Annotated in this window: 211 protein-coding genes, 1 other RNA gene and 1 pseudogene (1 of these 213 cut by a window edge); 135 read left to right on the top strand and 78 right to left on the bottom strand. The window is 64.7% G+C overall.

The window, feature by feature from the left end; translation table 11 throughout:
- Positions 1–152 precede the first annotated feature (152 nt).
- The 3 genes from AB7535_RS31675 to AB7535_RS31665 form a co-directional block, all read right to left on the bottom strand.
- On the bottom strand, positions 153–365 hold the full coding sequence (locus AB7535_RS31675; RefSeq protein WP_028148374.1) for a cold-shock protein: 213 nt from the start codon (positions 363–365) through the stop codon (positions 153–155).
- 267 nt (positions 366–632) lie between these two features.
- Positions 633–920, bottom strand: coding sequence for a translation initiation factor IF-1 (gene infA, locus AB7535_RS31670; protein WP_008131890.1), 288 nt, complete (start codon positions 918–920; stop codon positions 633–635).
- A gap of 23 nt (positions 921–943) precedes the next feature.
- Positions 944–2515 carry a DEAD/DEAH box helicase gene (locus AB7535_RS31665; protein ID WP_166078671.1) on the bottom strand — a complete coding sequence of 524 codons (1572 nt, stop codon included), beginning with the start codon at positions 2513–2515 and terminating at the stop codon, positions 944–946.
- Positions 2516–3022: 507 nt separating this feature from the next.
- On the opposite strand from AB7535_RS31665, the gene urtA reads away from it, so the two are divergent.
- From urtA to AB7535_RS31590, 15 genes are all read left to right on the top strand, one after another.
- Complete coding sequence (gene urtA, locus AB7535_RS31660; protein WP_063980975.1) at positions 3023–4345, top strand: urea ABC transporter substrate-binding protein; 1323 nt, start codon at positions 3023–3025, stop codon at positions 4343–4345.
- Positions 4346–4427: 82 nt separating this feature from the next.
- Complete coding sequence (urtB, locus tag AB7535_RS31655; protein ID WP_231143904.1) at positions 4428–6035, top strand: urea ABC transporter permease subunit UrtB; 1608 nt, start codon at positions 4428–4430, stop codon at positions 6033–6035.
- Complete coding sequence (urtC, locus tag AB7535_RS31650; protein WP_231143905.1) at positions 6032–7201, top strand: urea ABC transporter permease subunit UrtC; 1170 nt, start codon at positions 6032–6034, stop codon at positions 7199–7201. Before urtB ends, urtC begins: the two co-directional genes overlap by 4 nt.
- 5 nt (positions 7202–7206) lie before the next feature.
- Entirely contained in the window at positions 7207–7968 is a 762-nt protein-coding gene (gene urtD / locus AB7535_RS31645) for an urea ABC transporter ATP-binding protein UrtD (RefSeq protein ID WP_014498216.1), read from the top strand.
- A gap of 3 nt (positions 7969–7971) precedes the next feature.
- Positions 7972–8667: an urea ABC transporter ATP-binding subunit UrtE gene (urtE, locus tag AB7535_RS31640; protein WP_014498215.1), complete on the top strand. Its 696-nt coding sequence runs from the start codon at positions 7972–7974 to the stop codon at positions 8665–8667.
- Positions 8668–8703: 36 nt separating this feature from the next.
- On the top strand, positions 8704–9534 hold the full coding sequence (locus tag AB7535_RS31635) for an urease accessory protein UreD (RefSeq protein WP_063980978.1): 831 nt from the start codon (positions 8704–8706) through the stop codon (positions 9532–9534).
- Positions 9535–9573: 39 nt separating this feature from the next.
- Positions 9574–9876 carry an urease subunit gamma gene (locus AB7535_RS31630; RefSeq protein ID WP_007605424.1) on the top strand — a complete coding sequence of 101 codons (303 nt, stop codon included), beginning with the start codon at positions 9574–9576 and terminating at the stop codon, positions 9874–9876.
- Positions 9877–9886: 10 nt separating this feature from the next.
- On the top strand, positions 9887–10192 hold the full coding sequence (locus AB7535_RS31625; protein WP_007599812.1) for an urease subunit beta: 306 nt from the start codon (positions 9887–9889) through the stop codon (positions 10190–10192).
- 3 nt (positions 10193–10195) lie between these two features.
- Positions 10196–10735, top strand: a complete 540-nt coding sequence (locus AB7535_RS31620; RefSeq protein ID WP_231143906.1) for an HD domain-containing protein — start codon at positions 10196–10198, stop codon at positions 10733–10735.
- A gap of 34 nt (positions 10736–10769) precedes the next feature.
- Entirely contained in the window at positions 10770–12485 is a 1716-nt protein-coding gene (gene ureC / locus AB7535_RS31615) for an urease subunit alpha (RefSeq protein WP_439037449.1), read from the top strand.
- 152 nt (positions 12486–12637) lie between these two features.
- Positions 12638–12937 (top strand): putative quinol monooxygenase, encoded by a 300-nt coding sequence (locus tag AB7535_RS31610; protein ID WP_014498210.1) that lies wholly within the window; start codon positions 12638–12640, stop codon positions 12935–12937.
- Positions 12938–12949: 12 nt separating this feature from the next.
- On the top strand, positions 12950–13561 hold the full coding sequence (locus tag AB7535_RS31605; protein ID WP_231143908.1) for an urease accessory protein UreE: 612 nt from the start codon (positions 12950–12952) through the stop codon (positions 13559–13561).
- Positions 13542–14270 carry an urease accessory protein UreF gene (locus AB7535_RS31600; RefSeq protein WP_231145484.1) on the top strand — a complete coding sequence of 243 codons (729 nt, stop codon included), beginning with the start codon at positions 13542–13544 and terminating at the stop codon, positions 14268–14270. The genes AB7535_RS31605 and AB7535_RS31600 overlap by 20 nt, the downstream gene beginning before the upstream one ends.
- 39 nt (positions 14271–14309) lie before the next feature.
- Positions 14310–14933, top strand: a complete 624-nt coding sequence (gene ureG, locus AB7535_RS31595; RefSeq protein ID WP_063980981.1) for an urease accessory protein UreG — start codon at positions 14310–14312, stop codon at positions 14931–14933.
- A 300-nt stretch (positions 14934–15233) separates the two neighbouring features.
- Positions 15234–16892 (top strand): CHASE domain-containing protein, encoded by a 1659-nt coding sequence (locus AB7535_RS31590; RefSeq protein ID WP_063980982.1) that lies wholly within the window; start codon positions 15234–15236, stop codon positions 16890–16892.
- A gap of 73 nt (positions 16893–16965) precedes the next feature.
- Here the strand turns inward: AB7535_RS31590 and AB7535_RS31585 are convergent, their stop codons facing one another.
- The 5 genes from AB7535_RS31585 to AB7535_RS31565 form a co-directional block, all read right to left on the bottom strand.
- Positions 16966–17574 carry a TetR/AcrR family transcriptional regulator gene (locus AB7535_RS31585; protein WP_038959396.1) on the bottom strand — a complete coding sequence of 203 codons (609 nt, stop codon included), beginning with the start codon at positions 17572–17574 and terminating at the stop codon, positions 16966–16968.
- Between the two features lie 182 nt (positions 17575–17756).
- Positions 17757–18899: an OpgC domain-containing protein gene (locus AB7535_RS31580; RefSeq protein ID WP_231143909.1), complete on the bottom strand. Its 1143-nt coding sequence runs from the start codon at positions 18897–18899 to the stop codon at positions 17757–17759.
- A 187-nt stretch (positions 18900–19086) separates the two neighbouring features.
- Complete coding sequence (locus AB7535_RS31575) at positions 19087–19542, bottom strand: hypothetical protein (protein WP_028148388.1); 456 nt, start codon at positions 19540–19542, stop codon at positions 19087–19089.
- Positions 19543–19624: 82 nt separating this feature from the next.
- Entirely contained in the window at positions 19625–19996 is a 372-nt protein-coding gene (locus tag AB7535_RS31570; RefSeq protein WP_028148389.1) for a DUF883 family protein, read from the bottom strand.
- Between the two features lie 75 nt (positions 19997–20071).
- Complete coding sequence (locus tag AB7535_RS31565) at positions 20072–21184, bottom strand: AI-2E family transporter (RefSeq protein ID WP_166345186.1); 1113 nt, start codon at positions 21182–21184, stop codon at positions 20072–20074.
- A 204-nt stretch (positions 21185–21388) separates the two neighbouring features.
- Between AB7535_RS31565 and AB7535_RS31560 the strand changes: the two genes are divergently transcribed.
- Both AB7535_RS31560 and AB7535_RS31555 read left to right on the top strand, forming a co-directional pair.
- Complete coding sequence (locus tag AB7535_RS31560) at positions 21389–22171, top strand: L,D-transpeptidase (protein ID WP_071916686.1); 783 nt, start codon at positions 21389–21391, stop codon at positions 22169–22171.
- A 17-nt stretch (positions 22172–22188) separates the two neighbouring features.
- On the top strand, positions 22189–22842 hold the full coding sequence (locus AB7535_RS31555; RefSeq protein ID WP_231143910.1) for a DUF2865 domain-containing protein: 654 nt from the start codon (positions 22189–22191) through the stop codon (positions 22840–22842).
- A gap of 68 nt (positions 22843–22910) precedes the next feature.
- On the opposite strand, the gene AB7535_RS31550 is transcribed toward AB7535_RS31555, so the two are convergent.
- Positions 22911–25004 carry a methyl-accepting chemotaxis protein gene (locus AB7535_RS31550; protein ID WP_231143911.1) on the bottom strand — a complete coding sequence of 698 codons (2094 nt, stop codon included), beginning with the start codon at positions 25002–25004 and terminating at the stop codon, positions 22911–22913.
- A gap of 272 nt (positions 25005–25276) precedes the next feature.
- Here AB7535_RS31550 and AB7535_RS31545 point away from each other — a divergent pair, with 272 nt between their 5' ends.
- Positions 25277–25432 (top strand): Thivi_2564 family membrane protein, encoded by a 156-nt coding sequence (locus tag AB7535_RS31545; RefSeq protein WP_011084288.1) that lies wholly within the window; start codon positions 25277–25279, stop codon positions 25430–25432.
- Between the two features lie 158 nt (positions 25433–25590).
- On the opposite strand, the gene AB7535_RS31540 is transcribed toward AB7535_RS31545, so the two are convergent.
- From AB7535_RS31540 to cysD, 3 genes are all read right to left on the bottom strand, one after another.
- Entirely contained in the window at positions 25591–27756 is a 2166-nt protein-coding gene (locus tag AB7535_RS31540; RefSeq protein ID WP_231143912.1) for a malate synthase G, read from the bottom strand.
- 297 nt (positions 27757–28053) lie between these two features.
- A complete protein-coding gene (gene cysC / locus AB7535_RS31535; protein ID WP_231143913.1) occupies positions 28054–29970 on the bottom strand; it encodes an adenylyl-sulfate kinase in 1917 nt (638 codons plus the stop codon).
- Positions 29971–29990: 20 nt separating this feature from the next.
- Entirely contained in the window at positions 29991–30785 is a 795-nt protein-coding gene (cysD, locus tag AB7535_RS31530; RefSeq protein WP_231143914.1) for a sulfate adenylyltransferase subunit CysD, read from the bottom strand.
- Between the two features lie 236 nt (positions 30786–31021).
- On the opposite strand from cysD, the gene cysG reads away from it, so the two are divergent.
- The 12 genes from cysG to AB7535_RS31470 all read left to right on the top strand — a co-directional run bounded on the left by cysG (position 31022) and on the right by AB7535_RS31470 (position 42252).
- A complete protein-coding gene (cysG, locus tag AB7535_RS31525) occupies positions 31022–32446 on the top strand; it encodes a siroheme synthase CysG (protein WP_231143915.1) in 1425 nt (474 codons plus the stop codon).
- The gene (locus AB7535_RS31520; protein ID WP_071916679.1) at positions 32443–32751 is read left to right on the top strand and encodes a DUF2849 domain-containing protein; all 309 of its coding nucleotides are present in this window, start codon (positions 32443–32445) and stop codon (positions 32749–32751) included. The genes cysG and AB7535_RS31520 overlap by 4 nt, the downstream gene beginning before the upstream one ends.
- A 30-nt stretch (positions 32752–32781) precedes the next feature.
- Positions 32782–34437, top strand: a complete 1656-nt coding sequence (locus tag AB7535_RS31515; RefSeq protein WP_063980993.1) for a nitrite/sulfite reductase — start codon at positions 32782–32784, stop codon at positions 34435–34437.
- Positions 34424–34939 carry a DUF934 domain-containing protein gene (locus AB7535_RS31510; RefSeq protein WP_063980994.1) on the top strand — a complete coding sequence of 172 codons (516 nt, stop codon included), beginning with the start codon at positions 34424–34426 and terminating at the stop codon, positions 34937–34939. Before AB7535_RS31515 ends, AB7535_RS31510 begins: the two co-directional genes overlap by 14 nt.
- Positions 34936–35667 (top strand): phosphoadenylyl-sulfate reductase, encoded by a 732-nt coding sequence (locus tag AB7535_RS31505; RefSeq protein ID WP_231143916.1) that lies wholly within the window; start codon positions 34936–34938, stop codon positions 35665–35667. Before AB7535_RS31510 ends, AB7535_RS31505 begins: the two co-directional genes overlap by 4 nt.
- A gap of 124 nt (positions 35668–35791) precedes the next feature.
- Entirely contained in the window at positions 35792–36793 is a 1002-nt protein-coding gene (locus AB7535_RS31500; RefSeq protein WP_028148402.1) for a sulfate ABC transporter substrate-binding protein, read from the top strand.
- Positions 36794–36826: 33 nt separating this feature from the next.
- On the top strand, positions 36827–37663 hold the full coding sequence (gene cysT / locus AB7535_RS31495; RefSeq protein WP_071916676.1) for a sulfate ABC transporter permease subunit CysT: 837 nt from the start codon (positions 36827–36829) through the stop codon (positions 37661–37663).
- A 9-nt stretch (positions 37664–37672) separates the two neighbouring features.
- Entirely contained in the window at positions 37673–38584 is a 912-nt protein-coding gene (gene cysW, locus AB7535_RS31490) for a sulfate ABC transporter permease subunit CysW (protein WP_231143917.1), read from the top strand.
- Positions 38574–39608: a sulfate/molybdate ABC transporter ATP-binding protein gene (locus AB7535_RS31485; protein WP_063980997.1), complete on the top strand. Its 1035-nt coding sequence runs from the start codon at positions 38574–38576 to the stop codon at positions 39606–39608. Before cysW ends, AB7535_RS31485 begins: the two co-directional genes overlap by 11 nt.
- A gap of 96 nt (positions 39609–39704) precedes the next feature.
- Positions 39705–40208 (top strand): CAP domain-containing protein, encoded by a 504-nt coding sequence (locus AB7535_RS31480; protein ID WP_231143918.1) that lies wholly within the window; start codon positions 39705–39707, stop codon positions 40206–40208.
- A 78-nt stretch (positions 40209–40286) separates the two neighbouring features.
- Positions 40287–41462, top strand: a complete 1176-nt coding sequence (locus tag AB7535_RS31475; protein WP_063980999.1) for a DUF3734 domain-containing protein — start codon at positions 40287–40289, stop codon at positions 41460–41462.
- Position 41463: 1 nt separating this feature from the next.
- A complete protein-coding gene (locus AB7535_RS31470; RefSeq protein WP_028157423.1) occupies positions 41464–42252 on the top strand; it encodes a 3-hydroxybutyrate dehydrogenase in 789 nt (262 codons plus the stop codon).
- Between the two features lie 142 nt (positions 42253–42394).
- Here AB7535_RS31470 and AB7535_RS31465 read toward each other — a convergent pair whose 3' ends face one another.
- The 3 genes from AB7535_RS31465 to AB7535_RS31455 all read right to left on the bottom strand — a co-directional run bounded on the left by AB7535_RS31465 (position 42395) and on the right by AB7535_RS31455 (position 45941).
- On the bottom strand, positions 42395–43219 hold the full coding sequence (locus tag AB7535_RS31465) for a sulfite exporter TauE/SafE family protein (protein WP_247302250.1): 825 nt from the start codon (positions 43217–43219) through the stop codon (positions 42395–42397).
- Between the two features lie 190 nt (positions 43220–43409).
- On the bottom strand, positions 43410–44777 hold the full coding sequence (locus AB7535_RS31460; protein WP_425364265.1) for a flippase: 1368 nt from the start codon (positions 44775–44777) through the stop codon (positions 43410–43412).
- 324 nt (positions 44778–45101) lie between these two features.
- On the bottom strand, positions 45102–45941 hold the full coding sequence (locus AB7535_RS31455) for a protein-disulfide reductase DsbD domain-containing protein (RefSeq protein WP_085401857.1): 840 nt from the start codon (positions 45939–45941) through the stop codon (positions 45102–45104).
- A 142-nt stretch (positions 45942–46083) separates the two neighbouring features.
- On the opposite strand from AB7535_RS31455, the gene AB7535_RS31450 reads away from it, so the two are divergent.
- The gene (locus AB7535_RS31450; RefSeq protein WP_063981003.1) at positions 46084–46728 is read left to right on the top strand and encodes a YqgE/AlgH family protein; all 645 of its coding nucleotides are present in this window, start codon (positions 46084–46086) and stop codon (positions 46726–46728) included.
- Positions 46729–46902: 174 nt separating this feature from the next.
- Here AB7535_RS31450 and AB7535_RS31445 read toward each other — a convergent pair whose 3' ends face one another.
- The gene (locus AB7535_RS31445) at positions 46903–47790 is read right to left on the bottom strand and encodes a TauD/TfdA dioxygenase family protein (protein WP_231143921.1); all 888 of its coding nucleotides are present in this window, start codon (positions 47788–47790) and stop codon (positions 46903–46905) included.
- Between the two features lie 113 nt (positions 47791–47903).
- The gene (locus AB7535_RS31440) at positions 47904–48683 is read right to left on the bottom strand and encodes an SDR family NAD(P)-dependent oxidoreductase (RefSeq protein WP_231143922.1); all 780 of its coding nucleotides are present in this window, start codon (positions 48681–48683) and stop codon (positions 47904–47906) included.
- 98 nt (positions 48684–48781) lie between these two features.
- Between AB7535_RS31440 and AB7535_RS31435 the strand changes: the two genes are divergently transcribed.
- Complete coding sequence (locus tag AB7535_RS31435) at positions 48782–49519, top strand: SDR family NAD(P)-dependent oxidoreductase (RefSeq protein WP_231143923.1); 738 nt, start codon at positions 48782–48784, stop codon at positions 49517–49519.
- 136 nt (positions 49520–49655) lie between these two features.
- On the top strand, positions 49656–50030 hold the full coding sequence (locus tag AB7535_RS31430) for a CsbD family protein (protein ID WP_231143924.1): 375 nt from the start codon (positions 49656–49658) through the stop codon (positions 50028–50030).
- A gap of 185 nt (positions 50031–50215) precedes the next feature.
- On the opposite strand, the gene AB7535_RS31425 is transcribed toward AB7535_RS31430, so the two are convergent.
- Together AB7535_RS31425 and AB7535_RS31420 are read right to left on the bottom strand one after the other, a co-directional pair.
- Positions 50216–51916, bottom strand: a complete 1701-nt coding sequence (locus AB7535_RS31425) for an SGNH/GDSL hydrolase family protein (protein ID WP_231143925.1) — start codon at positions 51914–51916, stop codon at positions 50216–50218.
- A 171-nt stretch (positions 51917–52087) separates the two neighbouring features.
- Complete coding sequence (locus tag AB7535_RS31420) at positions 52088–53419, bottom strand: lytic murein transglycosylase (protein WP_354113067.1); 1332 nt, start codon at positions 53417–53419, stop codon at positions 52088–52090.
- A gap of 254 nt (positions 53420–53673) precedes the next feature.
- Here AB7535_RS31420 and galU point away from each other — a divergent pair, with 254 nt between their 5' ends.
- On the top strand, positions 53674–54549 hold the full coding sequence (galU, locus tag AB7535_RS31415; protein ID WP_135214693.1) for a UTP--glucose-1-phosphate uridylyltransferase GalU: 876 nt from the start codon (positions 53674–53676) through the stop codon (positions 54547–54549).
- Positions 54550–54702: 153 nt separating this feature from the next.
- Here the strand turns inward: galU and AB7535_RS31410 are convergent, their stop codons facing one another.
- The gene (locus AB7535_RS31410) at positions 54703–56199 is read right to left on the bottom strand and encodes a sensor domain-containing diguanylate cyclase (protein WP_231143927.1); all 1497 of its coding nucleotides are present in this window, start codon (positions 56197–56199) and stop codon (positions 54703–54705) included.
- A 137-nt stretch (positions 56200–56336) separates the two neighbouring features.
- Between AB7535_RS31410 and AB7535_RS31405 the strand changes: the two genes are divergently transcribed.
- Together AB7535_RS31405 and AB7535_RS31400 are read left to right on the top strand one after the other, a co-directional pair.
- A complete protein-coding gene (locus tag AB7535_RS31405) occupies positions 56337–56594 on the top strand; it encodes a DUF7662 domain-containing protein (RefSeq protein ID WP_028148420.1) in 258 nt (85 codons plus the stop codon).
- Between the two features lie 11 nt (positions 56595–56605).
- Positions 56606–56854, top strand: a complete 249-nt coding sequence (locus tag AB7535_RS31400; RefSeq protein ID WP_231143928.1) for a hypothetical protein — start codon at positions 56606–56608, stop codon at positions 56852–56854.
- A gap of 548 nt (positions 56855–57402) precedes the next feature.
- Here AB7535_RS31400 and AB7535_RS31395 read toward each other — a convergent pair.
- From AB7535_RS31395 to metG, 3 genes are all read right to left on the bottom strand, one after another.
- Positions 57403–60279, bottom strand: coding sequence for an EAL domain-containing protein (locus tag AB7535_RS31395; RefSeq protein ID WP_231143929.1), 2877 nt, complete (start codon positions 60277–60279; stop codon positions 57403–57405).
- 153 nt (positions 60280–60432) lie between these two features.
- Positions 60433–61431, bottom strand: a complete 999-nt coding sequence (locus tag AB7535_RS31390) for an NAD(P)H-quinone oxidoreductase (RefSeq protein ID WP_039158422.1) — start codon at positions 61429–61431, stop codon at positions 60433–60435.
- A 67-nt stretch (positions 61432–61498) separates the two neighbouring features.
- The gene (gene metG / locus AB7535_RS31385) at positions 61499–63178 is read right to left on the bottom strand and encodes a methionine--tRNA ligase (protein WP_231143930.1); all 1680 of its coding nucleotides are present in this window, start codon (positions 63176–63178) and stop codon (positions 61499–61501) included.
- A gap of 275 nt (positions 63179–63453) precedes the next feature.
- Between metG and AB7535_RS31380 the strand changes: the two genes are divergently transcribed.
- A complete protein-coding gene (locus AB7535_RS31380) occupies positions 63454–63645 on the top strand; it encodes a DUF1192 domain-containing protein (RefSeq protein WP_231143931.1) in 192 nt (63 codons plus the stop codon).
- Between the two features lie 626 nt (positions 63646–64271).
- Complete coding sequence (gene rcdA, locus AB7535_RS31375; protein WP_028148425.1) at positions 64272–64781, top strand: protease adaptor protein RcdA; 510 nt, start codon at positions 64272–64274, stop codon at positions 64779–64781.
- A gap of 171 nt (positions 64782–64952) precedes the next feature.
- Here rcdA and rpmE read toward each other — a convergent pair whose 3' ends face one another.
- Entirely contained in the window at positions 64953–65180 is a 228-nt protein-coding gene (gene rpmE, locus AB7535_RS31370) for a 50S ribosomal protein L31 (protein WP_007599895.1), read from the bottom strand.
- 200 nt (positions 65181–65380) lie between these two features.
- Between rpmE and AB7535_RS31365 the strand changes: the two genes are divergently transcribed.
- Positions 65381–67225: an ABC transporter ATP-binding protein/permease gene (locus AB7535_RS31365; RefSeq protein ID WP_231143932.1), complete on the top strand. Its 1845-nt coding sequence runs from the start codon at positions 65381–65383 to the stop codon at positions 67223–67225.
- Between the two features lie 227 nt (positions 67226–67452).
- Here the strand turns inward: AB7535_RS31365 and AB7535_RS31360 are convergent, their stop codons facing one another.
- From AB7535_RS31360 to AB7535_RS31350, 3 genes are all read right to left on the bottom strand, one after another.
- Positions 67453–67899 (bottom strand): GNAT family N-acetyltransferase, encoded by a 447-nt coding sequence (locus AB7535_RS31360; RefSeq protein WP_231143933.1) that lies wholly within the window; start codon positions 67897–67899, stop codon positions 67453–67455.
- Positions 67899–68927 carry a peptidoglycan -binding protein gene (locus tag AB7535_RS31355; protein ID WP_135214699.1) on the bottom strand — a complete coding sequence of 343 codons (1029 nt, stop codon included), beginning with the start codon at positions 68925–68927 and terminating at the stop codon, positions 67899–67901. The genes AB7535_RS31360 and AB7535_RS31355 overlap by 1 nt, the downstream gene beginning before the upstream one ends.
- 152 nt (positions 68928–69079) lie before the next feature.
- Positions 69080–70105 (bottom strand): flagellar motor protein MotA, encoded by a 1026-nt coding sequence (locus AB7535_RS31350; RefSeq protein WP_231143935.1) that lies wholly within the window; start codon positions 70103–70105, stop codon positions 69080–69082.
- Between the two features lie 382 nt (positions 70106–70487).
- Here AB7535_RS31350 and AB7535_RS31345 point away from each other — a divergent pair, with 382 nt between their 5' ends.
- The 4 genes and pseudogenes from AB7535_RS31345 to AB7535_RS31330 all read left to right on the top strand — a co-directional run bounded on the left by AB7535_RS31345 (position 70488) and on the right by AB7535_RS31330 (position 79064).
- Positions 70488–71513: an SAM-dependent methyltransferase gene (locus AB7535_RS31345; protein WP_354113068.1), complete on the top strand. Its 1026-nt coding sequence runs from the start codon at positions 70488–70490 to the stop codon at positions 71511–71513.
- 194 nt (positions 71514–71707) lie between these two features.
- Positions 71708–74408: pseudogene (locus tag AB7535_RS31340) on the top strand (autotransporter family protein).
- 300 nt (positions 74409–74708) lie between these two features.
- Positions 74709–75902 (top strand): efflux RND transporter periplasmic adaptor subunit, encoded by a 1194-nt coding sequence (locus AB7535_RS31335; RefSeq protein WP_231143938.1) that lies wholly within the window; start codon positions 74709–74711, stop codon positions 75900–75902.
- Positions 75903–75908: 6 nt separating this feature from the next.
- A complete protein-coding gene (locus AB7535_RS31330) occupies positions 75909–79064 on the top strand; it encodes a multidrug efflux RND transporter permease subunit (RefSeq protein WP_231143939.1) in 3156 nt (1051 codons plus the stop codon).
- A 160-nt stretch (positions 79065–79224) separates the two neighbouring features.
- Here AB7535_RS31330 and AB7535_RS31325 read toward each other — a convergent pair whose 3' ends face one another.
- The 8 genes from AB7535_RS31325 to tkt all read right to left on the bottom strand — a co-directional run bounded on the left by AB7535_RS31325 (position 79225) and on the right by tkt (position 88747).
- Positions 79225–80010, bottom strand: coding sequence for an inositol monophosphatase family protein (locus tag AB7535_RS31325; RefSeq protein WP_028150910.1), 786 nt, complete (start codon positions 80008–80010; stop codon positions 79225–79227).
- A gap of 84 nt (positions 80011–80094) precedes the next feature.
- Positions 80095–81177, bottom strand: a complete 1083-nt coding sequence (locus tag AB7535_RS31320) for a tetratricopeptide repeat protein (protein ID WP_231143940.1) — start codon at positions 81175–81177, stop codon at positions 80095–80097.
- Positions 81178–81185: 8 nt separating this feature from the next.
- A complete protein-coding gene (locus tag AB7535_RS31315) occupies positions 81186–81860 on the bottom strand; it encodes a thiamine phosphate synthase (RefSeq protein ID WP_231143941.1) in 675 nt (224 codons plus the stop codon).
- A gap of 3 nt (positions 81861–81863) precedes the next feature.
- On the bottom strand, positions 81864–82889 hold the full coding sequence (locus AB7535_RS31310) for a class I fructose-bisphosphate aldolase (protein WP_028150907.1): 1026 nt from the start codon (positions 82887–82889) through the stop codon (positions 81864–81866).
- A 241-nt stretch (positions 82890–83130) separates the two neighbouring features.
- Positions 83131–84198 carry a class II fructose-bisphosphate aldolase gene (fba, locus tag AB7535_RS31305; RefSeq protein ID WP_071916654.1) on the bottom strand — a complete coding sequence of 356 codons (1068 nt, stop codon included), beginning with the start codon at positions 84196–84198 and terminating at the stop codon, positions 83131–83133.
- A 52-nt stretch (positions 84199–84250) separates the two neighbouring features.
- Positions 84251–85447 (bottom strand): phosphoglycerate kinase, encoded by a 1197-nt coding sequence (locus AB7535_RS31300; protein WP_071916653.1) that lies wholly within the window; start codon positions 85445–85447, stop codon positions 84251–84253.
- Positions 85448–85585: 138 nt separating this feature from the next.
- A complete protein-coding gene (gene gap, locus AB7535_RS31295; RefSeq protein ID WP_231143942.1) occupies positions 85586–86593 on the bottom strand; it encodes a type I glyceraldehyde-3-phosphate dehydrogenase in 1008 nt (335 codons plus the stop codon).
- Between the two features lie 168 nt (positions 86594–86761).
- The gene (gene tkt, locus AB7535_RS31290) at positions 86762–88747 is read right to left on the bottom strand and encodes a transketolase (protein WP_231143943.1); all 1986 of its coding nucleotides are present in this window, start codon (positions 88745–88747) and stop codon (positions 86762–86764) included.
- 285 nt (positions 88748–89032) lie between these two features.
- Between tkt and AB7535_RS31285 the strand changes: the two genes are divergently transcribed.
- The 5 genes from AB7535_RS31285 (at position 89033) to AB7535_RS31265 (ending at position 91543) form a co-directional block, all read left to right on the top strand.
- Complete coding sequence (locus AB7535_RS31285; RefSeq protein ID WP_020608063.1) at positions 89033–89353, top strand: DUF4164 domain-containing protein; 321 nt, start codon at positions 89033–89035, stop codon at positions 89351–89353.
- On the top strand, positions 89350–89733 hold the full coding sequence (locus tag AB7535_RS31280; protein WP_028150902.1) for a cell division protein ZapA: 384 nt from the start codon (positions 89350–89352) through the stop codon (positions 89731–89733). Before AB7535_RS31285 ends, AB7535_RS31280 begins: the two co-directional genes overlap by 4 nt.
- 59 nt (positions 89734–89792) lie before the next feature.
- Positions 89793–89953: non-coding RNA, 6S RNA (ssrS, locus tag AB7535_RS31275), on the top strand.
- A 191-nt stretch (positions 89954–90144) separates the two neighbouring features.
- Positions 90145–90741, top strand: coding sequence for a 5-formyltetrahydrofolate cyclo-ligase (locus tag AB7535_RS31270; protein WP_231143944.1), 597 nt, complete (start codon positions 90145–90147; stop codon positions 90739–90741).
- Positions 90719–91543, top strand: a complete 825-nt coding sequence (locus AB7535_RS31265) for a TIGR00282 family metallophosphoesterase (RefSeq protein WP_028150900.1) — start codon at positions 90719–90721, stop codon at positions 91541–91543. Before AB7535_RS31270 ends, AB7535_RS31265 begins: the two co-directional genes overlap by 23 nt.
- Before the next feature lie 206 nt (positions 91544–91749).
- Here the strand turns inward: AB7535_RS31265 and AB7535_RS31260 are convergent, their stop codons facing one another.
- A complete protein-coding gene (locus AB7535_RS31260; protein ID WP_231143945.1) occupies positions 91750–92817 on the bottom strand; it encodes a CobW family GTP-binding protein in 1068 nt (355 codons plus the stop codon).
- Positions 92818–92937: 120 nt separating this feature from the next.
- Between AB7535_RS31260 and AB7535_RS31255 the strand changes: the two genes are divergently transcribed.
- A complete protein-coding gene (locus AB7535_RS31255) occupies positions 92938–94035 on the top strand; it encodes a cyclase family protein (protein ID WP_063981030.1) in 1098 nt (365 codons plus the stop codon).
- A gap of 270 nt (positions 94036–94305) precedes the next feature.
- Here AB7535_RS31255 and AB7535_RS31250 read toward each other — a convergent pair whose 3' ends face one another.
- From AB7535_RS31250 to AB7535_RS31230, 5 genes are all read right to left on the bottom strand, one after another.
- Positions 94306–95649 (bottom strand): c-type cytochrome, encoded by a 1344-nt coding sequence (locus tag AB7535_RS31250; RefSeq protein ID WP_231143946.1) that lies wholly within the window; start codon positions 95647–95649, stop codon positions 94306–94308.
- Positions 95646–97814, bottom strand: coding sequence for a xanthine dehydrogenase family protein molybdopterin-binding subunit (locus AB7535_RS31245; RefSeq protein WP_231143947.1), 2169 nt, complete (start codon positions 97812–97814; stop codon positions 95646–95648). The genes AB7535_RS31250 and AB7535_RS31245 overlap by 4 nt, the downstream gene beginning before the upstream one ends.
- An 8-nt stretch (positions 97815–97822) precedes the next feature.
- Positions 97823–98287 carry a (2Fe-2S)-binding protein gene (locus AB7535_RS31240; protein ID WP_208088790.1) on the bottom strand — a complete coding sequence of 155 codons (465 nt, stop codon included), beginning with the start codon at positions 98285–98287 and terminating at the stop codon, positions 97823–97825.
- A gap of 954 nt (positions 98288–99241) precedes the next feature.
- Positions 99242–100666 carry a methyl-accepting chemotaxis protein gene (locus tag AB7535_RS31235; RefSeq protein WP_439037448.1) on the bottom strand — a complete coding sequence of 475 codons (1425 nt, stop codon included), beginning with the start codon at positions 100664–100666 and terminating at the stop codon, positions 99242–99244.
- Between the two features lie 108 nt (positions 100667–100774).
- Positions 100775–102523, bottom strand: coding sequence for a methyl-accepting chemotaxis protein (locus tag AB7535_RS31230; protein ID WP_354113070.1), 1749 nt, complete (start codon positions 102521–102523; stop codon positions 100775–100777).
- 203 nt (positions 102524–102726) lie between these two features.
- Between AB7535_RS31230 and AB7535_RS31225 the strand changes: the two genes are divergently transcribed.
- The 8 genes from AB7535_RS31225 (at position 102727) to AB7535_RS31190 (ending at position 108698) form a co-directional block, all read left to right on the top strand.
- On the top strand, positions 102727–103473 hold the full coding sequence (locus tag AB7535_RS31225) for a YebC/PmpR family DNA-binding transcriptional regulator (RefSeq protein WP_135214717.1): 747 nt from the start codon (positions 102727–102729) through the stop codon (positions 103471–103473).
- A 235-nt stretch (positions 103474–103708) separates the two neighbouring features.
- Positions 103709–104236, top strand: a complete 528-nt coding sequence (gene ruvC / locus AB7535_RS31220) for a crossover junction endodeoxyribonuclease RuvC (protein WP_231143950.1) — start codon at positions 103709–103711, stop codon at positions 104234–104236.
- Positions 104237–104378: 142 nt separating this feature from the next.
- Complete coding sequence (gene ruvA / locus AB7535_RS31215; protein ID WP_063981036.1) at positions 104379–104996, top strand: Holliday junction branch migration protein RuvA; 618 nt, start codon at positions 104379–104381, stop codon at positions 104994–104996.
- Positions 104993–105523 (top strand): hypothetical protein, encoded by a 531-nt coding sequence (locus AB7535_RS31210; RefSeq protein ID WP_231143951.1) that lies wholly within the window; start codon positions 104993–104995, stop codon positions 105521–105523. The genes ruvA and AB7535_RS31210 overlap by 4 nt, the downstream gene beginning before the upstream one ends.
- Positions 105520–106572: a Holliday junction branch migration DNA helicase RuvB gene (gene ruvB / locus AB7535_RS31205; RefSeq protein ID WP_231143952.1), complete on the top strand. Its 1053-nt coding sequence runs from the start codon at positions 105520–105522 to the stop codon at positions 106570–106572. The genes AB7535_RS31210 and ruvB overlap by 4 nt, the downstream gene beginning before the upstream one ends.
- A gap of 131 nt (positions 106573–106703) precedes the next feature.
- On the top strand, positions 106704–107618 hold the full coding sequence (locus AB7535_RS31200; RefSeq protein ID WP_354113071.1) for a metallophosphoesterase: 915 nt from the start codon (positions 106704–106706) through the stop codon (positions 107616–107618).
- Between the two features lie 69 nt (positions 107619–107687).
- The gene (ybgC, locus tag AB7535_RS31195) at positions 107688–108137 is read left to right on the top strand and encodes a tol-pal system-associated acyl-CoA thioesterase (RefSeq protein WP_354113072.1); all 450 of its coding nucleotides are present in this window, start codon (positions 107688–107690) and stop codon (positions 108135–108137) included.
- A gap of 93 nt (positions 108138–108230) precedes the next feature.
- On the top strand, positions 108231–108698 hold the full coding sequence (locus AB7535_RS31190) for a nuclear transport factor 2 family protein (RefSeq protein WP_354113073.1): 468 nt from the start codon (positions 108231–108233) through the stop codon (positions 108696–108698).
- 212 nt (positions 108699–108910) lie between these two features.
- Here AB7535_RS31190 and AB7535_RS31185 read toward each other — a convergent pair whose 3' ends face one another.
- Together AB7535_RS31185 and AB7535_RS31180 are read right to left on the bottom strand one after the other, a co-directional pair.
- Entirely contained in the window at positions 108911–109624 is a 714-nt protein-coding gene (locus AB7535_RS31185; RefSeq protein WP_231143553.1) for a type 1 glutamine amidotransferase, read from the bottom strand.
- Positions 109625–109653: 29 nt separating this feature from the next.
- Positions 109654–110580 carry a LysR family transcriptional regulator gene (locus AB7535_RS31180; RefSeq protein ID WP_231143552.1) on the bottom strand — a complete coding sequence of 309 codons (927 nt, stop codon included), beginning with the start codon at positions 110578–110580 and terminating at the stop codon, positions 109654–109656.
- A 151-nt stretch (positions 110581–110731) separates the two neighbouring features.
- On the opposite strand from AB7535_RS31180, the gene AB7535_RS31175 reads away from it, so the two are divergent.
- From AB7535_RS31175 to AB7535_RS31135, 9 genes are read left to right on the top strand one after another with little or no spacing between them, the layout of a single operon-like run.
- Positions 110732–111688 carry an N-carbamoyl-D-amino-acid hydrolase gene (locus AB7535_RS31175; RefSeq protein ID WP_135214723.1) on the top strand — a complete coding sequence of 319 codons (957 nt, stop codon included), beginning with the start codon at positions 110732–110734 and terminating at the stop codon, positions 111686–111688.
- A 53-nt stretch (positions 111689–111741) separates the two neighbouring features.
- Entirely contained in the window at positions 111742–112566 is an 825-nt protein-coding gene (locus AB7535_RS31170) for an ABC transporter substrate-binding protein (protein WP_231143551.1), read from the top strand.
- On the top strand, positions 112563–113420 hold the full coding sequence (locus AB7535_RS31165; protein WP_014492344.1) for an amino acid ABC transporter permease: 858 nt from the start codon (positions 112563–112565) through the stop codon (positions 113418–113420). The genes AB7535_RS31170 and AB7535_RS31165 overlap by 4 nt, the downstream gene beginning before the upstream one ends.
- Positions 113417–114181: an amino acid ABC transporter ATP-binding protein gene (locus tag AB7535_RS31160; RefSeq protein ID WP_231143550.1), complete on the top strand. Its 765-nt coding sequence runs from the start codon at positions 113417–113419 to the stop codon at positions 114179–114181. The genes AB7535_RS31165 and AB7535_RS31160 overlap by 4 nt, the downstream gene beginning before the upstream one ends.
- Before the next feature lie 15 nt (positions 114182–114196).
- Positions 114197–115012 carry an ABC transporter substrate-binding protein gene (locus tag AB7535_RS31155; protein WP_231143549.1) on the top strand — a complete coding sequence of 272 codons (816 nt, stop codon included), beginning with the start codon at positions 114197–114199 and terminating at the stop codon, positions 115010–115012.
- Positions 114999–115883: a polysaccharide deacetylase family protein gene (locus AB7535_RS31150; RefSeq protein WP_231143548.1), complete on the top strand. Its 885-nt coding sequence runs from the start codon at positions 114999–115001 to the stop codon at positions 115881–115883. The genes AB7535_RS31155 and AB7535_RS31150 overlap by 14 nt, the downstream gene beginning before the upstream one ends.
- Before the next feature lie 8 nt (positions 115884–115891).
- Positions 115892–116548 carry an aspartate/glutamate racemase family protein gene (locus AB7535_RS31145; protein ID WP_231143547.1) on the top strand — a complete coding sequence of 219 codons (657 nt, stop codon included), beginning with the start codon at positions 115892–115894 and terminating at the stop codon, positions 116546–116548.
- Between the two features lie 22 nt (positions 116549–116570).
- Positions 116571–118154, top strand: coding sequence for an ABC transporter substrate-binding protein (locus AB7535_RS31140; RefSeq protein ID WP_231143546.1), 1584 nt, complete (start codon positions 116571–116573; stop codon positions 118152–118154).
- Positions 118151–119524 (top strand): amidohydrolase family protein, encoded by a 1374-nt coding sequence (locus AB7535_RS31135; RefSeq protein WP_231143545.1) that lies wholly within the window; start codon positions 118151–118153, stop codon positions 119522–119524. Before AB7535_RS31140 ends, AB7535_RS31135 begins: the two co-directional genes overlap by 4 nt.
- On the opposite strand, the gene AB7535_RS31130 is transcribed toward AB7535_RS31135, so the two are convergent.
- Positions 119514–120431, bottom strand: coding sequence for a LysR substrate-binding domain-containing protein (locus AB7535_RS31130; RefSeq protein WP_231143544.1), 918 nt, complete (start codon positions 120429–120431; stop codon positions 119514–119516). The genes AB7535_RS31135 and AB7535_RS31130 overlap by 11 nt on opposite strands.
- Positions 120432–120704: 273 nt before the next feature.
- Between AB7535_RS31130 and AB7535_RS31125 the strand changes: the two genes are divergently transcribed.
- From AB7535_RS31125 to AB7535_RS31080, 10 genes are all read left to right on the top strand, one after another.
- Entirely contained in the window at positions 120705–121742 is a 1038-nt protein-coding gene (locus AB7535_RS31125) for an ABC transporter substrate-binding protein (RefSeq protein WP_063981054.1), read from the top strand.
- A gap of 23 nt (positions 121743–121765) precedes the next feature.
- Entirely contained in the window at positions 121766–122806 is a 1041-nt protein-coding gene (locus AB7535_RS31120; RefSeq protein ID WP_231143542.1) for an ABC transporter ATP-binding protein, read from the top strand.
- Positions 122803–123678, top strand: coding sequence for an ABC transporter permease (locus AB7535_RS31115; protein WP_231143541.1), 876 nt, complete (start codon positions 122803–122805; stop codon positions 123676–123678). Before AB7535_RS31120 ends, AB7535_RS31115 begins: the two co-directional genes overlap by 4 nt.
- Positions 123675–124481 (top strand): ABC transporter permease, encoded by an 807-nt coding sequence (locus tag AB7535_RS31110; RefSeq protein ID WP_166344510.1) that lies wholly within the window; start codon positions 123675–123677, stop codon positions 124479–124481. The genes AB7535_RS31115 and AB7535_RS31110 overlap by 4 nt, the downstream gene beginning before the upstream one ends.
- Before the next feature lie 8 nt (positions 124482–124489).
- On the top strand, positions 124490–125686 hold the full coding sequence (locus AB7535_RS31105) for an NAD(P)/FAD-dependent oxidoreductase (protein ID WP_439037447.1): 1197 nt from the start codon (positions 124490–124492) through the stop codon (positions 125684–125686).
- Positions 125687–125715: 29 nt separating this feature from the next.
- Entirely contained in the window at positions 125716–126012 is a 297-nt protein-coding gene (locus AB7535_RS31100) for a (2Fe-2S)-binding protein (protein WP_063981059.1), read from the top strand.
- Entirely contained in the window at positions 126009–127427 is a 1419-nt protein-coding gene (locus AB7535_RS31095; protein ID WP_231143539.1) for an NAD(P)/FAD-dependent oxidoreductase, read from the top strand. Before AB7535_RS31100 ends, AB7535_RS31095 begins: the two co-directional genes overlap by 4 nt.
- Positions 127424–128545: an NAD(P)/FAD-dependent oxidoreductase gene (locus AB7535_RS31090; RefSeq protein ID WP_231143538.1), complete on the top strand. Its 1122-nt coding sequence runs from the start codon at positions 127424–127426 to the stop codon at positions 128543–128545. The genes AB7535_RS31095 and AB7535_RS31090 overlap by 4 nt, the downstream gene beginning before the upstream one ends.
- Positions 128546–128557: 12 nt before the next feature.
- Positions 128558–128905: a RidA family protein gene (locus tag AB7535_RS31085; protein WP_085401813.1), complete on the top strand. Its 348-nt coding sequence runs from the start codon at positions 128558–128560 to the stop codon at positions 128903–128905.
- A 135-nt stretch (positions 128906–129040) separates the two neighbouring features.
- Positions 129041–129760, top strand: a complete 720-nt coding sequence (locus tag AB7535_RS31080) for a hypothetical protein (RefSeq protein ID WP_231143537.1) — start codon at positions 129041–129043, stop codon at positions 129758–129760.
- On the opposite strand, the gene AB7535_RS31075 is transcribed toward AB7535_RS31080, so the two are convergent.
- Both AB7535_RS31075 and AB7535_RS31070 read right to left on the bottom strand, forming a co-directional pair.
- On the bottom strand, positions 129750–130595 hold the full coding sequence (locus AB7535_RS31075; protein WP_084794962.1) for a tetratricopeptide repeat protein: 846 nt from the start codon (positions 130593–130595) through the stop codon (positions 129750–129752). The two genes, AB7535_RS31080 and AB7535_RS31075, sit on opposite strands and share 11 nt — an antisense overlap.
- Positions 130596–130634: 39 nt before the next feature.
- On the bottom strand, positions 130635–130802 hold the full coding sequence (locus AB7535_RS31070) for a hypothetical protein (protein ID WP_231143536.1): 168 nt from the start codon (positions 130800–130802) through the stop codon (positions 130635–130637).
- Positions 130803–130825: 23 nt separating this feature from the next.
- On the opposite strand from AB7535_RS31070, the gene AB7535_RS31065 reads away from it, so the two are divergent.
- Complete coding sequence (locus AB7535_RS31065; RefSeq protein ID WP_231143535.1) at positions 130826–132421, top strand: ABC-F family ATP-binding cassette domain-containing protein; 1596 nt, start codon at positions 130826–130828, stop codon at positions 132419–132421.
- Between the two features lie 25 nt (positions 132422–132446).
- Here AB7535_RS31065 and AB7535_RS31060 read toward each other — a convergent pair whose 3' ends face one another.
- Positions 132447–133781, bottom strand: coding sequence for a dicarboxylate/amino acid:cation symporter (locus AB7535_RS31060; protein WP_231143534.1), 1335 nt, complete (start codon positions 133779–133781; stop codon positions 132447–132449).
- 162 nt (positions 133782–133943) lie between these two features.
- Between AB7535_RS31060 and AB7535_RS31055 the strand changes: the two genes are divergently transcribed.
- Both AB7535_RS31055 and AB7535_RS31050 read left to right on the top strand, forming a co-directional pair.
- On the top strand, positions 133944–135263 hold the full coding sequence (locus AB7535_RS31055; protein ID WP_231143533.1) for a solute carrier family 23 protein: 1320 nt from the start codon (positions 133944–133946) through the stop codon (positions 135261–135263).
- A 74-nt stretch (positions 135264–135337) separates the two neighbouring features.
- A complete protein-coding gene (locus AB7535_RS31050) occupies positions 135338–136174 on the top strand; it encodes an SDR family oxidoreductase (RefSeq protein WP_231143532.1) in 837 nt (278 codons plus the stop codon).
- Between the two features lie 52 nt (positions 136175–136226).
- Here the strand turns inward: AB7535_RS31050 and AB7535_RS31045 are convergent, their stop codons facing one another.
- Entirely contained in the window at positions 136227–136487 is a 261-nt protein-coding gene (locus AB7535_RS31045) for a DUF1488 domain-containing protein (RefSeq protein WP_063981067.1), read from the bottom strand.
- A 427-nt stretch (positions 136488–136914) separates the two neighbouring features.
- On the opposite strand from AB7535_RS31045, the gene AB7535_RS31040 reads away from it, so the two are divergent.
- From AB7535_RS31040 to AB7535_RS31015, 6 genes are all read left to right on the top strand, one after another.
- Positions 136915–137145: a hypothetical protein gene (locus AB7535_RS31040; RefSeq protein WP_084794963.1), complete on the top strand. Its 231-nt coding sequence runs from the start codon at positions 136915–136917 to the stop codon at positions 137143–137145.
- A 10-nt stretch (positions 137146–137155) separates the two neighbouring features.
- Positions 137156–137560, top strand: a complete 405-nt coding sequence (locus AB7535_RS31035; protein ID WP_063981068.1) for a hypothetical protein — start codon at positions 137156–137158, stop codon at positions 137558–137560.
- Positions 137561–137628: 68 nt separating this feature from the next.
- Entirely contained in the window at positions 137629–138000 is a 372-nt protein-coding gene (locus AB7535_RS31030; protein WP_187387922.1) for a signal transduction histidine kinase, read from the top strand.
- A gap of 185 nt (positions 138001–138185) precedes the next feature.
- The gene (locus AB7535_RS31025) at positions 138186–139007 is read left to right on the top strand and encodes an NAD-dependent protein deacetylase (RefSeq protein WP_354113115.1); all 822 of its coding nucleotides are present in this window, start codon (positions 138186–138188) and stop codon (positions 139005–139007) included.
- Positions 139008–139140: 133 nt separating this feature from the next.
- Entirely contained in the window at positions 139141–141225 is a 2085-nt protein-coding gene (locus AB7535_RS31020; protein WP_231143531.1) for a hydantoinase/oxoprolinase family protein, read from the top strand.
- A gap of 2 nt (positions 141226–141227) precedes the next feature.
- Complete coding sequence (locus tag AB7535_RS31015; RefSeq protein ID WP_231143530.1) at positions 141228–142877, top strand: hydantoinase B/oxoprolinase family protein; 1650 nt, start codon at positions 141228–141230, stop codon at positions 142875–142877.
- A 27-nt stretch (positions 142878–142904) separates the two neighbouring features.
- Here the strand turns inward: AB7535_RS31015 and AB7535_RS31010 are convergent, their stop codons facing one another.
- Entirely contained in the window at positions 142905–144095 is a 1191-nt protein-coding gene (locus tag AB7535_RS31010; RefSeq protein ID WP_231143529.1) for a lipase family protein, read from the bottom strand.
- 2 nt (positions 144096–144097) lie between these two features.
- Entirely contained in the window at positions 144098–145513 is a 1416-nt protein-coding gene (locus AB7535_RS31005) for a DUF4403 family protein (protein WP_439037446.1), read from the bottom strand.
- Between the two features lie 604 nt (positions 145514–146117).
- Between AB7535_RS31005 and AB7535_RS31000 the strand changes: the two genes are divergently transcribed.
- From AB7535_RS31000 to AB7535_RS30990, 3 genes are all read left to right on the top strand, one after another.
- Complete coding sequence (locus tag AB7535_RS31000; protein WP_231145419.1) at positions 146118–147836, top strand: pyrroloquinoline quinone-dependent dehydrogenase; 1719 nt, start codon at positions 146118–146120, stop codon at positions 147834–147836.
- 89 nt (positions 147837–147925) lie between these two features.
- Positions 147926–148267, top strand: coding sequence for a c-type cytochrome (locus AB7535_RS30995; protein ID WP_354113116.1), 342 nt, complete (start codon positions 147926–147928; stop codon positions 148265–148267).
- Positions 148268–148303: 36 nt separating this feature from the next.
- Positions 148304–149071: a substrate-binding periplasmic protein gene (locus AB7535_RS30990; protein WP_231143526.1), complete on the top strand. Its 768-nt coding sequence runs from the start codon at positions 148304–148306 to the stop codon at positions 149069–149071.
- Positions 149072–149143: 72 nt separating this feature from the next.
- Here the strand turns inward: AB7535_RS30990 and AB7535_RS30985 are convergent, their stop codons facing one another.
- Positions 149144–149788 (bottom strand): glutathione binding-like protein, encoded by a 645-nt coding sequence (locus tag AB7535_RS30985; protein WP_231143525.1) that lies wholly within the window; start codon positions 149786–149788, stop codon positions 149144–149146.
- A gap of 106 nt (positions 149789–149894) precedes the next feature.
- Between AB7535_RS30985 and AB7535_RS30980 the strand changes: the two genes are divergently transcribed.
- Entirely contained in the window at positions 149895–150539 is a 645-nt protein-coding gene (locus tag AB7535_RS30980; protein WP_231143524.1) for a TetR/AcrR family transcriptional regulator, read from the top strand.
- A gap of 187 nt (positions 150540–150726) precedes the next feature.
- On the opposite strand, the gene AB7535_RS30975 is transcribed toward AB7535_RS30980, so the two are convergent.
- The gene (locus AB7535_RS30975) at positions 150727–151692 is read right to left on the bottom strand and encodes a 2-hydroxyacid dehydrogenase (RefSeq protein ID WP_231143523.1); all 966 of its coding nucleotides are present in this window, start codon (positions 151690–151692) and stop codon (positions 150727–150729) included.
- A gap of 141 nt (positions 151693–151833) precedes the next feature.
- Here AB7535_RS30975 and AB7535_RS30970 point away from each other — a divergent pair, with 141 nt between their 5' ends.
- From AB7535_RS30970 to AB7535_RS30955, 4 genes are all read left to right on the top strand, one after another.
- Positions 151834–152202 carry a YciI family protein gene (locus tag AB7535_RS30970; protein WP_063981079.1) on the top strand — a complete coding sequence of 123 codons (369 nt, stop codon included), beginning with the start codon at positions 151834–151836 and terminating at the stop codon, positions 152200–152202.
- Positions 152199–153500 (top strand): RNA polymerase sigma factor, encoded by a 1302-nt coding sequence (locus AB7535_RS30965; RefSeq protein WP_166079988.1) that lies wholly within the window; start codon positions 152199–152201, stop codon positions 153498–153500. The genes AB7535_RS30970 and AB7535_RS30965 overlap by 4 nt, the downstream gene beginning before the upstream one ends.
- Before the next feature lie 78 nt (positions 153501–153578).
- Complete coding sequence (locus tag AB7535_RS30960; protein WP_063981081.1) at positions 153579–154115, top strand: SRPBCC family protein; 537 nt, start codon at positions 153579–153581, stop codon at positions 154113–154115.
- 62 nt (positions 154116–154177) lie between these two features.
- Positions 154178–154591, top strand: a complete 414-nt coding sequence (locus AB7535_RS30955) for a VOC family protein (RefSeq protein WP_028161093.1) — start codon at positions 154178–154180, stop codon at positions 154589–154591.
- Between the two features lie 106 nt (positions 154592–154697).
- On the opposite strand, the gene AB7535_RS30950 is transcribed toward AB7535_RS30955, so the two are convergent.
- From AB7535_RS30950 to AB7535_RS30935, 4 genes are all read right to left on the bottom strand, one after another.
- A complete protein-coding gene (locus AB7535_RS30950) occupies positions 154698–155060 on the bottom strand; it encodes a hypothetical protein (RefSeq protein WP_063981083.1) in 363 nt (120 codons plus the stop codon).
- 431 nt (positions 155061–155491) lie between these two features.
- Positions 155492–155836 (bottom strand): hypothetical protein, encoded by a 345-nt coding sequence (locus tag AB7535_RS30945; RefSeq protein WP_354113077.1) that lies wholly within the window; start codon positions 155834–155836, stop codon positions 155492–155494.
- A 287-nt stretch (positions 155837–156123) separates the two neighbouring features.
- Positions 156124–156552: a hypothetical protein gene (locus AB7535_RS30940; protein ID WP_425364317.1), complete on the bottom strand. Its 429-nt coding sequence runs from the start codon at positions 156550–156552 to the stop codon at positions 156124–156126.
- A 130-nt stretch (positions 156553–156682) separates the two neighbouring features.
- Positions 156683–157471 (bottom strand): SDR family NAD(P)-dependent oxidoreductase, encoded by a 789-nt coding sequence (locus AB7535_RS30935; protein ID WP_231143520.1) that lies wholly within the window; start codon positions 157469–157471, stop codon positions 156683–156685.
- 89 nt (positions 157472–157560) lie between these two features.
- Here AB7535_RS30935 and AB7535_RS30930 point away from each other — a divergent pair, with 89 nt between their 5' ends.
- Complete coding sequence (locus AB7535_RS30930) at positions 157561–157938, top strand: cupin domain-containing protein (protein ID WP_231143519.1); 378 nt, start codon at positions 157561–157563, stop codon at positions 157936–157938.
- Positions 157939–158032: 94 nt separating this feature from the next.
- On the opposite strand, the gene AB7535_RS30925 is transcribed toward AB7535_RS30930, so the two are convergent.
- Positions 158033–159700, bottom strand: coding sequence for a methyl-accepting chemotaxis protein (locus AB7535_RS30925; RefSeq protein WP_231143518.1), 1668 nt, complete (start codon positions 159698–159700; stop codon positions 158033–158035).
- Positions 159701–160019: 319 nt separating this feature from the next.
- On the opposite strand from AB7535_RS30925, the gene AB7535_RS30920 reads away from it, so the two are divergent.
- The 10 genes from AB7535_RS30920 (at position 160020) to AB7535_RS30875 (ending at position 165294) form a co-directional block, all read left to right on the top strand.
- Complete coding sequence (locus tag AB7535_RS30920) at positions 160020–160385, top strand: nuclear transport factor 2 family protein (protein ID WP_085401836.1); 366 nt, start codon at positions 160020–160022, stop codon at positions 160383–160385.
- A 165-nt stretch (positions 160386–160550) separates the two neighbouring features.
- Positions 160551–160955: a YciI family protein gene (locus tag AB7535_RS30915; RefSeq protein ID WP_071909736.1), complete on the top strand. Its 405-nt coding sequence runs from the start codon at positions 160551–160553 to the stop codon at positions 160953–160955.
- Between the two features lie 65 nt (positions 160956–161020).
- Entirely contained in the window at positions 161021–161383 is a 363-nt protein-coding gene (locus AB7535_RS30910; protein WP_063981089.1) for a YciI family protein, read from the top strand.
- A 170-nt stretch (positions 161384–161553) separates the two neighbouring features.
- On the top strand, positions 161554–162294 hold the full coding sequence (locus AB7535_RS30905; protein ID WP_063981090.1) for a TetR/AcrR family transcriptional regulator: 741 nt from the start codon (positions 161554–161556) through the stop codon (positions 162292–162294).
- A 120-nt stretch (positions 162295–162414) separates the two neighbouring features.
- Entirely contained in the window at positions 162415–162900 is a 486-nt protein-coding gene (locus tag AB7535_RS30900; RefSeq protein ID WP_028152211.1) for a DUF2852 domain-containing protein, read from the top strand.
- Positions 162901–163100: 200 nt separating this feature from the next.
- Entirely contained in the window at positions 163101–163268 is a 168-nt protein-coding gene (locus AB7535_RS30895; RefSeq protein WP_231143517.1) for a hypothetical protein, read from the top strand.
- A gap of 67 nt (positions 163269–163335) precedes the next feature.
- Complete coding sequence (locus tag AB7535_RS30890; RefSeq protein ID WP_259256290.1) at positions 163336–163593, top strand: hypothetical protein; 258 nt, start codon at positions 163336–163338, stop codon at positions 163591–163593.
- The gene (locus AB7535_RS30885) at positions 163590–163727 is read left to right on the top strand and encodes a hypothetical protein (protein WP_231143515.1); all 138 of its coding nucleotides are present in this window, start codon (positions 163590–163592) and stop codon (positions 163725–163727) included. Before AB7535_RS30890 ends, AB7535_RS30885 begins: the two co-directional genes overlap by 4 nt.
- Positions 163728–163790: 63 nt before the next feature.
- Positions 163791–164558, top strand: coding sequence for a serine O-acetyltransferase (locus tag AB7535_RS30880; protein WP_231143514.1), 768 nt, complete (start codon positions 163791–163793; stop codon positions 164556–164558).
- Between the two features lie 25 nt (positions 164559–164583).
- Positions 164584–165294, top strand: a complete 711-nt coding sequence (locus AB7535_RS30875; RefSeq protein WP_063981093.1) for an SDR family NAD(P)-dependent oxidoreductase — start codon at positions 164584–164586, stop codon at positions 165292–165294.
- A gap of 75 nt (positions 165295–165369) precedes the next feature.
- Here the strand turns inward: AB7535_RS30875 and ggt are convergent, their stop codons facing one another.
- On the bottom strand, positions 165370–167076 hold the full coding sequence (ggt, locus tag AB7535_RS30870) for a gamma-glutamyltransferase (RefSeq protein WP_231145417.1): 1707 nt from the start codon (positions 167074–167076) through the stop codon (positions 165370–165372).
- A gap of 760 nt (positions 167077–167836) precedes the next feature.
- On the opposite strand from ggt, the gene tolQ reads away from it, so the two are divergent.
- The 10 genes from tolQ (at position 167837) to ftsH (ending at position 180285) form a co-directional block, all read left to right on the top strand.
- Positions 167837–168553, top strand: coding sequence for a protein TolQ (tolQ, locus tag AB7535_RS30865; protein ID WP_014492404.1), 717 nt, complete (start codon positions 167837–167839; stop codon positions 168551–168553).
- Positions 168554–168596: 43 nt separating this feature from the next.
- Positions 168597–169046, top strand: coding sequence for a protein TolR (tolR, locus tag AB7535_RS30860; RefSeq protein WP_028152217.1), 450 nt, complete (start codon positions 168597–168599; stop codon positions 169044–169046).
- Between the two features lie 4 nt (positions 169047–169050).
- Positions 169051–170007, top strand: a complete 957-nt coding sequence (locus AB7535_RS30855) for a protein TolA (RefSeq protein ID WP_166080000.1) — start codon at positions 169051–169053, stop codon at positions 170005–170007.
- 41 nt (positions 170008–170048) lie between these two features.
- Entirely contained in the window at positions 170049–171392 is a 1344-nt protein-coding gene (gene tolB, locus AB7535_RS30850) for a Tol-Pal system beta propeller repeat protein TolB (protein WP_049807612.1), read from the top strand.
- A 290-nt stretch (positions 171393–171682) separates the two neighbouring features.
- A complete protein-coding gene (locus tag AB7535_RS30845) occupies positions 171683–174016 on the top strand; it encodes a putative bifunctional diguanylate cyclase/phosphodiesterase (RefSeq protein WP_028152220.1) in 2334 nt (777 codons plus the stop codon).
- A gap of 196 nt (positions 174017–174212) precedes the next feature.
- Positions 174213–174938 carry an N-acyl amino acid synthase FeeM domain-containing protein gene (locus AB7535_RS30840; RefSeq protein ID WP_063981096.1) on the top strand — a complete coding sequence of 242 codons (726 nt, stop codon included), beginning with the start codon at positions 174213–174215 and terminating at the stop codon, positions 174936–174938.
- 293 nt (positions 174939–175231) lie between these two features.
- Positions 175232–175720 (top strand): peptidoglycan-associated lipoprotein Pal, encoded by a 489-nt coding sequence (gene pal / locus AB7535_RS30835; RefSeq protein ID WP_028152222.1) that lies wholly within the window; start codon positions 175232–175234, stop codon positions 175718–175720.
- A gap of 184 nt (positions 175721–175904) precedes the next feature.
- Complete coding sequence (gene ybgF / locus AB7535_RS30830) at positions 175905–176936, top strand: tol-pal system protein YbgF (protein ID WP_208073019.1); 1032 nt, start codon at positions 175905–175907, stop codon at positions 176934–176936.
- A gap of 72 nt (positions 176937–177008) precedes the next feature.
- Positions 177009–178103 carry a tRNA lysidine(34) synthetase TilS gene (tilS, locus tag AB7535_RS30825; protein ID WP_208073017.1) on the top strand — a complete coding sequence of 365 codons (1095 nt, stop codon included), beginning with the start codon at positions 177009–177011 and terminating at the stop codon, positions 178101–178103.
- 259 nt (positions 178104–178362) lie between these two features.
- On the top strand, positions 178363–180285 hold the full coding sequence (gene ftsH / locus AB7535_RS30820) for an ATP-dependent zinc metalloprotease FtsH (protein WP_063981098.1): 1923 nt from the start codon (positions 178363–178365) through the stop codon (positions 180283–180285).
- Positions 180286–180565: 280 nt separating this feature from the next.
- On the opposite strand, the gene AB7535_RS30815 is transcribed toward ftsH, so the two are convergent.
- The 3 genes from AB7535_RS30815 to AB7535_RS30805 form a co-directional block, all read right to left on the bottom strand.
- Positions 180566–181426 carry an alpha/beta fold hydrolase gene (locus AB7535_RS30815; protein ID WP_231143511.1) on the bottom strand — a complete coding sequence of 287 codons (861 nt, stop codon included), beginning with the start codon at positions 181424–181426 and terminating at the stop codon, positions 180566–180568.
- A gap of 146 nt (positions 181427–181572) precedes the next feature.
- Positions 181573–182433, bottom strand: a complete 861-nt coding sequence (locus AB7535_RS30810) for a DMT family transporter (RefSeq protein WP_231143510.1) — start codon at positions 182431–182433, stop codon at positions 181573–181575.
- Between the two features lie 86 nt (positions 182434–182519).
- Positions 182520–183134: a TetR/AcrR family transcriptional regulator gene (locus tag AB7535_RS30805; protein ID WP_231145415.1), complete on the bottom strand. Its 615-nt coding sequence runs from the start codon at positions 183132–183134 to the stop codon at positions 182520–182522.
- Between the two features lie 232 nt (positions 183135–183366).
- Between AB7535_RS30805 and AB7535_RS30800 the strand changes: the two genes are divergently transcribed.
- Positions 183367–184284: an alpha/beta fold hydrolase gene (locus tag AB7535_RS30800; RefSeq protein WP_231143509.1), complete on the top strand. Its 918-nt coding sequence runs from the start codon at positions 183367–183369 to the stop codon at positions 184282–184284.
- Positions 184285–184465: 181 nt separating this feature from the next.
- Here the strand turns inward: AB7535_RS30800 and AB7535_RS30795 are convergent, their stop codons facing one another.
- The 4 genes from AB7535_RS30795 to AB7535_RS30780 all read right to left on the bottom strand — a co-directional run bounded on the left by AB7535_RS30795 (position 184466) and on the right by AB7535_RS30780 (position 191281).
- Positions 184466–186259 (bottom strand): adenylate/guanylate cyclase domain-containing protein, encoded by a 1794-nt coding sequence (locus AB7535_RS30795; protein ID WP_341850540.1) that lies wholly within the window; start codon positions 186257–186259, stop codon positions 184466–184468.
- Positions 186260–186514: 255 nt separating this feature from the next.
- Entirely contained in the window at positions 186515–189001 is a 2487-nt protein-coding gene (locus AB7535_RS30790; protein ID WP_231143508.1) for an arylsulfatase, read from the bottom strand.
- Between the two features lie 275 nt (positions 189002–189276).
- Positions 189277–189555, bottom strand: a complete 279-nt coding sequence (locus AB7535_RS30785; RefSeq protein WP_231143507.1) for a hypothetical protein — start codon at positions 189553–189555, stop codon at positions 189277–189279.
- Between the two features lie 238 nt (positions 189556–189793).
- Complete coding sequence (locus AB7535_RS30780; RefSeq protein ID WP_231143506.1) at positions 189794–191281, bottom strand: hypothetical protein; 1488 nt, start codon at positions 191279–191281, stop codon at positions 189794–189796.
- A gap of 399 nt (positions 191282–191680) precedes the next feature.
- On the opposite strand from AB7535_RS30780, the gene AB7535_RS30775 reads away from it, so the two are divergent.
- Together AB7535_RS30775 and AB7535_RS30770 are read left to right on the top strand one after the other, a co-directional pair.
- The gene (locus AB7535_RS30775) at positions 191681–191845 is read left to right on the top strand and encodes a Flp family type IVb pilin (RefSeq protein WP_014492421.1); all 165 of its coding nucleotides are present in this window, start codon (positions 191681–191683) and stop codon (positions 191843–191845) included.
- 450 nt (positions 191846–192295) lie between these two features.
- A complete protein-coding gene (locus tag AB7535_RS30770; protein ID WP_071909750.1) occupies positions 192296–192976 on the top strand; it encodes a TetR/AcrR family transcriptional regulator in 681 nt (226 codons plus the stop codon).
- A gap of 149 nt (positions 192977–193125) precedes the next feature.
- Here AB7535_RS30770 and pyk read toward each other — a convergent pair whose 3' ends face one another.
- Together pyk and AB7535_RS30760 are read right to left on the bottom strand one after the other, a co-directional pair.
- Entirely contained in the window at positions 193126–194562 is a 1437-nt protein-coding gene (pyk, locus tag AB7535_RS30765; protein WP_063981106.1) for a pyruvate kinase, read from the bottom strand.
- Complete coding sequence (locus tag AB7535_RS30760) at positions 194559–195158, bottom strand: DUF1036 domain-containing protein (protein ID WP_063981107.1); 600 nt, start codon at positions 195156–195158, stop codon at positions 194559–194561. The genes pyk and AB7535_RS30760 overlap by 4 nt, the downstream gene beginning before the upstream one ends.
- Positions 195159–195338: 180 nt before the next feature.
- Between AB7535_RS30760 and AB7535_RS30755 the strand changes: the two genes are divergently transcribed.
- From AB7535_RS30755 to AB7535_RS30745, 3 genes are all read left to right on the top strand, one after another.
- Complete coding sequence (locus AB7535_RS30755; RefSeq protein WP_063981108.1) at positions 195339–195641, top strand: DUF1244 domain-containing protein; 303 nt, start codon at positions 195339–195341, stop codon at positions 195639–195641.
- Positions 195642–195838: 197 nt separating this feature from the next.
- A complete protein-coding gene (locus AB7535_RS30750; RefSeq protein ID WP_014492426.1) occupies positions 195839–196111 on the top strand; it encodes a DUF2312 domain-containing protein in 273 nt (90 codons plus the stop codon).
- Positions 196112–196258: 147 nt separating this feature from the next.
- Complete coding sequence (locus AB7535_RS30745; RefSeq protein WP_231143505.1) at positions 196259–196684, top strand: DUF1801 domain-containing protein; 426 nt, start codon at positions 196259–196261, stop codon at positions 196682–196684.
- A 945-nt stretch (positions 196685–197629) separates the two neighbouring features.
- Here the strand turns inward: AB7535_RS30745 and AB7535_RS30740 are convergent.
- The 3 genes from AB7535_RS30740 to AB7535_RS30730 form a co-directional block, all read right to left on the bottom strand.
- Positions 197630–199237: a DUF882 domain-containing protein gene (locus AB7535_RS30740; protein ID WP_231143504.1), complete on the bottom strand. Its 1608-nt coding sequence runs from the start codon at positions 199235–199237 to the stop codon at positions 197630–197632.
- Between the two features lie 285 nt (positions 199238–199522).
- A complete protein-coding gene (locus AB7535_RS30735) occupies positions 199523–201745 on the bottom strand; it encodes a L,D-transpeptidase family protein (RefSeq protein WP_231143503.1) in 2223 nt (740 codons plus the stop codon).
- A gap of 366 nt (positions 201746–202111) precedes the next feature.
- Positions 202112–203608 carry a sigma-54-dependent transcriptional regulator gene (locus AB7535_RS30730; RefSeq protein ID WP_231143502.1) on the bottom strand — a complete coding sequence of 499 codons (1497 nt, stop codon included), beginning with the start codon at positions 203606–203608 and terminating at the stop codon, positions 202112–202114.
- Between the two features lie 127 nt (positions 203609–203735).
- Between AB7535_RS30730 and AB7535_RS30725 the strand changes: the two genes are divergently transcribed.
- From AB7535_RS30725 to AB7535_RS30680, 10 genes are all read left to right on the top strand, one after another.
- Complete coding sequence (locus AB7535_RS30725; RefSeq protein ID WP_231143501.1) at positions 203736–205643, top strand: M3 family oligoendopeptidase; 1908 nt, start codon at positions 203736–203738, stop codon at positions 205641–205643.
- A gap of 223 nt (positions 205644–205866) precedes the next feature.
- The gene (locus AB7535_RS30720) at positions 205867–208854 is read left to right on the top strand and encodes a cell division protein (protein ID WP_231143499.1); all 2988 of its coding nucleotides are present in this window, start codon (positions 205867–205869) and stop codon (positions 208852–208854) included.
- A 140-nt stretch (positions 208855–208994) separates the two neighbouring features.
- On the top strand, positions 208995–209147 hold the full coding sequence (locus AB7535_RS30715) for an aa3-type cytochrome c oxidase subunit IV (RefSeq protein WP_008136857.1): 153 nt from the start codon (positions 208995–208997) through the stop codon (positions 209145–209147).
- A gap of 138 nt (positions 209148–209285) precedes the next feature.
- Entirely contained in the window at positions 209286–210413 is a 1128-nt protein-coding gene (locus AB7535_RS30710) for a Re/Si-specific NAD(P)(+) transhydrogenase subunit alpha (protein ID WP_135216418.1), read from the top strand.
- 11 nt (positions 210414–210424) lie between these two features.
- On the top strand, positions 210425–210742 hold the full coding sequence (locus AB7535_RS30705) for a proton-translocating transhydrogenase family protein (RefSeq protein ID WP_014492434.1): 318 nt from the start codon (positions 210425–210427) through the stop codon (positions 210740–210742).
- A gap of 39 nt (positions 210743–210781) precedes the next feature.
- On the top strand, positions 210782–212179 hold the full coding sequence (locus AB7535_RS30700) for an NAD(P)(+) transhydrogenase (Re/Si-specific) subunit beta (RefSeq protein WP_135216417.1): 1398 nt from the start codon (positions 210782–210784) through the stop codon (positions 212177–212179).
- A 212-nt stretch (positions 212180–212391) separates the two neighbouring features.
- Positions 212392–213192 carry an alpha/beta hydrolase gene (locus AB7535_RS30695; RefSeq protein WP_135216416.1) on the top strand — a complete coding sequence of 267 codons (801 nt, stop codon included), beginning with the start codon at positions 212392–212394 and terminating at the stop codon, positions 213190–213192.
- A 60-nt stretch (positions 213193–213252) separates the two neighbouring features.
- Positions 213253–214350 (top strand): calcium:proton antiporter, encoded by a 1098-nt coding sequence (locus AB7535_RS30690; RefSeq protein ID WP_063981119.1) that lies wholly within the window; start codon positions 213253–213255, stop codon positions 214348–214350.
- A 13-nt stretch (positions 214351–214363) separates the two neighbouring features.
- Positions 214364–214648: a cupin domain-containing protein gene (locus AB7535_RS30685; RefSeq protein WP_038954861.1), complete on the top strand. Its 285-nt coding sequence runs from the start codon at positions 214364–214366 to the stop codon at positions 214646–214648.
- 93 nt (positions 214649–214741) lie between these two features.
- Positions 214742–215701: a hypothetical protein gene (locus tag AB7535_RS30680; RefSeq protein ID WP_063981121.1), complete on the top strand. Its 960-nt coding sequence runs from the start codon at positions 214742–214744 to the stop codon at positions 215699–215701.
- 86 nt (positions 215702–215787) lie between these two features.
- On the opposite strand, the gene AB7535_RS30675 is transcribed toward AB7535_RS30680, so the two are convergent.
- Positions 215788–216441, bottom strand: a complete 654-nt coding sequence (locus AB7535_RS30675) for a tetratricopeptide repeat protein (RefSeq protein ID WP_166080021.1) — start codon at positions 216439–216441, stop codon at positions 215788–215790.
- 144 nt (positions 216442–216585) lie between these two features.
- Positions 216586–216888 (bottom strand): 30S ribosomal protein S21, encoded by a 303-nt coding sequence (rpsU, locus tag AB7535_RS30670; RefSeq protein WP_071909764.1) that lies wholly within the window; start codon positions 216886–216888, stop codon positions 216586–216588.
- Between the two features lie 263 nt (positions 216889–217151).
- On the opposite strand from rpsU, the gene aqpZ reads away from it, so the two are divergent.
- The gene (aqpZ, locus tag AB7535_RS30665) at positions 217152–217874 is read left to right on the top strand and encodes an aquaporin Z (protein ID WP_063981124.1); all 723 of its coding nucleotides are present in this window, start codon (positions 217152–217154) and stop codon (positions 217872–217874) included.
- 36 nt (positions 217875–217910) lie between these two features.
- Here aqpZ and AB7535_RS30660 read toward each other — a convergent pair whose 3' ends face one another.
- Both AB7535_RS30660 and purE read right to left on the bottom strand, forming a co-directional pair.
- The gene (locus tag AB7535_RS30660) at positions 217911–219017 is read right to left on the bottom strand and encodes a 5-(carboxyamino)imidazole ribonucleotide synthase (protein ID WP_231143498.1); all 1107 of its coding nucleotides are present in this window, start codon (positions 219015–219017) and stop codon (positions 217911–217913) included.
- On the bottom strand, positions 219014–219502 hold the full coding sequence (purE, locus tag AB7535_RS30655; RefSeq protein WP_231143497.1) for a 5-(carboxyamino)imidazole ribonucleotide mutase: 489 nt from the start codon (positions 219500–219502) through the stop codon (positions 219014–219016). Before purE ends, AB7535_RS30660 begins: the two co-directional genes overlap by 4 nt.
- A gap of 141 nt (positions 219503–219643) precedes the next feature.
- Between purE and AB7535_RS30650 the strand changes: the two genes are divergently transcribed.
- Entirely contained in the window at positions 219644–220357 is a 714-nt protein-coding gene (locus tag AB7535_RS30650) for a GGDEF domain-containing protein (protein WP_231143496.1), read from the top strand.
- 62 nt (positions 220358–220419) lie between these two features.
- Here the strand turns inward: AB7535_RS30650 and AB7535_RS30645 are convergent, their stop codons facing one another.
- From AB7535_RS30645 to AB7535_RS30635, 3 genes are all read right to left on the bottom strand, one after another.
- Positions 220420–220671 (bottom strand): hypothetical protein, encoded by a 252-nt coding sequence (locus AB7535_RS30645; RefSeq protein ID WP_063981128.1) that lies wholly within the window; start codon positions 220669–220671, stop codon positions 220420–220422.
- A 21-nt stretch (positions 220672–220692) separates the two neighbouring features.
- A complete protein-coding gene (locus AB7535_RS30640) occupies positions 220693–220911 on the bottom strand; it encodes a hypothetical protein (protein ID WP_231143495.1) in 219 nt (72 codons plus the stop codon).
- 127 nt (positions 220912–221038) lie between these two features.
- On the bottom strand, positions 221039–221245 hold the full coding sequence (locus tag AB7535_RS30635) for a YdcH family protein (RefSeq protein WP_063986093.1): 207 nt from the start codon (positions 221243–221245) through the stop codon (positions 221039–221041).
- A 329-nt stretch (positions 221246–221574) separates the two neighbouring features.
- On the opposite strand from AB7535_RS30635, the gene AB7535_RS30630 reads away from it, so the two are divergent.
- On the top strand, positions 221575–221757 hold the full coding sequence (locus tag AB7535_RS30630) for a YdcH family protein (RefSeq protein WP_008131172.1): 183 nt from the start codon (positions 221575–221577) through the stop codon (positions 221755–221757).
- A gap of 141 nt (positions 221758–221898) precedes the next feature.
- Here AB7535_RS30630 and AB7535_RS30625 read toward each other — a convergent pair whose 3' ends face one another.
- Positions 221899–223002, bottom strand: coding sequence for an NAD(P)/FAD-dependent oxidoreductase (locus tag AB7535_RS30625; protein ID WP_063981129.1), 1104 nt, complete (start codon positions 223000–223002; stop codon positions 221899–221901).
- Positions 223003–223204: 202 nt separating this feature from the next.
- Here AB7535_RS30625 and AB7535_RS30620 point away from each other — a divergent pair, with 202 nt between their 5' ends.
- Together AB7535_RS30620 and AB7535_RS30615 are read left to right on the top strand one after the other, a co-directional pair.
- Positions 223205–225883, top strand: a complete 2679-nt coding sequence (locus AB7535_RS30620) for a sensor domain-containing protein (RefSeq protein WP_231143494.1) — start codon at positions 223205–223207, stop codon at positions 225881–225883.
- Between the two features lie 136 nt (positions 225884–226019).
- Positions 226020–227048, top strand: the 5' portion of a protein-coding gene (locus AB7535_RS30615; protein WP_231143493.1) for a glycerol-3-phosphate dehydrogenase. The gene runs 432 nt beyond the window's last position; the window shows 1029 of its 1461 coding nt (coding positions 1–1029); its start codon is at positions 226020–226022; its stop codon lies beyond the right edge, outside the window.

Below are 227048 nucleotides of genomic sequence, written 5' to 3'. Positions count from 1 at the left end.
GTCGTCCAGTTGCGTCTACGACAGCGCGGATGCGGCCGGTACGACCTGCTGAGTCCATCCGCTCTTTCGGACATGAAAAAAGGCCGTGCGTTGCGCACGGCCTTTTCCTGTTGCTTGCTCGCTAGAGCCGTCCGGGCCAAAGGCCCGTGGGCTCAACCGGCGGCGCGGAGGTTGTCCGCTGCCGACTTGCCGGAACGACGGTCGGCCACGATCTCGTAAGAGACCTTCTGACCTTCACGCAGCGTGCCGAGACCGGCGCGCTCGACGGCGCTGATGTGTACGAAGACGTCCTGGCCGCCATCGTCGGGCTGGATGAAGCCAAAGCCCTTGGTCGCGTTAAACCACTTCACGGTTCCCATGCTCACGGGGTAGTTCCTTCTCAGATGTGCAGTGTCGAAGCCTACTTTCGCAGGCGGGTTAGATCGAGTTTCTGGAAGGGTCGTCAGCGTGTCTGAACCGGCTGTACCGGTGGATGCCAATGTCGTCCGGCCGAAAATCGATGAGTGATTTTATTGGAATTAAGGCACCAAAACAATCCTGACGTGCACGATTTTTTGATCCGCCGCGATCGACACGGCGGATCAGCATACAGGTCAGAATTTTACTTTCGCAGCCGAGATGCCGGAAGCGGATCAACGGCGGCGGAACTGGCCACCGCGCTGTCCGGGACGGGGAGGCCCGCCCACGCCACTCGGACGTTCGTCCTTGTGGCGGAAAATCAGCCGGCCCTTCTCGAGGTCGTAGGGCGACATTTCCACGGTCACGCGGTCACCCGCCAGCGTCTTGATGCGGTTCTTCTTCATCTTGCCGGCGGTGTAGGCGACGATCTCGTGCCCGGCGTCGAGCTGCACGCGGTAGCGCGCGTCGGGGAGGATTTCGGTGACCAGTCCTTCGAACTGGATCAGCTCTTCCTTAGCCATGAATTTCTCCAGGTCGTGGACGGCTAGTGCGAATAGGGTTTGCGGGTCGGTTGGCCCATCGGCCGACTCTCGCGGCGTAAAAAGGCCACGCCTTGTATCCCATCGGGCTTGCCGGCGCTATGCGCGGAACGCTGTTCCGGGCGCTCGGTTGGGGAAGAATGCGTCTTACCACCGGACCGTTGGCGGCGAGACCCCTTCGAGACCTTCTGGCTACCACCGGGACGTCCGTCAACATGCCTTCCGTCACCGTGCCGACCTTCGCCGGGCCTTCCGTCGCCATGCTTGCCGGCGCTATGGTGGCGTCCGTCGGCATGCCTTTCGTCGCTGCGTCGTCCGTCAGTGTGACGTCCCTCACCATGCCTTGCGCCTTGCGGGCGCTGGCCCGGGCGGCCCGGCCGGCCCTGTCGTTGCTGCGGCGGGGGCGGGCCCGCATCGCGGCGCCCGGCATCGGTGCGGTGATCCTCACGCGATAGCGTTACCTTGATCAGCCGCTCGATGTCGCGGAGATAGCTGAGTTCCTCGCCGCCGGCGACCAGCGAGATCGCGGTGCCGTCGGCGCCGGCGCGCGCGGTGCGGCCGATGCGGTGCACATAGGTCTCCGGCACGTTCGGCAGGTCGAAATTGATGACGTGGCTGATGCCGTCGACATCGATACCGCGGGCGGCGATGTCGGTGGCGACCAGGGTGCGGATCTCGCCGGAACGGAACTGGGCGAGCGTCCGCTCGCGATGGTTCTGCGACTTGTTGCCATGGATGGCGCTGGCGGCGATGCCAGCCTTCTCAAGCGTCTTCACGACCTTGTCGGCACCATGCTTGGTGCGGGTGAAGACCAGCGCGCGATTGACCGGCTCGTCCTTCAGGAGCTTGGTCAGGAAGGCGGGCTTGGCGGAGAAATCGACCTGGATGATGCGCTGGTTGATCCGCTCGGCGGTCGAGGACACCGGGGTGACCGCAACGCGAGCGGGGTCCCGCAGCATCGCATCGGCGAGCTCGGCGATGTCCTTCGGCATGGTGGCCGAGAAAAACAGCGTCTGCCGCTTGATCGGCAGCTTGGCGACGATTTTACGGATGTCGTTGATGAAGCCCATGTCGAGCATGCGGTCGGCCTCGTCGAGCACGAGGAATTCGACGCTTCCAAGCTTAAGCCCGTTGCTCTGCACGAGGTCGAGCAGCCGGCCGGGGGTCGCCACCAAGACCTCGAGGCCAGGCATCAGCGCGCGAACCTGGCGGCCCATCGGCACGCCGCCGATGGCGAGCGTCGAGGACAGCCGGATGTGGCGGCCGTAGGCGTTGAAACTGTCGAGGATCTGGCCGGACAGCTCGCGGGTGGGCGAGAGCACCAGCACGCGGCAGGTCTTGGGCTGCGGCTTGATCCGGTTCTCGAGCAGGCGGTGCAGGATCGGCAGCGCGAAGGACGCGGTCTTGCCGGTGCCGGTCTGGGCGATGCCGACGACGTCGCGGCCGGTCAGCGCCGTGGGAATCGTCTGGGCCTGGATGGGGGTGGGGGTGACGTAATTCTCTTCGGCGAGAGCACGCGCGATGGGTTCGGCAAGGCCGAAGTCCTGAAAGGAAGTCAAAAGATGGGTTCTTTCCATGTCGAAAGCGAGCGCCCGGCGCAATCAGCGGGGCACGCGCAATAAGGGTGTCGAATAGACACCTGCGTGTTTGGGGTGTCGGATGGCTTGATGGGATGGGGCAAGCCAGAGGCCCGGAAAGGGCTTAAGAACACGCGGCTCGCTACGACCCCTTGATTCGCAAGAGGTCTCGAACCTCCATATGGAACATTCAGGGGGCGGTTTCAAGGCAACGCGGCCTCAAACCGCGATTGCAGTGCAGAAATAGTTATGCCGGAAATTTAGACAGGGTTGCTGTTTTGCTTAAAAAATAACCTGTCTGCCGCATTGGCATACATTTTATTCGCCCAAGATTTGGGCAATCGGACTGCGGCGAAAGTTGGATTGCAGCAAAATTACCTAGCCTGACCAACAGGTTGGCATGTGCCCAGCCCATGGCATGGTTCTTGCGATTCCGTTAATCGCAGGCGGCCGTGGGGCCGTTTCGCAGCGTCTTTTTCACGTCTGCGTCAGGGAGATGATACATCCATGCTTAACAAATCCACTCACGATATAGCGGCGTCATTTAGCCGCCGTGGCGTTCTCGCCGCGACCGCCGGACTGATGATGGGTCTGGCTTCATTGACCGGCGCAAAGGCCGCGGACGACACCATCAAGGTCGGCGTCCTTCATTCTCTCTCCGGCACCATGGCCATCAGCGAAACCACGCTGAAGGACACCATCCTCTTCCTCATCGACGAGCAGAACAAGAAGGGCGGCGTCAACGGCAAGAAGCTCGAAGCCGTCGTGGTCGACCCTGCCTCGAACTGGCCGCTGTTCGCCGAAAAGGCGCGCGAGCTGATCACCAAGGACAAGGTCGCGGTCGTGTTCGGCTGCTGGACCTCGGTGTCGCGCAAGTCCGTGCTCCCGGTCTTCAAGGAGCTGAACAGCATCCTGTTCTACCCCGTGCAGTACGAGGGCGAGGAGAGCGAGCGCAACGTGTTCTACACGGGTGCTGCGCCGAACCAGCAGGCGATCCCCGCCGTCGACTATCTGATGAAGGACGAGAAGGTGAAGCGCTGGGTGCTCGCGGGCACCGACTACGTCTATCCGCGCACCACCAACAAGATCCTGGAAGCCTACCTGAAGTCGAAGGGTGTCGCCCAGGAAGACATCATGATCAACTACACGCCGTTCGGTCACTCCGACTGGCAGACGATCGTGGCCGACATCAAGAAGTTCGGCTCGGCCGGCAAGAAGACCGCGGTGGTTTCGACCATCAACGGCGACGCCAACGTTCCCTTCTACAAGGAGCTCGGCAACCAGGGCATCAAGGCCAAGGACATCCCGGTGGTCGCGTTCTCGGTGGGTGAGGAAGAGCTCGCCGGCATCGACACCAAGCCGCTGCTCGGTCATCTCGCCGCCTGGAACTACTTCCAGTCGATCAAGTCGCCCGAGAACGAGAAGTTCATCAAGGCCTGGCAGACCTATACCAAGAACCCGAAGCGCGTGACCAACGATCCGATGGAAGCGCACGTCATCGGTTTCGACATGTGGGTCAAGGCGGTCGAGAAGGTGAAGTCGACCGATCCGGACAAGGTGATCGACGCGCTACCCGGCATCGAAGCCAAGAACCTGACCGGCGGCACCTCCAAGATGCTTCCGAACCATCACATCACCAAGCCGGTATTCATTGGCGAAATCAAAGCCAACGGCCAGTTCGACGTGGTGTGGAAGACCCCGGGTCTTGTCGCGGGCGACGCCTGGTCGAAGGAGCTCGATGGCTCCAAGGACCTGGTCGGCGACTGGGTCGGCAAGAAGTGCGGCAACTTCAACACCAAGACCAACAAGTGCCTCGGCTCGGGCTCCTGATCCAGATCTGACGTTCTATTGCACGACGGGAGAAGACGGCTATTCCGCCGCCTTCTCCCCACTTCTGCCGGGGTGATCCACAGTGCCAACCAATCTATCCGCTCGTCTCTGCACCTTTGTCCTCTCGTTATTCCTGATCGCGTTCGCACTGCCGGCCTTTGCCGGTCCGTTCGAGGACGCGGTCGCCAAATTTGCCAACGACGATTACTCCGATACGGAAGAGGCGATCGGCGTGGTCGCGAGCAGCGGCAACAAGCTGGCTTTCCCCATCATCAGCGCGCTCCAGGACGGCCGTCTCATGGCCGATCCGGACAGCAAGAAGGTTTACGTCACCGGTGCCGACGGCAAGTCGATCGATGCCGCGACCGGCGAGCCCGTCGCCAGCGTTCCCGACAGCGCGAGCGCGGTCCGCCTCAACAACCGCCTGCGCCGCAGCGTCGATGCCGCGATCGGTAGCCTGACGCTCCAGTCGCCGGACGTCGGAACGCGCCTGCAGGCCGCGCAATCCGTCTTCAAGTCGCATGAGGAGACCGCGCTTGAGGCGGTCGATGGCGCGCTCGCCAAGGAAACCAACAAATCGGTCAAGGCTGCGCTCGGCGAAGCCCGCGCGGCGATCCTGCTGTTCAAGTCCGACGCCACCGAGGTCGAGAAGCTCGAGGCGGTCGCCACCCTCAAGGCGCGCGGCGACCAGGAGGCGATGGCGCTGCTCACCGGCATGGGCGACCAGCCGGCCTCGGTGACCAAGGCCGCTGCGAGCGCAATCAGCTCGATCCAGGGCTCGCTCGCGGTCTGGTCCACGGTGCAGAATGCCTGGTACGGCCTCTCGCTCGGCTCGGTGCTGCTGCTCGCCGCGATCGGGCTCGCCATCACCTTCGGCGTGATGGGCGTCATCAACATGGCCCATGGCGAGATGGTGATGATCGGCGCCTACACCACCTTCGTGGTGCAGGAGGTGATCCGCACCCGCTATCCCGCACTCTTCGATTATTCGCTCTTGATCGCCGTGCCGCTCGCCTTCCTCGTCGCCGGCGGCATCGGCGTGCTGATCGAGCGCAGCATCATCCGTTTCCTCTACGGCCGTCCGCTGGAGACGCTGCTGGCAACCTGGGGCCTGTCGCTGGTGCTGCAGCAGGCGGTGCGCACCATGTTCGGCCCGACCAACCGCGAGGTCGGCAATCCCTCCTGGATGAGCGGCGCGTTCGAACTCGGCCAGATCACCATCACCTATAACCGGCTCTGGATCCTCGTCTTCACGCTGGCGGTATTCGCGATCCTGCTCGCGATGCTGCGCTACACGGCGCTTGGTCTCGAGATGCGCGCGGTGACGCAGAACCGCCGCATGGCGGCCTCGATGGGCATCGCCACCTCGCGCGTCGACGCGCTGACCTTCGGCCTCGGCTCGGGCATCGCCGGCATCGCCGGCGTGGCGCTGTCGCAGATCGACAATGTCAGCCCCAATCTCGGCCAGAGCTACATCATCGACAGCTTCATGGTCGTGGTGTTCGGCGGCGTCGGCAATCTCTGGGGCACGCTGGTCGGCGCCTTCACGCTCGGCATCGCCAACAAGTTCCTGGAGCCGGTCGCAGGCGCCGTGCTCGGCAAGATCGCGATCCTCGTTCTCATCATCCTGTTCATTCAAAAGCGGCCGCGCGGCCTGTTCGCGCTCAAGGGCCGTGCGGTGGAAGCATGACCCCTCACATGCTGACCCGATCGCTGGACCGCGGCGCGACGATCTTTCTCGCCATCGTCGCGGTCTGCGGCATCCTTATCCCGCTCTCAAACCTGCTGCTGCCCGCGGGCTCGTTCCTGCAGGTGCCGACCTATCTGGTCGCGCTCTGGGGCAAATATGTCTGCTACGCGATCCTCGCGCTTTCGATCGATCTGATCTGGGGCTATTGCGGCATCCTCTCGCTCGGCCACGGCGCCTTCTTCGCGCTCGGCGGCTACGCGATGGGCATGTACCTGATGCGGCAGATCGGCACCCGCGGCGTCTACGGCAACCCGATCCTGCCCGACTTCATGGTGTTCCTGAACTATTCGAAGCTGCCCTGGTACTGGTACGGCTTCGACATGTTCTGGTTTGCGGCGCTGATGGTGCTGGTCGTGCCCGGCCTGCTTGCCTTCTGCTTCGGCTGGCTCGCCTTCCGCTCCCGCGTCACCGGCGTGTACCTGTCGATCATCACGCAGGCGATGACCTATGCGCTGCTGCTGGCCTTCTTCCGCAATGATTTCGGCTTCGGCGGCAACAACGGCCTGACGGACTTCAAGGACATCCTCGGCTTCAACGTGCAGGCCGAGGGCACCCGTGCCGCGCTGTTCGCGCTGAGCTGCCTGGCGCTGATCCTGAGCTTCCTGATCTGCCGCTCCGTCGTGTCCTCCAAGCTCGGCAAGGTTCTGATCGCAATTCGCGACGCGGAATCGCGCAGCCGGTTCCTCGGGTACCGCGTCGAATCCTACAAGCTGTTCGTGTTCACGTTGTCGGCCTGCATGGCCGGCGTTGCCGGTGCGCTCTATGTGCCCCAGGTCGGCATCATCAACCCGAGCGAATTCGCACCGGGCAATTCGATCGAGGCGGTGATCTGGGTCGCGGTCGGCGGCCGCGGTACGCTGATCGGTGCGGCACTCGGCGCCGTCGTCGTCAACTACGCAAAAACGTTCTTCACCTCGGGCATGCTCGCGCCCTACTGGCTGTTCATGCTGGGCGCGCTGTTCATCCTGGTGACGCTGCTGCTGCCCAAGGGCATCGTCGGCACCTTCAATGCCTGGTGGGAGTCGTCAAAAGAGAAGCGCACCGCCGCGACCAGCGCGAGCGCCGCGGCCGAAGATGGCGTCACCGAACCCAAGATGGCGGAGTAGGCGCAATGAACGTGATGGATACCCGCGCGACCTCCGCGATGCTCTATCTCGACGGCGTGCACGTCTCGTTCGACGGCTTCCACGCCATCAACAATCTGTCGCTGACGCTCGCGCCCGGCGAGATGCGCGCCATCATCGGCCCGAACGGCGCCGGCAAGACCACGATGATGGACATCATCACCGGCAAGACCAAGCCCGACGAGGGCACGGTGCTGTTCGACGGCGTCACCGATTTGACGCGTCTGGACGAGACCCGCATCGCCGAGCTCGGCATCGGCCGCAAATTCCAGAAGCCGACCGTGTTCGAGAGCCAGACCGTGCAGGACAACCTCCTGCTCGCGCTCAATGTCGACCACAGCGTCAAGGGCACGCTGTTCTGGCGCGGCAGCAGGGCGGAATCGGAGCGCATCGACAAGGTGCTGGAGACGATTCGCCTCACTGATGCCCGCAACCGCCTCGCCGGCAGCCTCAGCCACGGTCAGAAGCAGTGGCTCGAGATCGGCATGCTGCTGGCGCAGGATCCGAAGCTGCTGCTCGTCGACGAGCCCGTCGCGGGCATGACCGACGTCGAGACCCATCTTACCGCCGAGCTGCTGAAAGAGATCAACAAGACCCACACCGTGATGGTCGTCGAACACGACATGACGTTCGTGCGCGAGCTCGGCGTCAAGGTCACCTGCCTGCATGAAGGCACCGTGCTTGCGGAAGGAACCATCGACCAGGTCTCGTCCAACGAGCGGGTCATCGAAGTCTATCTGGGGCGCTGAGCGATGCTTGAGGTCAAGGACATCAACCTGTTCTACGGCGCGGCGCAGGCGCTACGCGGCGTCTCCATCGCCGCAGAGCCCGGCAAGGTCACGTGCGTGCTCGGGCGCAACGGCGTCGGCAAGACCTCGCTGTTGCGCGCCATGGTCGGCCAGTATCCGATCTCCTCGGGCGCGATCGTGCTCGACGGCAGCGACATTACCGGGCTCAAACCCTATGAGCGGGCGCGAAAAGGCATCGGCTTCGTGCCGCAGGGCCGCGAGATATTTCCGCTGCTGACGGTCGAGGAGAACCTCAAGACCGGCTTCGGTCCGCTCAAGCGCGAGGACAGGCACATCCCGGACGACGTGTTCTCGCTGTTCCCGGTGCTGCAATCGATGCTCGGCCGGCGCGGCGGCGACCTCTCCGGCGGCCAGCAGCAGCAGCTCGCGATCGGGCGTGCGCTGGTGATGCGGCCAAAGCTGCTCCTGCTCGACGAGCCGACCGAGGGCATCCAGCCGTCGATCATCAAGGACATCGGCCGTGCCATCTCGTACCTGCGTAACCTCGGCAACATCGCCATCGTGCTGGTCGAACAATATCTCGACTTTGCCTGCGAACTCGGCGACAGTTTCGCGGTGATGGATCGCGGCGCGGTGAAGTTCTCGTGCGACCGATCCAATCTCGATCCGGCCGAAATCAGCCGCCAGATGGCGCTGTAATCCGAAAATTTCTGCCGCGGCCGGCTGGGGAGACGGATGCGCAGCGACGCTTTGACGACATCTTCGGTTTTCGAGGCGAACCGCGCCCGCGGCGCGGTGCGCTTCGACGTCCATGCCCGCGATGGCGTGACGCGGCGTGGCGTCTTGCATGAGTCCGGCTCCCTGCGCGTGCGCTTTCCCTCGCCGGAGGGCGAGGGGCTCTCCGGCGTGTTCGTCAACACGGCCGGCGGTGTTGCCGGCGGAGACAGTTTTGACATCGAGATCGCGGCAGGCCAGGGCTCGCGCCTGACATTGACCACGGCGGCGGCCGAGAAGGTCTATCGCGCGCCAGGGGCGGCGGCGCAGCTCAATATCGCCTTGAAGGTCGCCGCAGGCGCGCATCTCGGCTGGTTGCCCCAGGAGACGATCCTGTTCGATCGCGCCCGGGTCCATCGTCGTTTCGACATCGAACTCGACGAGGCCGCCTCGCTTCTGCTTTGCGAGATCGTCGTGTTCGGCCGCACCGCCATGGGCGAGCGGATGGAGCAGGGCGAGTTCATTGATCGCTGGCGGCTGCGTCGTGGGGGCAAGCTGGTGTTCGCCGAAACTGTCAGGCTCGACGGGAATATCGGTGCAAAACTTGGGCGATCGGCAGTGGCCAAGGGCGGTGCCGCGATCGGCACGGCGCTGATCGTTCCCGGCGACGAGCCGCTGATCGAGCGTATCCGCGAGGCCTCGGAGTCGTTCGCCGGCGAGGTCGGAATCTCCGCCTGGAATGGCTTTGCAATGGCGCGGTTCTGTGCCCAAGATGCCGCGCGCTTGCGCGCCGACATGATGGCGGTGCTGGCGCGGACCGGCGCGGCGCTGCCGCGGCTGTGGCTGAGTTGATGGCTGCTGAATTGATGCATTGAACGGAAGAGATGCTGCATGAACCTGTCTCCCCGCGAAAAGGACAAGCTCCTGATCTCGATGGCGGCCATCGTCGCCCGCCGCCGGCTGGATCGCGGCGTCAAGCTCAACCATCCCGAGGCGATCGCGATCATCTCCGACTTCATCCTCGAAGGCGCGCGCGACGGCCGTACCGTCGCCGAGCTGATGCAATCCGGCGCGCAGGTTCTCACCCGCGACCAGGTGATGCCGGGCATTCCCGAAATGATCCACGACATCCAGGTCGAGGCGACCTTTCCGGACGGCACCAAGCTTGTCACCGTGCACGAGCCGATCAGGTAGGAGCGAGAGCATGATCCCCGGCGAACTCTTCATCCAGGACGGCGAGATCGAGCTCAATGCCGGCCGCAAGACCGTGACGCTGACGGTCGCCAACACCGGCGACCGCCCGATCCAGGTCGGCTCGCACTACCACTTCTTCGAGACCAACCCGGCGCTGAAATTCGATCGCAAGAAAGCCCGCGGCATGCGCCTCGACATCGCCGCCGGCACCGCCGTCCGCTTCGAACCCGGCCAGACCCGCGACGTCCAGCTCGTCGCGGTGGCGGGGAAGAAGACGATCTACGGTTTTCGTGGCGACGTGATGGGGAAGCTGTGAGTCATGCTTCCCGCCATCCGCCTTATCTCGGAAGCCGCTGAGCTGGCCGCGCGCCGGCACAATGGCATGGCGCGCAAGGGGCGGGGGAACGAGCCTTACATCAATCATCTCGCGGAGGTCGCGAACCTGCTGGCGACGGCGACCGATGGCGCGGATGCCGAGCTGGTCGCGGCCGGGTGGCTGCACGACGTGATCGAGGACACCGACACCACTCGCGAGGAGCTCGCACAGAAATTCTCCGATCGCGTTGCCTCTCTCGTCGTTGAATGCACCGACGACATGAGCCTGCCCAAGCCAGAGCGGCGACGCCGGCAGATCGTCGATGCACCGAAGAAATCGGCCGGCGCCAAGCTGATCAAGATCGCCGACAAGATCAGCAATATCGGCGCGCGCATTCATTCCGACCCATCCGCCGTAGAGCGCAACGATCTCGCCGACTACACGGGCTGGGCTGAGCAGGTCGTTGCCGGATGCCGTGGCGGCAATTCGTGGCTCGATGCAAAATTCGACGATGCCGTAAGAGCAGCGAGAGCTTCGCTGTGAACAACCAGGAATTCAAACGCAAACGGGGCTTGTGATGTCCGTCAAAATAAAGCGTTTCGTCTATGCCGACATGTTCGGCCCGACCACCGGCGACAAGGTCAGGCTGGCCGATACCGATCTCATCATCGAGGTCGAGAAGGATTTCACCACTTACGGCGAGGAGGTGAAGTTCGGCGGCGGCAAGGTGATCCGCGACGGCATGGGCCAGTCGCAGGTCACCAACAAGCAGGGCGCGGCCGACACCGTCATCACCAATGCGCTGATCGTCGATCACTGGGGCATCGTGAAGGCCGACGTTGCGATCAAGGACGGCATGATTTCGGCGATCGGCAAGGCCGGCAATCCCGACATCCAGCCGGGCGTCACCATCATCGTCGGCCCCGGCACCGACGTGATCGCGGGCGAAGGAAAAATCCTGACCGCCGGCGGCTTCGACAGCCACATCCATTTCATCTGTCCGCAGCAGATCGAGCACGCGCTGATGTCTGGCGTCACCTCGATGCTCGGCGGCGGCACCGGCCCGTCGCACGGCACGTTCGCCACCACCTGCACGCCGGGACCGTGGCACATGGGGCGGATGATCCAGTCGTTCGATGCGTTCCCGGTCAATCTCGGCATCTCCGGCAAGGGCAACGCGTCGCGCCCCGCCGCGCTGGTCGAGATGATCAAGGGCGGCGCCTGCGCGCTGAAGCTGCACGAGGACTGGGGCACCACGCCGGCTGCGATCGACAACTGCCTGTCGGTGGCCGACGATTACGACGTCCAGGTCATGCTGCATTCCGACACGCTGAACGAATCCGGCTTCGTCGAGGATACGATTAAGGCCTTCAAGGGCCGTACCATCCACGCCTTCCACACCGAGGGCGCCGGCGGCGGTCACGCCCCCGACATCATCAAGGTCGCGGGGCTGAAGAATGTGCTGCCGTCCTCGACCAACCCGACGCGGCCCTTCACCCGCAACACCATCGACGAGCATCTGGACATGCTGATGGTGTGCCACCATCTCGATCCCTCGATCGCGGAAGACCTCGCGTTTGCGGAGAGCCGTATCCGCAAGGAAACCATCGCCGCCGAAGACATTCTGCACGATCTCGGCGCGCTCTCGATGATGTCCTCGGACTCGCAGGCCATGGGCCGCCTCGGCGAGGTCATCATCCGGACATGGCAAACTGCGGACAAGATGAAGAAGCAGCGCGGGTCGCTCGACCAGGACAAAGGCAAGGACAACGACAATTTCCGCGTCAAACGCTACATCGCCAAGTACACGATCAATCCCGCGATCGCGCACGGCGTGTCGAAACTGATCGGATCGGTCGAGAAGGGCAAGCTCGCCGATCTCGTGCTGTGGTCGCCGGCCTTCTTCGGCGTCAAGCCGGACTGTATCATCAAGGGCGGCTCGATCGTCGCCGCCCCCATGGGCGATCCCAACGCCTCGATCCCGACGCCGCAGCCGGTGCACTATCAGCCGATGTTCGGTGCCTTCGGCAAGGCGCGCACCGCGTCGTCCGTGGTGTTCACCTCGAAGGCGGCGGTCACCGGCGGCCTCGCGCGAAAGCTCGGCATCGACAAGAAGCTCTATGCGGTGCAGAACACCCGCGGAAAAATCTCGAAGAAGAGCATGATCCACAACGACGCCACGCCCAATATCGAGGTCGATCCCGAGACCTACGAGGTGCGCGCCGACGGCGAACTGCTCACCTGCGCGCCCGCCGAGGTGCTGCCGATGGCGCAGCGATATTTCATGTACTGAAATAGCGTCTGGACGCATGTCCCCGGCGCATGTCCCGATTGCATGTCTTGTTGCATGTCCTGGGGCGGCTTTTCCGGTTTTGCGTTCGACCCCGCCTGGTCTAAGGTCCCGCCCGGTATCTTACCTTAGAAGAAAAGCCGGGAGGATTTCTCGTGATTTACGTCGTTGCCACCTTGACCATCAAGCCCGAGACGCGCGCCGAATTCATTGCGGCCGCCACCGCCTGCATCAAGGAGACGCGGAAGGAGCCCGGCAACATCGCCTATGATTTGCACGAGAGCGTCACCGATCCCGCCAAGATGGTGTTCGTCGAGCAGTGGGAGAGCGCCGAGGCGCTGGTGCCGCATCGCGCCATGGAGCACATGAAGACGTTCGGCCGCGTCGCGGTGAAGTGTTTTACGGCGCCGCCAAAGATTGAAGTGATCACGCCCGAGAAGGTCGAGACACGGTAACGGGGTAAAAGCATGATCCGGGCGACGCAGGTTAAGGGACAGCACGGCTTCACGGAGACGCCGGCGGATACGGTGGTGCTCGATTTCGACGACCGGCACCGCCGCCGCATGGCGATGACGGGGACGCGGGGCCTCGAATTCCTGCTCGACCTGGAGAATGCCGTCGCACTGCGCGGCGGTGATGCGTTAGTGCTGGAGGACGGCCGGCTGGTCGAAGTGGTCGCGGCGCCCGAGCCGCTGCTGGAGATCCGCGGTCGCGATCCGCACCACCTCGTTCGCGTCGGCTGGCATCTCGGCAATCGTCATTTGCCGACGCAGATCATGGCCAAGAGCCTGCGCATCCGCCGCGACCATGTCATCGAGGCCATGGTGAAGGGCCTCGGTGCGCGCGTGATCGAGATCGAGGCGCCGTTCGATCCCGAAGGCGGCGCTTACGCCGATGCCGGCCATGCACATGGCCACGACGACCATGCGCATCACGATCACGGCCATCACCACCACGATCATGGCCACGATAACCACGATCATGCCGCGCATGACCACGGCCACGACCATCACCACGACGAGCATTGCGACCACCCCGACCACCACCACGGCCACAAGCATGCTCATGACCACAAATGAGCCGGTGAGTGCCGGTGACCTCGCCGAACGCGAGGCGGCGGCGCTGTACCGGCTGATGACGTGGCTGTCGCCGGCCTTTCCGGTCGGCGGCTTCTCCTATTCCAGCGGCATCGAATGGGCGGTCGAGGCGGGCGACATCACTGACACCGCGACGCTGGCCGACTGGCTCGACGCCATGCTGGGCGATGGTTCCGGCTTTTGCGATGCGACGTTCCTGGTCCACGCCTATCGCGCCACTGAATTGGGCGAGGACGCCACCTTGAACGATATCGCGGAGCTCGCCGCCGCCTTCGTGCCGTCGCGCGAGCGGCAGCTCGAGACGACCTCGCAGGGCCGCGCCTTCATCGACATCTCCCGCGCCGCGTGGGATGCCGACGGGCTGGATGCCATGGTGGCGGCATGTCGCACGGCACTGGTCTATCCTGTCGCCGTCGGCGTGGTCGCCGCGGTGCACGGCGTGCCGCTGGCGCCGACGCTGCACGCCTTCCTGCATGCGCTGGTCTCGAACTGGATTTCGGCGGCGAGCCGCCTCATTCCGCTCGGCCAGACCGACAGCCAGCGGGTGCTGGTGAAGCTGGAAGCCGCCGTTGCCGCAACCGCCAATCGTGCGTTGAATGCGACATTGGACGACCTCGGCAGCGCGACGTTTCGCGCCGATCTCGCCAGCCTGCGGCACGAGACGCAATATACGCGGCTGTTTCGCTCGTGAGCGGTGCGGCCTTTAATCCATCGAGAGAGAGCGAGTGACATGTCGAAATCTCACGGCCCCTTGCGCGTCGGAATAGGCGGCCCGGTCGGATCGGGCAAGACCGCGCTGATGGACCTGCTCTGCAAGACCATGCGCGAGCGCTATGACATCGCGGCGATCACCAACGACATCTACACCAAATGGGATGCGGAATTCCTCGTGCGCTCGGGCTCGCTGACGCCGGACCGCATCGCCGGCGTCGAGACCGGCGGCTGCCCGCACACCGCGATCCGCGAGGACGCTTCGATGAACCTGGCCGCGGTCGCCGACATGCGCGCAAAATTCCCCGGGCTCGACCTCGTGCTGATCGAGTCCGGCGGCGACAATCTGGCTGCCACTTTTTCCCCGGAGCTCGCCGACCTCACCATCTACGTCATCGACGTGGCGGCCGGCGACAAGATCCCGTCCAAGGGCGGCCCCGGTATCACCCGCTCCGACCTCCTGGTCATCAACAAGATCGACCTCGCGCCCCATGTCGGCGCCTCCCTGGAGAAGATGGAGACGGACGCCAGGCGCATGCGCGGCGCGCGCCCCTTCGTCATGACCAACCTGAAAAAGAGCGAGGGGCTCGACCAGATCGTCGGCTTCATCGAGGCCAAAGGCGGCCTGAAACGGGCAGGCTGACGGCGCGACGACGTGGCGCAGGGCGTTTTCCGCCGTTAACGTCTGGGGCAAAAGCCGCATCCGCGGAACAAATTTCGGACACGGCGATTAACTACCTCCGGTGCCCGGAGCAAAGCCTTCATGGCCAGACCATCGGCCGGGCGTATTAAGCTTTTCAGGCGACCGAAGTTGCGTACTGATGCCTCCTCCTTCATTATCTCCGTTACTGGGGTCCACTCTGTTTCGGCACATGGCCGTTCGAGCGGCGTTGATATGCTCCGTGTTTATTGCCGACCTGCCGTTTTCGTCTGAGTAGTCGAAGTGGTCCGGCTGGGTTTTATCATCGGTTTCATCGCCCTGCTCGGAGCCCTGCTCTCCGGGCTCGCGGCCTATCGCGTCCACGACCAGGAGCTGGCACTGGACCGGATCGCGCTGGCGCGCGCGATCGACGTCCACGCGAGCCTGGTCCAGGACCGGCTGACCGAGCGCGAGCTGCTCGCGCGTGTCGCCTCAGGCTTGTTCCGTGCGCCGTCGGTCATCAAGCCGAACATGCTGGAGCCGCTGCGCTCGGCCATCTACGCCTTCAAGACCGATTTCGTGGTCGCCGGGTGGGTCGCCCGGCTGAAGCCGAACGAGCTTCTGCCGGCGGAGGACGCGATCGCGAGCGCCGGCTTCCCCAATCCGCAGATTCGCACGTATGACGACAAGCCGATCGATCTTGCGAAGGTCACCCAGCCGATCGACGTGCTGATGGACCTCGAACCGCGCAGCAACGAGACCAAGGCGCTGCCCGGCCGCAGCTACGAGCAGGATCAGGTGCGCAGCGCCATGCTGACGCGTGCGCGTGTCGAGAAGAGGTCGGTCGCCTCGGACCCGGTTCAGTTGCTGCGTGGCGGCGGGCCCATCGGCATCATCGTGGCCGCGCCCGTCATTCCCGAGGGCGCGACCGAGCCGGCCGGCTTCGTCACATTTTCCTACGAGCTCGCCTCCCTGATGCTGACCAATGACGACATGTCGTTGTTCTCGGTCGCGCTGAAGGATCCGCGCAGGGAAGGTGGTGAGCTCGTTGCCAACGACCAGGGCGTGGTCTCGTCACGCATGACGGCAGCGGACGGGCCGGCGCCGTCGGCGACGCGCACGGTGAGCTTTGGCGGGCGCGACTGGCATCTCGGCTACTACGCCAAGACCAATTCGGCGCGGCGCGCCGAGCAGACGGCGATCATCGTGGCGGCGATCGGTTTTGCCATCACCGCGATGGTGTGCGGCCTGTTCGGCTATGTCGCCTACAACAATCTACGGCTCAGCCGGGAAATCCAGGTGCGGATCGGCTTCGAGCGCCGGCTGACCGCCGTCATCGACGAGCTCAACCACCGGGTCAAGAACATCCTGGCGGTGATCCAGTCGATCGTGACGCGCACGCTGCGCCACGGCTCGGACATCGACGTTGCGCGTGAACTGCTGATCGGCCGCATCCACGCCATGTCCAACGTGGTCTCGCTGCTCAGCGAGAGCCAGTGGCAGGGCGTCAAGCTGAAGGGCCTGTTCGAGGCGCGCGCCATCCCGCATGCCGACCGCATCGCCGTCACCGGCCCCGACATCGCGGTCAGCGCGCGCGCCGCGCAGAGCCTGTCGCTCCTGTTCTTCGAGCTCGCCTCGCACTCCGACGAAGGTCTGTCGCTGGTCGGAAAGCATCCGCACATCACCGCGAATTGGACGGTGACGGGCGAGGGGACCGACGAGGTCTTCCATTTCCGCTGGGAGGAGTTCAACACCAGCGAGGCGACGCGCCGCCCGGATTCCGATTTCGGTCTGATCCTGCTCGACCGCGTCGCGCCCGAAGCGCTTGGCGGCACTGCCAAGCGCTACTTCACCGACGCCTCCTACGTCTATGAATTGACGGCGCCGATGGAGACGGTGGTCGACATGTCCGAGCGCGACCGCACGGACAAGATCTCGGCGCCGGTCAGGCCCGTGCGATAAAGGTCGCGCTTCAGATTGTTGTTTTGAGCATGATCTTTTCGGAAAACCGCTTCGCACTTTTCCGGATCATGCTCTAACCCTTCGGCCGCAGCACCAGGTCGACCAGATTGCGCGCGTAGGCCGGCGTGATCGGTGCGATGCCGAAGACGTAGCGGTAGAACAGGCTGCCATAGATGGCGTCGTAGAGATCCTCGGGCGCTCCCTCCGCCAGGATGCTGCCATCCGTCTGGCCCGCGGCGATCATCTCGACCAGTGCGTCGCGGCGGAATTGCAGGTAGCGGGCATAGAACAGCTCCGCCGAGCCGGTCTTGGAAATGCATTCGGAGACGACGGCGAGCTGCACCTTGCCGAACTCGCCCTGGAGCGCCTCGGCATAGGCCGCGGCATGGCGGCGTGCGCGCGCCGCGGGGCTGCCGGAGCTCGCAGGCGGCAGCGGCAGCATCTGCGCGGCATGATGAAGGAAGGCGTCGATCAGCAGCGCTTCCCGCGACGGCCACCATTTGTAGATCGTCATCTTGGAGACGCTGGAGTGGCGTGCGACGGCGTCGATGGAGGTGGCGGCAAGGCCGGTGGCGGCCATCAGCGCATAGGCGCTTTCGAGAATGGCGTTGGTGGTCTCGATCGACCGCGGCCGGCCGCGCCGGGGCGCGCTGTCAGCCTCATCACCCCCGCCCTTTGCCATCGCCACGCCCGGTCCCCTCACGCAGAGGCTCCCCGCATAGCGCAGCCACAGGTCTCGGCCTAGCAGAATCGCACGATTATTTGGCTAGAGCGTTTTCGAGCGAAGTGGATACCGGTCCGCGTGAAGAAAACACGTCAAGACAGGAATCTAGAGCTCCGTTCCGATTAAATCGGAACGGAGCTCTAGGCCTGCTGCCGCAGGGCGGCCGGAAGGTCCTGCCGCCTCGACCACGAGATGTAATAGGCCACTGCTGTCATGGCCGCGAAGCCAACGAGGCTTACCGCGATCTGCATCACCACGAGGTTCGGTCCGGTGATCAGGATGAGATGGCCGGCGAAGGACAGGAACACGGCAACGCAGAACACCGCGAGCCATTCCTCGCCGCATGTGATCACCGCCTGAAGCGGCCGCAACTTCAGGCCGGGGTGGTCGGCCGGAATGAGATGGGTCGCGAGGAAGGCGAGCGCGAGGAAATGGATCACGCGATAGGGCGCGAGGTTTTCCTTGTCTGTCGGCGCGATGCTGTTGACGACGAAGTCCGGCAAATAGACGGCCAGCGCGGGCGAATGCCGCATCAAGGTGACCGCCATCGCGAAGATGAGATAGGCACCCGCGAGGATCCGCAGCCAGGACATGCCGTGCAACGCGCGTCCGGAGGCGCCTGTTACGGCGAACCAGCCGCCCAGGACCATCAGCATCTGCCAGCACAGCGGATTGAAGGTCCAGTCCTGGTCCGGATAGACCCGGAAATTCCAGTCGAACCAGCGCGCCGCAACGTACAGCGCGACCGATGCCGCCAGCGTCAGGTTCGGCCGCCGCAACAAACCCCATAGCGCAAACGGAAAGAACGCCATCAGCGGGATCATCAGTTGCAGGAGGTCGAGGTTCAGCGGCTCTTCCTGGAGCACGAGGCCGCGGACCAGGATGCGCAGCGGATGATCGAGAATGCCCGAGATGTTGTATTCGTGGATGATCTCCGGCGCCATCGATTGCGAGGCGACATAGGCGATGGTGTCGATATAGATCACGAAGAGCACGACATAGGCAGCGTAGAGCCGCCAGACGCGGCGGAAGATGCGCGTCGCAGCGACGACGTAGCCGCGCTCCAGCGCCATCCTGCCGTGAATGATGGCGACGCCATAACCCACCACGAACACGAACAGGTCAGCGGCGCCGCTGAAGCCGAAATTTCGCAGCGTCAGGAGATTAACGACGTTGTTCGGGATGTGGTCGACGAACACCGACCAGTTGGCAATGCCGAGCGTCAAATACAATCTGGCATCGTGATGGAATGCGGCGAGGTTCGCCTTGACGGACGGTTTCATCGCGGAAAATGACTTTTGGAATCACGGGCGCTGCTTTTAGCGGCAACCGCCCGCCTATCCGAGTAGCGTTTGCGTGAGGGGGGCTGGAATTGTCCAATCTGGCGAAAAATTGCGCATGATCGCCGGATGGAATTCCCGCAAGTTCGCTCTTTCCGCCGACGACGAAATTATCTTAGCGCTTCGACCGCTATTCGGCCGGTTCAGCCGAGGCTTCGTCGGATGCGCCGGCGCGACTCGCCATAATTCCAAGGGCGACGCCGCCGATCGCCAGGATCGGCAGCAGCCGCTTGATTCCGATGGCGCGAACGATCTGGAGGCCCGTCGCGAGCAGCATGGGGTCGGCGAGCATGCTCGAAGCGGCCGACTTCGCGGCGCGCTCGGCGGCGATCCGGGCGCGCTTCCGCATCTCCCGCTTGTAGCCCCAATAGCTCCCCGCCGCGGCAAGCGTCAGCAGGAAGAAGATGCCGGCGCCGGCGAGGCAGGCCTGCACCGGTCCGTAGGTCTGAAGGACCGAGATGAAGGCGGCCGCGCAGAGAAAGCCCGTGGTGATGAAGAGCGCGAGTGCCGCGCCCGCGGCGAGCGATGTCAGGCGGACGGTCGCGCCCGTCGATGCGCTGATGCCGTCGATGATGCGCTGTAACATGGCCTTGCTCCTCAGATCCCCGCAAGCCGGCAGCGACGGCGCAACAGCGCCGCCGTAACAACGTCAAGGTTTTGCGCCCACGCTACCGGCGCCAGGCGACACCGATCAGGAAGCCGATGCCGAGCGCGAGTCCGACGGTCGCGAGCGGCCGCTGCGTGATGGCATCTTCCAGCGTTTCCTCGATCGAGCCGTAGGCGTCTTGCGCAGCTTCCATCATGGCGCTGCCGCGATCCGACATGTCGTCGACCGCGGAATCCACGCTCTCGCGGGCCTGGCGATAGCCGCGGCGGGCCTGCTTGCTGGTGGAATTGGCAAAGGTGTTGAGCGCGTCGGTGATCTGATCGGTGAGGGCGGCGATATCGCTTTTCACGGCTGCTACATCCTTCTCGAGGCGTTCTCTGGTGGCTTTGTCGGTCCAGTCTCTCATCCCGGTTTCGCCATTGGTTGACATCAGGAGCTCCAAAGCTGTTGGCGGCTGAGATAGCCGGAAAACGTTTCGTGCCCGGGTAAGTTCCGTTCGGGAAACCGGTCATGCCTGCGGCAGCTGCGGCGAATTCTCCGGCAGCAGATGCTCCTTCAGGATCAGCCCGACGATCAGGAGCGGCGACGACAGGAATGCGCCCATCGGCCCCCACAGCCAGGTCCAGAAGGCCAGCGCGATGAAGACGGCAAGCGCGTTCAGGGAAAGCCTGCGCCCGATGATGGTCGGCGTGACGAAGTGTCCTTCCAGGAAGGTGATGCCGCCGAAGGCGAGCCCCGCCATCAGTCCGCCGCCGATGGTCGGGAAGGCGACGAGCCCCACCACGACCAGGATGACGAACATCGCGACCGGTCCGATGATCGGGATGAAGTTGAGCGCCGCCGCAAGCGCGCCGAGCCCGGCCGGATTGGGCATGCCGGTGACGGCGCAGATGAGACCGGTTGCGATACCCACGCCGACATTGATCAGCGTCACCGTCAAAAGATAGTTGCCGAGATGAACCTCGATCTCGTTGAGGATCCGCAGCGTGCGCAGCCGCGCGTCGCGATCGCCGAAATTCATGATCAGCGCCCGCCGCAGGTCGCGCCAACTCGCGATGAACAGGATCAGCGTGGCGAAGAACAGCAGGAATTCGGCGAAGGTCGGCGACAGGAATTCCAGCGTCGGTTGCACCCATTCGGCTTTCGGCAGCGGAAGGCTTGGCAGCCCCTCGGAGCCGCCCACCATCGTCTGCAACTCCTTCCACAGCGCCAGCGGCCGGTCGAAGACGTGCATCTTCTCCTTCAACTGCGCGCCCAATTCCGGCAGGCGCGAGCTCCACTCCATCGCTGGCACGGCGATCAGCGCGACGACGAAGGCGACCACCGTCGTCACCGCGATCACGATCAGCACGGCGCCGAGGGCGCGCGGCACATGCCGCCGCTCGAGAAAGCTGGCGGCCGGCGACAACATGGTGCCGGCGACTACCGCCATCACGACCGGGAGGAAGAATGCCCTGGCGACGTAGAGCACCGCGACCACGGCAATCAGAAACAGACCGGCGAGCGTAAAGGCGACAAACTCGGTGCGGCGGATCACCGGCGGCAGCTCGACATGGCTGTCGGGAAGCGGGTCGCCCTCGTTGTTGCCGGAAATCAGACGTTCAGTGGGAAGGACGCGCACAATATCTCCTCCCGCACGGAAGCCTCCGCGCGCCCATTGTTGGCAGTAGAACGTCCGGGCGGACGTTCCGGTTCCATCGCGGTTTCGTGAAGTTTTGCTCGCTTGACTGTGACCTCGCTGCCGCAACGAGCGGTGGAACTTGAGTCGGTCCAGCTGCGTTTGTTGGGAGCCGCATCACCTGATGCACATCCAACGGGGCAGCACATGACAAGGTTCTCTCCAGTCCGTCGCCGCTTCTCGCTGCGCGCCACCACCGCCATTGCCTTCGCGACAGCATTGCTGACCGTGCCCTTCGCGGCACAGGCCCAGACGCTCGGTTATGCACCGATGCAGCCGCAGGGATATCCGCAGGACCCGAGCTATTCGCGGGGTTATGTCAACGCGGCGCCGCAGGCCGCCGACGAGGATGCCGCGCTGCCCGACCGGCTGCGCAAGCAGATCGTCAGCTTCGACCGGAACGAGCCGGCCGGGACCATCGTCATCGATACCGGCAACACTTACCTCTATTACGTGCTCGGCAATGGCCGCGCGATCCGTTACGGCGTCGGCGTCGGCCGACAAGGTTTCACCTGGGCCGGCGTGCAGAGCGTCAGTCGCAAGGCCGAGTGGCCGGACTGGCATCCGCCGGCCGAGATGATCGCGCGTCAGCCTTATCTGCCGCGCTTCGTCGCCGGCGGTCCCGGCAATCCGCTCGGCGCACGCGCGATGTATCTCGGTTCGAGCGAATATCGCATCCACGGCACCAACGATCCCACCACGATCGGCAAGTTCGTGTCCTCTGGTTGCATTCGCATGACCAATGAGGACGTCACGGACCTGTTCAGCCGCGTCAATGTCGGCGCCAAGGTGGTGGTGCTGCCAAAGAACGCGCCGCTGATGGCCAAGGGATACGACAAGGGCGGCGACCCCATACGCAAGCGCCCGCCGGTGACGACGCTGCCTTCGGGACGGCAGGCGCTGAACATCACGACGTCGGCAGTGAACTGAGAGTTGAGCGAGGTCATATGAAGAGACGTTCGATCGGCAAACTGGCCGGTGGCGCGGCGGCGTGCTTCGCCGTCGCCTCGCTCGGCCTCGCGTTGACGCCGTCGGCGCATGCGGAAGACTTCTTCTCGGCGCTGTTCGGCGGTTTCCGCGCGCGCTCCGCGCCGGAGATCCGCATGCCGTTCCCGACCGATGACATGCCGCGCTACGACACGCCGCGCCAGCGGGCCTCTTATGGCGGCGGCATCGCCTATTGCGTGCGCGGTTGCGATGGCCGCTACTTCCCGGCGCAAGGAAACGACGCCGAAAGCAAGGCGAAATCCTGCAAGAGCTTCTGCCCGACGTCCGAAACCTCGCTGATCTATGGCAGCAACATCGACGACGCCACGACGGACAAGGGAAAATCCTATTCCGACCTGCCGAATGCGTTCCGCTTCCGCAACGAGATCGTCGCGGGCTGCACGTGCAACGGCAAGGATCCGGTCGGCCTCGCCCAGGTTAAGGTCGAGGACGATCCGACCTTGCGCAAGGGCGACATCGTCGCGGGCAGCGATGGCCTGGTGGTCGCCAACCGCAACGCCAACGACCGCCGCGGCATCGCGATGAATTTTTCGCCGCTGCCGGAGTCGGTGCGCGCCAGATTCCGCCAGGTGCCGGTGGTCGCGAAGGAGTAGGGGGGCCCCGCCTTCGCGGGGACGATCCTGATCAGTAGTGGCTGCTTTCTTCCTAACCCGCAGCAGCTTTAAGCCGCGCGGATCTTCCCAAGGAAGTCGCTGACCTGCTGGCCGAGCTGGCGGCTCTGGGTTTCCAGCGTTTCCGAGGCCTGCTTGACGTTGTCCGCCGCACCGGCGGCAGCATCCGCGTCGGCCTTCACGCCGGTGATGTTGTCCGACACGTTCCTGGTGCCCTGCGCCGCAAATTGCGTGCTGCGGGTGATCTCCTGGGTCGCCGCGCCCTGCTCCTGCACGGCGGCGGCGATCGCGGTGGCGACCTCGTTGACCTCGCCGATGATGCCGCCGATGGTCTGGATCGCGTTGATGGCGTCGCTCGCCACCCTCTGGATGTCGGCGATCTGCCCGGAGATTTCCTCGGTGGCTTTGGCGGTTTGGCTCGCCAGCGATTTCACCTCGGAGGCGACGACCGCGAAACCGCGCCCGGCTTCGCCCGCACGTGCGGCCTCGATCGTCGCGTTGAGCGCGAGCAGATTGGTCTGCGCCGCGATGGTGTTGATCAGGCCGACGACCTCGCCGATGCGTCCTGCGGACTGCGCCAGCCCTTGCACCGTGCCGTCGGTCTCGCGGGCCTGGTTGACGGCGCGGCTGGCAATGCCTGCGGCGTGCGCCGCCTGCTGGCTGATGTCGTTGATCGAGGCAGAGAGCTCCTCGGCGGCGGCGGCGACGCTGTCGACGCTCATGGAGGCGTCGTTGGAGGCCTTGCCGGCGACCTGGACGCGGTCGTTGGTCTGGCGCGACACCGCGGACAGGTCACCCGAGGTCTTGCGCATCTCGCCGGACGCTTCGCTCAGTTCGCCGAGCGTCTTGCGCACCGCGCCCTCGAACTCGCCGACATAAGTCTCGACGGCGCGCTGGCGCGCGGCCGCGCCGACATTGCGCTCGCGCTCATGCTCTTCGATCTTGAGCTTCTCGGTCGCCTGCTGCTTGAAGGTTTCCAGCGCGCCGGCAAGCGCGCCGATCTCGTCCTGGCGGTCGAGATAGCCGCTGTCGACGGCAAGGTCGCCGCCGGCGACCTTGAGCATGGCGTCGCGGATGGTGTTGAGGGGATGGATGACGCGGCGGCTGACCAGCATGACCGCGCCGACGGCGAGGCCGATGGCGAGCGCCAGGAGTGCAAGCTGCACGATCAGCGCGCGCTGTGCGGTACTGCGCTGCTCCTGCGTGTAGCTCCGGGCGGCGTCGAGCGCGGCTTCGGCCACCGCGACCGCACTGGCCATACGGCCGACCGTGAGCGGGCTCCACTGGTTGGCCGTCAGCTCGGCCTTCTCACCCTTGACCAGGGTGTCCGCGAGACGGTCGCGCAGGGTGAGATATTGCGGCTCGAAATAAGCGGTCTTGGCCGTGGTCATGGCCGAGGCGAGCGCGGGCGGCAATTGCATGCCCGAGGTCGACAATTCCAGCGCTTTCCACATCGCGGCCGTACCGCCGACAAATTGGGTATAGTTGTAGCGGCCCTCCGGCGAGATCTTGCCGGCCGCAAGTCCGGTCGAGACGATCAGCGAGGCCTCGCCCGCGGTGTTGCGGAGCAGCCAGGCGCTCTGCTTGATCGACAGCAGCTGGTCGATCACGGCATCCTGGTGGTTGACGGTGGCGGCGAGGACGCCCGAGAGCTTGTCGAGCACGTCGAGCAGCCCCTGCGTCGTCTCCATGTATTCCTTGGTCAGGCCGGCGCGGCGCTGGTCCTTCGGTTTGGCGACATCCTCCCAGAATTGCTTCTGCTCTTCGCCCAGCAATTTGTAGAGCCGCGCGAGCTCAGGCACCAGCGTGCCCGATTGCGGGAAGTCGATGCTCGGCAGCAGCTCGAGCGCGCGGGCCATCGCCGGCATCTGCGCATCGCGCAGCGCGCGCAGATATCTCTCGATCTCGGAATCCATCGGCTCGGTCGCGTTCAGCAGCCGCGACGTGGTCGAGCGGTCGGTGCGCAGATTGTGCATCGCCTTGAACAGATCGGCGGAGGCGTCGGCGATCTGCGAGATGCGGTTGGCGGTCTTGAGGCGGTCCCAGGAGGCGTAGGCGGTGAGCGAGAGTGCAATCACCACACAGACCGACGTGATGGCGATCACCGCCTTCAGCAGCGCGGACACGGTCAGACGATTCAGCATCGAAGCCCCCCAAAATTCCAATTGCAAAGTTCGTCGAGACGCCCCGGCAACATCAAAACGGAGGGGCAGGCAGATCGGCAATCGCATGCCGTTTGCGGCGCATCACCCAAACGGTTTCTGCATCTGAAACGAAAAGGGTAAAGTTTTAGGCAGGCCGGCTGATCGTAGAAGTACGTATTTACTAGAAGTTGCAGTGGGTTGCCGTGATGGAACCTGCGCGGGAGATAGGCGTTAGAACACCGTAGCAATTTGCCTGAAGGGGGGTCCTTGCGATGCTGGTCGGCGTACTCGTCACCTTTCTCGTCGTCATTCTCGTGCTCTATCTCATCAACATGCTGCCCATGGACGGTCGCGCCAAGCAGATCGCGCGCGTGGTCGTCATCATCATCGGCGTGGTGTCGCTGCTGAAATATCTGACGGTGTTCTAGCGGGGGTGGGACGCGTAGCCCGGATGGAGCGCAGCGAAATCCGGGGGCCTGCACCAAGCAACGCCGGTCCCGGATTGCGCTTCGCTCCATCCGGGCTACGGCCCGCAACAAAAAAGCCCCGGCGCGAGCCGGGGCTTTGGTGTTTGAATGATCGGGCTTTAGCCCGCAGCCTTGGCCTCGCGGCGGCGCGCGGTGAGGATGTATTCGGTGTAGCCGTTCGGCTGCGTGCGGCCCTTGAAGATGAGGTCGCAGGCCGCCTTGAAGGCGACCCCGTCGAAGGCGGGCGCCATCGGCTTGTAGATCGCGTCGCCCGCGTTCTGCTTGTCGACCACGACGGCCATGCGCTTGAGCGATTCCATCACCTGCGCCTCGGTGATCACACCCTGGTGTAGCCAGTTGGCGAGATGCTGGCTCGAGATGCGCAAGGTGGCGCGGTCTTCCATCAGGCCGACATCGTGGATATCGGGCACCTTGGAGCAGCCGACGCCCTGGTCGATCCAGCGCACGACATAGCCGAGGATGCCCTGGCAGTTGTTGTCGATCTCCTGCTTGACGTCGTCGGGCGCCCAGTTCGACTTCGACACCGGGATGGTGAGGATGTCGGACAGCTTTGCGCGCGGACCGCCCTTGGTCAGCTCCTGCTGGCGCGCGGTGACGTTGACCTGGTGATAGTGCAGGGCGTGCAGCGTCGCTGCGGTCGGCGAGGGCACCCAGGCGGTGGTGGCGCCGGCCTGCGGATGCGCGAGCTTCTGTTGCAGCATGTCCGCCATCTTGTCGGGCGCGGCCCACATGCCCTTGCCGATTTGGGCGTGGCCGGGCAGGCCGTCGATCAGGCCCATGTCGACGTTCCAGTCCTCATAGGCCTTGATCCAGGCTTGCGCCTTCATCTCGTTCTTGCGGATCATCGGGCCCGCTTCCATCGAGGTGTGGATCTCGTCGCCGGTACGGTCGAGGAAGCCGGTGTTGATGAACATGATGCGCTTGGAGGCGCGCTGGATGCAGGCCTTGAGGTTGACGGTGGTGCGCCGCTCCTCGTCCATGATGCCGACCTTGAGCGTGTTCTCGGGCAGCGACAGCATCTTCTCGACGCGGTCAAAGATCTCGCAGGTCAGCGAGACCTCGTCCGGGCCGTGCATCTTCGGCTTGACGATATAGGCAGATCCCGTGCGGCTGTTCTTGACCTTGGAGTTGCCCTTGAGGTCGTGGATCGCAAGCAGGCCGGAGACGGCCGCGTCGAGCAGGCCTTCCGGGACTTCGTCGCCCTTGTCGTCCAGCACCGCGTCGGTGAACATGTGGTGACCGCAATTGCGCATCAGCAGCAGGCTGCGGCCATGCAATTTCACTTCGCCCTTGCCGTCGGGCGTCTTGTAGCTGCGGTCGGCATTGAGCGAGCGGGTCAGCGTCTTGCCGCCCTTCTCGAAGTCGGCCGAGAGCGTGCCGTTCATCAGGCCGAGCGTGTTGCGGTAGACCAGCACCTTGTCCTCGGCGTCGACCGCGGCGACCGAGTCCTCCATGTCGAGGATGGTCGACACGGCGGATTCCATGATCATGTCGGCGACGCCGGCCGGGTCGTCCTTGCCGATCACGCTGCTGCGGTCGATCTTGACCTCGACGTGCAGGCCGTTGTTGGTGAGGAGCACGGCGGACGGCGCTGCCGCATCGCCCTGGAAGCCGGCGAACTGCGCGGCGTTCTTCAGCGCGGTGGCATTGCCGCTCTTCAGCTTCACCGCGAGCTGGCCCGCCACGACGCTATAGGCGGTGACGTCGGTGTGGCTGCCGGTCGCCAGCGGCACGGCGGCATCGAGGAACGCCTTGGCCTTGGCGATCACCTTGTCGCCGCGCGCCTTGTTGTAACCCTTGCCGCTCTCGGCAGCGTCGTGCGGGATCGCGTCGGTGCCGTAGAAGGCGTCATAGAGCGAGCCCCAGCGCGCGTTCGCCGCGTTCAGCGCATAGCGCGCGTTGGTGAGGGGCACGACGAGCTGCGGGCCGCAGATCTTGCCGATCTCTTCGTCCACATTGGCGGTCTCGACCTTCTGCGTCGCCGGCTCGGGGACGAGATAGCCGATCTCCTTCAGGAACGCGGTATAGGCATCGAGGTCGAACACCTTGCCCTTGTTGGCACGGTGCCAGTCGTCGATCTTGGCCTGCAGCGTGTCGCGCACGGCGAGCAGCGCGCGGTTCTTCGGCCCCAGATCCTTGATGATGGCGGCGACCCCGGCCCAGAACGCATCCGGCGCGATCCCCGTTTTCGGGGCCGCTTCCTTGGCGATGAAGTCAAACAGGACGGGAGCGATCTTCAATCCGTGGGCGTCGACGCGTTTCATGATGGGCTTTCTTGTTGGAAATGGCTGTTTTTTGGCTGCTTTTGACCCGACAGCAGCAAAATGCGCCCATAAGGGGCGGCTTTCAGGGCCTATTAGCCCCAAAATCGGGGCCGTGAGAAGGCCTCCCAAAGTTGTCAAAATGTCAAGGCGAGGTGTGCAGCCCGACGCACCGGTGTCATTCCCCGCGAAGGCGGGGAATCCAGTACGCCGCGGCTTCCCCGTGACCCAATGCTGTCTCTGGAATACTGGGTCGCCCGGTCAAGCCGGGCGACGACAGCCGGGGAAAATAGGACGGCCTCAAATATTCGCGGCGAGGTCCACGAGTTCGTCGAACAGCACGCCGGTGGTCTTCAGCATCCGTTCGATCTCGTCCGCGGCGTCGGCAACCGTGCGGGCCGACGTGTCGATCACGAGCTCGGCAGCCTCGGGTCGCTCGTAGTCGTTGCCGATGCCGGTGAACGACGCCAGCGCGCCGGCGCGGGCCTTCTTGTAATGGCCCTTGGGATCGCGATCCTCGCAGACCTCTGCCGGCGTCGCGACATGGATCTCGCGGAACGCGGTGTCGGCGATGCGGCGCGCGGTGGCGCGGTCCTCGCGTGCCGGCGAGACGGCGGCGACGATCGCGATGTGGCCGTTGCGGGCGAGATGGGTCGCGACTTCGGCGAGGCGGCGGATGTTCTCGCTGCGGTCGGCGGCGGAGAATCCGAGATCGTTGTTGAGCCCGGCGCGCAGCGTGTCGCCGTCGAGCAGGATCGGCGAGCCGCCATTGGTGAACAGCCGACGTTCCAGCGCCTTCGCCAGCGTCGACTTGCCGGACGCCGGCAGGCCGGTGAGCCAGACCACGGCGCCGTTGTGGCGGTAGCGCGCGGAGCGTTCGTCGGGCCGCAGCGCCGATTCCACCGGCACGATGTCGACCGGCACGGCGCGCTGGCCGGCATCGACCGACAGCACGAGACCACCGCCGGCGATGCGCCCCGAGACTTCGATCACGAGACGACCGGTGCGCGGATTCTCGGTGTAGGGATCGGCGGCAATCGGGCTCGAAAGGGAAATGTCGATCTCGCCGACATGGTTGCGGCCGATCGCCTTGTTCTCGACGCTCGACAGCTCGCCGGGATCGACCGCCTTCTCGATGGCGACGACGGTGGCGCGGCTTTCCTTCGGGCCGCAGCGGACCAGCAGCTGGTCGCCCTTGGCGAGCGGCTTGTCGTGCAGCCAGAAGATGCGCGCGCGCAGACGGCGCGTCTCGCGCGGTGCGGAGCCGACATGCGCGACGATGTCGCCGCGCTCGATGAACAATTCGCGGTCGAGCGTGATGCCGACCGAGCGCCCCGCGCCCTGCCGTCCCGCGACCGGCGTTACCGGCCAGCTTTCGACTGTCTTGATCCTGGCGATCTTGCCGGCCGGCATGATCACGATCTCGTCGCCGGCAATGAGGCTGCCGGATTCGATGCGGCCCGCGACGATGCGGCGGTCGTCGAACTTGTAGATCGCCTGCACCGGCAGGCGCAGGGCGAGGGCTTCCAGCGGACGCGCCGGCTCGAGCTGGTCCAGCGCCTCGACCACGGTCGGACCCTTGTACCAGCCGATGCGGTCGGTGCGCTCCGCGACGCCGTCGCCGTCGCGGGCCGAGATCGGGATCACCGCCGTCGGCGTCACGCCGAGGCCCTGCAGATGCGCCGAGATCTCGTCGCTGATTTCTTTGAAGCGCTCGGCGCTGAAATCGACGCGGTCCATCTTGTTGACGACGATCGCGACCTGCTTCACGCCGAGCAGGTGCAGCAGATAGCCGTGCCGCCGGGTCTGGTCACGCACGCCTTCGAGCGCGTCGATGATCAGCACCGCGCCGTCCGCCTGCGACGCACCGGTGATCATGTTGCGCAGGAATTCGGCATGGCCGGGCGCGTCGATCAGCACGATGTCGCGCGAATTGGTGCGGAAGCGGATCTGCGTGGTGTCGATGGTGATGCCCTGGTCGCGCTCGGTCTGGAGCGCGTCGAGCAGGAACGACCATTCGAACGGCATGCCGCGCCGCGCGCTGACGGCTTTCAGCATCTCGAGCTTGCCGTCGGGCAGGCTGCCGGTCTCGTGCAGCAGGCGGCCGACCAGCGTCGACTTGCCGTGGTCGACATGGCCGACGATGACGATGCGGACCTGCGGACGCGTGGTGCCGTTCGGAGTGGCGGGCGAAGCGGGGGTGACGATCATGTTCATAGCCGCGTTGCGTCCTTGAATCAGAGATAGCCGGCGACGCGCAGACGCTCGAAGGCGTCCTCGGTCTCGTGGTCGAGCGCACGGCCGGCGCGCTCCGGCACCTTGGTCTGCTCGAGCTCGACCAGGATCTCATCGATGGTCGACGCGGTCGACGCAACCGGATTGGTGATGTCCTGATCGCCCAGCGAGCGGTAGCGCTTGCCGTCCTTGGCGAGATACAGCGGGATGATCGGGATGTTCTCGCGCTTGGTGTAGGCCCAGATGTCGGCCTCGGTCCAATGCAGGATCGGATGGATGCGCAAATGCGCGCCTTGCGGCGGCGACGCATTGAAATGATCCCAGAACTCCGGCGGCTGGTCGCGGACGTCCCAATTGCCTTCGAGGCCGCGGGGCGAGAACACGCGCTCCTTGGCGCGGGTTGCTTCCTCGTCGCGGCGGATGCCGGCGATCAGGCCGTCAAAACCGTATTTGCTGAGTGCCATCTTGAGGCCTTCGGTCTTGCGCGCGGCGGAACGGGCGGCCGGCGGCAGCGTTGGATCGACGGCATCGATCGGCGGGCAGGGCTCGACGCGCAAATCGAGATCCCACTCCTTCCCGTAATGGTCGCGGAAGCGGTACATCTCCGGAAACTTCTTGCCGGTATCGACGTGGAGGGCCGGGAACGGCAGCCGGCCAAAGAACGCCTTGCGCGCCAGCCAGATCATGACGTTGGAGTCCTTGCCGAGCGACCACAGCAGGGCGATCTTCTTCAGGCGGCCGAAGGCCTCGCGGAAAATGTAGATGCTCTGCGCCTCAAGCTGGTCCAAATGGTCCATGCTGGGGGCGGTCAGCCCGACGGGAATTTGCTCGGAAACGGGAGCCCGGAAGTCCCGTCCATCTGCACCGGAATCGGTCCTGAGAAGATGCATCTCTGCCACTTTGCGTTTGGAGGCGAATTTTCTATAGTTGCGGTGCAGAAGAGAAGAAAAAATTTTCTCTTTGCGCGCTCGAAACGACACATATATAGAAAATAATTCCAGTCAACCCCGGATGTGGGGGAAGCGAGTATCGCATGCGGTTCTTGCCGGTGTTCCTCGATCTCAAGGCCGGTCCGGTGGTCCTCATCGGCGCGGGTGAGCTTTTGCGCGCCAAACTGCGCGTGCTCGCCGCTGCCGGTGCGCGCATCCGCGTGCATGCGATCGACGGCAATCAGGACCTGAGCCTCAGCTCCGAAGGCGCGGCGCGGATTGAAATCGCGACTGGCGATCCGCTCACCGCCGATCTCTCGGGCGTCATTGCCATCGTTTGCGCCGGCGCGGGCGATGTCGGCGTGGCCATGTCGGTCCGCGCCAAGGCGCTCGGCCTGCCCGTCAACGTCATGGACGATCTCGAACATTCCAGCTTCATCTTCCCGGCGATCGTCGATCGCGGTGATGTCGTGGTCGCGGTCGGCACCGGCGGCACCTCGCCGGTGGTGGCGCGGCGTGTGCGCGAGAAGATCGAGGCGCTGCTACCGGCCCGCATCGGCGAGCTTGCCGAGTTCATCGGCGGCTTCCGCAAATCGATCAACGAGCGCATCGCCGAGTTTCCGCTGCGCCGCCGCTTCTGGGAGCGCGTCATCGACGGTCCGATCGGCGCGTCCGTGCTCGCGGGCCGCAAGGGCGAGGCCGACGCCGCGATCAAGGCGATCTCCGATCCGTCCGCGTTCGCGCGTGCCGACAAGCCGGAAGGCTCGGTCGCGCTGGTCGGCGCCGGCCCCGGCGATCCCGACCTTCTCACCATCAAGGCGCTGCGCGCGTTGCAGGATGCCGACATCGTCTTCCATGACGAACTGGTCTCGGGTGAAATTCTCGACCGCATCCGCCGCGACACCACGCGCGTTCCGGTCGGCCGACGCGTCGGCAAGCCTGGCATAGGCCAGGACGCCATCAACAAGCGCATGATCGAGGCCGCGCAATCCGGCCAGCGCGTGGTGCGGCTGAAGGGCGGCGACCCCTTCGTGTTCGGCCGCGGCGGCGAAGAGGTCGAAGCGCTGCGCGCGGCCGGTATCGCCTATTCGATCATCCCCGGCATCACCGCCGGGCTCGGCGGTGCCGCCGATTTCGAGGTGCCGCTCACCTATCGTCATGAAGCGACCCGCATCACCTTCCTCACCGCGCACAAGGCGCGCGATGCGGAGAACGTGGACTGGTCGACGCTGACCGACACCAAAATGACCGTCGTGGTCTACATGGGCATGACCGCCGCCCCCGCAATCCGCGAAGGCCTGTTCGCGGCCGGCCGTTCGCCGGAGACGCCGGTCGGCGTGTTCTCCCGCGTCACGCGGCCGGACGCACAAGGCGCGATCGGCACGCTGCGCGACCTGCCCGAGCTCGTGCGGCGGACCCATGGCGGTCCCGCCATCCTCATCATCGGCGACGTGGTCCGGCATGCCGGTTCACTTCGCCGCGAAACACCCAAACAAATCATCTCTGACCTCCTGGATGCTGCCGAATGACCTCTCCCTTGCAAAAGAAACTTAAAATCAGCGATTCCTCCGTCGTGACCGCTAACCGTACCTGGGATGGCGTCGTCGTCTACCGCACCGCTGCCAAGGGCTGGTCGGCTGACCTCGCAGACGCCGCGATCGTGCGAAACTCCGATGAGGCGAAAGCGTTGCTCGCCGAGGCCGTGGCCGATGACGTCGGCGCGATTGGTCCCTATATCGCTCCGGTCCAGATCGGCGAGGACGGCAAGATCGTGCCCGGAAATCTGCGCGAGCAGATCCGCCGCGATGGCGTGACCATCGATTTGCCGGTTTAATCGCAGGTCGGGCTGTAAGGCACTTTAATCATGTACGCTTACGACGAAATCGATCGCACGCTGGTCAACGAGCGCGTCTCGGAATTCCGCGACCAGGTGCAACGCCGTCTCTCGGGCGAGTTGACCGAGGACGAATTCAAGATGCTGCGCTTGCAGAACGGCGTCTATCTGCAACTGCACGCCTACATGTTCCGCGTCGCGATTCCCTACGGAACGCTGGCGTCGAACCAGTTGCGGCAGCTTGCCCATGTCGCGCGCAAATATGACCGCGGCTACGGCCATTTCACCACGCGCCAGAACATCCAGTTCAACTGGATCAAGCTTTCGGACCTGCCGGATGCGCTGGCCGATCTTGCCGAGGTCGGCATCCACGCGATGCAGACCTCCGGCAACAACATGCGCAACGTCACCTCGGATCAGTGGGCCGGCGTCGCGCCGGGCGAGATCGAGGATCCCCGCATCTGGTCGGAGCTGATCCGCCAGCACACTACGCTGCATCCGGAATTCTCGTTCCTGCCGCGCAAGTTCAAGATCGCGATCACCGCGTCGGATCACGACCGCGCTGCGATCAAGGTCCACGACATCGGCCTGCGGCTGATCAAGAACGAGAAGGGCGAAACCGGCTTCGAGGTGCTGGTCGGCGGCGGTCTCGGCCGCACGCCGTTCATCGGCAAGACCATCAAGCACTTCGTCCACGGCCGCGATCTCCTGAGCTATATCGAGGCGATCCTGCGCGTCTACAACCAGTACGGACGCCGCGACAATATCTACAAGGCGCGCATCAAGATCCTGGTGCACGAGCTCGGTATCGAAAAGTTCTCCCGCGAGGTCGAGGAGGAGTGGCAGCATATCCGCAACTCCTCGCTTCAGATCGACGACGAGGTGATCGAGGACATCCGCTCGCGCTTCATCTATCCGGCTTATGAGAAGCTGCCGCACATGCCGGACGAGCTGCGCCAGGCCGCGGCCGATCCCGATTTCGAGGCGTGGCGCAAGAACTCGGTCGCCGCGCACAAGAACCCGGGCTACTCCATCGTCACGATCTCGCTGAAGCCGATCGGCGCGCCTCCGGGCGATGCCACGGCCGAGCAGATGGATGCGCTGGCCGATCTCGCCGACAAATATTCCTTCGGCGAGATCCGCGTCGGTCATGAGCAGAATTTGGCGCTGCCGCATGTTGCCAAGCGCGACCTGCCGGCGCTGTGGAAGGCGCTCGACAAGCTTGGGCTGGCGACGCCGAACGTCAACCTGATCACCGACATCATCGCCTGCCCGGGGCTCGACTATTGCTCGTTGGCCAATGCGCGCTCGATCCCGATCGCGCAGGAGCTGACGCGGCGCTTTGCCAACCATGAGCTCGCCAATCTGATCGGGCGGCTGCATATCAACATCTCCGGCTGCATCAATGCCTGTGGCCATCATCATGTTGGCCATATCGGCATTCTCGGTGTCGAGAAGAACGGCGAGGAGGTCTACCAGATCACCATCGGCGGCCGTGCCGACGAGAGCGCCGCGCTTGGCAATCTGATCGGCCCCGGCGTCAAGTTTGACGAGGTCGCCGACGTCGTCGAGGACATCGTGGAAGCCTATCTGGCGCTGCGCGAGCGGCCGGAGGAGCTGTTCGTCGACACCGTGAAGCGCCTCGGCGTCGAACCCTTCAAGGAGCGCGTCTATGCCACTCGTTAACGGTGGAAAAATCGCCGACGACAGCTTCGTCAAGCTTGCCGTCGACACGCCGCTGCCCGAGGGCGGCGACATCCTGGTGCCGGCCGAGCGCTTCCTCAGCGATGCGGACGCGCTGCTCAAGCGCGGCGGCAAGGTCGGCGTGATCTGGCCGAACAATCGCGATATCGCCGAGCTCGTGCCCTATCTCGGCAAGATCGCCGTCGTCGCATTGGTGTTCCCGAGCTTCCGCGATGGCCGCGCCTACAGCCAGGCGCGCCTGCTGCGCGAGCGCTATAATTATCGCGGCGATTTGCGTGCCACCGGCCAGGTGCTGCGCGATCAGTTCGTGTTCATGCTGCGTGCCGGCTTCGATTCCTTCGAGGTCAAGAAGCAGGCCGACGCGGAAGCCTTCATGCAGACCGCGAAGCGCTATTCGGTGTTCTATCAGCCGACCGGCGACGGCCGCATCACCGCGCTGCACCGGCGAATGCAGCTGCGTCACTCCGAAGGTGTCGGCACGTGAACGCAATCGCGCCCCAGGTCGCTTCGGTGTCCGCGTCTGCGCTGCCCTCGGCGGAGGAGCTCGATCGCGCGCTGCGCGATGCTTCGCCCGCGGAGGTCATCGCCGCGGCGTTGAAGGCGGTCGGGCGCGAGAAGCTTGCGCTGGTGTCGTCCTTCGGCACGGAATCGGCGACGCTGCTGAAGGTCATGGCCGACGTCGATCCGGCAATCCCCGTGATCTTCCTCGACACCGGCTGGCTGTTCGAGGAGACGCTGGCCTATCGCGACACGCTGATCGCGGAACTCGGCTTGAAGGACGTCCGCTCGATCAGGCCCGCCGAGGAGACGCTGTCGCGTGAAGATCCCGACCGCGACCTCTGGTTCTCCGATCCCGACGCCTGCTGCCGCATCCGCAAGGTCGAGCCGCTGGCGCGTGCACTGAAGCCGTTTGATGCCTGGCTCAATGGCCGCAAGCGCTTTCAGGGCAATGCGCGCACCGACATTCCGGTGGTCGAGGACGATGGCGCGCGGTTGAAGTTCAACCCCTTCGCCAATGTCTCGCGCGAGGAACTCGAAGCCATTTTCGTCCGCGCCAAATTGCCGCGTCATCCGCTGGTGGAGTCCGGTTTCCTGTCGGTTGGGTGTATGCCTTGCACCAGCAGAACGGCCGAGGGCGAGGATGCACGCGCCGGTCGCTGGCGCGGCCGAGCCAAGACAGAATGCGGCATCCACACGATGAAGACTTCGTAGCACAGTCGAGCTGTCCGGCTACGAACAAGAAAATCCGGTTCCGTTGACTTGAGAGCGTTTCGCCCCGAGTTATGCCCGCGTGCCATCGATGACGATGACGTCGTCGAGGTAAATGGAGATGGACATGATGCGCCGTATCGTTCCGCTCGCGGCAGGGCTGCTCTTGACTGGATTGTTGGCAAGCTCGGCTCTCGCCGCTGACATCAATCTCTTGAACGTGTCGTACGATCCGACGCGTGAGCTCTATGCCGAGTTCAACAAGGCGTTCGCGAATGCCTATCAGAAGGAAACCGGCAAGAGCGTCGAGATCAAGCAGTCGCATGGCGGCAGCGGCTCGCAGGCGCGTGCCGTGATCGACGGATTGCAGGCCGATGTGGTGACGCTCGCGCTCGCCTATGACATCGACGCCGTCGCGAACAAGGGCCTCACCGCGACCGACTGGCAGAAGCGTCTGCCGCAGAATTCATCGCCCTATACCTCGACCATCGTGTTTCTGGTGCGCAAAGGCAATCCGAAGGGCATCAAGGACTGGGACGATCTGCTCAAGACCGGTGTCTCGGTGATCACGCCGAACCCGAAGACCTCCGGCGGGGCGCGCTGGAATTATCTCGCCGCCTGGGGCTTTGCCCAAAAGAAATACGGCTCGGCCGACAAGGCCAAGGACTTCATCGGAAAGCTCTACCAGCAGGTGCCGGTGCTCGATACCGGTGCGCGCGGCGCCACCGTGACCTTCGTCGAGCGCGGCGTCGGCGACGTGCTGCTGGCCTGGGAGAACGAGGCCTATCTCGCCCTGAAGGAGTTTGGTGCGCAGAAGTTCGAGATCGTGGCGCCGCCGCAATCGATCCTCGCCGAGCCGCCGGTCGCGATCGTCGACAAGGTTGCCGATAAAAAAGGCACCCGCAACGCGGCCGATGCCTACCTCCAGTATTGGTATACCAAGGAAGGTCAAGAAATCGCCGCGCGCAATTTCTACCGTCCGCGCGACGCCGAGATTGCCAAGAAGTACGAAAACTCCTTCGCGAAGGTCGAACTGTTCACGATCGACGACGTTTTCGGCGGCTGGACCAAGGCGCAGAAGGAACATTTTGCCGACGGCGGCGTCTTTGATCAGATCTACAAGAACTGATCGGGCGCCGTCTTAGGAGTAGCAGGGGGCCTGGTGAGCGCAGTTGCAGCACGACGACGGACATTGCCGGGCTTCGGTCTCACGATGGGACTGACGCTTTCCTGGCTCTCCATCATCATCCTGATTCCGCTCGCCGGGCTGTTCCTGAAATCGCTGGAGCTTAGCCCCGAGCAATTCTGGAACATCCTGTCCAGCCGCCGCACCCTCAACGCCTTGCGCGTTTCCTTCGGCCTCGCCTTTGCGGCGGCCTGCGTCAATCTGGTCATGGGCAGCATCATCGTCTGGGCGCTGGTGCGTTACCGCTTCCCCGGACGCCGGCTGTTCGACGCCATCGTCGACGTACCGTTCGCGCTGCCGACGGCGGTCGCCGGCGTGGCGCTGACGGCGCTGTTTGCCGAGACGGGCTGGCTGGGTGCGCCGCTCGCAGCGCTCGGTATCAAGGTGGCATTCACGCCGATCGGCATCTTCGTCGCCATGATCTTCATCGGCATCCCCTTCGTGGTGCGCACCGTGCAGCCGGTGCTCCAGGACCTCGACCCCGAGATCGAGGAGGCAGCGGGCAGCCTCGGCGCCAGCCGCTGGCAGACCATCATCCGCGTGATCCTGCCCTCGCTCGGACCGGCGCTGCTCACCGGCCTCGCGCTCGCCTTCGCCCGCGCGGTCGGCGAATACGGCTCGGTGATCTTCATCGCCGGCAATCTGCCTAATGTCTCCGAGATCGCGCCGCTCCTTATCGTGATCCGGCTGTCCGAGTTCCGTTATGCCGACGCGACCGCCATCGCCGTGGTCATGCTCGTCGTCTCCTTCGTCATCATCTTCGCCGTCAACCGGCTCCAGCGCTGGGCGCAGAGCCGGATCCCGGCGCGCTGAGGGCAGATCATGACGATGCAGATCGCAGATTCCGTCTCGCTGCCTTCGACCGATGCGCGCGCGCGTGCCCACGCGGCCGCCGCCCGGGACAGCCTCCGCACCGAGCCGCCCGCAATACGTATCGCCATCATTGCGCTGGCGGTGATCTTCCTCAGCGTCTTCGTCGTGCTGCCGCTGGTTCTGGTGTTCGCGCAGGCCTTTTCGAGAGGCGTTCTCGCTTATCTGTCCGCGCTCGCCGAGCCGGAGGCGCTGGCTGCGATCAAGCTGACGCTGCTGGTCGCGGCGATCTCGGTCGGCCTCAATCTCGTATTCGGCCTCGTCGCGGCATGGGCCATCGCCAAGTTCGAGTTTAGCGGCAAGACCTTCCTGATCACGCTGATCGACCTGCCGTTCTCGGTGAGCCCGGTGATCTCGGGCCTCGTCTTCGTGCTGCTGTTCGGCGCGCAGGGCTATTTCGGCAGCTGGCTTAGGGATCACGATATCCAGATCCTGTTCGCGGTGCCCGGCATCGCGCTCGCCACCACCTTCGTGACCTTCCCGTTCGTGGCGCGCGCGCTGATCCCCCTGATGCAGGAGCAGGGCACGCAGGAGGAGGAGGCCGCGATCTCGCTCGGCGCCTCCGGCCTGCAGACCTTCTTCCGCGTCACCCTGCCCAACATCAAATGGGGCGTGCTCTACGGCGTCCTGCTCTGCAACGCGCGCGCGATGGGCGAATTCGGCGCCGTGTCGGTGGTATCCGGACACATCCGCGGCGAGACCAACACCATGCCGCTGCTGGTCGAGATTCTCTACAACGAGTACCAGTTCGTCGCTGCGTTTGCGATCGCCTCGCTGCTGGCGATGCTGGCCCTGATCACGTTGATCGCCAAGACCGTTCTCGAACGTCACCTCGACGAAGGACACGACGCAAGTGACCATTGAAGTCAGGAATCTCGTCAAGCAGTTCGGCAGCTTCAAAGCCCTCGACGGCGTCGATCTCAAGGTCGACAATGGCGAGCTGCTGGCGCTGCTCGGTCCGTCCGGCTCCGGCAAGACCACGCTGCTGCGCATCATCGCCGGCCTCGACTGGCCCGATTCCGGCGAGGTTTCCTTCAATGGCGAGGATGCGCTGGCGCGGGGCGCGCGCGAACGGAACGTCGGCTTCGTGTTCCAGCACTACGCGCTGTTCCGCCACATGACGGTGTTCGAGAACGTCGCCTTCGGCCTGCGCGTGCAGCCGCGCGCCAGCCGTAAGGACGAGTCCACCATTCGTGCGCGCGTCAAGGAGCTGCTCGATCTCGTACAGCTCGACTGGCTCGCCGACCGCTATCCGAGCCAGCTCTCCGGCGGCCAGCGCCAGCGCATCGCACTCGCCCGCGCGCTCGCGATCGAGCCGCGCATCCTCCTGCTCGACGAGCCCTTCGGCGCGCTCGATGCCAAGGTGCGCAAGGAGCTGCGCCGATGGCTGCGCTCGCTGCACCAGGAGATCAATGTCACCTCGATCTTCGTCACCCACGACCAGGAGGAGGCGCTCGAAGTCGCCAACCGCGTCGTGGTGATGGACAAGGGTAGGATCGAGCAGATCGGCTCGCCCGACGACGTCTATGAAAGCCCGGCGACCGCCTTCGTCCACGGCTTCATCGGCGAATCCATCGAGCTGCCGGTCCAGGTCGAAGGCGGCGTCATCAGGCTCGGCGACCGCCCACTCAATCTTGCAGCAGACGGCTTGGTGTCTGGCGCGTCAAAACTGTTCGTGCGGCGACATGACATGCTGGTCGGCCCGCCCGGAAGCGGTGCCTTCGAGGGCGCCGTGCAGCACGTCCGGAATTTCGGCCCGGTGCAGCGGGCCGAGGTGGCGCTATCCGGTGGCGAGACCATCGAGATCGACGCCCCCCGCGACAGGGAACTGCGCGCCGGCGACACGATCGGCCTCGAACCGCGCCGCTACCGGATATTCGCGGGCTAGTAGGCGCCTCGGCCGAAAGCTCAAAACTTCCTCAATATTCACCTTTCAGCCACGGTTGGTATGCAACAACGGCCCCTCATTTGGGGGCCCCTGAACATGCGCGCTGCGGCCGCAATCTCTATTGCTTTGCTTCTTGCCGGCTGCGCCGGCAACGAAGCACCGGTCCAGCAGCCGTCGATGTATGCCGACATGTCGATCCCGGGCTCCAAGCTCGATGCGCAGGCGGCAGCGATCATGATCTCGCAATACCGCCAGAACAACGCCCTCGGGACCGTCGTGATCGACCCCGAACTGATGCTGCTCGCCGAATCCCAGTCCCAGGCCATGGCGGCGGCCAACAAGATGGACCATGACGTCCGCGCACCGCTGGCCAAGCGCCTCAGCGCGGGCGGCTATCCGGCGACGGTGGCGGTCGAGAACGTCTCGGCCGGCTATCATACGCTGGCGGAAGCGTTTTCCGGCTGGCGCGACTCGCCTCCGCACCGCGCCAACATGCTCAAGAGCGGTGTCACAAAACTGGGCATCGCGGCGGGCTATGCTCCCGGCACCAAATACAAGGTGTTCTGGACCATGATCCTGGCCTCGACCGACCCCCGATAAGCCAGACTTGATCCCGGGATGCATTGACGCCGCGGCGGACTGTCGCCACGGTGGCTCGCCTTTTGCTATTGTTCCCAGATGACAGATCATAGCCCGGAAGTCGCAACAGTCCCCGCGAAGGCGCAGCGCGTCCTGGTCCTCCAGGGCGGCGGTGCGCTCGGCTCCTATCAGGCCGGCGCCTACCAGTCGCTGTGCCATTTCGACTTCGAGCCGGAATGGGTCGCCGGCATCTCGATCGGCGCGGTCAACGCCGCCATCATCGCCGGCAACGAGGGACAGACCCGCGTCAAGCGGCTCAAGGAATTCTGGGAGATGGTGTCGGCGCCGGTGCCGTGGAAGCCGATCGGCAAGAGCGATCACAGCCGCGAGCTGTTCAATTCGACCAGTGCCGCATTGATCGCGACCTTCGGCGTGCCCGGTTTCTTCACGCCGCGCATTCCGCCCGCGCCGCTCTGGCCGCCCGGCACCAAGCAGGCCGAGAGTTATTACGACACCGCGCCGCTGAAGAAGACGCTGGAGCGCCTGGTCGATTTCGATCGCATCAACGATCTGAAGACGCGCCTGTCGGTCGGCGCCGTCGGCGTCACCTCGGGCAACTTCAAATATTTCGACAATTACGAGTTCAAGAAGCTCGGCAAGACCATCGGCCCCGAGCACATCATGGCCTCCGGCGCGCTGCCGCCGGGATTTCCGTCCGTCGTGATCGAAGGCGAGCACTATTGGGACGGCGGCATCGCCTCCAACACGCCGCTCGACTACGTGCTCGATGCCGAAGTCGCTCGCGACATGCTGATCTTCCAGGTCGATCTGTTCAGCGCCCGCGGCGATCTGCCGAATTCGCTGCTCGAGGCGACCGAGCGCGAGAAGGACATCCGCTTCTCCAGCCGAACGCGGATGAACACCGACAAGAACAAGCAGATCCATAATGCGCGCCGGGCCGTGCGCGATCTGATTTCCAAATTGCCCGATTATCTGAAGAATGATCCTTCCGTGGAATTCCTCGCGAAGGTATCGCGCGAAAGCACCGTCACCGTGGTGCATCTGATCTATCGCAGCAAGAACTACGAATCCTCGTCGAAGGATTACGACTTCTCGCATGTCGCCATGGTCGAGCATTGGGAAGCCGGCGTGCGCGACGTGCATCTGTCGATGCGCCATAAGGACTGGCTCGAGCGGCCGCAGTCCGGCGAGACCATGGTGACCTACGATCTCACGGGGGACGTCACCGCGCCCCCGCCAAAAAGGAGCGAATAACATGGGTAGTCTGTCAGGCAAGAACGCCGTCGTGACCGGTTCGACCAGCGGCATCGGGCTCGCCTATGCGCGCGCCTTCGCCGCCGCCGGCGCCAATGTCGTCATCAACGGCTTCGGCTCGCCGGAGGACATCGAGAAGGAGCGCGCCAAGATCGAATCCGACTTCGGCGTGAAGGCGGTGTATTCGCCGGCCGACATGACCAAGCCCGCCGAGATCGCCGGGATGATCGCGCTCGGCGAGAAGTCGTTCGGCTCGGTGGACATCCTCGTCAACAATGCCGGCATCCAGTTCGTCTCGCCGATCGAGGAGTTCCCGGTCGAGAAGTGGGACCAGATCATCGCGATCAACCTGTCCTCGGCTTTCCATGCCATCCGCGCGGCGGTGCCCGGCATGAAGAAGAAGGGCTGGGGCCGTATCATCAACACGGCGTCGGCGCACTCGCTGGTCGCCTCGCCCTTCAAGTCCGCCTATGTGTCGGCCAAGCACGGCATCGCCGGACTGACCAAGACCGTGGCGCTCGAGGTCGCGACCCACAAGATCACCTGCAACTGCATCAGCCCCGGCTATGTCTGGACGCCGCTGGTGGAGAAGCAGATCCCCGACACGATGAAGGCGCGCAACCTCACGCGCGAGCAGGTCATCAACGACGTGCTGCTCGACGCGCAGCCGACCAAGGAGTTCGTGACCTCCGAGCAGGTCGCAGCGCTCGCGCTGTTCCTGTGCGGCGACGATGCCGCGCAGATCACCGGCACCAACCTGTCGATCGACGGCGGCTGGACGGCCGAGTAACGACCGGTGTCATGCCCCGGCTTGACCGGGGCATCCAGTACGCCGCGGCGGAAGTGGCAAGAGCGAGTTCGCCAACGTTAGCCTCTGGAATGCTGGATCGCCCGGTCAAGCCGGGCGATGACAGCTGGGGCGGGTGGCAGGCCTAATGCGTCCAGGCCAGCGCCGTCACGATCGCGGACGACAGGTTCAGCTCCGCGAACATGATCTTGCCGGCGACCACGAACAGCACGCAGGCAAGCGTCAGGCGCAGCACCGTCTCGGGGACGCGCGTCGCACTGAGGCTGCCGACGATGATGCCGGGCAGCGAGCCCAGCAGCAGCACGCCCATCAGGGCCCAATCCACATCGCCAAGCGCCCAATGTCCGATGCCCGCGACCAGCGTCAGCGGCACCGCATGCGCGATGTCCGAGCCGACGATGGTCGCCATCGGCAGGCGCGGATAGAGCAGCAGCAGCACGGTGACGCCGACCGCGCCGGCACCGACGGACGAGATCGACACCAGCACGCCGAGCACGATGCCGGTGACGACGGTCGCGATCGCCGTGGTGCGCGCATTGACCTGCTCGAGGCGCTTCCGATAGCGCTCCATGAGGGCCTTGCGGAAGATCAGCGAGGTCGCGGTCAGCAGCAGTGCAAAGCACAGCACCAGATTGACCAGGCTGCGCTCGGAATCGCTCCTGAGGTCGAGCTTCCACAGCACGAGCAGCGTCAGCGCGCTCGCCGGGATGCTGCCGCAGGCGAGCCGCAGCACGGCGGGCCAGTGCACGCTCCGCGACCAGCCATGGACCACGCTGCCGCCGGTCTTGGTGGCGGCGGCATAGAGCAGGTCGGTGCCGACGGCGGTGGAGGGGTGGATGCCGAACAGCAGGATCAGCAGCGGCGTCATCAGCGAGCCGCCACCCACGCCGGTCATCCCGACAAGCAGGCCGACGCCAAATCCGGAGGCGACATAGAGCGGATCAATCATGTCTGGGGAATCTTAGGTTTATCTCGTCGGTTGAGCAATATGACGTAGAATAAAATTTCCCTGAAACGCAATCGCTTCGGTCGAATAAGAAAAATCTTGCTACAGACGGTGGATGGGGAGGGGGTTTCAGTCGCTGCCGCGCAAGGCGCGAAACAGCCATTCTCCAGGCCGGCAACCCGGGTGGCAGCGCCTATTTGCCAAACGCCAGCACGTGCAGGCCGAGCCGCTGGCGCACGATCCAGAACAGCAGCACTGTCTCGAATGTCAGCGAGATCGAGGTCGCGGCCGCGGCGCCGTGACCTCCGAAGCGCGGCACCAGCGCGATGCAGAGCACGAGGTTCATGACGAAGGCAAGCGCGTAGGCCAGCGCACAGATCTTCTGCTGGCCGAGCATGTTGAGCAGGCGCTCGACCGGTCCAATCGCGGCGCGCACCACGAGGCCGATCGCGGCGACGAACATGATGTCGTAGCCGACCGTGAATTGCGTGCCGAACAGCCAGAGCAGCGGCTTGCCAAGCGCAAGCAGCACGATGGTCGCGGCCAGCGACGGCCAGAACGTCCAGTTGATGGCATGCGCGACATAGGCCGACAGGCGCGCCTTGTCGCCGAGCGCATTGTACTCGGCGAAGCGATGCGCTGTCGTCGCCGACATCGCGTAGTGGATGAACGAGACCAGGGCGAGCGTCTTCACCACCGCGAAATAGACACCGACCTCGTCCGATGGGCGGAACTGCTGAAGCACCAGCACGTCGGTATAGGACAGCAGCAGGTAAAAGCTCTCGACCAGCAGGATCGGCAGCGAGACGGCGAGCCAGCCACCGATGTCGTAGGTCTTGGGGCCCGGCTCGATGTGATCGGCGAGCTTGCGGTTCAGCACCACCATCTGCCCGGTCATCGCGATCCACACCGCGCCGGCGCTCGCGACCATCGCGGCGACCGCGCCGAGGTGATAGCCGAGCAGGAAGGCAGCGGCCGTGATGCCGATGATCAGCGCCTGGCGGATGATGAATTGCGGCATCAGGCCGAGCTGCATCCAGTCATGCGAGCGCGCGATGCCGTCCTGGGTGTTGGCGACGACGAAGGCGGGCAGCGTCATGCAGCCGATATAGAGCGGCAGCACCTCGGCCGGATCGATCCAGGGCGAGAGCAGCTTGACGATACCGGCGAGCGCCAGCGACACCAGCGTGGACACGGCAAAGGTCAGCCAGCGGCTGCCGGAGAGAAAGCCGCGCAGCAGCGCATGCTCGCCGCTGGTGCGATACTCCGGAATGATCTTTTGCGCTGAAGCGGAGATGCCGAAATCCATCATGCTGCCGAGCAGCAGCACCCAGGTCCAGACATAGACATAGATGCCATAGTCGGACGTCCCCATCCAGCGCGCGAGCAGAACCTGCGAGAAATAGGCGAGGCCCGCGCTGATCACCCGGATGATGAAGATGGTGCCGGCCAACCGCCGCGTCAGCGACGCTTCGTTCGACCCGCCCGTCAGCTTCGCGCGCAGCCGCGCGATGAGGCCGGCAGGTCCGGTCGTTGCGGGTTCTGCATCCATCACGGCCAATTCGAGATCCCCAGGGCGTCCATATCAGGCGTCCCGCATGCTGCGGCAGGCCTGATGCGGTAGCCCTTGGGGATTAGCAACCATTCGTTAAGATTGGGTTGGGTGAGGCATGCTGCCGCTCCAGCCACCGGCGTCGTCCCGACCTAGTGCGCAATTGCGCACGGGGGGCGGGGACCCATAACCCCAGGGAGAAATGTTGCGCTGGCTGGTAACTCCGAGTCCTCGCCAAACCGCTCCCTGTGGCTATGGGTCCCGGGCTCGCGCTGCGCGCGCCCCGGGACGACAGCTGAATATGTGGCGCTGGCAGCGCAACTCAGCTCCGGCTCACTCCAAATTCGTATTGAACTCGTACGATTTCTCGGGCGCGACGAGCGTGAACTTCAGCGCCGCTCCGTCGGGCTTGGCGCCCGGCGGCAGTCCATCGAGCTCGAAGGAAAATCGCTGCACACCGGGCGGGCTGCGCTCGACCGGCGCCGGAATCGGCAACGCCCAATCGAGCGTCGGCCCTTCCACGAACAAATTGACGCCGCGGCTATCAGGCACGACCACGTCGACCACGACATTCTTGGGACCGTCACGTTTGACGTCGCGGATGGTCAGCGGATTGGGATCACCGATCGTGGCAGGCTTCGGCACGGTGTCGAGCGCGGCACGCAGATTGGCGTCCTCGGTCGAGGCGACGTTGTTGAAGCCGAGCTCGACATTGGCCTCGACGGGAACGCAGAGCTTCTCGCACACGGCGTAGTTGATCTCGGCGCGCAGCGTCACCGGCTTGTCGGGCGCCTTGGGCACGATGCGCAGAGGTAGCACGATCTGGCCGTGATAGCCGATCGAATGCCCGCCGGCGCCGTCATCGAATTTCAGCGGCGCCGGCCACATCACCGTCACCGCTTCGACATTGTCCGATTTGGAGAAATCGAACCGCGGCGGAACGCCGGAATCGCCGGGGATGCGCCAGTAGGTCTTCCATCCCTGCTGGAGCTGGAAGGCGATACCGCCGAGCAGGACGGCGCCGCTGCGCGATCCCGCCAGCAATCGCACTGCGGAATGGCCGTCGCGCTGCCAGGGCGAAGCGTCGTCGGCGCGGGCTGCGAGCGTCATCGACGACGCAAGCAGGGTTGTTGCGACGCCAAACGCCGCATGCAGGGGAACTCTTGTCAGCATGGCACGTCTTTACAGGGTCGCCCCTGGGCAAACCATTGAATTGCTTGTGATGGATGCACCTGAATCAAGTCTATGCAAGCCTTGATTTGACAGCAGCCCGGCCCGACATCAGGATAGGAATCGAAACCGGAGTGCTTCACCGATGGCTCCCACAGGCAAAAGGACGGGCGAAAGCACCCGCAGCGCGGCCCCCGCGCTTCCCAGCTCGGCCGGCTATCTCGACGGCCAGCTCCTGATCGCGATGCCCGTGATGGGCGATGAGCGCTTCGAGCGCTCGGTGATCTATCTCTGTGCGCATTCCGCCGAGGGCGCGATGGGCATCATCGTCAATCATCCCGCCGGCAGCATCGACTTCCCCGAGCTGTTGCAGCAGCTCGGCATCATCAAGAAGGGCGAGCACATCAAGCTGCCGGAGAACGCCGAAAGCATGAAGGTGCTGCGTGGCGGGCCGGTCGATACCGGCCGCGGCTTCGTGCTGCATTCCAGCGATTTCTACATCGAGAACGCGACGCTCCGGATCGACGACGGCGTCTGCCTCACCGCGACCGTCGACATCCTGCGGGCGATCGCCAACGGCTCCGGCCCGAAGCACGCCATCCTCGCGCTTGGTTATGCCGGCTGGGCGCCGGGCCAGCTCGAGACCGAAATCCAGAGCAATGGCTGGCTGCACTGCGATGCGGATTCGGATTTGATCTTCGGCGACGATGTCGACGAGAAGTACGGCCGCGCGCTGCGCAAGATCGGCATCGATCCCGGCATGCTCTCGAACGATGCGGGACACGCGTAGCTGTGTAGCAGCTGCTGCGACGGTTTGCGTGTCCTGCGCCACCCTCCGCTGTCGTGACCCGGCTTGACCGGGGCATCCAGTACGCCGCGGCCTATCGATTCCATCACAACCGTCTCGGAGTACTGGATCGCCCGGTCAAGCCGGGCGATGACCACGTCCAGCGGGGTGTGCTGCCTATTCCGCCGCCTGCTGCTGTACCGTCGGCTCTGTCCCCGCCACCGTCGCGCGGCGCATGTCGCGGGGCTGGGACTGGTCGTAGCGGCGGACGCGATGCATGGTCTGGCGGTTGTCCCACATCACGAGATCATGCAGCTTCCATTTGTGGACGTAGACGAACTCGCCTTGCGTCGCATGCTCATTCAGATCGCGCAGCAGCAGCCGGCCTTCGGGGACGCTCATGCTGACGATCTTGCCGGCATGCGATGAGAGATAGAGCGACTTGCGGCGATGCACCGGATGGGTGCGCACCAGGCGTTGCAGCACCGGCTTGAACATCTGCTTTTCGTCGTCGGTGTACTCGGTGAAGCCGAGCGATCCGCGCGAATACATCAGCGAGTGCTCGCAGACGAGATCCTCGATCTCCGCCTTGGTGTCGTCATCGAGCGCGTCATAGGCCGCGCGCATGTCGGCGAACTCGGTATTGCCGCCCTTCGGGTTCACCACCCGCGCCGACAGCAGCGAGAATTTTGCGGGGATCGGGCGAAACGAGCTGTCGGAATGCCACAGGCAGTTACCGAGGTTGAACAGATGCGCGCGACTGTCCTTCGCCAGCGGCTTGCCATCCTTGCCGAGATTGGAGACGTCGTTGAGGCCCGATTGGAGCCGGTAGTCCTTTTCCTTGGTCACGGTGCCGCCGCGCGCGTCCTCGCGCTGGCCGAAATTCAGCGCGAACGCCATCTGCTGCTCGTCGGTGATGTCCTGGTCGTGGAAGACCAGCACCGCATATTTGTCCATGGCGGCCTCGACCTCGCGCGCCTCGGCCTCGGTGAGAGGCTTTCGCAGGTCGAGGCCGGAAACCTCGCCGACAAAATGTTTCTGAAGCTGCCGGATGGCGATCGTCATGGTGTTTCTCCCGCGAACCGCGAGCGGTTGGTCCCGCTCTGCCGATAAAAAAGCTACTCCCGCGACCGGCGTTGTCAACGCTCGGCGTGCATATCTCTTAAGCGTCATGGCTCTCACGCGTTGCGCGCCATCAGGCCACCGTCGACAGGGATCACCGCGCCGGTGAGAAAAGACGCCGCCGGCAGGCACAGGCTCAGCGTCATATGCGCGACCTCCTCGGGGTCGCCGTAACGGCCCAGTGCAGTGCGGCGCTTGGCGTAGATGGTCTTGTGCTCTTCGGAGATCCGATCGGTGATGGCGGTGCGGATCGGGCCCGGGCAGATGCAGTTGACGGTGATGCCCTCGCGCCCGAGCTCGACGGCGAGCGAGCGCGTGAGGCTCGCCACGCCGCCCTTCGCCGCCGAATAGGGGCTGTGCAATGCGGTGGCGCCGAGTGCTTCGGTCGAGGCGATGTTGACGATGCGCGGGCTCTTCGACTTGCGCAGGTGCGGCAGCGCGGCGCGGATGATGCGCGGATGCGCCGTCAGCATCACGGCGATCCCCTTGGCCCAGGCGTCTTCGTAAGCCTCGTCGTCGATCGCGACGCGCACGGAGATGCCGGCATTGTTGACGATGATGTCGAGCCCGCCGAAATGCGCCGCGACATCGCCAACGACGCGCTTGATCTCGCCGCCATCGGCGACATCGAGCCTCCACGCCTTCGCGGATCCGGCGTTCGCGGCAATCTCCTTGGCAACGGACAGCGCGCCCTGCTCGTCAAAGTCGGTGACGGCAACGTTCGCGCCTTCAGCGGCGAACACGCGCGCGGTGGCGCGCCCCATGCCGCTCGCCGCACCCGTGACGAGAACGGTCAGGCCCTTCACCGACCGGCTGAGCTCCTTGAATTCGGACATGCCGTTTCCTCGCGTCTCTTGTTTCTTGTTATGAGATGGACAAGGCTGGCATCGATCCGCAGACAGGTCAAACGAGCAAAACAAAAGGGGAGGCCGTGATGGTGAACGAGCTCGATTTCTCAGGCAAGCAGGTGCTGGTGGTCGGGGGGTCCAGCGGCATCGGCAACGGCATCGCGCAAGCCTTTCGCGCCAAGGGCGCGCAAGTTGCAGTCTGCGGCACGCGTGCTCATCCCGCGGAATATTCGGCGCAAGAAGGCTCCGATCTCACGGGTCTTTCCTATGCGCAGCTCGACGTCGGCAACACCGGCGCGGTGGAAGCGTTCAAGCCGTCCTTCGATCGTCTCGATGTGCTCGTGCTCGCGCAGGGCGCGGTGCTCTATCGCCGCGGCGAGTTCGAGATGGCCGGCTTCCGCAAGGTCGTCGAGGTCAATCTGATGAGCCTGATGGCCTGCGCGACGCGGTTTCACTCCATGCTGCGCGATAGCAAGGGCGCGCTGATCATGGTGTCCTCGACCGCAGCCTATCATTCCACCATGGGCAATCCCGCCTACAACGCCTCGAAGACCGGCGCAGTCGGATTGACGCGGACGCTGGGCGAGGCTTGGGCCGAGGATGGTATCCGCGTCAACGGCATTGCGCCCGGCCTCGTCGACACCAAGATGACGAAGGTGACCACCGACAATCCCAAGCGGCTCGAAGGCGCGCTGTCACGCATTCCGCTGCGGCGATTGGGCACGCCGGCTGACATGGCGGGCGCGGCGCTGTTCCTGGCCTCGCCGCTGTCGTCCTACATCATTGGCCAGACGCTGGTCGTCGATGGCGGGCTCATCCTGTAGCCCGGATGGAGCGACATGTCCGCCGTAGCCCGAAGAGCGCAGGCGGAAGCGTAGTCCGGACTACACACTTTCGCAGAAGCTTGGAACTGCGCTGCTCCTGATCGGTTACTTGGGTTGACCCCCGAGGAGGAGCAACATGGACAAGGATCGGATCGTCGGATCGGCCAAGGAATTCGCTGGGCGCGCAGAAGGCGCCGTCGGTGATCTCGCTGGCGATGCGCAGGCACAGGCGTCAGGCAAGGCGCGGGAAGCCGCCGGCACCGTGCAGAATCTCTACGGCCAGGCCAAGGATGCCGTGCGCGACGCCGGCGAGACTGCGGCCGGCTACGCCAAGGACGCCTACGACAAGCCGGCCGAGACCTTGCGCGACGGTTCGCAGGCGATTGCCAAGAAGGTGCAGGATAATCCGCTCGGTGCGCTGCTGATCGCCGGCGGGATCGGCTTCGCACTCGCGCTCCTGATGTCGCGTCCCGCCCGTCGCCCGCCGCCGCGCTGGCGCTATTACGGCTGAGCCAAAGCCCCCGTCTCTCGTGCCCCGGACGCAATGCGGCCTAGGCGATGCGTAGCATCGTCCGGCAACGCCGCTTTGCAGAGCCGGGGCCCATTCTTTTGTGAAATTCGTGAGTAGGCTAGGTCCCGGCTCTGCGTCGCATCACCAAGAGGTGCTGCGCCGCGTCCGGGACGCGAGACCTTCGCTTACCGGAACATCTCCGCCGATCGCCCGACGTTACCAGGCGGGCGCGGGATCGCGGGATTGGGATACGGATTGCGCGGCGCCGGCGCGAATTGACGCGGCGGTGGTTGCGGAGAGCCGAAGCCGAAGAAATCGCGGAATGCCGGCGTTGCCTGGGCCGGCTGCTGCGGCTGCTGCTGTACCGGCGGCTTCTTCGGCGCGAGCCTTGGCGGCGCGATCGCGGCGGCTGCACCCGGTGTGCTGGGAGTGGCGCTGCCGTCGGGCGTCGTCGCCGCCATCGGCGTATCGCCCTTGGCCTGCTCGCGGCCGACTTCGCGGCGCGGCCAGGCATAATCATCGGCACGGCCGGCGGGCGCGGCCAGCGGCTCACCCTTCACCATCGTCTTCGCGGCGAGCGCATCGACGGCGGCGGGACGCGAACCCGGTCCGCCCAGCAATTGATCGGCCGAGATCGAGGCCGCTACCAGCGGCACGATCGGTCCTGCCAGCGGCCGCGGCGCAGGCTTGCCGGGCTCGGCGCTGGTGTCGGGGGTCGCAGGCTCGCTCGGCAGCGCAATCGGGCCGGAGCGTCCGGCCAGCAGGCGCGTGATCTCGCGCTCGACATAGTGGGCGAGCTTGCGGGCGCCGGGCTTTGTGAAATAGACGCCGTCATAGCTGCGGAGCTGGCGGATCTGGCCCTCGAAGTCCGGGCCCTTCTGGAGGAAGCGGCCGGCTTCGTCGACAAAGCCGTCCCAGACATCGACATAGGTGATGCCGGCCTTGGCCGCGCCTTCGCGATAGAGCGAATCCAGGAACAGCATGTCCGCGGTGCCCTTGGGGCCGCGGATCGCGGGCAGGCCGACCCAGAGCACCGGAACGCCCTTGGACTTGAGAACGTTGGCCAGCTCCTCGATCTTCTTGCTGTAGAGTTCGACCCAGCGCTCGTCGCGGAATTCGTAGAGGCCGTTCGGGTTGCGCGCGGTCTTCTCCGGCGCTGCGACCGCCGGCGTGTCGGCGTTGTCGGCATCGTCCTGCGGCAGGTCGGTGTCGGCGGGCTTGTCGTCCGGCTTGGCGGCGGAATCAGGCTTGGCGTCGCCGGGCTTGTCGCCTGGCTTTCCTTGCGGCTTGGCGCGCGCGCCCTTGTCGTTCTTCTTGTCCTTGTCCGCCGCCTTGTCGGGCGCGGCCTCGCGGATCGAGATGCGGTCGTTGAGGCCGAGCATGACGACGATCACATCAGGCTTCTCGGTCTCGAGGATGCCCTTCGCTGCCGCCGCCCAGTCCGCGGGCTCACCCTTCGGCTGGTACTTGATCAGGCCGGACGTGGTCTTGTGCTTGCGGATTACGCCCATGTCGGGCTGCTCGGTGTAGGCGTCTTCGAGGCCGTAGGCGAGCCAGTCGGCCATGGCGTCGCCGATCACCAGCACGTTCTTGTCGGGCGTGGTGTCGCGCTTGGCTGGTGCCGGCGCGCGCGAAAAATCCTGGCGCGGCGCCTGCTGCTGCTGCGGCTGCTGGAATGGCGCGAAGAAGTCGCCGCCGAACCAGCCGCCGCCTCCGCCGTTCCGCGGTGGCGGGGCCTGCCGCTGCGGCGGGCCGCCGAAGCCGGGGAAGTTGAAGAACTGCGCCGAGGCGGGTCCCGCGACGGAGACCAGAATCGCAAGCGCCGTCCCCAGCGCGATCAGCGGGCCGGTCTCGGTCAGCGCCTTGAACAGGGACTTCTTCGACATGCGATCTCAGGCACGCGCAATGGGGATTGGGACAGGCTCGATATAATAGCGGAATCAGGCGCCAAACGGGCAGATTCTCTTTGCGGATTCTTCTGTCATACACCGGGGAACAGCCGTCCCCGTCAAGGCGATCGGGCAAAATCCCTGTTCAGGGTTACTTTCGGGGCGGTTTTACCGCCCGCGGAGGCGATCCAGCACGTCCGAGGAGGCAAATCCGTCGGCGGGGACCCCGATGGAGGCCTGGAAATTGCGCAGCGCCTCCCGGGTCTGGCCGCCAAACTGGCCGTCCGGGGTGCCCTTGTAGAAGCCGCGCTGGGCCAGCAGCTGCTGGAGTTCCAGCCGTTCGGTACGGGACAGCTCGCGCTCCTGCCGCGGCCAGGGCTGCACGAAGGGCTGGCCGCCGCGCAGGCGGTCGGCGAAATGGCCGATCGCCAGCGCATAAGCCTCGGCCGGGTTGTACTTCATGATGACGCGGTAATTCTGCAGCATCAGGAAGCCCGGGCCCTGCGCCCCGGCGGGCGCCAGCAGATAGGCTTTCTCGGCCGGATGCGGGAAGGGCTGGTTGGCCGGGCGCTTGAGCCCGAGCTTCTCCCACTGCGCCATCGTCATCGCCTTGGCGCGATCGGCCAGCATGTAGTTGAAGCCCTGCGGCACCACGACTTCGTAGCCCCAGGTCTGGCCGGCCTGCCAGCCGTCCTTCTTCAGATTGTTGGCGGTCGAGGCGATCAGATCGGTGGGATTGTCGACGACGTCGCGCCGTCCGTCGCCATCGCCATCCACGGCAAAGCGCTTGAACGCGGTCGGCATGAACTGGGTCGGGCCGAAGGCGCCGGCCCAGGAGCCGCGCATCTGCTCAGGCCTGAGATCGCCGCGGTTGAGGATTTCCAGCGCGGAGAGAAACTCGTCCTTGAAATAGGCTTGGCGGCGGCCGATGCAGGCGAGCGTCGCGGTCGATTGCAGCACGCTGCGGTCGCCCATCTGCGTCGAGTAATTGGACTCGATGCCCCAGATCGAGGCGATGATGTAGCGGTCGATGCCGGTAGCCTTTTCGGTGGCGTCGAACTGCGCCTTGTATTTGGCCAGGACCTCGCGGCCCTTGGCGAGGCGGTTGTCGTTCACGAGGATGTCGAGATAGTCCCAGATCGACTTGGTGAACTCTGGCTGCGAATCCATCAGGTCCATGATGCGCAGATCGGGCGACAGCCCGGCCGTGAAGCGCTGGAAATTCTCCTGCGTGATGTTGCGCCGTGCGGCATCGGGCCACATCCCCGCGACGCAATTGTTGAAGTTGGAGGCGGCCTCGCGGATCGCGGCGGCCGTCATCAACGGGTGGCCGGAGGCGCCGTCCTCGCCGGTCCATGGCAAGGCGCCGCCGGGGCCGGGCGCCGGCTGAGAGGGCGCTGGATTCGAGCCGGAGAAAATACCGCCGAACAGGTTCGACAACCCGTTCTGCGCTTGGGCGTGCGCGCTGACAGGCAGCAGCACGGCGGCCGCAAGCATCATTGCGCCGGTCACAAATCCAGCACGTTTCGCCAGCCCTGCCACTGATTGCATCATACCCTACCTGTCCGGCCGAAAATCCGCCTTCAGGAGGCCCGGTACCGGTTGCCAATAGCTTAACAAAGGTGAAATTTTGGTGTCGGCCTTTTTCTCAACTCTGTGAGCGCGAGGCCCCACATCCGCCTTTGTTAGCGGCTGCAAACAAGCTAGCAAGATACCATTGCTCCCTTCACGTCCTCAGGTATTCGATCTGTCCCATGAAAATTCGCAAAGCCGTATTCCCCGTCGCCGGCCTCGGCACCCGCGTCCTGCCCGCCACCAAGGCGATGCCGAAGGAAATGCTGACCATCGTCGACAAGCCGCTGATCCAGTACGTCTATGACGAGGCGAGGGAAGCCGGCATCGAGCATTTCATCTTCGTCACCGGCCGCAACAAAAACGTCATCGAAGATCATTTCGACAAGATGTTCGAGCTCGACGCGACGCTCGCCGCGCGCGGCAAGAAGGCCGAGCAGGACATCCTGGCGCAGAACCAGCCGGAGGCCGGCGCCGTCAGCTTCACCCGTCAGCAGGCGCCGCTCGGTCTCGGCCACGCGGTCTGGTGCGCGCGCGACATCGTCGGCAACGAGCCGTTCGCGGTCGTGCTGCCCGACGAGCTCGTGCTCAACACGACCGGCTGCCTCAAGCAGATGATCGAGACGGCTTCAACGCTCGGCGAAAAATCCAACGTCATCGCGGTCGAGGCCGTGCCCGACCATCTTACCCATCAATACGGCATCTGCGGCGTCGGCAAGCGCACCGGCAAGATGTTCGAGGTCGACGGCATGGTCGAGAAGCCGGCCAAGGGCACCGCGCCCTCCAACCTCTCCATCACCGGCCGCTACATCCTCCAGCCGGAGATATTCAAGATCCTTGAGACCCAGGAGCGCGGCGCCGGCGGCGAGATCCAGCTCACCGACGCCATGATCGGCCTCGCCAAGTCGCAGAAATTCTACGGCGTCGAGTTCGAGGGCGAGCGCCATGATTGCGGCTCCAAGCCCGGCTTCCTCCGCGCCAACATCGCCTACGGCCTGAAGCGGCCGGAACTGCGCGATGGGCTGATTGCGGAGATGAAGAAATATCTGGGAGAGTAGTAGCTACACTCTCGGTGTCGTCCCTGCGAACGCAGGGGACCCATAACCCCAGGGAGAAGTTTGGCGAAGACTCGTCGTTCGGTACTGCTACCTCCGACGATCGATAGATTCCGCGGTATGGGTCCCCGCGTTCGCGGGGACGACACTGAGGCCTCACGCCACCAGCGACAGCTTCGGAAGGCTCGCGACCACGGACTGGTTGCGGCCGCCGGCTTTCGCCGCATAGAGCGCCTTGTCGGCGGCGGCGACCAGGACCGGCCAGTCCAGGCCGGTGGTAGGAACCAAGCCCGCAATGCCGCAGGAGACCGTCGACGCCGCCTGGTCGTCGGACCAGCCCTGCACCTTGGCGCGGATCGTCTCGGCGACATTGAAGGCCTCGGCGGCCGAAGTGTTCGGCAGCAGCACCGCGAATTCCTCGCCGCCATAGCGCGCGGCGCAGTCGCCGGACCGCCGCACCGAATCGGAAATGCAGATCGCGATGCCGACCAGCACCTGGTCGCCGGCCTGGTGGCCGAACGTGTCGTTGTAGGCCTTGAAGTGATCGGCATCGATCATCAGCAGCGCGACCGGCGTCTTCTGGCGCATCGCGCGGCGCCATTCGACGTCGATGACCTGGTCGAACTTGCGGCGGTTCTTCAAGCCGGTGAGCGCATCCGTCGTCGCCATCTCCTCGAGCTTGCGCTCGGCATCGGCGCGTCGGCCGATCTCGCGGGCGAGCACCAGCGTCGAGGCCAGCATGAACAGGATGAGCGCCAGAACCACCGCGCCGATGCGGTAGGCTTCCTTCTGCCAGAGCTCGAACACGGCGGCGAGCGGCTTGCCTGCCACCACGAAGAGCGGACCCGGGCCGGTGCTGCGGACGTAGAGGCGCGGCGTCGCGTCCACCGGACCCTGGCCCGCATAGGACCCGCCGGCCTTGAGATTGTCGGCCTTCCAGCTCTGCCGCGTCCCCAGATTCTTGCCGATGACGTCGAGATCGAACGGCCGCCGCATCATGATGGTGCGATCGCGCGTCAGCACGGTGATGGTATCGTCGGGATCGAGGTTCAGGCGCTCGAACAATTCGTGGAAATAGCTGAAACGGATCGAGCCGGTGACGACCCCCAAGAAGCCGCCGTCGGTATCGCTGATGCGCCGGCTCAGCACGATGGAATAGGCGCCGCGGAAAAGCATCGGACGGCTGATGAAGAGGCCGGCGTCGGGATCGTCGCGATGAACCCTGAAGTAGTCCTCCTCGCTCCGGTTCTCCGGCAGGGGATCGAGCGTGGAGGCGTCGATGGTCAGCCTGCCCTCGGCATCGAACACCTGGATGGCGCCGAAGTGCCTCGCCGTGGTGGCGTGATCGAACAGGATCAGGTGACGGATCGGCTTCGAGACCGCGTTGATCTCCGGCAGCAGCATGTTGCTGGCGACCGCCTTCAGGGAGAGATCGTAGATCTCGATGTTGCGGCTGATATCTGCTTCGATGGAGGTGGCCAGGTTGTCCAGCGTCTGGCGCGCGAGGGCCTCCTCGCCGCGGCGCATGTCCAGCATGACGTTGACGCAAATGGCGGAAAAGCCGATCACCGTCACGACGGACGATATGATCAGCAGCTTCGCCGAAATGCGCCACGGCCGGCGGGTCGTGACGTCGCGCCATCCAGACTGCATCGAGTGCTCCCGACACTAGTGGATGCGCCCGAAATCTTGCGTAGTGTTTAAGCCGGGACGGCGCTGCCACAATGAGTTAAGAATTGGTTTCCGCGGGCATCGCTTTTGGGCAGCGGAGCTGGGACGAGAGGACGATTGTGAACGATTACGACGCGCTGCGGGATTACCTGATGCGGCAGAAGCAAACGGAATTCGTGCTGAGTTTCGAGCAGATCGAGGAGATCATCGGCTCGGCCCTGCCGCGGGCGGCGAATCGCGCCTCATGGTGGGACAGCCTCCGCAGCCCCGACATCCAGATGCCCCAGCGCGAAGCCTGCCTCGCCGCGGGGTTCGTCGCGACGCGGATGCCGGACGGCCAGAGCGTGCGCTTCACCAAGAAGAAGCAGCGCAGGTGAGCTGACGCTGCATGATTCTGCGCTGGCTAAGGGGGATTTTTGGCGCAGCCCTGATTGCAACAGGCGTGCTGTTCGTGCTCGCCTTCGAGGCCCGCTACTGGCGCTGGCGCGACTGCTTCAACGAGCTCGGCCGCTGCTACGACCCTGTAACGCAGGATGTTTATCTCGAACAGGCGGGAATGGTCTGGGGCGGTCTTGCCGCGATCTCGCTGGTGGTGGGGTTTTGTTTGGTCGCGGGGCTACGACGCAAGCCAAGGTAGGTCAGCTCAACGCGGTGCGCCGCAAGCGCGAGACGGGGGGCGTTAGCCCAAGTGTAGAACCACGGCCTTCATTGGCGATTATGGGGCCAGCGTTCGTCATGGGCTCGTATCAGGCATCTGGTCGTCTGCCGGTCGCAGACGCGCACGCATGTGTTCTGGCGCCCTCGAACGTCACCGGCCCCGCCGGTGTAGTCGGCACATGTGCCGAGGCAATTTGCGCCTCGATCCTCGCATCGTGCGGCTGTCACTGCTTCGGCCGATGAGGCGAGGAACACTCCGATGCCGATGAGGGCGATCGCGTAGAAAAGGTGCTGAGTCATCCGTGACTCCTGAGAAAGACGCGTGGTCTGCTCATTCTGAGAACGACAGCTGCGAGCCCAGTGACCTCGATGACGAAGCCGTTCTGGATCGAATGCTGCGTGCCATCTTTCATGGTGGTCGAGCTGGGCCCATTGATCTGGATCAAGCCCGGCATCAGCGCGCCGGTGCGGCACCCCGCTCGCTTTGCGAGCGACCCTTTCCGGGAGGAGAGCGGAAGAAGATAAGCGCTAGCTCGCCGCTTCCAGCCGCACTTCCGTGAGCAGACGCATCGCCGCGTCCGCATCCATCGGCTCGCCGAAGGCGAAGCCCTGCGCGTATTCGCAGCCCATCTGGTAGAGCTCGACCGCGTCGGAGTCTGTCTCAGCGCCTTCCGCGACCACGTCCATGCCGAGGTCATGCGCGAGCGCGATGATCGACTTCAGGATCACCGGACGGGTGCCGCGGTTGGTGGTGCGCACGAACGACTGGTCGATCTTGATGGTGTCGAACGGGAAGCGCTGCAGATAGGCCAGCGACGAATGGCCGGTGCCGAAATCGTCGAGCGACAGCCCGGTGCCGAGCTCGCGGATGCGCGTCAGCATCTGGGCTGCGTGCTCCGGGTTCTCCATCACCAGCGATTCCGTCAATTCCAGCTTCAGCGTGCCGCGCGCCACCGAGGAGCGCGACAGCACCGTGCGGATGTCGTGGATCAGATCGTGGCGCAGCAATTGCCGCGAGGAGACGTTGACGGAGGCGAAGATCGGCTCGCGCGAGCGCATCGCGCGTTGCCACACCGAAAGCTGCTTTGCGGTCTGGTCGAGCACGAACATGCCGAGGTCGACGATCAGGCCGGTCTCTTCCGCGATGCTGATGAATTCCGACGGCGCCATGCGTCCGAGCTTCGGATGATCCCAGCGCACCAGCGCCTCGAAGCCGGCTATCGAACGATCCTCCAGCCGCACGATCGGCTGGTACAGGATCGTGAGCTCCTGCCGCTCGATGGCGCGGCGCAGCTCGCTCTCCAGCGTCAGGCGGTCGGTCTTTCGCGCGCGCATCGCAGGCTTGTAGACGTCGATGCGGTCGCCGCCGATCCGCTTGGAATGATACATCGCAAGCTCGGCGTCCTTGATGATCTCGTCCGTCAACTGGGTCTGCGGATCGGAGAGCGCGAGCCCGATCGAGGCGGTGAGAAAAATCTCGCGGTCGTTGAAGGCGATCGGGGCGCGGATGGTCTTGCGGATGGTCTCGGCGAAGGCGGTGATGCGGGCGGGGTCCTGCTCCGAGAGCAGGATCAGGCCGAACTGGTCGCCGGCAAGCCGCGCCAGCGTGTCCTGCGGCTTCAGGATGCGGGTGAGGCGGCGGGCCAGCGTCAGCAGGATCGAGTCGCCGACCGCGATGCCGACGGAATCGTTGACCTGCTTGAAGCGGTCGAGGTCGATCACCATCAGCGTCGGCCGCAGCGTCGGCATGGTCTTGGCGAAATGCGCGACCGCGCCGAGCCGGTCCATGAACAGTTTCCGGTTGGGCAGCCCGGTGAGGTTGTCATGCACGGAATCGTGCAGCAGGCGCTCCTCGGCGTTGCGCAGCTCGGTGACGTCGGTGAGCGTGCCGACCACGCGCGAGACCTCGCCGTCCGAGCCGACCACCGGGCGCGCCTTCAGCGCGAACCACATGAAATGACCGTCCGGCGTGCGCAGCCGGAAATCCTGCACCAGGCGGCCGCGGCGCTGGTCGAGCACGCTGTCGAGCGCGGCGCGGAACCGGTCCTGGTCGAGCGGATGCAGCACCTCGAGCCACGACGCCGCGGGGCCTTCCAGCGTGCCGCGCTTGAGGCCGAGCAGGGCTTCGGTCTCGGGGCTGGTGAACACCTTGTCGGCGGAGACGTCCCAGTCCCAGATCAGATCGCCGGAACCGGCCAGTGCCAGCGCGCGCCGCTCGATGTCGGAGACGACGCCGGTGGTGGCGCTGCCGCCGGCAAAGGCGTGCTGCATCACCGTAAAGCCGATCAGCATCACGATCAGCACGAGGCCGCCGAGCAGGGCAGGGCCGACGATGTCGTTGGTGACGGAGCCCGCGACCGTCATGCCGGCCGCGACCACCCAGACCACCAGCAGGAACCAGGTCGGGATCAGCAGCACCGCGCGGTCGAAGCCGTGGGTGGAGAGGTAGACGATCAGCGCGAAGCCCGCGAAGGCGATCAGCACCAGCGACATGCGGGCGATGCCGGAAGCCACCGCCGGGTCGAACAAGGCGAGCGCCACCAGCGAACCCAGGAAGGCAAGCCAGAGCACCGTAATGTGCGAATAGCGCACGTGCCATCGACTGAGGTTGAGATAGGCGAACAGGAACACCAGCAGCGTCGCCGCCAATATCGCTTCACCCGCCGCGCGCCAGATGCGCTCGGCGTTGTTCGACATATCGAGCACCTTGCCCCAGAAGCCGAAATCGACGCCGATATAGACCAGCACCGCCCAGGCCAGCGCCGCGGCGGCCGGGAACATGATGCTGCCCTTCACCACGAACAGAATGGTGAGCACGAGCGCCAAAAGCCCGGAGATGCCGATCACGATGCCCTGGTAGAGCGTGAAGGAATTGACCTTGTCCTTGTAGGACTCGGGCTCCCACAGATAGAGCTGCGGCAGCTTGTCGGTGCGCAGTTCCGCGACAAAGGTGACGACGGCGCCGGGATCGAGCGTGATGCGGAACACGTCGGCCGTCGCGCTCTCCTGGCGCTCCGGGCGGTCGCCGATCGACGGCGTGATGGTCGCGATGCGCGACAGCCCGAGGTCGGGCCAGAGCAGGCCCGACGAGACGATGCGGTAATGCGGGGCGACGATCAGGCGGTCGAGCTGGTCGTCGGTGTTGTTGGCGAGCGCGAACACCACCCAGTTCTGGCCGCCCTCGCGGGCGCGCACCTCGATGCGGCGGACGATGCCGTCGGTGCCGGGTGCCGTGGAGACCTGGATGCGATCGGCGTCACTGCGCTGATGCTCGAGCACGCCGGTGAGGTCGATCGCGGGCGCGTCGCCGCGGACGCTGACGGCATCCAGCGCGCGCGCCGGGGACGCGGCGACGAGAATCATGAGGCCCAGCGCTATGGGCGCGAGGCACCTGATCAGACGCAAGGTCGGTTCTCCGCGTTCGACGCAAACTCTTCAGTGCAAGATGGTCAGTGCAAGGCGTTTTCCGAACGGAACAAGATGGTTCGGCGCGTCGCGATAGATGCCACGAAAGCGAGGAAAATCAAAGGGTTTCCGCTAACCCTGTGGGCCAGAGGCCTATACCTCCAACACAATTTTGCCAATATGTGCCGAGGTTTCCATGCGCCGGTGCGCGTCGGATGCCTTTTCCAGCGGGAAACTGCTGTCCATCAGCGGCTTGACGCGGCCTTCGCGCAACAGCGGCATCACTTTCGCCTCGATTGCGGCCACCATTGCCGCCTTGTCCGCATTACTACGGGGGCGCAGGGTCGAGCCGGTATGGGTCAGGCGCTTCACCATCACCTTGGCGATGTTGACGCTGACCTTGGGGCCGTTGAGGGTTGCGATCTGCACGATGCGGCCGTCGACCGCCGCGGCATCATAGTTGCGATCGACATACTCGCCGGCCACCATGTCGAGGATCAGGTTGGCGCCGGTATTATTGGTCTCCGCCTTGACCACGGCGACAAAGTCCTCGGTCTTGTAGTTGATGGCGCGGTCGGCACCTAACTTGAGGCAGGCATCGATCTTGTCCTGCGATCCCACGGTGACGAACACTTTCGCGCCAAAGGCTTTCGCAAGCTGGATCGCCATGGTGCCGATGCCGGAGGAGCCGCCATGGATCAGCAGCGTCTCGCCGGCCTTCAGGCCGCCGCGCTCGAACACGTTGTGCCAGACCGTCATCAGGGTTTCCGGCAGCGCGCCGGCTTCCTTGATCGACAGCGCCGGCGGCACGCTCATCGCCTGGGCGTCCTGCGCGATGCAGTACTGCGCATAACCGCCGCCGGCGACCAGCGACATCACCTTGTCGCCGATCTTGTGCCGTTTGGCGTTGCTGCCGACCGCCACCACTTCGCCGGCGATCTCGAGCCCCGGCAGGTCGCTGGCGCCGGGCGGCGGCGGATAGGCGCCGGAGCGCTGCGCCACGTCGGGCCGGTTGACGCCCGCGGCCTGCACCTTGACCAGGATCTCGTCGGGACCGGGCTGCGGAACGGCACGTTGTTCCGGCACCAGCACCTCCGGTCCACCGGGCTTGGAGATGGCGACCACGGTCATTTGCGCGGGCAGCTTGTCCATGATGTGTCCTTGGATGAATGAATTCGGCGGATGGCATATCGCCTTTTTCCGCCGAAGTGAAACGACATTAAGGCCCGAACCGCGCCGCAAGATGGCTTGCTCTTTCGGGAGATATTTTTTCGACCAGTGGACCGATCGGCGCGATCGCTGTGCCGGCGCCGCCGTCGAGCAGGTCCGCGATTGGGCCACAGGGCCAGCGTGGCGCGGCATCTTCGCCGGCGAGGGCGTGCAGCACATTTTCCGACAGGCTGGGCACGATACTCCACGCCAGCACGGCGCAGGTGCGGACCAGATTGAGGGCTGTTCGCGTCACGATCGCTGCGCGAAGCCGATCGGACTTGATGGCTGTCCAGGGCGCGGCATGCTGCAGGTAAGCGTTCGCCACATCCCAGATCGCGCGCGTTGCGGCGGCCGCAGCGCGAAACTCGACCGCCTCGTGATGGCGTCGCAGCGTCGCGATACGCTGCTCCAGTTCCCGTGCGAGCAGGTGCTCGGCCTCGTCAGGAGCGCCGCCTTCCGGAATCCGCCCCTCGAAGGCCCGATGGGCGAAGCTGACAATGCGATTGACGAGGTTGCCGAAGATGTCGGCGAGATCCTTGTTCACGTCGGCGACGAACCTGGCAACGTTGAAATCGGTGTCGGCGCTTTCGGGCGCGTTGGCGATCAGCCACCAGCGCCAGAGATCGGCGGGCAATTCCTCCAGGGCCTGGTCGGTAAAGATGCCCCGATTGCGGCTGGTCGAGAACTTGCCGCCCTCGTAATTGAGCCAGTGGAATCCCTTGATCACGTCCACGCTCTTCCAGGGCTCGTTCGAGCCGATCAGCGTCGCCGGGAAGCTCACGGTGTGGAATGGGATGTTGTCCTTGCCGAGGAACTGGACGTAGCGGACGTCATCGGCCTGCCACCACCATTTTCGCCAGTCGCGGCCGGGCGCGGCGGCGGCCCATTCCTGGGTGGCGGCGATGTAACCGATCGGCGCGTCGAACCAGACATAGAAGACCTTGTCGGCGAATCCCTCTCGCGGAACCGGGATGCCCCAGGCCAGATCGCGCGCGATGCAGCGATCGCGCAGATCGGCTGTCAGCCAGCCTTTCGCGGTCGATACCACGAAGGAGGGCCAGCCGGAGCGGCTGTCGATCCACGCGCTCAACGCTCCGACAAGCTGCGACTGGCGCAGGAACAGATGGCGGCTTTCGCGGACCTCCAGCGCCCGGTCGCCCGACAGCGCAGATCGCGGGTCGATCAGTTCGGGCGGATCGAGCAGCGCGCCACACTGGTCACATTGATCACCGCGCGCGGACGGGTCGCCGCAATGCGGGCAGGTGCCGAGCACGTAGCGGTCCGGCAGGAAGCGGCCGTCCGTGGGCGACCAGACCTGCGGCAACTTACGTTCCTCGATCAATCCGGCATCGTCGAGCCTGCGATAGAAGTGCTGCGTCAGAGCGCTGTTCTGTGCCGAGCTGGTTCGCCCGAAATGGTCGAAGGAAAGGCCGAACCGGCGGTAGATGTCGGCCTGGATTGCGTGCTGCGCATCGCAGAAAGTGCGGACATCCTGTCCGGCGCGAACGGCGCCGAGCTCGGCCGGCGTGCCGTGCTCGTCGGTGGCGCAGATGAAGAGCACGTCGTCGCCGATCTGCCGCCTGAAGCGGGCATGGACATCGGCGGGGAGGAGCGAGCCTATGAGATTGCCGAGATGCTTGACGCCGTTCACGTAGGGAAGGGCGCTGGTGATGAGAATTTTGGTCATGACTACGGTCTTTCGCGTTTGGTGATGCCGACCGACGAAAAATCAAAAGCCCTCCCGCATGATCGGAAGGGCTTGGGGTCGGCTCATGCCTCACGCGCGTGGACGCGCGCTTATCCCGTCCGGTCAACCTCCTTGCGGTCGGGCCGGGGCATTCGCGTCAGGTGTTGCGCGCTCGCGAAACTCACTGCAAATTCTCCTTGTGCAGAAGCGGTACCATTTCGGCTCGGAAAACGCCAGATCGGCGTCGTTCAGGACAGGACTGCCCGGGAGGACACATGGCCATCGAGGACGACGACAAACCGCGCAAGAAGATCAGCCATGAAATCGGACAGGATCTCTCACTCCTGTCAGTGGAGGAACTGACCGAGCGCGTCGCGCTGCTCAACACCGAGATCGCAAGGCTCGAGGAAGCCGCCACCAAGAAGCGAGCCTCGCGCAATGCGGCGGATAGTTTTTTCAAGAAGTAGGGCCCAGCGCTCACCTCTCGTGTCCCGGACGCGGTGCAGCGCGTAGCGCTGCTCCGCAGAGACGGGACCCATGCTTCGCGCAAAACTATCTCGCGTCGTCATTCCGGGGCGGCGTGCAGCGCCGAGCCCGGAATCCATAATCACGGGCAGTTGAAACGGGCAGGCTGAGCCGGGCCACCGCATCCGCCTGTGGCTATGGATTCTCAGATGCGCAATTGCGCATCAAAGCTCGCGACTTCGTGGCGCCCCGGAATGACGAGTGCCGAGTTTGTTCCGCCGCCCCCTCGGCCAGTGACCGACATGGCTAACGAACTCTCAAAAAATTAGCTCGTTTACTTCCAATTAAGCTTTCGGGTTTATGACTGGAGCTGTCCTCGTTTGGACACCGAGTGGCTCCTGTCCACTCTGTTTGACGCCTCCCTGTTATCAACTTTCAAAGCCGCCGGTCTCCGGCGGCTCTTTTTTTGCCTTTTTGGGTCCCGTTCCGGTTGAATTCCGAGGAAAGACGCGCGGAAACCATATCCGCGCTTGTCGCTGGACTCCGCGTCCGGCTCGCGCAATGATTTGTTCATCATAAGCCGGCGCCAAAGCCGGACAGTCAGACAGTTGCGTAAGGGGCGTTAACCATGGAACGTTTGCAAGCCGAAGGTGCTCTCGTTCAACTCAGCGAGCGGTTCACCAATTCTGCGGCGTTCGGCGTCCTGTTCCGTGAGGGCATGGACCTGGTGGAAGAGACCGCCGCCTATCTCGATGGCGCCGGCCGCACCGAGGCCAAGGCGCTCGATCGCGCCGTCAGCCTCACCTATGCGACCGAGAGCATGCGTCTGACCACCCGCCTGATGCAGCTGGCCTCGTGGCTGCTGCTGCACCGCGCGGTGAAGGAAGGCGAGATGACGCTGAGCCAGGCCAATCGGGAGAAGACCAAGGTCAAGCTCAGCGCCGCCGATCCCGGCCCGTCCGATACCGTCGAGAAGCTGCCCTCGCAGCTCCAGGATCTGATCCATCGCTCGATGAGCCTTCAGACCCGCGTGCGCCGCCTCGACACCACCATCCACACCCCGCCGGTCGAATACGTGGCGATCGGCAACCCGCTGGTGCCGCAGCTCAACGCGCTGAAGGCCGCGTTCGAGCGGTAAGCACCCAGGTGTGGGCAAAGGCGCAAAGCGCCGTGCCCACCATTTTGCTTTCCGGATCGTAGAAGGAATGGTGGGCACGCTTCGCTTTGCCCACCCTACAGGTCTCGCCACAAACAAAAACGCCCCCGGTCTGACCGGGGGCGTTTTTCGTGTCCAGCCTTGCGGGCGGGATCAATCCTTTTTGAGAAAGCCCGAAAACTTCTTCTGGAAGCGCGAGACGCGGCCGCCGCGATCCATCAGCTGGGCGTTGCCGCCGGTCCAAGCCGGATGCGACTTCGGGTCGATGTCGAGGTTCAGCGTGTCGCCTTCCTTGCCCCAGGTGGAGCGGGTCAGGTACTCGGTTCCGTCGGTCATCACGACCTTAATCGTATGATAATTCGGATGAATTTCGGCTTTCATGGCAATTCCTCGGCGCCCGGCGCCTGTCTTGAGTGGCTATCGAATGACGGATTTGGCGGGGTCTATACCCCACAGGCCCCTTTAAAACAAGCCATTGTGGGCAAAGGAGAACCGGGCCCTCCCCTAAGGGACATCCCGGATTTGCCACTCCCCCCGCAGCGGCCTATGTGGAGCTAATATGTCTCCTTGGGTCCGATCTCATGAGCGCTGTGGAACGGCTTGACGACCAGTACCGCGACGAGCGCGCCGGGCCTGAGGCCCCGTCGATCGAAGCCGAGTTGATCGAGACGCCGGCGAAGGGCCGCGCGAAGCTACGGCCGCTGCTGGCACTTGCGCCCTATGTGGCCCGCTATCGCGGCCGCGCGGCGCTCGCCTTCGTCGCGCTCACGGTCGCGGCGCTGACCACGCTGCTGGTGCCCATCGCTGTGAGGCGGATGATCGATTTCGGCCTGACGCCGGAAGGCATCGCGCTGATCAACAGCTACTTCTCGGTGATGATCGCGGTGGTCGCCGTGCTCGCGCTTGCCAGCGCCTCGCGATACTACCTCGTGATGACGATCGGCGAGCGCATCGTCGCCGACCTCCGGCGCGACGTCTTCGCCCATCTGCTCTCGCTCTCGCCGGCCTTCTTCGATTCCGCGCGCAGCGGTGAGCTGGTGTCGCGGCTTACGGCCGACACCACCCAGATCAAGTCCGCGGTCGGCGCCTCCGTCTCGATCGCGCTGCGCAATCTCATGATGTTCTTCGGTGCGGCGGCGATGATGGTGATCACCAGCCCGCGCCTCTCCGGCTTCGTGCTGCTCGCCATTCCCCTGATCGTGCTGCCGCTGGTCGCGTTCGGGCGCTGGGTGCGGCGTCTGTCGCGCAATGCGCAGGACACGCTCGCCGAAGCCTCCGCCTATGCGGGCGAGCTGGTCGGCGCCATCCGCACCGTGCAGGCCTATACCAGCGAGGGGCTCGCCGAGAAGCGTTTTGGCGGCGAGGTCGAGCAGGCCTATGAAGCCGCGCGCACCTCCACGCAGGCCCGCGCCGTGCTCACCGCCATCATCATCTTCATCGTGTTCGCAAGCGTGGTCGCGATCCTCTGGATCGGCTCGCATGACGTCCTGATCGGTACGATCTCGCCGGGTCGGCTCGGCCAGTTCGTGCTCTACGCGGCCTTCGCCGCGGCCGGCCTCGGCCAGCTCAGCGAGGTCTGGGGCGAGGTCTCGGCTGCCTCCGGCGCCGCCGAGCGCCTGTTCGAGATCCTGCATGTGCAGCCCGAGATCACCGCGCCGGCGTCACCGCGCGCGCTGCCCGTGCCGGCGCGCGGCGAGGTCGGCTTCGACCAGGTCAGCTTCGCTTATCCGGCGCGGCCTCACGTCAATGTGCTCGATGCCGTGTCGTTCACCGTGCGCCCCGGCGAGAAGGTCGCGATCGTCGGCCCCTCAGGCGCCGGCAAGAGCACCATCTTTCATCTCCTGCTGCGCTTCTACGACCCGCGGGGCGGCGCGATCTCCCTCGACGGCGTGCCGGTCAAATCCGCGGACCCGCGCGATTTCCGCTTGCGCATCGCACTGGTGCCGCAGGAATCCAACGTATTTGCCGCGAGCGCCCGCGAGAACATCCGCTTCGGCCGGCCCGATGCGACCGATGCCGAGGTCGAGCGCGCCGCCGAGCTCGCGCATGCCGCCGAGTTCATCCGCCGCCTGCCCGAAGGTTTCGAGACCCCGCTCGGCGAACGCGGCGTGACGCTCTCCGGCGGCCAGCGCCAGCGCATCGCGATCGCCCGCGCCATCCTGCGCGATGCGCCGCTCTTGCTGCTCGATGAAGCCACCTCCGCGCTCGACGCCGAAAGCGAGACGCTGGTACAGACCGCACTCGAAGAGCTGATGCGCCACCGCACCACGCTGGTGATCGCACATCGTCTCGCCACCGTGCTGTCCTGCGACCGCATCCTGGTGATGGACCAGGGCAAGATCGTCGAGCAGGGCACGCATACGGAGCTCGTCGCCAAGAACGGGCTCTATGCGAGGCTGGCGAGGCTGCAGTTCGAGGGCGCGTGAGGCGTCCCGCCTGCTGCCTCATTCACGGTGTCATCGCCCGCGAAAGCGGGCGATCCAGTATTCCAGAGACAGTAGTGCGATTCGGAGAAGTCGCGGCGCACTGGATGCCCCGGTCCCGGCTCCGCCAAGGCTACGCCGAGGCCCACACGAGCGCTCGGCACGCCGAAGCTTCAGCGAAGGCGGCAAGCCGGGGCATGACAGCGGAGGGGGGTCGGCAGCAAACCTCGTCACGCCCGCCATGTCATCTTCAGCACCGGCCGTCCCGAGGTCGGGTTCAGATCCTCGCCGGCTTGGGCAAAGCCGTTGCGCTCGTAGAAGCGGATGGCGCGGGCATTGTCCTTGTTGACGAGCAGCGTGACGCCTGACGGCGACAGCCGCTTGGCCTCATCCACCAGCAGCCTGGCCGCATCCGAGCCCCAGTGCGCGGGATCGACCACGAGCTGGTCGAGATAGCCTTCGCCGTCGATGGTGACGAAGCCGGTCAGCACGCCGTCCGCTTCCGCGACCACGATCGAGGCTTTCGGCACCAGATCCTTGCGCCAGCGCTCGCGCCACCAGTCCAGCCGCGCGGCGAAATCGATCTGCGGATAGGCCTGCTGCCAGGTGCGATGCCAGAGGTCGATCGAGGCGGCTTCGTCCTCGGGGCGGTAGGGGCGGAGGTGGAGGGCGCTCACTACCGCTCCGTCAGCTTCAGCTCGATGCGGCGGTTGCGCTTGAAGGCCTCTTCCGTGTTGGCGGTGTCGAGCGGCTGGAATTCGCCGAAGCCGGCGGCGACGAGGCGTTGGGCGGGCACGCCGAGCGAGATCAGGTATTGCACCACCGAGATCGAGCGCGCCGCGGACAGGTCCCAGTTGGACTTGAAATTCGCGCCGCTGACCGGGCGTATGTCGGTGTGGCCGTCGACGCGCAGCACCCAGGGGATTTCGCTCGGGATCTTCTTGTCGAGATCGATCAGCGCGGTCGCCAATGTGTCGAGCTCGGCGCGGCCTTCCGGCAGAAGTGTCGCCTGGCCGGTGTCGAAAAACACTTCGGACTGGAACACGAAGCGGTCGCCGACGATGCGGATGTCAGGGCGATTGCCCAGAATGGTGCGCAGGCGGCCGAAGAACTCCGAGCGATAACGCGACAATTCCTGCACGCGCTGCGCCAAGGCAACATTCAGGCGAGACCCGAGATCGGCGATGCGGTTCTGCGATTCCTTGTCGCGCTTCTCGCTGGCGTCGAGCGCCTCCTCCAACGCCGCCAACTGCCGTCGCAGCGCGCTGATCTGCTGGTTCAGCACCTCGATCTGCGCCAGCGCTCGCGCCGAGACTGACTTCTCCGAGTCCAGCGCCTTGCCGAGCTCAGTGGACTTGCCCTGGGCGTCGTTGCCGGCAGCGGCGAGGCCGTCATAGAGGCCCTTGATGCGATCTCGCTCGGTCTCGGCCGAGGCGAGGCCCGCTTTCAATTGCGAGACCTGGTCGTCCAGCGTGAGCTTGCCGAGCTTCTCCAGCGACAAGAGCTCGTTGAGCTGGGCGATCTTGGCGTTGAGCTGCTCCAGCGCCTTGTCCTTGCCGGTGACCTCCTGCGACAGGAAGAACTGCACGACCAGGAACACCGACAGCAGGAACACGATCGACAGCACCAGCGTCGACAGCGCGTCGACGAATCCGGGCCAGTAGTTGAAGCCGGCTTCGCTGCGGCGGCCGCGGGCTAGAGCCATTGTCGTCTCCGTTCTCTCGTGTCCCGGACGCGCTGCAGCGTGCAACGCTGCTGCGCAGAGCCGGGACCCATTCCTTGTTTCTCTGGGCCCCGGCTCAGCAGCGCATCACCGCGTGCTGCGCTGCGTCCGGCGCACGATACTTCTTGCGCGGCTCAGCCCTTCTCCGGCTGGCGCGCGATGCGCTCCAGCAGGCGGCGGATCTCGCGGTTCTGCTCGCCCTGACCGTCGGCCCATTCGCGGATCATCTGCTGCTCGGTCCGCATGTGCGAGACCAGCGCCTGGATGGCTTCGGCAAGGCTCGCCATTGCCGCCGTGGTGCCGCGGCTGGCGCTGCCTTCCTCGAGCACGGAGCGTAAGCGCTCGACGGCGGCCTGGAGTTCGCCGCTGGCAACGCCGCCGCCGCCACCGGCGGCTGCGACCGCAACCTCGCCGTGGCCATATTCGCGCACGGTGGTGGCGAGCCAGTCTTCGAGGTCGGTGTAGAAGCGGTTCTGGGCCTGGCTCGATTGCAGATCGAGGAAGCCGAGGATCAGCGAGCCGGCGAGGCCGAACAGCGAGCTCGAGAACGAGATGCCCATGCCGCCGAGCGGGGCGGCGAGGCCCTCCTTCAGCGTGTCGAACAGGGCGCCGGAATCGCCCCCGACCTTGAGCCCGTCGATCACCTTGCCGACCGAGCCGACCGTCTCGATCAGGCCCCAGAAGGTGCCGAGCAGGCCGAGGAAGACCAGCAGGCCGGTCATGTAGCGGGAGATGTCCCGGGCCTCGTCCAGGCGGGTCGCGATCGAATCGAGCAGGTGCCGCATGGTGGTCTGGGTGATCGACATCCGCCCGGTGCGCTCGCCGCCGAGGATCATGGCCATCGGCGCCAGCAGCTTCGGGTGCCGGGACGGCGCCAGGCCGGGATCGGCGATGCGGAAATTGTTGACCCAGGAGACTTCGGGGTAGAGCCGGATCACCTGGCGGAAGGCCAGGATGATGCCGATGAACAGCACGCCGCCGATCAGGGCATTGAGGCCGGGATTGGCGAAGAAGGCCAGGATGATCTGCTTGTAGAGCACCACGCCGACCAGGGTGCACAGCACCAGAAAGACCAGCATCCGCACCAGGAAAACGCTGGGTGAGGATAGCTTGGTATATTCGATATCGATGGGGGAGCGGTGCGAGGCGCCTGGCGGCATGGCCGGTATCATCCGTTACGAACTTGCTTGCGGGGCGCACTATGGCACAGCGGTAGCCCAAAAAAAGCGCCGGATGTGCCGATTTCGTGGAGAGCTCTCGGAACCCAAAGCTGAAACCGCGCTTTGATAGAGGCGCAATTTGCAAAACTTCGGCATTCCGCAGGCTTAGGTCGGATTTTTTGCATGGTGACGAATCCTGGGGAGTGGCCGTCATCGCGCTCTTGCTCGCGGTCCGGATGGCGCTCGCCTGGGTGGCGCGGCGGCATCTGCGGCGCGGTCGATCCTGTCTGGACCTCAGAGCCCGCCGGGCGGGTGGCAACGCCCGAACCTGTCCGTTCCTTCCGCCGCCGCCACAACGAGACCTGATCAACGGAGTGATCGCATGAGCGTCGTTTCCGCGATCTTCGGGACTGCCGAACGCGTGCCGCTGCCCGACGTCGTGATCCGCGCCGCGATCCAGCGCCTGTGCTCGCGCACGGCGACGCGCATGTCCGCGCTGGGCGCGGCCGACGATGCCGCCTTCGCCGGGCGGATGATCCTGCGGCCGATCGCCGGGGACGCGGATGCCGTCAATGCCGGGCATGACGAGGTGCCCGCGGCGTTCTTTGCGGAGGTGCTCGGCCCCAACCGCAAATATTCGTCCTGCTTCTACAAGTCCGATGCGAGCACGCTGCAGGAGGCGGAGGAGGAGGCGCTGCGCCAGACCGTCGAGCACGCCGGTCTCGCCGACGGCCAGACCATCCTCGAGCTCGGCTGCGGCTGGGGCTCGCTGTCGCTGTGGATGGCGCGGCGGTTCCCGCATGCGAAGGTGACGGCGGTGTCGAACTCGCAGACCCAGCGCGCCTATGTCGAGGAGCAGGCGCAGCTGCGCGGGCTGTTGAACCTGCGCGTGGTCGCCGCGGACATGAACGTGTTCGCGCCCGACGGGCAATTCGACCGCATCGTCTCGGTCGAGATGTTCGAGCAGATGATGAACTGGCGCAAGCTGATGACGCGCGTGCGGTCCTGGCTCGCGCCTGACGGGCGCTTCTTCATGCACATCGTCACCCATCGCTCCGGCTCTCATCTGTTCGACCGCGCCAATCGCGAGGACTGGATCGCGCAGCATGTCTTCATGGATGGATTGATGCCGAGCCATCACCTCGTCAGGCAATTCGGCGACGTCTTCAGGATCGAGAAGGAATGGTGCTGGAGCGGAACGCACTATCGGCGCACCGCGAACGACTGGCTCGCCAATTTCGATGCGCATCGCGACACGATCGAAGCGTCCCTGCGCAAAGTCCATGGCGAGGAGACCGCTTTGTGGATGCGACGCTGGCGCTGGTTCTTCCTCGCGACATCAGGGCTGTTTGGCTACGCCGATGGCAGCGAATGGGGCGTCAGCCACTACCGGATGAAGGCGGGTTAGGGCGCGTACTCCCGAAAGAACTTGTTAAGCGTCTTTCGTTGCGCAAACGGCACACGCCGCGTGCATCTTCGGAGAAACACGTTTCGATTGTTGTCTGATCGTTTCTGCTCGCCTAGCGTTGTGGTTGTACTTCGTGGACCACACGACAAGAAAATCCGCATCCTCGAACGGTGCGGACGCAATTGGAATAGTGCATGCGCGAATGCATCGGGGCTGCTGCGACGATCCGACGACAATCAGATGACATGCTTCGCAGGAGTCCGAATCGGACTCGGCATTGTTCCCCCGGCACCCACCGGACTCGCATGCTTCGCTTGCTGCTGGCGAGCCTGTTGGTTGTGGCGCTGTCGGCGCTGTTCACACGATCAGCCTCGGCCCAGGCCAATTGGACCGGCTTGACCAGCAACGATTGGATGACCGGGGGCAACTGGACGACCGCCGCCCCTCCCGTCCCAGGTCAAACCGTCAACATCGGTATCCTGGGTGCGCCGCCGCAAGGGGAGACGATCCTCGGCGTCGGCGGCCCGTTCAGCGTTTCGGTGGGGACCATCAGCATTGGCAACAGCGGTGCACCGGCCGGCAATCTGACGATCCAGAACGGCAGCACGCTGACGAGTACCGGCTCATCGCGGATCGGAGTTGCGGCCGGAACCACCGGAATCGTGACGGTCACCGGAGCAGGCTCGCAATGGAGCATTCCAGGTGGAAATTTCTTTGTCGGTTTTCTAGGCGCGGGCACGCTCAACATCCAAAACGGCGGGCGCGTCGTTACAGGAGCCGGCACGGTCCTGGCCAACGGCGCCTCATCTTCCGGCACGCTCAACATCAGTGGCGGCGGCATATTGGAAACTCAATCCCTGCGGGGCGTGGCCGGGGCGAGCCAGGCCAATTTCGACAATGGTATCCTGCGGGCGACGGCTAGCAACGCTACCTTCATCAACGGATTTTCAGGCACCAAGCTCAACATCCTCGCGGGCGGGCTGACGATCGACACCGGCGCGTTCACGGTCGGCACCGATGCCACCTCCGCCTTCACCGGCGCCGGCGGACTGACCAAGATCGGCAACGGCACCCTGAACCTCGCCGCCAGCAGCCTCTATGCCGGCCAGACCGTGATCCAGGCCGGTATCCTCGCGCTCACCGGTGCGGGCGCCATCAGCAACTCGAGCCGCGTCGTCGCCAACGGGACGTTCGACATTTCCGGCATCACCGCCGGCGGCGCCAGCATTCAGAGCCTCGCCGGCAGCGGCGGCGTCAGTCTCGGCGCGAAGAACCTGACGATCACCAACGCGAACGACACGTTCGCCGGCGTGATCGGTGGCACGGGCGGCCTGACAGTCAGCGGCGGCGCGCAGACGCTGACCGGCGCCAATAGCTACAACGGGGCGACAAACGTGAGCGGCGGTACGCTGCGCGCGGGAGCGGCGAACACGTTCAGCGCAGCGTCGGCCTTCAACGTGGCCGCGGGCGGCACACTCGACCTCGCCGGCTTCAATCAAACGCTCACCTCGCTCGGCAATGCCGGCACGGTCACCCTCGGCGGCGCGCCGGGAACCACGCTGACCGTGGTCGGCAACTACGTCGGCAATGGCGGCACGGTGCAGCTCAACACCCGGCTCGGCGGCGACGGCTCGCCGACCGACCTGTTGCGGGTGCAGGGCAGCACGTCGGGCTCGTCGTCGCTGCGGGTCACCAATGTCGGCGGCACCGGCGCGCAGACCACCGAAGGCATCAAGGTGATAGACGTGGCCGGCGCGTCCAACGGCAGTTTTTCGCTCCTGGGCAGCTATGTCCTTCACGGCGAGCAGGCGGTGGTCGGCGGCGCCTATGCCTATACGTTGCAGAAGAACGGCATCGCCACTCCCGGCGACGGCGATTGGTATCTGCGCTCGAGCCTGATCAATCCGCCGGCCTCGGTACCTCCCGGTCCGCTCTATCAGCCGGGCGTTCCGCTGTACGAGAACTACGCGCAGGTGCTGCTCGGCATGAACGATCTGCCGACGCTGCAGCAGCGCGTCGGCAACCGCTATTGGGGCGGCAGCGACGCCATGGCCCGCGTCGGCGCCCACGGCGTTCTGGGGCCGCATCGAAGGTGGCCATTCCGACTTGCAGCCCTCCAACACCACCGGCTCGACCTACAAGGCCGATCATTTGAAGGTGCAGACGGGGCTTGATGGTCTCGTGCTGGAGAACGAGCGGGGCCGGCTGATCGTCGGCCTCACCGCGCAATATGGCCTGACGACCGCCAATGTCGCGTCGTTCTTCGGCAATGGCCGTATCCGTGTTGAAGGGACGGGCGTCGGCAGCACGCTGACCTGGTATGGCGACAACGGTTTCTATGTCGACGGTCAGGCGCAGTCGATGTTCTACCGCAGCGATCTGTCGTCCGTGCTGGCCGGCAGCCTGACCCACGGCAATGAAGGATTTGGCTATGCCTTCAGCGCCGAAACCGGCAAGCGGATCGGCTTCGGCAATGGCTGGTCGCTGACGCCGCAGGTGCAGCTCTCCTATTCGAAGGCCGCCTTCGACAGCTTTGCCGATCGGTTCGGCGCGCAGGTAGCGTTGCGTGATGGTGACAGCCTGCTCGGCCGCGCCGGCCTTGCCCTCAACCATCAGAGGACCTGGAACGATGCCACGGGCATCGTGCGATCCGATGTCTACGGCATTGCCAATCTGCGTTACGAGTTCCTCAACGGCACCAATGTCGATGTCGCAGGCATCGGTTTTGCCAGTGCGCAGGATCGGCTGTGGGGCAGCATCGGCGGCGGCGGCACCTACAGCTGGGCCAATGGCCGCTACGCCCTCTTCGGCGAGGTCTCCTACAATGCGAGCCTCAACAACAGCTCGGACAACCGCAATTACAAGGGCACCGGCGGCTTCCGCCTCATGTGGTGAATCCTGCGCTTTGTACCGGCGCTGTGCCGGTCCGAAAGAAGGTCGTCTTTCAGGTTCGTAACGTTTCGTTGCGATCTTCTGTCGCAGCTCGCGGTGATGGAACCCGACTCACAATCCGGTGAGTCCCGAAAAGCGCCCTGAACTCAGCATGATAGGTCATGTGGCATTGAGCCGCCCGCGCAATGCGTTGCGTCGCAGCAAGTACCTTCTATCTTGACGGCATCAGCCGCATGGAATCGCCCAGAACGGGTTCGCGCGGAGCGTGATTTCAGTTTCAACAACATCGGGGCGCTTAACTTCATGTCAGGACTTCGCGCGCGATCGGCATGCGTTGCAATCATGCTCGCGGCCTTTACGCCGCTGCTCGCGGGCTGCGACGAATCCGTCTCTGCGGTGTCCGCTGCCCAGCCCGCCGACCCTGACGTCAGCATCGTCATCGTCAAGCCGCAGCCGCGCGCCGTGGTGCGCGAGCTGCCGGGCCGCATCGCGCCGACGCGCGTCTCCGACGTGCGGCCGCGCATCTCCGGCATCGTGGTCGAGCGCCTGTTCCGCCAGGGCAGCGAGGTGAAGGCCGGCGATGCGCTCTATCGCATCGATCCGCGTCCGTTCGAGGTCGAGGTGATGGCCACCGAGGCGGCCGTCGCCAAGGCCGAGGCCGGGCTGATGCAGGCGAGACAGCAGGCGCACCGCATCGCCACCCTCACCAAGGACCGCGCTGCCCCGGAAGCCGAGAACGAGAAGGCGATCGCGGCCGAGCGTCAGGCCCATGCCGAGGTCGAAGGCCGCAAGGCGGAACTCGCACGCGCCAAACTTAATCTCGACTATGCCACCGTGCGCGCGCCGATCGACGGCGTCGTCGGTGCGGCGCTGGTCAGCGAGGGCGCGCTCGCAGTGCAGAACGAGACCAACCTCGCCAGCATCCAGCAGCTCGATCCGATCTATGCCGACTTCACCCAGTCGGTGACCGAACTCAACCAGCTCCGCCGCGCCTTCGAGAGCGGCGACCTCGAGCGCATCGCGGCCGATGCCGCCAAGGTGCGCCTCGTGCTCGACGACAACACCCTTTATTCGCTCGATGGCAAGCTGCTGTTCTCCGACGCCAAGGTCGACGCCCATACCGGCCAGGTGACCCTGCGCGGCGAATTCCGCAATCCCAAGCGCGAGCTGCTGCCGGGCATGTATGTCCGCGTCCGCATCGACCAGGGTCTCGACAGCGACGCGATCGCGGTGCCGCAGCAGGCGATCCAGCGCAATGGCGGCGGCGGCAGCGAGGTGTTCGTCGTCAAGGACGACAACCACATCGCCGTGCAGCCGGTGCGCACGGGGTCGGTGCAGGACGGACTCTGGTTCGTGACCGAGGGCCTGAAGGCCGGCGACAAGGTCGTGGTCGAAGGCTTCCAGAAGTTCGCCGCCGGCGACAAGGTGAAGCCGCAATCCTGGTCGGAAGCGGACGCCACCGCGGACAATCGGCACGCCCAGAAGCTGACGCGGTAACGCGCCATGGCGAGTTTCTTCATCGACAGGCCGATCTTCGCCTGGGTGGTCGCGCTGTTCATCTGCTTGATCGGCGCGATCGCGGTCCCGCTGCTGCCGATCGCGCAATATCCGATCATCGCGCCGCCCTCGATCTCGATCTCGACCAGCTATCCCGGCGCCTCGCCCGAAAACCTCTACAACAGCGTCACGCGGCTGATCGAGGAGGAGCTCAACGGCGCCTCCGGCATCCTCAATTTCGAATCGACCAGCGACTCGCTCGGCCAGGTCGAGATCATCGCCAATTTCCAGCCGGGCACCGATACCAGCGCCGCCTCCGTCGAGGTGCAGAACCGCATCAAGCGCGTCGAGGCGCGGCTGCCTCGCGCGGTGATCCAGCAGGGCATCCTGATCGAGGAAGCCTCGAGCGCCGTGCTCCAGATCATCACGCTGAACTCGACCGACGGCAGCCTCGACGAAGTCGGCCTCGGCGACTTCATGATCCGCAACGTGCTCGGCGAGATCCGCCGCATCCCAGGCGTCGGCCGCGCCACGCTCTATTCGACCGAGCGCAGCTTGCGCGTCTGGGTCGATCCGGCAAAGCTGGTCGGCTACGGGCTGACCGCGGACGACGTCAACAAGGCGATCGCCGCGCAGAACGCACAGGTCGCTTCGGGCAGCATCGGCGCCGAGCCGTCGACCTCGAGCCAGCGCACCTCCTCGCTGGTGCTGGTTAAGGGCCAGCTCTCGTCGCCGGACGAATTCGGTTCCATCATCCTGCGCGCCAATGCCGACGGTTCGACCGTGCGGTTGCGCGACGTCGCACGCATCGAGGTCGGCGGCCTCAGCTACCAGTTCAACACGCGCCTGAACGGCAAGCCGACCGCGGGCCTCTCCGTGCTGATGTCGCCGACCGGCAACGCCCTGGCGACCGCGGGCGCGGTCGAGGAGAAGATGAAGGAGTTGTCGCGCTTCTTCCCGGCCAACATCTCCTACGAGATCCCCTACAACATCACGCCTGTGGTCGAGGCCTCGATCAAGAAGGTGCTGACGACGCTGGTCGAAGCCGTGGTGCTGGTGTTCGTGGTGATGTTCCTGTTCCTGCAGAACATCCGCTACACCATTATCCCGACCATCGTGGTGCCCGTGGCGCTCTTGGGCGCGTGCACCACGCTGCTGCTCGCCGGCTATTCCATCAACATGCTCTCGATGTTCGGCATGGTGCTCGCGGTCGGCATCCTCGTCGACGACGCCATCGTCGTGGTCGAGAACGTCGAGCGCATCATGTCCGAGGAAGGCCTGCCGCCGAAGGAAGCGACGCGGAAGGCGATGGCGCAGATATCGGGCGCCATCATCGGCATCACGCTGGTGCTGATGGCGGTGTTCGTGCCGATGGCGTTCTTCCCCGGCTCGGTCGGCATCATCTACCGCCAGTTCTCGGTGACCATGGTCGCTGCGATCGGCTTCTCCGCCTTCCTCGCGCTGTCGCTGACGCCGGCGCTGTGCGCGACGATTCTGAAGCCCGTCGCGGCCGGCCACGGCCATGCGAAGCGGGGCGTGTTCGGCTGGTTCAACCGCATGCTCGAAGGCGGCAAGGAGGGCTATTCCCGCACCGTCGGCTTCTCGCTCAAGCGGACCGGCCGCCTGATGCTGGTCTATGTCGCGCTGCTGGTTGGTCTCTCCTGGGCCTTCGTCAGCCTGCCCGGCGGCTTCCTGCCGATCGATGACCAGGGCTTCGTCACCACCGACGTGCAGACGCCGTCGGATTCGTCGTATCCCCGCACCGAGGCCGTCATCGAGAAGGTCGAGAAATATCTCGCCGAGCGGCCGGGTGTGAAGGATGTCACCTTCCTCACCGGCTTCAGCTTCTCCGGTCAGGGCATGAACACCGCGCAGGCCTTCATCACGCTGAAGGACTGGTCCGAGCGCGGGCCGAAGGACTCTGCCGCTGCGATCGTCAACGACATCAACCGCGATCTGTCGTCGTCGATCCGCGATGCAAAGATCTCTGCGCTCCAGCCGCCGCCGATCGACAATCTCGGCAACTCCTCGGGCTTCTCGTTCCGCCTCCAGGACCGCGGCCAGAAAGGCTACCCGGCATTGATGCGCGCCGCCGACCAGCTGATCGCGGAGGCCAATGCCAGCCCGGTGCTGCAGAAGGTCTATATCGAGGGCCTGCCCGAGGCCGGCGTGGTCAATCTCGTGATCGACCGCGAGAAGGCCGGCGCCTTCGGCGTCACCTTCGAGGACATCAACAACACGATCTCGACCAATCTTGGCTCGAACTACATCAACGACTTCCCGAACCGCGGCCGCATGCAGCGCGTCGTGGTGCAGGCGGATGCCCGCGACCGCATGCGGACCGAGGACATCCTCAACTACAACGTCAAGAACAGCCGTGGCCAGCTCGTGCCGTTCTCCTCCTTCGCCACGGTCGAATGGGCACGCGGCCCGACGCAGATCGCGGGCTTCAATTATTATCCCGCTGTGCGCATCTCCGGCGAGGCGAAACCCGGCTTCACCTCGGGCGACGCGATCGTCGAGATGGAGCGGCTTGCCGGCAAGTTGCCGCGCGGCTTCGGTTATGAATGGACCGGACAGTCGCTCCAGGAAAAACTGTCGGGCTCGCAGGCGCCGTTCCTGCTGGCGCTGTCGGTGTTCGTGGTGTTCCTTTGTCTTGCCGCGCTCTACGAGAGCTGGACCATTCCGCTCGCGGTGCTGCTCACGGTGCCGCTCGGCATCGTCGGCGCGGTGGCCGCGGCGATGCTGCGCGGCCTGCCCAACGACGTCTATTTCACCGTCGGCCTGATCACCATCATCGGCCTCGCGGCAAAAGACGCGATCCTGATCATCGAGTTCGCCAAGGACCTGCGCAAGGAAGGCAAGCCGCTAGTAGAAGCCACCATCGAGGCCTGCCGCCTGCGCTTCCGCCCGATCCTGATGACCGGCCTTGCCTTCATCTGCGGCGTGCTGCCGATGGCCATTGCCCACGGCGCCGGCGGCGCCAGCCAGCAAGCGCTCGGCAGCATCGTGATGGGCGGCATGATCGCGGTGGTGATCCTGGCGCTGCTGATGGTGCCGGTGTTCTTCGTCTCGGTGCAGCGCGTGCTGGCGGGGGACAGAGAGCCGAAGGCCGCGAAGGACGGTGAGGCGTATGGGCCGCCCGCGCCGGTCAAGCCATAAGGCGAGCTGTCATGCCCCGCGCAGGCGGGGCATCCAGTACGCCGCGGCCCTTCCGTATCCAACAAACGTCTCTGGAATACTGGATCACCCGCTCCAGTGCGCAAGTGCGCACAAAGCGGGTGATGACGGCGGAGTGTGAAGCGTAGGGTTCGCCCTAAGCCTACTTCCGCAAAATCTTCACCAATTCCCCGTGCACGAACTCGTTGCCGCACACGACGTGGCCGGTCACCAGCGCATCACCCGGCGTTGCGATGTCGCTCACCGTGCCGCCTGCCTCGCGCACCATGATCATGCCGGCAGCGATGTCCCAGGATTGCAGGTTGCGCTCCCAGTAGCCGTCGAGGCGGCCGGCGGCGACGAAGGCGAGGTCGAGGGAGGCGGCGCCGAAACGGCGCAGGCCTGCGACGCGGTCCTGGATCGCGGTCATCTCGCGGCGGAATTCCTCGTGGTCGCCGCGGCCGATATGGGGCAGGCCGCAGGCCACCACGCATTCGTTGAGCTGGCGGCGGCCGGCCACGCGCAGGCGCTGGTCGTTGAGGAAGGCGCCCTTGCCGCGCTCGGCGATGTAGAGCTCGTCATTGGCGGGGTTGTAGATCACGCCCGCAATGATCGTGCCCTCGCGCACGAGGCCGATCGAGATCGCGAATTGCGGGATGCCGTGCAGGAAGTTGGTGGTGCCATCGAGCGGGTCGACGATCCAGGTGTGGCTCTTGTCGCTGCCTTCGCGGGTGCCGCCTTCCTCGCCGATGAAGCCGTAGCCGGGGCGGGCCTTGGCTAGGTCCTGGTAGAGGATCTCCTCGGCGCGCTTGTCGGCGAGCGAGACGAAATTGGCCGGCCCCTTCAGCGAGACCTGGAGATGCTCGATCTCGCCGAGATCGCGCTTGAGGCTGCGGCCGGCGCGACGCGCGGCCTTGACCATGACGTTGATAGTGGCGGAATACAGCATGTGCTCTGGTCTTGATCGGGGGAAATGGCGCGAAATCGCGCCTGTTTGAACGATGGGGTGCCCTGCGAGGGCCTTTGCGTCAAGTCATTTGGTCCCGAGCCATTTTCTGGCGGCGGCCTCGGCCTTGCCCCGGTCCTCGGCCGGCAGGTCGGACAATTGCTTGTCGAGCTCCGGATCGCCCTTGCCGGAGGTTTTCGCCACCAGGTGCCATTTAAAGCCCTCGACCTTGTCCACGGACGTGCCCATGCCGTTGATCAGCACCCAGGCCAGGCGGTTCTGCGCGATCGCGCTGCCCTGGCGGGAGGCCTTGCGGAGCAACGCGACGGCGGCCGGCTGGTTCTTCACCGTGCCGGTGCCGTTGAACATGGCGATGGCATATTCGACCTCGGCATCGACATTGTCCGCCAGTGAAGCCGCCTGGAGCAGCCGCACCGCGCGTTCCGGGTCCTTCGGCACGCCGGTGCCTTCCTTGTAGAAGGTCGCCAGCGCGTATTGCGCCTCGGGCAGGCCGGCGTCGGCGGCCTGACGCAGCAGCTCGGCGGACCGCTTGACGTCCTGCGGCAGGGTCTGGCCGTCGAGGTAAAGCAGCGCGAGGTTATAGGCCGCCTTGGGCTCGCCGAGCTTGGCGGCGGAAGCCATCAGCTTCACCGCCTCGCTCTTGTCGACCGAGCCGCCGCGGCCGGAAATTCGCAGCATGGCGAGCGCGAACATCGCCTCGCGGTCGCCGGCATCGGCGGCGCGCTTGTACCATTCCAGCGCCTTGGCGTAGTCGCGGCGGATGCCCATGGCGTTGGAATAGAGCTCGCCGAGCATGGTCATCGCCTTGGGATCGCCCGCTTCTGCGCGGGCGGTGGCAAGATCGAACGCCGTCTTGTACTGGCCGCGCTGATAGGCGCCGAACACCAGATCGACATTGGGATTGTCGGTTGCCGGTGCGGGGATCACGGTTGCGGGCAGCGCCGGCTTGGGCGAGGCGGCCGGCTTGGGCGAGGCCGAAGGTTTTGGCGCCGGCGCGGCCTCCTTCTTCTTGGCGGCCGGAGGCGGCTTGGGCTTCTGTTTCTCAGGCACAGCGCTCGGCGTGGCCACCGGCGGCGTGATCTGGAGCTGCGCGGCCGCGGGCGCCGTCAGCAGCAGCGTGGCCAGGATGGTGATGCGCGGGAGCTTCATGTCGGGCGCTAGCCGTGCTCCTGACCCGCAAGCGCAGCCGCATGGGCCTTCTTGATCTCAGCGTCGACCTCGATCAGCGCGGCCTTGGGACCGCGCGGATCGGACCAGACGAAATCGCCGACCAGCACGAAATCGGCGCCGTTGGCGGCGAAGTCGTGCGCCTCTTCGAGCGAGGTGGCAAAGCCGACGCAGGGCGGCTCGAACAGCTCGGCCCACCAGTCCAGCCGCTCGGCGATCGCCTGGGACGACGGGCGTTGGCCCTTTGCATCAGGTTCGCCGAACAGCACGTAGTCCGCGCCTATCTCGCCCGCATCCATGGAATGGTGCCGCGTCGTCAGCCCGCCGACGCCGGCGATGCGATCGGGCTTGAGCGATGGCAGCGCCTCTTTCAGCGCGGCGATGCCGGGCAGGTGCGCGCCGTCGGCGCCGCCACGTGCGACCAGTTCGGCATGACCTTCAACGAGCAGCGCGGCGCCCGCCTTCTGGACCGGCGGGGCCAGCGCCTTGATGCGCGTGATCATGGTGCGCTGGTCGGTCTCCTTCAGCCGCAGCAGCACGGCCGCGACGTCGGCGGCAGCGAGCAGGCCCGGCAGCTCGGCGACGAACGCAGCGGGATCATCGACGGCAGGCGTCGCGAGATAGAGACGCGGCGCCGGGCGCGGCGGAGGCGATTTGTTCGACAAGATCTAGGCCGCTTTCTTTTCCAGGCTGCTTTGCCATTCGCCCTTGGACGCCAGACCATTCATCCGGGCGCGATGGCTGAATGCACTTTGGCCGGCTGCGACATTCTCGGCCTTGCCGGACCAGGCCTTCTGCGGCGCGGCCTGCAGCGCGCGGCCGTAGGAGAAGGTCAGGCCCCAGGGCAGCGGCCCGAGCTTATGCATGGCGTTGAGATGCGCAGTCGCCTCTTCGTCCGACTGGCCGCCGGAGAGGAAGGCGATGCCGGGCACCGCCGCGGGCACGCAGGCCTTCAGCAGCCGAATTGTCTTCTCCGCGACTTCCTCGACGGGGGCCTGCTTCGCGCACTTCTTGCCAGAGATCGCCATGTTGGGCTTCAGCACCATGCCTTCGAGCGCGACGCGCTGCACGCGCAATTCCTGGAAGGTCTTGTTGAGCACGCGGGTCGTCACTTCATAGCAGCGGTCGATGTCGTGATCGCCGTCCATCAGCACCTCAGGCTCGACGATCGGCACGATCTGCGCGGCCTGGCACAGTGCCGCGTAGCGGGCGAGCGCATGGGCGTTGACGCCGATCGCGGTCATCGAGGGAATGCCGCTGCCGATATCGATCACCGCGCGCCATTTGGCGAAGCGCGCGCCGCGCTCGTAATATTTCTTCAGGCGTTCGGCGAGCTTGTCGAGCCCGACGGTGACGAGCTCGCCCGGGCACATCGGCAGGGCTTGCGTGCCCTCGTCGACCTTGATGCCGGGGATGGCGCCGCTCTGTTCGATCAGCTTGACCAGCGGCGTGCCGTCCTTCGCATCCTGCCAGATCGTCTCGTCATAGAGGATCACGCCGGAGATGCACTGGCTCATGGCCTCCCTGGAGCGGAACAGCATCTCGCGATAGTCGCGGCGGTTGCCTTCCGTCGATTCCACCCCGATCGCGTCAAAGCGCTTCTTGATGGTGCCGGAGGATTCGTCGGCGGCAAGGATGCCCTTGCCGGGCGCGACCATGGCGGTCGCGATCCTGTTGAGCTCAGTCAGATTCATCGAGAGGTCCTCCCAAAACGATGCTGCCCTTGCCTGTGAAAATAGACCGTTCTCGGGCAATTGCCGAGTTAACGTTCGTCGCAGGGTAAAGGGGGCCCTCTGTCATTCCGGGATGCGCCGAAAGGCGCAGGCCCGGAATCCATAACCCCAGGCTGTGGTTATGGATTCTCAGATGCGCAATTGCGCATCATAGCCCACGCTTCGCGTGTCCCGGAATGACGGGAGGATGTGGCTGAAGGCCTTACGCCACCTTCGGATCGAGCTCGCCCTTGGCGTAGCGCTTGGCCATCTCGGCGGGGGTCAGGACCTTCTTGAACTTGGAGGCCTGGCCTGCGGTATTGAACTCCTGGAGCCGCTGCTTGCACAGCTTGGTCATCGCTTCCATCGCGGGCTTCAGGTACTTGCGCGGGTCGAACTCTTCCGGGTGCTCCTTGAACACCTTGCGGATCTGGCCGGTCATGGCCATGCGGTTGTCGGTGTCGATGTTGATCTTGCGCACGCCGTTCTTGATGCCGCGCTGGATCTCGGCGACCGGAACGCCCCAGGTCGGCTTCATCTTGCCGCCGAACTCGTTGATGATGTCCTGGAGGTCCTGCGGCACCGACGAGGAGCCGTGCATCACGAGATGCGTGTTCGGCAGCTTGCGGTGGATCTCCTCGATCACCTTCATGGCCAGGATGTCGCCGTCGGGCTTGCGGGTGAATTTGTAGGCGCCATGCGAGGTGCCCATCGCGATCGCGAGCGCGTCCACCTTGGTCTCCTGGACGAACTTCACGGCCTCGTCCGGATTGGTCAGGAGCTGGTCGTGGCTCAGCTTGCCTTCGGCGCCGTGGCCGTCTTCCTTGTCGCCCATGCCTGTTTCGAGCGAGCCGAGCACGCCGAGCTCACCCTCGACCGAGATGCCGCCGAGATGGGCCATGTCGGTCACGGTCTTGGTGACGCCGACATTGTAGGTCCAGTCGGCCGGGCTCTTGCCGTCGGCCTTGAGCGAGCCGTCCATCATGACGGAGGTGAAGCCGGCCTGGATCGCGGTCATGCAGGTCGCGGCCTCGTTGCCGTGGTCTAGATGCACGCAGACCGGAATGTGCGGATAGATCTCGGTCACCGCGTCCATCATGTGCTTGAGCATGATGTCGTTGGCGTAGGAGCGCGCACCGCGCGAGGCCTGGATGATGACGGGCGCGTCGACCGTGTTGGCCGCGTCCATGATCGCCAGCGCCTGCTCCATGTTGTTGATGTTGAAGGCCGGTACGCCGTAATCGTTCTCCGCTGCATGGTCGAGCAATTGACGTAACGTGATCCGAGCCATCTGTCTTTTTCTCCGGTTTGGGCCTGCAAGGCCGACTTAAAAGGCCGACTGACTACTTGGTGCGCAGAACTTCGACGCCGGGAAGGGGCTTGCCTTCCATCCATTCAAGAAATGCGCCACCGGCGGTCGAGACATAGGTGAATTGACCGGCCACATGGGCCTGGTTGAGAGCCGCGACCGTGTCGCCGCCGCCCGCGATCGAGATCAGCTTCTTGGCCTTGGTGCGCTCGGCGGCATGCTTGGCCGCCGCCACGGTTCCGCGGTCGAACGGCTGCATCTCGAAGGCGCCGAGCGGTCCGTTCCAGACCAGCGTGGCGGCGTCGTCGATCGCGGCGTGGACGCGCGCGATCGATTGCGGGCCGACGTCGAGGATCATGCCGTCGGCCGGGATCGCATCGAGCCCGTAGGCATGCGAGGGCGCGTTCGCCGCGAAATGATAGGCGACGGTGGCGTCGACCGGCAGGATGATCGCGCAATTGGCGGCTTCCGCCTTCTCCATGATGCGGATCGCCGTCGCGGCGAGATCCTTCTCGGCCAGCGACTTGCCGATCCCAACGCCCTGGGCGTGCAGGAAGGTGTTGGCCATGCCGCCGCCGATCACGAGCGCGTCGACCTTGGTCACGAGGTTTTCGAGCAGATCGATCTTGGTCGAGACCTTGGCGCCGCCGATGATCGCGATGACGGGCTTGGTCGGCGAACCCAGCGCCTTCTCCAGCGCGACGAGCTCGGCCTGCATGGTGCGGCCGGCATAGGCCGGCAGCTTGTGGCCGAGGCCTTCGGTCGTGGCATGGGCGCGGTGCGCGGCCGAGAAGGCGTCATTGACCCAGATGTCCCCGAGTTTCGCCAACTCGGCGACGAAGGCGGGATCGTTCTTTTCCTCTTCCTTGTGGAAGCGGGTATTTTCCAGGCACAGGATGTCGCCATCCTTCAACGCCGCTACGGCCGTGGCCGCGGGTTCGCCGACGCAGTCGTCGGCGAAGGCGACGGGCCTGTTCACGACCTTCGACAGCGCTTCGGCAACCGGCTTGAGCGACTCCTTGGGGTCGCGTCCCTTCGGCCGGCCGAAATGCGCGAGCAGGATGACCTTGCCGCCCTTGTCCGAGATTTCGGTGATGGTCGGCGCAACGCGCTCGAGCCGGGTCGCGTCGCTGACGCGCCCGTTGTCCATGGGCACGTTGAGATCGACGCGCAGCAGCACGCGCTTGCCCTTCACATCGACGTCGTCGAGGGTGCGGAATTTGTTGGTCATCGGACACTCTCTAGTCCCGGGCGCATAGCGGCGCGGAGTGCCGCCGTGCAGAACCGGGACCTACGCTGGAGGGACACGGGTCCCGGATCTGCGACGCAGCGTTTCACGCTGCATCGCGTCCGGGACACGAGAGCGGAGTTAGATCACCTTCGCGAACGCGACGGCGGTGTCCGCCATGCGGTTCGAGAAACCCCACTCGTTGTCGTACCAGGACAGCACGCGCACCAGCGTGCCGTTCTGCACCTTGGTCTGGTCCTCGTGGAAGGTCGAGGAGTGCGGATCGTGGTTGAAGTCGATCGAGACGTTCGGCTGGTTGGTGTAGCCGAGAATGCCCTTGAGCTGCTGCTCGGAGGCGCGCTTCATCGCCGCGTTGATTTCCTTGGCGTCGGTGGCGCGCTTGGCGACGATCTTGAGGTCGATGACCGAGACGTTCGGGGACGGCACGCGGATCGAGACGCCGTCGAGCTTGCCCTTCAACTCGGGCAGCACGAGGCCGATCGCCTTCGCCGCGCCGGTCGAGGTCGGGATCATCGACATCGCCGCCGCACGGCCGCGATAGAGATCCTTGTGCATGGTGTCGAGCGTCGGCTGGTCGCCGGTATAGGCGTGGATCGTGGTCATGAAGCCGGTCTCGATGCCGACCAGGTCGTTCAGCACCTTCACGACCGGCGCGAGGCAGTTGGTGGTGCAGGAGCCGTTGGAGACGACCAGATGATCCTTGGTCAGCGTGTCATGGTTGACGCCGTAGACGATGGTGGCGTCGGCGCCGTCGGCGGGTGCGGAGACCAGCACGCGCTTGGCGCCGGCGGCCAGATGCGCGGACGCCTTGTCCTTCGCGGTGAAGATGCCGGTGCATTCCATCGCGATGTCGACGCCGAGATCCTTCCAGGGCAGCTTCGAGGGATCGCGCTCGGCGGTCACCTTGATCTTGCCGCTGCCGAGGTTGATGGAGTCGCCATCGACGGTCACGGTGCCGGGGAAGCGGCCATGGACGCTGTCGAAGCGAAGGAGATGCGCGTTGGTCTCGACCGGGCCGAGGTCGTTGATGCCGACGACCTCGATGTCCTTGCGGCCGGACTCGGCAATAGCCCGCAGGATGTTGCGGCCGATGCGGCCAAAACCGTTAATTCCGACGCGGACTGCCATGTTTCATCTCCTTATGACCGTTCAATGACGTGTTCGATAACCCCGATCATCCCGCACAACGCGCTTAGCGCGCCTGCGAGGGTTTTTTAGGGCGGACGCCCGGTTCGGCCGGGCGATGCTTGATCATATGAGAGACTACGTAGTCCTTTTTTTTGGCAAGCTCAACTCTCAGCTAACGCGCTTCAGCACAGCGTTAACCGCAGCCTCGGCGGTAATGCCGAAATGCTTGTAAAGATCCTTCGCCGGCGCGCTCGCGCCGAACGAATGCATGCCGATAAAATCGCCATCCTGGCCGATCACGGCATCCCAGCCCCAGCGCACTGCGGCCTCGATCGCGACCTTCACCGGCGCGTTGCCGATGATCTCGGCACGCTTGGCTTCTGGTTGCGCTAACAAAAGCTCGAGCGAGGGCACCGAGACCACCCGTGACGCGATGCCGCGCTCGGCGAGCTGCTTCTGGGCGGCGACCGCGATCTCGACCTCGGAGCCGGAAGCGAACAGCGTTGCCTTGGCTTCGCCCTGGGCGGCGACCAGCTCGTAGGCGCCGGCCGCGCAGGGAATGTCGTTCGGCGCATTGGTGCGGAGCTGCGGCAGGTTCTGCCGCGTCAGCGCCAGCACGGTCGGGCCGTCGATACGATTGAGCGCAAGCTCCCAGCACTCGGCGACCTCGATGGAGTCAGCGGGGCGGAACACGCGCATGTTCGGAATGGCGCGAAGTGCGGCGAGATGCTCGACCGGCTGGTGGGTCGGGCCGTCCTCGCCGAGGCCGATGGAATCGTGCGTCATCACGTAGACGACACCGGCGCCCATCAACGCGGCAAGGCGCATCGCGGGACGCGCATAGTCGGTGAACACCAGGAAGGTCGCGCCGTTCGGCGCGAAGCCGCCATGCAGGAAGATGCCGTTCATCGCAGCCGCCATGCCGTGCTCGCGGATGCCGTAATGGATGAAGCGGCCTTTTGGCGTCTTGGCCGAGAAAGCTGTGGCCGACTTCGCCTTGTTGTTGTTGGAGCCGGTGAGGTCGGCGGAGCCTGCGAGGAATTCCATCGGCATCGCGCCGGCAATGACTTCGATTACCGCTTCCGAGGATTTGCGGGTCGCCGCGGTCATCGGCTTTTCGAGCAGCTCCTTCTTGTACGCGCGCACGGCCTTCGCAAGCGAGGCCGGACGCTCGTGGCGCAGACGGCGCTCGAACTCGGCGCGCTTGCGGCTGCCGAGCTCACCGAGCCTTCCCTCCCATTCCTGCCGTGCCGCCGCGCCGCGGCTGCCGGCGGCGCGCCAGGCCTTCAGCACGTCATCCGGCACCGAGAACGGCTCGAGCGAGATGCCGAGATTTTCCTTGGCGGCCTTGAGCTCGTCGGCGCCGAGCGCCTCGCCATGCGCCTTCGCGGTGCCGGCCTTATGCGGCGCGCCGAAGCCGATGGTGGTGCGGCAGGCGATCAGCGTCGGCTTGTTGGATTTTTGCGCGCGGGTGATCGCTGCGGCGATAGCGGCCTGGTCATGGCCGTCGATCTTTTCGGCGGCCCAGCCCGCGGACTTGAAGCGCTTCACCTGGTCGACGGAATCGGAGATCGAGGTCGGCCCGTCGATCGAGATGCCGTTGTCGTCGTAGAGCACGATCAGCTTGTTGAGCTTCCAGTGCCCGGCCATCGCGATCGCTTCCTGCGACACGCCTTCCATCAGGTCGCCGTCGGAGGCGAGCACATAGGTGTGGTGGTCGACGATCTTCTTGCTGAATTCGGCGGCCAGCATCTTCTCGGCGAGCGCCATGCCGACCGCGGTCGAGATCCCCTGGCCGAGCGGACCGGTGGTGGTCTCGATGCCCTTGGTGTGGAAGTTCTCGGGATGGCCCGGGGTCAAGCCGCCGAGCTGGCGGAACTGCTTGAGCTGATCCAGCGTCATGCCGGCATTGCCGGTCAGATACAGCAGCGAATAGAGCAGCATCGAACCGTGGCCGGCCGAGAGCACGAAGCGGTCGCGATCAGGCCAGTCGGTGACTGCGGCGTCGAATTTCAGGAATTGCGTGAACAGCACCGTGGCAACGTCGGCGGCGCCCATCGGCAGGCCGGGATGGCCCGATTTCGCCTTCTCGACAGCGTCCATCGAGAGGCCACGGATCGCGTTGGCCATGCGGTTGTGGTCGACTTGCGTCATGTCTGAAATCCGTCTGAAATGAGGCGCTTGGCAGTGGTGCGGGCCGCGTGGGGGGAGCCTGGCGGCCACGGAAGGTTGGGCTGGGATAGCACCTCGGTTCCGGGAGTCCAAGGCAATCAAACGTCGGTTTGGCCGTAAAAGTTGCTTAGCAGTGCATAGTTTCGCGGCGGCGTTGCGCTCCGCTAGCTTGCCACGTAAATTTCTGCTTCTAACCGTTTGCCGAACCGAGTCTTTTGCCGGACGGCAAGCCCCACGGGCAAGGCCACAGGTTCCGCCGCTGACTGCATGAACGATCGCGTTTCCAACAGCTCTGCCATGACGGAGTCCTCGGCCGTCGAGATCGAGATCGCGACCCGCAGACTCATGGCGGCGCTCGACGCGCTCGAAAGCGCGGTGGAGCGGCGGCGCGATGCCGATCGCGACGAGAACGAGCTCGCGGCGCGAATCCAGGCACTGGGCGCGGATCGCTCGCGGCTTGCCGATGAGCTCGACGGCGCGCTGGTGAAGGCGCGCAAGCTCGAGCGCACCAATCGCGAAATCTCCGATCGGCTGGATTCCGCAATCGTCACGATACGCTCGGTGCTCGATACCGGAGAGGACGGATGAGCCACATCAACGTCACCATCAACGGCCGGCAATACCGCATGGCCTGCGAGGAGGGCCAGGAGGTGCGGCTGCTCAAGCTCGCCGAAAGCCTGGAGACGCGAATTCAGTCGCTGCGCGGAAAATTCGGCGAGATCGGTGATGCCAGGCTCACCGTGATGGCGGCGCTGACCGTCTGCGACGAGCTGGTCGACGTCGGCAACCGCGTCCGCACCATGGAGCAGGAGCTGACTGAGCTCAGGGATTTCCGCAACGCCGCCGTCGAGCGCGCCCGGATGACCCAGACCGCCGTGGTGAATGCGCTCAACGCCGCCGCCGAGCGCATCGAGAAGTCGACCCAGGTCCTGAACCGGACGGTGGGCAACGGGATCGCGATCGGCTGATTTTGGGCGGACCGCCCGTTGGGCTGGCGGTTCGTCAGTATCGTTGTTACATTGCGCGGGCGAGGCTGCGACGTGCGTCAGGAGCCATATATCCCCGGGGCCTTATCGATCCTTTAGGGAACTGTCCCTGGCCGGGCCCGTGGGCTCGGACATATGGTGCCCACCTACTTTCGTAGGGAACTCCGGGATCGAGTGCTTCAACGGCGTTCGCGGCTTCGCACTTTTTTTTGCTTGGTTTGTGCTTGTCGAAACGACTGCGGCCAGCTCGGTAGATGTCATGCTCCGGCTTGCCCGGCGCATTCAGTACGCCGCGGCCTTTGTGTGAATCACCACCGCCTCTGGAATACTGGATCACCCGCCCCAGTGCGCAAGGGCGCACAAGGTGGGTGATGACGTGGGGGACCAAAGCGCATGTCCATTTCGAAAGCCGAACTCCGTGCCAAAGCCCTCGCGGCGCGCGATGCGCTGAGCGAGAAGAAGCGCACCGCCGCCGCCGCAAAGCTCGCCAAGCGCGGGCTGCCGTTCCCGCTCCTGCCCGGCAGCATCGTCTCCGGCTATTCCCCGATCCGCAGCGAGATCGATCCGCTGCCGCTGATGAAGGCACTCGCCGAGGCGGGCGCAAGGCTCGCGCTGCCCTGCGTCACCGCCCGCGGCCAGTCGCTGATCTTCCGCATCTTCCATCCGAACGACCGCCTGATGCTCGGCCCGCTCGGCATTCCCGAGCCGTCGCCGGCCGCGGCCGAAGTCATCCCCGACATCATGCTGACGCCGCTCGCGGCCTTCGACCGTCTCGGCCATCGGATCGGCTATGGCGCGGGGCACTACGACCACACCTTCGCGCATCTGCGCAAGACCAAGCAGATCGTCGGCATCGGGCTTGCTTTTGCAGCCCAGGAGATCAAGGCGGTTCCGGCACTATCGCACGACGTCGCGCTGGATTATGTGCTAACGGAATCGGACGTGTTCGATTTCCGGAGTTCTGAAGTTGCGCATTCTCTTCGTGGGTGATGTCGTCGGCCGTAGCGGCCGCAACGCCATCGCCGAATATCTGCCCGGCATGGTCAAGGACTGGTCGCTCGATTTCGTCGTCGTCAACGGCGAGAATTCGGCCGGTGGCTTCGGCATCACGGAAGCGATCTATCAGGAGTTTCTCGATGCCGGGGCCGATGCGGTGACGCTCGGCAATCATTCCTGGGACCAGCGTGAAGCCCTGGTGTTCATCGAGCGCGCCGAGCGCCTGGTGCGGCCGACGAACTACCCGCGCGGCACGCCCGGCCGCGGCGCCGCGCTGGTGGAGACCAAGAACGGCAAGCATGCGCTCGTCGTCAACGCGCTCGGCCGCGTCTTCATGACCCCGTTCGACGATCCCTTTGCCGCGCTCGAGCGCGAGCTTGGTGCCTGCCCGCTCGGCGTTGCCGCCGACGCCATCGTCGTCGACTTCCATTGCGAGGCGACCAGCGAGAAGCAGGGCATCGGCTTCTTCTGCGACGGCCGCGCCAGCCTCGTCGTCGGCACCCACACCCATGTGCCGACCGCCGACCACCAGATTCTGTCAGGCGGCACCGCCTACATGACCGACGCCGGCATGACCGGCGATTACGATTCCATCATCGGCATGCAGAAGGAAGAACCGCTGCGGCGCTTCACGTCGGGGATTCCCTCCGGCCGGTTCGAGCCGGCCGCGGGCGTGGCGACGCTCAGCGGCGTGGCGGTCGAGACGGATGATGCCACGGGCCTTGCGCTAAAGATTGCGCCGGTGCGCGTCGGCGGCCGGCTGGAGCCGGCGACGCCGAAGTTCTGGTTGAGCTGAAGTCTCACGGTATTGGCTACCCTCCCCTGGAGGGGGAGGGTCGCTACGCATGAAGCGAAGCGGAATGCGTAGCGGGGTGGGGTGACGGTCCTTCCGCGACGAACAGTGCCCGCGTGGAGAGATCACCCCACCCCGCTCGCGCTTCGCGCGATCGACCCTCCCCCTCCAGGGGAGGGTAAGAGCAGCGTCGCTCATTTCGACGCGCCTCACGCTGCGGCGCGAACCGCCTGCCAGAGCTCAAGCACGTCCGCCCGCAAGATCCCGCGCGTGATGAAGACGATGCGCGAGCGGCGATCGCTGTCGGGCCAGCCGCTGAGCGCGACCGGCGGATGGAAGACGTGATGCACGCCATGGATCACGATCGGCGTCGGTTCGTCACGGAGATTGAGGATCCCCTTCACCCGCAGCAGATCCTGGCCGCGCGCGTTGCGTAAATGCGCAAGCCAGTGCGTCACGGCCATCCAGTCGAGCGGCTCGTCGAACGCCAGCATGAAGCTCGCGATCGACGCATCGTGATCATGATGGCCATGATCATGGTGCGCGTGATGATCGTGATGCGCATGGCCGGCGTGCGCATCTGGTTCCGCGAAGGCCCGCTCGTTGAGCCAGCGCTCAACGTCTATCCTTTTCAGCTCGGGATCGATCAGGCCGGCGCCGAATAGCTGCGCGGGATCGATCTCGCCGTGACTGACGTTTTCGATTCTGGCGCCGGGATTGAGCCGCCGCAGGCGCAGCTCAAGCGCGGCGATGTCCTCGACCAGGTCGCTCTTGGTGATCAACAGCCGGTCGGCCAACGCCACCTGTTTCACCGCCTCATACTGCCGATCTAGCTGATGCGGCGCGTTGACCGCATCGACCGTGGTCACGACCGTGTCGAGCCGCAGGAAGTGCGAGACGAGCGGATTGTTGAGCAGAAGCTGCACGATCGGCGCGGGGTCGGCGAGCCCGGTGGTCTCGACCAGGATACGGCGGAACGGCGGAATCTCGCCGCGGTCCCGCTTCACCAGAAGGTCTCGCAGCGTCTGCTCCAGGTCGCTGCGGATGGTGCAGCAGATGCATCCGCTCGCAAGCACGGCGACTTCGCCGTCGACGCGTTCGACCAGGAGATGGTCGAGGCTGACTTCGCCGTACTCGTTGATGATGACGGCGCTGTCTTTCATGCCGTCGTGGCGCAGCAAGCGATTGAGCAGCGTGGTCTTGCCGCTGCCGAGAAAGCCGGTGATCAGCGAGACCGGAAGTCGCTGCGCGGATTTATCGCTTTCGAACAGGCCCATGGGAAGCTCTCGCGTCGGCCGTCTTATTTTTGTCGCTGGACAACAGCGTAGCGGAGGAGGAGGCTAGCGGAAACAATTTTAGAGTCAGACATTGTTCTGACCACAACCTGGGAGGGTGGAATGTCTAACGAGATCAATAACGTAGATCAAGACGGCGGCGGCTCCACGACGGATCGCCGGACCCTGCTCCGCACCGCGGGCATCGCCGGCGTTGCTGGAGCCGCGCTCGCCGGCTCGATGCACGGCAAGTTCGCGCTTGCACCGATCAGTGAGGCCCAGGCGCAGACTGCAACCTCCATGCCCAAGGGCACCGACAAGCCCTGGTGGCCATCGAAATGGGGTAAGGATGACGAGTCCGGCGCATCCAACCACATCACCCCGGCGAAGGTCCTCGACGCGGCGAAATGGATCAAGGACGGCAAGATCTACAAGATCGGCCGCGTCTACGAAGCCGCCATGCCGCTGTTTGGTGCGCGTATATTCGCACTGCGCATTCCCGGCAGCCCGACCGGCGGCCCGTTCGGTGACAATAAGATGGTCTATCACGACGAATTCCTGGCCACCGAGATCGGCCAGACCGGTACGCAGTTCGACGGCCTCGGCCATATTGGAGTCCAGCTCGGCAAGGACGGCGACAAGAGCGAGATGCGATTCTACAATGGCTTCACAGCTGCAGAAATTAGCGACGCATACGGGCTCAAGAAGCTTGGCATCGAGAAGCTTAAGCCGATCTTCACCCGCGCGCATCTGCTCGACATGGTCGCGCTCAAGGGCGGCATGATGGATGCGGGGCAGGAGATCACCTCGGCTGACATCAAGGCGGCGCTGGCGAAGCAGAACATCCCCGAGAGCGACATCAAGCCTGGCGACGCGATCATGTTCCACACCGGCTGGGGCTCGCTGTGGATGAAGAACAATGATCGCTTCAACAGCGGCGAGCCGGGCATCGGCCTCGATGCTGCGAAGTGGGTGGTCGAAAAGGATCTTGCGCTGACCGGCGCCGACACCTGGGCGGTCGAGGTGGTACCCAATCCCGACAAGTCGCTCGCTTTCGTGGTCCACGCCGAGCTGCAGACCAAGCACGGCATCCACAACCACGAGAATCTGATCTTCGACGATCTGATCGCCGAGAAGAAGTATCAGTTCGTCTATTCCTTCACCCCGGCGCCCATCAAGGGCGCGACGGGAAGCAACGGATGTCCGATTGCGATTACGTGAGGACGAAGATCGGCGCGGGCGGGTGACGCGTCCGCGCCGATGTTATGGTTGAGCTGAAAGCGGCGCCACATCCTCGGTGTCGTCCCCGCCTAGTGCGCAATTGCGCACGGGGGCGGGGATCCATAACCCCAGGGAGTAGTGTGGGGCACAGCTCCCACACCGAATCTTCGCCAAACCCCGCCCTGTGGGTATGGGTCCCGGATCTGCGCTTCGCTTGTCCGGGACGACGGCGGAGATTGGCGCGCGATCACGCGTCAATCTCGTCGTACACTACTCCGCCGTCTGCTCCCGCAGCTCCGCGACATCCTTCGCCGTCAGCTTCGAGCCCTTGGTGCCGAACCGTGCTGTGACGTAATTCGCCACCGCCGCGATCTCGTCGTCGCTATACGCATCGCCGAACGCCGGCATCGAGAGCGCGCCGTCGGGCGTATGCCGCTTGGTGCCCGACAGCACGATCTGCGCGACGTTGGTGGCGGCGGGGTCGTTGACGGCCCAGGTGCCGGTCAGCGTCGCCATCGGCGAGACCGGGCTCTCGCCGCTCCAGCCGTGGCAGCTGGCGCAGGCGCTGGCGAACACCATCTTGCCGCGTGCGTCTGCCGTGACGCCGTCCTTGTGCGAGGCGGGCGCGGCCGGCGCCGTGGTGGCAGGCAGGTCGGGCGAGGCCACCGGCGGCACGCTGCGCAGATAGGCGACGACCGCGCGGATGTCTTCGGGAGCAAACTTGCTGAAGCTGTGATCGACCGCTTCGCCCATCGGACCCGAGGCCGAGCCGTGGCCCGGTGCGTGGCCGAGCGACAGATACGAGATCAGGTCCTCGTCGCGCCAATTGCCGAGGCCGGTGGCCTTGTCGGAGGAGATGTTGAAGGCGCGCCAGCCCGCCGTGATCGCGCCGCCGAACTTCTTGCGGTTGTCGAGCGCAAAGCCGAGATTGCGCGGCGTGTGGCACTCGCCGCAATGCGCCAGCGCTTCGGCGAGATACGCACCTCTGTTCCACTCCGGGCTCTTCGAGGTATCCGGCGTAAAGCGCGTGTCCGGATTGAACACGGCCGACCAGAAGATCATCGCCCAGCGCTGGTTGAACGGGAACGACAGCGTGTTGTCGGGCGCTTTCGCGCGCACGGCCGGCAGGCTGAACAGATACGCCTTCACCGCCAGCACGTCCTCGTCCGTCATGTAGGTGTAGGACGTGTAGGGCATGGCCGGATAGAGCCGCGCGCCGTCATGACGCGTGCCGCGCTGGACCGCGTTGAGGAAATCCTGGTCGCTGTAATTGCCGATGCCGGTGTCCTTGTCTGGCGTGATGTTGGTCGAATAGAGCGTGCCGAACGGCAGCTTGAAGCCGAGCCCGCCGGAATATTCCTTCTCGCCGGGCTTGGTGTGGCAGACCATGCAGTCGGCCGCCTTCGCGAGATACTCGCCGCGCTCGACCACACTCGCTTTCTCCAGCTTGGCCGGTACGCCGGTCGGCTTGCCGGCGCGATAATCCGCCAGCGCCACTTTGGTGCCGCCGGCGAAGTCGAGCGGGCCGGGCCCGCGGATGATCCAGACGCCGAGCGCCGCCACCACGATGGCGATCACGACCAGGCTTGTGAGGATACGCATCTTGCCGCTCATGCCTTCTTCCCCGCAGCCAGATGTTTCCGATCGATCGGCAGGCGCCGCAGCGCCACGCCGGTTGCGGCGTAGATCGCGTTGCGCAGCGCCGGTGGTCCGGCATTGACGCCGGCTTCGCCGATGCCGCCGGGCGCTTCGCCGCTCTTGACCACGATGACCTCGATCTTCGGCGTCTCGTTGATGCGCATCATGCGGTAGTCGTGGAAGTTCGACTGCTGCACGCGGCCCTTGTCGATGGTGATCTCGCCATAGAGCGCGGCGGTGAGGCCGAAGATCAGCCCGCCCTCGATCTGCGCCTTGATCGTATCGGGGTTGACCGCAATGCCGGTGTCGACCACCGAGGTGATGCGGCGCAGCGTGATCTCGCCGATGTCGTCGATCTCGGCTTCCACAACAGTTGCGAGGAAGCTCGCAAACGATGGCTGCAGGCAGACGCCACGGCCAACGCGGGCCGGCAGCGGTTGGCCCCAGCCGGATTTCTCCGCGGCAAGGTTGAGCACCGCGAGCGCACGCGGAGTCTTGGTCAGCATCGACCTTCGGAATTCGACCGGATCCTTGCCGGCCTTGCGCGCAAGTTCGTCCAGCGCGCATTCGAACGCGAACACATTGTTGTTCGGGCCGACACCGCGCCAGAAGCCGGTCGGCACAGCCGGTGGCTCGGCACGGACATATTCGACGTGGAAGTTGGGAAAGTCGTAGGGCGTCTCCACGGCGGCGTCGACCGCGTCGATATCGACGCCCTTCTGGAACGCTGGCGGCAGCCAGCGGGCAATCACCGCAGAACCTGCGATCTTGTACTTCCAGGCCGCCACCTTGCCGTCGACCAGGGTCGCATTGACCTGGTCGCGATAGACCGGGCGGTAGACGTCGTGCTGGATGTCCTCCTCGCGGGTCCATATCACCTTGACGGGATAGTCGACCTGCTTGGCGATCTTGACCGCCGCAACCACCATGTCGGGCTCGAGCTTGCGGCCGAAACCGCCGCCGAGCAGGTGCTGGTTGACGATCACCTTCTCGACGGGAAGGCCGGCGGCCTTCGCCGCCTCCGACTGCACGCGCGTCATGATTTGTGTGCCGGTCCAGATCTCGCAGGCATCCGGCCTGACGTGAACGGTGGCGTTGATCGGCTCCATCGAGGCATGCGCGAGGAACGGCAGTTCGAAGCTCGCCTCGAACTTGTCTCCGCTGGCAAGCCCCTTGGCGATGTCGCCGACGGATTTCGCGATCGCGCCATCCTTCTCGCTGGCCTTGCGTAAATCGTCCCAGATGTCCTTGGTGGAGATCTTGGCGTTCGGTCCTTCGTTCCACTCGATCTTGAGCGCTTCGAGACCCTTCTTGGCCGCCCACATGTGATCGCCGATCACGGCGACGGCGTCGTCGAGCACGACGACCTTGCGCACGCCGGCGACTTTCATCGCTGCGCTGTCATCGACCTTGCCGACCTTGCCGCCGAACACCGGGCAATTGGCGATCGCGGCAATCTTCATGTTGGGCAGGATCGCGTCGATGCCGTAGACGACTTTGCCGTTGACCTTGTCCGGTGTATCCAGCCGCTTCAGCGGTTGGCCTATGAGGACGAAGTCCTTGGGGTCCTTGACCGGGACATCCTTCGGCGGTGTCTGGCTCTGTGCCGCCAGCGCGAGCTCACCATAGCCGAGCTTGCGGCCGCTTGCCGCATGGATGACTTCGCCCTTGGACGTCGTGCAACTCGCGGGCTCGACCTGCCATTGCGCGGCGGCGGCCTGCACCAGCATCGCGCGCGCGCTGGCACCCGCTTCGCGTAGCGGCTTCCACCAGGCGCGGATCGACGTCGAACCACCCGTCGCCTGCAGTCCGAAGGCGGGATTGGCGTAGAACTTGTCGTTCGGCGGCGCGTGCAACGCCGCGACCTTTGCCCAATCGGCGTCGAGCTCTTCGGCCAGAACCATCGAGATCGAGGTGTAGATGCCCTGACCCATCTCCACCTGCGGCATGATCAGCGTGGTCTGGCCGGTCTCGTCGATACGGATGAAGGCGTTGGGCGCGAACTTGCCGTCGGTCGTATCCTTCGGCTGCTCCGGCTCATTGACGGCGGCCCGCAGGGGCAAGTGAAAGGCGAGCAGGAAACCGGTCGCCACACCGCCGGTCAGAAGCGTGCGGCGGGAGAGGCTGTTGTGTGCATTCATGGCGGACCTCACGACTGCCGGCCGGAGGCGGCCTGCTTGATGGCCTCGCGGATGCGCACATAGGTGCCGCAGCGGCAGATGTTGCCGGCCATCGCGGCGTCGATGTCGGAATCATCCGGATGAGAGGTGGTTGCCAGTAGAGCGGCGGCCGCCATGATCTGGCCGGATTGGCAATAGCCGCACTGGACCACCTCGAGATCGAGCCAGGCTTTTTGCACCTTCGCGCCTGCGGGCGTATTGCCGACATGTTCGATGGTGGTGATGGCACGGTTCGCGACCGCGCTGACCGACAGCACGCAGGACCGCACCGCCTTGCCGTCGACATGCACCGTGCAGGCGCCGCATTGCGCGATGCCGCAGCCGAATTTGGTGCCGGTCATTCCGAGGATGTCGCGCAGCACCCACAGCAGCGGCATTTCCGGCGGCGCGTCGAAGGATTTGGTTTCGCCGTTGATGGTGAGAGTTGTTGCCATAAGCATCCCCTTGCTCGCTTGATCGCTTGCGGCGATCTAGTCGGCGAATTCGTGCGCGACAATAATCATACTGATGCGAAACGATGAAGCGCCAGAATTTCTGGCGATGCATATTTGCGCTGCCGACGCGTCAGGCCATGACGTTCACGAATTTGTGCGGCGATCGCTGCAGCGGAATTGGGCTAATTGATATGATAATCGTCATGTTGTGACGCATTTTCGTCGTACGCATCGTTGATCGCCGCAGATGATCGTGCGAATGCGGAAATTCATGCGATGACGAAATTCGTGCGATTGGGAAAGTCGGGCCGTGGCGAGCGCGGCCACGGGATCAATTGCAACGGCTCATTGTTGTGCCCTCTCCCCTTGTGGGAGAGGGCAGCGACACCGGTAGACGCAGACTCACTCGGGTGAGGGGTCTGTCTCCGCGTATGATCCTCTCATTCCGAAGCAGCTTTGCCCGCCGATAGAGACCCCTCATCCAGCGCTTCGCGCCACCTTCTCCCACAAGGGGAGAAGCGAAGGGGAGAGTGAAAATTTCGGAATAATGGCATTATGCGCCTATTTTGCCCGACGGAGCAATGGCTACATTCAACGCGTGCAGCGTGATGAGTTGAAGTCCGATCAGGCTCGGCGGACGGCAAGGCACAGCTCTCTCCGTTCCCTCCCCCCTTGCGGGGGAGGGGCAGGGAGAGGGGTGCTACACGGGGACTCTTTCGAGTCGCTCACACGCAGGCCCGATGCCTCGCCAAAAACCGGTACCTTTTCCTGAGCTACCCCTCTCCCTAGCCCTCCCCCGCAAGGGGGGAGGGAACGCACCTTCGTCGGCGCACTAGGTGAGTCTCTTCATCAGGCATCCAAGCCATTGATTCCCCAACGCCCCGCCTACTGTGCATGGGGTTGTTTTCCAGATTTTTGATTCAGAGACGCCAGGCGCGGCCGTCGCGGCGGGCGTCAGCTCTGCCGAAAACCCATCCGGAAGGCGCCCCAGTGCTTGCCGCGGATCACGATCGGCGAGGACAGGTCCTTCATCAGCACGAACTGTCCGCCGCCCATGTCGCGGCGATAGGTCTGGAGCAGGAACGGTTTTGTGTTGGCCGCGACTTTCTTCACCGCGCGGTCGCTGAACAGGCGGCGGTTGCGGCAATTGGCGTTGTTCCAGACGGGATCCTTGCCCTGCGGTAGGCGGTAGTTAGGGTTGTGGGTCGGCAGATAGCCGCCCTTGGCCCAGGCGACGCAGAACACGATGCGGGGGTCTGACTTCTGGATCGGGTCCTGGATGGCGGGCAGCGCGCGGTCGGTGAAGTCGACGTAGTTGGTCTTGTATTGCTTGGGATGGGTGCCGGGGATTTCCCGGTAGTTCTCGTCCATGAGCTGGTCGAGCGTGATCTCGCCGCGGTCGATTGCGGCCTCGAACTCGTCCGAGATCCGCTTTGCGGTCTCGACGACGACGCGGATCAGCGGCGCATCCGATGTCTCCACGCCGCTGTCGGCGATCATTGCGATCAGCGCTTCGGAGGTGTCGAGCAGTTTTGCCACGCGCTGATCGGCGTTCTTGAGATCGCGCGAGGACAGGTCGACGCCCTTGGCGAGCTCGTTGAGCTCGCTGATGACCGTGTCGCAATGGCCGAGATTGGAGGTCGCGGCGCGCGTGACGCTGTCGATCTCCGCTTCCACCGAGGCAAAACCCTGCTGGACCCGCGAGATGATGCCGGAGATCTGCTGGGCGCCTTCGCCGGCAGTCTTGGCGCGTTGCGAGGCGTCGCTGCTCTCGCCGATCAGGCCTTCGATCTGGCCGTCGAGATCGCGCACGGTGTCGGAGATCTGATGCGTGGCCGCACGGGTAGCCTCCGCGAGATTCTTGACCTCGCTTGCCACCACTGCAAAACCGCGGCCGGCATTACCGGCGCGGGCCGCTTCGATGGTGGCGTTGAGCGCGAGCAAATTGGTCTGCTTCGCGATCGCCTCGATCGAGCCGGACACTTTTGCCACCTGCGCCAGCGCCGAGCCGACCGCGCTCAGGCGCGCCTCGATCCGCTCCACGGCTGCGACGAGCTCGGAGATGTGGCTGACTGCGGTGTCGACCGCGCCGCGCGACTGCGCGATCTCGCCGACCGCCGCCGATGCGGTCGATTGCACCGCCTGCGATGCGTTGGCGATATCGTGATTGGCCGAGACCATGGTCTCGGCCGTCTCCTGGAGGTGATGGAACCGTTCGGACTGGTTCGCGACGCGGTTTGCGACTTCCTGGACGTTGCCGGCGATGTCGGCGAGCTCCACGCCGAGGCCGCCGATGCGGTCGGCGAGCTGATCGATCAGACGTTCGGCGAGTGTCCGGTTGGAGCCGGTGTCCAGGACTGCAAGTTGTGCGACGGACATGTTTTGAGAGTCCTCCAGTCAGAGCCGTTCGCCGGCTCTCCGCGGCATTCCCATTCCAATTCCAGCCTTAAAGGATGATTCGCGGCCGGCGTCTTGCCTGAGCGTGCACTACAGCTTGTAAGCCGTGCGGAATCCGCCCCAGTGCCGGCCCTGGACGCGGATCGGAACGTCGATCTCGCGCATCATCACGGTGTTGCCGTTGCCCATGTCGCGCGCATAGCTCTGGACCAGATACGAGCGCAGGTTGCGCGCGGCGGCGAGCCCCGCCGGATCGTTGAAGATCCGCCGGTTGCGGCTGTTGGCGGTGTTCCAGGCGGTGTCGCCCGGCCGCTGCGGATGCGAATAGATCTTGTTGTGCACCGGCAGGAAGCCGTTGCGGTCGACCATGGCGCAGAACGCCATGCGCGGTTCCTTGGCGAGAAAGGCTTCCTGGAACGGCGGCAGCGCGCGGTCGGCCCAGTCCAGATATTTCGTGCGGTATTGCTGCGGATTGGTGCCGGCGATCTCCGCATAATCGGTGTCGAAGAGGTCGTCGATCCTGACCTCGCCGCGTGCAACCGCCTGCTCGAAAATCCGGGTCAGCGCGGTGCCGGCTTCCATGGCGCGGGTGACGAACTCGGTGTTCTCCTCGTGGATCGACCAGAGCCTGTCTTCGATCTTCTCGCTGAGATCGGCATTGGGGCTGACGAATTGCGCGCGGGCGCCGGCCTTGGTCTGCTCGATCACGCGCAGGCGGCAGGCGCCGACGCCTTCGAGGGTGCCGTCGACGACGGCCTGCGTGGCAAGCTTCGCCGCCTCCGCGCCGCCGATCAGCACGCCGTCCATCGCGATCTCGTAGACCTGCAACACGCCCCGCGCGGTTTCGAATCTGAGATGGCAGGGCAGCCGTTCGGTCTTGCGGCGGTCGTCGTGCTCGCTCTGGCGCAGCAGCACCGCACAGCGCGATTTCAGCTTCCGTGCGAAGGTGGTGACGGCCTTGCCGGCGCTGGCGACGTTCTCGCCATGGGTCTCGGCGGCCTTGGTTGCGGCATCGATCTCGGCCGCGCTCTCACCGACCGAGATGATGAACTGCGACGCGCTGGCCGCGTTGCCGGAGACCTCGCTGGTGGTGGCATTCTGCTCGGCGACCGCGCCGTTGACGGTGTCGAACACCGGGCGGATCGCCTCGATCGCCTGCGCGATGCGATGCACGGCGTCGGCCGAGCCGGCGGCGTCGCGCTGGAGCGCGTCGATCTTCCTGGTGATCTCCTCTGTCGCGCCCTGGGTCTGCACCGCGAGCGCCTTCACTTCGGTGGCGACGACCGCAAAGCCCTTGCCGGCCGCACCCGCACGCGCCGCCTCGATGGTCGAGTTGAGCGCGAGCAGTGTCGTCTGCCGCGCGATCTGCGCGATCAGATTGACGACATTGCCGATGGCGGCGGAGGATTCGCGCAGGCGGTCGACATTGGCGCGGGCTTCCTGCGCCGCGGCGCTGGCTTCGTCGGCGAGCTTGCCGGCCTCGCGCACCTGCGCGCCGATGCCCTGCGCGGACTGGGTAAACTTGTCGGCGGCATGGGCAAAGGTGGAGGCGGTCGATTGCGCTGCATTGGTGCGGCCGGTGAGGGCGTCGGTGCGCTCGCGAATATCCGCGAGCGTTGCTGCGGTCGCCTCCGCGCCGCCGGCGACCGAATTGGCGGCCCGCTCGAGCTGGCGGATCATGGCGCCGAGCTCGAGTTCCAGCAGTTCCAGGATTTCCCTGGCGGAATCGGCCTCGGCCGAGGGGGCGGGCGCCGGATCGACCGGCGACGGCGCGGCCTGTGGGGGTGCCACGGGCGCGGACAAGTCGGGCAGACGCTTCCGAAACAATGCGAACGCCATCAGGTCACTCTTGTCGGGGAACGGGCGGTTGCTATTTTCGCAGGCCGGAATGAAATCAGGGTTAACGGTGCCTGACTCGTAGGCACGGGCCACTACGGTATTACCTTAAAGTCGTAGAGCCTCTTTCATTCCGGTGGGTTGGCGGCCTATAAGGCCGCGCTTCCCACGCTCACCTTTGGCGCACGATTCCTTACGAGACACGCATGGCCGGACATTCCCAATTCAAGAACATCATGCACCGCAAGGGGCGGCAGGATGCCCAGAAGTCGAAGCTGTTCGGCAAGCTGGCGCGGGAAATCACCGTCGCGGCCAAGCTGGGCACCCCCGATCCCAACATGAACCCGCGCCTGCGTGCGGCCATCATCGCGGCGCGCCAGGAGAACATGCCGAAGGACAATATCGAGCGCGCCGTCAAGAAGGCGCTCGGCAATGAGGGCGAGAACTATGACGAGATCCGCTACGAGGGTTACGGCCCCGGCGGCGTCGCCGTCATCGTCGAGGCGCTGACCGACAACCGCAACCGCGCCGCCTCCGACATCCGCTCCTTCTTCACCAAGTCGGGCGGCAATCTCGGCGAAACCGGCTCGGTCTCCTTCATGTTCGACCGCACCGGCATCATCGAATACGACCGCAGCGTCGCCTCCGACGACGCGGTGCTGGATGCCGCGATCGAGGCCGGCGCCGACGACGTGGTATCGAGCGAAGGCGGACACGAGATCTACGCCTCGACCGAAGGCTATCGCGACGTCGCCAAGGCGCTGGAAGCCAAGTTCGGCGAGCCGCGCAAGGCCGCCCTGATCTGGAAGCCGCAGAATACGGTCGCGGTCGACGACGAGACCGGCGAGAAGCTTTTGAAGCTGATGGACCTGCTCAACGAGCACGACGACGTCCAGCACGTCTACGCCAATTTCGAGGTGTCGGACGCGCTGTTGGCGAAGATGGGCGGCTGAGGCAGCCAGCTCCGAATTCCCCTGTCGTCGCCCGGCTTGACCGGGCGACCCAGTATTCCAGAGACGCCAGAAGGATACGGAGAAGCCGCGGCGTACTGGATACCCCGCTTTCGCGGGGTATGACCGCGTGCCTTGTGGTCGTCATCGCGGGCACCCAATCGCGACACCCCACTTCCCCTGTTACTTCCGTTCTGTTTCTGTTTCCCCCACCGCAGCCAGCCGCTATCACTGGCCCATGACTGCGCTCCCGATTCGCGGCCCCGTTCGCATCATCGGCATCGACCCCGGCCTGCGCCGCACCGGCTGGGGCGTGATCGAGGCCGAGGGCAATCGTTTGATCTACGTCGCCTGCGGCTCGGTGGAACCGCCGGACGATCTGCCGCTGGCTAGCCGGCTGCTCGCGATCCATGAGGGGCTTGCCGCCGTCCTGTCCAGTCACAAGCCGATGGAAGCCGCGGTCGAGCAGACCTTCGTGAACAAGGACGGCGTCGCGACGCTGAAGCTCGGCCAGGCCCGCGGCGTCGCCATGCTGGCGCCCGCGATGTTCGGCATTACTGTCGCCGAATACGCGCCGAACCAGGTCAAGAAGACGGTGGTCGGCGCCGGCCACGCCGACAAGCACCAGATCGCGATGATGCTGAAGATTTTGCTGCCGAAAGCCGAGCCGCCGTCAGCGGACGCCGCCGACGCGCTCGCCATCGCCATTACCCACGCCCATCATCGCCAAAGCACGGCGCTCAGGCTGAAGGTGGTGGGGATATGATCGATCGCCATGCATCGCCGGCGTCATGCCCGGGCTTGTCCCGGGCATCCACGTTCTTTCTCGCCGATGTCAAAGGCGTGCATGGCCGGGTCAAGCCCGGCCATGACGAGAGAGAAGTGCCTGCCGTAGCCGAGGTCCCGAGATGATCGGCAAGCTCAAAGGCCTGATCGATTCCTACGGCGAGGATTATGTGCTCCTCGACGTCGGCGGGGTCGGCTATCAGGTGCATTGCTCGGCCCGAACGCTGCAGCATCTGCCCTCGCCCGGCGAGGCCGCGGTGCTGTCGATCGAGACTTATGTCCGCGAGGATCAAATAAAGCTGTTCGGTTTCCGCACCGATCAGGAGCGCGAATGGTTTCGCCTGCTCCAGACCGTGCAGGGCGTCGGTGCAAAAGTCGCGCTCGCCGTGCTCGGCACGCTGGCGCCTTCCGATCTCGCCAACGCCATCGCGCTCCGCGACAAGGCCGCGGTGGCGCGTACGCCGGGCGTCGGCCCCAAGGTCGCCGAGCGCATCGTTACCGAGCTGAAGGACAAGGCGCCTGCTTTCGCCAATGTCGATCCCGCCGTCGTGCATCTCGCCGGCGCCGTCGACGACCAGCGCGCGCCGCGCCCGGTGGCAGATGCGATCTCGGCGCTGGTCAATCTCGGTTACGGCCAGCCGCAGGCGGCTGCCGCTATTGCATCCGCATCGCGCAGCGCGGGCGAGAGCGCCGAGACCGCGCAACTCATCCGGCTAGGCCTGAAGGAGCTGTCGAAGTGAGCGCGGCCCACTCCAATCCCGTCGCCGCCCTGTTTCGTCGCCTTTCGCGCGTGGCCGGTATCGTCGTGATTTTCTCCATTGTCGGGCCGCTGACGACCGCCGCGTTGGTTGCTGTGACGGTAACGGCGCTCGGCGCCGCGGTGCTGCAGATGTTTCTCGTGTTCCTCGAACTGGAAGCACTGCGTGCCCTGGTTTCGATCGCGATCGTGCTGCTGGCTATCGTCACGGTTCTCGCCGCGTTCCTTCCTGCAGTCGTCGCCGGCCTGATATTTGCGTTGGCGGCGGTCTACGCCGATCTCAACATGATCTGGATGGCGTGGCTCGCCGCGGCGCTGGGCGCTGCCGGCTTCGTCATGGTTGGCATGTTCGTCGTGGCCTCCGAAACCTCGGCGGTGATCGTGCCGAGTGTCCGTTCCGCGCCCGAGGCGCTGAAGCTTTCGGCGATGTTCGCCGTCGTCGCCGTCATTCCGGCCAGCCTGTGCTGGTGGCTCGCGAAACCGCTGCATCGTGTTATCCTGCCCGCATGACCACTCCCCCACGCATCGTCACGCCCGAGCGCCGCTCCGATGACGTCGGCGACACCGCGCTACGTCCGCAATCGCTGTCCGACTTCGTCGGCCAGCAGCAGGCGCGCAAGAACCTCTCGATCTTCATCGAGGCGGCGCGCAAGCGCGGCGAGGCGCTGGATCACGTGCTGTTCGTAGGCCCCCCTGGCCTCGGCAAGACCACGCTGGCGCAGATCGTCGCCAAGGAGCTCGGCGTCGGCTTTCGCGCCACCTCGGGTCCGGTGATCGCCAAGGCTGGCGATCTCGCCGCACTCCTCACCAACCTCGAAGAGCGCGACGTGCTCTTCATCGACGAGATCCATCGGCTCAGCCCGGCGGTGGAAGAGGTGCTCTATCCCGCGATGGAGGATTTTCAGCTCGACCTGATCATCGGCGAGGGCCCGGCGGCACGCTCGGTGAAGATCGAGCTGTCGAAATTCACGCTCGTCGGCGCCACCACGCGCGCCGGCCTCCTCACCAATCCCTTGCGCGATCGCTTCGGCATCCCGGTCCGCCTCAACTTCTATACGATCGAGGAGCTGGAAAGCATCGTCACCCGCGGCGCGCGCGTGCTCAATGTCGGCATGAGCGCCGACGGTGCCAACGAAATCGCGCGCCGCGCCCGCGGCACGCCGCGCATCGCCGGCCGCCTGTTGCGGCGCGTGCGCGATTTCGCCTCCGCCGCCGATGCCGCCTCGATCGACCGCAAGATCGCCGATCATGCGCTGAGCGCGCTCGAGGTCGACGCCGCCGGCCTCGACGCCATGGACCGCCGCTACCTCACGACCATCGCGCAGAACTATGGCGGCGGCCCGGTCGGCGTCGAGACGATGGCCGCCGCCTTGTCCGAGCCGCGCGATGCGATCGAGGACATCATCGAGCCTTATCTCATTCAGTGCGGCTATCTCCAGCGCACTCCGCGCGGCCGCCTGCTCACCTCGCACGCCTTCCGCCATCTCGGCATCGCCGAGCCCTCGCGCGATGCCGCGGCACAGTTCGGCCTGTTCGGCACGGACGGGAGCGACGACTGATCTCGCGCATATGCCGGGTGCAGCTATCGTCATGAACTCCCGGTAACCTTTATGCAGACCGTCTGCACAAGCGGACCCGAATTCTGCTTCAATCGGACCGCATCAAAGGGCTGCATCACCATCGGGCTTCCATGATCACGCGTCGTCATCTCATCCGTTCCATCGGCGGCCTGTCCGCGCTCGGCGTCTCGACCGCGGCCTATGGCGTCGGCATCGAGCCGCTGGGGCTCCGCGTCACCCGTTATCACCCGACCCCGCGGCAATGGCCGGCGGATTTTCCGCTCAAGATCGCCATCGTCACCGACATTCATGCCTGCGATCCCTGGATGTCGCTGGAGCGGATCGAGGGCATCGTCGATCGCACCAATGCGCTCAACGCCGATGTCATCGTGCTGCTCGGCGACTATGTCGCGGGTGTTCACCAGGTCACGCGCATCATTCCGTCGAGCGAATGGGCCAAGGTGCTCGCGGGCCTCAAGGCACCGCTCGGCGTCCATGCCGTCATGGGCAATCACGACTATTGGGTGGACAGGGCCGTGCAGCAGGCCGGGCACGGGCCGACAGCCGCCCATCGCGCGCTGGAGGTGGCCGGTATCCCCGTCTACGAGAACGACGTCGTGCGTCTCACCAAGGACGGGCGCTCCTTCTGGCTCGCGGGCCTCGGCGATCAGCTCGCCTACTATCCCGCGAAGCGCTATGGCCGCGTGCATCGGCATGGCGCCGACGATCTCGCGGGCACGCTGGCGAAGGTCACCGACGATGCGCCGGTCATCCTGCTCGCGCATGAGCCCAATATCGCGCCGCTCGTACCCGCGCGCGTCGCGCTGCAACTGTCTGGTCATACCCATGGCGGCCAGGTCCGCCTGTTCGGCTGGTCGCCGGCTGTTTCGCCTCAGCACGGCGTGCGGCTCGCCTATGGTCACTTCCGGCTGAAATGCGACGTCATCGTCTCCGGCGGCCTCGGTTGCAGCATCATGCCGGTCCGCGTCGGCGTGCCGCCGGAAATCGTCGAGGTGACGCTGGGAAGGACGCCGGCCGTGGCATAACCTGCGCTTGCGCGGCCGGCTGTTTTTGCGCAAAACGGGCCGGTTGCAAAAAGCGAAGAGGCTCGCGACGTGACAGCCCATCTCGACGGCGAGATCCGCGACGGCCGCCATCACATGCAGGTCCGCGTCTACTACGAGGATACGGACTTTTCCGGCATCGTCTATCACGCCAATTATCTGCGATACATGGAGCGCGGGCGCACCAATCATCTGCGGCTGATGGGCGCCGAGCAACAGGCGCTGTTCGACCAGGTCGAAACGGAGGGCGCGGGCTTTGCCTTCGTCGTGCGCTCGATGCATCTGGACTTTCTGAAGCCCGCGCGGATGGACGACGTGCTCGACGTCGTGACGTGGCCGGTTGCGGTGAAGGGCGCCTCCATCAAGCTGGCGCAGGAGGTGCGGCGGGCCGAGGTCGTGCTGGTGAAAGCCGAGGTCCGCGTCGCCTTCATCAGCGGCGGCCGCGCCCAGCCGATCCCGAAATCGATCCGCATCCTGATGAAGGCCGATCTGATTTCCTGATCGCCCGATAAGTGATCGGCCGATAGGTGATGGCCTATCGACTCCAGCAATTGCAGCGATAGATTGCGGCCCGGACCAACCGATGAGGCCACCATGTCGCGCCCGCCACTTCCACCCTTCACCCGTGAGACCGCCGCGCAAAAGGCGCGCATGGCCGAGGACGCGTGGAATTCGCGCGATCCGGTGAAAGTCTCGCTCGCCTATACCGAGGACAGCCGCTGGCGCAATCGCTCGGAGGTGTTCCAGGGCCGGGAGGCCATCGTCGCGTTCCTCACCCGCAAATGGGAGAAGGAGCAGGAGTATCGCCTGATCAAGGATCTCTGGGCCTTCGACGGCAACCACATCGCGGTGCGCTTCCAGTACGAATGGCATGACGCCAGCGGCCAGTGGTATCGCTCCTACGGCAACGAGCAGTGGGAGTTCGACGAGCACGGGTTGATGCGGCGGCGCGAGGCGTCGATCAACGATATCGCGATTGCCGAGAAGGACCGCCGGTTTCACTGGCCGGCGCCGGGACCGCGGCCGGCGGATGTGCCGGGGCTGGGGACGGATCCGTTCTGAGGCTTGCGGCGATAGTGCAGCGAGCACGCTGCACCCTCTCCCCCTGTGGGAGAGGGTGGCTCGCCGCGCAGCGGCGAGACGGGTGAGGGGTTTCTCTCCTCGCACGACTCTCTGACTTCAGAAATCGCGGAGGCAACCCCTCATCCGGCGCTTCGCGCCACCTTCTCCCACAAGGAGAGAAGGGAAGAGGTGCGCGTGGCGAGGACCTTGAATTAAGGCGCCGCGCGCCGCGCCAGAAACCTCGTAATTGCCCCACCCAGCTTCGCGTTGTCCATCGGCTCCGCCAGCGACTCCCTCGCGGTCGCAACGACATCCTCCGGCGCCTTGCCGTCGCGGAGCTCGCAGCACACTTGCGCAAACTCCACGTCGAATTCCGGATGCGGCTGCACGGTCAGCGTGGTGCCGTTGGCGTAGAGCAGGCCCGCATGCGGGGTGAATTCGGACGAGAGGATCGTCAGCGCATCGCTGGGCGGCTCGACCACCTGGTCCTGATGCGAGGCGGCGATCGCAACCGCTTTGCCGTCGACGACGCCGTTCTCCGGCAGCACCTGATAGACGTGGCGGCCGATGCCCCAGCCCTTCTCCGACTTCTGCACGGTGCCGCCGAGCGCCTGCGCGATCAGCTGATGGCCGAAGCAGACACCGACCATCGGCGTCCTGTTGGCGTAAGCCGTGCGCACGAAATCTTCCAGCGGCGCGATCCAGTCGAGCCCGTCATAGACACCGGCGGCAGCACCGGTGATCAGCACGGCTTCGAGCTTGCTCGGGTTGGGGAGTGCGTCGCCATTGGGGATGCTGACGACGTCCACGGTGGCGGTCGGATCCTCGGCGCGGACCATGCGCTCAAACATGTCGGGAAACGAGCCGTGCTGCTCGCGGTACTTCTGCGGGACCTGTCCGGTCTCGATGATGGTGATGCGTGCCATGTGCCCCCCGGGTCAAAAGGTTGCGAAGCTCAGTCGCTTTCTGCCCCATGTTGCTGTTGTGGCGCTGTGCGCTCCAGCAGTGCGCTCTCTTTCCGGACCTCGTTGAGAAACGCCTTGGCCAGGCGCGACAGCGGCTCGGCTTCCGACCATAGCATATAGGCGACGGCGTGCGTCGTGGGCGTGAACGGCCGTACCACGAGGCCGCTGCCGCCGTTCTGCCGCGGCGAGAACGGATCGACCACGGCGGCGCCGACGCCCGCGGCGGCGAGCACGCAGGCCGTGTTGCAGTAGCGCACCTCGACGGTCGGCTGGAACGGCGCGCCGGCGCGGGCAAAGCTGTCGCGCACGGCCTCACCGAGGCGCGTGCCGCGCTCGAGCCCGATGAAGGGCATGCCGGACAGATCCGCGGCCGAGATCACCGGCCTGTCGGCGAGAGGATGCCGCGGCGGCAGGACGCAGACCATCTCGCCGGTATGCACCACCTCATGCGCGATGCCGGGATGATGCGTCAGCCCCAGCGCGAAGCCGAGCTCGGCGACGCGGCTGAGCACCCCCTCGATGATGCCCTCATAGCGCCGCACGTCGAAGAACACGCGCGTCTCCGGGCGGCGGCGAAGGAAGCTTGAGAGCGCCGACGGGATGATGCTGTAGGCCAGCGGCGGCGTCGCGACGAGCGCGAGATGGCCGGAGCGGTTCTCGCGTAGATCGCGGACGCGGTTCTCGAGCTTGGCGTGCAGCGCGAAAATCGCTTCGCTCTCCTTATAGAGCGCCATCGCCTCCGCGGTCGGAAACAGCCGGTTGTTGACGCGCTCGAACAGCGCAAAGCCCGCCTGCGCCTCCATCGTCTTCAGCGCGTTGCTGACCGCGGGCTGCGACAGCGCCAGTTCGTCCGCCGCCGCCACCGTGGTGCGATGGCGGATGACGGCACGCAGGATCTCGAGCTGACGCAGGTTCATATCACTGCCGATTATACTCTGGGCCAAAACATCATAGCAGAACGAATTGATTTTGCAGCCCCGCTTCCGCGTAATGGTCGCGGATTTGCACGTCGCATCAAAGGGTTCATTCGCCCATTGAGGCAGCACTGCGCACATATTGGAGGCAATCTTGGTTCGTGTCCTTCGCGCCGCCGCCGCACAGATGGGGCCGACGCAAAAAGCCGATACCCGCGAGCATACGCTGGCGCGGATGCTCGACATGCTGGAGGAGGCCGCCGGCCGCGGCGCCAGCCTCGTGGTGTTTCCCGAGCTTGCCTTCACCACCTTCTTCCCGCGCTGGCTGCTCGAAGGCGCCGCGCTCGACCATTACTTCGAGCGCGGAATGCCGAACCCGGCGGTGGCAAAGCTGTTCGACCGTGCGCGCGCGCTGCGTGTCGGCTTCTATGTCGGCTATGCCGAGCTGACGCCGGACGGTCGACGTTATAATTGCGCGATCCTGGTCGATCGCGACGGCGAGATCCTCGGCCGCTATCGCAAGGTGCATCTGCCGGGCTCGGTCGAGCCGCGCGAAGGCGCGCGCTACCAGCAGCTCGAGAAGCGCTATTTCGAATATGGCGACCTCGGCTTCCCCGCTTTCCGCGCCGGATCGGCCTGGGCCCACGCCATCATGGGCATGATGATCTGCAACGACCGCCGCTGGCCGGAATCCTGGCGCGTGCTCGGCCTGCAAGGCGTCGAGCTGGTCTGCATCGGCTACAATTCGGCGGCCTATGACCCCAATGGCGGCGTCACTGAAGACGCGTCCTTGCGCACCTTCCACTCGACGCTGGTGACGCAGGCCAACGCCTACATGAACGCGACCTGGGCGATCTCGGTGGCAAAGGCGGGTGAGGAGGACGGCTCCGGGCTGATCGGCGGCTCCTGCATCGTCGATCCCAATGGTCGCATCGTCGCGCAAGCCCAGACTTTGGCCGACGAGGTGATCGTCGCCGATATCGATCTCGATCTCTGCCGCCAGGGCAAGGACAAGATGTTCAATTTCGCCGCCCACCGGCGGCCGGAGCAATACAGGGTGATCACCGAACGCGCCGGCGTCATCGAGCCGGCCGTTCTCGACGCGGACTGACTGGCACGGCGCTGGCAAAGGACTCAAAGCAAAACGTTGGCAAAGGAGCTGACATGATACGCCTCTCGCTCTCTCTCGGTCTCGCAGTACTGGCCACCGTAACGTCGGCGCAAGCGGCGGAGCTTCCGGCAGAGATCAAGCAGGCGGGCACGTTGAAGCTCACGGTCAATTCCACCTACGCGCCGATGGAGTACCGCGATCCCGCCACCAACGAGCTGGTCGGGCTCGACATCGATCTGGCCAACGAACTTGCGAAGCGGCTTGGCGTCAAGATCGTCTGGAGCGAGACGCCGTTCGCCGAGTTGATCCCGTCGCTCCAGACCAGGCGCGCGGACTTCGTCATCTCCGGCATCTCCGACCGCGCCTCGCGGCGCGAGACCGCCGATTTCGTCGACTACCTCGCGACGGGCCCGCAGTTCTTCGTGATGGCGGACAATGCGGCCAAGGACGCGACGGATCTCTGCGGGAAGAAGGTCGGCACCACCCGCAGCACCAGCTTCCCGGTCGAGATCGAGAAGTGGAGCAAGCAGAACTGCGAGCCGGCCGGCAAACCGGCGATTCAGTACGTCCCCGGCGAGAACTCGATCGACGTCCGCAACCAGCTCAAGCAGGGCCGTATCGACGCCGCCGTGCAGGGTAGCGAGACGCTGCCTTACGCGCAGACGCAGGAGCCCGGCAAATATCGCGTCGTCGGCGAGCCTTTCGCCAAAGGCTATCAGGGCATCATGTTCCGCAAGGACGATGCGGCCTTGCGCGAGGTCGTGACGGAGAAGCTCACGGCGATGATCGCCGACGGCGCCTACAAGGCCGTTCTCGACAAATGGGGCCTGGGGGCCAACGCGGTGGCCCAGCCCATGCTGAATGCGGCGCCGCAATGAAGCCGGTGCCGGCACTCGCGGAGGGCTTCCCTGATTTGTCGGGGATGCGGATCGCGCGCGAGCCGCACTGGTTTCGCTGGCTCAGCGCGGCCCTGATCGTCCTCGTGCTGGCGGCGATCGTGCGCGCCTTCGCCGGCGGTCAGATCGAATGGTCCTATGTCAGCCGCTTCCTGACCGCAAAAGTCATTCTCGAAGGCATCGTCAACACCATGGTGATGGCGGTGCTGGCCATGGCGCTCGGCATTGTCCTCGGCGTCGTCGTCGCGGTCATGCGGCTGTCGCCCAATCCGGTGCTGAAGACGGTTGCGGCCGGCTACACCTGGCTGTTCCGTGGCACACCGCTGATCCTGCAACTGCTGTTGTGGTTCAACCTCGCGCTGGTGTTTCCGACCATCGGCATTCCCGGCCTGTGGTCTGCGCGCGCGGTCGACGTCATGACGCCGTTCCTTGCGGCGCTGCTCGGGCTCGGCATCAACCAGGGCGCCTATACGTCCGAGGTGATGCGTGCCGGCATGCTGTCGGTCGACATCGGGCAATACGAGGCGGCACAGGCGATCGGCATGGGGCGGCTGCGCGCGCTGCGCCGGATCATCCTGCCGCAGGCGATGCGCGTGGTGATCCCGCCGCTCGGCAACGAGTTCATCGGCATGGTGAAGGCGACCTCGCTCGCAAGCGTCATCCAGTATCCGGAACTGCTGCACAACGCCGAAAACATCTACTACGCCAATTCGCGCGTGATCGAGCTCCTGATCGTCGCCGGGCTCTGGTACCTGCTCGTGGTCTCGATCCTGACGCCGCTCCAGATGCTGCTCGAACGCCGTTTTGCCCGCGGCACATTGCGGTTGGCGCGATGACAAAACCCCTCGTCGCGATCCGCTCCGTCAGCAAGAGCTTTGGCGAGTTCCAGGCTCTCAGAAGCGTCTCGCTCGACGTCTGGCCCGGTGAGGTGATGTGTTTGATCGGTGCCTCCGGCTCCGGCAAGACCACGCTGCTCCGTTGCATCAACCAGCTTGCCGCGATCGATGCCGGCGGCATCTGGCTCGACGGCGAGCTGCTTGGCGTGCGCGAGCAAAGCGGCAAGCTCTACCGTCTCAGCGAGCGGGAGATCGGGCGGCAGCGGCTGAAGACCGGCATGGTGTTCCAGCGCTTCAACCTGTTTCCGCACAAGACCGCGCTGGAGAATATCATCGAAGGTCCACTTCAGGTGCAGGGGCGCAAGTCCGACGAGGTGCGCGCGGAGGCGCTCGAACTGCTCCGGCGCGTCGGATTGTCCGCCAAGGCGGACTGGTATCCCGCGCAGCTTTCCGGTGGCCAGCAGCAGCGCGTGGCGATTGCGCGTGCGCTCGCCATGAAGCCGATGCTGATGCTATTCGACGAGCCGACTAGCGCGCTCGATCCGGAACTCGTCGGCGAGGTTCTCGCGGTCATGAAGGAGCTGGCGAAGAGCGGCATGACCATGATGGTGGTGACGCACGAGCTCGCCTTCGCGCGCGAGGTCGCCGACCGCGTCGTCTACATGGATCAGGGCGCGATCGTCGAGCAGGGGCGCGCCTTGGACGTATTGGGTGCGCCGCGCGAGGAGCGCACCAAGGCATTTCTTTCGGCGGTGATCTGAGATGGGGGCGTGTTGATGAAGAGACTTTGGGTTGCGGCGGCGCTTTTCGGCGCCATGACCGTTTCGGCCTTGTCCATCGAGCTGCCGGCGGAGATCGCCAAGCGCGGCAGCCTCAAGGTGGCGCTGGTGCCGAACTATCCGCCGATGGAATTCCGCGATCCCGCCACCAACGCGCTGTCCGGCTTCGACATCGATCTCGGCGAAGCCATCGGCCGCAAGCTCGGCGTCAAGATCGAATGGCAGGAGACGAGCTTTGCCGAGTTCATGCCGTCGATCTCGACCGGGCGCGTGGACGCCATCCTGTCCGGTTTCACGGACTACGCGAGCCGTCACGACATCGCGTCCTTCGTCGATTATCTCAGGAGCGGCCCGCAGTTCTTCGTGCAGCAGTCGCGCAAGGCGGAGTTCAAGGACGCGGCATCGCTCTGCGGCAAGAAGGTGGGCGCCAGCCGCCGCACCATGTTCCCGGCGCAGATCGCGGCGTGGAGCGAGAAGAATTGCGGCGGCAATCCGATCCAGTTCGTCGGCACCGACGGCTCGGCCGACGCCCGCACCCAGCTCAGGCAGGGCCGCATCGATGCCGCCGCCCAGGGCAACGAGACGCTGCCCTATATCATGGACCTCGAGCCCGGCGCCTATGCGTCCGTAGGCGAGCCCATCGCGCAGCAATTCACCGGCATCGCCCTGCCGGTCAAGGAAAAGGCACTTCAGCAGGCCATTCTCGAAGCGGTCGATGCGCTGATCGCCGACGGCACCTACAAGACCCTGCTTGCCAAGTGGAAACTGAACGACAACGGATTAGAGAAGGCGACCATCAATGCTGGACAGTAAGGCACTCAAGAGCATCCCGCTCGTTCCGGCCAACACCGCCGATCCCGCGCCGGAATATCCCTGGCCGAAGCCGTACACTTCGGCGATGTTCCTGTCCTTCGACGTGGACGCGGAGAGCGCGTGGACCAGCAAGGACGCGGTGCATGCGCAGCGGCTCATCACCATGAGCTATGGCGGCTATGAGGCCCGCGTCGGCACGCCGAAACTTCTGGAATTGCTCGACCAGCTCGATCTCAAGGCGACGTTCTTCGTCACGGGATGGTCGGTCGACGCGCATCCGGCGATGGCCGAATCGATTCTCAAGGCCGGCCACGAGATCGGCCATCACGGCTATCACCATCTCCTGCCCGATCCCGGCGATCCCTGGATCGAGGAGGAGCTGGAGCGCGGCTTTGAGGCGCTGAAGCGCCGACTCGGCGTCAGGCCGACCGGCTATCGCGCGCCCTACGGCGAGTTCACCGAGGAACTGCGCGTCGCACTGGTGCGTCACGGCATCGTCTACACGTCCTCCTTCCGCGACGACGTGCGGCCCTATCGCCATCGCCTTGCCGACGGCAAGCCTGGCACGATCGAGTTGCCGGTGACAGCCAGCTATGACGACTGGATGCACGGCCTCTCGGCCCGCTTCAGCCCGCGCTCGATCTTCCCCAAGGAGCATGTGCTCTCGATCTGGAAGGACGAGCTCGACGAAACCAGGGATTGGGGCGCGATGGTGACGACCGTGCTGCATCCCCAATGCAGCGGCCGTCCGATGCGGCTGCGCCTGCTCCGCGAGTTCCTGACCTACGCAAAGTCGTGCCCTGACGTCTGGATCACGACCGGCGAGAAGATCGCGGAAAACTTCCTGCGCCACGAAGCCGGTAACCGCTGAGCAGCACCATGACCCGTCGTCGCATCCTCGTCGTCAACCCCAACTCCTCGGCGTCGGTGACGGCGGCGATCGACGAGGCGGTCGCGCCGCTGCGCATTGCCGGCGGGCCTGACATCGAGGTGGTCGGCCTCGCCGAGGGACCGCCGGGCATCAGCTCGCAGCGCGATGCCGACAGCGTGGTCATGCCGCTGGTCAACCGCGTCACGCGCGATGATGCGGATGCCTTCGTGCTGGCCTGCTTCAGCGATCCCGGCCTGCATGCGGTACGCGAGGCGGCCGGCGGCCGTCCGGTGCTGGGCATCGCCGAATGCGGCATCTTTCGCGCGCTGATGCTGGGCGAACGTTTTGGCGTCATCGCGCTGTCGCCGTCGAGCATCCGCCGCCAGCAACGCATGGCGCGGGTGATGGGCGTCGACAGCCGTTACGCCGGAAGCTGGTCGGTCGGCGCGAGTGCGGCGGAAACGGCAGGCGCCGATATCCGCGGCCGCTTGGTCGATGCCGGCCGCGCGCTGGTAACCCAATGCCGCGCCGATGTCGTGGTGATGGGGTGCGCCGGCATGGCCTCGCACCGCGCGGCGATCGCGGAAGCGATCGGCGTGCCCGTGATCGAGCCGGCGCAGCAGGCGGTCGCCGCTGCAATCGGCGCGGTGTTGTTGAATACGTAAGATCCTTCAGGAGCCTTTTGTCATGCCGATCTCCCGCCGCTCGCTCCTCAAGGCCGCCGCCGCAGTACCGGCGTTGTCGCTGCCGGGCATCGTCCGTGCCGAAGCGCAGAGCACCTTGCGTTTCATCCCCGTCATCGACCTCGCCTTCGTCGACCCCATCTATTCGACCGCGCAGGTGTCGCGAAACCATGGTTTCATGGTCTACGACACGCTCTATGGCATGAGCTCCTCGCTGCAGGTCTCGCCGCAGATGTTGTCGGGCCACGCCATCTCCGGTGACTTGCTGCAATGGGACCTCAGCTTGCGCGACGGCCTGTTCTGGCACGATGGCGAACGTGTGCTGGCGCGCGACTGCGTCGCCAGCATCCGCCGCTGGGCGGCGCGCGACGGCTTTGGCGGCGAGCTGCTGGAGGCGACCGCCGAGCTCTCGGCTGCCGACGACCGCACCATCCGCTTCCGCCTCAAGCGTCCGTTCCCGCTGCTGCCGCAGGCGCTCGGCAAGGCCGCGATCAATCCCTGCTTCATGATGCCGGAGCGGCTGGCGAGCCAGGACCCGTTCAAGCCGCTGACCGAAGTGATTGGCAGCGGCCCGTTCCGCTATCTCGCCGACGAGCGCGTGCAGGGCGCCCGCAACGCCTATGCCAAATTCGACCGCTACCAGCCGCGCACCGACGGCAAGCCGGATTGGACCGCGGGACCGAAGATCGTGCACTACGATCGCGTGGTCTGGACCACAACGCCCGATGCCGGCACCGGCGTCGCCGCGCTCCAGACCGGCGAGCAGGACTGGCAGGAGACCACGCCGCACGACCTGCTGCCGATCATCAAGGCGGCCGGCGATATCGAGACGCGCATCCTTGACCCCAGAGGCTACGCCTGCATGCTGCGCCTCAATCATCTGCAGCCGCCGTTCGACAATCCTGCCATTCGCCGTGCGCTGCTGGGTGCGATCGACCAATCCGCGTTCATGACGGCCGTGGCCGGTACCGATCCGGCCTTCCAGGTCTCGCCGATCGGCTATTTCGCGCCCGATACCCCGATGGCGAGCGACGTCGGCCTCGACGTGTTCCGCGGCCCGCGCGACTACGCCAAGGTGAAGGCCGAGCTGAAGGCCGCCGGCTACAATGGCGAGAAGATCGTGGTGCTGGTCCCCACCAATTCGCTGGCGCAGAAGCCGCTCGGCGAGATCGCGGTCGACAGCTTACGCAAGGCCGGCATGAACGTCGAATATGCCGGGCTCGACTTCGCCGTCATCCTGCAGCGCCAGCTCAAGAAGGACCCGATCGGGCAGGGCGGCTGGAGCGCCGCGGTCGGCAACTGGCAGGGCATCGACTGGCTCAATCCGGCCGGCAACACCAACATCCGCGGCGAGGGCAAGGTCGCCGGCTGGTACGCGAGCGAGAAGATGGGGCCGTTGCGCGGCCAGTGGCTGGCGGCCTCCGAACTCGCCGAGCAGCAGCGCATCTGCCGCGAGATCCAGGCGGTCGCGTTCGAGGAAATCCCCTATATTCCGATCGGCCTGTACAAGCAGCCGACCGCCTATCGCAAAGCCATCACCGGCATTCTCGACGGCACCGCCGTCTTCTGGAACGTACGCCCCGCATGAGCACCACGGCAATTTTCGGCAGCTATGTGCTGTCACGCAAGGACGGCGCGCAGGACGTGCTGCGCGACCATTGGGTCCTGGTCGAAGGCAAGAAGATTGCCGCGGTCACACGCGACAGACCGCGCGCGGACGAGATCTACGACCGCCCCGGCCGCTTCGTGCTGCCCGGTCTCTTGAACCTGCACAATCACTGCTTCTCCGAAGCGGTGGCGCGCAGCCATACCGAGGACGGCAACGGCCGCAAGAATAACCAGAGCATCGTCTATACGGTGCTCTTGCCGCTGACCAAGCGCGGCGCCGATATCCTGTCGGCGGAAGAGCGCCTTGCCGTCGCGCGGCTTGGCATCCTCCAGCTCCTCAAGGGCGGTGCCACCACCGTGATGGAGCCGTTCCGCAATTCAATTCCGGAGATGTTCGATGCCGCCGAGGAGATGGGCATTCGCTTCTACGGCGCGCCCTATCTGTTCTCGACGTCCGACGCCAAGGCGGGCCCTGATGGCGTCGTGCAGTACTCCGGCGACGACGGCACCGCCGACATGGCAACGTGGGACGCGCTCTATCAGCGCTGGAACAATCGCGGCGACGGGCGCATCAGTCTTGCGATGAGCCCGCACGCCACGGACACCTGCGGTCCCGATCTGCTGAAAGCCTGCGCCGCACGGGCGCGCGAGCTTGGCGTGCCCATCACGACGCACATGGCGCAGAGCCGCGCCGAGGTCGAGACCATCGGCAGGCGCTATGGCGGCCGCACGCCGGCGCAATATCTCGACTGGCTCGGCCTGCTGGCGCCAGACCTGATGGCGGCGCACTGCATGTTCAGCACCGACGACGATCTCAGGCTGATGGCCGCGCACGGCATGACCGTGCTCAATTGCCCGCGCGTGTTCGCGCGCGCCGGCGTCACCGCGGCGTTCAGCCGCTTCGCCGAGCACGGCGTCCGCACCGTGGTCGGCACCGACGGCTACAACATGGACCTGCTGGGCGAGCTCAATGCCGCCTCGCTGATCTCCAAGGTCACCTCAGCCCGCGCCGATGTCGCGAGCTCGCCGGAGCTGATCGAAGCGAATACGGCAGTCGCCGCCGACGTCATCAATCGGCCTGATCTCGGCCGGATCGAGCCCGGCGCGACCGCCGATCTCACCGTCGTCGATCTCACCCATCCGCATCTTCAACCGCTGTTCGACCCACGTCGCGCGCTGATCGCGCTCGCCAACCGCGCCAACATCGATCAGGTCATGGTGGACGGCCGCATGCTGGTCGATGAGGGTGGCTATCTCGGCGCGGACGAAGCGGCGATCACGGCGGCGGGCAGTGCGGCGATCGGCAAGATCTGGGACCTGCCGGAGGCGCAGGCCGCGTTCAACGGCTGAGTGTTGCGTCGTCCTCGAATTCAACTAGCGCCTTGCGCATGGTCTCGACCAGATCGAGCGCCACGGGCGAGGGGCTGCGCTGCGCCGGAAAAACGGCGGAGAATTCGAAGTCGATGCGCGGCAGGAAGCGGCGCACGACGACGCCGCGGGTGGAAAATTCCTGCGCGGTGAAGGGATCGCAGATCGCGACGCCAAGCCCGGATGACACCATGCCGCACATGATCTCCGACAGCGTGGTCTCGACCCTGAGCACGCGGCGGACGTCGTGGCGATGGAAGACCTGGTCGACGAGGTGCCGGCTCGACGACCCCGCCGACAGCGAGATGAACGTCTCGCCCTCGAAATCGCGTGGCTCCAGCACCTCTTTCTCCGCGAGGTGATGACCGGTCGGCAGCACCGCGACGCGCGCCAACGCCGGCAGCCGCTGGCTCGGCAGGCCGGAATGGGCGATCGGCACCTCAGCGAAGCCGATGTCGCATTGATTGTTGAGCACCCAATCGACCACGATCGGCGAGATCACGCCGAAGAAGGCGAGGTTGAGGTTGGGCCGTTCTCTCAGGAAATGTCCGGCGAGCCGCGGCAGATAGCCGTTCGACAGCGCCGGCAGCGCGGCGATGCGCAGCGAGCCGGTGCGGCGGCCACGGATTTCCTCGGCGGCCGCCGTGATGCGCTCGAGCCCGACGAAGGAGCGCTCCACTTCGGTATAGAGCGCCATCGCCGCGGCGGTCGGCACCAGCCCGGTACCGCGCCGTTCGAACAGCTCCATCTTGAGGAGCGCCTGGAGGTCGCGCAGCAGCCGGCTGACCGCCGGCTGCGTCACGGTCATCAGCGCTGCCGCCTCAGTCACGCTGCCGGTCAGCATCGTCGCGCGGAAGGCCTCCACCTGCCGCGAATTGATCCGCGCCATCCCAATTTCCATCCATAACATTTAGGCATGCAGAGGGTGCCATTATTCATTGGACGATGGAAGCCAGGGTTTGCGATCTTTTTCATCAGGACTGGAGACAGCCCGCTTTTTCGGCAGATTGGAGGGGTTCAAACCTCCAGATCGCGCCAAAACCTGGCGAACAGGGGCCGGAGCCCTGTCTGCAGAGGGTTGGCGCGGAAGGAAATGCGGAAGGCACCTCAGTCATAGATTTTTCGGCACGTCACCTCATCCCGGTATTGGAGATCGGTCCATATGAAGACTCTCAGCCTCCTGACCGCGGTCAGCATCGCAGCGCTCATCGCCGTCCCGTCGGCCGCCTCGGCCCAGCAGAAAACGCTCTATGTCGCCGGTTACGGCGGCTCGTTCGAGAAGACCATCCGCGATGAGGTGATCCCGGCCTTCGAGAAGGAGAATGGCGTCAAGGTCGAGTACGTCGCCGGCAACTCCACCGACACGCTGGCCAAGCTCCAGGCGCAGAAGGGCAACCAGCAGATCGACGTCGCCATCGTCGACGACGGCCCGATGTACCAGGCGATCCAGCTCGGCTTCTGCGGCAAGCTCGAAGGCTTGCCGGCCGCCGATCTCTACGACACCGCCCGCTTCAAGGACGATCGCGCCGTTGCGATCGGCATCGTCGCGACCGGTCTGATGTACAACACCAAGGTGTTCGCCGAGAAAGGCTGGGCGCCGCCGACCTCCTGGAACGATCTCAAGGACACGAAATACGCAAAACAGCTCGTGATCCCGCCGATCAACAACACCTACGGCCTCGAAGCGCTGGTGATGCTGTCGAAGATGAACGGCGGCGGCGAGACCAACGTCGATTCCGGCTTCAAGATCTTCAAGGAGCAGATCAATCCGAACGTGCTCGCCTACGAGCCGTCGCCGGGCAAGATGACCGAGCTGTTCCAGTCCGGCCAGGCCGTGATCGCGGTGTGGGGCACCGGCCGCGTGCAGAGCTTCGCCAACACCGGCTTCCCCGTCGACTTCGTCTATCCGAAGGAAGGCGCGGCGACGCTGCTGACGACGGCGTGTCCGATCACCAAGCCGAATGCCTCGCCGCTGGCCTCAAACTTCGTCAAGATGCTGCTCGACCCAAAAATCCAGCTCGTGATGCTGAAGGACTACGGCTACGGCCCGGTGCTGAAATCACTGGTGGTACCGCCGGAGCTCGGCAAGATGGCGCCGATCGGCGAGCGCGCGGCAAAGCTCTATAATCCGGACTGGACTGTGATCAACGAGAAGCGCGAGGAGTGGACCAAGCGCTGGAATCGCGAGGTCGAGCGTTGATCTGATCGTTGCGGAGACAGCGCATGGCCTATCTCGAGCTCGATCGGGTCGCAAAGCAGTTCGGCGCGCAGACTGTGGTCGACGACTTCAGTCTGTCGGTGGGGAAGGGGGAGTTCATCTCCTTCCTCGGCCCGTCCGGCTGCGGCAAAACCACGACCCTGCAGATGATCGCGGGCTTCCTCGATCCCACACGCGGCGCAATCCGCTTGGAGGGCAAGGACCTGACCGCGATCCATCCCGCGAAGCGCGGGCTCGGCATCGTGTTCCAGAGCTACGCGCTGTTTCCGCACATGACGGCGGCGGAGAACGTCGCGTTCGGCCTCGAGATGCGCAACGTGCCGCGCGCCGAAAGAGCCGAGCGCGTCCGCGCCGCGCTCGCGATGGTCGGGCTTGCCGGCTACGAGGACCGCCATCCGCGCCGCATGTCCGGCGGTCAGCAGCAGCGCGTGGCGCTGGCGCGCGCGCTGGTGATCAAGCCGAGCGTGCTCTTGCTCGACGAGCCGCTGTCGAATCTCGACGCCAAACTGCGCGAGGAGATGCAGATCGAGCTGCGCCAGATCCAGCGCACCATCGGCACCACGACGATCCTTGTTACCCACGACCAGAACGAGGCGATGTCGCTGTCCGACCGCATCGTGGTGATGAGCCAGGGCCGCATCGAGCAGATCGGCTCGCCGCAGGAGACTTATGAGAAGCCGGCCTCGGCCTTCGTCTCGCAGTTCCTCGGCAAGACCAACGATTTTGCGGCGACGATCGATCGGACCGCGACGCCGGTACGGCTGGTGGCTGGCTCCTGGAACGCGCCGGCGCCGGCCGGGCTCAGCGGCCCTGTCACTGTCAGCATTCGCCCTGAACGGATCGGATTTGGCGATACGGGGCTCGGCGCAAAGATCGTCACGCGCATCTTCCAGGGCAATCACTGGCTGTTCCAGTGCGACAGCGAATGCGGCCCGGCGATCGTGATCCGCCAGAATGACGGGACGGCGCCGCCGGCCGAGGGCGAGGCCGTTCACCTCGCCTGGCGTCCCGAAGACATGAGCGTGCGCGCGAGGGCCGGCGCATGAGCACGGCCGCGGACGAGCGCAACGCGCGTGCGCCATGGGCGCTGACCGCGCCCGCCTTGATGCTGTTCGTCGGCGTGCTGCTGATTCCGCTGGCGATGACGGTGATGCTGTCGTTCCACGACTGGGGCCAGTACAAGGGCATCGAGCCGGTCTTCATCCTGAAGAACTGGCACGAGATCGCGACCGATCCCTATTACGCAGAAATGTTCTGGCGGACGTTTCGCATCGCGATCCTGACGACGCTGCTCACCGCTTTGCTCGGCGCACCCGAAGCCTACATCCTCAACCGCATGAGCGGGCGCTGGAAGAGTCTTTTTCTGCTCGTCATCCTCGGGCCGCTCTTGATCTCCGTGGTGGCGCGGACGCTCGGCTGGGCGCTGCTGTTCGGCGGCAACAACGGCCTCGTCAACAAGCTGCTGATGTCGCTCGGAGTGATCCGCTCGCCCATTCCCTTCATGTTCACCGAGACAGGGATGGTGGTTGCGCTCGCCCATGTGATGATGCCGTTCATGGTGCTGTCGGTGTGGGCCGCGCTCCAGCGGCTCAATCCGCAGATCGAGAACGCCGCAATGTCGCTCGGCGCGGGGCCCGTGACCATCATCCGCCGCATCATCATGCCGCAGATAATGCCGGGCGTGCTGTCGGGGGCGATCATCGTGTTTTCGCTCTCGGCCAGTGCCTTCGCGACGCCGGCGATCATCGGTGGCCGTCGGCTCAAGGTCGCGGCGACGCTGGCCTATGACGAATTCCTCAACACGCTGAACTGGCCGCTCGGTGCAGCGGTCGCAACGCTGCTGCTGGTCGCGCTGGTGCTGATCGTCGTCGGAAGCAACGCGCTGATCGAGCGCCGCTACGCGGAGGTGTTCCGATGAGCCGGAACGGCCCGCTCGCGCTGATCTTCCACACCATCTTCGTCGTCGTCATGGTCGCGCCGATCCTCGTGGTCTGCCTCGTTGCTTTCACGCCGGAAGGCTTTCTGTCGCTGCCGACCAACGGCTTTTCGCTGCGCTGGTTCAGGGCGATCGCCAACTATCCCGAGTTCATCCATGCCTTCTGGGTGAGCCTGGGGCTCGGTGCGCTCTCATCCTTCGTGGCGCTGCTGTTCGCGGTGCCGGCAGCGCTGGCGATCGCGCGTTATCGCTTCCGCGGCCGCGATGCGCTCGCGGCGCTGTTCCTGTCGCCGCTGATGATCCCGCATGTCGTGCTCGGCATCGCCTTCCTGCGCTTCTTCACCTCGGCCGGCCTCGGCGGCAGCTTTGCCGCGCTGATCATCGCGCATGTCATCATCGTGTTTCCGTTCGCGCTGCGGCTGACGCTGGCGGCGGCGACCGGCATGGACCTCTCGGTCGAGATGGCGGCAGTCTCGCTCGGCGCCAACGGCTGGACCCTGTTTCGCCGCGTGACGCTGCCGCTGATCCTGCCCGGCGTCATCAGCGGTTGGGCGCTCGCCTTCATCCAGTCCTTCGACGATCTCACCATGACCGTCTTCCTCGCGGCACCCGGCACCGAGACGTTGCCGGTGCGCATGTTCCTTTATATCCAGGACAACATCGATCCGCTGGTGACGTCGGTCTCGGCCTGCGTGATCGCGATCACCATGACCGCCCTCATTCTGCTCGACCGCTTCTACGGGCTCGACCGTGTGCTCGCCGGCAAGGGCGATACGGGACGATAGGAGAACTCATGTCTAAAGCGTTTTCGAGCGAAGTGGACGCCGGTTCGCGTGAAGAAAACGCGTCAAAGCAAAAATCTGATTATGACGTCGCCGTCGTCGGCGGCGGATTGCTCGGCTCCGCGATTGCCTGGGGCCTCGGCCGGCTAGGCAAGAGCGTGGCCGTTCTCGACGAAGGCGATATCACCAAGCGCGCCTCGCGCGCGAACTTTGCGCTGGTCTGGGTTCAGAGCAAAGGGCTCGGCATGCCGGCCTATACTGTCTGGACCGTGCAGGCGTCACAAGCGTGGAGCCAGCTTGCTTCCGAACTCAAGCAACAGACCGGCCTGGATGTCTCGCTTCAACAGAACGGTGGCTTCCATCTGACGCTTGGCGATGACGAGTTCGGCCAGCGCGCCGAGCTGGTCAAGCGCATGCACAACCAGACCGGTGCCGCCGATTACAAGATGGAGATGCTCTCCGCCTCCGAGGTGAAGAAGTCGCTGCCGCTGATCGGGCCGGAAGTGTCCGGCGGCAGCTATTGTCCGCTCGACGGCCACGTCAATTCGCTGCGGACCTTCCGCGCCTTCCACACCGGCTTCAAGGCATTCGGCATCGAATATTTTCCGGAGCGCCCGGTCTCGGCGATCGGCAAGAGCGGTGGCGAATTCCGCCTGACGACGCCGAAGGGCGAGCTGCGCGCCGCCAAGATCGTGCTCGCGGCCGGCAATGCCAACCAGACGCTGGCGCCGATGGTCGGCCTCCACGCGCCGATGGGCCCGACCCGCGGCCAGATCGTGGTGACCGAGCGCACCATGCCGTTCCTGCCGCATCCCCTCACCACGATCCGCCAGACCGACGAGGGCACGGTGATGATCGGCGACAGCAAGGAGGACGAGCTCGACGATCGCGCCCTGAAGCATTCCGTCAGTGCCGTGATGGCCGATCGCGCGCAAAGGATGTTTCCGCATCTGTCGCGGCTCAACGTCGTCAGGAGCTGGGCCGGCATCCGCGTCATGCCGCAGGACGGCTTTCCGATCTACGACCAGTCGGAGACGCATCCCGGCGCCTTCGTCGCCTGCTGTCATTCCGGCGTGACGCTCGCCTCCAACCACGCCTTCGAGATCGCGCGCATGGTCGCAGCTGGCGCGCTCGAGCCGGAGCTGGTTGGCGCGTTCTCGGCCAGCCGTTTCGGCGCCGCCGGTGCTGCGAACAACAGCGGCTATTAGAGATATCTAAAGGAGCCAAGAGGCATCCCATGTTTAGACGATCCGAACAGGACAAGCGACCGCAGGTCCAGATCTTCGTGGATGGCACGGCCATCGCGGCGCGCCAGGGCGACACTGTCTCCGCCGCGCTTCTGGCCTCCGGCTGCGATGCGCGCCGTTCCACCGCAGTGAGCGGCGCGCCGCGTCTGCCCTATTGCATGATGGGCGTGTGCTTCGACTGCCTCGTCACCATCGACGGCGTCGGCAACCGCCAGGGCTGCCTCGTGCCCGTCGCCGAGGGCATGCAGATCGAGATTCAGAAGGGCAAGCGGGAGATCGGAAAATGACTGTAGCTCCCAAGCGCGAAGCCTATGACGTCGTGGTGATCGGCGCCGGGCCCGCCGGTCTCGCGGCCGCTGCGACGTCCGCCGAAGCCGGCCTGTCGACTCTGTTGCTCGACGAGAACATCGGCCCCGGCGGCCAGGTGTTTCGTGCCATCTCGTCCACGCCCGTGACCGACCGCGACCAGCTTGGCGCCGACTATTGGGTCGGTGCCGACCTCGTTCAGTCGCTCCGCGCGAGCAGCGCTGAGATTATCCATCGCGCCACCGTCTGGAGTCTCGACCGCAATCTCGAGATCGCCGTCTCGATCGGCGGTGCGTCCGCTTTCCTCAAGGCGCAGCGCTTGATCCTTGCGACCGGCGCGCTGGAACGGCCGTTTCCGATTCCCGGCTGGACCTTGCCGGGCGTGATGACCGCGGGCGCCGCGCAGACGATGCTGAAATCATCGGCCCTGGTGCCGGACGGACGCACGGTGATCGCGGGGCAGGGGCCGTTGCTCTGGCTGCTCGCCGCGCAGATCCTTCGGCTTGGCGGCCGCATCGATCGCATCCTCGACACCACCGAGCGCAGCAACTACTTCGCCGCGCTGCCGCATGCCTTCGCCTTCTTGACCTCGCCCTATTTCACCAAGGGCCTGTCGATGATGCGCGAAGTGAAGGCCAAGGTGCAGGTCGTCTCCAGCGTCACCGAGCTCTCAGCATCCGGTGATGGCCAACTCGAGAGCGTGAGCTATGTCGCCGGCGGCAAGCGTGAGACGATTCCGGCGGATCTGTTGCTGCTGCATCAGGGCGTCGTGCCCAACGTCAATCTGGCGATGGCCGCCGGTATCGAGCATCGCTGGGATGATCTGCAATTGTGCTGGTCGCCAATGTTAGACGCGAGCGGCAATTCATCGGTCGCTGGCATCGCGATCGCTGGTGACGGCGCCGGCATCGGTGGTGCCAATGCGGCTGTGGTCCGTGGCCGCATCGCGGCGCGCGCGGCGGTGGAGGCATTGGCGCCTGCGGTTGCCACAAAACTTGCGCCGATGGCGTCGCTCCGCGCCGATCTCGCCAAGGCCGAGCGCGGCCGCGTCTTCCTCGACACGCTGTTCCGCCCCGCGCCGCAGTTCCGCATTCCCACGGGCGACACTATCGTCTGCCGCTGCGAGGAAGTCACCGCGAAGGACGTTCTCGATGCCGTTGCCATCGGCGCGACCGGCCCGAACCAGCTCAAGGCCTATCGCCGCACCGGCATGGGCCCGTGCCAGGGCCGGCTCTGCGGCCTCACCGTCACCGAGCTGATGGCGCAGGCGCGGGGCAAGACGGCACAGGAGATCGGCTATTACCGGCTGCGCGCACCGGTCAAGCCGATCACGCTCGCCGAGCTCGCCGCCGTTCCGAAGAGCGAGGCCGACGTCAAGGCGGTGGTGCGCGGATGACCCAAAAGGTGGATGCGATCGTCGTCGGCGGCGGCATCCACGGATGCTCGACCGCGCTGCATCTGTGCCTCGCCGGCATGAAGCCGGTGCTGATCGAGAAAGACTACGCCGGCCGCCATGCATCCGGCGTCAATGCCGGCGGCGTCCGCCAGCTCGCGCGGCACGTGCCCGAAATCCCGCTCTCGATCCGCTCGATGGGGATCTGGGAGAAGATCACCGATCTCCTCGACGACGATTGCAGCTTTGAGAGTTACGGTCAGGTTCTCGTCGCGGAGAACGAGGAGGAGCTCGCGGTCTGCCGCGCGCGTGTCGCTGAGCTGAACGCGCTCGGCTTCACCCATGAAGAGCTGATCGACGCGACTGAATTGCGGCGGCTGGTGCCGGCCGTGGCTGAAACTTGCCCCGGCGGGGTCGTCTCGCGCCGCGATGGCGCCGCCAATCCGGCGCAGACGACGACGGCGTTCCGGCGCAAGGCCGAGCAGCTCGGCGCGACCGTGCGCGAGGGCGTGGCTGCCAGCAACATCCGTCAGAGCGGCGGCCTCTGGCACGTCGATGTCGGCACTGAAACCTTTGCCGCGCCGGTGCTCGTCAATGCCGCCGGCGCCTGGGCCGGAAACATCGCCGCCGCACTCGGCGAGCCCGTTCCGGTCGAGACCGTGGCGCCGATGCTGATGATCACCTCGCGCGTGCCGCACTTCATCGACCCCGTCGTGATCCTGCGCGGGCGAAAACTGTCCTTCAAGCAGTTCTCCAACGGCACCGTGCTGATCGGCGGCGGCCATCTGGCGACGCCCTATCAGGATCGCAACGAGACGGTGCTGGACTGGAAGAGCCTCGCGATCAGCGCGCGCACCGTGTTCGAGCTGTTCCCGGTGATGCGCAGCGCGACGATCGTCCGCGCCTGGGCTGGCATCGAGGCGAAGATGAAGGACGATATCCCCGTGTTCGGACCAAGCAGCCGCCACAAGGGCCTCTATCACCAGTTCGGCTTCTCGCTGCATGGCTTCCAGCTCGGCCCCGGCGCCGGCGCCGTGATGGCCGAGCTGATTGTCAATGGCGGCACCCAGACCCGAATCGGCGATCTCGGCATCGACCGCTTCCATCCTTCCACGCTCTAAGAAGAGGACATCATGAGCATCACCCGCAGCATCCGCACGCCCATCATGCACCGCGCCGTCGAGGCCAACGGCTTCGTCTTCGTCGGCGGCACCATCGCCGACGACACCTCGGTCTCGATGGGCGATCAGACCCGCAACATCCTCGGCAAGATCGCCGGCTATCTGAAGGAAGCCGGCACCGACAAGTCGCGCGTCGTCAGCACCTCGATCTTCGTCACGGATCTTTCCAAGAAGAAGGAGATGGACGCGGCCTGGACCGAGTTCTTCGGCGACAACCTGCCGACGCGCGCCACGGTCGGCGTCGCCGATCTCGGCGGCGGTGCGCTGATCGAGGTGGTGGTCACTGCGCTCAAGGGCTGATTGCGCTCTTCTCACGGGCCCGTGAAGAGAGCCGTCGATCCGAACATGACGAAGATGTAATGGTCTGGATTAGCTGCGGCGCTTTGACGCGCCGCAGTTTCCGTTTATCAGTAGGGCACTCGGCTGGAATGCCCAATGTCCTCGCAGAATAATAACAACAAGCTCGCGATCAAATTTCGCTGCCCCGGAGAACTCGAAGGCCTGCTGCCGCAGCCGGTGCCGGCGAATGTCGGCGTTCCCGACTGGCTCAAGGCGATGCCGACCACGGCCTTCAGTGCCCTCAATCAGCAGGATGACGAGACGGTCAAGCGCTGCCCGCCGTTCATCGACGCGATGACATGCGGTTTCCTGATCCCGCTAATCTGCGATATCAGGGTTGAGGATGGCGAGATCAGCTGGGACAACGACATCCCGCCCGGCGGTGAGATTGATTTTCCGCGCTCGCCGATCAGCTTTCACGATCAGGGCCAGCTCACCGGCTCGCCGCTGTTCGAGGCCGATCGCTTCGTCATCAAGTTTCACAATCTCTGGACCATCGAGGCGCCGGAAGGCTATTCGCTGTTCTTCACCCATCCGGTCAATCGGTTCGACCTGCCGTTCATCACGCTGAGCGGCCTCGTCGATTGCGATCGCTATCGCGACAGCTGGATCCACTTTCCGGCGCATTGGCACAATACGGGCTTTCGCGGCGTGCTGCCCAAGGGCACACCGATCGCGCAATGCATTCCGGTCAAGCGTGAGGATTGGACGCGGCAGACCTCGGCGTTCACCGAGGATGAAGCGCAGAAGGTCCACGCCCTGCGCGCCGCGCTGAAGCGCGAGCCGGGTCTGTACCGGCGGAAATTCAGGGCGTAGCCCGCTCGGGCCTGGCTCCCAGGAATTTCGCCGCGGCGCTCGGGCGGAAGAAGAAGCGGCCGTGCGACGAGGCGGCGAGTGTGAGGGCGGCGCGGCTGAGCATCTGCGGCCGTCCGCCATACACGGACCGCAGCGCCGCCTCGCCGCCATCGCGTTCGCCCATCTCCATCAGGCAGATCGCGAGATTGGCGCGGGAGAGAGCGTCGTCCGGGCGAAGCCCGAGCGCGTGACGGTAGGTGTCGGCGGCCTCCGCATAGGCGCCGTCGAGAAGCTCGGCCCAGGCAAGTTCGGTCAGGATATCGGTGCGTCCCGGCCCGATCGCGCGCGCCGCGGTCAGCACGGTACGCGCTTTGGCGCGATTGTTATTCCGGACATGCATGCGGCCAAGGTCGAGTTGCAGATCGACGCTGGCCGGGGCGAGCGCGAGGGCTTGCTCGATCATCCCGACCGCCTCGCCAACCTCGCCGGCGTTCGCAAGCTGGCCCGCCAGCTCCTGGAACGCGGGCAGATAGGGCGGACGGCGCGCTGTGGTTCGCCGCAGTTGCGCCAGTCCATCGCTTCTGCGCCGCGCGGCACACAGCACATGGCCGAGCAGCGTCTCGATTTCGGGATCGCTATTGCGCTTCGCGGCTTTCTCCAGCGGCGCAATCGCCTCCTCCGCACGCTCCTGGCCGAGCAGGGCATGGGCGAGGATCAGCACGGCATTCCGGTCGGTGCGATTTGATTTCAGGGCTTCGGTCGCAAGCTGCCTTGCAATGTCGAACTGCTTTGCACGTAGCGCCAGAAAGGCTTGCTGAAGCAGTTGGGCGAGGGGGCTATTCGGCTTGCCGCTCAAGAGATGGCCTCTTGGTTGAGACACGTTGTTTTTTGCCCCTTACCGCATGCCCCATGCAGCGTCCATCAACAGCTTCGTGATGCTTTGCTGATTGGCCCGGACGCGTCGCGCGGAATGCGCCTTGATCTCGGCGCCCGGCGGGATTATTAGCGAGGCATCAATCAGGAGTTTCGCATCCATGGATTTCACCCCGACCGCAACGCCCATCCGCCTTGCTCACGGGGAATTCCATGCCTGCATCGATCATTCTGTCGAACCTCTCGCTGTCCACGCCTGACGGCCGTCCTCTCCTTTCCGACCTCAACCTGACATTTGGTGCCGAACGGGCTGGTCTCGTCGGCCGCAACGGCGTCGGCAAGACAACGCTGCTTGCTGCGATCACCGGAGAGCACATTCCCCAAGCGGGACGCGTTCGCGTGAGCGGAACCGTGGGAATGCTCCGCCAGGACGTCCAGCTTCCTGCGGGCGCCGCGGTGATCGATCTGTTCGGCGCGCGCGCAGCGCTGGAGCTGCTTCGCCGTGCCGAGCGGGGCGATGCATTCGCCGACGAAGTCACCGACGTCGACTGGACGCTCGAAGCGCGGCTTGCGTCCGCGCTCGCGCGTGTCGGGTTCGATCCTGATACCGACACGGAGCTGGATCGTTTGTCGGGCGGGCAGATCACGCGGATCCGTCTGGCCGCGCTGGTCTTCGCCGAGCCGGACTTCCTGCTGCTCGATGAGCCCACCAACAATCTCGATCGTGATGGACGTAAGTCAGTGGTCGACCTGCTCGCAGGCTGGCGGGGCGGGGCGATCGTCGTCAGTCACGACCGCGACCTGCTCGAGACCATGGATGCCATCGTCGAGATGACATCGCTCGGGGCAAGACGGTACGGCGGCAATTGGAGCAGTTACCGCGAGCAGAAGGCCATCGAGCTCGCTGCCGTCAGGCACGACCTTGCGCATGCCGAGAAGCATCTCGCCGAGATCGACGGCAAGGCGCAGGAGGCAGCGGAACGCAAGGCGCGCAAGGACAGCGGCGGCAGGAAGAAGCGCGCCAAGGGCGACATGCCGCGCATTCTCGCCGGTGCACGCAAGGACCGCAGCGAGGATAGCGGCGGAAAGACCGCGCAGATCGCCGAGCGGCGGCGCGCGGAGGCGATCGAGGCCGTCGGCGCGGCGCGCCGGCGCGTCGAGATTCGCCAGCCGCTGTCGGTCAAGCTGCCCCCGACCGGCCTGCCGGCGGGCAGGGAGGTGGTATGGCTCGATCGCGTCAACGCCGGCTATCAGCCGGAGCAGCCGGTCCTGCGCGATCTCTCACTCACGCTCGTCGGCCCGGAGCGCGTCGGGGTCGTCGGGCCGAATGGTTCCGGCAAGACAACGTTGCTCAAGCTCGTCACAGGCGAGTTGCGCCCGTTTGCGGGCACCGTGCGGGTCAGGCCGGACTTCGCGCTGTTCGACCAGAAGGTCAGCCTGCTCGATCCCGCGATCTCCATCCTGGACAATTTCGGGCGTCTCAATCCGAAAGCGAGCGCGAACGAGTGCCATGCTGCCCTGGCCCGGTTCGCGTTTCGCGCCGATGCCGCCTCGCAGATCGTGGGGAGCCTGAGTGGCGGACAGCTGTTTCGTGCGGGCCTCGCCTGCGTTCTAGGCGGGTCGACGCCGCCGTCCCTGCTCATCCTGGACGAGCCAACCAATCACCTCGACATCGACTCGATCGAAGCCGTCGAGGCAGGCTTGAGGGCCTATGACGGCGCGCTGCTCGTGGTCAGTCACGACGAGGCGTTCCTGCAGGCGATCGAGATCGCGCGCAGGGTCGAGCTGGTCGCCAACGCGACTCTCTGAGGCTCTACCGGCTGCGTGGCGCGGCCTACGAGGCCGCGCTGCCGCCCGGTTCCAGCGCCTCGCCCATCTCCAGCGGATGAGCCATGGTCTCGTGCAGAGCCTCGCGATCGAGCTCGCCTTCGGAGATGCTGATGACGACGCAGGCGATACCGTTGCCGATCAGGTTGGTCAGCGCGCGGCACTCGCTCATGAACTTGTCGATCCCGACCAGGATCGCGATCGACTGGATCGGGATGTCGGGAACGATCGAGAGCGTCGCGGCAAGCGTGATGAACCCGGCGCCGGTCACGCCCGAGGCGCCCTTCGAGGTGATCATGGCGATGCCGAGAATGCCGAGTTCCTGCCAGATCGTCAGATGGGTGTTGGTCGCCTGCGCCAGGAACAGCGTCGCCAGCGTCATGTAGATGTTGGTGCCGTCGAGGTTGAAGCTGTAGCCGGTCGGAATGACGAGGCCGACCACCGAGCGCGAGGCGCCGAGATGCTCCATCTTCTGGATCATCTGCGGCAGCACCGTTTCCGACGAGGAGGTGCCGAGCACGATCAAGAGTTCGTCCTTGATGTAGGCGATGAAGCGCAGGATCGAGAAGCCGGAGAGCCGCGCGATCGAGCCCAGCACGATCAACACGAACAGGATGCTGGTGAGATAGAACGTGCCGATCAGGGCCGCGAGGTTGAGCAGCGAGCCGAGGCCGTAGGCGCCGACGGTGAACGCCATCGCGCCGAACGCGCCGATCGGCGCCACGCGCACGATGATGCGGATGATGCCGAAGAACATTTTCGCGGCCTTGTCGATCGCCTCCACGATCGGCTCGCCGGCCTTGCCGAGGAAGGCGATGGCGAAGCCCGACAGGATCGAGATCAGCAGCACCTGAAGCAGGTCGCCACGCGCGATCGCGCCCACATAGCTGTCGGGAATGATCGCCATCAGATGGGCGACGATGCCCTCTTCCTTGGCCTTGGTGACGTAGGTCGCGACCGACTTCGGATCGATCGTGGCGGGATCGATGTTGAAGCCGTGCCCGGGCTGGAGAATCTCGCCGACCAGCAGGCCGATGGCGAGCGCGACGGTCGAGACCGTCTCGAAATAGATCAGCGACTTCAGCCCGACCCGGCCGACGCGCTTGAGGTCGCCCATCGAGGAAATGCCGTGCACCACGGTGCAGAAGATCACAGGCGCGATCATCATCTTGATCAGCGCGATGAAGCCGTCGCCGAGCGGCTTCAGCTCCTTGCCGAGATCAGGATAGAAATAGCCGATGAGCACCCCGAGTGCGATCGCGATCAGGACCTGGATGTAGAGGATCTTGTACCAGGGTTGATGCCGGCGATGGACGGCTGGCTGGATCGCGACTTGTGTCATAGTGTGTGCCCCGGAACGCATTGATTTTGATTCTGCAAGATCTGGATTTTGCAAGCTTTGAATCTTGCATGACTCGCATCATGTGATGGTCGCCGCAGAAGCGACAATCACATTTTTGTCGGATCGCACGAAGATCAGTCGCTGCACCGCAACGGGGGGAATATGACAACCACGATGGGCTCGGACGAGCAGCCGCAAAGTTATTTTCCGCGCTGGAAATTCAAGGCCTCGGGCGTGATCATGCCGGAGGAGCGGCTGTCATGGGGCCAGACCGTCGTCTCCGGTCTCCAGCATTGCGTCGCGATGTCGGGCTCGACGATCATCGCGCCGCTGCTGATGGGGTTCGATCCCAATGTTGCGGTCCTGTTCTCCGGCATCGGCACGCTGATCTTCTTCGTCATCGTCGCGGGGCGCGTGCCGAGCTATCTCGGCTCGAGCTTTGCGTTCATCGCCGTCGTCATCGCCGCCACCGGCTATGCCGGGCAGGGGCCGAATCCAAATCTCTCCGTCGCGCTCGGCGGCATCGTTGGCGCCGGCGTGCTCTACGGCGTGATCGCGCTGATCGTGATGTGGTCGGGCGTTGGCTGGGTCGAGCGCCTGATGCCGCCGGCCGTCACCGGCGCCGTGGTCGCCGCGATCGGCCTCAATCTCGCGCCCGTGGCGGTCAAGGCGGTGAGCGTCAACGCGTTCGACACCTGGATCGGGCTCGCGACGGTGCTGATCATTGGCGTGGTGGCCGTTGCCGCTCCAGGCCTGTGGCGCCGCCTACCGATCATCCTCGGTGCGATCGGCGGATATCTCCTGTACCTGCTGTTCGCGAACGGCCTCGGCTTCGGCAAGCCGATCGACTTCGCGCAGCTCGCGGCCGCGCCGTGGTTGGGCATGCCAAGCTTTACCACGCCGACCTTCCACGCCGATGCAATCTTTCTGATCGCGCCGGTTGCGGTCATCCTCGTCGCCGAGAACCTCGGTCACATCAAGGCCGTCGGCGCGATGACGGGCCGGAGCCTCGATGGCTATCTCGGCCGCGCGCTGTTCGCCGACAGCCTCGCGACCATCGTGGCGGCCTGCGGCGGCGGCACCGGCGTCACCACCTATGCCGAGAACATCGGCGTCATGGCGGCGACGAAGGTCTATTCGACACTGTTGTTTGCATTCGCGGCCACGGTCTCGATCCTGCTCGGCTTCTCGCCGAAGTTCGGCGCACTGATCCTGTCGATTCCCGGCCCCGTCATCGGCGGCCTCTCGATCGTGCTGTTCGGATTGATCGCCGCGATGGCCGGACGGATCTGGGTCGAGAACAAGGTGGATTTCGCCAATCCTGCGAACCTGATCACCGTCGCCGTGGCGCTGACCGCGGGCGCCGGCGACCTCACGTTCAAATTCGGCGCGTTTACGATCGGCGGGATCGGCACGGCGACCTTCGGCGCCATCATTCTCTACCAGATCCTGACCTCGCCGCTCGCGCGCCGCGCCGGGTGAATCCCTTCGATGCGCAAGCGGGATGGAACAAAACGCCGGTTCCGTCCATGATGAAGCATCCCCGGAGAAAGCTCATGCCGCAGACCGATCGCTCGACCCCGTTTTCCTCCCGCCTCGTCGGCCAATACGCGCTGGTGACCGGTGCCTCGCAAGGCATCGGCCGCGCCATCGCCATTCGGCTCGCGCAGGAGGGCGCGACCGTCGCCATCAACCATGTCGATCACCCCGAGAGGGCCGAGGAGACGCTCGCGCTGGCAAGGACAGGATCGGCTGACCGCGGCCACGGCAAGCTCGACCATGTCGTCGTCAAGGCCGATGTCAGCAATGAGCAGGAGGTCGCCGCGATGTTCGAGACGGTGCTTTCGCGCTGGAAGCGGCTCGACTGCCTCGTCAACAATGCCGGCTTCCAGCGGGAGTCGCCGAGCGAGGCGCTCGACATCGAGACCTACCGCCGCATCATAGACGTCAATCTCAACGGCGCCGTGCTCTGCGCGCAGAAGGCGCTCGTCCATTTCGTCGCGCGCGGCGGAGGCGGCAGCATTATCAATTGCTCCAGCGTCCACCAGATCATTCCGAAGCCCGGCTATCTCGCTTACTCGATCAGCAAGGGCGGCATCGCCAATCTGACACGCACGCTGGCGCTGGAATTCGCCGGCCGCGGCATTCGCGTCAATGCGGTCGGCCCCGGTGCGATCGACACGCCGATCAACGCGGCCTGGACGGGTGATCCCGCCAAGCGCGGCGTCGTCACCAGCCACATTCCGCTGGGACGGGTCGGCACCCCGGAAGAGATCGCCGCCGTGTTCGCCTTCCTCGCCTCGGATGACGCCAGTTACATTACGGGCCAGACCATTTACGCCTGCGGAGGCCTGACGCTGTTCCCCGAGTTTCGCGAGAACTGGGCGAGCTAGAAACGTGGATTCACGACCGAAACCACGAACTCATCATCCCATGCCGAACGCTTCAAAAATCTGCTGCGAGCAGGTCGTAGGAGCCCCGGCTGCCGCGGACATACTTCCTGGCCGCAGCCGCACATATCAAGTCGCGGTTGGAATCGAACGCGATCAGAAATCCCGATTCGCTGGAACGGGTGCCCGGTTGAATCCGCTTCAATGCGTCTTCGTCGATGAAGAACGAGGCCTCGATGGCGCTGTCGTGTCCCCAGAACCGCACGGCATGCCGCGTCCGATCATACGAGCGGCTGTGATTTGGAAAGTCGATCATGGTTCAGGCCGATCAGGTTGCAGGTGCCGCGCGCCGGCCTTTTCGCCGTTTGAGTCGGAGCTCGCCGGGTGGCCGACGCTCGACCCGCGTACGTCAGGAACACGGACGTTCCGTCCAGACGAAGACGCGCCGGTTGCGCCTCTCTCAAATGAAGATTTGGCAACAGGGCAGCAATCCGATTCAATGCCGATCGCGACAAATAGTTTCTTGATAAGCCTCGCTATTCGGCGAAGGGATCACTACATACAGTTTATCACCGCGCGCCCCTCGGCTGTCATCGGTGACTGAGAGCATTGCGCTCCCGCCAGAACCAACAGGCGGTCAGTATGTCGGATTCCCCTAGATTCAGCCTTCGCGAGTGGCTCGTACCTCCGGTCTTGCTACCGGTTTTCTTCGTGGTGTTGATCGCCGCAGCGATGCTCATACAATGGTAGCCGGTCTTGGCGTGCCTTCGCCATCGGCTCAAGCAAGCAGCTCGTCAGAATCGATCCCGGCCTCTTTGGCTTGCGAGTTGAGCGCCAGGGCGATCAACGCCCTCGACCTTGCCCGCAAGATGCCGTCGGGAGACAAGCGCACGGTGGCAATGCGCCGGGCAGCGATTCTCGGAAATGCCGCTGAAATCCTCACGTATTTCTCGGCGGCGAAGGATCGCTGTTGAAGGAGCCCGCATGTTTAAATTTCTGCAGTATCGTGCAAAAGCGGCCGCGTATGGCGAACTGGCGAGGAATTCGCCCGGCAAAGCCGATACGCGCAAATTCGAACAACTGCAGGATAGCCACACATCGCGCGCGGACAACGAGCAGATGCTCGCGGACCAATACGTGGATGCAGTCAATGCCGGGGGGACGGAGCGACTGCGCGGCGCAGCCCTCGCGGCGGAGGAAGAGCGCGTTTTGCGCTGTCTCGGTGCGGCCGTCATCATGCAATGGAATTCATTGCCGACGACGCTCCAGCGGGAGATCTTCGATACCGCCGGATCGGTTGGGACATTGCTGGATACGGCGGCGCTCCGTGGGCAGATTGCCCGGTTTCTTCACAAGCATAGGCACGACGCCGATCCCGCCAAGATCTGACATGTTCAGGGGCTGAGCGAGAGGCGCGGTTCGCGAAGCATATGGACGCAAACAACAGGAGGATCCAGATGGCACTGACAAAATTCCGTATCGATGAACAGCCGCATGCCATGGACGGTCTGCGGCTTCTTGCCCAGGAAGGCACGAGAGAAGTCGAGGCGTTCGTCAGTCGCAAGGTGATGGACGTTTGGGCCGAATCGATCGAGCACAGTGGCGGACGTCAGAGTTTGTTCCGGAAGCAATACAGCGCGCTTGGGAAACGGAACTTTGCCGCGCTTGAGCGCATCGTGAGCGCCAAATACCAGCGGGGCACCGCGTTCAACCGTCAGCATCCGTTTGTCGAGGTGTTGTTCTCGGACATCGCGGAAAGCGGGGAGACCTTGAATCTCAGCGAACTGGTGCGCGAGCCGTTGCCGCCGGCATTTCACCGGCGCGCCTGATCCGATTGGAACGCCGCCCGGTAGCGGCCACTGGTTTGCCAATGTGCCCCGTCACAGAGGTAAGCGGCGCGGAGGCTCTGGCCGACCGGCTCGGGCTGACGCAGGCCAAACGCTGATCGCCGGCTTCGAGCTGCCGGCGCGGGAGTGATCTGGCAAAACGACACGGCGTGAACTACATCTGCGCCATGGCAATCCCTCCGCAGGCGAACCGTTCGCTCGAAGATTTCGTCGGCCGGCACGAACGTCTGTTCGTGCTGACCGGCGCCGGCTGCAGCACCAATTCGGGCATTCCCGATTACCGCGACAGCCACGGCAATTGGAAGCGGACCCAGCCGGTCAATTTCCAGGCCTTCATGTCGGAAGAGCCTACGCGCCAGCGCTATTGGGCGCGCAGCCTGATCGGCTGGCGGCGGTTCGGCCAGGCGAGGCCGAACGATGCGCATCATGCGCTGGCCCGGCTCGAGGCGAGCGGGCGCTGCGAGATGCTGCTGACCCAGAACGTCGACCGGCTGCATCAGTCCGCCGGCCACCGGCAGGTGATCGATTTGCATGGCCGACTCGATCTGGTCCGCTGCATGGGCTGCGGGGCGAAGACCCCGCGCAACGAATTCCAGGACAGGCTCGGCCGTGCCAATGCGGAATGGCTGACGCTCGACGCCGCCGATGCGCCTGATGGTGACGCCGATCTCGAGCATGCGGATTTCTCGTCGTTCAAGGTGCCCGCCTGCGAAGCCTGCGGCGGCATCCTCAAGCCCGACGTCGTGTTCTTCGGCGAGAACGTTCCGCGCGACGTGGTCGCCACCGCGCAGGATCATCTGGCGCAGGCCGACGCCATGCTGATCGTCGGCTCCTCGCTGATGGTCTATTCCGGATTCCGCTTCGTGCAGTCTGCCGCGAACCGGCAGATCCCGATCGCCGCGGTTAATCTCGGACGCACCCGCGCCGACGATCTCCTCACGCTCAAGGTCGAGGAGCGCTGCGAGGCGGCGCTTGCATTCCTGCTCTGAGCGCGTGGGCCGCACCCTTCTACCGCATAGGTGCCACGCAAAACGGCTCGGACGCTTCACCCCGGGCGTTGTCGCTGGTATGAAAATTGCTGCGGTTTTCGCGCAGTTTGTCGATCAGCACGGAGAATTTGGAATGCTTGAGGGAGCCGAGGTGCGGCTTGCCGTTGATATCGGTGGCACGTTCACCGATATCGTGCTGGACGTGGGGCAGGATCGCAAGACGCGCAAGGTGCTGACGACGCCGCAGCGGCCGGAGCAGGCGGTGCTGGATGGCATGCGTCTCATTCTCACTGACGCGCGCGCGCATATGAGCGACATCGACGTCTTCATTCATGGCACGACGCTCGCGACCAATGCGATCATCGAGCGCCGAGGCGCCAAGACCGCGCTGATTGCGACCGACGGCTTTCGCGACGTGCTCGATATCGGCACCGAGAGCCGCTATGACCAGTACGATCTCAGCATCGACAAGCCGAGGCCGCTGGCGCCGCGGTCTCTCCGCTTCACCGTGCCGGAGCGGATCGACGCGCACGGCGCCGTTCGCCTCCCGCTGGACGAAGCGGCGGTCCGTGCACTCGCGCCAAAATTGCGCGCGCTGAACGTCGAGAGCGTCGCAATCGCCTTCCTGCACTCCTACGCCAATCCCGAGCACGAGCGCCGCACCGCCGCGATCCTCAGCGAGGAGATGCCCGGCATCTCCGTGACCGTGTCCTCTGCGGTGTGTCCGGAAATCCGCGAATACGAGCGCACCTCCACCGCGGTCGCCAATGCCTATGTGCAACCCCTGATCGACGGCTATCTCGCCCGCATGGCGGATGCCTTGCAGGTCGAGCAGTTCCGCGGCGCGATCTATCTCGTCACCTCCGGCGGCGGCGTCACCTCGATCGAGACGGCGCGGCGCTTTCCGGTGCGGCTCGTCGAGTCCGGTCCCGCCGGCGGCGCGATCTTCGCGGCGCAGATCGCAGCGCGGCTCGGCGAGAGCAAGGTTCTGTCCTTCGACATGGGCGGCACGACCGCAAAAATCTGCCTGATCGAAAAATACCAGCCTGAGACCTCGCGCGTGTTCGAGGTCGATCGCGCGGCGCGCTTCCTGAAGGGCTCCGGCCTGCCGGTGCGCATCCCCGTGATCGAGATGGTCGAGATCGGCGCCGGCGGCGGCTCGATCGCGCATGTCGATGCGATGAAGCGTGTCACTGTCGGCCCCGAGAGCGCCTCGTCGGAGCCGGGACCTGCCTGCTACGGCCGCGGCGGCCAGCGTCCGGCCGTGACGGATGCGGACGTAGCCCTCGGTATGATCGATCCTGATGCCTTTGCGGGCGGCACGATCAAGCTCAACCCGGAGCTTTCAAAGGAGGCGCTGTTGCGCGCCGTCGGTGAGCCGCTGGGGCTGTCGGCGGAAACCGCGGCTTATGCCGTGCACGAGGTCGTCTGCGAGAACATGGCGAGTGCGGCGCGGGTGCATGCGGTCGAGCGCGGCGAGATTGTCGGCCAGCACACGCTGATCGCCTTCGGTGGTGCCGCGCCGCTGCATGCGGCGCGCGTCGCCGAGAAGATCGGCGTCTCGCGGGTTATCGTGCCCTCGAATGCCGGCGTCGGCTCGGCCGTCGGCTTCCTGGCTGCTCCCATTGCCTACGAGCTGGTGCGCAGCCGCCATGTCCGCCTCGATGATTTCGACACCGAGGGGGTCTCGGAGCTGCTCCAGGAGATGGTGACTGAAGCGCGCGCGCTGGTGGAGCCGGGCGCGGCCGGTGCGCCAGTGCGCGAACGCCGTGCAGCCTTCATGCGCTATGTCGGCCAGGGCCACGAGATCTCGGTCGAGCTGCCGAACCGGCGGCTGACATCGGCCGATCTCGCCGGCCTGCGCCAGAAGTTCGAGGCGGACTATTCGGCGATGTTCGAGCGGCCGATCCCGGGCGCCGCGATCGAGGTCCTGAGCTGGTCGGTGCTCGCGACCACCGATGCGCACAATCCTTCTGTCGTCGCTTCCGTCGCGCGCAAGCCCGCCGGCAAGGCCTCGGGCAGCCGCAAATTCTTCGACGGACGCGCGGGGGAAGTGATCGAGATCCCGCTCTATCGCCGCGAGGACATGGCACCGGGTGCGACCATTGCGGGTCCCGCCGTGATCGCCGAGGACGAGACGTCCACCTTCGTCTCCAACAGTTTTGACGCGCATATCGACGGTGCCGGCAGCATCGTCATGGAACGAAAGGCGGCCTGATCATGAGCAAGGCAAATGGCGCGAGCCTGATCGACCTTCAAATCATGTGGCATCGGCTGATTGCCGTGGTCGAGGAGCAGGCGCAGGTGCTGCTCCGCACCGCCTTCAGCCCGATCGTGCGCGAATGCGGCGACCTCTCCGCCGGCGTGTTCGACCTCAGGGGACGGATGCTGGCGCAGGCCGTGACCGGCACGCCCGGCCACGTCAACTCGATGGCGGAATCGGTCAAGCACTTCATCGCGCATTTCCCGATCGAGACGATGAAGGAAGGCGACGCCTACATCACCAACGATCCCTGGATGGGCACAGGTCACCTCAACGACTTCGTCGTCACCACGCCCTGCTTCAAGGACGGCAAGCCGGTCGCGCTGTTTTCCTGCACCAGCCACCTCATGGACATCGGCGGCATCGGGTTCGGCCCTGACGCCACCGACGTGTTCATGGAGGGGCTCTACATCCCCATGCTCAAGCTGATCGACCAGGGCGTCGTCAACGAGACGCTGATGGCGATGATCCGCACCAACACGCGGCTGCCGATCGACACCGAGGGCGACACCTATTCGCTGGCCGGCTGCAACGACGTCAGCTGCGAACGCCTGGTCGAAATGATGACCGAGTTCGAGATCGACACGCTCGACGAGCTCGGCGACTACATCTGCGATCGCTCGCGCGAGGCCGTGCTGGCCGAGATCGCAAAACTGCCGAAGGGCAGCTGGCACAACACCATGGTCGTCGACGGCTACGATGCGCCGGTGACGCTCGCGGCGACGCTGACGATCTCCGAGACGGGCATCCATGTCGATTTCGACGGCACCTCGGCCGCTTCGAAATTCGGCATCAACGTGCCGCTGTCCTACACCACGGCCTACACCGTGTTCGGCCTCGGCTGCGTCGTCGCCTCGCAGATCCCGAACAACGCCGGCTCGCTCTCGCCGCTGACCGTGTCGGCTCCCGCGGGCGCGATCCTGAACGCACCGAAGCCCGCGCCCGTGGCGTCGCGTCACATCGTCGGACAGATGCTGCCGGACGTGGTGTTCGGCTGCCTGCGCCAGATCATTCCCGAGCGCGTACCCGCGGAAGGTACCTCGTGCCTGTGGAATCTCAACGTGCGCGGCCAGACCCGCTCAGGTGCCGGCGGCAATTACGGGTTCTCGATGGCGGTAACTTCGAATGGCGGTACCGGCGCGCGATTTGCGAAGGACGGGCTGTCGGCCACCGCCTATCCCAGCGGCGTGCGCGGCACGCCGGTCGAGATCGCGGAGACGCAAACGCCGCTGATCTTCTGGCGCAAGGAGCTGCGTCCGGATTCCGGCGGCGCCGGGCGCACCCGCGGCGGCCTCGGCCAGATCATCGAGGTCGGCAGCGGCATCGATGCGCCCTTCGACATCCTCGCTGCATTCGATCGCATCGATCATCCGCCGCGCGGCCGCGACGGCGGTCGGAACGGCGAGGCCGGCTATGTCGGATTGAAGTCCGGCCAGAAGATGCGTGGCAAGGGCTTTCAGACCATTCCACCGGATGACCGGCTGCTGGTGATGACCCCGGGCGGCGCCGGTATCGGCGACCCCAAGGAGCGCGATCGTGCAGCGATCAAGGATGACGTTGAGAGCGGTCTCGTGTCGGCTGACAACGCTGTTGCCGTTTATGGGTAGTTAACGCTCCGGCAACGACTGCGGCGATTACCCGCCGCAGTCGTTCGGCGCCGGCTTCCCGGCAAAGCGGTCGGTCATCCAGTTCACCGCGGCCATGGTGCTCGCCTGTGCGGCGCGGCCGTGTCCGATGTTGGGAAGGGTGAGCATTTTCACGGGGCTGCCCGTCTTGCACAGCCGGCCCATATAGGCGCGCGTCACCGCGGGCCGGATGATCTGGTCGACGGTCCCCTGCGCGAGGAACACAGGCACGCCGGCGGGCAAGGTACCGGCGCTGTTCCTCTCCAGCAGCGAGCGCCAAGGCTCGCGCTTGGTCGGATCCGGCACAGTCAGAAAATATTGCTGGAGCGGCCGCTCGGTCCGCTGCCGGATGAAGATATCGAAGGGACCTTCGATGCATTCGCGCGCCAGTCGGTCGATCACCGGAAGTGCGCGCGGATCGACGACACCGTCGAGCGCGGCGTCGTAGACGCGATGCCATGACCACAGCGTCATCGCTGTGATGTTCTTGCCGCCGACTGAGTTGATGTCGTCGCTCATCAGCGTGGCGAGATCCGTCGCGGGCGCCGCAGCGGCAACGCCGAGCAGATGGAGATCGGGCGCATAGGTCGGCGCCAGCTGCCCGGCAAACAGCACAGCCTGTCCGCCCTGCGAGTGTCCCCACAAGGCAAAATTCTTGACCCCGCCGGCGCCCGGCAGATCGCGCGCGACGCGCACGATGTCGAGCACGGCGCGGCCCTCGCTCTCGCCGACGAGATAAGGATGCGGACCCGGCGTGCCGAGTCCGGGATAGTCGGTCGCCGCGACGATGTAGCCACGCGCCACCATCGAGCGCAGTCCCTGGATCTGCTGGAACAGGAAGATCGCGAGCGACGGCGCGCAGCGCGGCACAATGCCTGACGTTGGATGCGCCCAGGCCACGATCGGGCGGCCGCCGAGCGGCGGTGGGCCCCGTGGCACGATGACGACGCCGGAGACGAGAATGGGTTCACCTTTCAATCCGGTCGATCGGTAGAGCACGCGGTAGCTCGAGGCGCCGAGCGGCGCGCCATCCATCGGCTCCTGTCGCACCAGGCTGCCGGGCGGGCCATCCGCGAGCGATGCCGGCGCGTCGTAGAAGGGCGATTGCGAGCGTGCCGCTACCAACCCGGTGAACATGACGAGTGCGGCCATCGCCGCGCGGCCGAATGGGCTCAGCATCTGCAAGCCGGTCCTGCGCATGGTCACATCCCGTACAGGATTTTCAGCTCGCCGCTGGCGCGCAGCGCGAGCGTCAGGCCGTCGGCCAGCAGCAGTGCCTTGTCGAACTGAATCGAGAATAGCTTTCCTTCTGTGCGAAAGCCGTCCTGGAGTGGCCGCGTCAGTCGCTGGTTCGCCGCCATCAGCAGGTTCTGGTAGGAGATGCCGTAGTCGATGTTCACGGCCTGCTTCAATTGCGCGACGATCGGTTGCAAGGCTGTTTCGCTCTGTCCGCCGTCCTGTGTGGCGACGTCGAGATCGCCAAGACCTACGCTCTTATTGCCGTCGTCAATCTTGAGCGCAGCGGCGAGATAACTCCATTGCCCCGCATTGGGATCGCTGTCAGAGGTATTCGCAAGACGAAGGCCGATCACAAGCTTGCCCGACGACGGATAGACCTGCACCTCGCGCAAATTCGTGTCCTGCGCCGGCAGCACTGCGATCGCCTGGTTGATCTTGTCCTTGATCGCGTCATAGCCGATGCGAACGGGGAGGATGACGTCGAACGTGCCCGGTGCGGCTACGTCGGTGCCCAGCGCCGGCAGCTGAGTCGGCACGACGCTCGCTCCCTGCTGTCCGATTGACGTCACCGCAGTGCCGGAGAGTTCGAGCGAACCCGACAGAACCTTGTCGTTGGCGCGGACGCCGGCGAAGGCTGCGCTCTGCGGCGTTACTTGCAGCCAGACCGGCGGCTCGTCGGCGAGCTTCATCGGTTCGAACGCATGCGTCCAGGCAGCGGCCGCCTTGTCCCGCAGATTGAGTTTCCTCGCCGCGGCCAGCGCACGTGATCGCACGCGCGCGAGCTGCGTACGGATGCGCGGCTCGACGTAGGGCGCAAGATCGACCTCGCGGCCGAGTACATGCAAATAAGGTGCTTCGCTCCAGTGGAAGGATTCGCTGAAATTCAGGTCGAGCGACCAGTCCTTGCGCAGCGCGGGCCGTGCCTCGGCCTGGATCGTCGCGCGCGCTTCGGTCTGGCCGCGGATGCGCGCGGTGAAGCGGTTGGCGCCTTGGCCTTCGGCCGCGCCGTAGATCGAGACTGCACCATAGACGCGGTCGCCGCGGCCATAGAGCGAGACGCCGCTGGTGCGATTGACGAAGCCAAACACGTCGCAATTGGCGTTGACACGGAACATCAGTACGCGGCGGTGCACGCAGTTGACGCGCTCGTCGATGGTGGCAAGCCGCTTGGGGATATCCTGCTCGATGGCCTTGGCGAGCGCCGGCAGACCGAACTCGATGGTTGCGGACACCCGCGAGGTCGTGGCGAGCGGCGCCGGCGGATCGGGAGCGAGCGGCGGCTTGTCGGCGGCGTGCGCGGCTTGCGCGAGTGCGGTGAGGGCGAGCGCAACAAGCCCGGCACGTTTCGTCGAACGAACAATTCGCAAGGAAACGGGCATTCTTCTTGTTCCAGCTTGGCCCTGCTTCGCGCCCAGGCCGCCGGCCGCGGGGCCATTCGGTCTTCAGAGCAAAATCGCGGAAGGAGAGGGCGGTCAGTGGATCAATTATTGCTTGTATTCAATGGTCGCGTATCGCGGCACTTGTATGGCGCGGCGTCGCGCTTTGAGCAAGGCTTTGTATATCGCTCCGTTATGATGGCCGTTCTTGAATTGCTCAAAAGAGATTGACGCCGCCCCCGTCCAAATGATCACGCGATGAAGCTTCTCCGTGGGCGCTGCGATTTTTGAGTCCGAGATCTGCGGCCAAGACGAAACGGTCAGCGCAGCTGACGTTTCAAATTCGTGCTGCGCGTTAAATTTGCGCCGCTCGCGCATTCCATCTTTGCGCCCTCCCTCATCCGGCGTACTCTGTGAGAGCGAGCAGGAGTGCAACAGCAACCAGTCCAGGAAACGTAGCTCCTTTTGGCGATGTCCGCCGAGAGAGATCGAGAGCTGTTGGCAGCTCATATGCGATGGAGAAGAACCGACACTTAGCGAGCTGCAAACATCCCTCGCAGCGTCTGCGAGACGCGAGTTCAACAAAACACAAAAGCGGGAGGAACGGATGAAGAAGCGTTGGTGTAATTCTGGTCTACCTCTTGTTGTCGGCGCGACACTTGCGGCGTCGGCGGCGTTGGCCCAATCCGTGGATACTGCCCGGATCGAGAACGCCGGTCAGAACGATTGGCTCACCTATCATGGTTCATACAAATCCCATCACTACAGCCCGCTCGCGCAGATCAATGCGAGCAACATCGGCAATCTGGGCGTAGCCTGGACGCACATTCCCGGACGATCGACGCGCGGCCTGCAGTCAATGCCGCTCGTGGCCGACGGCGTGCTCTATTATTCGGGTTCGTACAGCCGGGTCTTTGCGCTGAACGGCGCGACCGGCGAGGTCATCTGGTCGTTCTTTCCGGAACTCGATGAGGCGCTCATCAGCCGACAGACCCACTCGCCCTACAACCGCGGTGTAGCCCTTGGTGAAGGCAAGGTCTTCGTCGGTACGATGGATGGTCGTCTGTTCGGGCTCGATGCGAAGTCGGGAAAGGTTCTCTGGGAAACCAGGCTGATCGACTCGCAGAAGCTCACGGTCGGCTTCACTGGCGCGCCGCTTTACGCGAAGGGAAGCGTCATCATCGGCTCGCAGGGGGGTGAATGGCCGGGCCGTGGCCCGATCTTCGCTGTCGATGCCACCACCGGCAAGAAAAAGTGGGAGTTTCTGACGGTCGCGGGCACCGACGAGGCCATCAAGACCTGGGGCAACGATTCCTGGCGCACGGGCGGTGGCGGCGGCTGGATGCCGGGCACCTACGACTCCGAGACCAACTCCGTCCTGTGGGGCACCGCGAACCCGGCGCCGCTCTACGATTGGTCGGGCGCTGATTACAAGACGCAAGGTGCGCGTCCCGGCGACAATCTCTACACGAGTTCGGTCATCGCTCTCGATATCGATACCGGAAAGCTGAAATCCTACCATCAGGAACTGCCTCACGACGCCTGGGACTTCGACAGCGCCGTCGGCGAGTTCGTGATGCTTGAGCGCGATGGCCAGAAATACGTGGTTCATCCGAACAAGGGCGGCTTCGTCTTCGTCTACGACCGTAATCTTGGCGTGAAGAACGTCTGGCGGCTGGTTGAGAACATCAACTTCGTCAAGGATATCGATCCCAAGACGGGCGCGCTGATCGGCCGTCGCGATTTCCCTGTCGGGAAAGTCACTGAAGTACCGCTGTGTCCCTTCATTGGCGGCGGCATCAGCTGGAATGCCGGCTCCTACAACCCGAAGACCGGTCTTTATTACAAGATCGGCCAGGAATGGTGCATGACGCTGGATATTCAGAAGACGACGCCGGTCACCGCGCCCCAGGTCCAGCTCAACATCGGCGCCGACTTCAAGATGGTGCCGCCTCCGAGCGGCGAGATCTACGGACATCTCGACGCGCGCGACCCGATAACGGGCGCGAAAAAATGGGAGGTTCGCTTTCCCGAGCCGCCGCTTGGGAGCGTTTTGTCGACCGGGGGTAATCTTGTGTTCGTACCCGACTCCCGTGGCATCCTTCACGCCTACGATGCCGAAACCGGGGCCGAGTTGTGGAAGCACAACAACGGCACCGGCCACCAGGGCGGTATCGTCAGCTACTCCGTCGGCGGCAAGCAATATATCGCCGTGGCGGCCGGCTTCGGCGGCATGCTGGCGGACGAATATGCGCCAAACTTCGGCGGCGTCTACAAGAGCATGCCGCGTGACGACGGCGCCCTCGTCGTCTTCAGCTTGAAATAGTCTGCCTCAAACGATCTGCCGAGAAGCGGGTGCAAGCCCGCTTCTCGGTCGATTGCAGCGGCCGGGCGCGATTCAGGAATGGAGCGGACGTGTTGAAACTGCATTCGATGTCGCTTCCGGCGGTGCTAGGGGCCTCGTTGCTGTGCGTTGTGGTGGCTCGAGCTCAATCTGCCACGCCGGCGCCGTACAACGGGTCGCTGGACGTCGAGCAGTTGTTCGCGGGGACCTGCGGCTTTTGCCATTCCGACGGCGGCCGGGCTGCCGGCAGGGGACCGCAACTGATGGATTCGCAACGAGACGACGAATTTCTGCACAACCGTATCAAGATCGGCAAGCAAGGTGCGATGCCGGCATTCGGCGAGAGCTTCAGTGACGCGCAGATCGACCAGATCGTCAAATATATCCGCGCCTTGAAGCCGCGCGAGGGCTGATCCGCCGGGACCTGATCCATCCAGATGAGACGCGGCATGAAGGCAATTGTCCTGGTTATCGTCGGTGCCGCCATCGGGCTGTGGGGACCGGCGCAAGCGCGAACCCTGGACGCGATCCGCGCGAGTGGTGCGCTCGGACTATGCGCGCATCCCAACTCGCTTCCTTTTGCGCGCAAGGGCGGCGATCCGCCCGGCTTTCAGGTCGAGTTGGGACAGGTGCTGGCACGCGAGCTCGGTGTCTCGCTGCGGCTCGACTGGATCATCACGCAGTATCAAATGCGCAGCGCCAACTGTGACATTCTCCTGGATGTCATCGCCGATCGCGAAGCGCAAGGCGAGACCCGTTTGAGGATCTCGAAACCATACTATCGCACGGGCGTCGCGCTCGCGGTGCCGTCATCCAGCGCGCTCACATCGTTCAAGAGCCTCGGCGAGCATACCAAGGTGGGGGTGCAGGTCGGCTCTGTCGCCGCCATGATCATCGGTCAGCGGCACGTGCCCATATCGATCTTCGGCTTCGAGACCGACAGCCTCGACGCCGTATCAAACAAGGAGATCGATGCGGCTGCGGTCACGCCCACCGCGGCGGGCTACTTCAATCTGACGCATCCTGACAAGGCACTCCGGATCCTGGATCGCGACGAGGGCGTGGCCGACCTCAACTGGAATGTCGCCGTTGGCATGGTCCGCCCGGATGATGCGTTGCGCGAGGCGATCGACGGAGCGCTGGAACGGCTGCGCAACGACGGCACGATCGATCGGATCTACGGTCGCTATGGGATCGTGCTGCAAGCGCCGAGGTAGCTGAATTGCTCAAGGAACGACGCCGTCCCGGTTTGGCCAGGACGACGTCGCTATGAAGATCTCGCTTTGGCCTTAGGCCGCCGCCTTCTTCCGCGCCTGTTCGGCCTTGTACAGCTCGAACTCTTCCGCGATCGCCTTCGCGACCGACGGCCGCTGGCGCAGGCGGTCGTGATACGCCTTCACGTTCGGCCATTTGGCGAGCTCGATCGGCGGGGTCGCCATGGTCCAGTTGATGACCGTGACGAGATAGGCATCCGCCACGCTGAAATGGTCGAGCAGGAAGTCGCGCCCCTTCAGGTAGTTGTCGAGATAGTCGAGCCGCGACAGGTTTTTCTCCAGCGCATAGGCCTTGGTTTCCTGCGGCGCCTTGCGGTCGAGCAGGGGGATGAAGAGGCCCTTGTGCAACTCGGTGCCGATGAAGCAGAGCCATTGATGCAGCCGGGTGCGGTCGATGCCCTCGGCCGCACCGAGGCCGGATTGCGGGAACCGATCCGCGACATATTGCAGGATCGCGGCGTTCTCGGTCAGCACCACGCCCTCGTCGGTGCGCAGCGTCGGCACGAGCCCGATCGGGTTGACCGTGCGGAAGTCGGTGCCGTCGTCCAGCACTTTCTTGGTCGGCGGATCGACTTCGAGATAATTCGCTTCGGCGCCGGCTTCATACAGCGCGACGCGGGTCGCCATCGAACAGGCGAGCGGCGAGAAATAAAGATCCATCTTGGGCCTCCTTGGGCAATTCCTCTTTGGGTGTCGCTCAACCTGGCCAGATTGATTTTTGTACCATCTTGTATAATATGGCGGCGGTCAAGGATTAATTTGCGAAATGGTACAAAAATCGAAGCCGCCAGCTGCCGCCAATGAACCGAAGCGGCGTGGCCGTCCGCGCGCCTACGAGCCCGACGTCGCGCTCGGCAAGGCGCTCGACCTGTTCCGCCGGCAGGGTTTTGCGGCGACGTCGCTGGACGATCTCAGCGAAGCGACCGGCATGAACCGGCCGAGCCTCTACGGCGCCTTCGGCGACAAGCGCGAGCTCTACATCAAGAGCTACCAGCGCTATCGCGAGGACGCGCGCGCCTCGATGGTCGAGATCTTTCGCCAGGAGATGCCGGTGCGCCAGCGGCTCGAGCGCATCTTCGCGTCCGCGCTGAACATCTATCTCTCCGGCGAGACCGGTCCGCGCGGCTGCTTCACGGTGGTGACCGCGGCGTCCGAAGCCGTCGGCGATCCCGAGATCCGTGCCATGGTGTTGGATGGACTGACCGAACTCGACAAGGCCTTTGCCAGTTGCTTCCGGCGCGCCAAGGAGAAGGGCGAGCTGCCCGCGAGCGTCGACCCGGCCGTGCTGGCGCAGCTCGCCTCCGCAACCGTGCATACGATCGCCATCCGCTCCCGCGCCCGCGTGTCGCGCAAAGAGCTCGAGGCGATCGTGAAGGGTGCGATTGACGTGATGGTGGGGGCCAAAAGTTAGGCCGTCGTCCCGGGGCGCGCGTAGCGCGAGCCCGGGACCCATAACCCCAGAGAGAAGTTTGGCGAAGACTGGTCGTTCGGTACTGCGACCATCCGCAACGATAAATCACGCGGTATGGGTCCCCGCGTACGCGGGGACGACAGCGAGAGTGGGGCGCGTGCGTGCCTCTCTCAGCCTGCCGAAGCGTCTAATATCCCCGTGCCCGGTCCACCACGTTCTCCAGCGCACCGCCGGCCTCGAACTTTGCGATTTGCTCGGCGACATAGGCCGAGATTGCATCGGCGTCGGTGTCGGCCGCGTTGTGCGGGGTCAGCAGCACCTTGGGGTGGGTCCAGAACCGGCTGTCAGCAGGCTGCGGCTCCTGCACGAAAACGTCGAGCGAGGCCGCGCCAAGCGTGCCGTCGTCGAGGCAGGAGAGGATATCGGCCTCGTTCTGGAGGCCGCCGCGGCCGGCATTGATCAGCACGGGCGCGCCGAGCGGGCTGCTGCGGTTGAGCTTGGCGAAGACGTCGCGGTTGAGGATGCCGTGCGTATCCGGCGTCAGCGGCAACAGTGAGACCAGGATGTCGGTCTTGCGCAGGAATGCGTCGATCTGCGCGGCGCCGTGGAAGCATTCGACGCCCTCGATCGTGCGCGGGCTGCGGCTCCAGCCGGCAACGCGGAAGCCGAGCCGGCGCAGCACGTCGGCGGCATCGGCACCCAGCGTGCCAAGTCCCATCACGCCGATGGTGACGGCGCTCGCCGGCCACTGATATTGCGGCTCCCAGCGTTTTGCGCGCTGCGAGTCCCGCAAGTACAGCTCCTGGCGGTGGTGCATCAGCACGTGCAGCACGACATACTCGGTCATGCGATTGGTGAGATCAGGCACGGCGACGCGCACCAGCGGCACGTCGGGTAGGCTCTTGTCGGCCATCAGCGCGTCGACGCCGGCGCCCAGGTTGAAGATCGCACGCAGATTGGGGAAAGAGCCGAGGTCGCCCGGCACCGGCTTCCACACCGCGGCATAGTGCACCTCGGCCGGATCGAGCCCGGCGTCGGGCAGCAGAACCACGCGGCGGCCGCCGCAGACCGCGTCGAACCGGGCCTTCCAGCGCTCCGGCAGCCAGTTCTGCTGCGTGCTGTTGATCAGGACGGCCAGTGTGCCCATGCTCATTCGAAGTGCCTCGTAGGTTCCGTTTTGAAAACCCTCCTTGGCACGATCCGACGGATTTTTCTCGCAAATTTTTTCCGCAGCCCTGTCGGGGCGGGGCATATTGGATCGTCTTAAAAACAAGCGTTCAGGAAGGTGCTGCCCATGCTTTATGCGATCCTTTGCTATCACGACGAGGACTTCGTCGGCTCCTGGAGCAAGGACCAGGACGAAGCCGTGATGAAGAAGCTCGCCGTGGTGCAGGACAAGCTCACACAGCAGGGCCGGCTCGGTCCGGTGGCGCGGCTGCTGCCGACCACGGCGGCGGCGACGCTGCGCAAGGAGGACCCGCCGCTGGTGCTTGACGGCCCCTATGCGGAGACCAAGGAGCAGTTGCTCGGCTTCTACATCGTGGATTGCAAGAACCTCGACGAAGCCCTCGACGTTGCGCGCGACCTCGGCGCGGCCAATCCCGGCGGCGCCTATGAGGTGCGCCCCGTCGGCGTATTCCGGCCCGGAGGAATTTCGACGTGAGCGAGGCCGACACCGCCTGGATCGAGACCGCGCTGACCTCGGCGCGACCCCAGGCGGTCGGCGCGCTGCTGCGCTATTTCCGCGATCTCGACACCGCCGAAGAGGCCTTCCAGAACGCCTGCCTGCGCGCGCTCAAGACCTGGCCGCAGAACGGGCCGCCGCGCGATCCCGCGGCCTGGCTGATCATGGTCGGCCGCAACGTCGCCATCGACGAGGTCCGTCGCGCCCGCAAACAGCAGCCGCTGCCCGAGGACGACCAGGCCATCTCCGATCTCGACGACGCCGAGGGCGCGCTCGCCGAGCGGCTCGACGGCTCGCACTACCGCGACGACATCCTGCGGCTGATGTTCATCTGCTGCCACCCGCAGCTGCCGGCGACCCAGCAGATCGCGCTGGCGCTGCGCATCGTCTCCGGTCTCACCGTGAAACAGATCGCGCGCGCCTTCCTGGTCTCGGAAGCGGCGATGGAGCAGCGCATCACCCGCGCCAAGGCGAAGGTCGCCGAGGCCGGGGCGCCGTTCGAAACGCCCGGCGCGGTCGAACGCTCCGAGCGGCTCGCCGGTGTTGCTGCAATGATCTACCTGATCTTCAACGAAGGCTATTCGGCCAGCGGCGACACGGCGGAGATCCGAAAGCCGCTGTGCGAGGAAGCGATCCGGCTGGCACGGTTGCTGCTACGGCTGTTCCAGAGCGAGCCGGAGATCATGGGGCTCGCGGCGCTGCTGCTGTTGCAGCATGCGCGCAGCGCCGCGCGCTTTGCCGCGGACGGCGCGGTGATCCTGCTCGACGACCAGGATCGTACGCTGTGGAACGGCAACATGATCGCGGAAGGCCTGGCGCTGATCGACAAGGCGATGCGCCATCGCCGCAGCGGCCCCTATCAGGTCCAGGCCGCGATCGCCGCGCTGCATGCGCGCGCGTCGACGCCCGAGGAAACCGACTGGACGCAGATCGACCTGCTCTACGGCGCGCTCGAAGTGATGCAGCCTTCGCCGGTGGTGACGCTCAACCGCGCGGTTGCAGTCTCCAAGGTGCGCGGACCGCAAGCGGCGCTCGAGCTGATCGAGCCGCTGGCGCCGAAACTCACCAACTACTTTCATTTCCACGGCGTGCGCGGTGCCTTCCTGATGCAGCTCGGCCGTAACGACGAAGCCCGCATCGCCTTCGACCACGCCATCGCACTCGCCAATACTTCGGCGGAAGCCGCCCATATCCGCATGCATATTGATCGCCTGATCCGGGACAGCCAGCCGAAGGGCGCCAATGGCGGCGCCAGGCAGGGCGCAAAGGCAAAGTGACGGCCAAAAATTTCGTCCCGCCAATTGTCGGCTCCCGCCGTTCCCCTTCGTCTTAATTCCATATCCAGGGAGCCACTCATGCTGAAAGCCATTGCCATCATCGCCGTCGTCCTCGCCGTCGGCATAGCCGCGGTCCTCGTCTTCGCCTTGACAAAACCCGACACTTTCCGCGTCGAGCGCTCGCTCGCCGTGAAGGCGCCGGCCGATGCGATTTATCCGCACGTTGCCGATTTCCATTTCTGGATGAGCTGGTCGCCCTATGAGGATCGCGACCCCGGCATGAAGCGGACCTTCGGCAGAACCGCGTCAGGCAAGGGCGCGACCTATGCCTGGGACGGCAACAATAATGTCGGCGCCGGGCATATGGAGATCCTCGAGGCGAGCACGCCGTCGAAGCTTCGCATCAAGCTCGATTTCGAGCGCCCGTTCGAAGGCCACAATACCGCCGAGTTCACCTTTGTGCCGCAAGGCGATGCCACATTGGTCACATGGGCGATGTACGGTCCGGCGCCGTTCATGTCCAAGGTGATGCAGGTGTTCATCAACATGGACAACATGATCGGCAAAGACTTCGAGGCCGGCCTCGCCAGCTTGAAGAAGCTCACCGAGAAGTAACGAGGCTAGCTGCCCCAAGGAGCAGCCAAGGAATCGCCAAGAAAACGAAAAGGAGAGAAACGATGATCAATGCCTATCTGTTCTATCAGGACACCTGCGAAGCGGCGTTCAACTTCTACGCCAAGGTTTTGGGCGGCAAGATCGACGCCATGATGCGCTCATCGGAAGCGCCGCCGGACATGCCCGCCGCGCCCGGCCGCGAGAAGATGATCATGCATGCGCGGATGTCGTTGCCCGACGGCAGCGTGCTGATGGCCTCCGACGCGCCACCCGAGCATTTTCAGAAAGCCCAGGGCTTTTCGGTCTCGCTCACGGTCACGGACCCCGCGGATGGCGAGCGCAAGTTCAACGCGCTCGCCGACGGCGGCACCGTCACCATGCCCTTCAGCAAGACGTTCTGGGCCAAGGGCTTTGGCATGTGCGTCGACAAGTTCGGCATTCCCTGGATGGTGAACTGCCCCGCCGAGGGCATGTGACGGGCGCGCCGGCCTGACACGCCAAGCCGCGATCCCACTCCCGTTGTTACGGGAGTGGGTCACTCATGCCGTCGTCATGTCACACGGCTGATCACCGCGTGCTCGCTCACCTGAGCGATCCGGTCGCGTCATCGCTTGGCGGCGGCGATTCAACGCAGCGAGGGCAGATCACGAGTTTCGTGCCAAGCTGCCTGTCGTTCTCCGCCTCGATTTCGTCATGGACCACCCACCACGCCTCGGAGAACGGGCGCAACGTGCCGAGCACTCTTTCCCGCTCCTGATTGGGATTGTCCTGCGCAGGCGCCGGGTTCGCGGCGCGCCGCTTTGTGACAGAGGAGCGGTGAGGGGCCTGGTTCGGATCCCGGCCGAGGCCGTCCCATGCGATCGGTCGGCGCTCCTGCGCCGGCGCCGCCGCGCATCCGAGGAGCGCTGCGCAAAAAGTGAGCAAGACGAAGCCGTGACGCAGCATGCCGGACCCTTGGTGCGGTACGCGACACGCAAACTCCGCATGCGGAGCCTTGCATCGCGCCGGTTAAATGGAACCTAAGGGAAACGACGTGGCCGCCATGGCCCAATATGGAATCGTGCTCTCGCATCACATTGCGAGAGCAGTGAGGCCGCTTCGTGAAATCATGCGGATCGCATCGCACAACAACTGGCGAAATATTAGGCTGTGAACTCCACGACAGAATCGCTAATAATTTCTTCATAAATTCTACAAACTGGGGTGGGCGCTACTTAGAAGAAGGGGAGCGACCGATGGCAGCGGCGCTACAAATCAATTTTGCACTTTGGGGTATGCTCATCTGCGCGACCTTGGAATTGGCGCAGACCATCCAGAGGCTCTACTAGGCCTGACGAAATGTGTGACCGGCGCAATTTCGTCGTCGCGCTTGCCCGCTAGCTCACCAGCAACGCGATGAGCGTGAGGCTGACGCTCGCGATCACGATCATCGAGAGGACGTAGTTGTGCGGCCGTGCCGTTCGCGCGCGCGGCGGTCTCCGCCGCTGGAGCGGCTCGCTCGCCTGCCATGCGAACTCCGACGGCGTGAGCGCAGCCTCTGCGCCCGAGCCGATATATTTCACATAGAGCTCGAGCAGCCGCAGCTCGGACGGCAGGTCCATCAGGCCCTCGCGGTGGCGCCGCGACAGCAATTCGAATTCGACGGTTTCCTGGGAGCTCAACTGGCCAAGGACAATGCGTCCCTGGTCCGACAGGCGGTAGTGAAAATCGATGGGCTGCACGGCCTGCGATCGGTTTGAAAATGAGTAATCTTGAAAAAGCGGAACCATCCTAGTCTGTGACCACTGCTGAGATTATGACGGCCCTGCAGCCATCGTGACCCGAGCGGCCTCAATCTGGACGGGACCATCATAGACGGTCGGGAAGAGCCGCAAACCGCGTAAATTGGGCAGGCATTGCCAAGAGGTTGAGCGGATTTCGTGTCCGGATCGTCGGGATTTTGCAAAACTGCCTAATCGCCGGACAGCGGCGGATGCAACCGGTCACATCGCTGGCGGCCGCCTGTTGCTCAGCGGCAGCGCGGATAGATCGCCGCAAGGTCGCGGCCCTTCAGCAAAAGCAATCTGGACGAGAGGCCACCGTGCCGGCTGATCCAGTCGCGCACCGGGCCGGGATAGGCCTGCAGCACCGCATCGGAGGCTTCGGGCTCGGCATAAAAACGCCCACGCCGGTCGACCGAACGCGCCGCGTGGAAGCCGAGTACCGCGCGTTTGGTGACGCAGATGCGCTCGCCCGGCACGATGCTGAGCACCAGCGTGCAGGCGGACAGGCACGGACCGTCGATCACCACGCGCTCGCCGCTCTCGCGCACCTGCTCGAACAGGTCGAGGAACGGCCCGACCTCTCCGCCCGGCGACTGGATGATGCGGATTTCGGCCATGGCGGGGGTGGTGGTAAAGAGCGCAGATGCGAGCATCCAGGCACCCACAAAGAACATGCGTCGCATGGAGCTCTCCACTAACTCGATCCCGTAGGGTGGGCAAAGCGTAGCGTGCCCACCAATGGCATCGCAAATCTGGAGGGAAGGTGGGCGCGGCGCTTGCGCGCCTTTGCCCACCCTACGACGTTCACCCGTTCCGCCGTTCGCCGCGCAGCGTCGGCAGGCCGATGCCAGCCGCATCGAAGCCGCCATCGACGGCCAAAATTTGGCCGGTGATGTAGCTCGATCGTTCCGAGCACAGGAAATAGATCGCTTCGGCGAGTTCCTCCTCCAGGCCGTAGCGGTTGAGCGGAATGGCGTCGTGATAGTCGGCGCGGATCTCCCTGCTGTGCACCTGCTTCGCCATCGCGGTGTCGACCGGCCCCGGCGCGACCGCGTTGACGCGGATGTTGAGCGAGGCGAGCTCGACCGCGAGCTGCTTGGTCAGGTGCGCAAGGCCCGCCTTGCTGGTGCCATAGGCCGAACGCAGGGTCGAGGCGCGCACCGCCGAGATCGAGGTGACGTTGACGATGGCGCCGCCGCCTTGCTCGCGCATCAGCGGCGCGGCCGCCTTGGTGCACAGGAACGGGCCGGTGAGATTGACCGCCATGATCCTGTTCCAATCGGCGTCGCTGGTCTCCAGCACTGGCGCGAACACGGCGACGCCGGCGTTGTTGACGAGAGCATCGAGCCGACCGAAGCGGCTCATGACCGCCGCCATTGCAGCTCCCACGGCGGCTGCGTCGGACACGTCGCAGGTGATTGCCAGCGTGTTATCGGGATTCTTCAGGGCCGCCGCCGCGGCTGCCTGCAGCTCCCCCTCGATATCGAGCAGCGCGACGCGCCACCCTTCGGCCAGGAATTTCTTGGCCGTCGCCAGCCCGATGCCTCGCGCGGCTCCGGTGACGAGGGCGACGTTTTGTGAGGCCTGCGGCATTTGCTAATCTGTCCTGTGTTCGAAAGAGGCGCGCACGAGCGCCGGCTCCTTTTACTTCGCTTTCGTCCCGGCAAGAAGGGCTCCAGGCCATGCTCATCGATCCCAGCACGATCCCGCTCGAGGAATGGCGGCCAGGTGTGAAGACCCGCATGGTGACATCCGCGCGCAACGGCGCGACCGCGCTCTGCATCTTCGAGCAATGGGTCGATCCCGGCGCCGGTGCGCCGACGCACAGCCACACGGTCGAGGAGGTGCTCACCGTGCGGGCGGGCGAGGCGGAGATGTGGATCGAAGCCCGGCGTATCACGGTGACGGCCGGACAGGCGCTGCTGGTTCCCGCCGGCCACAAGCACGGTTTTCGCAATTCGGGAGCGACCATGCTGCATGTGCATGCGGTGTTGGCCTCGCCGGTCTTCGAGATGCTGCCGGAAGGGGCGAGTGAAGCGACGCGACGCTGGGAGCGGTAGGGTAAGGGCGTCGGTCTCTCTCGCCGTCACCCCTGAGGTGGCCGCTTCTTCTGCGGCCCTCGAAGGATGACGGAGATAGTGATAAAGCGAGAGCTTACGCCAGCTCCGCCGATGCGCGCTGCATGTTCGACGACATGTCGGAGGTCACGATGCTCTGCTCCTCGACTGCGGCTGCGGTGGAGGCGATGAACTCGTTGACGCCGGCGATCGCGGCCTTGATCGCGGTGAGCGAGCTCGCAACGTCGCCCGAGATGGTGTTCAGCGCGTCGATTTCGGAGGTGATCGTGTCGGTGGCCTGCTTGGCCTGGCTGGCGAGGTTCTTCACCTCGGAGGCGACCACGGCAAAGCCGCGGCCCGCTTCGCCCGCCCGCGCCGATTCGATCGTGGCGTTGAGCGCAAGCAGGTTGATCTGACTGGTGATGCCCGAAATCATCTCGACGATGCCGCTCATGGCCTGGGCCGCTGCAGTCAACTTCTGAGCCTGACCGTCCGCGGACTCGACCCTGGTGGTCGCGACCTTGGAGGTCTCGCGCGATTTCGCCATGGTCGCGGAGATCTCGCGGATCGAGGCGCTCATCTGCTCGCTGCCGGCCGCGACCGCCTCGATCAGCCCGCGCGCATTGTCGGCCTTCTTGCGGCCGATCGCCTGCGCGGTGATGTCGGTGGCATATTTCACCACCTTGTAGGGTTTTCCGTTGAGGTCCAGAATCGGATTGTAGGACGCCTGGATCCAGATCTCGCGGCCGCCCTTGGCGATCCGCCTGTATTCGGCGGCCTGGTATTCGCCGCGGTTGAGCGTCTCCCAGAAATGGCGGTAGGCCGCCGAATTCTTCTCGTTCGGCTCGACGAACATGGAATGGTGCCGGCCCTTGATCTCGGCCAGCGAATAGCCCACCGCCTTGAGAAAATTCTCGTTGGCGGTGCGGATCGTGCCGTCCATGTTGAACTCGATCACCGCCTGCGACTTCTGGATCGCGGCGAGCTGGCCGTCATTGTCGGCGGCCTTCATCTTCTGCGCGGTGATGTCGGTTGCGAACTTCACCACCTTGAACGGTTTGCCGGTCTCGTCGAGGATCGGGTTGTAGGTCGCGAGAATCCAGATCTCCTTAGCCCCCTTGCCGAGTCGCTTGTACTCGGCCGCCTCGAACTCCCCGCGGTTGAGCCTTGCCCAGAATGCGGCATAGGCCGAACTCGCGCGGTCCTCGGGCGTCACGAACATGCTGTGATGCTTGCCCCTGATCTCGTCGAGCGAATAGCCCATCGCGCCCAGGAAGTTCTCGTTGGCGGTGACGATGGTGCCGTCCATGTTGAACTCGATCACGGCCTGCGCGCGGTTGATCGCGGCGATCTTGCCGGAGTCTTCCATGGTCTTGATCTTGTACGCCGTGATGTCGGTGGCGAACTTGATGAAGCTGACCACCTTGCCGTTCTTGTCCAGCAACGGGGCGTAGGAGGCATGAACCCAGACTTCCTTGCCGTTCTTGCCGAAGCGCTTGTATTGCGTGGTCTGGAATTCGCCGCGGTTCAGGCTGGCCCAGAAGTCGCGGTAGCGGGCGCTCTCGCGTTCGGCCGGGCTGACGAAGATGCTGTGATGCTTGCCCTTGATCTCGGCGAGCGAATAGCCGCTCATTTTCAGAAGGTTCTCGTTAGCATCGAGGATGGTGCCGTCGAGATCGAATTCGATGACGGCCTGCGAGCGATCGAGGGCGTCGACTTCCGCGAGCGCGTGCTGGATCCTGGCCTTGCTGTTGAAATTGAACACTTGAAGGTCCCCGGAATGGTTCAACTATGCGTCGGCCCAGCTGCAATTGGCCTTCTCGAAAAAGTTGCATGCACGCGTTGATCAACTGTAAACCCTTGCAGCAAGCTGCGCGGTCTCCGTAGTTCCGCGTGCGCTGGCCATGTTGTTCTGCTTTCGAAGATTCTCGTCCTATATGCACGGCGGTGGACATAGTCGGTCCGTACTCGTACGGACCCGCCTCGCGATATTTTCGCATCGTCTCTGTTGAAATTCGGCAAGCAATGTCGGGGCACGCGTTCGTGCATCGTCTTCAAGAGGATCTTCTCTGCGGAGACCATCAATGCCTGACGACCGCGAGCGCCTGATTCGAGACCTCTTCGCAGCCTATCTCGGCAACGACCGGCAACGGGTCGCCGACGCACTGGCCGACGATTTCCGCTTCACCAGTCCGTTCGACGACGACCTCGACAAGGCGGCCTATTTCGAGCGCTGCTGGAAGGACACCGGCTGGATCGCGCGGCACGACATCGAGCGGGTTTTCGTCCGGGGCGACGAGGCCTTCGTCACCTATCTCTGTCTGGCGAAAGATGGCAGGAGCTTTCGCAACACGGAGTTCTTCACCTTTTCCGGTGGCAAGGTCCGCCGCATCGACGTCTATTTCGGCGCTGCCCGGAAGGATGGGCGTTTCCTGCCGCAGCCGCGCTAGCGGCCGGCGCAATGACCTCCGGAATAATTTTCATCACCCTGTCGGTTCCGTAAAGGTTGGTTCGTCTTAGAGGTAAGGGTGGGCGGCCCGAGCCGCCGCTCCCGTCCTTCGGGGGTGGCGCCGCGCCGCGCAAACCCGAAACGACAAAGCAAACAAGGACTGCTCATGCGATTCATGATGCTGATGATTCCGCTCGGCTACGAGACCGCGCCGCCGGACGTGCAACTCGATCCCGAACGCGTCGCCGCGATGATGCGCTACAACGAGGCGCTGAAGGATGCCGGCGTGCTGATCACGCTCGACGGTCTGCACCCGCCGTCGATGGGCGCGCGCGTCTCGTTCGCGACCGGCGAGCCCATCGTGACCGACGGCCCCTTCGCCGAAGCCAAGGAAGTCCTTGGCGGCTACTGGATGATCGAGGTTGCCTCGCGCCAGGAGGCGATCGCCTGGGCGAAGAAGTGCCCGGCTTCCGCCAATGAAGTCATCGAGATCCGGCAGGTGCAGGAGATGGCCGACTTTCCGCCGGAGGTGCAGGCAGCCGCCGCCGGTTTCGACGATCTGAAGACGTAGCCGAGACGGCTGCGGATCAACTCGCGGCTCGTCAATCCATCATCCATCAACAAAGGAGAGAACCAATGAGCACTGATACCTATCTCGCCGTTTTCCTCGGCAGCAAGACCAGCCCGCAATGGGCCGCATGGAACGCGATGTCCGAGACCGCGCGGAAGGCGAAGGAGCAGGAGGGCATGGCGGCCTGGAAAGGCTGGGTCGAGAAGCATCAAGGTGCGATCCAGGCCATGGGCGGCCCTCTCGGCAAGACCAAGAAGGTCGACGGCAAGGGCGTCGCCGACATCGCCAACGAGATGGGCGCCTTCACCGTGGTCCGCGCCGCGTCCCATGAGGCCGCAGCCAAGATGTTCGAGAACCACCCGCACTTCGCGATCTTCCCCGGCGAACGCGTCGAGATCATGCCGGTGCTGCCGATTCCCGGCGGCTAGGCCGTGTCATTCCGGGGGCGCGCACACGCGAGCCCGGAAATCTCGAGATTCCGGGTTCGGCTCGTCGAGCAGCCCCGGGTCGAGCCGCCCCCGGAATGACGAGTTGGCCGGTTAATCAAATCCGGCCTGCGCTAGTGACTTCACGCCCGGCTCATGTAAAAGCTGTTCACATGAGCTGGCGTAAGGACCAGGGCCGCACCGAGCGCGGCTATCACCACGGCAATCTGAAGGAAGCCCTGTTGCAGGCTGCCCTCGGGCTGATCGCCGAGAAGGGCGCGGCCGGCTTCACCTTTGCCGATGCCGCGCGCATGGCCGGCGTCAGCGCGGCGGCGCCTTACCGGCATTTCCGCGACCGCGAGGAGTTGCTGTCCTCGATCGCGCAGCGCGGCTTCGAGCAGTTCGAGCAGCGCCTGACCGCGGCCTGGGACGACGGGCGCCCGGATACGGTCACGGCGTTCGAGCGCGTCGGCAAGGCCTATCTCGCCTTTGCCCGCGAGGAGCCTGCCTTCTACAACGCGATGTTCGAATCGGGCGTGCCGGTCGATTCAAATCCGGCCCTGCAGGCCGCCAGTGAACGCGCCTTCAACATCATTCGCGCCGCCGCCGAGCGGCTTGCGGCGCTGGCGCCGCCCGGCACGCCGCGGCCACCGGCCATGATGATGGCGCTGCACATCTGGTCGATGGCGCACGGCGTGGCCTCGCTGTTCTCACGCGGCGACGCCGCGCGGCGAAAACTGCCGATGTCGCCGGATGACCTGCTCGAAGCCGAGGTGCTGATCTATCTGCGCGGCTTGGGCTTCCCGACCGACCGCCGTCCGCCGGCACGAAGCGCCGAGCCGCCGCCGGTGCCACCGGAGGCATCCTCCGGTTCTGGCCTGCCGCCCGGCGGCCCCTGGGGCAAGCCGAAATAAAATTGCGCAAATAATTCGGCGACCCTGTCAGGCGGCCGGCTTGACAAAATCGCGGGATGGTCTAGCTATGTAAATGTTATTTACATTCACAACGGCGCTGGTGCCGTGATGGAGATGGAAATGGCCTACACCGCTGATGTCAATCGATGGCGCGGTTCCTCTGACGAACGCTATGAGCGCCCCCACATGCTCGATACGCCCTGGCATCCCGGCTGGATCGCCGTGACCATCCTCGGCTTCATCATCTGGTGGCCGATCGGACTTGCCCTTCTCTTTTTCACACTCGGGAGCAGAAAAATGGGTTGCTGGAGCCACCAGGATCGCTGGCAGAACAAGATGGAGCGGATGCAGTACAAGATGGACCGCATGCGCGGCCGCATGGAGCGCCGTGGTTTCGGCTTCGGCTTCGGCCCGCCCTCGAGCGGCAACCGTGCCTTCGACGAATACCGCACCGAGACGCTGCAGCGGCTCGAGGAAGAGCAGGTCGAGTTCAGGAACTTCCTCGACCGTCTGCGTCACGCCAAGGACAAGGAAGAGTTCGACCAGTTCATGGCGCAGCACAAGACGCGCCCGACCCCGCCGCCGACCGACCAGCCGCAAGGCTGATCTAAAACGGCTGATCCGGGGTCTGCCTCTCAAAGCCTTCAGGCGCATGCCCCCAAAGTCCTGATGGCCCCGAGCCGCCCGCCTGCGCAACCCGCAGGCGGGCGGTTTGGTTTTTGGGGACCCGAACCAACCGCCGACGATCCGACACCAAGACTTGCGCGTGCCACCTCAATCCGCCGCGCTGCTGGACGACGCGCATCATGGACCTCTACACCCGCCTGCTGCTTGCCGTGACCGCCTTGGCGGTCCTGGGCTACATCGGCTTGGTCTATGGCAGCTGCGCGTTCGATCCCGATTGCCATTTTCGCCTCTGCGCCGGCGGGCGTGCGTTCTGCGGCGTTGATCACGTACATGTGCAGGACCGGTAGAACCCGATCCGCGCCGGGCCCGACCAAGCCCTGACGCCGCATCTCCCGCGCGCTGACGGGTACGACCATGACCAACGCCGGACGCAAAGAGATCAGCCATGGCATCGCGCTCCTTGAGCGCGCCTCGGCGCTGCTCGACCGGTTCGGAAACATCGTGCCGGTGGCGATCGCGTTCCTCAATGGATGGCCGACGGAAGTCCAGCTCTATCCGCAGTGGCAGCTCGGCGAATCCTGGCGGTTCTTTCTCAGCCTTTATCTCTATTGGTTCGCCTCGTACGCACTCAGCCGCGCGGTCTCTTTTGCCAAGGGGAGTATCGCCCCATGATCCTGCTCCGCGATTTCGCGCTCTTCGTCCTACCGGTGCTCATTGCGGCGGGCGGCTGGCTCTACGCGCTCAGCCTGCGCAAGCGGGCCCGGACCGATCTTGAGGGCGAAAGCAAGCGCGTCCCGGCGGCGTGACTGGCGCCCCGACCCGGACCGCCTATATTCGCCTTCACAAGAGTGGGCGGACCGGAGGCGACAATGGCGGAAGCTGCGATCACGGCGAGCGACGGCCTCTGGCGACAGATCCGCAGCGAGGCGCAGCGCGCGGCTGATGCAGACCCCGTGTTCGGCAAGGCCCTTGCGCGTGCCATTCTCGCTCACGATGATTTTGCCGCCGCTTTGGCCGATTTGATCGGGCAGCGGCTCGGCAGCGGCACCACCGGGCGCACGCGCTTCACGTCCTATTCCCGCGACGCCTTTCAAGGCGAGCCAGACCTGATCGAAACCGCCAGCCGGGATCTGCAGGCCATCGCATTGCGCGATCCCGCCATCACCGACCTGCTGCCGCCGCTGCTGCATTACAAGGGCTATGTCGCGCTGCAAGCCTGGCGCGTCTCGAACTGGCTCTGGCGTCATGACCATCACGACGCGGCGCTGCTGTTTCAGAACGAGGCGTCCAACCTGCTGCAGATCAGCATTCATCCGGCCGCATCCATTGGATCGTCCGTCTATCTCGACCACGCCACCGGCATCGTGATTGGTGCGAATGTGGTGATCGGCGACGAGGTCACCATCCTCCAGAACGTCAGCATCGGCCGTCGCGGTGAATTGCCGACGCGCTCGCCGCGTATCGGCCGCGGCGTCTACATCGGTGGCGGCGCGACCATTCTCGGTGACATCAATATCGGTGAATTCGCCAAGATCGGCGCCGGTGCTGTTGTGACCGGTGACGTGCCCGCCGGCTGCACCGCGATCGGCAATCCCGCGCGATTGACCAATTGCCCCGAGCCCGCCTCGGCGGCCTGACCCTATCAACCTTCGGAGAGTTGCAATGAAGACGGCAATCGTGATCGGCGTTGGACCGGACCGCGGGGTCGGGGCCCGGCTTTGCAAGCGTTTTGCGGCCGATGGGCTCAAGGTGATCGTCGCGGGCCGGACGCTGTCTGCCTTGCAGGCCGTTGTAGACGACATCACGAAGGCGGGCGGCGCAGCCGTGCCCTTCGTTGCCGATGCGACCAGGGAGGGGGACATCGTCGCGCTGTTCGATGCCGCCGGCGACAACCTCGACCTCGCCATCTACAACGCCGGCAACAACACGCCCGGCAAGATCATCGAGATGGACGCCGACTATTTCGAGAATGCCTGGCGCGTGGTCTGCTTCGGCGGCTTCCTGTTCGGCCGCGAGGCGGTGCGGCGGATGGTGCCGAAGAAGACCGGCACGCTGCTGTTCACGGGCGCCAGTGCCTCGCTGCGCGGACGCTCCGGCTACGGCGCCTTCAACTCATCCAAGGCCGGCCTGCGCACGCTGGCGCAGGCGATGGCCAAGGAATACGCGAGCGACGGCATCCATGTCGGCCATGTCGTGGTCGACGGCGCGATCGCCGGCGACAAGATCTTTTCACGATTCCCGGATGCGGCCGGCCGCGAGGACAGCCTGATCGACATCGATGGCATCGTCGATGCCTTCGCCTTCCTCTATCGCCAGCCCGAGCGCGCCTGGTCGTTCGAGCTCGATGTACGGACCTCGAAGGAGAAATGGTGAGGGGCGCTACTGCCGAGCAGAGCTCCTGTAAGGTGGGCACCGCGCTTTGCGCCTTTGCCCACCCTACGCGTTCTCTCAATACCCTGCCGCCAGCCCACTGTTTCGGCGTGGATCGTTCGCACCGTAGTAACGATTGTTGCCGACTTGCTCGCCGTTCAGCGACGGCGCGCCGACGATGATGACCGCGAGATGGTTCGCCGGTTGCGGTGGCCCGAATTTGTGGCCCATGCCTTCCAGGATCTTGCGCGTGTCCGGTGACAGCGCATAGTCCTCGACATTGGTCATATCAGGCAGCCATTGCTGGTGGATGCGTGGCATGTCGACGGCCTCCTGCGCGTTCATGCCGTAGTCGATCGCATTGATCATGGTCTGCAACACGGCGGTGATGATGCGGCTGCCGCCGGGCGTGCCTACCACCATGACGGTCTTGCCGTCCTTGGTGACGATGGTCGGGCTCATCGAGGACAGTGGACGCTTGCCGGGAGCAATCGCGTTGGCCTCACCCTGCACCAGGCCATACAGGTTCGGCACCCCGACCTTGGCCGTGAAGTCGTCCATCTCGTCGTTCAGCAGCACGCCGGTCTTGGCCGCCGTCACCTTGGCGCCGAACCAATCGTTCAGCGTGTACGTCACCGATACCGCGTTGCCGTCCTTGTCCGCGATTGAATAGTGCGTGGTGTTGCTGCCCTCGTGCGGCGCGACGCCCGGCTTGATGTCCTTGGAGATTGCGGCCTTGTTCGGATCGATCACGGCGCGGATCTTGGTCGCGTAATTCTTGTCGAGCAGGCGGTCGAGCGGATTCTTCACGAAATCCGGATCGCCGAGATAGCTGTTGCGGTCCACGTAGGCATGCCGCATGGCCTCGATCTGCACGTGCACGGCCTGCGCGGAATGGTAGCCCAGCTCCTTCAGAGGATAGCCCTCCAGGATATTCAGGATCTCGCAGATGACGACGCCGCCCGAGCTCGGTGGCGGCGCGGAAATCACGTGATAGCCGCGATAGTCGCATTCGACAGGTGCGAGCTCGCGCGTCTTGTAGCCGTCGAGGTCGTCCTGCGTCAGCAGGCCCTTGCCGGCCTGGCTCGATGCCACGATGGCGCTGCCGACCCAGCCCTTGTAGAAGCCGTCGGTGCCCTTGCTGCTGATCTCGCGCAGGGTTTTCGCCAGTTCGGATTGCAGCAGTCGATCGCCCACGCCGAACGGCTGGCCGTTGTTGAGGAAGATCGCGCTCGATGCCGGATCGTCCTTGAAATCGTCGGTTGCCGTGCGCAGCAGGTCGATGTCGCCCTGGTCGAGTACAAATCCCTGTTCGGCGAACTGGATCGCGGGAGCGAGCAGGTCGGCGCGCTTCATGGTGCCGTATTTTTCGCGCGCATATTCCATGCCCGAGACGGAGCCTGGCACACCCACAGCCAGATGTCCCTTGGTCGAGATGCCCTTGATGACGTTGCCATCCTTGTCGAGATACATATTGGCCGTCGCCGCCTTGGGCGCGGTCTCGCGGAAATCGAGGAAGGTCTTGCGGCCGTCGGCGAGCTGGATCGTCATGAAGCCGCCACCACCGAGATTGCCGGCGGCCGGATAGACGACGGCCAAGGCATAACCGACGGCCACAGCGGCATCGACGGCATTGCCGCCGCGCTTCAGCACATCGACGCCCACCTGGGTCGCCAGATGCTGCGCGGACACCACCATGCCGTTTTGCGCGGCGACCGGTGCGACCGACGCCGCGCGCGCGGCGCCGAACGTGACGAGGCTGACCGATATGATCGCGGCGGCCATCCACCGCACATTGGTTTGTGGTTTCGGCACTGGACGCTCCTCAGGCTGGGCCGGTGATGCCGGCACGTTGTTGTCCGCGAGCGCAGCCTATCAGCTCGTGCCCGCCGTGAGATGCGAGATGGAGCATGTGGTCGTGGTGTAGCTGTGGCGCACGCTAAGCTCCCTGCGATTTCGGGCTGGGCAGGGGAGGAGGTTCCAGAAGGGGCGTCCGTTGTGCCCGGTGTCGTAGCGCCACGAGTCCCACTGCGCTCCCTCCCCCCTTGCGGGGGAGGGCGGGGGAGAGGGGTAGCCCAGGAAAAAGTGCTCGTTGCGTGCGTCCGATTTCATCACGGCGGGAGCCCCCGTGTGGTACCCCTCTCCCTGGCCCTCCCCCGCAAGGGGGAGGGAACCGACCTCGCCCGGAGCGGGCGGCTCGAATACGTCGGCAGGCACGTAGCGCCTCCCCGCGGCAAAGCGGCCAACCGCCTGCGCTGCCTACCTTTCCGGCAGCCAAATTCGGCCGTGGTAACCGCACGTTAACCATCGGCGGGCTCTGGTAATTGCGGACAGTCGTGCCCGGAGCCGTGCTCAAGGCCCATAGTTTTGACATCTTGGCAGGGAATGCAGACGGCCGGCTTTGGACGAGCCCCTGCACCCCAGAAAGACAAGGCTTTGAGCGGGCTTGCCGGCCGCGCCGGTGCTAGCGCGGCTGTTGGGGAACCGGCAGCCATTTGCTGGCCGGAGAGGTCAGGTAAATGATCGCCTTGAGAGGATACTGCTTATGAATCCGGCCGACGTGGCTCAGTCAGCCCTTCCGGTTGCCGCTTCCGCGGACGTGTCGCTGATTGCGCTGTTCTGGCAGGCTCACTGGATCGTGAAAGCGGTGATGCTGGGGCTTCTCGCCTGCTCGGTCTGGGTCTGGGCCATCGCGATCGACAAGATCTTTCTTTACGCGCGCACCCGCCGCTCGATGGACCGGTTCGAGCAGGCCTTCTGGTCCGGCGAGTCGATCGAGGAGCTCTATCGCACGCTCTCGGCCAAGCCGACGCATTCCATGGCAGCCTGCTTCGTCGCCGCCATGCGCGAGTGGAAGCGCTCGTTCGAGAGCCACGCCCGCTCGGTCGCGGGCCTTCAGATGCGCATCGACAAGGTGATGAACGTCTCGATCGCGCGCGAGGTCGAGCGGCTGGAACGCCGGCTGCTGGTGCTCGCTACCGTCGGCTCCGCCGGCCCCTTTGTCGGCCTGTTCGGCACGGTCTGGGGCATCATGTCGAGCTTCCAGTCGATCGCGGCATCGAAAAATACCTCCCTGGCGGTGGTCGCGCCGGGCATCGCGGAAGCGCTGTTTGCGACCGCCGTCGGCCTTATCGCCGCCATTCCTGCCACTATTTTCTACAATAAGTTCACTTCCGAGGTGAACCGGCAGGCCCAGCGGCTCGAAGGTTTCGCCGATGAATTTTCCGCCATTCTGTCGCGTCAGATCGACGAGCGGGGCTGACGGACGGCATGTATAGTGTGAGGGGCAATTTGGGCACTCGATCATGGCGATGAACGTAGCTAGTTCGTCCGGAGGCGGCGGGCGCCGTGGCCGGCGCAAGCCCGTCGTGGCCGAGATCAACGTCACGCCGATGGTGGACGTGATGCTGGTGCTGCTCATCATCTTCATGGTGTCGGCGCCGATGTTGACGGTCGGCGTGCCGCTCGACCTGCCTCAGACCCAGGCCAAGAGCCTCGAAAACAACGACCAGAAGCCAATCCAGATGTCGGTCGACATCAAGGGCAAGGTGTTCATCAACGACGCCGAGATCGCGATCAACGAGTTGATCCCGAAGCTGAAGGCGATCACGGACGCGCGCGGCGGGCTCGAGGAGCGCATCTATCTTCGCGCGGACAAGAAGGCGGATTACGGAACGGTGGCCAAGGTCATGGGCCTGTTGTCCGGCGCGGGCTTCAAGAAGCTGGCGCTCGTGACCGAGGCGGATCAGGGGTAAACCGGTGAAGGTGAACGTCGACAAGACACTCGTTGCGTCGATTGCCCTCCACGTCCTCGTGCTTGGATGGGGACTGGTCACCTTTAGCAGCAAGGCCTTTGTCGCGGAAGAGTCGCTTCCGATCGACATCATCTCCACCGATCAGCTTGCGCAGATGATGTCGGGGCAAAAGACCGGCAAGAAAGAAGAGCCGAAGCCCAAGGTCGAGAAGATCGCCGAGGCCAAGCCCGAGGAAGATGCGGTCGGCAAGGTCACCGAGAAGAAAGAGCTGATCAAGACCAACTCGACGCCCGAGCCGCCGCCGAAACCCGTCGAGAAGCCGGTCGAGAAGAAGCCCGAGCCGCCCAAGCCCGTTGCCGAGGCCAAGCCGAAGGAAGAACCGAAGCCGCAGGAAAAGAAGCCTGATCCGGCCAAGGAAGATCCGATCGCCGAGCTCCAGAAGAAGCTGGAGACCAAGAAGCCTCCGCCGAAGCCAGTCGAGCAGAAGGTCGCGGCGGTGCAGCCGCAACAGCAACCGAAGCCCAAGGAGCGCAGCTTCGATCCGGCGCAGATCCAGCGCGACCTCGACAAGCGCGCGGCGACCCGGCACGAGCTCTCCGGCGCGGCGCTGAATGCGTCGGCTGCGCTGGGATCGACGACCGGGACTGCTGCCAACAACGTTGCGACGTGGGGAGGCGCGTTCACGAATGCGGTCCGGCGCTGCTTCACGCCCACCTATAACGGGCAAGACGCCGAGCAATACGAGGCTGACATCGATATCCCGATGAAAATCGACGGCTCGCTTGCGTCCGAGCCGGTTATCGTCGCGGTTCGCGGCCCGTCTCGGTCGATTGCTCAGGCGGTGGCGGAGAGCGCCAAGCGCGCCATCGTGCAGTGTCAGGTCTATTCGTTCCTGCCGAAGCAGCAGTATGACACCTGGAAGACCATTCCGATGCGCTTCGGCCTGAAAGATATGTTGTGACATCCGAACAAAAGAATTTTGCGATGAATGACGTCCTATCGATGAACCGCCGCCGCTTCATGACGCTGACAGGATCGGCGCTCGCGACGCTCGGGGGCGGACATGCCCTGGCCCAGGGCCAAAAGCGGCTTGAACTCAATCCAACGGAGTTTCGGCCGATCCCGATCGCGATCTCCAACTTCGTGCCGGGCTCGCCCGCCGACGGCGACGTCAGCAACGGCGTCACCCAGGTCATCACCAACAATCTGAAGCGGTCGGGCCTGTTCGCACCGATCGACCAGGCCGCTTTCATCGAGCGCATCAGCAACATCGACGTCGCGCCGCAATTCCAGAACTGGAAGACCATCAACGCCCAGGCCCTCGTCACCGGCCGCATGACGCGGGGGCAGGACGGAAGGCTCAAGGCGGAATTCCGCCTGTGGGACGTCATCACGGGCCAGCAGCTTGCGGGCCAGCAATATTTCACCTCGCCGGAATATTGGCGCCGTATCGCCCACATCATCTCCGACCAGATCTATGAGCAGATGACCGGCGAAAAGGGCTATTTCGACAGCCGCGTGGTGTTCGTAGACGAGACCGGTCCAAAGGAGCGTCGCGTCAAGCGGCTCGCGATGATGGACCAGGACGGCGCCAATGTGCGCTATCTGACCCGCGGCTCCGACCTCGTGCTGACGCCGCGCTTCTCGCCGAACTCGCAAGAGATCACCTACATGGAGTTCGGCCAGGGCGATCCGAAGGTCTATCTCTTCAACATCGAGACCGGCCAGCGCGAGATCGTCGGCAATTTCCCCGGCATGACCTTCGCGCCGCGCTTCTCGCCGGATGGCCAGCGCGTCATCATGAGCTTGCAGCAGGGCGGCAATTCGAACCTGTTCGTGATGGATCTGCGCTCGCGCTCGACCACGCGCCTCACCGACACGCCGGCGATCGATACCTCTCCGTCTTACTCACCGGACGGCACCCGCATCTGCTTCGAATCCGATCGCGGCGGTAGGTCGCAGATCTATGTGATGGCCGCGGGCGGCGGACAGGCGCAGCGCATCTCCTTCTCCAAGGACGACACCAACGCCACCTATTCGACGCCGGTGTGGTCGCCGCGTGGCGATTACATCGCCTTCACCAGGCAGGGCGGCGGGCAGTTCTCGATCGGCGTCATGAAGCCGGACGGCTCCGGCGAGCGTCTGCTCACCTCGGGCTATCACAACGAAGGGCCGACCTTCTCGCCGAACGGCCGCGTGCTGATGTTCTTCCGCGATCCCGGCGGCAGCGGCGGGCCGTCGCTGTTCTCCGTCGACATCTCCGGCCGCAACGAGCTCAAGGTGCCGACGCCGGGCTTCGCCTCCGACCCGGCATGGTCGCCGCTGCTGTCCTCGACACCCGGCTAGAACGCTTGCGAGCGAAGCGGATACAGGTTCGCGTGAAACATCGGGGCTAAGACATTGCGCGTTCAGACGCGCGATGTTTTCGAAAAAACATGCCGATTTTTTCGGGGTTTGGTGCAGGACGCAAGCTTTCCTTCACCTTGTGCCCGGCAACGCTTGCCTAGTTGCTTGATATTTCAGCGGAAACATGTTCGCTATTGCCGAAAAACAACTCGACTTTAACGATGTTCCCTCAGAAAGGCTTCATCAGGTCTGGGTAAAAGTACGCGCCAAACAGGACGCGTAACAAGCCGATGCAGCTGGCCGACCAGAAGCAGAGCGATCGAGACGAGCTGGAGCCGATACTCTACGCCGCTCTCATCAACTCTATGGTGCAGAATTTCTGGGCGATTTTCCTGGGCTCGGCCTCCGCGGCCGTGGCCGCGGTCATGACTGCGCTGAAGACAGGCGATGTCTGGCTGTGGCCGCTCGCATTTCTGCTGATCGCGATCGGCACTGCGCGCGCGTTCCAGATGCGCGGATACGAAAACCGCACGCACCCACTGTCGTTCGAGGAAGCCAAGCACCTGGAGCCGCGCTACTGGCTCGGCGCGCTCAGCTATGCGGCGGTGCTCGGCCTGTGGTCCTTCGTCGTCATCTACAACAATGACGATCCGATTGCCGACATGCTCTGTGTCGCCATCGGAATCGGCTACACCGCGGGCGGCGCCGCCCGCAATTACGGCCAGCCCCGGGTGATCCAGTGGCACGTCGCGCTCGCCTGCGCACCGATGTCGCTCGCGCTGCTGCTGCATGGCGGCTTCTACCACATCGGGCTCGCCGTCCTGCTCGTGTTCTTCTTCGTCGGGCTGAAGAACATCAATCTCAGCCTGCATGCGATCTTCGTCAAGGCGCTGACCTCGAGCTTTCGTGAGTCCGCGCTGGCAAGCCAGTTCGACACCGCGCTCAACAACATGCCGCATGGCCTGTGCATGTTTCGCGCCGACGGCCGCCTTGCGGTGATGAACCATCGCTTCGGCGAGCTGATGGCGTTGCCCGAAGATCTGGTCAAGCGTGGCGCCACCGCTGCCGACATCGTATCGGCCTGTATCGCCGCCGGCTCCATCTCGGCGGAGAGCGGCAAGCAGATCCTGGCCGAGATCGAGCATGCGCGGATCTGCGAGATCGTCACCACCGACCCGGATTCCTCTCGCGGCCGCGCGCTCGCCTGGACGTTCCAGCCGATGACCGGCGGCGGCACGGTGCTGCTGCTGGAAGACATCACCGAGCGTACCAACGCGGAAGCCCGGATCACCCATCTCGCCCGCTATGACGAGCTCACGGCGCTGCCCAACCGGGTCTCGTTCCGCGACGAGATCGAACGGTTGCTGGCGATCTCGCACGACGCCGAGCGCCTCTCGGCGCTGCTGTTCGTCGATCTCGACCAGTTCAAGCAGGTCAACGACACGCTCGGCCATCCCTGCGGCGACCAGCTCCTGTGCGCGGTCGCCAACCGCCTGCGCGAGATGCTGCGTCCCGAGGATTTCGTCGCCCGCTTCGGCGGCGACGAGTTCGTCGTGTTCCAGCAGAACATCAGCTCGGCCGAGGATGCCGCGAGCCTCGCCCGCCGCATCGTCGAACGCCTGAGCGAGCGCTACCGCATCGACAATCATCTGGTCGAGATCGGCGCCAGCGTCGGCATCGCGCTGACCTCGCCGGACGGCGACGTCAGGGCCGACACGCTGCTCAAGAACGCCGACATGGCGCTCTATCGCGCCAAGGCCGACGGCCGCGGCACCTTCTGCTTCTTCCGCGACGAGATGGCGGCCACCGTCGAGGCCCGCCGCATCCTCGAGCTCGACCTGCGCAAGGCGCTGGCCAACGAGGAGTTCGAGCTGTTCTACCAGCCGCTGGTCAATCTGAAGTCCGGCAAGATCACGACCTGCGAGGCGCTGCTGCGCTGGAATCATCCGGTACGCGGCACGGTCTCGCCGGTCGACATCATCCCGGTCGCCGAGGACATGGGGCTGATCGTCGATCTCGGCCGCTGGATCCTGCGCCGCGCCTGCATGGAATGCATGAAGTGGCCCGACGGCGTCAGCGTCGCAGTGAACTTCTCGCCGCAGCAATTCCACCAGCGCGACGTGCTCAGCGAAATCCGCTACGCGCTCGAGGTCTCGGGGCTGCCGGCCCACCGGCTGGAGATCGAGATCACGGAGTCCTCGCTGCTTCGTAACACCCAGCTCACCCACGACACGCTGTCGCAACTGCATGCGCTCGGCGTGCGCATCTCGCTCGACGATTTCGGCACCGGCTATTCCAGCCTCAGCTATCTGCACAATTTCCCGATGCAGAAGGTGAAGATCGACCGCTCCTTCCTCGAGGGCATCGACACCGACCGGCCGCTGACGCTGCTGCGTGGCGTGGCGCGGCTGTCGGCCGACCTCGGCATGGCCGTGGTGGTCGAGGGCATCGAGACCAATGAGCAGCTCGAGCTGATCAGCGCAGACGGCACCGTCTCCGAGGCGCAAGGCTATCTGTTCAGCCGTCCGGTGCCCGCCGTGCGGATGCGCCAGCTCCTCAACGCCTCGCATGGACGGCGCGGCGAGGGCCTGCTCCAGGTTGTCAGCTCACGCTCCTTCGCCTGAGTCCACATCCAGAAATTGCACGTCGTTTCAGGCAGTTGCTGAACCGACCGTAGTGCTACGGGGGTTAACCCTATCGCGTCGATTGCTTTGCATCGTCGTTAAGGAGGTGTTAATAAATCGTCACGCGCGCGCAAGTTGTTCAGCGGCAAATGGCCCAGGTTCGCGTGGTGTTGTTGGTGGTGGGTAAGGAGTTCGAATGCAGTCCTCAGCCAGATCTGTCATTTCGGCTGTTGGACGGGGAGCGGAGCTTCTGACCGACGTCGACTATCATCTCGCGGCGACGGACGCGGAGAAGGAGCAAATCTACAACCTCCGCTACCGCGCCTATCTGCGCGAGGGTGCCGTCAGGGAATCCGCGGAAGCCCGCGTCACCGACCGCTACGACGAGCTGCCGAACGCGTGGACCTTCGGCGTCTATCTCCGTGGCCAGCTCTGCAGCTCCGTGCGCATCAGCGTGCTGACTTCGGAATGGCGCGAGTCCACCTCGGCCGACGTCTTCCCCGACATCCTGCTGCCGCGGCTCGATCGCGGCGAGGTCATGATCGACCCGACCCGCTTTGTCGCCGATCCCGACCAGGTGAAGCGGGTTCCGGAATTGCCCTATCTGACGACCCGGCTCGCCTACATGGCGTGCGAGCACTTCAATGCCGATCTCGGCCTCGCCATCGTGCGTCCCGAGCATCAGGCCTTCTACCGGCGGGTGTTCCTGCACGAGACGATCGCCGAGCCCCGCCTGGTGCCGGGTCTCACCAAGCCCTTCGGACTGATGGCAGCGGATTTCCCGACCTTCCGGAAGAAGGTGTTCGAGCGCTATCCGATCATGCGCTCCACCGCCTTCGAGCGGCGGATGCTGTTTGGGCGCGGCGGGCAGCGCGAGATCCCGCAGCGGTCGTCACTGGTGCCGGAAGCCGCTCACGTCTGATTGCCTGCCGTCACCGCCTCGAGCCGCCGCGCGCCTTTCGGCCGGGGCTCCGTTCATCCCCATCATCGTCCGAGCCCAAAATTCCAGCAAAAGCCTGCACTTTTGCCGGTTGCTGCAGGTTGCTTCACCCTCGCGCCACATTTAGAACCCATTAACCATGACGGTTGCTTTTCGCGGTTTGGGGGCATTTGACCGGCTGAAGCAAGGTTCCATCAAGGTTGACGGAACGTTCGCTTAACCAACCCCCTGTAGACCGGACAGCAGTGGACGAACGTGAGCGTGGAGGCTCCGGAATGAAATACCCTATGCGTATCCTCCAGGGATTGAAGCTGGCTGCGGTGGTTGCGATCGCGCTGTCGATGGGCGCATGCGCGAACAAGAACGCAGCGACGGATGCGATGGCCAATGCTGCGACGCCTGGCAGCCAGCAGGATTTCGTCGTTAACGTGGGCGACCGCGTGTTCTTCGAGAGCGACCAGACCGATCTGACGCCGCAGGCGATCGTGACCCTGGAGAAGCAGGCTCAGTGGCTCCAGAACTATCGGCAGTACAGCTTCACCATTGAGGGGCATGCCGACGAGCGCGGCACCCGCGAATACAACATCGCACTCGGCGCCCGCCGCGCCCAGTCGGTGCGTTCGTTCCTCGCCTCGCGCGGCATCGATCCGAACCGCATGCGCACGATCTCCTACGGCAAGGAGCGGCCGGTCGCTGTCTGTAACGATATTTCCTGCTGGTCGCAGAACCGTCGCGCCGTCACCGTGCTGAACGCGAGCTCCTGACGATCAGTCAGGCGCCGTTCATCTTCAGGAACCGATTATGCCGGCGCCCTCTCGGGCGCCGGTTTTGTTTCAGCCATCTGTGACCGAAACCCCGTGGTGCCAGTCACATTTTTGGCGTACTGCCTTTCAATGTGTGGCGCGTCGCAGGTTCCGTCGCAGATTTCGTTTTCGTCGTCAGGGCAAGATGTCATCCAGATCCAAGGTCTTTACCGGCACCGTGGCAATCGCCGCGCTGTTCTCTTTGTGCTCGCCCGCACTGGCGCAGTCGGACGACGACCCCGAGATGCGGATCGAGCGGCTGGAGAACCAGCTGCGCCAGCTCACCGGCCAGAACGAGGAGCTGCAATACCGCAACCGCCAGCTCGAAGAGCGGCTGCGGGCGCTCGAGGGCGGCGCGCAAGCCGCGCCCGGACAGGTGCCGGTGCAGCCCTCTGTCGCGGCCGTACCGCCTGCGCAGTCCGCGCCGGCCTACCGCCAGCAGCAACAGGCTCAGCCGAATTACGAGCAGCCGCAGATCGCTGCTCCCGCGCCGATCGTTCAGGAGCAGCCGGCGCCCGGTGCGCCCGGCGTGCGCCGCCGCGGTGATTCCTTCGATCCGAACCAGAACCCGAATGCGCCCGGCGCGCCGCGCGCGCTTGGTGGCGGGCAGCAGCCGATGGCGGCAGGCGCCCCTGGCGGCGGGCGCGCTGCCGGCGAGCCGCTCGATCTCGCCAACACCAGCCCGCGCTACCAGCAAGGCGTGCCGCCGGCAGCCCAGCCCGGCTATCCGCCGGCACAATCGGGCTATCCAGCGCCATCGGGCGGCACCGGCCTGACGACCCTGCCGCCCTCGGCAACGCCGCGCGACGAGTTCGACCTCGGCATCGGCTACATGCAGCGCAAGGACTATGCGCTGGCCGAGCAGACCATGAAGAATTTTGCGCAGAAACATCCGAGCGATCCGCTGCTCGGCGACGCGCAATACTGGCTCGGCGAAAGCTATTTCCAGCGCCAGCAATATCGCGACTCCGCGGAAGCCTTCCTCGCCGTCACCACCAAATACGACAAGTCCGCCAAGGCGCCGGATGCCCTGCTGCGGCTCGGCCAGTCGCTGGCCGCGCTGAAGGAGAAAGAGGCCGCCTGCGCCGCCTTCGGCGAGGTCGGCCGCAAATATCCGCGCGCCTCCGCCGGCGTCAAATCCGCCGTCGATCGCGAGCAGAAGCGGGTGAAGTGCTGACGCATGGCATTTGCGCCCTGACAATGCGGATCGCGCCGCGCTAAATAGTCTGGCGATGGCCTGGGCAGCGTCATGTCGGACGACGACAACTCACCGATCTCGGCACGCGCGGCGAAGCAGCTCTTCGCCGAGCTCAGAAGCGCGCCGGCGCTGGTGCTCGCGGTCTCCGGCGGACCTGACTCGGTCGCGCTGATGTGGCTCGCCGCGCGCTGGAAGCGCGGCCTGGCACGCGGTCCGCAACTGACCGTCGTCACCGTCGATCACGGCCTGCGCCCGGAGGCGGCGCGCGAGGCGCGCGAGGTCAAGCGGCTGGCGGCCGAACTCGGGCTGGCGCACCGGACCCTGCGCTGGCGCGGCGCGAAGCCGGACACGGGACTGCCTGCCGCTGCACGCGAAGCCCGCTACCGCCTGCTTGCGCAGGCCGCGCGCAACGCCGGCGCGAGCCATGTGCTGACCGCCCACACCCGCGACGATCAGGCCGAGACCCTGTTGATGCGCCTTGTCCGCGGCAGCGGGCTTGCCGGGCTGTCGGCGATGGCGCGCCTCACGGAGCGCGACGGCGTCGTGCTGGTGCGTCCGCTGCTCGATGTCCCGAAGTCGCAGCTGATCGCGACCTTGAGGCGGGCGAAGATCGGATTTGCCGATGATCCCACCAATCGCGACACCGCCTTCACCCGGCCGCGGCTGCGCGCGCTGCTGCCGCAACTCGCGGCCGAGGGGGGCGACAGCAGGAGCCTGGCGCGGCTCGCAGGCAGGCTGGCGCGCGCCAATGCGGCGGTCGACGTGCTGGTCGATGGCGCCGAACGCTTCCTTCAGCTTCGGGCGCGCGGCGATGCGCCGCAGGCGGGCGTTCGCAGCTTCGAGGCCTCGGCATTCGCCAATCTGCCCGAGGAGGTCCGGCTGCGGCTCCTGCTGCGGGCCGTCAATGCCCTTGGTCATGAGGGGCCGGCGGAACTCGGTAAGGTCGAGACTCTCCTGGCGGCGCTCGATCAGGCCATAGCTGCAAGTTTGGCTGCAAGCCCCCGCGCAGCCGCAAATGGCCGGCCGTTCCTGAAGCAGACCCTTGCGGGAGCCTTGATCAGCCTTGCCGGGGGGCGTATCCACATCGCACCGGCGCCCGCCCGGCGGTCCAAGGGACGGATGAGGGCGGATCAGGGCGGATCATGACACCGGCCGTTTCGGCCGCGTGCCGTCAGGACACCTTAACCAGGCAGGAAAAACCCCGGGCAGATCGCCATTATTTCAGCGGGAATCGCTCTAAGATGGGATAAATAGTCCCATCTCGTTCCCTTGGCAGCGACCGGGGCGGCACCTAAATTGTATCCGTCTAACCAAGAGGATTCCTTGGGGATTTCCTCGCACTGACAAAGTAACTGCTACCGCCCAAGGATCAGGCCGCGATCCGCGCGACCATGAAGGAAGATCGATGAACGCCAATCTGCGCAATTTCGCCCTCTGGGTCATCATTGTCTTGCTGCTGTTGGCGTTGTTCACGCTCTTCCAGAATCCGGGTCAGCGCGCCTCCTCGCAGGACATCGCCTTCTCCCAGCTCTTGAGCGAAGTTGACCGCGGCAATGTGCGCGATGTCGTGATCCAGGGGCCGGATATCCACGGCACCTTCACCAATGGCTCAAGCTTCCAGACCTATGCGCCGAACGATCCGACGCTGGTGAAGCGCCTCTATGACAGCAAGGTCCAGATCACCGCGAAGCCGCCCGGCGACAACGTGCCGTGGTTCGTCTCGCTGCTGGTCTCCTGGCTGCCCTTCATCGCGCTGATCGGCGTGTGGATCTTCCTGTCGCGTCAGATGCAGGGCGGCGCCGGCAAGGCGATGGGCTTCGGCAAGTCGCGGGCCAAGATGCTGACGGAGGCCCATGGCCGCGTCACCTTCGAGGACGTCGCCGGCGTGGACGAAGCCAAGCAGGACCTGCAGGAGATCGTCGAATTCCTCCGCGACCCCGGCAAATTCCAGCGCCTCGGCGGCCGGATTCCGCGCGGCGTGCTGCTGGTCGGCCCTCCCGGCACCGGTAAGACCCTGATCGCGCGTGCGGTCGCGGGCGAAGCCAACGTGCCGTTCTTCACCATCTCGGGTTCCGACTTCGTCGAAATGTTCGTCGGCGTCGGTGCTTCCCGCGTCCGCGACATGTTCGAGCAGGCCAAGAAGAATGCGCCCTGCATCATCTTCATCGACGAAATCGACGCCGTCGGTCGTCACCGTGGCGCCGGTCTCGGCGGCGGCAATGACGAGCGCGAGCAGACGCTGAACCAGCTGCTGGTCGAGATGGACGGCTTCGAGGCCAACGAGGGCGTGATCCTGATCGCCGCGACCAACCGTCCCGACGTGCTCGATCCCGCGCTGCTGCGTCCGGGCCGCTTCGACCGTCAGGTCGTGGTGCCCAATCCCGACGTCGTCGGCCGCGAGCAGATCCTCAAGGTTCACGTCCGCAAGGTGCCGCTGGCGCCGGATATCAACCTCAAGACCATCGCGCGCGGCACCCCGGGCTTCTCCGGCGCCGACCTGATGAACCTCGTCAACGAAGCCGCCCTGACCGCCGCCCGCCGCAACAAGCGGATGGTGACGCAGGCCGAGTTCGAAGAGGCCAAGGACAAGGTGATGATGGGTGCCGAGCGCAAGTCGCTCGTCATGACCGAGGAAGAGAAGCTGCTGACGGCCTATCACGAGGGCGGCCACGCCATCGTCGGCCTCAACGTCGTCGCGACCGATCCGATCCACAAGGCGACCATCATTCCGCGCGGCCGTGCGCTGGGTATGGTCATGCAGCTACCCGAACGCGACAAGCTGTCGATGTCGCTGGAGCAGATGACCTCGCGCCTCGCCATCATGATGGGTGGCCGCGTCGCCGAAGAGCTGATCTTCGGCCGTGAGAAGGTGACGTCGGGTGCGTCCTCCGACATCGAGCAGGCTACGCGCCTCGCCCGCATGATGGTGACGCGTTGGGGCCTGTCCGAGGCGCTCGGCACCGTGTCCTATGGCGAGAACCAGGACGAGGTTTTCCTGGGCATGTCGGTGTCGCGCACCCAGAACGCATCGGAGGCGACGGTCCAGAAGATCGACACCGAGATCCGGCGTTTCGTGGAAGAGGGCTACAACGAAGCGACCCGCATTCTCACCGAGAAGCGTGCCGACCTCGAAGCTCTCGCCAAGGGCCTGCTCGAGTTCGAGACGCTCTCCGGCGACGAGATCATCGACCTGCTCAAGGGCAAGAAGCCGAACCGCGAGTCCGTGCTCGAGCCGGCTACGCCGCGCGCCTCCGCCGTGCCCCCGGCCGGCAAGTCCCGCCCGCGGCCCGATCCGGATCCCGGCCTGGAGCCCCAGCCGCAGGCGTAATCGAGAAGCGGCAGATCGAATTGAAAAGCGCGGCGGAAACGTCGCGTTTTTTGTTGGCCCCGTCATTGCGAGCGTAGCGAAGCAATCCAGAATCTTTCCGCAGTGGCAGTCTGGATTGCTTCGCTACGCTCGCAATGACGATGCTGATGCTGTTGGGCTCGCAATGACTTGGCGTCGCTTCGTAGGGTGGGCAAAGGCGCTTTAGCGCCGTGCCCACCGTCTCTCGGCAATCGCGATAGACGTGGTGGGCACGCTGCGCTTTGCCCACCCTACAATCCTCTCATTTCGGCGATGTGCGCGACTTCTCACCCTCCAGAAAATGCAGCACGTCGTCGCTGAACTGCTCGGGATCCTGCAGGAACGAGAAGTGACTGACCTCCGGCTGGATCAGCAGGCCGGCGCCCGGAATGTTCGCCGCCATGAATTCGGTGTTCTCGCGCTTGATCGCCTCGTCGTGGTCGCCGTCCACGATCCAGGTCGGGACCTTGATCGTCGCGAGATCCGACGCCGTCCATTTCGGCTGGCTCTCCCACATTTTAGTGATCTCGGCGACGAAGCTCTTGTACTCGGTCGGGGTCGGCGAGAGGCGCTTGTACTCCTCGCCGGCTCTTGCGATGTAGGCGTTGAAGACGTCGCTCGACGCGATGTCCGCAACGCCTGACGGATCCGAGTTCGCCGCGAAGGCAAACAGCTTGCTCACGCGCTCCGGATGCTTCATCGCGATGTCGAGGCCGATGATCGCGCCGTCGCTCCAGCCGACGATCGCAGCTTTCCTGATCTTCAGGTGATCGAGCAGGGCGACCACGTCCGAGGCCATCAGATCGTAGCCATAGGGCTCCTGATTGCGGCTGCTGCGCCCATGCCCGCGGCTGTCCATGACGATGACCTGATAGTGCCGTTGCAGCGCGCGGACCTGGCGGCCCCAATAGTTGGCGTTGGCGAGGCCGCCATGGAGCAACAGGACGGGCTCGCCACGGCCGAAAATTGCGTACCAGACCTTGATGCCGTTGACGGGCGCGAAGCCGCTCTGCGTCGCCCTGGGCAGTGTCGGCGTCGGCGGCAGGTTCAGCCATTGCGGTGCCGCATGTGCCGCGCTGATCGCGACCGTGACGACAAGCGCGGCGAGAAGATTGCGAAACATGATGATACGCCCTCCTGTTCGACCGGATATTAGCGCACGGCAAGTTGGGGGCGTCACGTCGCAACACGGTCCACCACCGAGACGTGAAGCCTCGTGATCTCCATTGCCGGGCAGACGATGTCGATGCCACAATGCAACGCCCGGGCTCAAATGGGGCGCGCGCTCGGTCTGACTTGTGTCATCGCAACGCCTGCGATCGCGAGCAGCCCGCCGGCGATCAACTTCGGGGTCATGCGCTCGCCAAGGAACAGCACGCTCGACGTCAAGGCGAACACCGGAAGCAGCAGACCGAAGGGCGCGACGCGGCCCATGGAGCAGCGGGCGATCAGCCAGAACCAGAGGCCGAACCCGACAATTCCGCCGATGAAAATCGTGTAGGCGAGCGCCAGCCAGCCGCGTCCATCCGCCGTGACGAGGCTCGCCAGTTGTCCGTATTCGAGCAGCAGCGACATCAACATGACCTGCGGCACCGTGTACAGCGACGACCACCCCATCAGCATCAGGGGATCGAAAGGGCCGTAGCGTTTCGTCAGGACGTTGGACACCGCGAATGCGAAGGCCGCCCCGACCACCAGCAGCAGCGAAAGCCCGTTGGCCGACAGGCCAGGCTCCGCTGCCAGCACGACAACGCCGCCGAATGCGAGCAGCACGCCGGCGGACGTGGTGAGGGACGGCCGCTCGGCGAGCAACGGCCAGGCCAGCAGGACGGTGAAGGGCGTGGCGAGCTGATACGCGACGGCCGACATGCTTCCCGAGCCGAGCCCAAGACCGACATAGAACAGCCCGAAGTTCAGACCGCCCAGGAAGATCGAAATGGCTGCGACAGGGCCGAGCTGCTGGCGCGTGGGCCTTTTCACGAACGGAACGAGCAGCAGCGCGATGGCCAGGAAGCGCAGCGCGAGGAAGAACAGCGGCGGAAACTCCGCAACGCCCACCTTGATGGCCACGAACTGATAGCCCCAGAGCAGGGGAACGGCTACCGCGCACACGATCTGAATGGCAGACATGGCATCTTTCCTTTCAAGACCGATTGGTCCAGATATTGACGCACCAAGTGCGGAGGCGTCCGAGATTAGGCGACCTGATTGGCTTGCTACCTGACGAACCGATCGAGCAGAGCGTCAGCGGTGGCTTGCGATGTGGCCCGCGCCGGCGCCGTCTTGCCGACCACGCGCAGCCCCTCGACGAAACAGACCAGAATTTTGGCGGCACTCGCGGGATCGACACCGTCGGCCAGCTTGCCCGCCATCTTCGCACGGGACAGCGCATCGGCCACCCGGGCCTCCATGGCCCTGAAGAAGCTCGCGACGCGGCGACCAATCTCGGCATCCTGGCCGGCCAGCTCCATGGCCGTGGCCACCAGCAGGCAGCCGCGCCGGCCGTTGGCGCCGCTGGTGCGGTCGACATAGCCGGCAAGATAGGCCCGCAGGGCGTCGAGCGGCTCCCTGCGGGGAGCGAGCTCGACATCCATCCGTGTCACGGCATCGGCAATGTAGCGATCGAGCGCGCGCAGGAAGAGCGAGTGCTTGTCGCCGAACGCGGCGTAAAGGCTGCCACGCGAGAGTTTCGTGGCCCGAAGCAGGTCCGGCAGCGCCGTGGCGTGATAGCCGCGCGACCAGAACACCCCCATCGCGCGTTCGACCGCGGCGTCCACGTCGAAGCTTCGGGGGCGGCCACGGGGCAACTGCACTGGGGTTTGGCGGCTCATGATCGATATATAGACCGATCGGTCTTTAAATCGCAAGTGCCCGCTTCGGGGCGAAAGCCGGCGTCAGCCTCGAACGCCGAAATGGCTGCTCAGGCCCAGTTGCAGACATTCGACAGCCGTGTGACCATGGCGGCCGTTGTTGCAGCCTACGATCGAGAAATTCCAAAAGGAGACGGTTGGCTGAGACAAAGGCTCCGCGAGATCGACGAGTAATCGAGGCCCGACGGAGGGCATGTATTTGAGAAATTCAAGCAACGCTGCGCGTCTTGGCGAAGGTGCAATCCAGATCGGCGGTCGATCACTGGCTTACCTTCAGGTCGGCGACCCGAACGGTCCGCTCGTACTTCACAATCATGGCGGACCATCGAGCCGGCTGGAAGCCAAGGTTTTTGCGTCTCACGCGCACAAACTTGGTTTGAGATTTGTGTGCGTGGACCGTCCAGGCCAAGGCAAATCAGATCCTCAACACGGTCGCACCTTCGCAGGCTGGGCCGCAGACCTGGAAGCGATTGCCAACGCCTTTGAGACCGATCGCTTTGCGGTCACAGGCTGGTCCGAGGGTGGTCCTTGGGCGCTCGCGGCAGCGGCGTACCTCGATCCCGCGAAGCTGATACACGTGACCAGCATCGCTCCCGGATCCTACGGCGCATTCGGTACGAACTGGGCAGCGAAGGATCTGTCCTCGACCGACGCCATGGGCGGGTTCCTTGCACTGCATTTCCGGCCGGGTTTCCAGCTGATGTATGACCTGATCGATCTCGCTGCGACGCGGTTTCCGGAGCAGTACAAGAAGGCATTGCTGAAGGCGAGCTGCCCCGCTGACCTCGCGGCGCTTGCTGATGACGATGTGCTGAGTGCCATCGTGGAGTCTGGACGCGAGTGTTTCCGGCAAGGCGTTGACGGTCTCGTGACCGATGCGCAGATGCTCTATCAACAGTGGCCATTCGACGTCACGGCGATCCATAGACCGGTTCATCTGTGGCAAGGCAGCGCCGATACGTTTGTGCCTTACGCAGTGAATAAACCACTGGGTGAGCGGATGCCTGGAGCGGTATGGCACGAAGTCGCTGAAGGCGGGCACTTTATCGCGAGTTCACATGCCGCCGAAATATTGGCGGTCGTTGCCAACGATCTGGCAGCAACGGCGTGATTTCGGTCTCCCATCGTCCCGATGGGTATGTCCGCTTTGGAATGCGAAGAACGCAGAGTGAGTAAAGTCAGTCCGCTCTACCCCACCAAGCGGACCTCAATGAAAGGTGTCGCCATTTCGCTGATGGGCCAGGAGCGGAAGTTGCGGCTCTCACTCTCTTGCCGCACCGTGGCCGTAGAGGTCATTCGGGCAGCCCGGCTCGCCGCAACCCTTCCTCGTATCGAGCGAGATCTTCGGCGCGCCGATAGGGGCCGAGCACGCTTTTGAGATTGGAGACACGCACCGAAGGATTCAATTGCCGCAGCCGAGCCACCGCCTTTTGTGCCTGCTCCAGTCGTCCGGCCATTGCCTTGCTTGCGGCGTCCATACGTAACGCAGGTTGAAAGTCCGGATTGTCCTGCAACGCCATTGCCGCCCACGATGCCGCGTCGCCATAGTGGCCCAGGAAGAAATGGGCATGCGAGGTCCCAGTTCGCACCCCGCTCATAAACGGATCAAGCGGGTTGAGGCGGATGGCACGGGCGAAGCGCTCGATTGCCGTTTCCGGCTCGCCTAGCCAGTTCTTCACCCAGCCACTCCAAAACCATGCCTCGGCCCAATTGGAATTGAACACGAGCGCGCGATCGATCAAGGCGGCGCCTCCCCCGAGATCGAGTAAAACAAACGCTGATACATATCCGCTCGCCGCGAGGGCGATCACGTCGTCTTTTCCCAGCTCAACCGCTCTCTGAACGAGCTTTTCTACTTTGGCAGTCTCGCTCGGTGTGACTGAAATCCAGCCATTGGTCTTGGCAAAGGTGTAGCAAAGGGCGGCACGACCGTAAGCTGACGCAAAACCTGGGTCGAGCTTGATCGCCCTGTTGAATAGGCGTAACGCCTCTTCGTTCGCTTGCCGGTTAGCAAACTGATAAGAGCTCGCCAAACCGCGTAAGTAGTGATCATAGGCATCAAGACTCTCGGTAGGCTTGCGTTTGGCGCGCTCGATCTCGGCTTTTTCAACCGCCGGTGCGATCGCTCCGACTATGCTCTCGGTGACCTGGTCCTGCAGGTCGAAGATGTCGGTGAGTCCACCGTCAAACCGGTCTGCCCAGAGATGTCCTCCCGTAGGGGTATCGACGAGCTGTCCCGTGATGCGCACCCGGTTTGCCGCCTTGCGAACGCTTCCTTCCAGCACATAGCGCACGCCAAGCTCGCGCCCCACTTGCTTGATGTCGACAGCGCGTCCCTTGTATGTGAAGCTCGAATTGCGGGCGATGACGAACAGCGCCTTGAAACGGGACAGCGCGGTGATGATGTCCTCCGCTATTCCGTCCGCGAAGTATTCCTGTTCGGGATCGCCTGACATGTTCTGGAACGGCAGCACGGCGATGGACGGCTTGTCGGGCAGCGCCAGAGCCTGGGTGGTCTCGACCGGCGACCTTTTCGAGATTGCCGCAGAACCGTCCGCGTTTATCCTCAATCGCCACGCGCGCATCGGCTCAACAATGTTCTTCAGGTTCTGCGGACCCATGTCCTCGAAGGCGATATCGACCTTGCCGCGGATTTGACGTTGCGTGTCCTCGGAGATGCAGATGCCGCCGGGTTCCGCGATGCCTTCAAGGCGGGCGGCGATATTGACGCCGTCCCCGAAGATATCATTTTCGTCGATTATGATGTCGCCGACGTGGATGCCGACGCGAAATTCGATCCGCTTGGCCTGCGGCACCGCGGCATTTTGCTCAACCATGCCGCGCTGCACCTCGATGGCGCATCGCGCTGCATCGACGGCGCTGGCGAACTCGACCAGCATGCCGTCGCCGGTCGTCTTGACGATCCGTCCGCGATGCGCGGCGATGGAGGGATCGAAAAGAGACTTTCTGGCGGCCTTGAGGCGAGCCAGCACGTCTTCTTCGTCCATACCCATCATGCGGCTGTATCCGGCAACATCCGCCGCCAGAATTGCCGCAAGCCTCCGTTCCACGCAATTGTCGGCCAAAACGGCCCCCGCGAGATCGGTAGATTCCGTCCCACGTATCAAAGCACAGGGTGTTCCTTTTGGGCTAGGGTCAATGTCAGGTCAGGGTCAAAATGCGAAGAACTCTGAGTGAGCAAAGTCAGTGCGCTCTACCCCACCAAGCGGACCTCAATGAAAGGCGTCGCCACTTCGCTGATGGGCCAGGAACGAACTGGTGTTGGCGCGGGACACAAAGAGAGCCCTCCTCGCGTAACGGGGAAGGGGCAAGTCTTGCGCTCAAGCCTTGTGTTTGATCTTCACTGTGTTGATGGTGCCAGTGAAGGCGTTTTCCCAAGGATCGTAGTCATCGCACACTGGGGAGTAGGCATCCATGCCGATGTCGGCGGTCTCACCGGCCAGCGACCACACCGCACCCTGCGTCTTATTGATGCGGCCTTCGCCGACTTTCCTGCCGTTGATCGACAGCACGCCGGTGCCGCCCTTGTGCAGGCCGCCGCCGTCATAGGTGAAATCATAGACCAGCGTGACCTTGCCTTCCGGTAGAGCCTCCTTGCCTTCGATGAAGTATTTCTCCCGCGCCAGCCAGTTGTAGGCGAGCTTGGGTCTTCCGTCCTTGACGTAAAGACTCCAGCCGCCGAACAGGCCACCCTGCGAGACCACGACGCCGTTGGCGCCGCCTTTGGGAATGACCAGGTCGGCTGTCACAACATAGGAACGGCTGAGCGTGTCGATGAAGACATTTTCAGCCATGCCGGTCATCCCGGCGTAGTAGGTCACCTCGGTACGGCCAGCCATAATGTCGGGCCGTCCGGCATTGGTCGCATTCAACCGTGCGAAGGAGCGGTCATCCATCGGATAAACGCCGAACTTGATCGCCTCCTGATGGAATAGATCCTGCAGTTCTTTCAGCTTCGCGGGATTTTGCGCGGCGAGGTCGGTGGCCTGTCTGAAGTCCACGGCCACATTATAAAGCTCCCATTTGTCCTTGGCGTAGTCATCGACGCGGGGGCTGCTCTCCCATGGCGCGCGGTGCATCACGCAGGCCATCCAGCCGTCCTTGTAGATGCTGCGATTGCCGCTGCACTCGTTGTACTGGACGGTGTGGCGATCCTTTGCCGCCGCATCGTCGAACGAGTAGATCATGCTGGTGCCGGCCATCGGAATTTGCTCGACGCCGTTGACTATCTTTGGCTCGGGGATGCCGACGGCTTCAAGGATGGTGGGGCCAACGTCGATCAGGTGGGTATATTGCCTGCGGATTTCCCCTTTCGATTTGATGCCGCCGGGCCAGCGAATGACCATGCCCTGATTCTGGCCGCCGCCCTGACAGGCATTGATGCACCAGGTTGCCGGCGTGGAGCCGGCCATTGCCCAGGCCACCGAATAGTTGGGGTAGGAGTTCGGTCCGCCATACTCGACCATTCGGGTCTTGAGATACGGGATGTCTTCGGGTGCGTCGTTGAGGTTGGACCATTCATTGAAGGTTCCGTTTAGACCACCGATCGCGGTGCCGCCATTGTCGCCGGCGATATAGATCACGATGGTGTTGTCGAGTTCGCCGAGATCCCCGATGGCATCGATCAAACGCCCGATCTCGCGGTCGGTATGCTCGGCATAGCCTGCATAGACTTCCATTTGCCGCGACAGCACCTTCTTCGCGTCGTCCGAAAGGGCGTCCCATTTTGGAATTTCAGGAGGGTTTTCAGCAATCTTGGTGCCCGGAGGCATCAGGCCCATCTTTATCTGACGCGCAAGAATTTCCCCGCGTAGCTTGTCCCACCCCTGATCAAATTTCCCCTTGTAGACATCGAGCCATTCTTTCGGCGGCGTGTGAGGCGGATGCGCGCCGCCCGTGGCGTAATACATAAAGAACGGACGATCCGGGGTCAGCGAGCGCGTACCACGTATCCAGCCTATCGCCTTGTCCGTGATATCGACGTTGAAATGATAGTTTGGGTCGCGCGGCACGCCGAGTTCGGTAGTGCCATCCACGAGGTAGGGCCGGAACAAGTTCTTCTCGCCGCCGATGAAGCCATAGAATTTTTCAAAGCCCTGTCGCGCTGGCCAGCGGTCGAACGGGCCGCTCATGCTGGTTTCCCACGGCGGCGTCTCGTGGCTTTTGCCGAACATCGACGTGCAATAGCCCCACTGTCGAAGAATTTCAGCGATAGGCGCAACGCTCTTTGGCCGCATGCCGGTGTCGCCGGGATATGAGGTCGCACCGTCAACTACAGCGGCTTGGCTATTTTGATGTTGATTGCGTCCGGTCAATAGCGCGGTGCGGCTCGGCGAACACAGACTGTTGACGTGAAAGTTCGTGTAGGTCAGCCCCTCCTTGGCGAGACGATCCATGGTCGGGAAGTTGATCGGTCCGCCGAAGGTCGATGGGTCCGCATAGGAAGTCTGGTCTTGAAGAATGACCAGGATGTTGGGGGCGCCCTTCGGCGGCCGGATCGAGACTGGCTTCGGCTGCGGCACTTTGCGCCAATCCGGCTCGGTGATGACAGGACGCGGCGGCTGCGGAAACGGCAGGATCTCGCCAAGCTTCGGCCCCGTCGATGCGGGTGCTGCTGCAGGTGCCGGTGCAGCCTGTTGCACTTGAGCGGTCGCTGGCGCCGTCGCCGCCAAAGCCGTCATCGCAGCGAGCGACGAACCACCCAACAAAAGGTCGCGTCGTTGCATGCCGTCATTGCCGCGCTTCTTTTTTTCGGATGCGTTTGAGGAGGATTCGTTCGGGGGACCGTCTTCTGGATGATCGCTCATAGCGTCCTCTCTTGTTCGACGATTGAACCAAACTTCCTGGATGTACCTCACGTTGATCTAGATCAATGGAAGACCGCTATGGGTCGAAATGCGAAGAACGCAGAGTGAGAAAAGTCAGTCCGCTCTACTCCACCAAGCGGACCTCAATGAAAGGTGTCGCCATTTCGCTGATGGGCCACAAGCTGACATCGCTGATGCTTTACTCAATCACTTCATCTGCGATGCCCGGCGTGGGCGGTATCGTTACCAACAGCGCCTTCGCGGTCTTGCGGAAATCAGCGCGCGAATTTGTAGTAAGCGAACGCCGCCGAAGTGACCGTAAGCAATGCCGAAGCAATCCAGATCGGCCCCAGCATAAAGATGGCTATCGCGCCCTGCCCACAGGCACCGCATGCAACCCAGAACAATATTGGAAAAAGACATAGCAGGATGACTACGGCAAATCCTGTACTGAGCCAAACGCCTCTCGCCCCCCATCGCGCACCCAAAAACCATGGCATGGCGGGAAAGCCGAAGGACAGAATAACCAGGAGGGTCATCAGATCGTCGAACATGATTGGCTCTTGGTCGTTAACACGAGGCAGATGGTTCAAGCCCATACGAAAACCGCGCGAGCCCTTGTCATCGCCGCTATCCTGACTCCGGGCGCATAAGTCGAATAACAGCCATTGACATTGCCGCTTGACGACCGCTTCGGGTCAAACGGCGAAAATGGCCGGAGTGCGTGCCTAGGTCCGCTTCACATCATCAAGCGAACGTCGCATCTGAGAGGACACGCCTGAAGCTACGTCCTCACTTCGACGGCAGCGCTGCTCCGTCAGCATTCTCCCGCACATGTATCACGGCGATGTCATCCGTATAGATCCGCTTCCAGCCCTTGAGCTGATCGAGGATTTGCGGGCCCGGCGCATCGGCGACCAATAGCGTCGCGTCGATCTTGTACTGGTCGAGCAGGCGCGGCAGCAGCTCGGGCTTCTTGCCTTCCGTCGCCTTGAAGAAGTCCATGACGAACTTTTCGCCATAGAGCTCGGCGCGGCCGTCGACGTAAACAGGGACGTCGCGCGAGATCAGATAGCCGCCGAACTGATAGGCGTTGAAGATGCGCTGCACCCTGAGTTTTTCGAGCAGGTCGACCGCCGCAACCGGCGTCTGCGCCATCGTGAACGTGAAGCGATGGTGTCCCATGTAGAGCGAGGTCGAGGTCCAGCTCGCGGCCAGGATCATGAGCGCACCGAGCGCGGTGACATAGCGGGCCGGCCAGCGGTCTGCGCCGGCGGCGTCTGCTGGCGGGCGCGGGAACATCTCGCCGAGCGGCTTTGCCAGCACCAGCGGCACCAGGAAGGCGAAGGCCTCGATATTCCTGACATGGGTCAGCGCGCTCCAGGTCAGGAACAGGATCAGGAAGATCCGCGGCGCCGACAGCACGAGGCCGCGATAATAGCCGAGCGCGATCAGGCCGAGCAGTGCGCCTTCGAACCCGGTGAAGGTGGCAAAGTTCGCCGGCATCCATTCGAAGATCAGTGTCAGCAATTCGCCAAGGCTGAGGATGTTGGTCGCGCCCATCAGCGTCCGCCAGCCGTAAGGCGTGCAGCAGGCAGCGATCAGCGCGCCGACGCCGAACAGCACCCAGCGCATGAACAGCTTCAGCCGCTGTCCCTTCTCGGCATGCTCGACCGCTTCGAGCGAGATCGGACCGATCAGTGCGAGGCCCAGCACGAAGCCGCCATGCAAATTCGCCCAGAGCGCCATCAGCGGCAGCCAATACCAGGACGGCGCGCTTCTGCGGTCGGCAGCCGCCATCAGCAGGCCGACCCACGCCACCATGACGGGCAGCGCCAGGATATGCGGACGCGCCAGCACGTGATGGATCGACAGCAGCAGCGCCAGCATTGCGAACAGCACCGCGCGCGGCGCCTCGATCTGCGCTTCGAGCAGATAGACGAAGACCGCGGCGGTGAGCGCCATCCCGGTCGCGGTGAGGATGACCGGACCTGCCCAGCTCCAATGCGCATAGGAGAATGCGAACAGCACCTGCGACAGCCACGACGTCGAGATCCAGGATTCCCCCGGGCGCGTGAAGGAATAGAAGTCGGTGTAGGGCAGGGCGCCGTGATCGAGGATCCATTGCCCAATCTTGATCTGCCAGAACGAGTCGGAGTCCTGAAGCAGCGTGTCGCCGACGAAGAGGAAGAACAGATAGGTGCCGGCACCGACGCAGAGCGGCAGCAGTGCGCGCGCGCGGCTCTGCACCGCAATGCTGTTGGCAAAGGAAAGGGACATGCCGCCTCGTCGTCCTGCTTGTTCTTGTCGGCCGGAGCATGATCCGGAAAAGTGTGTAGCGGTTTTCCGGGAAGATCATGCTCAAACAATAACCTGAAGCGCGATGAACGATTCATCTCGTCGTGCTTCAGGCCGAGCGGGCGGCATTGGACCATGCGCGGTCATAACTTCGGGTAAATCGCGCCTCCGCGGCATTTCCGCGGATAGCTACGATTTAACGGATTGTTTTCAATTCTCCTTTACCATCGTCGAATACGTGCAATCCGCTTCGTGTTTCCGCAGTCGAATTAACTGCGGCGCAATTCTTTGCCTCTAGGTTCGGTTCCATGGTCGGGCGGCGCTGGGAAGCCGAAAAGACCAGACCATTTGTAAGCCTCGTGTACTCTTTGGGAGCAGTCTATGAAGAACCTCGTTTCGCGTTTCGTGAAGGACGAATCCGGCGCCACCGCCATTGAATACGGCCTGATCGCTGCCGGCATCGCGCTCGCGATCATCACCGTCGTCAACAACCTCGGCAGCTCGCTGAACACCAAGTTCGGCTCGATCTCGTCCAGCCTCAAGTAAGACCGGACGATCTGAGAATTTTAAGAGCCCCGTCCCGGACGGGGCTCTTTTCTTTTGCGCAGTGGAGTGAGCCGGAGGCTGCTCGGCCTGCATGGTTCGCCCGGCGATGCAGAGCATCGTCCGGAGATGCCCGCTTTGGCAGGCTCGTCACCATGAGGGTCTGATATCTTGCCGCGAAACGCGACCTCATCCTGAGGGCCCGCCGTAGGCGGGCGTCTCGAAGGATGGGCCCGTAGGCAAGCTTCCCGGCACGTTCTTCTTCAAAGCCCTCCAGCCGGTGTCACCAGGCTTGGCGCTCCCGTCCGTCCGGCGTGACGTTCTACGCATTTGCATCTTGTCATTCACTTTGAATAGTTGTTCAGTCCTTGCGGGACGATTTGCATCTATTGCAGGGACGACGCGTTCGGCCGCGCGGGGCGTGCGGCTGGCGTGTGGGACAGGAAGCGCGCCATGGTTTATCGGCGAACGCATCAAGTGGTGAAGCGCCTTGCGGCCAGGCGCAGTGCGATCCTTGCTGCGGCGCGGGAAGCTGCGGCGGAAGGCGGGATGGCTGCGGTGCAGATCGCGCCGGTTGCTGTCCGGGCCAGTGTCGCGGCCGGAACGGTCTACCGCTACTTCCCGTCCAAGTCCGAGCTGATCTCCGAATTGATAGCCGAGGTGTCGCGCGACGAACTCGCGGCGATCCGCCGGGCGGCCGATGCCGCGCCCGGCCCATCATCGGCGCTGGCGGCGGCCGTCACCACCGTGGCGGTCCACACGCTGTCGCAGCGCAGGCTGGCCTGGGGCATTCTGGCTGAGCCGGTCGACGTCGATGTCAGCGCGTCCCGCCTGGCCAGCCGCCGCGAGATCGCCGGCGAGATCGCCGCACGGATCGACGCCGCCGTGCGAGCCGGCCATTTGCCGGCGCAGGATACCGCGCTCGCCGCCACCGCGCTGTTAGGGGCGCTGCATGAGGCTCTGGTCGGGCCGCTCGCGCCCGACAATCTCGACGATCCCGCCAGGATGCGCGATGCGGTGCAGACCGTGACGCTGCTGGCCCTGCGCGCCGTCGGCGTGATGGACGCCCGTGCCCGCGGTCTGGTGGTGCAGCAGACGCTGCTGCCGACCGCGAAAGCGCTGGTCGGAGCCTAGAGAGCATGGCGCGGCCGGGGCGGCGACCTGCTTCCGCTCAGGTCATTGCCCGAGCGCGCCTTTCCACAAAACCCGAGCACCTTCGCCGGTAACGCCGGCTACTGTGCATGGGGTTGTTTTCGACTTTTTTGTTTGCCGGCTCCAGCGGACTAGATATCCGCGCCGCCCTCGGGGCCGACCGAGGCGATGCGCACCATGTTGGTGGTGCCGGGAATGCCGAGCGGCACGCCGGCGACGATGATCACGCGCTGGCCGGCGCGGACAAAACCGTCGCGGAAGGCGATCTGGCCGGCGCGGCTCACCATGTCGTCCTGGTCGCGCGCGTCTTCCGCCACCACGCAATGCACGCCCCAGACCACCGCCAGCCGGCGTCCAGCCGCGATGTTGGGCGTGATCGCCACGATCGGCGGCTTCGGCCGCTCGCGCGCGACGCGCACCGCGGTCGAGCCCGAGCTGGTCCAGCAGATCAGCGCCGGCAGGTCGAGCGTCTCGGCGATCTGGCGGGCGGCGTCCGCGATGGCGTCGCCGGCGGTGGATTCCGGCGCGGGGCGCTGCGCGGTGAGCACGGAACGATAAATCGGGTCGCGCTCGACCTCTTCGCCGATGCGGTTCATGGTCGATACCGCTTCGACCGGGAATTTGCCGGCCGCCGATTCCGCCGACAGCATGATGGCGTCGGCGCCTTCATAGACGGCAGTGGCGACGTCCGAGACCTCGGCGCGGGTCGGCACTGGCGACTGAATCATCGATTCCAGCATCTGGGTCGCGATCACCACCGGCTTGCCGGCGCGGCGCGCCATGCGCGTCATCTGCTTCTGGAGGCTCGGCACGCGCTCCAGCGGCAGCTCGACGCCGAGATCGCCGCGCGCCACCATCAGCGCGTCGGAGGCCTCGATGATGTCGGCGAGGCGGTCGATCGCCTGCGGCTTCTCGATCTTGGCCATCACCGCGGCGCGGCCGCGGATCATCTTCTTGGCCTCGATCACGTCGTCGGCGCGCTGCACGAAGGACAGCGCGATCCAGTCGACGCCGGTCACCAGCGCGGCCTCGAGGTCAGCGCGGTCCTTCGGCGTCATCGCGGAGACCGGCAAATCGGTGTCGGGCAGGCTGACGCCCTTGCGGTCGGACATCCGGCCGCCGACCACGACACGCGTCACCGCGTGCTCTTTCGAGGTCTCCTCCGCGATCAGGCGCACCTTGCCGTCGTCGAGCAGCAGCGAATGGCCGGGCCTGAGTGCAGCCAGGATCTCCGGATGCGGGAGATTGACGCGCGTGGCATCGCCCGGCGTCTTGTCGGAATCGAGCGTGAAGATCTGGCCGTTCTGGAGCTGGACCGCGCCTTCCGCGAAGGCGCCGAGCCTGAGCTTCGGGCCCTGGAGATCGACCAGGATGCCGATCGGCCGGCCATAACTGCTCTCGACGTTGCGGATCGTCGCGACCAGCTCCCGCATCTTGTCATGCGGGGTGTGGCTCATGTTGATGCGGAACAGATCGGCGCCGGCCTCGAACAGGCGGCGGATCATCGCGAGGTCCGAAGAGGCAGGTCCCAGGGTCGCGAGAATCTTGATACGGCGAAGACGCCTCATGGCTTATTTCCAGACGGTGGCGAGGGAGCTGGCGGAAGGCCAGGCGCGGCGGGGGGCGTACCACCGGGCGGACTATTGGGCAAACCCGGAACGCCGCCACCCGGGCCGACAGGGCCCGGCAGGCCGGGCACGCGCTGCTGCTGTGACGGCTGCTCGTTGGCGTCGGTCAGCTGCACTGTCCAAGCCCGCTGCTCGCCGGTATCGACCTCGAAATAGCCGGTCCGGTCGTAGCCGCGCGCGAGGCAATCCTCGGTGCCGCGGATGGTGAATTCCTTGTCGCGCGAGCACATGAAGGCCTGGCCCGACCATTCGCCGCCGCGGTCGTAGTCGATCGCGTAGATGTAATAGTAGCGGGCGACCAGCGTTCCCCGCAGCAGGGTCTCGCAGGAGCGGGACGAGATGTTCCACCAGCCCTCGGTGGTCCAGCCCTCGGCGTCCTTGTAGCCGAGCGCAATGCCGACCCGGCTCGAGGTGTTGTTGCAAAGCCGGAAGTCGGCGGAGGCCGGGCTGGCCCACAGGCACAGCAGGCCACCCACCAGCACCGGGACCAACCTGGCGAGCAGGCGAAGGGGGGCGCGGGGAGATTCGGCGATCATTGTCGCGGAACGTATACCAGATGATTGACGATTTGGCGTAGGGCCGGGGAACCGGCCTTCGGGTTGGCTCTGGCGCCGTTTGCGCCGTGATATGGCAAAATCTGTGACAAGGGCCCACCTGATCCCGTAAGGGTGACCCCCATCGGGGGCAGAACCAATTCAGGCCGAAGGGATCCAGCCATGGCAATCGACGACAAAACCAGAACGGAGCTCGAGGCGGCCGCTTTCCGGCGCCTGGTCGATCATCTGAAGACGCGGACCGACGTCCAGAACATCGATCTGATGAATCTGGCCGGCTTCTGCCGCAACTGCCTGTCGAACTGGCTCAAGGACGCTGCCGACGCGCAGGGCGTGAGCTTAAGCAAGGACGAGAGCCGCGAGGCCGTCTACGGCATGCCCTACGAGACCTGGAAGTCGAAATACCAGGGCACGGCCGCGCCCGAGCAGCTCGAGGCGATGAAGAAGGTTCACCCCGGGCACTGAACGGCCTCGCCGGCAGTCCGGCGGTGAGTCGCACCACACAACTCTTTCTTGGCCTCGCCGCAGGAAGGTGTGGGCGCGCTGTGGACGAGCGCGATGCTTGCTTGAACGCGAGAGCCGCGAACCCTAAGGGTCAACCAGCACGCGCGGTGAGGATGCCGGCGTCACCTCGTTTTGCCAGTTCCATTGGGAGTACCAAGATGGCCACCTCCGCCGCCGTCCGCGACGACGAGCCCGCGACGAAATTTGCCAAGGACCAGCTCAAATCCATCATCGAGCGCATCGAGCGGCTGGAGGAAGAGAAGAAGGCGATCTCCGACGACATCCGCGACGTCTATGCCGAGAGCAAGGGCAATGGCTACGACGTCAAGGCGCTGCGCACCATCGTGCGTATGCGCAAGCAGGACCCGAACGAGCGCGCCGAGGCCGAGACGATCCTCGAGACCTATATGCAGGCGCTGGGAATGCTCTGAGGCGTCTTGCGCCTCAAGCACAGATGCCGTAGCCCGGATGGAGCGAAAGCGAAATCCGGGTTTTTGTAGCATGCACCGTATCCCCGGATTGGGCTCCGCTCCATCCGGGCCGGGCTACAAGTCTGGCGTTCGTAAACGGAGACCGTCGTGACTGCGCCGCCGCTGCCGCGCGAGGTGAGCCGTGCCTTCGGCGCTCTTCCGGCGCCGATCGGCAAGCGGTTGCTCCAAGTACGTGAGCTGATCTTCGCGACCGCTGCGGCACATCACGATGTCGGCAAGCTCACCGAAACGCTGAAATGGGGCGAGCCGGCTTACCTGACCGATGAGACCGGCAGCGGCAGCACGATCCGGCTCGGCCGCCTCAAGGACTCCGAGCACGCCGCCATTTTGTTCAACTGCAAGACGACGCTGGTCGATACGTTCCGCGGGCGCTTTCCCGATGAGTTCGAATATCGGCAGACCAGGGCTTTGCTGTTGCCCCTATCCGGCGCGCTGCCGAAGCAGGAGCTCACCGTCTGCCTCTCGCTGGCGTTGACGTATCATCTGGATCGGCGGGTCAGGAAAGCGAGATAGAAGCTGCAGGCTTCGACACTGTAGTCTTGGAAGTGGCGAGGACGCCATTGCGCCGGTCCGGCACGCAGCCTCGATCCGCAAGATTGTCGGTCTCGGTCTCAATTGCCGCGTCCGCGTTTGGCGTCTCGTCGGGCCTGCGCCCGCTTGTTGGCCTGCGAGACTCTTCCGATTTTTTCCGGTGGGAGTTTCTTGAGCCGGCGACGGCTTGGGATGGACCGCATGCCGTCATGCGAAGTTGGGGTCGTCTGCGGGCGAGAAAACTGACGCGCCCGACGGAGTGCTAACGCCCGTCGCGCCGCTTCCCCGAGCTCCCGTCGTGCTTCAAACTTTCGGATGCGCCTCAGCTCGTTCTTGACGCGCTTGATGGCGGCAGCGAAAACCGATTGGCGCCGGTTTGCATGCTCTGCCGTGCCGGAGAAACTCTTGCCGCGCGGGTCGGCTGTTCCCTTTGTTTCGCGGCGTCGATGCCGCGACAATGTACGCTCCCTGTCGCGCAGATCCCGAAGTCGGGCGCGAAGGCTCTCAAGTCCATCGCGCTCCATCTCTCCGACCACCGGATGGTGCGTACTCAATATGACTTCGCGCTCGTCGTGGTTCAGAAGGCTAAGCTCAGACTTGCATGGAACTGACATCGCATGCTCCTACTTCGCTGTGGCGACTTCCCTTGAGATGCGGCGCCGCTGCGGAAACGCGGAACACCAAGGCAAACGCAATCGCGTCCTCGGACTTTGTCATCGCGTCCGTTCTGGGCGCATTGCCACAATGCGCGTTTGGAATGCGTAGCGATACCGGGTGGATTACCCGTTGGAAGTGGGGGAATCTCCCTTAGTGCAGATGCGCACCAGGCCGGGACGACACTTGAGCGTGTGGCGCTGTCGTGCCCCAGGATTGCGCTGCGCTTCATCCCGGCTTGTGGGACTACCGAACGGCGTGAGGGGAAAGATCTCAGCGCAGCGCGGCGGTGCGCACCACGAACGACGTCGTCTCGAGCTTCGCGGTCGCGCTGCCCGTAAAGCTGTCGCAGGACAGGCCCTGCATCGGATCGTCGGCAAAGCCCATCGCGATCACGGCCTGCGGTTTGACGAAATAGCCGCGCAGGGCAACCGTATCCAGCTCGCCCATCAGCGTCACCGACATCGCACGGCTGGCGCTCGGCGACAGCATCACGATCTTGAGCCAGATGCTCTCGCCCCTGGCGGCGGAGAGGCGGGTCGCGGTTGCGATCCTGCCGTCGATGCTCTTGCCGACCACCGTGTTGATCTCGGTCGCGGGAGCAAGGCCGCGCGTCGCGGCAACGGGGCGGCCTCCACGCGGGATCGGCGCGGAGGCGGCGACGACGTTGGCCCGGTCGACCGGGGAGGCGGACGCCGGCGCATAGGCCAGCGCCTGATAGGCCGCGCTGGAGACGCTCGCGGTCGCTTGCGGCTCGGTGGCGGCGGCGAGCGCCTGGCGGGCCTTCAGCGCCGCCACTTGAGCTGGCGTCGCCTGCTGCGGGGTCGCAGGGGTATCCCAGAAGCCGCGGGCATTGATGATGTCGGCCGGGGTCTCGGGCTTGCCGGCTGCCGGCTTGTCAGCCGCGGGCGCGGGCTTCGGCTTGGGCGGTGCAACGAGCTGCGCATCGGCCGAAGCGAGCTGGATCGCAGCGGCGATCTGCGGCTTGGCGCGCGGTGTCGGCACCGGATCGGCCGGCTTGGCCGCGGCGGCAACCACGGTCGGCGCAACAGGCTTCGCGGCGGGGGCGGGCGCGCCCTCGTCATCCTCGTCGCTGCTCGTGGCGGCCGGAGCCGACTTGCTCTTGAACAGGGCGGCAAAGAAATTCGGCTTGCTGCCGGAATCGTCGCCAGTGCCGCGGCGCTCGATGTCGGCCTTGGCCAGCTCATAGCCCTTCAGCGGCGTGCCGTCGGTCGGAACGTGGACCGTGCGGCCATCCGGGAACACGCGGGCGAGCTGGTCATGCGTCATGCGCGGCCAGTGCCGGATGCTGCCGGTATCCAGATGGACGAAGGGCGAGCCAGAGGTCGGATAGAAGCCGACGCCGCCGCGCTGCAGGCGCAGGCCGGCGAAGCGGATCTGCTCCAGCGGCACGCCCGGAATGTGGAAGTCCATCGCATGCCCGAGCATGTGCTGACTGAAGCGCGCCACGCCCGAGGAGCGGCGGCGGAGCATCGCGTTGGTGGCGGGGGAACGGTAGGAGGAGATGATCTGGATCGGCTGCTTGCCGTCGACGTCGCGGTAGACTTCCCAGAGGATGTCGAAGAGGCGACGGTCCATGACCGTCTCGTCCTGGGTCCGCCAGTCGCGCAGGAAGTGGTTGAGCTGCTTCAGCGCGGCCTCGTCGAAGCGGCCATCGCGCTTGAAGGTAACGGTGAGGTCTTCGCCGGAATGGGTGTGGTGGAACGAGAGCGTCTTGGTCTCGTTCAGCGCGGCGGCGTCATGGACCGAGCCCGCGGCAGCAACCAGCAGTGCGGAAGCGAGGCCAATCCGGGATCCGGCCTTCACTCCCGCATGGGACAACGACAGCACTGCGAATTTGCGTGCGAAACCTGTCAGCACGAATGAGCCCACCCAGTCGACGAGCGTTCAAAATGGACTCTCCCGGCAACCCCGTTAGCGCGCGAAAGAGGATGAACGCTTTCTTAAAGCGAGAAGGTTAATTCGAGGTTGACCTTCTCGACCCCAAACCAAGTCAGAATACGAACCTAAGCGGTTCAGTGTGGCAAAAAAACGCCCGCTGCCGGAGTTCGGGTGGAGAATGGTTAACGTTGAGCGACCCCATCCAGGGGGATGAGGTCGCTGATCTTACTAGAGAATTTCCGACAAAGCCCGGTCGGGGAGGCCTCAGCGGGTAAACACCCGCTGCTGCTGCGGCCGGCGGCCGACCGGTGCCGGCGGCGGAGTCGGCGCCCCGAACAGCCGCTCGAAGAAGTTCGGACCCGACGAGCCGAAGCCGCCGCCATTGTTGGCAATCGCCACGCCCGAGGGCAGCGTCGTCGCCGGGCGCGAATAGCTCGGCTGGGAGTGAGCAACGACGTTCTCGAGGTCCTTGCCGCGGCCGTTCTTCAGGATGTTGATCATGGTCGCGTCACGGCCATAGACGTCCTTGCGGATTTGCAGCTTGCCGCCATCGTCCACGAACGCGGTCTGATAGGTGATGTTGACCGGGATCGGCGTCGGGAATTTCAGGTCGATCTCGCTCTTGCCGTACATGCTGCGCACGCGCTCCGGCGTGTACTTCTCGTTCGGCATGGCGATGTTGAGCAGAACGGAGGCGTACTGATCCGGGTTCTGCACGCGCATGCAGCCATGGCTGAAGGCGCGATCGTCCCTGGCGAACAGGTTCTTGTCCGGCGTGTCGTGCTGATAGACCAGGAACTTGTTCGGGAAGTTGAAGCGGATGCGGCCGAGCGCGTTGGCTTCACCGGGCGGCTGCGAGATGTGCACGGAGCCGTCGCGGTTCTGCTCGAGCTTGAGGCCCATGCGCTGGAGCACGGTCGGGTCCTGCTGAAGCGCCGGCAGGTATTCGTTGTAGACGATCGACGGCGGCACGTTCCAGGTCGGATTGACCGTGATGTACTTCATCGTCTCGGTGAGCAGCGGGGTCGCATGCGTGCCCGGCTTGCCGGTGACGACGCGAGTGGTCCAGACCTGCTGGCCACGCTGCATCACCTTCAGTGTGTAGTCAGGAATATTGAGGATGACATAGGCATCGCCCAGCGAGGGGACGCCGAGGTCGCGCGGCAGCCAGCGCCAGCGCTCCATGTTCACCAGCACAACGTCGATCTGCTTGTCGCGCTTCGGCGTGTTGATCGCCTTGACGGTCTTGTCGTCGAGGATGCCTGTTACCTTCATCTCGGCGCTGTTCTGGAATTTGCGCACGGCTTCGGCGACGGTGGCGTCATAGCGGGTGTCGCTGGCGTTCTCGGCGAGGCCGAGCTTGGCGCGGAGCTGCGGCACGCGCGGATCGTCAACGACGATTTCAGCCTGCTTCTTGCCGGCCGGGGTGTATTTCAGCGCCGGACCGTCGGCGATCTCGATCACCGGGCCGCTGCCCTGGCCGCGCAGCTCGGCGAGCTTGGCCTTCAGCTCCTTGTAGAGCTTCTGCGGCGGGTTGTAGCCGTCGAGCGCTGCGGAGGCGTCGGCTGCGGTCGTGACCTTGGCGAGCACCTCGCTCGGATCGACCGGATGCTCGGGATAGAGGATGTCGCCGCTGACCTGCGACCAGTGCATGCGGCCGCTCTGGGCCTGGCGCGCATAGTCGAACATGCTGGCGGTGAGCTTCAGCTCGGCATCGGCGAGCGCATCGGGCGTCGTGGCGGCGGCGAAATCCGGCACCGGGTAGTCGGCGGGATTGAGACCATCGGAGGCCGCATCCTTCAGCCGCGCGATCACGCCCTTGGCCGCAACGGTCAGGCTGCCGGCCTGGGTCCAGACCGGCGCGAAGTCGCGTGCACCGTAAAACTTCTCGATCGCGGCGCGCTCGTTCTTGCGGTCGAAATGGCGCGAGGTCTTGGCGCCGATGATGTCCTTGAGCTTGTCGGCGACCGGCTGGTCGGCGGCGGGAACGTTGCTCGCGGCCTTCACCGGCTCGGCGGCCGGAGCCGCAGCGGGGGCCGCAGGCGCGGCCGGCGTTGCCGTCGCGGTGTCGGCCTTTGCCGGTTCGGATTTGGCAGGCTCGGTCTTGGCAGCCTCGGACTTGGCGGGCTCGATCTTGGCGGTTTCGTTCTTCGGCGCCTCAGGTGCAGGCGTGGTGGCGACGTCGGAAGGCTTGGTCTCAACCTTGTCGGGGGCTGGCGCGGCTTCGGCCTTCACCGGTTCCTTGGTCGGCTCCTTTGCGGAGTCCTGAACCGTCGCGGTGGTGTCGAGCTTGATGTCGGATGCGGTCGGGGGCGGGACGTTGGCGGGCTCGGGGCGCGGGATCGCGGCTTCGATCGCGAGTTCGGCGGCGCTGCTGCGCACCTGATCCTGCGCCAGGGCCGAGCTGGCCGATACCGTGAGGAAGGTCGCCGCGACCGTCATCAAGACGCGGTCAAAGCCCGCACGGTGGTTCAAACAGTCACGCATTGTGTCGCACCCCTCGGGTGAACTGTCCCTCGTGGAACAGCTTCATTATCGCCTAATGAGCTTCGGGCTAAACTGCGCCGGCCGCTCGAAAGTTGCACGCCTGCACGCAACGATTCATACGCGGACGAACGAATCCTACGCAGACGATATACAGGCCCCGTTTGGGCGGCCAGCGCTACCCGGGACAACTCACGACAAACTGACTTCAAGAAAGCCCGTTTGCAACGGATTGTGCGGCTTTGGCAGACGCTTTTCCATGTGTCTGTCACTTCCAAGTCACGGTTCACGTCGCAGCCGGATTTTGCCGTAATGCGAAGGGCTTGCGGCGTCATCGCAACGCCAGGCGAACCTCCGTTCGCATGAGGCTCAGGGCGTCTCCTCACCGCTTTTGCCGCCATGTCCGGGAACCCCGGCTTCGTCGAGCTTGCGGTAGAGCGTGGACCGGCCGATTTTGAGGCGGCGGGCGACCTCGGACATCTGTCCCCGATAATGCGAGATCGCGAAACGGATGATCTCGTTCTCCATGTCGTCCAGCGGGCGGACGTCGCCGGTGGGGGTCAGCATGGAAAGGGTCCCCGCCAGCGGCAGCGGCGCGATCGGTATTTCACCACCCGACACCACCGAGGGCGCCGCGATCGGCTCGAGCATCAGCGGCGCGGTCGGGATGTCGGTCTCGAGATGCGGCTGCGGGGTGAGCAGGGGGAAGTCGGCAAGGTCAAGCTGGTCGCCCTCGCTCATCACCACCGCGCGGTAGACCGCGTTTTCGAGCTGGCGGATGTTGCCGGGCCAGTCGAGCTGGGCGAGGTGCGCCACGGCCTCGCCGCTGATGCCGGTGATGAGGCGGTTCTCCTCGGCGGCAAAGCGCGCCAGGAAATGCCGGAGCAGATGCGGGATGTCCTCACGCCGCGCCCGCAGCGAGGGGATCGTCAGCGGCAGCACGTGGAGGCGATAGAACAAATCCTCGCGGAAATGGCCCTGCTTCACCCGCTCCAGCAGCCTGCGGTTGGTCGCGGAGATGATCCGGACGTCGACCTTCAACGGCTTGCGCCCGCCGACTGCTTCGACCGCGCCTTCCTGAAGTGCGCGCAGCAGCTTGACCTGTGCGGTGAGCGGCAGCTCGCTGACCTCGTCCAGGAACAGCGTGCCGCCATGGGCCTCGACGAACTTGCCGGTGTGCCGTTCGGTGGCGCCGGTGAAGGCGCCCTTCTCGTGACCGAACAGGATCGACTCGACCAGATTGTCGGGGATCGCGCCGCAATTGACCGCGACGAACGGCTTTGCCTTGCGCTCGCCGCTGCCATGGATGGCGCGTGCGAACATCTCCTTGCCGACGCCGGACTCGCCCTCGATCAGCACGGGGATCGACGAGCCCGCGGCCTTCTGCGCGGCGCGCATCACGGCCGCCATCGCCTCGGCGCGGGTGATGATGTCGGAGAAAGTCAGCCGGCCCTCGCGGCTGTGACGGATACGCTGCAACTCGCCCTTGAGCGCGGAGGCATTGAGTGCGTTGCGCAGAGAGACCTGGAGCCGCTCCAAGCCAACCGGCTTGACGACGAAATCGGCCGCGCCCGCGCGCATCGCCGAGATCACGTTGTCGATGCCGCCATGGGCGGTCTGCACGATAACGGGGACGCCGAGGCCGGCCTCGCGGATTTTCGCCAGCACGCCCATGCCGTCGAGGCCGGGCATCACGAGATCGAGGATGACGGCGTCGATCGTCGGTGCATCGGGGGCGGTGAGGGCGGCGATCGCGGCGTCGCCGGAGTCCACGACGACCGTCTCATAGCCGCATTTCTGCACCATGTTCTCGACCAGCCGGCGGGCTACTGCGTCGTCGTCGGCGATCAAAATACAGGCAGCCATGGTGTTCCCCGCACGCTACTACTATCTGTCTCGAATCGGGTCACTCTGGCCGAAGCCGATTAACGCACTCTTAAACCTTGATGCCCCCGCCCGCCGTCGCGCTTGTTGAACACAGGTTTCCCACACAATGAATTCGCGCTCCAAATCTGGTCTCAAGAAATCTGCCTCCAGCAAGCCCGCTCTCCGCAAGCCAAGCACCAGGAAATCCGCCGCCAAGGCAAAGTCCTCCAAATCTTTGCCCGCAAAGCCTGCGGGCAAGACCGGCAGGCTTCCGGAGTGGAACCTCGCCGACCTCTATTCCGGGATCGATGCGCCGGAAGTGGCGCGCGATCTCGAAAGGATGGACGCCGATTGCGTCGCGTTCGAGACCGACTACAAGGGCAAGCTCGCCACAGGGACAGCAAACGAAGATGGCGGAAAATGGCTCGCCGAGGCGGTGCGACGCTATGAGGCGATCGACGATCTCGCCGGCCGTCTCGGCTCCTATGCCGGCCTCGTCCATGCCGGCGACAGCGTTGATCCCAAGATTTCAAAGTTTTACGGCGATGTCTCGGAGCGGCTGACGGCGGCGTCCACGCATCTCTTGTTCTTCGCGCTCGAGCTCAACCGCGTCGATGACGATATTTTGAACCGCGCGATGCAGGCCGCGGAGCTCGCGCATTACCGTCCCTGGATCGAGGATCTGCGCAAGGAGAAGCCGTACCAGCTCGACGACAAGCTCGAGCAGCTCTTCCTCGAGAAGTCGCAGACCGGCTATTCCGCCTTCAACCGGCTGTTCGACCAGACCATCTCCGGCCTGCGCTTCAAGGTCGGCGCCAAAGAGCTCGCGATCGAGCCGACGCTCAATTTCCTGCAGGACCGTGACGGCACAAAGCGCAAGGCCGCGGCCGAAGCGTTGGCAAAGACCTTCAAGGCCAATGAGCGCACCTTTGCGCTGATCACCAACACGCTCGCCAAGGACAAGGACATCTCCGACAATTGGCGCGGGTTCAAGGACGTCGCGGATTCTCGGCATCTGAGCAATCGCGTCGAGCGCGAGGTGGTGGACGCGCTGGTCGCCTCGGTGCGCGCGGCCTATCCAAAGCTGTCGCATCGCTATTATGCGTTGAAGGCGAAGTGGTTCGGCAAGAAGCGGCTGGCTTATTGGGACCGCAACGCGCCGCTGCCGTTCGCCGCGACCGACGTCATCGGCTGGCCCGATGCGCGCAACATGGTGCTGACGGCCTATCGCGGCTTCTCGCCAAGAATGGCCGAGATCGCCGAGCGCTTCTTCACCGATCGCTGGATCGATGCGCCGGTGCGTCCGGGCAAGGCGCCGGGCGCGTTCTCGCATCCGACCACGCCGTCGGCGCATCCTTACGTGCTGATGAACTACCAGGGCAAGCCGCGCGACGTGATGACGCTCGCGCATGAGCTCGGCCATGGCGTGCACCAGGTGCTGGCCGCGAAGAACGGCGCGCTGATGGCGCCGACGCCGCTGACGCTGGCCGAGACCGCGAGCGTGTTCGGCGAGATGCTGACCTTCCGCCGGCTGCTGGCGCAGACCAAGAGCGCGAAGCAGCGCCAGGCGCTGCTCGCCGGCAAGGTCGAGGACATGATCAACACCGTGGTGCGGCAGATCGCGTTCTATTCGTTCGAGCGCGCGGTCCACACCGAGCGCAAGAACGGCGAGCTCACCGCGACGCGGCTTGGTGAGATCTGGCTGTCGGTGCAGGGCGAGAGCCTCGGGCCGGCAATCGAGATCAAGGCGGGCTATGAGAACTACTGGATGTACATCCCGCACTTCATCCATTCGCCGTTCTACGTCTACGCCTATGCCTTCGGCGATTGTCTCGTGAACTCGCTCTACGCCGTCTACGAGAATGCGGCCGAGGGCTTTGCCGAGCGCTATCTCGACATGCTCGCCGCCGGCGGCACCAAGCATTATTCCGAGCTGCTGCGACCGTTCGGGCTCGATGCCAAGGATCCCAAATTCTGGGACGGCGGTCTCTCGGTCATCGCCGGGATGATCGACGAGCTCGAGGCGATGGGCTGAGGCGAAGCGCGAGTTCCTTCCGGGCGCACGGAATGCGGGTGTCGCAAGTCTTTGCGGCTCCGAGTTCCATCCGTGGGCGCGGGTGACCTTCGCGGCGGAGGCCGGCAATTTGCTACGTGGGATTGAACGTTCGCGCGGCCCGCAAGACTAACTCAACAGATACTCGGAAATGATTTTCTACTATTGATTGTGGATTGATCGGTTTCTCCCTGGGGAGGCACCCATGCTCCATCAAGGGCCCGCCACGCCGGTTCCGATGGCGAGAAATGCTGCCGCCGTCGATCAGGAAACGCCCTGGTGCGAGAAGCACCATCAGATCGTCTGCGATGAGATCGAGGCGATCAACACCCGACGCGAACCGGAACGGCGCCTCGATGCCGACGGCCTGCAACCCTGCCAGTTGCTCGACGTCGTCGGGCTTGCGTTGTCCGGCGGTGGCATTCGCTCGTCGGCCGTTTGCCTCGGCGTGCTCCAGGCACTGAACCACCACAATCTGATCGGCCGGATCGACTATCTCTCCACGGTGTCGGGCGGCGGCTATATCGGCACCTCGCTCAGCGCCACCATGACGACGGCACGGCGCTTTGTGTTCGGCGAAAGACCCGCCGGCGGAACCGTCACGTCCGCCGAGATCAGCGATACGCCGTCGGTCGGACACCTGCGCAACTATTCCAACTATCTGATCCCTGCCGGTGCCCGCGATCTCCTGACCGGAGTTGCGATCGTCGTGCGGGGACTGGTCGCCAATATCGGGTTGACGCTGCCCATTGTGCTGCTGCTTGCTGCCATCACCATCTGGTCAACGCCGCTGCGGAGCTGCCTGACGGATGCGAACATCTTCGGCATCAGTCTCAACAACAGGTCGTTGTGCGAGCTGCATGATTTCAGCGACATCGATCGTTACGGTTTCAGCACATTCGGCCTGGTCGTCGCGCTGGTGATGTTCGCTTGCAGCGGGCTCGCCTATTTCACCTCCCGCTCCGTCCGCGGCAGCGGTCCCAGTGTCGTGTTCGCCTATGTTGGCGGGATCGCGCTGCTGCTGGGCGTCGCGTGCGACTTCGCGCGGTTTCTCAAGGTCCAGCATTTTGCGTTGAGCCTGTCGATCGCAATCATCGGGGGCGTCCTGTTCTTCGGATGGGCGCTCAAGCAGTCGCTCGCGAGTCCCGGCAAGCGGCAGGAGTTCCGTTCGCACTGGCCGAGCATGGGCGCGACCTTCCTGGTGCTGCTGGCGGTGATCGCCTTCTTCGAGTTTCAGCCCTTCATGCTGGAGCAGATGTTCGATGTCGCCGAGAGCAGCGCAATCGGTGGACCGGCTGCTGCGGTTGCGATCACCTGGATCAAGTCGCTCGCGGCGGTGGCTGCGCCAATCGGCGTCTTCGTCACAGCGTTCAGGCAGCAATTCGTGGAATTGCTGAAGGGCAACAGCGCATCCTCGCAATGGGGTTCGCTTGTGCTCGCGGTCGTGGCCAAGGTCGCGCTATGGATCGCGGGCCTTGCGCTTCCGCTCGTCATCTGGGTCGCATACCTCTATCTATCCTATTGGGGCATCGCCAACGATCTGTTCGAGAGGTGCCCGTCCGTTATGGGCGCAACCTCCCAGCGAGAGTGCCTGGTCAATGCCAAATCGAACGCGCCGTCCGGCAGCCTCGCAGGCAGGATTCAGTTCGATGCCAGCAAGGGGACCTTGTCGGCGGAAATCACGCCGAAAGCCGCACCGCAGGTCGTGGCAGATGCCGAGCAGTTGACGCCGACCTGGCACACGCCCGCCTGGCTCCTGTTCCTGGCTCAGAAAGCGGGGCAAGTGGTTCAGGTGCGTTTTCCGAGCCTGTTCCAGGGTAACGCTTCGGAGCTCGCCTACTCTTACAGCCTGCACATGGTGATCCTCTACACGTTCGCCGGCGTCCTGCTGTTCGCCATCTCGTTCTGCCTGACGCCGAATGCGAACTCGTTGCATCGGCTCTATCGCGATCGCCTGAGCAAGGCCTTCCTGTTCGATCCGACGCGTTCGGCCGACGGGCGCGTCGCGCCCGCCGAAGCCAGTCTCGACCAGGGGCGCGATTTCAAGGCGCTCGATCGCATGAAGCTGACGGATCTCTACGCGGCTCCGGCCGCGACGGCCCGGATTCCAGGGCAGCCGGCTGCGCCGAAGCTGCACGCGCCCTATCAGCTCATCAATACGGCGCTGAATATTCAAGGCTCCGACTTTGCCAACCGGCGCGGACGCAACGCGGACTTCTTCGTGTTCTCCGCCCTGAACGTCGGCAGCGAGGCGACGGGCTATGCGCCCACCGCTCTGGTGCAGGACGACGAGCAAAGTCTCGATCTCGCCACCGCAATGGCGATTTCCGGAGCCGCGGCCTCCTCGAACATGGGTTCGAGCTCGATCAAGGCGCTGACGCCGACGCTTGCGCTCCTCAACGTCCGGCTCGGCTATTGGCTGAAGAACCCGCGTTACGTCGATGAGCGTGTCCGGCCGCAGCGCCGCTCCACGCCGATCTATTTCTGGTCGGAGATCTCGGGGCGCCTGTACGAGAACAGCGACAGCGTCTATCTGACGGACGGCGGTCATATCGAGAATCTCGGCGTCTACGAGCTGTTGCGCCGCCGCTGCAAGGTGATCATCGCGGTCGATGCGGAAGCCGATGCGCCGATGAATTTCGGTTCCCTGATGACGTTGCAGCGTTACGCCCGCATCGATCTCGGCGTCCGCATCGACCTGCCATGGACGCCGATTCGTGAGCGCACGCGTGCGCTGATGGCGCGCAATGCCGACAAGGCGGGTGATCCCGGCGCGGCCGACGAGCGCGACGACATTGCGCGAGACCACGTCCACGTCGCGATCGGCACCATCGACTATGGAGGCGACGAGCAGGGTTATCTCGTTTACGTCAAATCGTCGCTCAATGGCGACGAGAACGACTACATCCGGGACTACGCGCGGCGAAACGACCGCTTCCCGCACGAGACCACGGGTGACCAGTTCTTCTCGGAGGAGCAGTTCGAGGTCTACCGCGCGCTGGGCTTCCACATGGCGCACGGTTTTCTGTCCGGGGACAATCCGGTGGCGGTCGGGTCCGGCGTCGATCCGCATATGGCCCGATTCACTGAAGCGGGCGAGCCGGCGATCGACGCGGTCCGCGAGGCGCTCGGTCTTCCGGTACCTCGGCGGCAAACTGCGAGCGTCACCGCCACGATGATCGATCAGGGCTGAGCAGCGCGACAGCCGGATTCCCGGCAATCGGAATTCCAAATCACCTGATTTGCCCGAAAACCGGCCATCGGTGCCGTTGCCCTGCCCGAAGGTTTGCGGTATCCCAGCCGAAGAATTCGACTTTCGACTGGGGACAATACATGGCTGACCATAGCGAAGTGGCGTACACCACCGCCGACGGCAACGACTACGTTGCCCACGAGCAGACCTATGAGGGCTTCATCAAGCTGGTGAAGTACGGCACGGCCTCGGTCGCGCTCATCGTGATCCTGATGGCGATCTTCCTGACCTGACCTATCGGCAGCTGCACACGCCAGCAGCAGCTGCCGCCTACAAAATTTGCATCCAAGCCGGTCCCAAAACCGGTATCGAACGCTGCGGGAGTAACGCTTAAGTTTGCGCGCGCGCTGTCCCGCGTCGCCGGAGGGCCTATGAAGATCGCCGTTGCCAAGGAAATCGATCCGTCGGAGCCGCGTGTCGCCGCTTCGCCTGATACGGTGAAGAAGTTCAAGGCGTTGGGCGCCGAGATCGCCGTCGAGCCGGGCGCCGGCCTCAAATCGGGGCTGCCGGATTCCGAATTCACCGCCGTGGGCGCCACCGTCAGCGCCGATGCGCTGAAGGACGCCGACATCATCATCAAGGTGAAGCGTCCCGAAGCCTCCGAGCTCGCGCAGTACAAGCGCGGTGCGCTCGTCATCGCCATCATGGACCCCTACGGCAACGAGGCCGCGCTGAAGACGATCGCCGATTCCGGCGTCTCCGCCTTCGCGATGGAACTGATGCCGCGCATCACCCGTGCGCAGGTGATGGACGTGCTGTCGTCGCAGGCGAACCTTGCCGGCTACCGCGCCGTGATCGAGGGGGCCGAGGCCTTCGGCCGTGCCTTCCCGATGATGATGACCGCCGCCGGCACCGTGCCCGCCGCAAAGGTGTTCGTGATGGGCGTCGGCGTTGCCGGCCTGCAGGCGATCGCGACCGCGCGCCGTCTCGGCGCGATCGTCACCGCGACCGACGTGCGGCCCGCAACGAAAGAGCAGGTGGAATCGCTCGGTGCGAAGTTCCTCGCCGTCGAGGACGAGGAGTTCAAGAACGCGCAGACCGCCGGCGGCTACGCCAAGGAAATGTCCAAGGAATACCAGGCCAAGCAGGCCGCGCTCACCGCCGAGCACATCAAGAAGCAGGACATCGTCATCACCACTGCGCTCATTCCGGGCCGGCCGGCGCCGAAGCTCATCAGTGCTGAAATGGTCAAGTCGATGAAGCCGGGGTCGGTGCTGGTCGATCTCGCCGTCGAGCGCGGCGGCAATGTCGAGGGCGCAAGGCCGGGCGAGGTCGCCGACGTCGATGGCATCAAGATCGTCGGCTACACCAACGTCGCCGGTCGTGTCGCAGCCTCGGCCTCCAGCCTCTACGCGCGCAATTTGTTCAATTTCATCGAGACCATGATCGACAAGGGCAGCAAAGCCCTTGCCGTGAATTGGGACGACGAACTCGTGAAGGCGACTGCGCTGACCAAGGACGGCGTCGTGATCCACCCGAACTTCCAGCCGAAGGTTTAAGGAGAGCCGCCATGGAGCATGCAGCACAGGTCGTCGACCCCTTCATCTTCCGGCTGTCGATCTTCGTCCTCGCCGTCTTCGTCGGTTATTTCGTGGTGTGGTCGGTGACGCCGGCGCTGCACACGCCGCTGATGAGCGTGACCAACGCGATCTCCTCGGTGATCGTGGTCGGCGCGCTGCTCGCCGGCGGCGTCGCCAATGTCTCGAGCGGCTCGGGCTGGGCACGCGCCTTCGGCTTCGTCGCGCTGATCTTCGCCTGCATCAACATCTTCGGCGGCTTCCTTGTCACCCAGCGCATGCTGGCGATGTACAAGAAGAAGTCGAAGTAAGCGGCCACCTCGGGCTGATGGGATCAATGGGGACCTGAGATGAGCGCCAACCTCTCTGCATTTTTGTATCTCGTGGCGGGAGTGCTGTTCATCCTGTCGCTACGCGGGCTGTCGAGCCCGGCTTCGTCGCGCCAGGGCAATCTGTTCGGCATGATCGGCATGGCGATCGCGGTCGCCACCACGCTCGCCAACCATCCGCCGGCAGACGGCCTCGCCTGGGTGCTCGTCATCGTCGGCATCGCCATCGGTGCCGCGATCGGTGCGGTGATTGCCCGCCGCGTGCCGATGACCTCGATGCCCGAACTGGTCGCCGCCTTCCACTCGCTGGTCGGCATGGCCGCGGTGCTGGTCGCCGCCGGCGCGTTCTACGCGCCGGAAGCCTTCGACATCGGCACCCCCGGCAACATCCATCCGCAGAGCCTGGTCGAGATGTCGCTCGGCGTCGCCATCGGCGCGCTGACCTTCACCGGCTCGGTGATCGCGTTCCTGAAGCTGTCCGCGCGCATGAGCGGCGCGCCGATCATCCTGCCGTTCCGCCACGTCATCAATATCGTGCTTGCAGTTCTGCTCGTCGTCTTCATCGTCGGGCTGGTGATGTCGGGCAGCGCGCTGGACTTCTGGCTGATCGTCATCATCGCGCTGGCGCTCGGCGTGCTCATGATCATCCCGATCGGCGGCGCCGACATGCCGGTCGTGATCTCGATGCTGAACTCCTATTCCGGCTGGGCCGCGGCTGGCATCGGCTTCACGCTGGGCAATTCCGCGCTGATCATCACCGGCGCGCTGGTCGGCTCGTCCGGTGCGATCCTGTCCTACATCATGTGCCACGCGATGAACCGGTCCTTCATCTCGGTCATCCTCGGCGGCTTCGGCGGCGAGACCGCGGCGGCCGGCGCTGGCGGCGGCGAGCAGAAGCCCGCCAAGCTCGGCTCGGCCGACGACGCCGCCTTCATCATGAAGAACGCGCAGAAGGTCATCATCGTGCCCGGCTACGGCATGGCGGTGGCGCAGGCCCAGCACGCGCTGCGCGAAATGGGCGACATCCTGAAGAAGGAAGGCGTCGAGGTGAAGTACGCCATTCATCCGGTCGCGGGCCGCATGCCCGGGCACATGAACGTGCTGCTCGCCGAAGCCAACGTCCCCTACGACGAGGTGTTCGAGCTCGAGGACATCAACTCCGAATTCGCGCAGGCCGACATCGCCTTCGTGATCGGCGCCAACGACGTCACCAATCCGGCGGCCGAAGAGGACAAGACCTCGCCGATCTACGGCATGCCCGTGCTCCAGGTCTGGAAGGCCGGCACCGTGATGTTCATCAAGCGCTCGCTCGCCTCGGGCTATGCCGGTATCGACAATCCGCTGTTCTATCGCGACAACACCATGATGCTGCTCGGTGACGCCAAGAAGGTCACCGAGAACATCGTCAAGGCGATGTAGGGCGGGTAGGCGAGCGGACCGTGGCCCTGAACAAGGAGTGGCACCGGTCCCATCGCATGCCACCGACGGCGACACGCGAGCAGCGTGTCGCATGGCACGCCGCCCATGCGGCGGCGTGCGGCTGCCGCGAGATTCCCTTGAGCATCCGGCCGGACGTCCTCAAACTGCTCACGAGCCGCCGCAAATCCTGAACTCCGGAATGGCGGGCCGCGATGACATTCCTGAAATGGACCGCCACCATCCTCGCGGCCGGCTACCTCGCCGGTCTCGTCCTGTTGTTTGCCAAACAGCGCGCCATGCTGTTTCCGATTCCGACGGCCGAGCGCACGGCGCCTGCCGCCGCGGGACTTCCAGACGCCGAAGAGCATGTCCTGACGACGTCTGACGGCGAGAAGGTCATCGTCTGGCACGTGCCGCCAAAGCCTGGCCGTGCCGTGGTGCTGTTCTTCCACGGCAACGGCGATTCTCTGGCCGGCCTTGCCGGCCACTTCAAGGCGATCACGGCTGACGGCACCGGTCTCGTCGCGCTGTCCTATCGCGGCTATTCGGGCTCCAGCGGCGCGCCGGGCGAAGATGGCCTGCTGCGCGATGGCGCGGCCGCGTACGCGTTCGCGGTGGCGCGCTATGACGCCCGGCGCCTCGTCGCCTGGGGCTTCTCGCTCGGGACTGGCGTTGCGGTCGCCGTCGCCTCCGAACATCCGGTCGGGAAGCTGATCCTCGAGGCGCCCTATTCGTCGATCGCCGACGTCGCCGCCGCGCATTTCTGGTTCGCTCCGGTTCGCCTCCTGATCCGCGACCCCTTCCACTCGGATGAGCGCATCGCACGCGTCACGGCTCCGCTCCTGATCATGCATGGCGCGCAGGACCAGACCATCCCGATCGCATTCGGCGAGAAATTGTTTGCGCTGGCCCGCGAGCCGAAGCAGTTCGTCCGCATTCCCGGCGGCGGGCACGACGATCTCGGCAGCTTTGGCGCCATCGAGATCGCACGAAACTTCATCAATGGGTCCTGAGGGCTGACGGATGCGATCTTCTCGCGCATAATCGGTCTCCCATTTGAAGGAATCGCCCGCATGAGCGCACACGGACCGATGCCGCGGTCGTCCTGGATCTTCCCCGCTCTGGCGGTGCTGCTGTTCCTGATCGTGACCGCGACCGGCTACAGCTTTACGCTAACGGCGGGCGGAGCCCTGTTCGCGATCGTGCTCCTGGTGATCCTGTTCGGCACCGTGTTCGCGGCCGTTCATCATTCCGAGGTGATCGCGGAGCGCATCGGCGAGCCCTACGGCACGCTGCTGCTGACGCTGGCGGTGACCATCATCGAGGTCGCACTGATCACCACGATCATGCTGGGCGACAAGCCGGCTCCGGAGCTCGCCCGCGATACCGTGTTCGCCGTCGTGATGATCGTCTGCAACGGCCTCGTCGGCCTCTGCGTCTTCATCGGCGGCATGCGCTATCGCGAGCAGGGCTTTCAGGTCTCGGGCGCCAACGTCTATCTCAGCGTGCTGATTGCGATGGCAACCATCACCCTGATCATGCCCAACTACACGCTGACGACGCCGGGCCCGATCTATTCGACGCTCCAGCTCGGCTTCGTCGATCTCGCAACGATCGTGCTCTACGGCGTGTTCCTCTACACCCAGACCGTCCTGCACAAGGACTACTTCGTCCACGAGAGGGCGGACGGCGAGGGCGGCGAGGCGCATTTGTCGGGCAGAATGCTGGTGCTCAGCATCGTGCTGCTGCTGATCTCGCTGCTGGCGGTCGTCCTCCTCGCCAAGAAGTTCTCGCTGGTGGTGGACGCGGTCGCCGTTCAGATCGGCGCCCCGCCGGCGTTCGCGGGCCTCCTCGTCGCCCTCCTGATCCTGATGCCGGAGGGTGTCTCGGCGATTGCGGCGGCGCGCAAGAACGACCTCCAGAAGAGCATCAACCTGGCGCTCGGGTCCTCGCTCGCAACCATCGGCCTGACCATTCCGGCGGTCGGGATCGCCACCTACCTGCTCGACCAGCCGCTCGTGCTGGGCCTGAACCCGGCGAACACCGCACTCCTGTTCCTGACATTCTTGTTGAGCATGCTGACCTTCGGCACCGGCAGGACCAATGTCCTGTTCGGGCTGGTCCATATGGTGGTATTTGCCGTCTACGTGTTCATGGTTTTCGTGCCGTAGAAGGAAATGCCCGATGCTTGCCGCCAAATCCGAGGTTCAGATCGACAACGAGCAGGTCCGGGTGACCGAGTGGCGGCTCGCCCCGGGCAGCGCGACCGGGCATCACACACACGGCATGGACTATGTCATTGTTCCCGTCGTCGCCGGCGAGATGACCATCGTGGCGCCCGGCGGCGAGCGTTCCAAGGCGCAGCTCGCGGCCGGAAAATCTTACTTTCGCAAGGCCGGCGTCCAACACGACGTACTTAACGAAACCTCAACCGAGATCGTGTTCCTTGAGATCGAGCTGAAGCCGTAAGGCGGGCGAACCCTTTGCCATCGATCCGTCGCAGTTGATCCCTTACAATGCCCCAAAGTTCCCGCATCTGATCGCGCGGGGAGTGGCCGAGAAATGCTGAAATACCTCGCTAAAATCTCGATGGATATTCTCCCCTCGGTGCTCGCGACGATCATCGGGGCGTACATCGTTAACCACTACATCAACGCCAAGCCGGCGGCCGATGCCCCCGCGGCCGTGGTAGCGCCTGCCGATGCCGGCAAGAGCGGCAAGCCCTCCGATGTGGCCAACCTCCCGGCGCCCGGCGTCAAGGCCAAAGGCGTCTCCGAGAAGAGCGTGACCGACAAGGCGGCGGCCGAGAAGCCGGCCGACAAATCCGGCGAACACCCGGCCGAGACCAAGGCCGCGGACGTTGCTCCCGCCGAGGCCGGCCCGCGCGGCCGCAACCCGGCGCGTGAGAAGGCGGCCGCCAAGTCCGCTCCGGCTGTCACGGCTCCCGCCACCACCCCGGTGGTCGAGGCCAATTCGGCACCGGCGTCCCCGGCTGCGACGCCCGACGCCAACGATCTCGCGCGCGCCGCGATCGAGCGCCTGCGCAAGTCGCCTGAGGGCAAGGCCGCCGAGGCCAGATCTTCCGAAACCAAGTCTTCCGAGAGCAAGCCTTCCGAAGCCCGGCCGGCTGAAACCAAGTCGGTCGAGAGATCGCCGGAGCCTGCGGTTCGGGAAGCCTCCCGCACCCCGGAAGCCCCGCGCGTCATTCCTGCTGAGCCGTCCGCGCTCCGTCCGCTGCCGCCGCCGATCACGGTGTCGACGCCTTCGTCCGAAGCCTATGGCAATGGCGGCGCGTCGCCGGTCAATCCGCCCTACACCGCCTCGATCGGCAACGACGATCCGAACCGGATGACGCCGCCGGCCGACATTCCGGTGCCGGTGATCGCGCCGCCACTCGACCTGCGTGCCGATGCCGGCGCGACCATGCCGCGGCCGAAGAAGACCAATGTCGCCGACGAGATGCTGTCGGGCATGAAGTCGATGTTCCACTCCGTCCTGCCGAAGAGCGCCACCCCCGATTAAGGCGGTGGCTGAGAGCGTCTTCGAGCGACGTGGACACCGCTTCGCGTGAAGAAAACGCGTCAAAACGAGCAGCTCTAGCCGCGCTGTCAGCCGCCGACGCGGGCGAGACCGCTGCGGGCGGTATCGTCGCGTGGACGTAGCGCGACCGCCTTGTTGTAGGATGTGGCCGCCTTGGCCTTGTCACCCAGCCGCTCATAGGCCTGTCCGCGCGTGGTCCACACCTGCGCGTTGTGCGGATCGACCTCGGAGGCCTCATCGAGATCGGCCGCCGCTTCCTTGACCTTGCCGAGGGCGAGATAGCTGATGGCGCGGCCGAGCAACGGCTCGACCTTTTGCGGATTGAGCCCGTTGGCGGCGCTGAAATCGGCGATGGCGAAATTATGCTCGTTGTTGCCCTGATAGATCAGGGCGCGACCATAAAGTGCCTGTGCGTTGTAGGGATCGAGTGCGACGGCCCGGTTGAACTCGTCCAGCGCGCCAGCCGTCTCCCCCGCCTTTGCCAGGGTCTGGCCTTTTGCGGTGTGAGCCTGGGCCTCGCTGACATTGCCGGCGCTGACCGCGCTGTCGGCGGCCGTCGCAGCCGCCTTGGGCGCCTCCTGCGGCTTCTCCTTCTCGGGCATCATGGAGCCGAGGTCGAAGGAGCAGCCGCACAGCACGATCCCCATCAAGCCGAGCGCGAACGGCTGTCGCCAGATCTGGCGCAGCCGCGCCAAGCGGCGTTCGGGGAAAGGGGAGGCCATCTACGGTTCGCTCGCGCTGGTGCCGCATCGGTAGTGCCCCCGTCCCAGAGAAGGCACCGCTCACAAAACAATAACGCGGGCCAAGGGCCCGCGTCATCGAAAACTGAAGTCTTGGAAAACTGAAGTCTTGCAAGTCAGGCGGAATCAGCGCGGTCCGCGCGGACCTGCACCTGCACCCGGGCCGCTGCGGCCGCCACGATCACCGCCGGGACCGGCGCCGAACACCGGCTTCGGCTTCATCGGCAGCAGGCCTTCGCGCTGCAGCTTCTTGCGAGCCAGCTTGCGCGCGCGGCGCACGGCCTCGGCCTTTTCACGGGCCTTCTTCTCGGAGGGCTTCTCGTAATGACCGCGGAGCTTCATCTCGCGGAAAATTCCCTCGCGCTGCATCTTCTTCTTCAGCGCCTTGAGGGCTTGATCGACATTGTTATCGCGAACGAGAACCTGCACGCGGCATCCTCTTCAGTGGATCGGATTTGAATTCTGGTAAGTCAAAGGGGATGGCGAAACGCACAAGCCCTTAACCTTGAGGGCGCGGATGTATCAGACAAAACCCGCGATGTCCACCTGCCAAGCAGGTTTTCGGGCCAAGTTCAGCCATTAAATAAGGCGAAAATACCTCCGTGCGGCCCCGATTTGGGTGATTCGGCGCCAAGGGTGGGGCAGTTCCCGGAGCTTTGCTCCGGAAATCCTGGAATTAGGGGAGACGTCACATGGATATGAAGAAATACGCTGCCGAGGCGATCGGCACATTCTGGCTCACATTCGCAGGCTGCGGCAGCGCGGTGATCGCCGCCGGCTTTCCGCAGGTCGGAATCGGCCTGGTCGGCGTGTCCCTTGCGTTCGGCTTAAGCGTCGTCACCATGGCCTATGCGATCGGGCACATCTCGGGCTGCCACCTCAACCCGGCCGTCACCGTCGGGCTTGCCGCCGGAGGACGTTTCCCGGCAGGACAGATCCTGCCTTACGTGATCGCGCAGGTCTGCGGCGCGATCGTCGCCGCCCAGCTGCTTTACATAATCGCCAGCGGTGCTCCCGGATTCGACGTCAGCAAGGGTTTCGCATCGAACGGCTACGACGCGCATTCGCCCGGCCAGTACAGCCTGATCGCCTGCTTCGTCACCGAGGTGGTGATGACCATGATGTTCCTGTTCGTCATCATGGGCGCCACCCATGGCCGCGCGCCCGCGGGCTTCGCCCCGCTCGCGATCGGTCTCGCGCTGGTGATGATCCATCTCGTCAGCATCCCCGTCACCAACACGTCGGTGAACCCGGCGCGCAGCACGGGGCCCGCGCTGTTCGTCGGCGGCTGGGCGCTGTCGCAGCTCTGGCTGTTCTGGGTCGCACCGCTGATTGGCGGCGCGCTGGGCGGGGTGCTCTATCGCTGGCTCAGCGAGGAACCCTCAGGCGTCGTCGCGGGCGTGAAGACGGCCTGATCGAAAGGCGGGATCGCGGCATGTGCCGCGGTCCCGTTACTTGCCCCTCGTCGGCCTGACTTCGGTGACGTGGCCCATCTTGCGGCCGGGGCGCGGCGCGCCCTTGCCGTAGATATGCACGGTCGCGCCCGGCACGCTCAGCCACTTCTCGTAATCGTTGATCTCGTCGCCGATCAGATTGGTCATGGTGACGATTTCGCCGTGGCGCACGGCCTTGCCGAGCGACCAGCCGGCAATGGCGCGGATGTGCTGCTCGAACTGCGAGACCGAGGCGCCGTCGAGCGTCCAGTGTCCGGAATTGTGCACGCGCGGGGCGATCTCGTTGACCAGCACCTTCGGCCCGGTGCCGTTGGCGAGCACGAACATCTCGACCGCGAGCACGCCGACATAATCAAGCGCGCCGGCGATCTTGCCGGCGATGCTGCGCGCTTCTTCCGCGAGCGCATCCGGAATCTGTGCGGGGGCGCGGGATATCTTCAGAATGTGGTCGCGGTGCTCGTTCTCGGTGACGTCGAAGCACTCGACCTGGCCCGTCGCCGAGCGCGCCGCAATCACGGAGATCTCGCGCTCGTACGGGATGAAGGCTTCCAGGATCGCCGATTTGGTGGCGAGGCTGGTCCAGACCTTGGCGATGTCGTCGCCCTCGCGGATGATGGCCTGGCCCTTGCCGTCGTAGCCGAAGCGGCGGGTCTTCAGCACCGCCGGAAGGCCGATCCTGACGATCGCCTCGCGCAGCGAGGAGACCGAGGTGACGTCGGCATAGGCTGCGGTGCCGATGCCGAGCCGCGTCACGAAATCCTTCTCGGCGAGCCGGTCCTGGGTGGTCTCGAGGATCTTGCGGTTGGGCAGCACCGGGCGGCGCGCGTCCAGCACCATCGCGGCGGCAGACGGCACGTTCTCGAATTCGTAGGTGATGACGTCGACGTCGTTGGCGAACAGCTCGAGCGCTTCGACGTCGGCATATTCGGCGCAGGTCGCGTTCAGCACGACGTCGAAGGCGGGCGAGTCCGGATCGGGCGAGAATACCTGGCAGCGCAGGCCGAGCCGCGCCGCAGCCATGGCGAGCATCCGCCCCAATTGTCCGCCGCCGAGGATTCCGATGGTGTCGCCGGGCTTCAGCTTCACCTGCTTTGCGTCAGTCACGCCTTGTCCTCCGGGCGCTCCGCAACCGCCTCGGTCTGTGCCTTGCGCCAGGCGGCGAGGCGGTCGGACAGGGCCGGGTCGGACAATGCGAGCACTGAAGCCGCAAGCAGCGCCGCGTTGATCGCGCCGGCCTTGCCGATGGCGAGGGTGCCGACCGGGATGCCCGCGGGCATCTGCACGATCGAATAGAGCGAATCGATGCCCTTGAGCGTCCTGGATTCGACGGGAACGCCGAACACGGGCAGTTCCGTCAGCGCCGCCGCCATGCCGGGCAGATGCGCAGCGCCACCCGCGCCGGCGATGATGACCTTGTAGCCTGCCGCCTTGGCACCCTTGGCGAATGCAAACAGCCGGTCGGGGGTGCGGTGTGCCGAAACGATGCGGGTCTCGGCGGCAACGCCGAGCGCTGCGAGCGTGTCGGCGGCATGCCGCATCGTCTCCCAGTCCGACTGGCTTCCCATGATGATGGCGATCGGCGCGGTCATGACGTCAATTGTGCTCGGAAAACAGAAAGATAGGCCAGATTAACGGTTCCGGCCGGTGGCTCGCAAGGCGGTGGCAAGGAGAAGGGAATGCACTATCCTGTCTTGGTGAATCCCCGCAAGCCTTCATTGAGCAGGATGCCCATGAAGAAACCAAAAAGGGCGAGCGCTGCGAAGGCCAAAAAGGGCCGGAAAGCCAGCGCCAGCCGGTCCAAAGCCGCCCCCAGGCGGCTGGCGAAGCGCTCGGCCAAGCCGGCGCGGCGCGGAGCGTCGGCCGCCGACGACACCAGGGCGACCATCCGCGGCTTGCGGAGCAAGCTCAAGGAGGCGGAGCGGCGGGTTGCGGAACTGGAAGCTGCGGCCGACACCGATTTCCTGCTCGAGATTCCGAACCGGCGCGGCTTCGAGCGCGAACTCGCGCGCGCCATCGCCTACATGAAGCGCTACCGCGCCAGCGGCGCGCTGATCGTCCTCGACGTCGATCGCCTGAAGCCGATCAACGATTCCTTCGGCCATGCCGCCGGAGACGAGGTGCTCAAGGCGATTGCGGCCACCCTGACGCGGCAGGTCCGCGCCTCGGACGTGGTCGGCCGGCTTGGCGGCGACGAGTTCGCGCTGCTGCTCTGGAATCTCAGCGAGACCGACGCCAAGGCGAAGGCCGCGACTTTCGAGCAGGCGATCGACGAATTGTCGTTTGCCTTTCGCGGTCAGCGCGTGACCGCGGGCGCGTCCGCAGGTGTCGCGCTGCTGGGAGCGCAGTCCGATGCAGGCCGCGCGCTGGAGGAGGCTGATGCCGCCATGTATGTGCGCAAGGCGCACCGGCGGCACGAGCCGCTGATCAGGCTGGTCAGCAACTAGGGCACGATCTTCGCGACAAATGCGGACCGCGTTGCGCGGAGATCATGCTCAAGCAACAACCCTTACAGCGTGGCCAGATCTTCCGGCACGTTGCCGAATTTACGCAGCAGCGTGGCGTCGCCGAATTCGCCGGTCATGGGATCGCCGCTGCGACTGAACGCAACCGCGCCGATATGGCCGGCACCGTGCGCCAGGATCTCGGCGCGCCGCAACGCGGCCGCCGAGCTCTGGCATTCCTCCGCGGCGCCCGCGACAGGCGATCCGTCGGCATCGATCAGGAAGGGCATTGCAACGTAGTAGGTCACATCCGACATGGCGTTGCTCCGATGTTGAACTCAGGCGGCGCTGCTGTTGCCCCGCACTTTGCTGCGTGCGGTCTCGGGAATGCAGCCGGCTGAAATCGCCGCCTGTAATTCTTCCAGCTCTGCTTCCAGATATTCGTTGGCCATGATCAGCGCCTTGATGGTGCTGCGCAGATTGCCGTCGCACATCGCGATCGCCTGGTCGCAGGCCTGTTCATAATGGCTGTTGTCGAGAAGGGCGGTTGCCGACATCTGCGTTGTCCTCGGGGTTTTCCTGGGCGTTTCCTGGGGCGTTGGGATGTCCAAATGTTCCTATTTTGTTCTTTTCGAGTCAAGCGGATTCGGATGCGGCGAGCTGCCACGAAAAAGGCCTCGCGGTTCAGGCGATGATGTCCGGCGTGATCTGGTCTTCGATGAACGCGATACGGTCGCGCAACAACAGCTTGCGCTTCTTCAACCGTTGTAACCGCAACAGGTCTGGGGCAGGCGATTGATGCATCGCATCGATCGCGGCGTCGAGATCTCGGTGTTCTTGCTGCAACCGGGTGAGCTCGGCTTCGAGCTCACGCTCGTCTTCATTGGTCATGTTCGCGGTGGCCGAAAACCCGATGGGCGTGAGATTCAAGGCTGTGGATGCCCTGTGGAAATTATCGTCCTTGCGCGCCGTGATCGCAAGCGATCTCGGGCCGCCGCTCACCGAACTCTCGCAAGATATTTCGACGATTCGTTGCGGCGTTGCGCAAGCACATTGATATCATGGATTTTTCCAGCGTGGTTCCTTACTCACGATTCGTTACATATGAATTTTCAAAAATGACGCTGCGACGACGGATACATATCGACAGAACGAATCGGTGATGTACACTTGTTTGTCCGGATCGAATCCAAGGTTTCCCCCTACCGAGGAGGTTTCGAATGACAATTCAGGCACATCTGGTTGAATTGGAACGGAAGCACAAAACGCTCGAAAACGAATTGCACGAAGCTCTCGTGCACCTTTCAACAGACGACCTGCAAATTGTTGAGTTGAAGCGACGGAAGTTGATGGTCAAGGACCAGATCGAGCGTTTGAAGCACACCGGCGACACGCTCCACTAGTAACCCCTGTAACAGTGTAGAGTTGAACTTACCCTTTCATGCAGGGGTGAGAGCTATTGCGCTCATCCCTGCATGAAGGTGCGCAGCGTGCAAAGTTATTTGCGCGGCGCTTGGAGCCTTTCCGCTCCGATGGAAAATCCCCTAGATGCCTGCGAGCTCGGCGACGTGATCCGCGATCGCGAGCGACGACGTCAGTCCCGGCGATTCGATGCCGAACAGGTTGATCAGGCCTTCGACGCCGTGATCGCGCGGGCCCTGCATCAGAAAATCCTGCGTGGCCACCGCCGGCGGCACGATCTTCGGGCGAATGCCTGAATAGCTCGGCATCAGCGCGCCGTCGGGCAGCGTCGGCCAGTATCTCCGGATCGCCGGATAGAAGCGCTCGGCGCGTGATGGATCGACCTCGTAATTGATCGTCTCGATCCACTCGACGTCGGGGCCGAAGCGTGCCTGCCCGGCCATGTCCAGTGTCAGATGCACGCCGAGCCCGCCTGGCTCGGGCACCGGATAGATCAGGTGCGAGAACGGTGCCCTGGCGTTGCAGCTGAAATAATTTCCCTTGGCGAGATAGGCCGGTGGAATCCGGTCGATCGGCATGCCGTCGATGTGGCGTGCGACCGTTGTCGCCGAGAGCCCGGCGGCGTTGACGAGCAAGCCGCATTGCAGCGTCATCGGCGCTTCGCCGCCGGCCTCGATCTCGATCACATCGCCGGCTGCCTTGGCGCGGATCAGCGGGGTGTGAAACGCGAAGGCCGCGCCGGCCGCCTCGGCCTCGCCGCGCAGCGAGAGCATGTAGGCGTGGCTGTCGATGATGCCGGTCGATGGCGAGAGCAGCGCGGCATCGCAGGCGAGCGCCGGCTCCAGCGCGCGCGCGGCCTCGCCGGTGAGCAGCTGCATGTCGAGCACGCCATTGGCCTCGGCATGCGCTTTGATCGATTGCAGCTTCTCGGTCTCCTTGGCGCTGGTCGCGACGATCAGCTTGCCGCAGTTCTTGTGCGGGATGCCGCGCTCGCCGCAGTAGCGATACAGCTCGTGCTTGCCGCTGACGCACATGCGCGCCATCCAGCTGCCGGCGCGGTAATAGATCCCGGCATGGATCACCTCGCTGTTGCGCGAGGAGGTGATGGTGCCGATGGCCTCGGCTTCCTCGAGCACGATCACCTCGCGCCCGGCCTGGGCAAGCTTTCGAGCCACCGCGAGCCCGACCACGCCGGCTCCGATGACGACGCAGTCGACCCTATCCATGGTTGTGCAGTGTATCCATTGAAAGCATCGGTGGCATCAGGCCTGAGAACCACGGCACCGGGCCGTTTTCCATTAAGGAAGCATTTATCATGTCAGGGCAATTGCCGTATTTGGCGTCACATTTTTCTGTTGCGCGTACAGGCGTTTACCCGATCCAAACCCGTGAAGCCAGACAATCCGACGTTGAAAGCGCGGGTGGCTGATGGCTGAGAAGAACTGGCACGTGGGCAGCACGCTTCCGATTGCTGTGCAGGCCGTCGTGTGCCTGGGCAGCGCGGTCGCGCCTGCGCGCGCCTTTGCGCTCTCGGACAGCTTCGCGCCGCCAGGCAAGCTCGATCCCAATTTGGTGTGGGAAGCGCTGATCGGCGGCATCGTCGTCTGTGCGTTTCTGGCCGCCATCGCGCTGTGGATCCATTCCTCGCTGCGCCGCACCAAGCGCTTGCAGCTGCGGCGTAACGCCTTCGTCTCCTCCGCCATGAACAATCTCAACCAGGGCGTGGTGATGACGGATGCGCAACGACGCATCATGTTCTGCAACGACCGCTATCTCGACATCTACGGCCTGGCGCGCTCGGATCTGTGGACCGGCATGACCGGCTACGACATCCTCGAACTCAGGCGCAAGCGCGACGTCCTCGGCGGTGTCTCCGACGATGAGTTCTACGAGAAGGCGGCGAGCCCCAACGGCCTGATCACCGAACTGCCTGATGGCCGCGCCATCCTAGTGAAATATTTCGTGTTGCCGAACGGCGGCTCGGTCGCGACGCATCTGGACGTCAGCGATCAGCGCAAGCTGTCACGGCAGCTCGCCTCCACCAAGCAATTCCTGGAAACCGTGCTGGACCACGTGCCGGCCTGCGTCGCCGCGAAGAACATCGAGGACGGGCGTTACATCTTCGCGAACAGCGCCTATGAACGGTTCTGGGGATTCTCGCGCGACCACGCCGTCGGCAAGAATGCGCGGGAGCTGTTCGCGCCCATCTCGACGGCCAGCATCGAGGCGGCCGACAAGGCGGCACTGAATTCGCCGGACGGCCAGTTCCGCAATGAATTCGAGGTCGACCGCGCCGGTGAACGGCGCATGGTTGCCTCGATCCGGATCGTGGTCCGCGACGAGAGCAACAAGCCCGAATTCCTGATGCTCGTGTTCGAGGATATCACCGACCGCCGCTCGCTGTCGCAGGAGCTGGAGAGCACGAAGAAGTTCCTGGAGCTCGTGGTCGATAACATTCCGGTGGCGCTGATCGTGGAGCAGGTCAAGGACGGCCGCTACCTGCTCGCCAACCGCAGCGCGGAGACGATCCTCAACCGCAGGCGCGAGGAAGCCACGGGCCTGACCGCGTCCGACATCTTCAATCCCAAGGAAGCCAAGCTGATCATCGCGCGCGACGAGGCCGCGATCAAGAAGCGCGGGATGATCACCGAGGAGCACCCGATCTCCACCAAGGACGGCCTACGGCTGTTCCTGACCCGGCGGGCGACCGTGCTCAGCGATGCCGGCGAGCCGCAATATCTGATCAAGACCCACGAAGATGTCACCGATCGCCGGCAGACCGAGTCGCGCATGGCGCACATGGCTTATCACGACGGCCTGACCGATCTGCCGAACCGCGCCGCCTTCCTCCAGGCGCTGACCCAGATGATCGAGGCCTGCGAAGGCACCAGCGAGGAGTTCGCCGTGCTCTGCCTCGACCTCGACGGCCTCAAGGAGGTCAACGACGTCTTCGGTCATGCGCTCGGCGACAAGCTCTTGATCGAGGTGGCCCAGCGGCTTCAGGATTCCGCGCGCGGCGGCGTGGTGGCGCGCCTGTCCGGCGACGAGTTCGGCCTGATCATCGATGGCAAGCAGCCGGAGGCGGGCCTTGCGCTGGCGCAGCAGCTCGGCGAGGCCGTTGCCCAGGAATTTCAGATCGACGGCCGGGCGGTCCGCGCCGGCGTCACCACCGGCATGTCGATCTTCCCGCATAATGGTGCCGACGGCGCATCGCTGCTGGCCAATGCCGGCGCCGCGCTGTTCCGCGCCAAGCAGAAGTCGCGCGGCACGATCGGCCTTTACCAGCCGGAGATGGACCAGCAGATCCGCGACCGCCGCGTGCTGCACCAGGACCTGTCGAAAGCGATCAAGAACGGCGAATTGTCGCTCGCGTTCCAGCCGCAGGGCATCGCGCGCCACAGCGTCGCCGAGAGCGAGATTATCGGCTTCGAAGCGCTGGCGCGCTGGCAGCATCCGGTGCGCGGCCAGGTCTCGCCGGCCGAGTTCATCCCGATCGCGGAGGAGAGCGGCCTGATCGTCGAGATGGGCGAGTGGATCCTGCGCGAGGCCTGCCGCGAGGCGGCGTCCTGGCCGAAGCCGCTCCAGGTCGCGGTCAATTTGTCGCCGGCGCAGTTCATGCACGGCGACGTGGTCGGGCTGGTCCATTCAATCCTGATCGAGACGGGCCTGGCACCCGGCCGGCTCGAGCTGGAAATCACCGAGGGGGTGCTGATCGAGGATTTCGACCGCGGCCTCGCCCTGCTGCGCCGGCTGAAGGCACTCGGCGTGCGCATCTCCATGGACGATTTCGGCAGCGGTTACTCTTCGCTGAGCTATCTCCAGGCGTTCCCGTTCGACAAGATCAAGATCGACCGCGCCTTCATCATGAATCTCGGCCGCAACCCGCAATCGGCGGCTATCGTCCGCGCCGTGATCGATCTCGGCCACGGCCTCGAAATGTCGATCATCGCCGAGGGCGTCGAGACCCTCGATCAGCTCGTCTTTCTTGCCAAGGAGGGCTGCGACGGCGTGCAGGGCTACCTGCTCGGCAAGCCGCTGCCGATCGGCAAATATGCCGGCCTCGTCGGCCGCGCCGAGACCATGGAGCTTGCGCTCAAGACCGGCTAGAGCGTTTTCGAGCCAAGCGGATACCGGTTCGCGCAAAGAAAACACGTCAAAACAAGAATCCAAAGCCCCGTTCCGATTTCATCGGAATGGAAATGGCTCTAGTGATGGCGGGCGCTAGCTCCCATTCGACGGCTTCATGGCGGATTACGACCTTGCGATCATCGGCGGCGGCCTGAACGGTGTCAGCCTCGCCCGCGATGCAGCCGGCCGCGGCCTGCGGGTCATTCTGCTGGAGCAGGGCGATCTCGGCGGCGCGGCGTCATCCGCGACGCCGCGGCTGATCCATGGCGATCTGTCGGTGCTGGAACGCCGCGGTTTTTGGCGGGTGCGCCGGGCGTTGGCCGAGCGCCGGACGTGGCTTGCCATCGCGCCGCATCTGGTCCGGCCGATGCGCTTCGTGATCCCGGCCCATTCCGAGGAGCGTCCCCCCTGGCTGCTGCGCGCCGGCTTGTACCTCTATGACGGCCTCACCGGTCGGAGCGGCCTGCCTGCCGCGACGACCCTCGACATCACGCATCATCCGGTCGGCAACGCGCTGAAGCGCCCGTTCGGAACGGCTTTCGAATATTCGGACTGCGTCGTCGATGATTCCCGCCTGGTGGTGCTGACGGCGCTGGACGCCGCCGAACGCGGCGCTGCGATCCGGACCGGGGCGCGCTGTGTCCGCGCCGATCGAACCGACACATGGCGCCTCGCGGTGGTCGATCGTGGCCATCGCCGCGTGGTCACGACCCGGGCGCTGGCCAATGCCACCGGCGGCTGGACGTCGATCGTCGCAGAGACCGTGCTGCGCCAGCCGCAGCCTGCCATGGCGGCCATGCAGATGAGCCAGATCATCGTGCCGCGGCTGTTCGAGTCCGATAACGTCTACGTCTTCCAGAACAGGGATGGGCGGCTGATCTTCGCGAGCCCCTTCGAGCGCGATTTCACGCTGATCGGCACGGTCACTCGTGATTTCACCGGTGATCCCGCGATCGTGGCGATGCCTGGGGCTGACGTCAGCTATCTCTGCGAGGCCGCCAGCCGCTATTTCCGCGAGCGCGTCGCGCCCACCGACGTGGTGCGCGCGGTCTCCGGTGTCAACCTGACGCTGGCGTCCGTGCGGCGGCGCGACGGGACGACGCTGTTCCACGCGCGCCGGCGCAAGGCGCCGCTGATCACGATG

This window comes from Bradyrhizobium sp. 956_D2_N1_4 (assembly GCF_052076025.1).
GTDB classification, from domain to species: Bacteria; Pseudomonadota; Alphaproteobacteria; order Rhizobiales; family Xanthobacteraceae; genus Bradyrhizobium; species Bradyrhizobium barranii.
This window is presented reverse-complemented; position numbering and strand designations above follow the sequence as displayed.

Coding starts and splice junctions, on each gene's coding strand:
- infA (WP_008131890.1), bottom strand. CDS start 920: ATGGCTAAGGAAGAGCTGATCCAGTTCGAAGGACTGGTCACCGAAATC.
- AB7535_RS31665 (WP_166078671.1), bottom strand. CDS start 2,515: ATGGAAAGAACCCATCTTTTGACTTCCTTTCAGGACTTCGGCCTTGCC.
- urtA (WP_063980975.1), top strand. CDS start 3,023: ATGCTTAACAAATCCACTCACGATATAGCGGCGTCATTTAGCCGCCGT.
- urtC (WP_231143905.1), top strand. CDS start 6,032: ATGACCCCTCACATGCTGACCCGATCGCTGGACCGCGGCGCGACGATC.
- urtD (WP_014498216.1), top strand. CDS start 7,207: ATGAACGTGATGGATACCCGCGCGACCTCCGCGATGCTCTATCTCGAC.
- urtE (WP_014498215.1), top strand. CDS start 7,972: ATGCTTGAGGTCAAGGACATCAACCTGTTCTACGGCGCGGCGCAGGCG.
- AB7535_RS31635 (WP_063980978.1), top strand. CDS start 8,704: ATGCGCAGCGACGCTTTGACGACATCTTCGGTTTTCGAGGCGAACCGC.
- AB7535_RS31630 (WP_007605424.1), top strand. CDS start 9,574: ATGAACCTGTCTCCCCGCGAAAAGGACAAGCTCCTGATCTCGATGGCG.
- AB7535_RS31625 (WP_007599812.1), top strand. CDS start 9,887: ATGATCCCCGGCGAACTCTTCATCCAGGACGGCGAGATCGAGCTCAAT.
- AB7535_RS31620 (WP_231143906.1), top strand. CDS start 10,196: ATGCTTCCCGCCATCCGCCTTATCTCGGAAGCCGCTGAGCTGGCCGCG.
- ureC (WP_439037449.1), top strand. CDS start 10,770: ATGTCCGTCAAAATAAAGCGTTTCGTCTATGCCGACATGTTCGGCCCG.
- AB7535_RS31605 (WP_231143908.1), top strand. CDS start 12,950: ATGATCCGGGCGACGCAGGTTAAGGGACAGCACGGCTTCACGGAGACG.
- AB7535_RS31600 (WP_231145484.1), top strand. CDS start 13,542: ATGCTCATGACCACAAATGAGCCGGTGAGTGCCGGTGACCTCGCCGAA.
- ureG (WP_063980981.1), top strand. CDS start 14,310: ATGTCGAAATCTCACGGCCCCTTGCGCGTCGGAATAGGCGGCCCGGTC.
- AB7535_RS31585 (WP_038959396.1), bottom strand. CDS start 17,574: ATGGCAAAGGGCGGGGGTGATGAGGCTGACAGCGCGCCCCGGCGCGGC.
- AB7535_RS31580 (WP_231143909.1), bottom strand. CDS start 18,899: ATGAAACCGTCCGTCAAGGCGAACCTCGCCGCATTCCATCACGATGCC.
- AB7535_RS31575 (WP_028148388.1), bottom strand. CDS start 19,542: ATGTTACAGCGCATCATCGACGGCATCAGCGCATCGACGGGCGCGACC.
- AB7535_RS31560 (WP_071916686.1), top strand. CDS start 21,389: ATGACAAGGTTCTCTCCAGTCCGTCGCCGCTTCTCGCTGCGCGCCACC.
- AB7535_RS31555 (WP_231143910.1), top strand. CDS start 22,189: ATGAAGAGACGTTCGATCGGCAAACTGGCCGGTGGCGCGGCGGCGTGC.
- AB7535_RS31550 (WP_231143911.1), bottom strand. CDS start 25,004: ATGCTGAATCGTCTGACCGTGTCCGCGCTGCTGAAGGCGGTGATCGCC.
- AB7535_RS31545 (WP_011084288.1), top strand. CDS start 25,277: ATGCTGGTCGGCGTACTCGTCACCTTTCTCGTCGTCATTCTCGTGCTC.
- AB7535_RS31540 (WP_231143912.1), bottom strand. CDS start 27,756: ATGAAACGCGTCGACGCCCACGGATTGAAGATCGCTCCCGTCCTGTTT.
- cysC (WP_231143913.1), bottom strand. CDS start 29,970: ATGAACATGATCGTCACCCCCGCTTCGCCCGCCACTCCGAACGGCACC.
- cysD (WP_231143914.1), bottom strand. CDS start 30,785: ATGGACCATTTGGACCAGCTTGAGGCGCAGAGCATCTACATTTTCCGC.
- cysG (WP_231143915.1), top strand. CDS start 31,022: ATGCGGTTCTTGCCGGTGTTCCTCGATCTCAAGGCCGGTCCGGTGGTC.
- AB7535_RS31520 (WP_071916679.1), top strand. CDS start 32,443: ATGACCTCTCCCTTGCAAAAGAAACTTAAAATCAGCGATTCCTCCGTC.
- AB7535_RS31515 (WP_063980993.1), top strand. CDS start 32,782: ATGTACGCTTACGACGAAATCGATCGCACGCTGGTCAACGAGCGCGTC.
- AB7535_RS31510 (WP_063980994.1), top strand. CDS start 34,424: ATGCCACTCGTTAACGGTGGAAAAATCGCCGACGACAGCTTCGTCAAG.
- AB7535_RS31500 (WP_028148402.1), top strand. CDS start 35,792: ATGATGCGCCGTATCGTTCCGCTCGCGGCAGGGCTGCTCTTGACTGGA.
- cysW (WP_231143917.1), top strand. CDS start 37,673: ATGACGATGCAGATCGCAGATTCCGTCTCGCTGCCTTCGACCGATGCG.
- AB7535_RS31480 (WP_231143918.1), top strand. CDS start 39,705: ATGCGCGCTGCGGCCGCAATCTCTATTGCTTTGCTTCTTGCCGGCTGC.
- AB7535_RS31475 (WP_063980999.1), top strand. CDS start 40,287: ATGACAGATCATAGCCCGGAAGTCGCAACAGTCCCCGCGAAGGCGCAG.
- AB7535_RS31470 (WP_028157423.1), top strand. CDS start 41,464: ATGGGTAGTCTGTCAGGCAAGAACGCCGTCGTGACCGGTTCGACCAGC.
- AB7535_RS31465 (WP_247302250.1), bottom strand. CDS start 43,219: ATGATTGATCCGCTCTATGTCGCCTCCGGATTTGGCGTCGGCCTGCTT.
- AB7535_RS31455 (WP_085401857.1), bottom strand. CDS start 45,941: ATGCTGACAAGAGTTCCCCTGCATGCGGCGTTTGGCGTCGCAACAACC.
- AB7535_RS31450 (WP_063981003.1), top strand. CDS start 46,084: ATGGCTCCCACAGGCAAAAGGACGGGCGAAAGCACCCGCAGCGCGGCC.
- AB7535_RS31445 (WP_231143921.1), bottom strand. CDS start 47,790: ATGACGATCGCCATCCGGCAGCTTCAGAAACATTTTGTCGGCGAGGTT.
- AB7535_RS31440 (WP_231143922.1), bottom strand. CDS start 48,683: ATGTCCGAATTCAAGGAGCTCAGCCGGTCGGTGAAGGGCCTGACCGTT.
- AB7535_RS31435 (WP_231143923.1), top strand. CDS start 48,782: ATGGTGAACGAGCTCGATTTCTCAGGCAAGCAGGTGCTGGTGGTCGGG.
- AB7535_RS31430 (WP_231143924.1), top strand. CDS start 49,656: ATGGACAAGGATCGGATCGTCGGATCGGCCAAGGAATTCGCTGGGCGC.
- AB7535_RS31425 (WP_231143925.1), bottom strand. CDS start 51,916: ATGTCGAAGAAGTCCCTGTTCAAGGCGCTGACCGAGACCGGCCCGCTG.
- AB7535_RS31420 (WP_354113067.1), bottom strand. CDS start 53,419: ATGATGCTTGCGGCCGCCGTGCTGCTGCCTGTCAGCGCGCACGCCCAA.
- galU (WP_135214693.1), top strand. CDS start 53,674: ATGAAAATTCGCAAAGCCGTATTCCCCGTCGCCGGCCTCGGCACCCGC.
- AB7535_RS31410 (WP_231143927.1), bottom strand. CDS start 56,199: ATGCAGTCTGGATGGCGCGACGTCACGACCCGCCGGCCGTGGCGCATT.
- AB7535_RS31400 (WP_231143928.1), top strand. CDS start 56,606: ATGATTCTGCGCTGGCTAAGGGGGATTTTTGGCGCAGCCCTGATTGCA.
- AB7535_RS31390 (WP_039158422.1), bottom strand. CDS start 61,431: ATGGACAAGCTGCCCGCGCAAATGACCGTGGTCGCCATCTCCAAGCCC.
- metG (WP_231143930.1), bottom strand. CDS start 63,178: ATGACCAAAATTCTCATCACCAGCGCCCTTCCCTACGTGAACGGCGTC.
- AB7535_RS31380 (WP_231143931.1), top strand. CDS start 63,454: ATGGCCATCGAGGACGACGACAAACCGCGCAAGAAGATCAGCCATGAA.
- rcdA (WP_028148425.1), top strand. CDS start 64,272: ATGGAACGTTTGCAAGCCGAAGGTGCTCTCGTTCAACTCAGCGAGCGG.
- rpmE (WP_007599895.1), bottom strand. CDS start 65,180: ATGAAAGCCGAAATTCATCCGAATTATCATACGATTAAGGTCGTGATG.
- AB7535_RS31365 (WP_231143932.1), top strand. CDS start 65,381: ATGAGCGCTGTGGAACGGCTTGACGACCAGTACCGCGACGAGCGCGCC.
- AB7535_RS31355 (WP_135214699.1), bottom strand. CDS start 68,927: ATGGCTCTAGCCCGCGGCCGCCGCAGCGAAGCCGGCTTCAACTACTGG.
- AB7535_RS31350 (WP_231143935.1), bottom strand. CDS start 70,105: ATGCCGCCAGGCGCCTCGCACCGCTCCCCCATCGATATCGAATATACC.
- AB7535_RS31345 (WP_354113068.1), top strand. CDS start 70,488: ATGAGCGTCGTTTCCGCGATCTTCGGGACTGCCGAACGCGTGCCGCTG.
- AB7535_RS31335 (WP_231143938.1), top strand. CDS start 74,709: ATGTCAGGACTTCGCGCGCGATCGGCATGCGTTGCAATCATGCTCGCG.
- AB7535_RS31330 (WP_231143939.1), top strand. CDS start 75,909: ATGGCGAGTTTCTTCATCGACAGGCCGATCTTCGCCTGGGTGGTCGCG.
- AB7535_RS31325 (WP_028150910.1), bottom strand. CDS start 80,010: ATGCTGTATTCCGCCACTATCAACGTCATGGTCAAGGCCGCGCGTCGC.
- AB7535_RS31320 (WP_231143940.1), bottom strand. CDS start 81,177: ATGAAGCTCCCGCGCATCACCATCCTGGCCACGCTGCTGCTGACGGCG.
- AB7535_RS31310 (WP_028150907.1), bottom strand. CDS start 82,889: ATGAATCTGACTGAGCTCAACAGGATCGCGACCGCCATGGTCGCGCCC.
- fba (WP_071916654.1), bottom strand. CDS start 84,198: ATGGCTCGGATCACGTTACGTCAATTGCTCGACCATGCAGCGGAGAAC.
- AB7535_RS31300 (WP_071916653.1), bottom strand. CDS start 85,447: ATGACCAACAAATTCCGCACCCTCGACGACGTCGATGTGAAGGGCAAG.
- gap (WP_231143942.1), bottom strand. CDS start 86,593: ATGGCAGTCCGCGTCGGAATTAACGGTTTTGGCCGCATCGGCCGCAAC.
- tkt (WP_231143943.1), bottom strand. CDS start 88,747: ATGACGCAAGTCGACCACAACCGCATGGCCAACGCGATCCGTGGCCTC.
- AB7535_RS31285 (WP_020608063.1), top strand. CDS start 89,033: ATGAACGATCGCGTTTCCAACAGCTCTGCCATGACGGAGTCCTCGGCC.
- AB7535_RS31280 (WP_028150902.1), top strand. CDS start 89,350: ATGAGCCACATCAACGTCACCATCAACGGCCGGCAATACCGCATGGCC.
- AB7535_RS31270 (WP_231143944.1), top strand. CDS start 90,145: ATGTCCATTTCGAAAGCCGAACTCCGTGCCAAAGCCCTCGCGGCGCGC.
- AB7535_RS31260 (WP_231143945.1), bottom strand. CDS start 92,817: ATGGGCCTGTTCGAAAGCGATAAATCCGCGCAGCGACTTCCGGTCTCG.
- AB7535_RS31255 (WP_063981030.1), top strand. CDS start 92,938: ATGTCTAACGAGATCAATAACGTAGATCAAGACGGCGGCGGCTCCACG.
- AB7535_RS31250 (WP_231143946.1), bottom strand. CDS start 95,649: ATGAGCGGCAAGATGCGTATCCTCACAAGCCTGGTCGTGATCGCCATC.
- AB7535_RS31245 (WP_231143947.1), bottom strand. CDS start 97,814: ATGAATGCACACAACAGCCTCTCCCGCCGCACGCTTCTGACCGGCGGT.
- AB7535_RS31240 (WP_208088790.1), bottom strand. CDS start 98,287: ATGGCAACAACTCTCACCATCAACGGCGAAACCAAATCCTTCGACGCG.
- AB7535_RS31235 (WP_439037448.1), bottom strand. CDS start 100,666: ATGTCCGTCGCACAACTTGCAGTCCTGGACACCGGCTCCAACCGGACA.
- AB7535_RS31230 (WP_354113070.1), bottom strand. CDS start 102,523: ATGGCGTTCGCATTGTTTCGGAAGCGTCTGCCCGACTTGTCCGCGCCC.
- AB7535_RS31225 (WP_135214717.1), top strand. CDS start 102,727: ATGGCCGGACATTCCCAATTCAAGAACATCATGCACCGCAAGGGGCGG.
- ruvC (WP_231143950.1), top strand. CDS start 103,709: ATGACTGCGCTCCCGATTCGCGGCCCCGTTCGCATCATCGGCATCGAC.
- ruvA (WP_063981036.1), top strand. CDS start 104,379: ATGATCGGCAAGCTCAAAGGCCTGATCGATTCCTACGGCGAGGATTAT.
- ruvB (WP_231143952.1), top strand. CDS start 105,520: ATGACCACTCCCCCACGCATCGTCACGCCCGAGCGCCGCTCCGATGAC.
- AB7535_RS31200 (WP_354113071.1), top strand. CDS start 106,704: ATGATCACGCGTCGTCATCTCATCCGTTCCATCGGCGGCCTGTCCGCG.
- AB7535_RS31190 (WP_354113073.1), top strand. CDS start 108,231: ATGTCGCGCCCGCCACTTCCACCCTTCACCCGTGAGACCGCCGCGCAA.
- AB7535_RS31185 (WP_231143553.1), bottom strand. CDS start 109,624: ATGGCACGCATCACCATCATCGAGACCGGACAGGTCCCGCAGAAGTAC.
- AB7535_RS31180 (WP_231143552.1), bottom strand. CDS start 110,580: ATGAACCTGCGTCAGCTCGAGATCCTGCGTGCCGTCATCCGCCATCGC.
- AB7535_RS31170 (WP_231143551.1), top strand. CDS start 111,742: ATGATACGCCTCTCGCTCTCTCTCGGTCTCGCAGTACTGGCCACCGTA.
- AB7535_RS31165 (WP_014492344.1), top strand. CDS start 112,563: ATGAAGCCGGTGCCGGCACTCGCGGAGGGCTTCCCTGATTTGTCGGGG.
- AB7535_RS31160 (WP_231143550.1), top strand. CDS start 113,417: ATGACAAAACCCCTCGTCGCGATCCGCTCCGTCAGCAAGAGCTTTGGC.
- AB7535_RS31155 (WP_231143549.1), top strand. CDS start 114,197: ATGAAGAGACTTTGGGTTGCGGCGGCGCTTTTCGGCGCCATGACCGTT.
- AB7535_RS31150 (WP_231143548.1), top strand. CDS start 114,999: ATGCTGGACAGTAAGGCACTCAAGAGCATCCCGCTCGTTCCGGCCAAC.
- AB7535_RS31145 (WP_231143547.1), top strand. CDS start 115,892: ATGACCCGTCGTCGCATCCTCGTCGTCAACCCCAACTCCTCGGCGTCG.
- AB7535_RS31140 (WP_231143546.1), top strand. CDS start 116,571: ATGCCGATCTCCCGCCGCTCGCTCCTCAAGGCCGCCGCCGCAGTACCG.
- AB7535_RS31135 (WP_231143545.1), top strand. CDS start 118,151: ATGAGCACCACGGCAATTTTCGGCAGCTATGTGCTGTCACGCAAGGAC.
- AB7535_RS31130 (WP_231143544.1), bottom strand. CDS start 120,431: ATGGCGCGGATCAATTCGCGGCAGGTGGAGGCCTTCCGCGCGACGATG.
- AB7535_RS31125 (WP_063981054.1), top strand. CDS start 120,705: ATGAAGACTCTCAGCCTCCTGACCGCGGTCAGCATCGCAGCGCTCATC.
- AB7535_RS31120 (WP_231143542.1), top strand. CDS start 121,766: ATGGCCTATCTCGAGCTCGATCGGGTCGCAAAGCAGTTCGGCGCGCAG.
- AB7535_RS31115 (WP_231143541.1), top strand. CDS start 122,803: ATGAGCACGGCCGCGGACGAGCGCAACGCGCGTGCGCCATGGGCGCTG.
- AB7535_RS31110 (WP_166344510.1), top strand. CDS start 123,675: ATGAGCCGGAACGGCCCGCTCGCGCTGATCTTCCACACCATCTTCGTC.
- AB7535_RS31105 (WP_439037447.1), top strand. CDS start 124,490: ATGTCTAAAGCGTTTTCGAGCGAAGTGGACGCCGGTTCGCGTGAAGAA.
- AB7535_RS31100 (WP_063981059.1), top strand. CDS start 125,716: ATGTTTAGACGATCCGAACAGGACAAGCGACCGCAGGTCCAGATCTTC.
- AB7535_RS31095 (WP_231143539.1), top strand. CDS start 126,009: ATGACTGTAGCTCCCAAGCGCGAAGCCTATGACGTCGTGGTGATCGGC.
- AB7535_RS31090 (WP_231143538.1), top strand. CDS start 127,424: ATGACCCAAAAGGTGGATGCGATCGTCGTCGGCGGCGGCATCCACGGA.
- AB7535_RS31085 (WP_085401813.1), top strand. CDS start 128,558: ATGAGCATCACCCGCAGCATCCGCACGCCCATCATGCACCGCGCCGTC.
- AB7535_RS31080 (WP_231143537.1), top strand. CDS start 129,041: ATGTCCTCGCAGAATAATAACAACAAGCTCGCGATCAAATTTCGCTGC.
- AB7535_RS31070 (WP_231143536.1), bottom strand. CDS start 130,802: ATGGGCGTTGCGGTCGGGGTGAAATCCATGGATGCGAAACTCCTGATT.
- AB7535_RS31065 (WP_231143535.1), top strand. CDS start 130,826: ATGCCTGCATCGATCATTCTGTCGAACCTCTCGCTGTCCACGCCTGAC.
- AB7535_RS31060 (WP_231143534.1), bottom strand. CDS start 133,781: ATGACACAAGTCGCGATCCAGCCAGCCGTCCATCGCCGGCATCAACCC.
- AB7535_RS31055 (WP_231143533.1), top strand. CDS start 133,944: ATGACAACCACGATGGGCTCGGACGAGCAGCCGCAAAGTTATTTTCCG.
- AB7535_RS31050 (WP_231143532.1), top strand. CDS start 135,338: ATGCCGCAGACCGATCGCTCGACCCCGTTTTCCTCCCGCCTCGTCGGC.
- AB7535_RS31045 (WP_063981067.1), bottom strand. CDS start 136,487: ATGATCGACTTTCCAAATCACAGCCGCTCGTATGATCGGACGCGGCAT.
- AB7535_RS31040 (WP_084794963.1), top strand. CDS start 136,915: ATGGTAGCCGGTCTTGGCGTGCCTTCGCCATCGGCTCAAGCAAGCAGC.
- AB7535_RS31035 (WP_063981068.1), top strand. CDS start 137,156: ATGTTTAAATTTCTGCAGTATCGTGCAAAAGCGGCCGCGTATGGCGAA.
- AB7535_RS31030 (WP_187387922.1), top strand. CDS start 137,629: ATGGCACTGACAAAATTCCGTATCGATGAACAGCCGCATGCCATGGAC.
- AB7535_RS31025 (WP_354113115.1), top strand. CDS start 138,186: ATGGCAATCCCTCCGCAGGCGAACCGTTCGCTCGAAGATTTCGTCGGC.
- AB7535_RS31020 (WP_231143531.1), top strand. CDS start 139,141: ATGCTTGAGGGAGCCGAGGTGCGGCTTGCCGTTGATATCGGTGGCACG.
- AB7535_RS31015 (WP_231143530.1), top strand. CDS start 141,228: ATGAGCAAGGCAAATGGCGCGAGCCTGATCGACCTTCAAATCATGTGG.
- AB7535_RS31010 (WP_231143529.1), bottom strand. CDS start 144,095: ATGCGCAGGACCGGCTTGCAGATGCTGAGCCCATTCGGCCGCGCGGCG.
- AB7535_RS31005 (WP_439037446.1), bottom strand. CDS start 145,513: ATGCCCGTTTCCTTGCGAATTGTTCGTTCGACGAAACGTGCCGGGCTT.
- AB7535_RS31000 (WP_231145419.1), top strand. CDS start 146,118: ATGAAGAAGCGTTGGTGTAATTCTGGTCTACCTCTTGTTGTCGGCGCG.
- AB7535_RS30990 (WP_231143526.1), top strand. CDS start 148,304: ATGAAGGCAATTGTCCTGGTTATCGTCGGTGCCGCCATCGGGCTGTGG.
- AB7535_RS30985 (WP_231143525.1), bottom strand. CDS start 149,788: ATGGATCTTTATTTCTCGCCGCTCGCCTGTTCGATGGCGACCCGCGTC.
- AB7535_RS30980 (WP_231143524.1), top strand. CDS start 149,895: ATGGTACAAAAATCGAAGCCGCCAGCTGCCGCCAATGAACCGAAGCGG.
- AB7535_RS30975 (WP_231143523.1), bottom strand. CDS start 151,692: ATGAGCATGGGCACACTGGCCGTCCTGATCAACAGCACGCAGCAGAAC.
- AB7535_RS30970 (WP_063981079.1), top strand. CDS start 151,834: ATGCTTTATGCGATCCTTTGCTATCACGACGAGGACTTCGTCGGCTCC.
- AB7535_RS30960 (WP_063981081.1), top strand. CDS start 153,579: ATGCTGAAAGCCATTGCCATCATCGCCGTCGTCCTCGCCGTCGGCATA.
- AB7535_RS30955 (WP_028161093.1), top strand. CDS start 154,178: ATGATCAATGCCTATCTGTTCTATCAGGACACCTGCGAAGCGGCGTTC.
- AB7535_RS30950 (WP_063981083.1), bottom strand. CDS start 155,060: ATGCTGCGTCACGGCTTCGTCTTGCTCACTTTTTGCGCAGCGCTCCTC.
- AB7535_RS30940 (WP_425364317.1), bottom strand. CDS start 156,552: ATGTTCTTTGTGGGTGCCTGGATGCTCGCATCTGCGCTCTTTACCACC.
- AB7535_RS30935 (WP_231143520.1), bottom strand. CDS start 157,471: ATGCCGCAGGCCTCACAAAACGTCGCCCTCGTCACCGGAGCCGCGCGA.
- AB7535_RS30930 (WP_231143519.1), top strand. CDS start 157,561: ATGCTCATCGATCCCAGCACGATCCCGCTCGAGGAATGGCGGCCAGGT.
- AB7535_RS30920 (WP_085401836.1), top strand. CDS start 160,020: ATGCCTGACGACCGCGAGCGCCTGATTCGAGACCTCTTCGCAGCCTAT.
- AB7535_RS30915 (WP_071909736.1), top strand. CDS start 160,551: ATGCGATTCATGATGCTGATGATTCCGCTCGGCTACGAGACCGCGCCG.
- AB7535_RS30910 (WP_063981089.1), top strand. CDS start 161,021: ATGAGCACTGATACCTATCTCGCCGTTTTCCTCGGCAGCAAGACCAGC.
- AB7535_RS30905 (WP_063981090.1), top strand. CDS start 161,554: ATGAGCTGGCGTAAGGACCAGGGCCGCACCGAGCGCGGCTATCACCAC.
- AB7535_RS30900 (WP_028152211.1), top strand. CDS start 162,415: ATGGCCTACACCGCTGATGTCAATCGATGGCGCGGTTCCTCTGACGAA.
- AB7535_RS30895 (WP_231143517.1), top strand. CDS start 163,101: ATGGACCTCTACACCCGCCTGCTGCTTGCCGTGACCGCCTTGGCGGTC.
- AB7535_RS30890 (WP_259256290.1), top strand. CDS start 163,336: ATGACCAACGCCGGACGCAAAGAGATCAGCCATGGCATCGCGCTCCTT.
- AB7535_RS30885 (WP_231143515.1), top strand. CDS start 163,590: ATGATCCTGCTCCGCGATTTCGCGCTCTTCGTCCTACCGGTGCTCATT.
- AB7535_RS30880 (WP_231143514.1), top strand. CDS start 163,791: ATGGCGGAAGCTGCGATCACGGCGAGCGACGGCCTCTGGCGACAGATC.
- AB7535_RS30875 (WP_063981093.1), top strand. CDS start 164,584: ATGAAGACGGCAATCGTGATCGGCGTTGGACCGGACCGCGGGGTCGGG.
- ggt (WP_231145417.1), bottom strand. CDS start 167,076: ATGGCCGCCGCGATCATATCGGTCAGCCTCGTCACGTTCGGCGCCGCG.
- tolQ (WP_014492404.1), top strand. CDS start 167,837: ATGAATCCGGCCGACGTGGCTCAGTCAGCCCTTCCGGTTGCCGCTTCC.
- tolR (WP_028152217.1), top strand. CDS start 168,597: ATGGCGATGAACGTAGCTAGTTCGTCCGGAGGCGGCGGGCGCCGTGGC.
- tolB (WP_049807612.1), top strand. CDS start 170,049: ATGAACCGCCGCCGCTTCATGACGCTGACAGGATCGGCGCTCGCGACG.
- AB7535_RS30845 (WP_028152220.1), top strand. CDS start 171,683: ATGCAGCTGGCCGACCAGAAGCAGAGCGATCGAGACGAGCTGGAGCCG.
- AB7535_RS30840 (WP_063981096.1), top strand. CDS start 174,213: ATGCAGTCCTCAGCCAGATCTGTCATTTCGGCTGTTGGACGGGGAGCG.
- pal (WP_028152222.1), top strand. CDS start 175,232: ATGAAATACCCTATGCGTATCCTCCAGGGATTGAAGCTGGCTGCGGTG.
- ybgF (WP_208073019.1), top strand. CDS start 175,905: ATGTCATCCAGATCCAAGGTCTTTACCGGCACCGTGGCAATCGCCGCG.
- tilS (WP_208073017.1), top strand. CDS start 177,009: ATGTCGGACGACGACAACTCACCGATCTCGGCACGCGCGGCGAAGCAG.
- ftsH (WP_063981098.1), top strand. CDS start 178,363: ATGAACGCCAATCTGCGCAATTTCGCCCTCTGGGTCATCATTGTCTTG.
- AB7535_RS30815 (WP_231143511.1), bottom strand. CDS start 181,426: ATGTTTCGCAATCTTCTCGCCGCGCTTGTCGTCACGGTCGCGATCAGC.
- AB7535_RS30810 (WP_231143510.1), bottom strand. CDS start 182,433: ATGTCTGCCATTCAGATCGTGTGCGCGGTAGCCGTTCCCCTGCTCTGG.
- AB7535_RS30805 (WP_231145415.1), bottom strand. CDS start 183,134: ATGAGCCGCCAAACCCCAGTGCAGTTGCCCCGTGGCCGCCCCCGAAGC.
- AB7535_RS30800 (WP_231143509.1), top strand. CDS start 183,367: ATGTATTTGAGAAATTCAAGCAACGCTGCGCGTCTTGGCGAAGGTGCA.
- AB7535_RS30790 (WP_231143508.1), bottom strand. CDS start 189,001: ATGAGCGATCATCCAGAAGACGGTCCCCCGAACGAATCCTCCTCAAAC.
- AB7535_RS30785 (WP_231143507.1), bottom strand. CDS start 189,555: ATGTTCGACGATCTGATGACCCTCCTGGTTATTCTGTCCTTCGGCTTT.
- AB7535_RS30780 (WP_231143506.1), bottom strand. CDS start 191,281: ATGTCCCTTTCCTTTGCCAACAGCATTGCGGTGCAGAGCCGCGCGCGC.
- AB7535_RS30775 (WP_014492421.1), top strand. CDS start 191,681: ATGAAGAACCTCGTTTCGCGTTTCGTGAAGGACGAATCCGGCGCCACC.
- AB7535_RS30770 (WP_071909750.1), top strand. CDS start 192,296: ATGGTTTATCGGCGAACGCATCAAGTGGTGAAGCGCCTTGCGGCCAGG.
- pyk (WP_063981106.1), bottom strand. CDS start 194,562: ATGAGGCGTCTTCGCCGTATCAAGATTCTCGCGACCCTGGGACCTGCC.
- AB7535_RS30760 (WP_063981107.1), bottom strand. CDS start 195,158: ATGATCGCCGAATCTCCCCGCGCCCCCCTTCGCCTGCTCGCCAGGTTG.
- AB7535_RS30755 (WP_063981108.1), top strand. CDS start 195,339: ATGGCAATCGACGACAAAACCAGAACGGAGCTCGAGGCGGCCGCTTTC.
- AB7535_RS30750 (WP_014492426.1), top strand. CDS start 195,839: ATGGCCACCTCCGCCGCCGTCCGCGACGACGAGCCCGCGACGAAATTT.
- AB7535_RS30735 (WP_231143503.1), bottom strand. CDS start 201,745: ATGCGTGACTGTTTGAACCACCGTGCGGGCTTTGACCGCGTCTTGATG.
- AB7535_RS30730 (WP_231143502.1), bottom strand. CDS start 203,608: ATGGCTGCCTGTATTTTGATCGCCGACGACGACGCAGTAGCCCGCCGG.
- AB7535_RS30725 (WP_231143501.1), top strand. CDS start 203,736: ATGAATTCGCGCTCCAAATCTGGTCTCAAGAAATCTGCCTCCAGCAAG.
- AB7535_RS30720 (WP_231143499.1), top strand. CDS start 205,867: ATGCTCCATCAAGGGCCCGCCACGCCGGTTCCGATGGCGAGAAATGCT.
- AB7535_RS30715 (WP_008136857.1), top strand. CDS start 208,995: ATGGCTGACCATAGCGAAGTGGCGTACACCACCGCCGACGGCAACGAC.
- AB7535_RS30710 (WP_135216418.1), top strand. CDS start 209,286: ATGAAGATCGCCGTTGCCAAGGAAATCGATCCGTCGGAGCCGCGTGTC.
- AB7535_RS30705 (WP_014492434.1), top strand. CDS start 210,425: ATGGAGCATGCAGCACAGGTCGTCGACCCCTTCATCTTCCGGCTGTCG.
- AB7535_RS30700 (WP_135216417.1), top strand. CDS start 210,782: ATGAGCGCCAACCTCTCTGCATTTTTGTATCTCGTGGCGGGAGTGCTG.
- AB7535_RS30695 (WP_135216416.1), top strand. CDS start 212,392: ATGACATTCCTGAAATGGACCGCCACCATCCTCGCGGCCGGCTACCTC.
- AB7535_RS30690 (WP_063981119.1), top strand. CDS start 213,253: ATGAGCGCACACGGACCGATGCCGCGGTCGTCCTGGATCTTCCCCGCT.
- AB7535_RS30685 (WP_038954861.1), top strand. CDS start 214,364: ATGCTTGCCGCCAAATCCGAGGTTCAGATCGACAACGAGCAGGTCCGG.
- AB7535_RS30680 (WP_063981121.1), top strand. CDS start 214,742: ATGCTGAAATACCTCGCTAAAATCTCGATGGATATTCTCCCCTCGGTG.
- AB7535_RS30675 (WP_166080021.1), bottom strand. CDS start 216,441: ATGGCCTCCCCTTTCCCCGAACGCCGCTTGGCGCGGCTGCGCCAGATC.
- aqpZ (WP_063981124.1), top strand. CDS start 217,152: ATGGATATGAAGAAATACGCTGCCGAGGCGATCGGCACATTCTGGCTC.
- purE (WP_231143497.1), bottom strand. CDS start 219,502: ATGACCGCGCCGATCGCCATCATCATGGGAAGCCAGTCGGACTGGGAG.
- AB7535_RS30650 (WP_231143496.1), top strand. CDS start 219,644: ATGAAGAAACCAAAAAGGGCGAGCGCTGCGAAGGCCAAAAAGGGCCGG.
- AB7535_RS30645 (WP_063981128.1), bottom strand. CDS start 220,671: ATGTCGGATGTGACCTACTACGTTGCAATGCCCTTCCTGATCGATGCC.
- AB7535_RS30640 (WP_231143495.1), bottom strand. CDS start 220,911: ATGTCGGCAACCGCCCTTCTCGACAACAGCCATTATGAACAGGCCTGC.
- AB7535_RS30635 (WP_063986093.1), bottom strand. CDS start 221,245: ATGACCAATGAAGACGAGCGTGAGCTCGAAGCCGAGCTCACCCGGTTG.
- AB7535_RS30630 (WP_008131172.1), top strand. CDS start 221,575: ATGACAATTCAGGCACATCTGGTTGAATTGGAACGGAAGCACAAAACG.
- AB7535_RS30625 (WP_063981129.1), bottom strand. CDS start 223,002: ATGGATAGGGTCGACTGCGTCGTCATCGGAGCCGGCGTGGTCGGGCTC.
- AB7535_RS30620 (WP_231143494.1), top strand. CDS start 223,205: ATGGCTGAGAAGAACTGGCACGTGGGCAGCACGCTTCCGATTGCTGTG.